The 230,686-nt window shown below is 44.2% G+C and carries 198 protein-coding genes, 2 tRNA genes, 7 pseudogenes and 1 riboswitch (2 of these 208 cut by a window edge); of the genes and pseudogenes, 49 read left to right on the forward strand and 158 right to left on the reverse strand.

Annotated elements, in window-relative coordinates:
• The 4 genes from pstB to DW159_RS10880 all read right to left on the reverse strand — a co-directional run.
• A protein-coding gene (pstB, locus tag DW159_RS10865; protein WP_117550721.1) for a phosphate ABC transporter ATP-binding protein PstB crosses the window boundary here: on the reverse strand, nt 1–148 show its start. 611 nt of this gene lie to the left of the window's left edge; the window shows 148 of its 759 coding nt (coding positions 1–148); it begins with the start codon at nt 146–148; its stop codon lies beyond the left edge, outside the window.
• A 102-nt stretch (nt 149–250) separates the two neighbouring features.
• Nucleotides 251–1,255, reverse strand: a complete 1,005-nt coding sequence (gene pstA, locus DW159_RS10870) for a phosphate ABC transporter permease PstA (protein ID WP_242992686.1) — start codon at nt 1,253–1,255, stop codon at nt 251–253.
• On the reverse strand, nt 1,256–2,107 hold the full coding sequence (gene pstC, locus DW159_RS10875; protein WP_117550723.1) for a phosphate ABC transporter permease subunit PstC: 852 nt from the start codon (nt 2,105–2,107) through the stop codon (nt 1,256–1,258).
• Between the two features lie 7 nt (nt 2,108–2,114).
• Nucleotides 2,115–3,008: a substrate-binding domain-containing protein gene (locus tag DW159_RS10880; RefSeq protein ID WP_117550725.1), complete on the reverse strand. Its 894-nt coding sequence runs from the start codon at nt 3,006–3,008 to the stop codon at nt 2,115–2,117.
• Nucleotides 3,009–3,458: 450 nt separating this feature from the next.
• On the opposite strand from DW159_RS10880, the gene tsaA reads away from it, so the two are divergent.
• The gene (gene tsaA / locus DW159_RS10885) at nt 3,459–4,172 is read left to right on the forward strand and encodes a tRNA (N6-threonylcarbamoyladenosine(37)-N6)-methyltransferase TrmO (RefSeq protein WP_117550727.1); all 714 of its coding nucleotides are present in this window, start codon (nt 3,459–3,461) and stop codon (nt 4,170–4,172) included.
• Between the two features lie 14 nt (nt 4,173–4,186).
• Here the strand turns inward: tsaA and DW159_RS10890 are convergent, their stop codons facing one another.
• From DW159_RS10890 to DW159_RS10935, 11 genes and pseudogenes are all read right to left on the reverse strand, one after another.
• Nucleotides 4,187–4,960 carry an aminotransferase class IV gene (locus DW159_RS10890; RefSeq protein ID WP_117550729.1) on the reverse strand — a complete coding sequence of 258 codons (774 nt, stop codon included), beginning with the start codon at nt 4,958–4,960 and terminating at the stop codon, nt 4,187–4,189.
• Nucleotides 4,961–4,994: 34 nt separating this feature from the next.
• A complete protein-coding gene (gene pabB, locus DW159_RS10895) occupies nt 4,995–6,398 on the reverse strand; it encodes an aminodeoxychorismate synthase component I (RefSeq protein WP_117550731.1) in 1,404 nt (467 codons plus the stop codon).
• Between the two features lie 10 nt (nt 6,399–6,408).
• On the reverse strand, nt 6,409–6,993 hold the full coding sequence (locus tag DW159_RS10900; protein WP_015533771.1) for an anthranilate synthase component II: 585 nt from the start codon (nt 6,991–6,993) through the stop codon (nt 6,409–6,411).
• Nucleotides 6,994–7,305: 312 nt separating this feature from the next.
• Nucleotides 7,306–8,283 carry a biotin synthase BioB gene (gene bioB / locus DW159_RS10905; RefSeq protein WP_117550733.1) on the reverse strand — a complete coding sequence of 326 codons (978 nt, stop codon included), beginning with the start codon at nt 8,281–8,283 and terminating at the stop codon, nt 7,306–7,308.
• Nucleotides 8,284–8,656: 373 nt separating this feature from the next.
• Entirely contained in the window at nt 8,657–8,989 is a 333-nt protein-coding gene (locus tag DW159_RS10910; RefSeq protein ID WP_004850052.1) for a cupin domain-containing protein, read from the reverse strand.
• Between the two features lie 74 nt (nt 8,990–9,063).
• Nucleotides 9,064–10,527: a MocR-like pyridoxine biosynthesis transcription factor PdxR gene (pdxR, locus tag DW159_RS10915; RefSeq protein ID WP_117550735.1), complete on the reverse strand. Its 1,464-nt coding sequence runs from the start codon at nt 10,525–10,527 to the stop codon at nt 9,064–9,066.
• Between the two features lie 3 nt (nt 10,528–10,530).
• Nucleotides 10,531–11,184, reverse strand: coding sequence for an HAD family hydrolase (locus DW159_RS10920; protein WP_330410626.1), 654 nt, complete (start codon nt 11,182–11,184; stop codon nt 10,531–10,533).
• 201 nt (nt 11,185–11,385) lie between these two features.
• Entirely contained in the window at nt 11,386–11,820 is a 435-nt protein-coding gene (locus DW159_RS10925) for an Hsp20/alpha crystallin family protein (RefSeq protein WP_117550739.1), read from the reverse strand.
• 400 nt (nt 11,821–12,220) lie between these two features.
• Complete coding sequence (locus DW159_RS13925) at nt 12,221–12,826, reverse strand: ATP-binding protein (protein WP_242992688.1); 606 nt, start codon at nt 12,824–12,826, stop codon at nt 12,221–12,223.
• Nucleotides 12,827–12,880: 54 nt separating this feature from the next.
• Nucleotides 12,881–13,318, reverse strand: a pseudogene (locus DW159_RS13930) (ATP-binding protein); the annotation flags it as partial.
• A gap of 122 nt (nt 13,319–13,440) precedes the next feature.
• Complete coding sequence (locus DW159_RS10935) at nt 13,441–14,229, reverse strand: metallophosphoesterase (protein ID WP_117550741.1); 789 nt, start codon at nt 14,227–14,229, stop codon at nt 13,441–13,443.
• 264 nt (nt 14,230–14,493) lie between these two features.
• Between DW159_RS10935 and DW159_RS10940 the strand changes: the two genes are divergently transcribed.
• Together DW159_RS10940 and DW159_RS10945 are read left to right on the forward strand one after the other, a co-directional pair.
• Nucleotides 14,494–15,414 (forward strand): tyrosine-type recombinase/integrase, encoded by a 921-nt coding sequence (locus DW159_RS10940; RefSeq protein ID WP_117550743.1) that lies wholly within the window; start codon nt 14,494–14,496, stop codon nt 15,412–15,414.
• 114 nt (nt 15,415–15,528) lie between these two features.
• On the forward strand, nt 15,529–17,745 hold the full coding sequence (locus tag DW159_RS10945) for a hypothetical protein (protein WP_117550745.1): 2,217 nt from the start codon (nt 15,529–15,531) through the stop codon (nt 17,743–17,745).
• On the opposite strand, the gene DW159_RS10950 is transcribed toward DW159_RS10945, so the two are convergent.
• From DW159_RS10950 to DW159_RS10995, 11 genes are all read right to left on the reverse strand, one after another.
• A complete protein-coding gene (locus DW159_RS10950) occupies nt 17,698–18,696 on the reverse strand; it encodes an ATP-grasp domain-containing protein (protein WP_117550746.1) in 999 nt (332 codons plus the stop codon). The genes DW159_RS10945 and DW159_RS10950 overlap by 48 nt on opposite strands.
• A gap of 245 nt (nt 18,697–18,941) precedes the next feature.
• A riboswitch (cyclic di-GMP riboswitch) is annotated at nt 18,942–19,018 on the reverse strand.
• On the reverse strand, nt 18,985–19,269 hold the full coding sequence (locus DW159_RS13645) for a hypothetical protein (protein ID WP_147567732.1): 285 nt from the start codon (nt 19,267–19,269) through the stop codon (nt 18,985–18,987). It overlaps the preceding riboswitch by 34 nt.
• Nucleotides 19,253–19,798: a hypothetical protein gene (locus tag DW159_RS10955; RefSeq protein ID WP_117550747.1), complete on the reverse strand. Its 546-nt coding sequence runs from the start codon at nt 19,796–19,798 to the stop codon at nt 19,253–19,255. The genes DW159_RS13645 and DW159_RS10955 overlap by 17 nt, the downstream gene beginning before the upstream one ends.
• Before the next feature lie 9 nt (nt 19,799–19,807).
• Nucleotides 19,808–20,110, reverse strand: a complete 303-nt coding sequence (locus tag DW159_RS10960; protein WP_117550749.1) for a hypothetical protein — start codon at nt 20,108–20,110, stop codon at nt 19,808–19,810.
• Nucleotides 20,111–20,215: 105 nt separating this feature from the next.
• On the reverse strand, nt 20,216–20,866 hold the full coding sequence (locus DW159_RS10965; protein WP_117550751.1) for an RloB domain-containing protein: 651 nt from the start codon (nt 20,864–20,866) through the stop codon (nt 20,216–20,218).
• Nucleotides 20,859–22,034 carry an AAA family ATPase gene (locus tag DW159_RS10970; RefSeq protein ID WP_117550753.1) on the reverse strand — a complete coding sequence of 392 codons (1,176 nt, stop codon included), beginning with the start codon at nt 22,032–22,034 and terminating at the stop codon, nt 20,859–20,861. Before DW159_RS10970 ends, DW159_RS10965 begins: the two co-directional genes overlap by 8 nt.
• Nucleotides 22,035–22,099: 65 nt before the next feature.
• Nucleotides 22,100–22,981 (reverse strand): ABC transporter permease, encoded by an 882-nt coding sequence (locus tag DW159_RS10975; protein ID WP_147323114.1) that lies wholly within the window; start codon nt 22,979–22,981, stop codon nt 22,100–22,102.
• On the reverse strand, nt 22,971–24,002 hold the full coding sequence (locus DW159_RS10980; protein ID WP_117550757.1) for an efflux RND transporter periplasmic adaptor subunit: 1,032 nt from the start codon (nt 24,000–24,002) through the stop codon (nt 22,971–22,973). Before DW159_RS10980 ends, DW159_RS10975 begins: the two co-directional genes overlap by 11 nt.
• Nucleotides 24,003–24,038: 36 nt before the next feature.
• Nucleotides 24,039–24,896 carry a carbohydrate ABC transporter permease gene (locus DW159_RS10985; protein ID WP_117550759.1) on the reverse strand — a complete coding sequence of 286 codons (858 nt, stop codon included), beginning with the start codon at nt 24,894–24,896 and terminating at the stop codon, nt 24,039–24,041.
• Nucleotides 24,893–25,744 carry a carbohydrate ABC transporter permease gene (locus DW159_RS10990; RefSeq protein WP_118017263.1) on the reverse strand — a complete coding sequence of 284 codons (852 nt, stop codon included), beginning with the start codon at nt 25,742–25,744 and terminating at the stop codon, nt 24,893–24,895. Before DW159_RS10990 ends, DW159_RS10985 begins: the two co-directional genes overlap by 4 nt.
• On the reverse strand, nt 25,737–28,019 hold the full coding sequence (locus DW159_RS10995; RefSeq protein WP_117550763.1) for an ABC transporter substrate-binding protein: 2,283 nt from the start codon (nt 28,017–28,019) through the stop codon (nt 25,737–25,739). The genes DW159_RS10990 and DW159_RS10995 overlap by 8 nt, the downstream gene beginning before the upstream one ends.
• A 199-nt stretch (nt 28,020–28,218) precedes the next feature.
• On the opposite strand from DW159_RS10995, the gene DW159_RS11000 reads away from it, so the two are divergent.
• On the forward strand, nt 28,219–28,911 hold the full coding sequence (locus DW159_RS11000; RefSeq protein ID WP_158547604.1) for a response regulator transcription factor: 693 nt from the start codon (nt 28,219–28,221) through the stop codon (nt 28,909–28,911).
• Nucleotides 28,908–30,173 (forward strand): sensor histidine kinase, encoded by a 1,266-nt coding sequence (locus tag DW159_RS11005; protein ID WP_117550767.1) that lies wholly within the window; start codon nt 28,908–28,910, stop codon nt 30,171–30,173. Before DW159_RS11000 ends, DW159_RS11005 begins: the two co-directional genes overlap by 4 nt.
• Nucleotides 30,174–30,221: 48 nt before the next feature.
• Here the strand turns inward: DW159_RS11005 and DW159_RS14285 are convergent.
• From DW159_RS14285 to DW159_RS11065, 12 genes and pseudogenes are all read right to left on the reverse strand, one after another.
• Nucleotides 30,222–30,299 (reverse strand): annotated as a pseudogene (locus DW159_RS14285) (hypothetical protein); the annotation flags it as partial.
• An 84-nt stretch (nt 30,300–30,383) separates the two neighbouring features.
• The gene (gene fliB, locus DW159_RS11015; protein ID WP_117550769.1) at nt 30,384–31,658 is read right to left on the reverse strand and encodes a flagellin lysine-N-methylase; all 1,275 of its coding nucleotides are present in this window, start codon (nt 31,656–31,658) and stop codon (nt 30,384–30,386) included.
• 37 nt (nt 31,659–31,695) lie between these two features.
• Nucleotides 31,696–32,733, reverse strand: a complete 1,038-nt coding sequence (locus DW159_RS11020; protein WP_117550771.1) for a sensor histidine kinase — start codon at nt 32,731–32,733, stop codon at nt 31,696–31,698.
• Nucleotides 32,734–32,751: 18 nt separating this feature from the next.
• Complete coding sequence (locus DW159_RS11025; RefSeq protein ID WP_117550773.1) at nt 32,752–33,438, reverse strand: response regulator transcription factor; 687 nt, start codon at nt 33,436–33,438, stop codon at nt 32,752–32,754.
• 64 nt (nt 33,439–33,502) lie between these two features.
• Entirely contained in the window at nt 33,503–35,986 is a 2,484-nt protein-coding gene (locus tag DW159_RS11030; protein ID WP_242992692.1) for an ABC transporter permease, read from the reverse strand.
• Entirely contained in the window at nt 35,979–36,686 is a 708-nt protein-coding gene (locus DW159_RS11035; protein ID WP_117550775.1) for an ABC transporter ATP-binding protein, read from the reverse strand. Before DW159_RS11035 ends, DW159_RS11030 begins: the two co-directional genes overlap by 8 nt.
• 203 nt (nt 36,687–36,889) lie before the next feature.
• The gene (locus tag DW159_RS11040) at nt 36,890–37,693 is read right to left on the reverse strand and encodes an HAD family hydrolase (protein WP_117550777.1); all 804 of its coding nucleotides are present in this window, start codon (nt 37,691–37,693) and stop codon (nt 36,890–36,892) included.
• Between the two features lie 119 nt (nt 37,694–37,812).
• Nucleotides 37,813–39,801 carry a glycoside hydrolase family 31 protein gene (locus tag DW159_RS11045; RefSeq protein WP_117550779.1) on the reverse strand — a complete coding sequence of 663 codons (1,989 nt, stop codon included), beginning with the start codon at nt 39,799–39,801 and terminating at the stop codon, nt 37,813–37,815.
• Nucleotides 39,802–39,811: 10 nt separating this feature from the next.
• A complete protein-coding gene (locus DW159_RS11050; RefSeq protein ID WP_117550781.1) occupies nt 39,812–40,537 on the reverse strand; it encodes a sce7726 family protein in 726 nt (241 codons plus the stop codon).
• Nucleotides 40,538–40,685: 148 nt separating this feature from the next.
• Nucleotides 40,686–41,609: a DnaJ C-terminal domain-containing protein gene (locus tag DW159_RS11055; RefSeq protein WP_117550783.1), complete on the reverse strand. Its 924-nt coding sequence runs from the start codon at nt 41,607–41,609 to the stop codon at nt 40,686–40,688.
• Between the two features lie 193 nt (nt 41,610–41,802).
• Nucleotides 41,803–43,104: a phosphopyruvate hydratase gene (eno, locus tag DW159_RS11060; protein ID WP_055146761.1), complete on the reverse strand. Its 1,302-nt coding sequence runs from the start codon at nt 43,102–43,104 to the stop codon at nt 41,803–41,805.
• Nucleotides 43,105–43,360: 256 nt separating this feature from the next.
• Entirely contained in the window at nt 43,361–44,137 is a 777-nt protein-coding gene (locus DW159_RS11065) for a ZIP family metal transporter (RefSeq protein WP_117550784.1), read from the reverse strand.
• 407 nt (nt 44,138–44,544) lie between these two features.
• On the opposite strand from DW159_RS11065, the gene DW159_RS11070 reads away from it, so the two are divergent.
• On the forward strand, nt 44,545–46,068 hold the full coding sequence (locus DW159_RS11070) for a Mur ligase family protein (RefSeq protein WP_117550786.1): 1,524 nt from the start codon (nt 44,545–44,547) through the stop codon (nt 46,066–46,068).
• A gap of 554 nt (nt 46,069–46,622) precedes the next feature.
• Here the strand turns inward: DW159_RS11070 and DW159_RS11075 are convergent.
• Entirely contained in the window at nt 46,623–47,525 is a 903-nt protein-coding gene (locus tag DW159_RS11075) for a deoxyribonuclease IV (RefSeq protein WP_117551052.1), read from the reverse strand.
• A 192-nt stretch (nt 47,526–47,717) separates the two neighbouring features.
• Here DW159_RS11075 and DW159_RS11080 point away from each other — a divergent pair, with 192 nt between their 5' ends.
• From DW159_RS11080 to DW159_RS11090, 3 genes are all read left to right on the forward strand, one after another.
• Complete coding sequence (locus DW159_RS11080; RefSeq protein WP_117550788.1) at nt 47,718–48,077, forward strand: VOC family protein; 360 nt, start codon at nt 47,718–47,720, stop codon at nt 48,075–48,077.
• 73 nt (nt 48,078–48,150) lie between these two features.
• Nucleotides 48,151–48,576, forward strand: coding sequence for an FKBP-type peptidyl-prolyl cis-trans isomerase (locus DW159_RS11085; RefSeq protein WP_004850005.1), 426 nt, complete (start codon nt 48,151–48,153; stop codon nt 48,574–48,576).
• Between the two features lie 46 nt (nt 48,577–48,622).
• Complete coding sequence (locus DW159_RS11090) at nt 48,623–49,333, forward strand: DUF3800 domain-containing protein (protein WP_055146595.1); 711 nt, start codon at nt 48,623–48,625, stop codon at nt 49,331–49,333.
• A 204-nt stretch (nt 49,334–49,537) separates the two neighbouring features.
• On the opposite strand, the gene DW159_RS11095 is transcribed toward DW159_RS11090, so the two are convergent.
• Nucleotides 49,538–51,040, reverse strand: a complete 1,503-nt coding sequence (locus tag DW159_RS11095) for a sodium-dependent transporter (RefSeq protein ID WP_117550790.1) — start codon at nt 51,038–51,040, stop codon at nt 49,538–49,540.
• 513 nt (nt 51,041–51,553) lie between these two features.
• On the opposite strand from DW159_RS11095, the gene DW159_RS11100 reads away from it, so the two are divergent.
• The 5 genes from DW159_RS11100 to DW159_RS11120 all read left to right on the forward strand — a co-directional run bounded on the left by DW159_RS11100 (nt 51,554) and on the right by DW159_RS11120 (nt 59,694).
• Complete coding sequence (locus DW159_RS11100; protein WP_117550792.1) at nt 51,554–53,146, forward strand: alpha-amylase family glycosyl hydrolase; 1,593 nt, start codon at nt 51,554–51,556, stop codon at nt 53,144–53,146.
• Between the two features lie 241 nt (nt 53,147–53,387).
• Nucleotides 53,388–54,734 (forward strand): glutamate-5-semialdehyde dehydrogenase, encoded by a 1,347-nt coding sequence (locus DW159_RS11105; RefSeq protein ID WP_117550794.1) that lies wholly within the window; start codon nt 53,388–53,390, stop codon nt 54,732–54,734.
• Between the two features lie 86 nt (nt 54,735–54,820).
• Nucleotides 54,821–56,962 carry a YhgE/Pip domain-containing protein gene (locus DW159_RS11110; protein ID WP_117550796.1) on the forward strand — a complete coding sequence of 714 codons (2,142 nt, stop codon included), beginning with the start codon at nt 54,821–54,823 and terminating at the stop codon, nt 56,960–56,962.
• A gap of 21 nt (nt 56,963–56,983) precedes the next feature.
• The gene (locus DW159_RS11115; protein ID WP_117550798.1) at nt 56,984–57,580 is read left to right on the forward strand and encodes a hypothetical protein; all 597 of its coding nucleotides are present in this window, start codon (nt 56,984–56,986) and stop codon (nt 57,578–57,580) included.
• Nucleotides 57,577–59,694: a YhgE/Pip domain-containing protein gene (locus tag DW159_RS11120; RefSeq protein ID WP_117550800.1), complete on the forward strand. Its 2,118-nt coding sequence runs from the start codon at nt 57,577–57,579 to the stop codon at nt 59,692–59,694. Before DW159_RS11115 ends, DW159_RS11120 begins: the two co-directional genes overlap by 4 nt.
• 192 nt (nt 59,695–59,886) lie before the next feature.
• On the opposite strand, the gene trpS is transcribed toward DW159_RS11120, so the two are convergent.
• The 8 genes from trpS to DW159_RS11160 form a co-directional block, all read right to left on the reverse strand.
• The gene (gene trpS, locus DW159_RS11125) at nt 59,887–60,948 is read right to left on the reverse strand and encodes a tryptophan--tRNA ligase (RefSeq protein WP_015533736.1); all 1,062 of its coding nucleotides are present in this window, start codon (nt 60,946–60,948) and stop codon (nt 59,887–59,889) included.
• A gap of 95 nt (nt 60,949–61,043) precedes the next feature.
• Nucleotides 61,044–62,018 (reverse strand): ATP-dependent 6-phosphofructokinase, encoded by a 975-nt coding sequence (locus DW159_RS11130; protein WP_015533735.1) that lies wholly within the window; start codon nt 62,016–62,018, stop codon nt 61,044–61,046.
• Between the two features lie 11 nt (nt 62,019–62,029).
• Nucleotides 62,030–62,929 carry a serine O-acetyltransferase gene (locus tag DW159_RS11135; RefSeq protein WP_117550803.1) on the reverse strand — a complete coding sequence of 300 codons (900 nt, stop codon included), beginning with the start codon at nt 62,927–62,929 and terminating at the stop codon, nt 62,030–62,032.
• A gap of 221 nt (nt 62,930–63,150) precedes the next feature.
• A complete protein-coding gene (locus DW159_RS11140) occupies nt 63,151–63,474 on the reverse strand; it encodes a branched-chain amino acid transporter permease (RefSeq protein ID WP_117550805.1) in 324 nt (107 codons plus the stop codon).
• 9 nt (nt 63,475–63,483) lie between these two features.
• Entirely contained in the window at nt 63,484–64,155 is a 672-nt protein-coding gene (locus tag DW159_RS11145) for an AzlC family ABC transporter permease (protein WP_242992695.1), read from the reverse strand.
• A gap of 208 nt (nt 64,156–64,363) precedes the next feature.
• Nucleotides 64,364–65,695, reverse strand: coding sequence for an MATE family efflux transporter (locus DW159_RS11150; RefSeq protein WP_117550807.1), 1,332 nt, complete (start codon nt 65,693–65,695; stop codon nt 64,364–64,366).
• Between the two features lie 128 nt (nt 65,696–65,823).
• Nucleotides 65,824–67,488, reverse strand: a complete 1,665-nt coding sequence (locus tag DW159_RS11155; RefSeq protein ID WP_055146619.1) for a GGDEF domain-containing protein — start codon at nt 67,486–67,488, stop codon at nt 65,824–65,826.
• Nucleotides 67,489–67,613: 125 nt separating this feature from the next.
• Nucleotides 67,614–68,489 (reverse strand): LysR family transcriptional regulator, encoded by an 876-nt coding sequence (locus tag DW159_RS11160; protein WP_117550809.1) that lies wholly within the window; start codon nt 68,487–68,489, stop codon nt 67,614–67,616.
• A 251-nt stretch (nt 68,490–68,740) separates the two neighbouring features.
• Between DW159_RS11160 and DW159_RS11165 the strand changes: the two are divergent.
• From DW159_RS11165 to DW159_RS11240, 14 genes and pseudogenes are all read left to right on the forward strand, one after another.
• Nucleotides 68,741–69,151: pseudogene (locus tag DW159_RS11165) on the forward strand (DUF6198 family protein); the annotation flags it as partial.
• A gap of 53 nt (nt 69,152–69,204) precedes the next feature.
• Nucleotides 69,205–69,574: pseudogene (locus DW159_RS11170) on the forward strand (TnpV protein).
• A gap of 366 nt (nt 69,575–69,940) precedes the next feature.
• A complete protein-coding gene (gene tet(O), locus DW159_RS11175; protein ID WP_117477955.1) occupies nt 69,941–71,860 on the forward strand; it encodes a tetracycline resistance ribosomal protection protein Tet(O) in 1,920 nt (639 codons plus the stop codon).
• Between the two features lie 54 nt (nt 71,861–71,914).
• Complete coding sequence (locus DW159_RS11180; protein ID WP_004614788.1) at nt 71,915–72,085, forward strand: cysteine-rich KTR domain-containing protein; 171 nt, start codon at nt 71,915–71,917, stop codon at nt 72,083–72,085.
• A 490-nt stretch (nt 72,086–72,575) separates the two neighbouring features.
• Nucleotides 72,576–73,085, forward strand: coding sequence for a sigma-70 family RNA polymerase sigma factor (locus DW159_RS11195; protein WP_117550813.1), 510 nt, complete (start codon nt 72,576–72,578; stop codon nt 73,083–73,085).
• 94 nt (nt 73,086–73,179) lie between these two features.
• Nucleotides 73,180–73,605 carry a sigma-70 family RNA polymerase sigma factor gene (locus DW159_RS11200; RefSeq protein ID WP_117550815.1) on the forward strand — a complete coding sequence of 142 codons (426 nt, stop codon included), beginning with the start codon at nt 73,180–73,182 and terminating at the stop codon, nt 73,603–73,605.
• 84 nt (nt 73,606–73,689) lie between these two features.
• Nucleotides 73,690–74,163: an RNA polymerase sigma factor gene (locus DW159_RS11205; protein ID WP_117550817.1), complete on the forward strand. Its 474-nt coding sequence runs from the start codon at nt 73,690–73,692 to the stop codon at nt 74,161–74,163.
• Between the two features lie 152 nt (nt 74,164–74,315).
• Entirely contained in the window at nt 74,316–75,347 is a 1,032-nt protein-coding gene (locus DW159_RS11210; protein ID WP_117550819.1) for an AAA family ATPase, read from the forward strand.
• A gap of 439 nt (nt 75,348–75,786) precedes the next feature.
• The gene (mobV, locus tag DW159_RS11215; RefSeq protein ID WP_117550821.1) at nt 75,787–76,752 is read left to right on the forward strand and encodes a MobV family relaxase; all 966 of its coding nucleotides are present in this window, start codon (nt 75,787–75,789) and stop codon (nt 76,750–76,752) included.
• A 7-nt stretch (nt 76,753–76,759) separates the two neighbouring features.
• A complete protein-coding gene (locus DW159_RS11220; protein ID WP_011528018.1) occupies nt 76,760–77,614 on the forward strand; it encodes a ParB/RepB/Spo0J family partition protein in 855 nt (284 codons plus the stop codon).
• Nucleotides 77,615–77,690: 76 nt separating this feature from the next.
• On the forward strand, nt 77,691–77,921 hold the full coding sequence (locus tag DW159_RS11225; protein WP_011528017.1) for a YdbC family protein: 231 nt from the start codon (nt 77,691–77,693) through the stop codon (nt 77,919–77,921).
• Nucleotides 77,922–77,991: 70 nt separating this feature from the next.
• Nucleotides 77,992–78,183, forward strand: coding sequence for a hypothetical protein (locus DW159_RS11230; protein ID WP_002596259.1), 192 nt, complete (start codon nt 77,992–77,994; stop codon nt 78,181–78,183).
• Between the two features lie 54 nt (nt 78,184–78,237).
• Nucleotides 78,238–80,145: a recombinase family protein gene (locus DW159_RS11235; protein ID WP_117550823.1), complete on the forward strand. Its 1,908-nt coding sequence runs from the start codon at nt 78,238–78,240 to the stop codon at nt 80,143–80,145.
• Nucleotides 80,096–80,401 (forward strand): annotated as a pseudogene (locus tag DW159_RS11240) (DUF6198 family protein); the annotation flags it as partial. The gene DW159_RS11235 and the pseudogene DW159_RS11240, both read left to right, overlap by 50 nt.
• 220 nt (nt 80,402–80,621) lie before the next feature.
• Here DW159_RS11240 and DW159_RS11245 read toward each other — a convergent pair.
• The 7 genes from DW159_RS11245 to DW159_RS13935 form a co-directional block, all read right to left on the reverse strand.
• On the reverse strand, nt 80,622–81,053 hold the full coding sequence (locus DW159_RS11245) for a flavodoxin (RefSeq protein ID WP_055273120.1): 432 nt from the start codon (nt 81,051–81,053) through the stop codon (nt 80,622–80,624).
• 88 nt (nt 81,054–81,141) lie between these two features.
• A complete protein-coding gene (locus tag DW159_RS11250; RefSeq protein ID WP_117550827.1) occupies nt 81,142–81,816 on the reverse strand; it encodes a DUF3793 family protein in 675 nt (224 codons plus the stop codon).
• A gap of 142 nt (nt 81,817–81,958) precedes the next feature.
• The gene (locus tag DW159_RS11255) at nt 81,959–82,147 is read right to left on the reverse strand and encodes a hypothetical protein (RefSeq protein WP_117550829.1); all 189 of its coding nucleotides are present in this window, start codon (nt 82,145–82,147) and stop codon (nt 81,959–81,961) included.
• Nucleotides 82,148–82,197: 50 nt separating this feature from the next.
• Nucleotides 82,198–82,968, reverse strand: a complete 771-nt coding sequence (locus tag DW159_RS11260; protein WP_117550831.1) for an ABC transporter permease — start codon at nt 82,966–82,968, stop codon at nt 82,198–82,200.
• Nucleotides 82,969–83,093: 125 nt separating this feature from the next.
• Nucleotides 83,094–83,780, reverse strand: coding sequence for an ABC transporter ATP-binding protein (locus tag DW159_RS11265; protein WP_117550832.1), 687 nt, complete (start codon nt 83,778–83,780; stop codon nt 83,094–83,096).
• A gap of 57 nt (nt 83,781–83,837) precedes the next feature.
• Complete coding sequence (locus DW159_RS11270; protein WP_117550834.1) at nt 83,838–84,194, reverse strand: GntR family transcriptional regulator; 357 nt, start codon at nt 84,192–84,194, stop codon at nt 83,838–83,840.
• A gap of 369 nt (nt 84,195–84,563) precedes the next feature.
• Nucleotides 84,564–84,887 (reverse strand): glycosyltransferase, encoded by a 324-nt coding sequence (locus tag DW159_RS13935; protein ID WP_330410630.1) that lies wholly within the window; start codon nt 84,885–84,887, stop codon nt 84,564–84,566.
• A gap of 77 nt (nt 84,888–84,964) precedes the next feature.
• Here DW159_RS13935 and DW159_RS11280 point away from each other — a divergent pair.
• Together DW159_RS11280 and hcp are read left to right on the forward strand one after the other, a co-directional pair.
• Nucleotides 84,965–85,038: transfer RNA gene (locus tag DW159_RS11280), tRNA-Pro, on the forward strand.
• A 252-nt stretch (nt 85,039–85,290) separates the two neighbouring features.
• The gene (hcp, locus tag DW159_RS11285; protein WP_334294122.1) at nt 85,291–86,859 is read left to right on the forward strand and encodes a hydroxylamine reductase; all 1,569 of its coding nucleotides are present in this window, start codon (nt 85,291–85,293) and stop codon (nt 86,857–86,859) included.
• Here the strand turns inward: hcp and DW159_RS11290 are convergent.
• The 7 genes from DW159_RS11290 to DW159_RS11320 form a co-directional block, all read right to left on the reverse strand.
• On the reverse strand, nt 86,816–87,790 hold the full coding sequence (locus tag DW159_RS11290; RefSeq protein ID WP_117550838.1) for a Sir2 silent information regulator family NAD-dependent deacetylase: 975 nt from the start codon (nt 87,788–87,790) through the stop codon (nt 86,816–86,818). The genes hcp and DW159_RS11290 overlap by 44 nt on opposite strands.
• Nucleotides 87,787–88,575, reverse strand: a complete 789-nt coding sequence (locus tag DW159_RS11295; RefSeq protein WP_117550840.1) for a protein-ADP-ribose hydrolase — start codon at nt 88,573–88,575, stop codon at nt 87,787–87,789. The genes DW159_RS11290 and DW159_RS11295 overlap by 4 nt, the downstream gene beginning before the upstream one ends.
• Before the next feature lie 75 nt (nt 88,576–88,650).
• Nucleotides 88,651–89,448, reverse strand: coding sequence for an ABC transporter ATP-binding protein (locus DW159_RS11300; protein ID WP_117550842.1), 798 nt, complete (start codon nt 89,446–89,448; stop codon nt 88,651–88,653).
• A gap of 16 nt (nt 89,449–89,464) precedes the next feature.
• Nucleotides 89,465–91,003: an ABC transporter permease/substrate-binding protein gene (locus DW159_RS11305; RefSeq protein WP_117550844.1), complete on the reverse strand. Its 1,539-nt coding sequence runs from the start codon at nt 91,001–91,003 to the stop codon at nt 89,465–89,467.
• A 42-nt stretch (nt 91,004–91,045) separates the two neighbouring features.
• Nucleotides 91,046–91,642, reverse strand: a complete 597-nt coding sequence (locus DW159_RS11310; RefSeq protein WP_117550845.1) for a 4Fe-4S binding protein — start codon at nt 91,640–91,642, stop codon at nt 91,046–91,048.
• Between the two features lie 199 nt (nt 91,643–91,841).
• Complete coding sequence (locus DW159_RS11315) at nt 91,842–92,144, reverse strand: type II toxin-antitoxin system RelE/ParE family toxin (RefSeq protein WP_117550848.1); 303 nt, start codon at nt 92,142–92,144, stop codon at nt 91,842–91,844.
• Entirely contained in the window at nt 92,137–92,400 is a 264-nt protein-coding gene (locus DW159_RS11320; RefSeq protein ID WP_022059559.1) for a type II toxin-antitoxin system prevent-host-death family antitoxin, read from the reverse strand. Before DW159_RS11320 ends, DW159_RS11315 begins: the two co-directional genes overlap by 8 nt.
• A 213-nt stretch (nt 92,401–92,613) precedes the next feature.
• Between DW159_RS11320 and DW159_RS11325 the strand changes: the two genes are divergently transcribed.
• Nucleotides 92,614–92,943 carry a winged helix-turn-helix transcriptional regulator gene (locus tag DW159_RS11325; RefSeq protein ID WP_117550850.1) on the forward strand — a complete coding sequence of 110 codons (330 nt, stop codon included), beginning with the start codon at nt 92,614–92,616 and terminating at the stop codon, nt 92,941–92,943.
• 65 nt (nt 92,944–93,008) lie between these two features.
• Here DW159_RS11325 and DW159_RS11330 read toward each other — a convergent pair whose 3' ends face one another.
• The 3 genes from DW159_RS11330 to DW159_RS11340 form a co-directional block, all read right to left on the reverse strand.
• A complete protein-coding gene (locus DW159_RS11330; protein WP_117550852.1) occupies nt 93,009–93,497 on the reverse strand; it encodes a hypothetical protein in 489 nt (162 codons plus the stop codon).
• Between the two features lie 15 nt (nt 93,498–93,512).
• Nucleotides 93,513–95,219, reverse strand: coding sequence for a sensor histidine kinase (locus DW159_RS11335; RefSeq protein WP_158547606.1), 1,707 nt, complete (start codon nt 95,217–95,219; stop codon nt 93,513–93,515).
• 102 nt (nt 95,220–95,321) lie between these two features.
• Entirely contained in the window at nt 95,322–95,999 is a 678-nt protein-coding gene (locus DW159_RS11340; protein ID WP_117550856.1) for a response regulator transcription factor, read from the reverse strand.
• Nucleotides 96,000–96,262: 263 nt separating this feature from the next.
• On the opposite strand from DW159_RS11340, the gene DW159_RS11345 reads away from it, so the two are divergent.
• Complete coding sequence (locus tag DW159_RS11345) at nt 96,263–96,544, forward strand: hypothetical protein (protein WP_117550858.1); 282 nt, start codon at nt 96,263–96,265, stop codon at nt 96,542–96,544.
• Nucleotides 96,545–96,596: 52 nt separating this feature from the next.
• Here the strand turns inward: DW159_RS11345 and DW159_RS11350 are convergent, their stop codons facing one another.
• The 16 genes from DW159_RS11350 to tig all read right to left on the reverse strand — a co-directional run bounded on the left by DW159_RS11350 (nt 96,597) and on the right by tig (nt 113,994).
• On the reverse strand, nt 96,597–97,613 hold the full coding sequence (locus tag DW159_RS11350; RefSeq protein WP_117550860.1) for an SGNH/GDSL hydrolase family protein: 1,017 nt from the start codon (nt 97,611–97,613) through the stop codon (nt 96,597–96,599).
• 13 nt (nt 97,614–97,626) lie between these two features.
• Nucleotides 97,627–99,216 (reverse strand): MBOAT family O-acyltransferase, encoded by a 1,590-nt coding sequence (locus DW159_RS11355; RefSeq protein WP_117550862.1) that lies wholly within the window; start codon nt 99,214–99,216, stop codon nt 97,627–97,629.
• A gap of 69 nt (nt 99,217–99,285) precedes the next feature.
• Nucleotides 99,286–99,513, reverse strand: a complete 228-nt coding sequence (locus DW159_RS11360; protein ID WP_015533721.1) for an acyl carrier protein — start codon at nt 99,511–99,513, stop codon at nt 99,286–99,288.
• 224 nt (nt 99,514–99,737) lie between these two features.
• Complete coding sequence (locus tag DW159_RS11365; RefSeq protein WP_117550864.1) at nt 99,738–101,330, reverse strand: AMP-binding protein; 1,593 nt, start codon at nt 101,328–101,330, stop codon at nt 99,738–99,740.
• 396 nt (nt 101,331–101,726) lie between these two features.
• On the reverse strand, nt 101,727–101,891 hold the full coding sequence (locus DW159_RS13650) for a hypothetical protein (RefSeq protein WP_158547607.1): 165 nt from the start codon (nt 101,889–101,891) through the stop codon (nt 101,727–101,729).
• 66 nt (nt 101,892–101,957) lie between these two features.
• Entirely contained in the window at nt 101,958–102,083 is a 126-nt protein-coding gene (locus DW159_RS14050; protein ID WP_255415656.1) for a hypothetical protein, read from the reverse strand.
• 182 nt (nt 102,084–102,265) lie between these two features.
• Nucleotides 102,266–102,535 carry a hypothetical protein gene (locus DW159_RS11370; RefSeq protein WP_015533718.1) on the reverse strand — a complete coding sequence of 90 codons (270 nt, stop codon included), beginning with the start codon at nt 102,533–102,535 and terminating at the stop codon, nt 102,266–102,268.
• A 32-nt stretch (nt 102,536–102,567) separates the two neighbouring features.
• Complete coding sequence (locus DW159_RS11375) at nt 102,568–103,476, reverse strand: hypothetical protein (protein ID WP_117550866.1); 909 nt, start codon at nt 103,474–103,476, stop codon at nt 102,568–102,570.
• Between the two features lie 16 nt (nt 103,477–103,492).
• Nucleotides 103,493–104,065, reverse strand: a complete 573-nt coding sequence (locus tag DW159_RS11380) for a hypothetical protein (protein ID WP_117550868.1) — start codon at nt 104,063–104,065, stop codon at nt 103,493–103,495.
• Between the two features lie 77 nt (nt 104,066–104,142).
• Nucleotides 104,143–106,191 carry a lysine--tRNA ligase gene (lysS, locus tag DW159_RS11385; protein ID WP_117550870.1) on the reverse strand — a complete coding sequence of 683 codons (2,049 nt, stop codon included), beginning with the start codon at nt 106,189–106,191 and terminating at the stop codon, nt 104,143–104,145.
• 6 nt (nt 106,192–106,197) lie between these two features.
• Nucleotides 106,198–106,683, reverse strand: coding sequence for a transcription elongation factor GreA (greA, locus tag DW159_RS11390; RefSeq protein WP_117550872.1), 486 nt, complete (start codon nt 106,681–106,683; stop codon nt 106,198–106,200).
• A gap of 77 nt (nt 106,684–106,760) precedes the next feature.
• Nucleotides 106,761–106,844 (reverse strand) — tRNA-Leu (locus tag DW159_RS11395).
• 178 nt (nt 106,845–107,022) lie between these two features.
• On the reverse strand, nt 107,023–109,218 hold the full coding sequence (locus DW159_RS11400) for a hypothetical protein (RefSeq protein WP_117550874.1): 2,196 nt from the start codon (nt 109,216–109,218) through the stop codon (nt 107,023–107,025).
• A gap of 17 nt (nt 109,219–109,235) precedes the next feature.
• Complete coding sequence (locus tag DW159_RS11405; RefSeq protein WP_117550876.1) at nt 109,236–111,443, reverse strand: fibronectin type III domain-containing protein; 2,208 nt, start codon at nt 111,441–111,443, stop codon at nt 109,236–109,238.
• Between the two features lie 182 nt (nt 111,444–111,625).
• Complete coding sequence (locus DW159_RS11410; protein WP_117550878.1) at nt 111,626–112,732, reverse strand: FKBP-type peptidyl-prolyl cis-trans isomerase; 1,107 nt, start codon at nt 112,730–112,732, stop codon at nt 111,626–111,628.
• A gap of 23 nt (nt 112,733–112,755) precedes the next feature.
• Entirely contained in the window at nt 112,756–113,994 is a 1,239-nt protein-coding gene (tig, locus tag DW159_RS11415; protein ID WP_117550880.1) for a trigger factor, read from the reverse strand.
• Between the two features lie 482 nt (nt 113,995–114,476).
• Here tig and nrdD (DW159_RS11425) point away from each other — a divergent pair, with 482 nt between their 5' ends.
• Both nrdD (DW159_RS11425) and nrdG read left to right on the forward strand, forming a co-directional pair.
• Nucleotides 114,477–116,603 (forward strand): anaerobic ribonucleoside-triphosphate reductase, encoded by a 2,127-nt coding sequence (gene nrdD / locus DW159_RS11425; RefSeq protein WP_015533701.1) that lies wholly within the window; start codon nt 114,477–114,479, stop codon nt 116,601–116,603.
• Between the two features lie 147 nt (nt 116,604–116,750).
• Nucleotides 116,751–117,290: an anaerobic ribonucleoside-triphosphate reductase activating protein gene (nrdG, locus tag DW159_RS11430; RefSeq protein WP_055146690.1), complete on the forward strand. Its 540-nt coding sequence runs from the start codon at nt 116,751–116,753 to the stop codon at nt 117,288–117,290.
• Nucleotides 117,291–117,343: 53 nt separating this feature from the next.
• Here the strand turns inward: nrdG and dut are convergent, their stop codons facing one another.
• The 8 genes from dut to DW159_RS11470 form a co-directional block, all read right to left on the reverse strand.
• On the reverse strand, nt 117,344–117,790 hold the full coding sequence (gene dut, locus DW159_RS11435) for a dUTP diphosphatase (RefSeq protein ID WP_055146693.1): 447 nt from the start codon (nt 117,788–117,790) through the stop codon (nt 117,344–117,346).
• 13 nt (nt 117,791–117,803) lie between these two features.
• Nucleotides 117,804–118,832, reverse strand: a complete 1,029-nt coding sequence (locus DW159_RS11440; RefSeq protein WP_242992699.1) for a SurA N-terminal domain-containing protein — start codon at nt 118,830–118,832, stop codon at nt 117,804–117,806.
• 57 nt (nt 118,833–118,889) lie between these two features.
• Entirely contained in the window at nt 118,890–122,456 is a 3,567-nt protein-coding gene (gene mfd / locus DW159_RS11445; RefSeq protein ID WP_117550884.1) for a transcription-repair coupling factor, read from the reverse strand.
• Between the two features lie 12 nt (nt 122,457–122,468).
• On the reverse strand, nt 122,469–123,026 hold the full coding sequence (gene pth / locus DW159_RS11450; RefSeq protein WP_117550887.1) for an aminoacyl-tRNA hydrolase: 558 nt from the start codon (nt 123,024–123,026) through the stop codon (nt 122,469–122,471).
• Between the two features lie 43 nt (nt 123,027–123,069).
• Entirely contained in the window at nt 123,070–123,804 is a 735-nt protein-coding gene (locus DW159_RS11455; RefSeq protein ID WP_022217273.1) for a sugar phosphate nucleotidyltransferase, read from the reverse strand.
• Nucleotides 123,805–123,955: 151 nt separating this feature from the next.
• Nucleotides 123,956–124,216, reverse strand: coding sequence for a septation regulator SpoVG (gene spoVG, locus DW159_RS11460; protein WP_015533695.1), 261 nt, complete (start codon nt 124,214–124,216; stop codon nt 123,956–123,958).
• A 79-nt stretch (nt 124,217–124,295) separates the two neighbouring features.
• Nucleotides 124,296–125,420, reverse strand: coding sequence for a glucose-1-phosphate adenylyltransferase subunit GlgD (glgD, locus tag DW159_RS11465; protein ID WP_022217271.1), 1,125 nt, complete (start codon nt 125,418–125,420; stop codon nt 124,296–124,298).
• A 2-nt stretch (nt 125,421–125,422) separates the two neighbouring features.
• Nucleotides 125,423–126,691 (reverse strand): glucose-1-phosphate adenylyltransferase, encoded by a 1,269-nt coding sequence (locus DW159_RS11470; RefSeq protein ID WP_022217270.1) that lies wholly within the window; start codon nt 126,689–126,691, stop codon nt 125,423–125,425.
• Nucleotides 126,692–127,009: 318 nt separating this feature from the next.
• Here DW159_RS11470 and DW159_RS11475 point away from each other — a divergent pair, with 318 nt between their 5' ends.
• Entirely contained in the window at nt 127,010–128,566 is a 1,557-nt protein-coding gene (locus tag DW159_RS11475; RefSeq protein ID WP_055146703.1) for an asparaginase, read from the forward strand.
• 110 nt (nt 128,567–128,676) lie between these two features.
• On the opposite strand, the gene DW159_RS11480 is transcribed toward DW159_RS11475, so the two are convergent.
• From DW159_RS11480 to DW159_RS11515, 8 genes are all read right to left on the reverse strand, one after another.
• The gene (locus DW159_RS11480; RefSeq protein WP_015533691.1) at nt 128,677–129,078 is read right to left on the reverse strand and encodes a Fur family transcriptional regulator; all 402 of its coding nucleotides are present in this window, start codon (nt 129,076–129,078) and stop codon (nt 128,677–128,679) included.
• A 158-nt stretch (nt 129,079–129,236) separates the two neighbouring features.
• Nucleotides 129,237–131,726 carry an alpha-galactosidase gene (locus DW159_RS11485; RefSeq protein WP_117550889.1) on the reverse strand — a complete coding sequence of 830 codons (2,490 nt, stop codon included), beginning with the start codon at nt 131,724–131,726 and terminating at the stop codon, nt 129,237–129,239.
• A gap of 103 nt (nt 131,727–131,829) precedes the next feature.
• Nucleotides 131,830–133,281, reverse strand: coding sequence for a glycoside-pentoside-hexuronide (GPH):cation symporter (locus tag DW159_RS11490; protein WP_117550891.1), 1,452 nt, complete (start codon nt 133,279–133,281; stop codon nt 131,830–131,832).
• Nucleotides 133,282–133,300: 19 nt separating this feature from the next.
• Nucleotides 133,301–134,314: an alpha/beta fold hydrolase gene (locus DW159_RS11495; RefSeq protein ID WP_117550893.1), complete on the reverse strand. Its 1,014-nt coding sequence runs from the start codon at nt 134,312–134,314 to the stop codon at nt 133,301–133,303.
• Nucleotides 134,315–134,331: 17 nt separating this feature from the next.
• The gene (locus DW159_RS11500) at nt 134,332–135,816 is read right to left on the reverse strand and encodes a DUF6937 domain-containing protein (RefSeq protein ID WP_117550895.1); all 1,485 of its coding nucleotides are present in this window, start codon (nt 135,814–135,816) and stop codon (nt 134,332–134,334) included.
• Nucleotides 135,817–135,918: 102 nt separating this feature from the next.
• Nucleotides 135,919–136,500, reverse strand: coding sequence for a TetR/AcrR family transcriptional regulator (locus DW159_RS11505; RefSeq protein ID WP_242992701.1), 582 nt, complete (start codon nt 136,498–136,500; stop codon nt 135,919–135,921).
• Nucleotides 136,501–136,745: 245 nt separating this feature from the next.
• The gene (locus DW159_RS11510; protein ID WP_117550897.1) at nt 136,746–138,872 is read right to left on the reverse strand and encodes a HelD family protein; all 2,127 of its coding nucleotides are present in this window, start codon (nt 138,870–138,872) and stop codon (nt 136,746–136,748) included.
• A 15-nt stretch (nt 138,873–138,887) separates the two neighbouring features.
• Complete coding sequence (locus DW159_RS11515) at nt 138,888–141,179, reverse strand: S8 family serine peptidase (protein WP_117550899.1); 2,292 nt, start codon at nt 141,177–141,179, stop codon at nt 138,888–138,890.
• Nucleotides 141,180–141,349: 170 nt separating this feature from the next.
• Between DW159_RS11515 and DW159_RS11520 the strand changes: the two genes are divergently transcribed.
• On the forward strand, nt 141,350–142,204 hold the full coding sequence (locus DW159_RS11520; RefSeq protein ID WP_117550901.1) for a hypothetical protein: 855 nt from the start codon (nt 141,350–141,352) through the stop codon (nt 142,202–142,204).
• Between the two features lie 211 nt (nt 142,205–142,415).
• Here the strand turns inward: DW159_RS11520 and DW159_RS11525 are convergent, their stop codons facing one another.
• From DW159_RS11525 to ftsE, 10 genes and pseudogenes are all read right to left on the reverse strand, one after another.
• On the reverse strand, nt 142,416–144,773 hold the full coding sequence (locus tag DW159_RS11525) for an ABC transporter permease (RefSeq protein WP_117550903.1): 2,358 nt from the start codon (nt 144,771–144,773) through the stop codon (nt 142,416–142,418).
• A gap of 43 nt (nt 144,774–144,816) precedes the next feature.
• Nucleotides 144,817–145,527: an ABC transporter ATP-binding protein gene (locus DW159_RS11530; protein ID WP_117551058.1), complete on the reverse strand. Its 711-nt coding sequence runs from the start codon at nt 145,525–145,527 to the stop codon at nt 144,817–144,819.
• A 281-nt stretch (nt 145,528–145,808) separates the two neighbouring features.
• The gene (locus DW159_RS14240) at nt 145,809–146,372 is read right to left on the reverse strand and encodes a histidine phosphatase family protein (RefSeq protein ID WP_334294123.1); all 564 of its coding nucleotides are present in this window, start codon (nt 146,370–146,372) and stop codon (nt 145,809–145,811) included.
• Between the two features lie 201 nt (nt 146,373–146,573).
• Nucleotides 146,574–147,368 (reverse strand): annotated as a pseudogene (locus DW159_RS14245) (patatin-like phospholipase family protein); the annotation flags it as partial.
• Nucleotides 147,369–147,908: 540 nt separating this feature from the next.
• Nucleotides 147,909–148,787, reverse strand: coding sequence for a DMT family transporter (locus DW159_RS11540; RefSeq protein WP_117550907.1), 879 nt, complete (start codon nt 148,785–148,787; stop codon nt 147,909–147,911).
• Nucleotides 148,788–148,839: 52 nt separating this feature from the next.
• The gene (locus tag DW159_RS11545) at nt 148,840–149,934 is read right to left on the reverse strand and encodes a GDSL-type esterase/lipase family protein (protein ID WP_117550909.1); all 1,095 of its coding nucleotides are present in this window, start codon (nt 149,932–149,934) and stop codon (nt 148,840–148,842) included.
• Nucleotides 149,935–149,945: 11 nt separating this feature from the next.
• Nucleotides 149,946–151,370: an MBOAT family O-acyltransferase gene (locus DW159_RS11550; protein WP_117550911.1), complete on the reverse strand. Its 1,425-nt coding sequence runs from the start codon at nt 151,368–151,370 to the stop codon at nt 149,946–149,948.
• A gap of 282 nt (nt 151,371–151,652) precedes the next feature.
• The gene (locus DW159_RS11555) at nt 151,653–152,945 is read right to left on the reverse strand and encodes a murein hydrolase activator EnvC family protein (protein WP_242992703.1); all 1,293 of its coding nucleotides are present in this window, start codon (nt 152,943–152,945) and stop codon (nt 151,653–151,655) included.
• 133 nt (nt 152,946–153,078) lie between these two features.
• A complete protein-coding gene (gene ftsX, locus DW159_RS11560) occupies nt 153,079–153,987 on the reverse strand; it encodes a permease-like cell division protein FtsX (protein ID WP_015533677.1) in 909 nt (302 codons plus the stop codon).
• The gene (gene ftsE / locus DW159_RS11565; RefSeq protein ID WP_022216898.1) at nt 153,977–154,663 is read right to left on the reverse strand and encodes a cell division ATP-binding protein FtsE; all 687 of its coding nucleotides are present in this window, start codon (nt 154,661–154,663) and stop codon (nt 153,977–153,979) included. The genes ftsX and ftsE overlap by 11 nt, the downstream gene beginning before the upstream one ends.
• A 279-nt stretch (nt 154,664–154,942) precedes the next feature.
• Between ftsE and DW159_RS11570 the strand changes: the two genes are divergently transcribed.
• The 4 genes from DW159_RS11570 to DW159_RS11585 all read left to right on the forward strand — a co-directional run bounded on the left by DW159_RS11570 (nt 154,943) and on the right by DW159_RS11585 (nt 159,218).
• Nucleotides 154,943–156,331 (forward strand): uracil-xanthine permease family protein, encoded by a 1,389-nt coding sequence (locus tag DW159_RS11570; protein ID WP_117550917.1) that lies wholly within the window; start codon nt 154,943–154,945, stop codon nt 156,329–156,331.
• A gap of 38 nt (nt 156,332–156,369) precedes the next feature.
• A complete protein-coding gene (gene upp / locus DW159_RS11575) occupies nt 156,370–156,999 on the forward strand; it encodes a uracil phosphoribosyltransferase (RefSeq protein ID WP_015533675.1) in 630 nt (209 codons plus the stop codon).
• 181 nt (nt 157,000–157,180) lie between these two features.
• The gene (locus DW159_RS11580) at nt 157,181–157,831 is read left to right on the forward strand and encodes an endonuclease III domain-containing protein (protein ID WP_015533674.1); all 651 of its coding nucleotides are present in this window, start codon (nt 157,181–157,183) and stop codon (nt 157,829–157,831) included.
• A gap of 40 nt (nt 157,832–157,871) precedes the next feature.
• A complete protein-coding gene (locus tag DW159_RS11585) occupies nt 157,872–159,218 on the forward strand; it encodes a citrate/2-methylcitrate synthase (RefSeq protein WP_055146778.1) in 1,347 nt (448 codons plus the stop codon).
• A 178-nt stretch (nt 159,219–159,396) separates the two neighbouring features.
• Here the strand turns inward: DW159_RS11585 and trxA are convergent, their stop codons facing one another.
• The 3 genes from trxA to DW159_RS11600 all read right to left on the reverse strand — a co-directional run bounded on the left by trxA (nt 159,397) and on the right by DW159_RS11600 (nt 162,497).
• Nucleotides 159,397–159,708 (reverse strand): thioredoxin, encoded by a 312-nt coding sequence (gene trxA, locus DW159_RS11590; RefSeq protein ID WP_022217252.1) that lies wholly within the window; start codon nt 159,706–159,708, stop codon nt 159,397–159,399.
• 355 nt (nt 159,709–160,063) lie between these two features.
• Nucleotides 160,064–162,139 (reverse strand): heavy metal translocating P-type ATPase, encoded by a 2,076-nt coding sequence (locus DW159_RS11595; RefSeq protein ID WP_117550919.1) that lies wholly within the window; start codon nt 162,137–162,139, stop codon nt 160,064–160,066.
• 37 nt (nt 162,140–162,176) lie between these two features.
• Nucleotides 162,177–162,497 carry a DUF6110 family protein gene (locus DW159_RS11600; protein WP_022217250.1) on the reverse strand — a complete coding sequence of 107 codons (321 nt, stop codon included), beginning with the start codon at nt 162,495–162,497 and terminating at the stop codon, nt 162,177–162,179.
• A gap of 387 nt (nt 162,498–162,884) precedes the next feature.
• Between DW159_RS11600 and DW159_RS11605 the strand changes: the two genes are divergently transcribed.
• Nucleotides 162,885–163,859, forward strand: a complete 975-nt coding sequence (locus DW159_RS11605) for a putative ABC transporter permease (RefSeq protein WP_117550921.1) — start codon at nt 162,885–162,887, stop codon at nt 163,857–163,859.
• Nucleotides 163,860–163,947: 88 nt separating this feature from the next.
• Here the strand turns inward: DW159_RS11605 and DW159_RS11610 are convergent, their stop codons facing one another.
• Together DW159_RS11610 and DW159_RS11615 are read right to left on the reverse strand one after the other, a co-directional pair.
• Entirely contained in the window at nt 163,948–166,038 is a 2,091-nt protein-coding gene (locus DW159_RS11610) for a fibronectin type III domain-containing protein (protein ID WP_117550924.1), read from the reverse strand.
• Between the two features lie 33 nt (nt 166,039–166,071).
• Nucleotides 166,072–169,221: a transglutaminase domain-containing protein gene (locus DW159_RS11615; RefSeq protein ID WP_117550926.1), complete on the reverse strand. Its 3,150-nt coding sequence runs from the start codon at nt 169,219–169,221 to the stop codon at nt 166,072–166,074.
• A gap of 416 nt (nt 169,222–169,637) precedes the next feature.
• On the opposite strand from DW159_RS11615, the gene DW159_RS11620 reads away from it, so the two are divergent.
• Nucleotides 169,638–171,680: a beta-galactosidase gene (locus DW159_RS11620; RefSeq protein WP_117550928.1), complete on the forward strand. Its 2,043-nt coding sequence runs from the start codon at nt 169,638–169,640 to the stop codon at nt 171,678–171,680.
• Between the two features lie 286 nt (nt 171,681–171,966).
• Here DW159_RS11620 and pap read toward each other — a convergent pair whose 3' ends face one another.
• The 4 genes from pap to DW159_RS11640 form a co-directional block, all read right to left on the reverse strand.
• Nucleotides 171,967–173,448 (reverse strand): polyphosphate:AMP phosphotransferase, encoded by a 1,482-nt coding sequence (gene pap, locus DW159_RS11625; protein WP_117550930.1) that lies wholly within the window; start codon nt 173,446–173,448, stop codon nt 171,967–171,969.
• 666 nt (nt 173,449–174,114) lie between these two features.
• The gene (locus DW159_RS11630) at nt 174,115–174,831 is read right to left on the reverse strand and encodes a hypothetical protein (protein ID WP_117550932.1); all 717 of its coding nucleotides are present in this window, start codon (nt 174,829–174,831) and stop codon (nt 174,115–174,117) included.
• Nucleotides 174,831–176,201 (reverse strand): Mur ligase family protein, encoded by a 1,371-nt coding sequence (locus tag DW159_RS11635; protein ID WP_022215873.1) that lies wholly within the window; start codon nt 176,199–176,201, stop codon nt 174,831–174,833. Before DW159_RS11635 ends, DW159_RS11630 begins: the two co-directional genes overlap by 1 nt.
• 91 nt (nt 176,202–176,292) lie before the next feature.
• A complete protein-coding gene (locus DW159_RS11640; protein WP_117550934.1) occupies nt 176,293–177,054 on the reverse strand; it encodes a helix-turn-helix transcriptional regulator in 762 nt (253 codons plus the stop codon).
• Nucleotides 177,055–177,234: 180 nt separating this feature from the next.
• Here DW159_RS11640 and DW159_RS11645 point away from each other — a divergent pair, with 180 nt between their 5' ends.
• Complete coding sequence (locus DW159_RS11645; RefSeq protein WP_117550936.1) at nt 177,235–178,266, forward strand: glycoside hydrolase family 5 protein; 1,032 nt, start codon at nt 177,235–177,237, stop codon at nt 178,264–178,266.
• 82 nt (nt 178,267–178,348) lie between these two features.
• Here the strand turns inward: DW159_RS11645 and rlmD are convergent, their stop codons facing one another.
• The 10 genes and pseudogenes from rlmD to DW159_RS11695 form a co-directional block, all read right to left on the reverse strand.
• Nucleotides 178,349–179,713 (reverse strand): 23S rRNA (uracil(1939)-C(5))-methyltransferase RlmD, encoded by a 1,365-nt coding sequence (gene rlmD, locus DW159_RS11650; protein ID WP_117550938.1) that lies wholly within the window; start codon nt 179,711–179,713, stop codon nt 178,349–178,351.
• Nucleotides 179,714–179,724: 11 nt separating this feature from the next.
• A complete protein-coding gene (locus DW159_RS11655) occupies nt 179,725–180,267 on the reverse strand; it encodes a prolyl-tRNA synthetase associated domain-containing protein (protein ID WP_055147481.1) in 543 nt (180 codons plus the stop codon).
• A 143-nt stretch (nt 180,268–180,410) separates the two neighbouring features.
• Nucleotides 180,411–180,911 carry a low molecular weight protein-tyrosine-phosphatase gene (locus DW159_RS11660; protein WP_117550940.1) on the reverse strand — a complete coding sequence of 167 codons (501 nt, stop codon included), beginning with the start codon at nt 180,909–180,911 and terminating at the stop codon, nt 180,411–180,413.
• A gap of 303 nt (nt 180,912–181,214) precedes the next feature.
• Nucleotides 181,215–181,505: pseudogene (locus DW159_RS11665) on the reverse strand (type I restriction endonuclease); the annotation flags it as partial.
• A gap of 2 nt (nt 181,506–181,507) precedes the next feature.
• Nucleotides 181,508–181,690, reverse strand: a complete 183-nt coding sequence (locus tag DW159_RS11670) for a helix-turn-helix domain-containing protein (protein ID WP_117550944.1) — start codon at nt 181,688–181,690, stop codon at nt 181,508–181,510.
• Nucleotides 181,691–181,732: 42 nt separating this feature from the next.
• Entirely contained in the window at nt 181,733–182,446 is a 714-nt protein-coding gene (locus DW159_RS11675) for a hypothetical protein (protein WP_117550946.1), read from the reverse strand.
• A 506-nt stretch (nt 182,447–182,952) separates the two neighbouring features.
• Entirely contained in the window at nt 182,953–183,084 is a 132-nt protein-coding gene (locus DW159_RS14055) for a hypothetical protein (RefSeq protein WP_278320897.1), read from the reverse strand.
• Nucleotides 183,085–183,176: 92 nt separating this feature from the next.
• Nucleotides 183,177–184,622: an MFS transporter gene (locus DW159_RS11685; RefSeq protein WP_158547608.1), complete on the reverse strand. Its 1,446-nt coding sequence runs from the start codon at nt 184,620–184,622 to the stop codon at nt 183,177–183,179.
• A 19-nt stretch (nt 184,623–184,641) separates the two neighbouring features.
• Nucleotides 184,642–187,059 carry a glycoside hydrolase family 3 C-terminal domain-containing protein gene (locus DW159_RS11690; protein WP_117550952.1) on the reverse strand — a complete coding sequence of 806 codons (2,418 nt, stop codon included), beginning with the start codon at nt 187,057–187,059 and terminating at the stop codon, nt 184,642–184,644.
• 79 nt (nt 187,060–187,138) lie between these two features.
• The gene (locus tag DW159_RS11695) at nt 187,139–187,372 is read right to left on the reverse strand and encodes a hypothetical protein (protein WP_117550954.1); all 234 of its coding nucleotides are present in this window, start codon (nt 187,370–187,372) and stop codon (nt 187,139–187,141) included.
• Nucleotides 187,373–187,491: 119 nt separating this feature from the next.
• Here DW159_RS11695 and DW159_RS11700 point away from each other — a divergent pair, with 119 nt between their 5' ends.
• A complete protein-coding gene (locus DW159_RS11700; protein ID WP_055147517.1) occupies nt 187,492–188,250 on the forward strand; it encodes a helix-turn-helix domain-containing protein in 759 nt (252 codons plus the stop codon).
• 204 nt (nt 188,251–188,454) lie between these two features.
• Here DW159_RS11700 and DW159_RS11705 read toward each other — a convergent pair whose 3' ends face one another.
• The 7 genes from DW159_RS11705 to DW159_RS11735 all read right to left on the reverse strand — a co-directional run bounded on the left by DW159_RS11705 (nt 188,455) and on the right by DW159_RS11735 (nt 198,680).
• Nucleotides 188,455–189,219 (reverse strand): endo alpha-1,4 polygalactosaminidase, encoded by a 765-nt coding sequence (locus tag DW159_RS11705; protein WP_242992705.1) that lies wholly within the window; start codon nt 189,217–189,219, stop codon nt 188,455–188,457.
• A gap of 405 nt (nt 189,220–189,624) precedes the next feature.
• A complete protein-coding gene (locus DW159_RS11710; RefSeq protein ID WP_117550958.1) occupies nt 189,625–190,962 on the reverse strand; it encodes an aspartate kinase in 1,338 nt (445 codons plus the stop codon).
• Between the two features lie 316 nt (nt 190,963–191,278).
• Nucleotides 191,279–191,620 (reverse strand): hypothetical protein, encoded by a 342-nt coding sequence (locus tag DW159_RS11715; RefSeq protein WP_022216291.1) that lies wholly within the window; start codon nt 191,618–191,620, stop codon nt 191,279–191,281.
• A 117-nt stretch (nt 191,621–191,737) separates the two neighbouring features.
• A complete protein-coding gene (locus DW159_RS11720) occupies nt 191,738–192,727 on the reverse strand; it encodes a sensor histidine kinase (RefSeq protein WP_242992707.1) in 990 nt (329 codons plus the stop codon).
• Between the two features lie 278 nt (nt 192,728–193,005).
• Nucleotides 193,006–193,740, reverse strand: a complete 735-nt coding sequence (locus DW159_RS11725) for a LytR/AlgR family response regulator transcription factor (RefSeq protein ID WP_117550961.1) — start codon at nt 193,738–193,740, stop codon at nt 193,006–193,008.
• A 107-nt stretch (nt 193,741–193,847) separates the two neighbouring features.
• Nucleotides 193,848–195,491: an InlB B-repeat-containing protein gene (locus tag DW159_RS11730; protein ID WP_242992709.1), complete on the reverse strand. Its 1,644-nt coding sequence runs from the start codon at nt 195,489–195,491 to the stop codon at nt 193,848–193,850.
• Between the two features lie 69 nt (nt 195,492–195,560).
• The gene (locus DW159_RS11735; protein WP_117550964.1) at nt 195,561–198,680 is read right to left on the reverse strand and encodes a diguanylate cyclase domain-containing protein; all 3,120 of its coding nucleotides are present in this window, start codon (nt 198,678–198,680) and stop codon (nt 195,561–195,563) included.
• A 197-nt stretch (nt 198,681–198,877) separates the two neighbouring features.
• Between DW159_RS11735 and DW159_RS11740 the strand changes: the two genes are divergently transcribed.
• The 3 genes from DW159_RS11740 to DW159_RS11750 are packed head-to-tail and all read left to right on the forward strand — an operon-like array spanning nt 198,878 to nt 201,305.
• Nucleotides 198,878–199,705, forward strand: a complete 828-nt coding sequence (locus DW159_RS11740) for a pyridoxamine kinase (RefSeq protein WP_022216280.1) — start codon at nt 198,878–198,880, stop codon at nt 199,703–199,705.
• Nucleotides 199,706–199,728: 23 nt separating this feature from the next.
• Nucleotides 199,729–200,388 carry a TatD family nuclease-associated radical SAM protein gene (locus DW159_RS11745; RefSeq protein WP_117550966.1) on the forward strand — a complete coding sequence of 220 codons (660 nt, stop codon included), beginning with the start codon at nt 199,729–199,731 and terminating at the stop codon, nt 200,386–200,388.
• 38 nt (nt 200,389–200,426) lie between these two features.
• Nucleotides 200,427–201,305, forward strand: coding sequence for a YitT family protein (locus tag DW159_RS11750; protein ID WP_117550968.1), 879 nt, complete (start codon nt 200,427–200,429; stop codon nt 201,303–201,305).
• A 75-nt stretch (nt 201,306–201,380) separates the two neighbouring features.
• Here the strand turns inward: DW159_RS11750 and DW159_RS11755 are convergent, their stop codons facing one another.
• The 4 genes from DW159_RS11755 to DW159_RS11770 all read right to left on the reverse strand — a co-directional run bounded on the left by DW159_RS11755 (nt 201,381) and on the right by DW159_RS11770 (nt 206,302).
• Nucleotides 201,381–202,391 carry a KAP family NTPase gene (locus tag DW159_RS11755; RefSeq protein ID WP_242992711.1) on the reverse strand — a complete coding sequence of 337 codons (1,011 nt, stop codon included), beginning with the start codon at nt 202,389–202,391 and terminating at the stop codon, nt 201,381–201,383.
• A 159-nt stretch (nt 202,392–202,550) separates the two neighbouring features.
• Nucleotides 202,551–203,903, reverse strand: a complete 1,353-nt coding sequence (locus DW159_RS11760) for an MATE family efflux transporter (protein WP_117550970.1) — start codon at nt 203,901–203,903, stop codon at nt 202,551–202,553.
• Nucleotides 203,904–204,032: 129 nt separating this feature from the next.
• Nucleotides 204,033–205,187, reverse strand: coding sequence for an SGNH/GDSL hydrolase family protein (locus DW159_RS11765; protein WP_117550971.1), 1,155 nt, complete (start codon nt 205,185–205,187; stop codon nt 204,033–204,035).
• 68 nt (nt 205,188–205,255) lie between these two features.
• On the reverse strand, nt 205,256–206,302 hold the full coding sequence (locus tag DW159_RS11770) for a GDSL-type esterase/lipase family protein (protein WP_117550973.1): 1,047 nt from the start codon (nt 206,300–206,302) through the stop codon (nt 205,256–205,258).
• Nucleotides 206,303–206,557: 255 nt separating this feature from the next.
• Between DW159_RS11770 and DW159_RS11775 the strand changes: the two genes are divergently transcribed.
• Nucleotides 206,558–207,919, forward strand: a complete 1,362-nt coding sequence (locus DW159_RS11775) for an MATE family efflux transporter (RefSeq protein ID WP_022216274.1) — start codon at nt 206,558–206,560, stop codon at nt 207,917–207,919.
• Between the two features lie 85 nt (nt 207,920–208,004).
• Here the strand turns inward: DW159_RS11775 and DW159_RS13730 are convergent, their stop codons facing one another.
• The 16 genes from DW159_RS13730 to DW159_RS11850 form a co-directional block, all read right to left on the reverse strand.
• Nucleotides 208,005–208,166, reverse strand: coding sequence for a hypothetical protein (locus tag DW159_RS13730; RefSeq protein WP_015533608.1), 162 nt, complete (start codon nt 208,164–208,166; stop codon nt 208,005–208,007).
• A gap of 35 nt (nt 208,167–208,201) precedes the next feature.
• On the reverse strand, nt 208,202–208,621 hold the full coding sequence (locus DW159_RS11780) for a hypothetical protein (RefSeq protein WP_055147572.1): 420 nt from the start codon (nt 208,619–208,621) through the stop codon (nt 208,202–208,204).
• A gap of 120 nt (nt 208,622–208,741) precedes the next feature.
• Entirely contained in the window at nt 208,742–209,020 is a 279-nt protein-coding gene (locus DW159_RS11785; protein ID WP_117550975.1) for a TIGR04076 family protein, read from the reverse strand.
• Complete coding sequence (locus tag DW159_RS11790) at nt 209,017–209,835, reverse strand: pyridoxamine kinase (protein ID WP_117550977.1); 819 nt, start codon at nt 209,833–209,835, stop codon at nt 209,017–209,019. The genes DW159_RS11785 and DW159_RS11790 overlap by 4 nt, the downstream gene beginning before the upstream one ends.
• A 39-nt stretch (nt 209,836–209,874) precedes the next feature.
• A complete protein-coding gene (locus tag DW159_RS11795) occupies nt 209,875–212,007 on the reverse strand; it encodes a TaqI-like C-terminal specificity domain-containing protein (protein ID WP_117550979.1) in 2,133 nt (710 codons plus the stop codon).
• Nucleotides 212,008–212,312: 305 nt separating this feature from the next.
• Nucleotides 212,313–212,816 (reverse strand): DUF2798 domain-containing protein, encoded by a 504-nt coding sequence (locus DW159_RS11800; RefSeq protein WP_117550981.1) that lies wholly within the window; start codon nt 212,814–212,816, stop codon nt 212,313–212,315.
• Nucleotides 212,817–213,112: 296 nt separating this feature from the next.
• Nucleotides 213,113–215,029 (reverse strand): ABC transporter ATP-binding protein, encoded by a 1,917-nt coding sequence (locus DW159_RS11805; protein WP_199412501.1) that lies wholly within the window; start codon nt 215,027–215,029, stop codon nt 213,113–213,115.
• Nucleotides 215,030–215,089: 60 nt separating this feature from the next.
• Nucleotides 215,090–216,841 (reverse strand): ABC transporter ATP-binding protein, encoded by a 1,752-nt coding sequence (locus DW159_RS11810; protein ID WP_117550985.1) that lies wholly within the window; start codon nt 216,839–216,841, stop codon nt 215,090–215,092.
• Nucleotides 216,842–217,264: 423 nt separating this feature from the next.
• On the reverse strand, nt 217,265–217,819 hold the full coding sequence (locus DW159_RS11815) for a phosphatase PAP2 family protein (protein WP_187115872.1): 555 nt from the start codon (nt 217,817–217,819) through the stop codon (nt 217,265–217,267).
• On the reverse strand, nt 217,819–218,160 hold the full coding sequence (locus DW159_RS11820) for a phenylpyruvate tautomerase MIF-related protein (RefSeq protein WP_117550989.1): 342 nt from the start codon (nt 218,158–218,160) through the stop codon (nt 217,819–217,821). Before DW159_RS11820 ends, DW159_RS11815 begins: the two co-directional genes overlap by 1 nt.
• Before the next feature lie 251 nt (nt 218,161–218,411).
• Complete coding sequence (locus tag DW159_RS11825; RefSeq protein ID WP_117550991.1) at nt 218,412–220,385, reverse strand: NAD(+) synthase; 1,974 nt, start codon at nt 220,383–220,385, stop codon at nt 218,412–218,414.
• Nucleotides 220,386–220,421: 36 nt separating this feature from the next.
• Nucleotides 220,422–220,880, reverse strand: coding sequence for a GtrA family protein (locus DW159_RS11830; RefSeq protein ID WP_117550993.1), 459 nt, complete (start codon nt 220,878–220,880; stop codon nt 220,422–220,424).
• A 2-nt stretch (nt 220,881–220,882) separates the two neighbouring features.
• Complete coding sequence (locus DW159_RS11835) at nt 220,883–221,824, reverse strand: glycosyltransferase family 2 protein (protein ID WP_117550995.1); 942 nt, start codon at nt 221,822–221,824, stop codon at nt 220,883–220,885.
• Between the two features lie 12 nt (nt 221,825–221,836).
• Nucleotides 221,837–222,196, reverse strand: coding sequence for a hypothetical protein (locus DW159_RS11840; protein ID WP_147323115.1), 360 nt, complete (start codon nt 222,194–222,196; stop codon nt 221,837–221,839).
• Nucleotides 222,150–222,938, reverse strand: coding sequence for a hypothetical protein (locus tag DW159_RS11845; protein WP_119998051.1), 789 nt, complete (start codon nt 222,936–222,938; stop codon nt 222,150–222,152). Before DW159_RS11845 ends, DW159_RS11840 begins: the two co-directional genes overlap by 47 nt.
• Nucleotides 222,939–223,235: 297 nt before the next feature.
• Complete coding sequence (locus tag DW159_RS11850) at nt 223,236–224,111, reverse strand: phosphoribosylaminoimidazolesuccinocarboxamide synthase (protein WP_004850368.1); 876 nt, start codon at nt 224,109–224,111, stop codon at nt 223,236–223,238.
• A gap of 434 nt (nt 224,112–224,545) precedes the next feature.
• Between DW159_RS11850 and nrdD (DW159_RS11855) the strand changes: the two genes are divergently transcribed.
• The gene (gene nrdD / locus DW159_RS11855) at nt 224,546–226,741 is read left to right on the forward strand and encodes an anaerobic ribonucleoside-triphosphate reductase (protein WP_022216859.1); all 2,196 of its coding nucleotides are present in this window, start codon (nt 224,546–224,548) and stop codon (nt 226,739–226,741) included.
• Between the two features lie 121 nt (nt 226,742–226,862).
• On the opposite strand, the gene DW159_RS11860 is transcribed toward nrdD (DW159_RS11855), so the two are convergent.
• The 5 genes from DW159_RS11860 to DW159_RS11880 form a co-directional block, all read right to left on the reverse strand.
• Entirely contained in the window at nt 226,863–227,078 is a 216-nt protein-coding gene (locus DW159_RS11860) for a hypothetical protein (RefSeq protein WP_117551001.1), read from the reverse strand.
• A gap of 12 nt (nt 227,079–227,090) precedes the next feature.
• Nucleotides 227,091–227,309 (reverse strand): hypothetical protein, encoded by a 219-nt coding sequence (locus DW159_RS11865; RefSeq protein WP_118649791.1) that lies wholly within the window; start codon nt 227,307–227,309, stop codon nt 227,091–227,093.
• Between the two features lie 116 nt (nt 227,310–227,425).
• Complete coding sequence (locus tag DW159_RS11870) at nt 227,426–228,868, reverse strand: DUF6034 family protein (RefSeq protein WP_117551003.1); 1,443 nt, start codon at nt 228,866–228,868, stop codon at nt 227,426–227,428.
• A 70-nt stretch (nt 228,869–228,938) separates the two neighbouring features.
• On the reverse strand, nt 228,939–230,417 hold the full coding sequence (locus DW159_RS11875; RefSeq protein WP_117551005.1) for a DUF6034 family protein: 1,479 nt from the start codon (nt 230,415–230,417) through the stop codon (nt 228,939–228,941).
• A gap of 173 nt (nt 230,418–230,590) precedes the next feature.
• On the reverse strand, nt 230,591–230,686 hold the 3' end of the coding sequence (locus tag DW159_RS11880; protein WP_015533590.1) for a hypothetical protein. Its footprint extends 183 nt past the window's final position; the window shows 96 of its 279 coding nt (coding positions 184–279); the start codon falls outside the window, past its right edge; it ends in the stop codon at nt 230,591–230,593.

Consider the following 230,686-nt stretch of genomic DNA (forward strand, 5'->3'; position numbering starts at 1 on the left):
TAAGGAATGTTGACTTACCACAACCTGATGGTCCGATAAACGCTGTAACCTCATTTGCCGGAATATCCATATCAATACCCTTAAGGGCATGGAACTTTCCATAATAGAGGTTCAGATTTTTAACGCTGAACTTAACGTTATTATTCATCTATTTTTCTCCATTCTTTTTGAACACCAGCCATGCAAAATTTGCCTTCGGCAAATGGCTGGCGCTACATGCCAAGTTTTCATATAAAACTTGACACATCACTTAATTTGCTTTATCTGCTGCAACCCTGCCTGCAATCTTGTCGGACGCAAAGTTGATAAGCACTACAAGTACAAGAAGCACTACCGCTGTTGCATAACCCTGATCCGTGTGAAGTCCTTCTTTTGACAGAAGGTACATATGAACCGCCAGAGTTCTTGTTGAATCGGTAAGCTTTGTCGCCATCTTTGCAACCGATCCTGCTGTGTATATGAGTGCTGCCGTTTCGCCCACGATACGTCCTGTCGCAAGTATGATTCCTGACAGTATTCCAGGAACGGCACTTGGAAGCACTACTTTGAATACTGTTCTGAGCTTTCCGGCTCCCAGTCCAAAACTTCCTTCTCTATAAGACTTAGGCACTGCCATAAGTGCCTCCTCTGTGGTTCTCATTATGACCGGAAGAACCATTATCGCCAGGGTTAACGCACCTGATATGAGTGATAATCTAAGTCCACACGCATTTGTGAAAAACAGCATTCCAAAAAGTCCGTATACTATCGAAGGTATTCCTGTAAGTGTCTCCGCTGTGATCCTCACAACCCCAACCAGCTTGTTGCCAGTCTTTGCATACTCCACAAGATATATCGCTGCAAATATTCCTATCGGACCTGCTATCAAGAGGGACAGCAGCGTCATGTAAACCGTATTTATAAGTGCCGGCACCAGCGAACAGTTGTCCGATGTATATTCCCAGCTGAATATGTCTGCATTAAGATTTGGAATTCCTTTTACAAGTACATACACCAGCAGAAATCCTATGGAGAGCACAGTTATGAGCGTTGCCAGATGTACAAGGATAAACATTATGAATGATCCCGGTTTCTTTCTGTACTCAGCCCATTTCTCAGACCATGTGCTCTTGTTTACAGCCTCTATGCTGTCAACATCAACTATGGATGAGGGATCGTCCTCAGGTGCCGTCTTTTTCGTGCTGATTATTGTATTTTTTGTTCTGTCATCGCCACATGCGACAACGGTATTTATTCCTTCTACTCTCTCTGCCATCTATGCCACCGTCTTTCTCTTTATGATGGAGAACAGGAGGTTGATAATGAGTATGAATACGAACAGTACCACGCCCGTTGCTATCAAAGCCTGTCTGTGCAGATCCGTCGCATATCCCATCTCCATTACTATATTTGTGGTGAGTGTTCTGACGCCTCTCAGTATTCCGTCAGGCATATGAACCTGGTTTCCTGCTACCATGATAACCGCCATGGTCTCTCCAACTGCACGGCCAACACCAAGGATAATCGCTGCCATAACTCCTGACTTTGCCGCAGGAACAACAGTCTTGAACACGCTTCGCTCATGTGTTGCTCCAAGTGCCAAAGCTCCCTGATAATACTTGTCAGGTACCGCTCTTATTGAGGTCTCTGATACACTGATGATAGTTGGAAGTATCATCATTCCAAGAAGTACTGATGCCGTGAGCATCGTATTTCCATTTACTCCAAATATGCTTCTCACCATCGGTACAAGCACACACATTCCAAAGAATCCATATACTACCGAAGGTATTCCGGCCATCAGATTGATAAATGGCTTTATAACTTTATATAATCTGTCGGGACAAAACTTTGCCAGATATATCGCCGTGAGAAGTCCTATCGGAACCCCTATTATCAGCGCTCCGGCTGTCACATATATGCTTCCTAATATGAAAGGAAGAATGCCATAGTACCCATTTGTAGGCTTCCAGACCTCACCTAAGGTGAAGTTCCCGAAGCCTATCTCCTTAATGGCCGGTATTCCATTCACGAACAGGAACACACATATGAGTGCCACTGCTGCGATGGATACCAGAGCTGCAAGAAGGAATACTATGTGCATAACTATTTCTTTTACTTTATGCATAAGCTGATTACTTTACGTCCTCCCACTTTGCTGCTGAACCTGTGAATATGTTCTTGACCTGATCTACTGTGTAGTCATCAGCAGGGTTGTTGTTATTTACTATAACTGCAATTCCGTCCATTGCTATTACTGTTGCCTTAAGACCAAGTGCAGTCTCTGTGTCCTTGAGCTCACGTGATGCCATACCTATATCGCATGTTCCATCTGATGTTGATGTGATACCTGTTGTTGAATCGCTCTCCTGAAGCTCGATGTCAGCATTTGTGTTGATCGCCTTGTACGCCTCGATAAGCTTCTCCATAACAGGTGTTACTGACGATGAACCAGCTACAACGATCTTGCCCTTTGGATTTGTCGAAGTAAATGCACCGCTGTTCGCAACCTCAATGTACTTATTTGCTGAGATGATCTTCTGTCCATCCTCGCTCATGATGTAGTTGATGAAATCCTGTGCAACATCGCTGATGCCATCCTTTGTAACGATGTTGAATGGTCTTGAGAGGGTGTATGAACCGTTGTTGATGTTCTCCTCACTTGCCTCAACTCCACCGATCTTGAGTGCCTTTACTGTATCGTTGAGTGCTCCGAGAGATATGTAACCGATTGCATAATCATCTCCTGCTACTGTTGTGAGTACGACCTCTGTGCTGTTGCATGTGATGGCATTTGTTGTTGTGTTGTCGACCTTATTGCCATCTGCATCCTTCTCCTCAACTCCTGTGAGCTCTACGAATGCTCCTCTTGTTCCTGAGCCTTCCTCTCTTGATACTACTGATATATCCTGTGTTGCATCGAATCCGCCATCTGCGCTCTTTGATGAATTATTTCCACAGCCAGCAAGACTTCCTATCATAAGTGCTGCTCCAAGTGTTACTGCCAATACTTTCTTTAATTTAACCATTTTCTTTTTCTCCTTACTTTGTCCATATTCTTTCTTGGAACATCAGCCATGCAAAATCGCTTTATGGTATGGCTGATGCTGCATAACAAGTTTTCTACGAAAACTTATTACATGTGTTCTGGAACATCAGCCATGCAAAATCGCCTATCGGCGATGGCTGATGCTGCATAACAATTTTCTACGAAAATTGTTACATGTGCCGGTTATCTCTTGAACCGGTCTTTGCAAATATTGTATTATTGGGACATATCATTCTTTGCTTATTTCCCGGAAAAGAACTCGCGCGCCTTTCGTTCTTTTCTTTGCACTATGATAAATGGCACAAGTAAAATACATAACCAGCGCAATGTAAATTGAATGTAAAGTCGGCGTTAATCAATGCATGCTGAATGTACAGCAAATAATCTGCCATAACTTATAAATTACAACCAGAAAGTGGGATAAATATACATGACAAATACCAGTTTAGAAGTAATAGGATATGTGAGATGTGACTATAAAGAAAAGTTCGGCATTCCAAGGCAGAGCGGTCTGACAGACTGCGCCGCCGCTTTTATAGAGATGCTTCCACCGTACAATCAGGCAGAGGCTTTCAGAGGGCTTGACGGATTCTCCCACATATGGCTGCTGTGGGACTTCTCCAGGGCTCACAAGAATGGTTTTACCGCAACAGTAAAACCCCCAAAGCTGGGCGGTAACCAGCGGATGGGGGTTTTTGCCACCAGATCACCTTTCAGGCCGAACAACATCGGTCTGTCATCGGTGAGACTTCTGGATATTATATATAATGAAGAAAACGGCTGTGTACACGGACTTGTGGTGTCGGGTGCCGATATACTGGACGGAACACCGGTGTACGACATCAAGCCTTATCTGCCATACACCGACAGCCATCCGGAGGCGACCGGGGGCTGGACAGACTCCCTTGATATTCCGGAGCTGTCTGTATGTTTCTCTGACGATATCGCCGTCAAACTTGAAACTATATTTTCAAGTGCACAGATCGAAGCTCTGAGGGAGGTTCTTGCACAGGATCCAAGGCCTGGCTATCAGGATGAACCGAATAGACGGTATGGGATGCTGTATGGCGGGTATGATATAAGGTTTACCATATCCGGTGACACACTTACCATATGCGAAGTGGCTGAGCCCGGACCACAATGATACAAAAAGGCATTTTACCGGCATAAAGCTGAAAAATTATGATATTTTCTCATCATCATGGCTGTGACGTTCCTCTCATCAAAGCTGATATTTCCCAGTAGTTTCACCGGCATGACCCCCATCAAGGAATTGGTCACAAAGCATTCCTGATATGATGACAGTTCATCAGGGAATATCACCGTCTGCGTGACCGCCTCTGATTCACAGATATACCCCCTTACTGTTCCAGGCAGGAGACCTGAGTCTATCGCGGGTGTGTATATCCTGCCATCTCTCACAAAAAATATATTGCTCACCGTACCCTCGCATATCTGTCCCTTTGTATTCAGGAAGATCCGTTCATCCATTCCAGCTTTCCTAGACCGCCTTTTTTCAAGAATGCAGTCTCCGTAATTCATGGTTTTATGATATACGAACGGCGATGTCTCATTTCTTCTAACATTACTTATGTCCATTGCAAACCCCCGTTCGTATATATCCGGGGTGTAAGGATTATCTCTCATTGAAAAAACCACATTTTCCTGAGTCAGCATGATCTTTAACGCACATCGCCTCATATGACCTGATCGATCTCTGTAATCATGCTCACTCATCCACTTTCTCAGATATTTCAGCACAGTTATCCTGTCTATGCCCCGTTCTGCTGGCATGCCAAGATCCAGGAATCTTGCAGCATCTTCCAGGCGTCTCAGATGCCTGTCAAGAAATATCGGCCTGCCGTCAACCACACTTATAGTTTCAAATGCTCCAAGACCAAATTGAAAGCAATCATCCATTTTTACATTCATTTTACATTTCTCCCATTTTCATCATTTTCAAATGCTACTGCAATGCACTGAGTATTGCTTTTGCCTTATCCCATGTCTCTTCATACTCTGCACCAGGATCTGAATCGACAGTAATACCGCCTCCAACGCCAAGATAATACCTGCCATTTCTGTACAATACAGTTCTTATCACTATATTAAAATCGCATTTTCCATCCAATGTAATATAACCAATAGATCCGGTGTAAATATTTCTCTTTCCGCATTCAAGTTCATCTGTGATCTCCATAGCCCTGCGTTTCGGCGCCCCTGTAACAGAACCACCCGGGAACGCCGCAGTAAGAAGAGACATCACATCTTCTCCATCCTGCAGCACGCCTTCTACATTTGCCACCTGATGAAAAACAGTCGCATATTCTTCTATCGAAAACAGTTCAGTCACTTTTACGCTTCCCGGTCTGCACACACGGTTCAGGTCATTTCTCTCAAGATCTACAATCATCAGAAGTTCGCTCTTTTCCTTCTGTGATTTCTCAAGCTCCCTCCTGAGCGCCTCATCCTCCCTGACAGTCTCTCCTCGTCTCCTCGTCCCCTTTATCGGCCGGGTATACACATGGCGATCCTTTATCTGCATGAACCGTTCAGGAGATGCGCTCACTATCTGATAATCTCCCAGATCAAGATATCCACCAAATGGCGACGGATTGCTGACTCTCAGGTCATGGAACACGTCCAGAGGCTTTTTATCACTGTCGATAACCATATGCCTTGTCATATTTGCAACATATACATCACCCTCGGTTATATAATCCTTCAGTCTTCTTATAGAGTGCTCATACTCTTCCCTGCTGCATTCTTCGTACACATTCAAGTTATACTTCTTCCTCTTTTGTACATCTTCACTCGTCCTGTCAATTATATTGCCATTTTCCCGATCATCCCTGCCGCAATACTTCTCTATATCATTCTCCATTACATCAATATTTGACTGTGCATCACCTGTCATCCCATTTGCCACAAGATATGTCTCTTTTTTTAGACAATCTTCAACAACGAAACAGTCATAGAAGATCATGACTGCCTCTGGAACAGACACAAGGTCTTCATTGATGGAGCCAATCCCCATCCTGTCCATTCCATAATCGTAGGATACATACCCTATCGCTCCTGATACGATCGGCAAATCCTCCGAACTCTTATCCATATGCTGTACAAGATACTGTCTCATATATTCTTCAAATGTTATATCCTTTTCAGAATCTCCATTAACCTCAAATGTATCCCCATTCTTAACAAGCCTGAGATATGGGCATCTCCCAATGATCGAATAGTGTCCCAGATTATTCACAAGGGATGAGTCAAGAAATGCTATTCCTGTCTCATCCTCATATATTTCAAAAACATCAGCTGCACACACATATCTGTCAAGTTTTTTTACCACTCGCCTCATACTGCTCATATATGACTCCTTATCTGCAATTAAACTTCTCCGCCGCTATACAAAAATTATACAATATATCATGACCATACTCCGTAAGTACCGCTTCCGGGTGAAACTGCACCCCGTACAACGGCAGCCTTCTGTGTGATATTCCCATAACTGCACCATCCTCGGATATAGCATCCACCTGATAATCATCAGGCAGACTGCTGCCATTTATTACCAATGAGTGGTATCTTGTGACATGAAAGCTTTCCGGCAGCCGTGCGAACAGACCTGTTCCACAGGTATGTATCTCTGTCACCTTTCCATGCATTGGCATCTTTCCTTTTTCAACAATGGCGCCCGCACAATACCCAAGTATCTGATGTCCAAGGCAGACTCCAAGTATCGGAATCTTCCCCTTATACATGTTCACAACATCCACACACATTTTTGCCTCCCATGGCCGCCCAGGTCCCGGTGAAAGTATTATGCCCTCCGGCTCCAGATCTTCCACATCATGCAGAGATATCCGATCGCACCTTTTTACGGTCACACATCTTCCCATTTCCTCGAAATACGCCTTCAGGTTATATACAAACGAATCAAAATTGTCTATCATCAGATACATGCACTTCTCCTTATCCGCAATCACTATAAAACACAAAAAGGATAACAGCCGGCATGCCAAAGCATGCACAGTCGTTATCCTTTTCGGTCCGTAATCTGCACGTTATTTTTATCTTTGATTTTTACAGATTCTAACATATCTGACCGCAGAAAGCAAATGCCTTTGCTACTTTTGCGCAGTCTCACTATGCAATGCGCCTACTGACGTGCCCTCTCATAGGCATCTGCATACTGCTGTTCCTGTGAGTTTATCTCCTCAACATCACGGTTCTGTTTCAATATGCAGGCACGTAAAATTTATGTAAACGAACCGCTACGCCGACTCCACCTCATATGTGAATCCGGCATCCGTGATCGCCTTTATCGTATCCTCCATGCCCTGTCCGTTCTCTGTGAGATAACCCGATGCAAAGATAGAATTGACAACAGTGAGAAGTCTCTTCTCCTCACCCTTGAAATATCTCTCCCTGCCCGCGGCACATCTTATATCCGCCTGTGGCACCATGAGCCTCGCAAGGCACAACACCTTCAGGCAGTACTCCGTTGTGAGTACTGACGTATCAATGTCCCCCAGTGGCGTGCCTTCTATCGGAAGAAGAAAGTTAATAGGAATCGCCTCGGGATTGATCTCCCTGAGTTCCAAGAGCATGTCCACCACATCCTCCCTGCTCTCACCCATTCCTATGATGCCTCCGCTGCATATCTCAAATCCCACGCTCTGCAGCATCTTTATATTTGCAACTCTCTGGTCAAATGTGTGGGTTGAACATATATTGCTGTAAAAGCCACGGCTGCTGTTCAGGTTGTGATTGATCCTGTCAAGTCCCGCATCCCGCAGTATATGCGCCTGCTTCTCCGTCAGAAATCCGATGGAGCAACACAGGTGTGTTCCGCTTTCCTTCATCTTGCGGATGCGCACCGCAAGCTCCTCAATCTCCTCATCCATGAACTTCATTCCGCTGAGGCCTATACAGTGTCTGGACAAATGGTATTTGTCCACAAAATCATTGTCCCTGTAAAGCTTCTCATCGCCAACCCAGCGATACTTGTCAATGGCTGCCTTTGAACGGCACGACTGTGCACAATATGCGCAGTCCTGAGAGCAGTTACCACTTCTTGCATTTGTCAGAATATGTATCCCAACGTGTTTTCCCTTGTACTTCTCGCGGAGCTCTCCGGCACGTGCCACCAGCTCGTCAAGCTGATCATCCGGCGTGTTGAGTATCCCTATAGCCTCCTCACGGGATATAGTTGGATCTGCTGTCTTTGTTGTTTTTTCTTCTGAAATCATATCTGCACCTTCCTTTATCGATCATCTATCTTTTTCCCTATGCGATGATCGATGTTTTGTTGCAGCTCTTGTGTATATGATCCAGCCCAGTTGTATTGTTGTCATTTGTGTATATGATTCAGCCCTGTGGCGTTTGTGTGCATCAGTGCGCTTCCAAACTTCACAAGCTACATTTTATCAGCTTATTTTATCAATAACAACAAGATTTTATCACCATCATAAGTTGACATAACATATTTTCTACCCATGGATGGCATTTTGTTGTACATAAAAAAAGAGGCCTCCACATTCTAATGCGCACCCGGAATTCCAGATGTATTCCAGATACATTGATTTGGAGAACCTCTTTTTTATTTTCTTATATTATTCTCTTCTAATTGTGCTCTGGCACTACAGCATAGAACACCAGATCCTCATCGCCGTTGTTCTTCAGACTATGGCTGTGTCCCGGTGGGCAATAATGGCAGTCGCCCGGATTGAGTATCTCCATGGTATCGTCATACTCCATGGTTCCAACTCCTGAGATGATAAATATGATCTCGCTGTTGGTGTCATGTGTGTGCAGGCCAATGGAGCTTCCTGCTGGAAGTGTTGCCCTCATGATCTTGTTGTAATTGCCTACGTGCATGCGTGGCTTGAATACGCCTTCGCCACCCTTAAAGTTCTGAATATTCTGCTCCTCAAGGGAATCGAATGATATCTTCATCTGTTGTCCTCCTTACGAAAAATACGAAAAAATCCTGCAAACGCATGAAATGCGCTCCGCGCGGCGTCTGCGTGCTATGTCGTCAAGTGCACCACACTCTCAAGAAGTCTGTCACAGGCTTCCTCTATTATATCTTCTTCTATACCCGAATAATTGATAACCAGCGTGTGGCTGTCCTCCTGCTCTTTTCCGTGGCAGTACTGGCTGAGGCTAGATATGTTGATTCCTGCCGCGGCAGCCCTGTCCACCATCTCTCTGTCCGTGTATGACGTGTCGATCTCCATAAGGAAATGAAGACCTGCATTCTCTTCCTTTATCGTTACCTGTGGATACAGCCTGTGACTCCTGATACAACCAAGTATCCTGTCCCTGCTGTTCCTGTAAAACTTTCTCATCCTGTTGATGTGCTTTTCCAGATACCCCTCCTGGATAAACCTTGTGAGTGTATACTGATCAAAATTCGACACCGTACACGCATAAAAGCTTAGTATATGATTATACCTTACCATGAGCGGTATTGGCAATACCATGTAGCTTATTCGTATGGTTGATGACAAACTTTTTGAAAATGTATTCATGTATATGACCTTATCTGAGGCATCTATACTCTGAAGTGCTGGGATCGGATTGCCCACCAGACGGAATTCACTGTCATATTCATCCTCTATGATATATCTGCCCTTCTGCTTTGCCGCCCAGCCCAGCAGTTCATATCTCCTGCTCGCCGGAGTGACAGTTCCCGTAGGGAAATGGTGTGACGGTGATATATGCACCACATCAGCCCCGGACCGCTCTAGCGAATCTATGTTGACACCGCTCTCATCCATGTCTATATAACAGCATTTCACTTGATATGCATCGTATATGTGCTGTATCTTCTGATATCCCGGATTCTCCACACCGTATACGCTGTCCCTGCCGAGAAGCTGTATGATAAGACCATACAGATATTCCGTTCCCGCGCCGACTATGATCTGGTTTGGGCTTACAGACATCCCCCTGAACTGATAGAGATAATCCGCAATGGCCTTTCTGAGTTCAAATATCCCACCAGACGGCGATCTCTTCATAAGCTTTTCCCGGTCATCCATCATCGTCTCCCTCATGAGTTTCGTCCATGTCGAAAATGGGAAGTTCTCACTGAGGGTGGAATTGTTCACAAAGTCGGCAAAGAACCTGTTCTGGTCAGAGGCTTCTGCGTGTTCCCTGATCACATGAGTATGCTCTGTCACATGGTCTTCCGGTCGACTGGTATAGCAGGCATTGCTCACTCCCACAACATCCGCATCCTCAGCCTTCACGTCACACACATAGAACCCGCTCTTCGGCTTGGAATAAATATATCCCTCAGCCAAGAGCTGACTGTATGCGTTTTCCACTGTGACGACGCTCACATTCAGATGAGCTGCAAGCGCCCTCTTTGACGGCAGCTTCTCATGGGCTTTAAGATTTCCCATCAATATGTCATTTTTTATCTCTTTGTACAAATGCTCATAGAGGAAATCCATCCCTCTGTCGTCAAATGAATATGTAAGCATCCACTACTCTCCCAATACTATATCAACGATCTTCTGTGTGTCATGTATGACAAATGGTGCGCCAAGGCTCATGATAAACTCCTCGTCTCTGAATCCCCAGCCGACCATGATGACATCCGTTCCAGAATTTCTTGCTGTGGCAAGATCCACATCAGAGTCACCTATATATACGACATCCTTCTTCTCAAGACCAAGCGTTCTGAGGCACTCCTCCACCATGTCAGGTGCCGGTTTCTTGGCTATGCCAGACTTCTCACCAAGTGCGAAATCAAACATTCCCGGGAAATAGTCAACACACAGATCCTGGACTGCGAAATCCGCCTTGTTGGACACAACCGCAGTCTTCACACCTGCTGCCCTGAGCTTTGCGATGGCATCATGTATTCCGTCATATGGTCTGGTCTTGATGGCACTGTGCTCCTTATAATAAGAAGCAAATGTATCAAACACCTTATCTATCGTTGCCACATCAGTTCCCGCCGGCACAGCTCTCTCAATGAGCTTTCGTATGCCATTTCCAACAAATCTTCTAACCTCATCTATAGTTCTCTCAGGGAATCCATGATGAGAAAGCGCATAGTTTGTACTGTCTGTCAGGTCCTCCAGAGTATTGAGTATTGTTCCGTCCATATCAAATATCGCTGCCTTGTATCTCATGTCATACATCTCCTTGTCTTATTTGTAATTATGCTTATTCCCATTATAATCTGTGAGTTAAGGTTGTCAATCAACAATGACGCCACAAAAAATCCGGCACAGGAGGGAGGTTCCTGTGCCGGTCATCAACACTACGAAATGTATTTAGTCAGCAGACGCATTATATGCGCTTCGCGCGGCGTCTACATGCTTTGTGAAATATTATTCAATTGTTATATACTTTGACTTTGGCTCCTCTGGTTTCTTTTCAATCTTTGGAACTGTGAGCTTAAGGACACCGTCCTCAAACTTAGCCTTGATATCCTCCTGTGTCAGATCCTTGCCTACATAGAAGGTTCTGCTTCCTGAGCCGCTGTAACGCTCTCTTCTAATGTATCTACTCTTCTTGTCCTCTTCCTTTGTCTCGCTCTTTGTTGTAGCGTTCACGATCAGGTAACCGTCCTTGAGCTCAATCTTCACATTCTCTTTCTTCACTCCCGGAAGATTCATCTCTACTGTATAATCACTTTCACTTTCTGTTACATCAGCCTGCATAAATCCATTCATCTGTGTCTGCTTTGGTGCTGTGTAAGTCCTCTCTGGATATCCAAAGAAATCATCTAAAAAGCTGTCTCCAATAATACTAGGCATTAACATAAGTCATCTCTCCTTCCAATATCTATCCCCTCTGCCTTTATCACATCAGGTATATATATGTTAATAATTTCGTTTTCTTTTCAAAGGATCGCTTCAAGGCTTATCGTTAATTTCTATTTAGAAGCTCTTTCCTTTGACTGATTATGTTATACCACTTCTGTTAGCACTCGTCAACACAGAGTGCTAATATATTTTGTGAAAAAATTGTGAAATCATATAAATAATACAACTAGACCTTAATGAAACTTAGCAAAACATAAATTTAATGTATTTTATATCTTTGCCCAAAAAGAAAGTCACTGTAAAACATACAATTCCTTGGTTTACAGTGACTTTCTTCATATTTTTCTATTAAATTCTTCTGCCCTGTTTATATCAGCGAAACTTAGCGAAACTTAAATTAAGCCCAATACGGAATATACTTTTTATATCTTAGTGCTGTATCCGAATCCATTACTTTAATATACCCGGCTTCAACAGCACTGGTAAGAAGTCTCGATGCCTTAGCCTTCTCCTTTTCTCCCAAGCCAAATATTTTTCGAATATCTGAATTAGAAATACCTTCAAAATTGACATATACTAAGCACGCCTGCATATAACAGGTTCTTATACGATCTTCTTTCGTAGTCAATTCAAATGGCACTTTTGCAAACAATATTGCCTTTGTGAATTGATTATTCTGATTTTCAATTCTCGGAGCAAGCAGCTCATTCTTACCGGTTGCCTCTACTATCTTATCATAACCACTTCCTCGTTCCTCGCAAATACCACATTTGTGCATAAACCCTGCAATATTTTCATTCCTGGATACCGGAACTGAGTCCACAATTCTTTCGATTGCAACCAATGGCGCTCCTGCATTCGAGAATTCAATTCGATTTTTAAACACATCCACCATCGGATTCGTACCCCTTTGCTGAAGATCCTGATGTATCATTGCATTTGCCAGCAGCTCACGAATAGCAATTTCTGGGAAACTGACTACTGATTTTCTCGTAGCATCCACAATAACTTCTTCCTGTGTAATAATGGTCATAATATACTGCACGATTTCTTCATGTTAAAATACGTAGCCTGCACAAAATTCTTTCTCTCTTATAGCATCCAGCCTGGAGTTTTCTTTATACCATACCACTCTGACAGTTCTTCTATGCAAAAATTCAAATTTCTTTAAATCTTTTGCAATCACCAAAGCACCCATCGCTATTCGCAGTTCATATGGGGTGGAATCAAATGTTCTCCACAATTCTCTTTCTTTGTCCAGATACTCTTTTAAGTTCTTTTTGTTTGTTCCAGTTCTTATATATTCCCCACCAGCAAACTGCACCGGTTGTTTCTCTGCGCAGGGAATATCCATCAACACAATGGTACCTTCATCCATCGGAACTTCAAAAAAGCGAAAATTAATCCTTGGTGAAAGCATCCTGGAAAGCCATGCTTCCAACTCTTCATTCCCCTTTTTCATTTTGCGATACTGAAATTCAGTGCCTACAATTTTGTGCGTTGCATCACCTCTTTAAACTTATATTATTTCATTCTCTATGCAATACATTATATTTTTTATTTGTCCACAATTAATATTATATTTTACAGAACTAAAAAATGATGTCAATGCACACATCACACATAGAACACTTCTTCATCCTCCAGCCTGATACACGCAAGTCTTGCATTCTTTCTTGTGCCCCTCATCCAGCAGCCGCAGTCTATGTCATAGAACAATATATCACGTTCTTTATCGTACATGCGGAACACACGCCCATTGTTCCATGCAAACTCACCTTCCTTGACTGTCGGTGTATGACCGGCGATTATCGTACTATGGCACATACCGCCAACGGTATACCCATCATACCTGGCATTCATATAGAATTCTTCCCTTGAACTGTACTTTGCTTTAAGCTCCGGTGTGTCAAGCTTTCTTATATATCCGGCATGGACTACTATACATTTTCTGCCATTCACATCCATATCGTAGTAATATGGCATGTGCTTTATCCTCTCCGCCCATGCAGAGAGCTGTGAAAATGTGTATCCGGATTCTATCAGTTCATTCACCGTTCCGCATCGGTCAAACCTTACACTGTCATCACGACCTGCGAGCCTGCTCATAGACTTGTACAAAACCTTTGTATCCTTCAGGTCCTCCACGTCAAGATCCATTTTATAGCTGATAATTCTCATCGCCTCTATGTTCTGAACAAAATCCTCGTCATGGTTTCCCCGAATCAGAATGACATTTGCCGGCGCACGCATAATCCACTCCAGCATATCAGCATTCTTCGGTCCTTTATCTATATAATCTCCCGCACATATCAACGTATCCCCATCGCCGAATTGTATCTTTTCGAGCATCTTCTGCAGCTCATCGTAGCATCCGTGGATGTCCGATATAACGTAACTACTCATTTCCAGTCTCCTTTTATACAAACAAACCTTTACTCACAACAGACTTATGGTATTACCTTCATGTAAAAGTCGATACCGCGCAGATGTAAATTGTGGGTAAACGTATGATAATTATACACCCGATGTCTCAGCAAATGGGCATAAAAACAGTCATCTGCCCCTATATTTTTTTGTTATTCACATCAAATTAAACAGTCTTAATTACTTTCTTTCATTTTTCCTGTACCATATATTTCTGATAAATACATACAAAGGAGATTAACTATGGACACCATGAAAACATCTATAAAAAACTACTTGGAATACTGTGACAAACAGAAATGCCTAGATGAAAAGACCTTGAAAGCATATAAGATTGATTTAAATCAATTCGTAAGCTATATTTGCTCATCTGACATCACTGACATTTCCACAAATATATTGGAGGAATACATCGGAATACTTAATAACACATATAAACCCAAGACTGTAAAAAGGAAAATCGCATCTGCTAAGGCTTTTTTTCATTATCTTGAATACAAAGGAATTCTGAATAACAATCCATTTAATAAATTGCAGCTTAAATTTCGCGAACCCATAATATTGCCCAAAACAATTCCAATTCGCACCATTGAAATATTTTTGTCTACTATTTATGAACAACTTAATTGTGCCAAAACCACCTACCAAAGAAGAAATTCTCTGAGGGACGCCGCTGTTATCGAGCTTTTATTTGCAACTGGCATGAGAATTTCTGAGCTTTGTGCACTAAAAATCAATGATATCAACCTATATGATGGAAGTATCCTTATATATGGCAAGGGCGATAAGGAGCGACGAATTCAGATAGGAAGTCCTTCTGTTATAAATATACTGAATAAATACAAAGTTGATTTTCATTCGGAAATAGTAAATTGCAATCACTTTTTTGCAAATCAATCTGGTCGACCTCTGACCGATCAGGCTGTACGCAGAATGATAAATAAATATACTTCACTTGCCGCTATTGATCTACACATCACCCCACATATGTTCAGACATACTTTTGCCACCAGCCTGCTGGACGCTGATGTAGATATCCGCTATATTCAGGAAATGCTTGGACACAGTTCTATCAATATTACCGAAATATACACTCACGTTACATTGGCAAAGCAACGAAGTATCTTGGCAACTAAGCATCCAAGAAATAATTTTAATATTTGAATGCTGAAAATCTTACCAACTATTTCTCTCTACGTTCTGGTACATTTAATGGATAATTCTATATTATCATTCATAAAGCGGCTCAAATATTTAGCACATAAAGGATAAGCTAACATGTATATAAATAGAAAAAATGAGAAAGAAATAATAGAAAAATATATAGATAATGATAAAAATGTAATGTTTATAAATGTTAAGGGAAGTTCTGGATTCTCAGCATTTTTGAACGAACAATTAGGTAAACACAAAACATATCATATAATATATGAAGATCGCTCTATTGAAAGTTTAATGGAGAAATTAATTAAACTAATGAAACCGGGAGAAATTAAAAATATAATATCTTACGCCAATAAAGAATATGGAGAATACGATAAATCATTCCTATCAGCTTTGGCTTCCCAAAACATTCCATTTATTGGGGAGGTTTTAGCAACAATAAATGAAGGTAAAAGAGGAATTAATTATTTGAATTCAAACTTTGAAATCCTTAGTACGTCAATAATAGAATGCTTCAGAGAAATTTCAAGAAATGAAAAAGTAGGAATTCTTATAGATAAAGCTCAGTTCCTTAATGAATCTGATTTTGATTTTATCCATAAACTTTCTCAAATTAAAAATGTTTTTTTAATTATTGCATATACATCATTTACAGACAATATAAGAAAACTGAAGCTGAAAATGAGTGCATATGAAGAATTGACTTTTGGTCATCCTAATTCATATACCATTGTGGAGTTGTCTAAGCAATTTAAACATGAGATTTCCAAAGAAGAGGCAGAGGCTCTCTTGATTGATAAAGATTATAATATTCATAAAATATTATTTTATATTAAAGAGGCAGATAAAAATTTAACTATTTCAGAACTTGATAACGAAATCATATCGATATTGAACATACTTACTAATGGAATTGAAATTACAGAGCTGGAAAAAATAATTTCTTTTGATACCAATACTTTGCATATAGAGACAGATATTACTGAGGCCTTGAAGAAATTAATTGAATATGGAGTTATAAAGCAGCAAGAATCAATTTTATATTTATGTACCAGCGCATTGAGAGATGACAATATCAAATGTTCACAAGCTGATATATTTTACTATAAAGATCTTATTTTGAAATATTACTCTAAAGAAAATTCAGAATCAATCAGTAAAGCAGAAATTTGTTATGAATTAGCAAATGATTTAAACCTGAATAGCCAAGATTGGCTTGAACGAATACTTGTATATAAAATGAGAATTGATTTACCATTTGAAGCTAAATTGATTAGTTATATCAACGATAATAAAAAATTACAGATAATAGCCTATACATATCTCAGATTATATACCGATGCAAAAAGAGAAATGAAAGAATTGAAAAAGCAGGAAAAATTAAAACTAGAGTGGGAAGAGCTTTTTGCAGTATTACTAAATAGGTGTAGAAAGCATAAAAAAGCTGAAAAAAAGATATTGACCTGCTTAGCAGAGGATCCGAATAACTATGTACTGAAAGCTTTTCTTATAAGTAATTACATTCATACCGAACAGTTGGATAAAGCAAGAAAACTTTACAAAATAGAAAAAAATAATTTAAAAGATACTAGCGCTGATAAAAATGCAGGTTATTTTTTCAGAAATTGTGGAGCTGCATTCTGGGATGATTTAACCCCTTTTAAAGACGCTTTAAAAATCTTCGAAAACTTTAAAGATGAGTTTGGTAGTATTACAACAATGTGCAACCTTGTTACCCGTAAAATGATACTTGATCGGAATGTATCGCAAAGTCCAAAATTCAGGGAGTTAGAAAATAAAATACAGAAATTTGGAAATAATAACATGCATATTTTTTATAATGATTGGGCAATTGCAGAATTATTAGACCGTAATTTTGATTATTGTCACAAATTATTAAATATGGCACATGCATACTCACATTCATTGATGCCTAACATATTTATCAAAATTAACGAAGCATGTTCATTGGTATATGAAAGTAAATTCTCGGAAGCCCTCAACATCATAGATGCAATTGAAGATGATGTTGAGGAAATATCCATAGAACGTGTAAAACAAAAATATTATATAAATAAGGCACTTGTGTATTATGCGAATAATAAATTAAGCACAAATATTCTGGAAAAATGCAAACAATATCCAGATAGATATAATAAAAATTTAACGTATACGAAAATACAATTTTATCAAAATCGACTCGAAGCAAATCAATGCTATATCACAGAAGATTTTACGAAATGTTATTGTCCGTGTTACTTGGAATATTGGTATATTAATCCTTTACAGCTTTTGTCCCAAGAAACTATCGATGAGGTTTTGTCTATATAAACTTGAATATAAGATATTATTGATGAGCTCTGAGTAAGTTATTCCTATATTTTGGGCAGCCATATTTATAGCCGCATGCTTACCTAAATTGCAACATACATTAAATTCTATAAAATATGGCTCCCCATTTGAATCAATAATATAATCTATTCGTGTATAATCAAGCGGTTGGATTGACTCGAAAAATGCTGTTGAAATTTTTTCTATTTGATTTTGCATAGAGCGATCAGTATTAACCGTTCGAGTTAATCCACTAGTAATTTTCCTTTTTTGTTTATACGTAATGACATTGTAGTTTAAATTAGAATTTTCAATAACAAATGGAAGAACCTTAGTTTCTCCGAAATTGTTCAAAATAGGAACCGTAATAGATGTTCCTTCGATAAATTGTTCAACAATAATATCAATATTTTTATCATAAAACTGTATGGCTTTATTTTGGACATCATGCAAATTATCACAAAAACAGGTAGAATCAATATTCATAGACGACGCACCATAACGTGGTTTTACAAAATATGGTCCGTCAAATGGGATACTGTTTATAATTTGATTTACATTATAAGTGCACCAGTTAGGTGTATTTAATCCCACATGTTTTGCTTGCATTTTAGCAATATGCTTGTCTTCAGCGATAGATCTTATATTGGGACGTGCGCCTAAATAGGCAATATTGTAGTATTCAGCCAGACTTGAGACAAATATTTCTGAGTTTCTAAATGGCAACCTGTTATAAAGTGAAAAAATGTAATCAACTTCAGGCCGCTTTTGAACATACGAATCAATATTGTTCGTGGATATAATATCATGAAAATTATTATATAAAATATTATAAATATCATAATGATATTCTGCATATAGTGTGTCTTCTATCCCAGATGGCAATGGACTATTGATGGAGTCGGGAGCATATTTGGCTAAAAAAAGTATTCTTATATCGTTATTTTTCATTTGTGTATCCTTCCAAAAATTAATTTGCGAATGATAATATAGAATTATCCTCTATTTCTAGACTATCAATTTAATTGGAGATTTTACTCATCCCCAACCACAATATACTCGTTTTTCTATATATTGTCAATTAAAAACACTCTTTTTAACCAGATAAGAAGCTTGTCCGTCAAGGCAAAAACAACTACTCCTACCATGCACCAAAAAGGATCTATGCGACATACGCATAGATCCAACTGTTTCGTATCTGCAACTGGCTACTATTTTTACAAACCCTGTAGCTTTACGTCACAGCCTTTCGACTGCTTTACCCATATATTCAGATGTTTGTAATTCTATTTTGATAGCAGCACAATCAAGCCAATCCAGCACTTCCACCTTCTCCAGGTTTTCGTCAGAATGCTCTATCTCTCTTAAATATCTGTATGCAAGTTCTATAAGATCGTCTACGAAAATCTGCTCTCCATTTTTCAGCCGCCTTGAAGAATCACCAAAGGCGACTCTTACGCTTTTATAACCTCCACTTATAAGGTAGGACTCACCTTTAGTAATATTTTTATTTTTCCGTAACATCTATAAACTCATCAGAGCCTGTATCCTCCCACTGCTTTTTGCCGCTGCTGACCACTTTCTTAGTTTCAAGTACATATGCATATATGTCAACCATATGCCCTTCATCGTATGAAACAGTTTCATCTGCAGACGCATCCACCTTATACCGTACATATATGCAGCATTTGCCATTGGGTGATTTTCCATTATAGACAATGTAATCAATCATACCTGTATTTTCATTCAGCACACATCTGGACGAACGCTCCGAGGCACCATATGTGACGTCGAATTCTGTGCGATTGTCATCGTTATACAAATCGTATACCGCCTTATATCCAGCTGTTATGCTGACGTCATCAGGCATTTCTTCAGAGTTATTCCCTGGTATTTCGCCACCTGTTGTTTCTGTATCCGTTCTCGCTGTTTCAGTGGTTGTGGCAGCTGCCTGTTTTCGAATCGTTGTAAGCCTTTTTCTTTCTACACCGCCATCAAAATACATGGTAACAAGTTCATCGTATTGTTCGTTTCCGGATAATACAACTTCCACTCTGTCGGATCACCATGTCACATCCCAACTGTCCTCATCAAATCTGGCTCCGTCATTGGCTATTTCAAATTCTGCTCTTGCCACCTTGCTATTTGCCATTTCCAGTATCAGCCTTCCCGGCGCACCGCCAAATGGCCAGTACGGCTCTCCAACCGAATACATCGACAATATGTATTGTTTATCAGGAGAACTTGTTTTATCAACGAGTTTCTCTTTATATCTGGTTGTGTATCTTAAACAGACAAACGGAATAAACACAATCAGCGCCAATACACCAAGTGTAATTGCCACTATTTTTATTGTCTTCTCCATATATCTTTATTTTTCTTCAATCTCCTCATAATACTTATTGAACACCAACCATGCAAAATTTTCATTGTTGATATTCCTGCATCTCCATCATCAACTCATGGCACATCACCAGTCGATCACATCAAAAAACTCTTCTATATTACTGCTCTTTATATTGATATTATCCATATCCACCACAGTATCTTTTACCACTATTTCAAAGTTCTTCTTCTTTATCTCATATCTGTTATATAGCAGCTTATCTTTTCCGGTAAGTGAAGACAGCATATTTACATATGATAACTCCCCACTATTGAGATAATTGTAAATATCTTTATTTCCCTTGAAAGCGGCAATACTTTTTGTACCAAATGATGACTGAATAAACTTATGAACATCCTGTCCTTTATACGCAGGACTGTGCAGGCAAGCCACATATTCAAAATTAGGATTGTCCATTATAATGAAATGTGGAGTGTTGCCTTTTTTATTTTGAATCATGCAATATTCAAGCAGCTTATTGAACCCATCCAGCTCGCCCTGTATAGTAGTAAGCCTATCCGCATCCACAATAATAAACTTTGCCAGATAGTTACTTTGCGACTCTGTTCTTATTTTCTGCAAGAAATTTGCATAGCCCCCACCATGCATATTAATTGGTTTCAAAACCAGTTCAACGCCCTGATTTCTTCTCATCTTATCTATATAATTGTATTCTGTATCTCCTTCACAAAATATTGCAAATCTTTTCTGTAGGATTCGCTTTTTTCTACTCAAACGCTGTACCTCCCAAAATCCCCTTCATGTAAAACTCATATATTTTTGTGTTTTCGTATCTAACTTCAGGAAAATCCGCAAGAGAATAAAGCTCTGAAACAAGATTCTCCCTGTTCTTTGTAATAAAATATATCTGTTCTTTCATATATGTCTTCAAGTTCAAATGAAGTACATTATGCGTTGAAAAGATAAATTGTCCTTTATGCTCCATTCCATTTATATATGCAATTACACGTTCTGATAAGATTGGATTAAGCACCCTATCCATCTCATCTGCAAATACAACCTTATCTGCATATACAACCCGAAAGATCTGCACTGCCCATGCAAAAAATTCACGAACACCAGTAGAATCCTGAGAAAGCTCTCGTTTAAATGTCTGTCCATTTGCATTTGAACGAATTATCATCGTTTTTGAATACGGTTTCTCTTCATCTACCTCTATCCCACATATGCTATAATCCACCATTCTGAAAATTTCCACATATCTTGGATCTTTGAGAATTTCAATATCCGACTCCTGTCTTATTATGTTTTCTACCTGTTCAGAAGGCAAAGTTCCCGGATATAATACATCTGCCATCCAGTCAACAGTCTCAGCCGCATCTGCATTCCCCAACAACGCAAGCTTGCTTACAAATAAGCCATAACTATTGTTGCTGTTCTCCAGTACAGTTGCGATTTCCTTTGCTTTTCCTCTTTTCTGTATATATTTCGAGTCTGAATCCCGCTTAATTTCAAATACCTCACTTGCAGCTCTTTTTCTGAGCTGACTCCTTAGGAGTTTTTCACTATATATTCCCAAACTGTCCACTACTACTTCATATTCATAAACAAAATGATTTCTAGCTACAAACACGATATTAAATCTCTGTTTTGGTATTTTCTCATTTACCAATGTATCAGTATTTATATAGGCATTTACAGACTGCACTTTCAAGTTAGTATCAAACAACGATTTCAAATACTTTAAGCTGTTTATAAAATTAGATTTTCCACCTGCATTTTCACCGACAATTACAGCAGTCTTTAAAAGATCATATCCAATCAGAGTTGTTGTATAATTATCAGGAAAACGTTTCTTTACTTTTCCCCCAGGGGCTTCCATGGAAAACTCACTCTCTGCATTAAAGGAGCAGAAATTATCAAACGTATATCTTATAATCATATTTTTCACCACCTTTTATCACTAATTATATGCACAAAATTGCCATTGTAAACCATTTTTTTGTTTTACTTTTTTATATTTTCCCTAATGAATCTGCATATCATAATCATCCACACAAATAATATGAAAACAAAAATACCACTTCGCAATCTATACCTCTTCAGCTTCTGGCTGCACCTGTAATAGGATTTCTCCAGAACATCCTTGTCAGAATACAACTTTCTCTCATTTATGGACTTAAGCTCATCGCAGGTATCCCTCCAGAAATCAAAATCTGACCACTTTGACGGCAGATTTATGTCCGGTAAAATATCCAGATAATCTATAACATAGTAAAAGCTGTTGCCATAACCATGATGACAGGCTACATCATCTGCATATTCACTCCTATAATTCTCATCCGATACGTCGAGCACTATGCCATTTATAGTTTTACTGTCAACAAACTCCCAGTCACCTCCACGTTCCTGCCCTGCCTGAACGATTATATAACTTTCCTCAGAGTCAACGATAGAACGGACAACATAAGTTTTTTCAAACACTTTTATAATAGAGCCAACGGTGCGACTGCTTCCAAACAGCGTATATGAAAGCTCCCCGCTTATTATGCATCCATCTGTATCATCTCTTTGCAGAGCCCCGGTTACCCCTAAAATATCCTCTACAGTAAAATCAACAACAACTATATCAGATTGGACTTTTTTATATACACTGTCCCCGGCAACTGTCTCCTCTGGGAAAATTCTATATGTTCCCTTTACATAGTCCTCGTCCTTCATTCTGGTGTACACAGTCTGCCCTGTGGTGACAAATGCATAGTTTCTGTCGCCATCATACCTAATACTTATATTTATTACATTCATGACATTCCATATAAACAACCACACCAATACAATACCGAAAACTATGCCGATCACAGCGCTCTTATAAAACCTTCTATTTTTCACGTACAGTATCACCGGCTTCCACTCTCTTATCTGAGCTTACAATAATCTTATCATCACTGGTCAAAGGGCTCTTCTTCAAACCTACGTCATAATTATTTGTATACCCGACTGTCACATATACCTTCGCAGCAACATATTCCGTCCCAAGAAGGTTTTCCTTCGGTCTCTCGACAAGCACATATGACCCAGACACATCAGCACGTATTGCGGCCACAGGAACCACAGAGCTGTAACTCTCAGACTGATGTGAAATCTCTGCCAGCACGCTGTCACCCACTTCAAATATATCTCCTGGAATAACTGCCTCCACTATATATCCCTGTCCACTATCAGCATCACTGTATATCGCAGATATTTCCGTATTCACACCGCTGCCGTCCTGCTGAACCATAACCTTGTCCCCTTTTTCTATATACCTTTTCTGTTCCTCTGTCACAGATATTTTAATAGTGTATTTATCTGCTTTCTCCGTGACCACAAAAGCCGCACTCTCCTCAGTTTTATTTCCTACATCGACTCTGGACTCCGATATGATTCCGTCAAGCTCCGAATAAACAATTCCATCATCATCCATAAGTTTTTCCAGAGATTGGAGCTGTTCATCTACCACTGCAATTTTGTCATCCATAACATCCATCTCTTCTCCCCATGTATACCAGTATTGCTCCTTCAGGCTTTTCTGCTCAAGCTTCTTCTCAAGATACACAGATCTGGCCATGTTCACATCCACCCTCATAAGCGGATCTCCCCGGTTAATCTTTTCCCCTGCACTGACAAATATCTCCTGCGTCGGGAGTCCGGGATAGATATACACCGGCGTCTTCTTATCCCCATCTATAACCACATCCTGTAAAACCTTCATAGACACCGTCCCCGACACTGCATACTCCGTTTCAACCCTCGGGGTAAGAGCACTGCTCGCAAACCTCGACACAAATGTGCCGACAATAACCACCGCCATAAAGATCATAACGGCCTTTATACCGCAGTCTGTCCATCGCTTTCCTGCAAATCGTCTCATAATACTTCTCCTGTTTTCTCCTACAATCTGCCTTTATCAATCTTCGGCAGAATCTATTGATATTCCATCAGCCAGAATTCCCCTACCGACATAGAACACGATCAGTGACGGAATACAACTGAACAGTGCAAATGCAAACGCTCTTCCCGCACTTCCCTCCGTCACATTTGGCAGATAAACAGACAATGGCCACAGGTACTTGTCCTTGAGAAACACGACCGGCTGCTCCACAACATTCCAGTATTCGAGAAATCCCAATATCACTGCAGCTATGATTCCTCTCTTTGCTATGGGTATGGCCATGTGTAAAAATATAGTGAAACTGCCCGCACCATCCAGCCGTGCCGCCTCTACCACTGAATCCGGGATCTGCTCAAATGCGCTATACATAATAAATATCGGAAAGGTTGAGAACATCAACGGCAGAATAATCGCCCAATGCGTATTTATCATGTTTAGCCTATTTAACACAATGTACTGCGACAGCATTGTCACCTGAAATGGAAGTATCATGCAGAACATATACAGACCAAATATCAGATTTGCCCATCTGCTGCCGCTCCGCGACAACCCCCACGCTGCTGGCACAGCGAACACAAGCTGTCCGGCTATCACCACCCCGACTATCTTCACGGAATTCCAGAAAAGTACATAGTATTCCGGAGTGTCAAATAACAGTTCTACAATATTTTTAAATGTCGGATATAGCGGGATCATATGCCACACAACATGTCTCGCACCACTATCTGCCCCCTGAAACAACAACTGATCCAGCTCCATCTCACCCATAAATGTTCCACTTAACAGAATCAATAAAGGGATTACCGCCAGCGCCGCTCCCATTATGACCAGTATCTTCAATAACAAATGTATCCCCTCTGCTACATACCTCATTTGATTCCACGTCCTCTCAGTAAAATCTTTCTTTTATATTTAACTGATATCTCATGCCAATCAGTGAGACATACCAAACGAATTATAAGTATGATTCCGAAAAATACCACGGCTGTCATAACTGCCCCCGCCGTAAGCCTGCTGATTTCCAGCTTCTCAAACCAGTTGTTAAACACATGCTGTATCTGATATATGCTCATGTCCGGATAGCTGCCTGCCATCAAATATTGCTCCCTAAATATCTTAAGGGAATTCACCACAGACAACATGGCAACTATGAAAAATGACCTTTTCATATTTGGAAGCGTGATCCTGAATAGCTGGGTATATCTTCCCGCTCCATCAACTCTGGCAGCATCGTACACAGTCTCCGGTATCGCCGACAACCCAGACATCCATATAAGCATATTGTACCCTGTGTTCTTAAATATAAATGTGCCCACAAACAGCCAGAAGACCGCCTTTCCCGAAAGAAGATCAGCAAACAATAGCCTCCAGACCACCGCAAGTGAATTTGATGGTATAACAAGCGGCACGAGAAATGCAAACCTGACTGCGCTGCTTTTCATTCCATATACCTCTACCGCAGCTATCAACGAGATTACCATGAGAAGTGGAACACTCACCAGCTCAAACTGCAGGGAGTTGCCTGCTGCTAGTCTGAATGCCGTATTTTCCCATACCGCTTTGTAATTTTGCAGTCCTGAAAAGCCACCATGCCCCACACTCTGAAATGACGATATAAATACATCCATCAGCGGAATAACAACAAAGATCATAACCCCCAAAAAACCCGGAATCACAAATCCGACTGTTCCTTTTGTCCTTCTGCTAACTAATTTATTCACTCAAATACACCCCTAAAAGTTTATCTATGGAATTAACTGTGCTGTCCAGACTATCCCCATTTTCAAGATAGTCTCCAACGTTATCCCTTATCACACTGCGCACCCTCGCATCAGTATTCGACGGAGTATCAAGCTCTCTCAATTTATCTATATAGTCCTCAAGATACTCATTCTTACGCCAATACGACCAATCCATGTAATCATTTCCCCCCAGGGTGATCTTTCCTCCCGGAGTTCCCATGGACTGTGCCTCTCTGTTCCATTCCCGCACGCCCTCCATATTGACCGGATTTCCACATTCAACGCCGTAATATATTTTCTGTACATCCGTACTGAACAGATCCTTCATAAAACTTATAGCCTGATCTAAACTCTTTGATCTGGAATTTATCGCAACAACCGTGTTTGGCACAAACACCTTTCCTCCACCATTTCCCCATATTTCATATGCGTAATCCGTATTTTCGCCGCTCTCACCTGTTCCGACCTCATAGTCCTCTTTTATACTGTAAAAACGCCAGGATTCTCCCATCGTCTTCATGTTCACAAATGCTGTTTTTCTTCCAGACCAGGCGCTGTTGAACAGCGGGCTCATATACTCACTGTTTATAGCTTTTTTTATCTGATCACTGTAGGTGCCCCACGTTGCACTCCACTCATCAATCTGATCCTGAGTCGTCCTTTCCATCTCCGTGTCATACAAAAGCTTTAAGTCCTCTAGAAATTTTCTGAGCATCTCTTCGTCATAATTTCCATTGCTATCCACAATCTCCGATGCGTATCCTGAATACAATATATCAAAATAACACTCCCAATTATAGAATGACAGGTCATTTCCATATTTTGGTCTGTCTTGACTGCTTATATATGCTGCAAGCGACTGTACATCCATCATGTTCTTTACCTCTTTTTCCGGCCCGATAATTGCAGTAAACGTCTCCATGGATGGAATTGCGTATATCGAACCATCCTCTTTCCTGTATGTGTTGAGAACATTTTCCAGACAGTCTGAATTTTCCTCCAGTATATCGTCATACACCTGTGACAATTCCAAGAGCACTCCGGTATCCTCATAGCTTCCCACATTCAATCCGTCCATTATGATAACATCAGGTCCCTCACCAGCGAGAAGCTGTGTATTGAGCGCTCTTATTGCATCGCTCTCAGATATTCCATTATCATCATCTATTCCCCATGTATACTTCACCGTCATGTCAGAATGGTATTCCTCGTACCATGAGATGAGAGTTTCATAGCTCTCTGCATAATATAACGAATATAGTGTAACTTCATTATCACCCATCTCTTCTTTGTCTTCTGCTGAAGCATAACCTGAATCATATGAATACACCACCACATACTTTCTTCCACTCTTGCCACCAGCTATCGCAACAAATGTATCACCGCCTTCAACCACATAGTCGTACTCAATATCTGAATCCCTGAACGTAGCAAGTCTAATTCCCAGCCTATCCTTCAGCTTATACTCATATAAACCTGTGCTCAGCATAAGATACAGTGAGTCCGAATCTTCGTCATATTTCATGATATTTCTGCAGCTCACCGCATCCATCCCCTTTTCGTTGAAGGTCTCGTCCAGGTCGTCCGCCATACTCTTATCAAATGCTGTGATGTTTTCAGTCTCACTTCCATCGGATATGTCATATGACAGAAGGCTCCTCTCTGTCAAAACCATAATCCTGTCGCTCGCCACACATATATCTGTGTAATTCATATTTTTGATGACAAATCTCTCTTCACCATCCATTGAAAAACACCTTATATCACCGCCCGGGCAGCCCGAGATATAGCCGGATCCGTCAGCAAGCACTCTGATAGCTGTCACATTTCCCTCAAATTCATCAGATAGCTGTCTGACCTCTCCATTCCCTGTTATGACGGCTATCCTGCTCTCCATGTCTCCATCTCCCAAGACACTGCTCAAAGCTATATATATACTTCCATCCCCATCAACATATGCCGCTGATATCTTCTCGTCCACTGACATCACGAAAGCTGAGTCAAGCTTTTCCTCCTGTACCTCACCATTAGGTGACGTGAATGTCAGCTTTACAGCCTCGCCGTCAGAATTTTCTCCTATACACACATAACCGTCCTGTGTCTTTCCTATTCCATACACCTCCGCCACATTCAATTGTGTCATCTGATATTCAGACAGTTCCTTCACCACCTCTTCATCTCCTGATGTTCCAGCGCAGCCACAGCATATTATCATGACAGCGGCAAGCAGTAAAAATATATTTATACGCCCCATGATTACCTCCTTTTCCCCAGTTAGCACTTCCTCTATTCACATATTTTCATGTACAAATTGTAGCATCTACAGACTCTCAGATTATCTAAAAACCATCTAAATTGCGTATACCGCTTTCAAACGCTCCCCAAATGAATTACTATAAAGTAAGAATGAAATGAACTACATTCCAGATTACAATAACGAAAAGGGGATATGTATGAACCTGCTGCTTGTGGAGGACGACCTCAATCTTGGGAAAATACTGAAAAGACAAATGGAAGATCACGGAATATCTGTGACGCTGTGTACAACTGGAAAGCAGAGCACAGAGCTCATATATTCCGGGGTGGATATCGACATCCTGGTGCTTGACTGGATGCTCCCTGACATGTCCGGTCTGGACATTCTCAATCAGTTATACTTTGACAGGATATCGATACCCGTGATTATGCTCACAGCCCTTGGGACACTCGAGAACAAAACTGCAGCATTTTCCCACGGTGCCGACGATTATATTGTCAAGCCTTTTGAATTTGATGAGCTGTTGGCTCGTATAAACGCACTTTACCGAAGAACCCAACAGATTGGTACATTTGACTATTCATATGGTGATGTCACTTATATGCTCGACAGCCGGACACTTCAATGTGGTACCCAGTCGGTGCGGCTCACCAACAGAGAATCCCAGCTATTTGAATTATTGCTGAGATCTGCTGGTAAGCTGGTAAGTCAAGACGAGATCATCGAAGCCATATGGGGACTGACCTCAAATGTGGGAAATGGGAATATACTGAATTACATTTATTTTCTGAGAAACAGATTAAAAACCATCCATAGCAGTCTTGTGATAAAGGTCGTATACGGCAGTGGCTACATGCTAGTCTGCAGAAAGGAGGACACATCTATATGATAGAACAGCTCAAAAGAAAACTTTCCATATTTCTCTCCTCCGTCATAGCAATTATTCTGACTGCCATGTCCATTCTTCTGCTCCACACTGTGATAAAGGAGTACACAAACAGCACGTACATATCGTACACAAGGGATGTAAACCTTTTATTCTCATATCTTGAACAGGTGAGCATCATAGACATGCCTATCCTCAATGAATATAGTGAGAAAAATCTTAATATAGACGTGCTGCGAAACAACAACACAATCGTCTCCACGAACAGCTTTGCAGAGAGCGCGTCAATTTTTGAAGCTGCATCTCCTTACAATCAGCCGATGTACTGGAAAGATTATTACAATGCGATAAATCAGGGCGAAAACAACAGGAGATTTTATATTGTCAGATATGATCATACCGACTACTGGAACAGCTACAGCATCATAAATATAGGTGGAAATTTCTATACCATACACACCATATTCAACAACGCTACGCTGTCTGCATACAAAGCAAAAATGATGATTTTATTTCTGATCATTACTACCATAGCAATAATACTTCTGTCCATATTCTCATGCATTTTTACAGGCAGGATACTTATCCCTGTAAATGTGGCTTATAAGAAACAGGATATGTTCATAGCTGTAGCATCCCATGAACTGAAGACTCCTGTAACCGTCATAAAATCATGTCTCAACGGACTGTCTGGCAGTAATCCTGACAAGACTGACAATGATTATATTTTGACAGCCCAGAGGGAATGTGACAGAATGACCGATATGGTGAACAATCTCCTGACATTTGCTGATATAAAGAAGTCAGGCAGGGATAACTTCGATGACATTCACCCGGAAGATATAATAATAGAATTATACGATCGCTTTGAATCAATTGCCATGCAAAAAAGTCTTGACCTGGCAGTATCCATACCTGACAATCCCCTTTCACCTGTCTACATGGACAGGGATAGAATGCTTCAATGCCTATCTATTCTGGTGGACAATGCCATATCATGCACCGCCAATGGACAGATAGCAATATCTGTATCCGCGGATGTTTCAAATCTATACTATACAGTATCAGATACAGGTTCTGGAATAAGCGATGAAGATAAGCCGCACATTTTCGAAACCTTCTATTCCAGACGCAACGACCATAAAAATCACTTTGGACTCGGTCTCAGCATCGCCAGGAGCATAGCAGAGCTCCACGGTGCTGACATAACAGTCAGTGACAATATTCCGCACGGAAGTATATTTACTATAACATTTAAGCTGTAAGTTACTTATTTCTACAAGCGGTGTAAGGCTTAATTTTGCAAATCGTTTTTACTTTCTGTCAGCCTGCGTATTTGCAACTATATAGCTGTAATACACTGTATCAAGCATCTCCCTGTCGTTGAAGTCATCGCCAAAGCTTTTTCCATTTCAGACTTATACATTTCTATCGTGTTGTCCAGAATTTTCATCATCTCCTCACAAACCAATAGACTAATCTATCTTTCCAAACCAATCCAGCACTTCCACCTTCTCCAGGTTTTCGTCAGAATGCTCTATCTCCCTTGAATATCTGTATGCCAGTTCTATGAGGTCATCCATGGAAATCTGCTCTCCATTTTTCAGCCATCTGGCCATGAGCAGCATATAAAGCTCAACAGCATGTCCTACGCAGGCCTCCACTTTGCCGATGATGTTGTCGTCGTACACGGCTCCCAGAAGATATATCGAGATGAAGTATACTACGATCTGCTCTAGCACAATCTCCATAGAAGGCAGTATTTCACCGACAGATGCATCGCAGAAATCAGAGTTCAGATCGCGCATGCCTTGATCATCAGCATTTACATTCTCTTCTGAAGCATTGCTGTCCGCAGCCCGCTCATCTGCCATATCCTGACACGCAGAATGCCTGCGCCACCATGCCTCAAACCTTCTCCTGTTCTCCGCAAATGTTTCCGCGCCATCGCTGAACAGAAGACTCTGTGACTCTATGAGCACATCCTCCCAGTCGTCGTACAAAAGCTCCAGCTCACCCCGAAGAAAGCCAAACTGTCTCTGTAACAGGACATATTCACCATCTGAAAAGACTTCATTATTGATCTCCGTATTAGAATGCTCCGGGCAAGATTCTAATTTCCTGCAAATCTCCGGCTTATCCTGCTCTCCGCAGTCATCCCACATGACAAGGTCGCCCTCATCATAGTGTCTCTGTGCCGACGCGCCAATCTGTAGAACTCTCCTGACACGATCACGGATATCTGTATTTCTGTCCTGAATGACATTCAGTATCGCCTCCCGGATATCCTCCAGATTGGAGTACAGGAAATAATCAAAATCATCGAACACTTCGTCCTCATCGTCTTCCTCGGTCACAAATGTCACCTTGTCCGTAATATTCATCAGTATCCGTGCCACCTCCGGACATGAAAGAGAAAGTGATATCTCCCGCACATTCTCGAATTCCTCCGTATGCCTCGGATATTCCCTGCATGTAGTGCAGAGGCTGTCCTTGCCCATATGTATATACATATCACACAGCATGTCATCCCGCAGAAATGCACACTTTCCACTTCTGCCGTGTCTGAAAACGCCCTCTTTCCAGTTTACTTTCCGGTGAAGTTCCGGTCTGTAATCTCCATCATACTCCTGATACCTTTCAAGAGAATCGTCATCTATCACTATCTGCCATTTGCCGCAGCATGTGTCCGGGCATTTGTCCGCTATGCAGCTGAATTTCTTATAATAATCCGGGTATGTGTAAATCATATGTACTCCTTTATATATAATCATGCCATTATTCCATTCATCGGCTCTGCAGCACGATCACGAACTTGTTACCATCCTTTTGTGGAATAACACTTAACATTCCGCCCTGTTTTTCTATGATCTCCCTTGACAGATAAAGACCTATTCCAACGCCATCCTTGTCACCGGAATTTCTGCCACGGTAAAACCTCTCAAATATATGTGTACGCTCATCCTCTCCTATTGGTTCATTCTCATCTGTCACACTGATTTCAACCGTGAGCCCTAGTTTTCTGACCGACAGGACTATCTCACTTCCAGTTTTTCCGTATTTTATCGCATTATCCAAAAGATTGAAACACGCTTCCGCAGTCCATCTTCTGTCATGCTGTATATCACATTTCACCTGTTCATCATATCTGATAGTTATATCGGCGTTTTTCGCACTCACATATACATCTTTCACTGCCTGCAGCACAGTGTCATTTATACTCTGGCTTTTCACATCGAGATTGATAAGTCCGCTTTCCAGTCTGGATACCTTTATCATACTCTCCGAGAGAAATGACAAGCGATCCACCGCCAGTTCAAGGACTTGCAAGTACTGAGTACGCTCGTCATCACTTATATCCGGATTTTTTAGAAAATCCGTGTACATCCTCAGGTTCGATATTGGCGTCTTCAGTTGATGGGAAAGATCCGATACCAGTCCCTTAATATTCTCATGCTCTAACCTCTCTCTGGAATTCTGAAGCTTCAGCGCATCGATTATCTTGTCAACCTTGCTCTGCAGCCTTGATACCAGCGAGTCCTCATTTTCCGGAAATACCTGCTGCCGTTTCAGCTCAGAGAGATTGTCCAGAAGATCCGACATGGCTGCCACGACCTCCGAAATAAAGTCATCATCCGCCTTCTGCAGCAGTCTTATGACAACAAACATAACTACACCACACGCCAGTGCGCCTATGGCCGCAAGTATTTTCCCTGAACATACATACTCAAATACTGCTAAAAACACAAACAAAAGAAGTGAGCATACATACAGCATCCTCACTCTCTTCGTATATTTACCATAGTTGTCAATATATTTATCCATATTATCTCTATTATCTGCCTATGTCTCGCCGAATGTATATCCAATTCCAAACACCGTGATCACGTACTCCGGATTGCCGGCATCCTTTTCTATCTTCTGACGCAGTCTTCTGATATGCACATTAAGCGTGTTCTCATCCACATAATTTTCATTGTCATCCCAAATCTTCTGTATGATCATATCCCTTGTGAGAACGCGCCCCATATTTTTTATCAGCAGTTCCAGTATCCTGTATTCCGTAACGGACAGCTTTATCGGTTCATCCGATATGTACACCTGCATCCGCTCAAAGTCAACACTCATATCTCCATAATGAAAACGTTCGCGCTTTACCCCATCCAGTGCATTTTCACTTCTTCGAAGTACTGCCTCTATCCGCTGATACAGAAGTTCTACGGAAAACGGCTTCGCTATATAGTCATCGCAGCCGGCCCGGAACCCCTCTATCATATCAGCCTCCGTATCTCTTGCCGTGAGGAAGATGATCGGGACCTTTGTACTTTTTCTCAGTTCTCTGCAGTAGTCAAGGCCCCTGCCATCTGGAAGGTTTCTGTCAAGCAATATCAGATCAAAACCATGTTCCAGACAGCCATCCGCTTCCTTGCATGAGTACGCAGTTTCAACTTCGTATCCCCTCTTTTCAAGGAATATCTTCACACCTCCACATATGATCACATCATCCTCCACAACCAAAATACGTTTCATACTTTCTCCTATCAATTACATGTTGATTCCATATCATTTTCATGATTCCCGGTCTGCCAAATATCTATGATGCTTCTCTCAGCCGGCTTGTCACCGTATCTTTTGTCACAAGTCTGAACACCATCGCCGGAACCACAATGCATATAGCAAACAGCACAACAACGACTCCGGCAACAAGTGCATACGGATAATGAAATACTGCATAATCAGCTATATTCACACATAGCCGACCAGTTCCATACATCATGAGGCTTCCAAACGTCACAATAAGTACTGTTGTTATAATACCATAAAACATGCCCTCGTACATAAGCATATTACGTATCTGCCTCTTTGTCATTCCAACGCTCTCAAGCACTGCCAGTTCCAGTTTTCTCGTATATACACCGGTGATCATGACATTGATATAATTCACCACTCCGATAAGTATCAATATGATCGATATTCCACCGCCTATCACCTCAAGCGACAGCATAGACTTCTTGAATTCCGAGCCCTCCACCGACCTGATATCACTCCCGGCTATGACTGGATTTTCCTTTACGATGCGCTGTACATATGGTGTCACTTCTGATTCTTTTCCTTTCTCCGCATCCGCAATGATGCATGAGATCTCCGCATCCGGAAACAGATCATCCATCACCGCATCACTCACAAATATCGCCTCCGGTGCTCCACCAAGTGTCCAATAATACCCAGCGGTGATTGCTGACTGCTCTGTCCTCATAATGGCTGCGCCAACTGTGATCTGTCTCTTCCCGCCCGTCTGGTCATTTACAAGTGTCAGAGTCTTATCCGTCATCCGCTCCGACGCTGATATGGAATCTACATAACCTATCAGACATACCTCTCCTTTTTCGAATGCATCTATATCTATCTTCTGTCTGGCAGTTTTGTTGTAGAGCTTTATCATATCTGAATTGACCGATATAAGCGGCGACCCATACTGTGCCTCACTGTTGGTCGTCGTCTCATAGAATGTCGCAAGAGATTCCGGGTCATCCTCGCTCTCAATAAACGGTGCATAAAGTTCAGCGTCAAATGGCAGTCTTACATCTGCACTTCTGTTCGCCTCTACAGTACCCATACCCGGAATGCTTTGCATCTGATCCGCGATATCTGCCATGGTCGCCTGAGGCTTAGAGTTATCTGATTCTCCGTCGCCATATAGCACATAATCATTGTGAATATAGTGCTCTATATAACTGTCCGCATCCATGCATGATATAAATGTATTCACACACAGAAATGTAACTGAACCCATGAATATTGATGCGAACACAAGTATACTTCTCTTTTTTTCACGAAACACATTCCTCCATGCCATCTTCCAGGGCCTTCCTCCACTGGTGGACTTATATCTTGTTCCCGATATATTTCCAGCATATTTCATAGCATCGATTGCAGATATCTTCCCGGCATATTTTGCCGGTTTCCTCGCACTTATAAATACAGTTACAAATGCAAATACCACGGAAAATACATATATTCCCGGATTGAAACTGACCGCCGATGAAAGTGCAGCTTCCCTGTCTATCGACAGCATGTTCATAGCAAGAGGAACAACGCCAAATGACACCGCCGTTCCAAGGAGTACCCCTATCGGAATTCCTATACAAGCCAGATACAGTGCCTGTTTTTTCACTATCTTCTGTATCTGGGACATCGTGGCTCCGATGGTCTTCAGCATTCCATAGAATCTTATATCCTTTGTAACAGATATATACATTACATTATATATAAGAAGATATCCACTAAGGAGTATCATAAGAGCTATAATGCCTATACTTATAGCTATAAAAACACGGTTTGAACCATTTTCAGACTGAACATCATATTTCACTTCAAACTTCTGGTCCTGCCTCAAAGTAACATTTTTCTCAAGTTCATCTTGGAGTTTATCACCCTTGCCCTCCTTTGCTGAGATACTGACACGTCCATCTTTCTGCATATCTATTCCCTGGGAATCCACATATTTCTTTGACACCAGGCATACGCTGCTCTTGGCAAATCCTGTGTACCAGCCTGAGAGCACAAAATTTTTCCTCTCACCATCCATCACAAACGTAACGTTCTGACCTACCTTTGGCGACGTGATACCCATATTGCCAAGTATCTGCTTTGTGAGCATTATCTCATTCTCATCCTTCGGATAACTGCCATTTATATCGGTTATGGCAGGTTTCAGATTCTCATTAAATTCCGTATCATCATCATACTGAAGCAGATAACTGTACTCGCCTGATTCCGTGCTTACCGTCTGTGCATCAATCTGTATTCCCGCCGCAAGAAGTGACGGACAGGACTTTATATCATTTATCTGACCATCAGATGGATGCTCCATATATATAGAAGATCTTGTTCCCTGAAGTCTGAGCTGCATCTGGTTAAGATTTTTAGCTATGGAAAATCCCAATGTAAATACAGCCGTGAACATGAATGTTGTGAGAACGATCGCCAGAATAACAATTACATTTCGCACTTTATTCTGCTTCAACATTCGATGATATATCCTGCTCACCGCCGCCTGGTTATTGTTTCTAAGCATCCTTCTCACCCCCATTTGCCCCATCTGGTACTCCTGCTGAGAAGATCCTGCCATCTTCGATCCGGATCATCTGGTCTGCCATGGTTGCTATCTCTTCATTATGAGTGATCATCACTATCGTCTGTGCAAACTCTTTACCAGTCAGCTTTAACAGTGCAATGACATCCATGCTGGTCTTGCTGTCCAGATTGCCTGTCGGCTCATCAGCCAATATGATAGAAGGTTTTGCTGCCAGCGCTCTGGCTATCGCAGCCCTCTGCTGCTGCCCTCCTGACAGCTGGTTCGGCATAGAAAATTTCTTTTCCGATAAGCCGAGCACATCCATAATTTTATCTACATACGCAGTGTCTATCTTCGTTCCATCCAGCTCGATCGGAAGCACTATATTCTCGTACACATTTAATATCGGCACCAGATTGTAATTCTGGAAAACAAATCCTATCTTTCGTCTTCTGAATATCGTAAGTGCCTCATCGTCCATTTCAAAAATAGCTTTGCCGTCCAGTATAACATCTCCTGATGTTGGCCTGTCGAGACCTCCTAAGAGATTTAGAAGTGTTGACTTTCCGCTTCCCGAACTGCCTATGATAGATACAAATTTTCCCTCTTCAATATCAAGTGACACATCTGTAAGCGCATGCACGACATTGTCTCCTGTTCCGTATGTCTTTGTAAGATTATGGGTTGATAATATATTCATGATACCTCTTCCTTTTCATTTTCTTGTCTGTTCTATCTGATGATTTTATTCTAACATCCACATCTTACAATCTTATTACGTTTAATATTAAGATTTAGTGGTCACTGCTTACATTATCAATATATTAAAAGACCCAGCCCCTGTTAATAGGAGACTGAGCCTTTGATTTCTTTCCATTATTTATGTCTGTTTCTATACTCCGCCTACAAGTTGGCTGCCAGCACCTGCTCCATAACCTGGATCACTCCACGCTCCTCATTGGACGGGGCGCGGAATCTTGCAAACTTCTCCATGCCAGGCTGCGCATTTGCCACGATATAGCTGTAGTATACCGTCTTCAGCATCTCCGCATCGTTGAAGTTGTCTCCGAATGCCATCATCTCACTGGTATCGATACCAAGAAGTTCTCCGATCTTTCTCATGGCCATTCCCTTATTGATACCTTTATTCATGATGTCGATCCATTCTCTTCCGCCCACAGTGACTGAGAAGTTATCTCCAAAACGTGGCGTATAGATCTCTTTGTACTTCACAGCGGCATCCTTATCCGGAGCAAATATCGTAAACTTATTGGCCTCGACGTCAAGGCTTCTCATATCATCAACAAACACAAGATTACTGAGAAATGCTTTGAAAAACTTCGCATACTTCTCGTATTTTTTCAGGACATATGCTCCGGATAGGGCACACAGTACAGCAACACCATCCGTCTCGTCTTCCACAAAGCGTATCATACTCTGGTACTCTTCCACATCCATCAGGCTCTTGTATATGATCTTGCCGCAGTTAGAGATAGCCGCACCGTTATCCCCAATGACCACCATCTTATCCATCTTGTCTCCGAACATGTCCCTCAGGGTGTACATAGGTCTTCCGCTGGCTACAACAAAACGAATCCCCTTCTCATCCAGCCTGTCAATATAATCAAAGAAACCATCCGGGAGTTTTCCATTCTCCATAAGCAGTGTGTGATCCATGTCGGATGCTATTAATTTTACGTTCTTCATGTCTTCTCTTCCTTGTATATTCTCTAATGTTATATTCTCTGGTATTATATTTTCTGATGTCTATTAGGTAATCTTATATATTAACCAGACCTCCGCCAGCTTATCCCTTGCCATGCATCTTATTTAAATAAGAGCGCACAATTCTTCTCCAGATCATACTCCCTTGTATAACCGTCATCATCGTACAGCATATAGCTGCTGTTCCTGTAGCCGATCAGCTGCATTGTAGTCTTGTCGATATCCGCTACGCACTCCGCCACATCCACGACAGGGATACATTTGCCGTTTCTTACAAACAGGATGACTTCATTCAAAGGTACCTCAACAAAGTGATGTCCCGCAGGCATCTCCGTCTGCTCAACTGCTCCATCTGCCGTAAATCTTACAAGCAACATATTCTCTGGCAGATACACATATCTTCCGATGGCATTCTGCGTGTAAACCGGTGCGATCATGATCTCATTTCCAAGCATGAGCTGATCCTCCACATGGGCTGCGATCCTGTCATCCGGATATTCAAATGCCAGAGGCTTGAACATCATGTCGTCCATCAAGGCAGCCTTCATGTACTCGCTATATATATATGGAAGCAGTCGGTAACGGACACCGATCACATTCCTGAAATCCTCTATATGCTCAAACTGATAGCACTCCTGATCTCTTGTACCCTCACAAGAATGGTCGCGCATGAGCGGAGTGAACACGCCGAGTGCGAGCCATCTGAGAAGAAGGTCTCTGGATGTGTCGCATCCAAATCCACCGAGATCCGCGCCCGTATACAGGAAACCGCACATATTCATGGACGGAAGCATCTTGATATTGAGCAGGATGTGTGACCACCACGATTTGTTATCGCCCATCCAGACGCCGCCATAACGATGCATCCCTATATAAGACGATCTGGAGAACAAAAGTCGTCTCTCATCCGGTGAGATCTCGCGAAGCGCCTCGCCTGCCGCCCTTGTCATGTTATATCCAAAGAGGTTGTGAACCTTGTCGTGACGCACCATCTCCCCATCCACATTGTGATACATAGATGCGTAATCCTTCGGATTGTTGGCAACACCTGCCGCCATACCCGAGATGCCCCAGACATCGTCCACAGTCTCGTCCTTCTCAATGAACTTCTTCATAGCTTTCTTTAGCTCGCTCACGCCCTCCGGGGTGAAGAAGATCGCCGGCTCATTCATGTCATTCCAGAAGCCCTCTATACCTGCATCCGTGAGGATCTTGTATTTTGCACCGAACCATCGTCTCGCCTCAGGGTTCAGCACATCAGGGAAATGCGTATATCCCGGCCATACCGCCGCAACGAAATCACTTCCATCTGCTCTCTTACAGAAGTAGTTATTTGCCACGCCCTCCTCATACACATCGTAACCTTCCTCAATCTTTACTCCGGCATCGATGATCGGGATCAGGCGTATATTATCCTTTTTCAGATTCTCCACATACTCCGAAAAATCGCCAAAGTCGTCATTTATGGTGAAATCCTTATAGCTGTCCATGTAATCTATATCCATGTAGACCATATCGATCGGAATGTGGTTCTCTCTGTATTTTCTCGCCACCGTCTCAAAGTCCTCCGGTGTCTTGTATCCCCAGCGGCTCTGTCCAAATCCAAATGCAAACTTTGGTGGTATATAGCTTCTGCCTATCATCTTTCTGAACTGCTTTGTGATATCATATGGGCTGTCACCTGTTATCACATAGATATCCAGATCTGCGCTGTCACAGAAAATGTGCAGCTCATCGCACTTCGTATATCCCACGTCAAATGTGATCGTGGATGGATAGTCAAAATACAGGCCAAATGTCTGCGCTCCTGAAACTATAATAAAGTTGTGTGATGCATACAGTGAGTATACATCCTCGTGATGATGCGGATTGTCTGCATTGTTGCTTATGTACTTGTAGCCTCTCTTGTTGATTCCTCTGTTCGCCTCGCCAAGGCCATACACTATATCACTGTCCTCAAGACCAAATTTGTACGAAAATCCGGCTGTTAAGTCTATATTGCCGTGATCTGGCTGTCCTTTTTCTGCTGCGATATCTACCACTACTGATTCTGTCTGAAATGGCTTTCCGTATGTATACTTCTTTATCATGCTATCACCTCTATGCATCTCTCTTTTTTCTTCTGTATCTCTTTTTCTTTCTCCTGACCGTCTTGCCGCGCTTTGCCGCCTGTGCCTTTCTGAATTCCTGTATCTGCTCGATCATGGCGGCATAATCCCTCTCGAACAGGATCTCACTTATCTCATGGTGCACGATCTCCGCCGGAAGTCTGTCCACTATAAGTGTCCTGACGAAATCCTTGCTCTTTCCTTTATACATCGGAAGAATGTAGGTCTCCTGGATATGTGCAAGCTCCGGTCTCCACAATATACGTATGGTACGAAGCAGATCAGCCCGTGGATTAGGCTGCATCTCCCTGACCACGTAGAAATCGATCTTGTGAGTCAGCTTGTCTGACACTCCATCCTCCAGGCCTTCTGCATCTGGCTTGCCATCTGTATCTGACTTGATGCCTGTATCATATTCTTCAACAGATATGATCCCCCAGTAGTCTGGTACATGCTCTGCCACATGACCTGCATGTGTACTTCCCACCACCACGATATTCTGGTCAAAATATAGATCATAGTCTGCTACCTGACTCTCCAGCCGCGTGTATGTATCCGCATCACTTTTTATCTCGATTCCCACTATCTTGTCTGGAATGACCATTACCACATCCGCACGGGAGTTTCCGACGGTCTTCTCCTCAAGGATACGCACCTTGCCATATCGCTCCTCAAGGAAATCAAACAGAGGTTCTCGTATATCTTTATCTAATAACATTTTCCCTCCTGAAATCAATTGTTTTAAGTAATCTTTATATGTATTTTTGTCTGCAAAGTCAAGAATCTCCCGCTTTAGCTGAGAAAACCAGGGCAGACCGCTCATAAAGTGAGCTTTCCGCCCTGGTTTCTATGTGAACATAATATTATCAGCCCTTGTTCACAAGCTCTGTGAACTTCTTAAGCGCATCCTTCGCCTCTGGTGAAATGTTCCTTGGAACTGCAATTCTCACGGTCACATAGTGATCTCCATGGGTATTGCCACCCCTCGCCTGAACACCCTTGCCACGAAGCCTTATCTTGCTTCCCGACTGTGTACCAGGTACTATCTTGCACTTCACGTCGCCGAACATGGTGTGGACCAATATCTCTCCACCGAGAACTGCCGTGTCAAATGGCACAAGAGCCGTGGTGTATATATCCAGACCCTTTCTCTCATAACCTGCCTTGTCTCTTACATTGACCTTCAGCAGCATATCTCCAGGCTGACCCTTGCCGGTTCCGGGATATCCCTTGCCAGCCAGTCTTATCACACCGCCGTTGTCTATACCCGCCGGAATGTGTACAGTGAACTGGGAACTTCCTCCCCGTCCATCATTGAACGACAGAGTCTTGTCGCAACCATATACTGCATCATCAAAATCTACCGTGACACTTGCCTCCATATCTCTGCCCCGCGCATTGAAGCTTCCCTGACCGAATCCGCCAAATCCACCTCTCTGTGAGCGGCCACCGCCGCCAAAGAACGAGCCAAATATATCGCCAAACATATCACCGAAGTCTCCACCCTCAAAGTGGAAGCCTCCGCCTCCGAATGGATCACCACCGGCGGCTCCACCGGAGCCATCGAATGCAGCCATTCCAAACTGATCATACATCTTCCTCTTCTCGGCATCAGACAGTACCGCGTAGGCCTCAGAGGCCTCCTTAAACTTCTCTGCAGCCGTCGCATCGCCAGGATTCGTGTCCGGGTGGTATTTCTTCGCCAGGGTTCTATATGCTCTTTTTATCTCAGCGTCTGTGGCTGTCTTTGATACGCCGAGAACTTCATAATAATCTCTTTTTGAAGCCATGATTCCTACCTCCCGATAAGCCTATGTATAGTTTAACACTATCTGTCAAGTGATTCCATATTTTTAATGTTAAAATACACACATATTATCTGGCAATTTTTAGTCATTTTTTTATTTAATTAAAGTATAAAAAAAGCACCTCCGCCGATGATTCCACCAGTGGAGATGCATTCGTATGGCTAATACTATTATCCTACTGCTTTACGTTGAAAGCTTTGATTCCAGGATATACAGCTGAGTCGCCAAGCTGCTCTTCGATTCTGAGGAGCTGGTTGTACTTTGCAACTCTCTCTGATCTTGAAGGAGCACCTGTCTTGATCTGGCATGTGTTGAGTGCTACTGCGAGATCTGCGATAGTTGTATCCGCTGTCTCACCTGATCTGTGTGATGATATTGCTGTGTATCCGGCCTTATGAGCCATCTTGATAGCCTCAAGTGTCTCTGATACTGAGCCGATCTGGTTGAGCTTGATAAGGATACAGTTTGCGCATCCCATCTCGATACCCTTTGCAAGTCTCTCTGTATTTGTAACAAACAGATCATCACCGACAAGCTGTACCTTGTCGCCAAGTCTTGCTGTGAGCTTCTGCCATCCTTCCCAATCCTCCTCATCGAGACCATCCTCAATTGAGATGATAGGATACTTCTCAACAAGCTTTGCCCAGTGCTCGATGAGCTGCTCTGCTGTATACTCTGTTCCAGCCTTTGGAAGCTTGTACCAGCCCTTGCCCTTCTCGCTCTTCCACTCTGATGAAGCAGCATCCATAGCGATCTTGAAGTCCTTACCCGGCTCATACCCAGCCTTCTTTACAGCCTCAAGAATTGTCTCGATAGCCTCCTCGTCAGACTTAAGTGCCGGGGCAAATCCACCCTCATCACCTACTGATGTAGCAAGGCCTCTCTCCTTGAGGATTCCTGCAAGTGCGTGGAATACCTCTGCACACCATCTCAGACACTCCTTGAATGATGGAGCGCCAACTGGCATGATCATGAACTCCTGAACGTCAAGTCCTGATGACAGAGCATGACATCCACCGTTTACGATGTTCATCATTGGAACTGGAAGCTTGTTTCCTGAGATTCCACCGAGGAATCTATAAAGAGGAATGTCAAGTGAGATTGAAGCTGCTCTTGCTGCTGCGATTGAAACTGCAAGGACAGCATTTGCTCCAAGGTTTGACTTGTCCTTTGTTCCATCAGCCTTAATCATTGCTGCATCAACTGCATATATATCAGACGCATCCATTCCTGTAAGTACGTCATTTATAGTAGTATTTATATTCTCTACTGCTTTCTGAACACCCTTGCCGAGGTATCTTGACTTGTCTCCATCACGAAGCTCAAGTGCCTCAAACTCACCTGTGGAAGCTCCACTTGGCGCCGCACCACGGCCTACTGTTCCATCTGCCAGATACACCTCCGCCTCAACTGTTGGATTCCCTCTTGAATCAAGGATCTCTCTTCCTATTACCTTTTCGATCTCAAGATAATTCATCATTTTTATATTTCTCCTTTCTTGTATCGCCCCCTCCCTTACGGTCGGCGGCAGTTCGTCGGTGCATTCCGATATGTGCCCACAGGGCACATGGCACCTCCTCTTTCGCGCGAGTATAACCCCTGCTGTCCCTCCGATTCAACAGTTTACAGAGGGTACAGGAGCTCACATGATCTACGATGTTAGTTTAAGCTAACTTATATTTAAAATCAACATAAGTAGTTGCTCATATTTTATCATTTAGCATTTTTCGTCATTATCCGAGTGCCACATCCAGCACCATCATAAGAGCGAAGCCCACCGCCGCACCGATGGTTCCTATATTGGTATGCTCGCCCGCCTGAGACTCAGGTATCAGCTCTTCTATGACCACATAGAGCATGGCTCCCGCCGCAAATGCAAGGAAATACGGAAGAAGTGGTGTGACCTGGACAGCCAGCAGTGCCGTGAGGAAACCTCCGACCGGCTCCACAGCTCCGGACAGCGTTCCATACAGAAATGCCTTCTTCTTGCTCATGCCCTCGCCAACAAGCGGCATGGACACAATTGCGCCCTCCGGGAAGTTCTGTATAGCGATTCCTATGGAAAGTGCAAATGCACCTGTGATGGACACGCCCATATTGCCCATGGCTGCGCCGGCGTACACAACGCCCACTGCCATGCCCTCGGGGATATTGTGGAGCGTGACTGCAAATATCATCATGGTCGTCTTCTGAAGCTTTGACCTGACGCCCTCCGGTTTGTCACTTTCCAGATGAAGGTGCGGTATCACCGTGTCAAGAACAAGCAGGAATATGATTCCAAGAGCAAATCCGATAAGTGCCGGCAGCCACGCTATCTTGCCCTGTGCCTCCGCCATGTCTATTGACGGAATGAGCAGTGACCATATGGACGCCGCGATCATGACCCCCGCCGCAAACCCGAGCAGAGCCTTCTCCACAAGCGGAGAGATCTTATCTTTCATAAGGAAAACCATGGCCGATCCCAGTGTTGTTCCGGCAAATGGTATAAATAATGTTATGAACTCTGACATTTCATCACCTCTTTATAATATGTATTCTGTCTATACTATATTCATATAACCTCTTCACTAGTTCATCTTTCTTTTTTAAATTGCGACTACAATTTAATTGAACAGATGCACTTTGTCAACACAAGTTTTTGCATATGATAGAAGTTATCAATACCGGGTCAAAATGCTTCGCATTTCGACAATTTAAGTGCTATAATACCTGATGTTATGCTATAATAGGCATGGTTATACCAGCTTGGATATATTTGTATGCAAATGGAGATAAATATGAAGAGAACAGAACTAATGATCTGAGTATTTTTTATTTGACATAATTATTTATAGAAAGCATAATAAGTGATACATTTAGTCGTACGGATCATAAGTCCGTACAAATACAATAAAAGACACATTCCAAGGGGAAAAGTATGAAAGAGAATTTACAATTTACAGCTTTATTGGATATTTTAAGCAGGCAGGATCTTATAACTGAATATTCGGAGGATTGCAAAGACATCACTCCTTCCCATATAACCATCAATTCCAAGGATGTGGTCCCAGGTACATTCTTCGTGTGCAAGGGTGCCTCATTTAAGGAGGATTACCTGAAATCAGCCATCGCACAGGGCGCCATCGTATATTTGTCACAGCAAAAGTACGACGACGTGGACATTCCTTATATTATTGTAAATGATATAAGAAAGGCCATGGCTCTTGCTGCCAGATGGTTCTTCGGCAATCCAGGCGATAACATGGTCAAGGTCGGGATCACCGGAACAAAGGGAAAGACCACAGTTACATTTGTCATGAAGGATATACTGGACAAATACACCGACAACAGATGCTCAGCATTCTCAACCCATGAGATTGATGTTGGAACAAAGGTTTTTGAGACCACTCTCACCACACCTGAGCCTATTGAACTCCAGACATACTTCGACATGGCTGTAGATGAAGGCTGTACACACTGTATAATGGAAGTTTCTTCCCAGGCCATGAAGATGAACCGCATCTACGGAGAGCACTACAAGGTCGGAGTATTTACCAATATCGACTACGATCACATCAGCCCGACAGAGCACGCCTCCATGGAGGACTATCTCGGATGCAAGGTATCCTTCCTGAAGCAGTGCGACAACGTTGTGCTGTACAGTGACACAAGATATTTTGAAACTATATATAATGAAGTAAGGGACAAGCACGTTGTTGTATACGGAAGCAAGGAATCAATTGAAAAGCTCATGTCAAGGGATGACGATTTCTTTGAAAAGGATACTGAATTCGCCAGCATCCACAATGAAGATCTCACAGACCATAACAGCTACTTTGAGCTTATATACGGAGGAGAGAACAGAGCATACAACACCAACCTGATCGGTGATTACAATGTTGAAAATATTGTTGCCGCCATCATCTCCTCTCTTCTCATCGGCATTCCAAATGATCAGATCAGAAGCAGCATCAGAGATGTATATGTTCCGGGAAGACTACAGGTATATCACTGGAAGGATCGCACATTTATGATCGACTACGCACACAACTATATAAGCATGTACAGACTGTATGAGATGGTTAAAAAGACCATGAAGCCAAAGTCTATAACCGTTGTATTCGGCTGTGGCGGTGAGCGTTACAAGAAGCGCCGTGAGGATATGGGAAGACTTGCTGAGCAGTATGCCGACAAGGTTGTTCTCACCATGGAGGATCCGGGCTTTGAGTCCTGTGAGGAGATCTGCAAGGAGATCAAGCAGTACATCACAAAGCCTTGCTATATAATCGTTGACAGGGAGCAGGCTCTCACAAGAGCCCTCGATGAGGCTCAGCCTGGCGAGCTTGTCATCACGACTGGAAAGGGTATTGAGAGTACCCAGAGAATCAACGGAACTTTTGTGCAGTGCCACTCTGATGCGCAGGTCATCGAGCACTGGCTGACAGAGCATCCGGAGAAGTAAGGGACGGACGGTAATCAGTCCTTCATCTGTATTCAGTTCATGAAAAAAGAGATGTATGTTGTGTATGTGCTATCACGTTCGACTGCTGTCACTTCAGAATTTTCCATTTGCACTCGCTTACGACCGCGATAAGGGCGCTGCGGTCTTCAGCTCGGCAGGAAAATCCTGAAGCTCGGCAGTCTTCACTACCGATAGCCCATACACAACATACATCTCTTTTATTATAGTTTTTGAAGCAGATGAATGGCTGATTACCTGTGTTTTGACTTATCATTAGATATGCAAGGGGTAAACCACAGGTTTATTGCCTTTCTTGCGGCTCAGCTTATATAGTAGAAACAGGGCGAAAGCGCTGTTATGCAGGTGACAGGAGTTGCCTATCAGACTGACGTAAACTTAATAGTCGTAGCAGGCTGTAGAGTGATGATGCGTGTGATGTTTCGGGAAACAGTGCATGGCTGAGCTTTATAAGGGTTGTTTGTTTACCAAAACCCGGATAGGCAGAGATGCCGAAAGAAAACATTCAGGGAGTTCTACTAAGTAGAACTCCTTTTTTATCTGTTATCTTCCACCACTTTCTCCCTCATCTTCGGATCGAATTTCCCATTTCGGATCATTGCTATCTCCCGTTTGAACGGCTCGTAGCTTTTCTTGCTGTTTTCCGGGTCTTTGATGTATGGGGATTCCAGGATCTTTGGGACTTCCATGAAGTCAGGATGGTTCATGATGTACATGAGTGGCTCAAAGCCGATCTTGCCAAATCCAAAGTTCTCATGTCTGTCCTTTGCAGCTCCCGGCTCGTTCTTGCTGTCGTTCATGTGGAATACCGCTATCTGATCTTTGCCGATGAGTCTGTCGAACTTCTCCACGACTCCATCGAAATCATGTATGATGTCGTAGCCCGCATCGCTGGTGTGACAAGTGTCAAAGCACACACGAAGCTTGTCATTATGACTCACTCCATCATAAATTCGCGCAAGCTCCTCAAAGTTTCTTCCAATCTCACTGCCCTTTCCCGCCATGGTCTCAAGCGCTATATGGCATGTAGTGTCTGCGGTCAGGACTTCATTCAGACCCTTTACTATGCTTGCAATTCCCTTGTCCACGCCCTCTCCTACATGTGAGCCCGGATGAAGGACTATGGTCTGTGATCCCATCGCTGTCGCCCTGTCAATCTCCTTTGCGAGGAATTCCACTGCGATTTCATAAGTCGCAGGATTTACTGTATTTGCAAGATTGATTATATACGGCGCATGGACCACGAACTCATCTATGCCGTGCTGTGCCATAAGTTCATGTGCCTCCTGTATCCTAAGCTCCGATATATCCTTGCGTCTCGTATTCTGCGGTGCGCCTGTGTAAAGCATAAATGTATTTGCGCCAAATGCCACAGCATCCTTCACTGAGCCGAGCATCATATCCTTGCCAGACATTCCTACATGACATCCTAATTTCAACATAATTTATCTCCATTCATTCTAAACTGTTTTCAGTTTACTCTATCCTCGCCGACTGCACAATACGCTGCCGCTGCAATCAATAAATAGTTTTTTCTAATTTTACCATATATTATGTAGACTGTTTGCAAATCATTTGGTAAACTAAACACTAGAAACCAACTTATATTATACACTTGGGGGAAAACCGCTATGCAATTAAAAAATGTACTAATCGTCGTAAATGACATTGAACGATCAAAAAAATTTTACAAAGATATCTTCGGGCTTGAGGTTATCTTGGACAACGAGGGAAATGTGATCCTGACGGGAGGGCTGGTCCTTCAGGATGCAACTATTTGGGCTGAATTCATTGAAAATCTTGTAATTCCACATAACAATGCTTCGGAGTTATATTTTGAAGAAAATAATATCGAGGAGTTTGCACAAAAACTTGATGAGTCGCCATACAACATTGAATATGTCAATCGTCTCATGACTCATTCATGGGGACAAAAAGTCATCAGATTCTATGATCCTGACGGCAATCTTATCGAGGTCGGAACGCCATAATTTTTCCTATATCCATTCCCTCTATTTCATGTTACAATTAATGACATATTACCCAATTGGAGGACAAATTTTTATGAGTAACACAGGAAGAACCTGTAAGGTTCACTACACAGGAACATTCAACGACGGAACAAAGTTCGATTCTTCATATGACAGAGGCGAGCCTATCGAGTTCGTTTGCGGTGCAGGACAGATGATTCCGGGATTTGATCAGGCAGTTGAGGGCATGAACGTTGGCGATATCATCGATGTACATCTTCGTCCTGAGGACGCATACGGAATGCCTGACCCGGAGGCCATCATCAAGGCTCCTCTTGCAGATATGCCTGGCGCTGAGAATCTTGAGGTCGGCAATCAGGTATACCTTGCCAATTCCATGGGACAGCAGTTCCTTGTAAAGGTCATTGAAAAAGATGACGAATCCATCACATTTGATGCAAACCATGAGATGGCCGGCAAAGAGCTCAACTTCAAGATAGAGCTTGTATCAGTGGATTAACACTTAGACATGGCGAAGAATTCGATTATATAAGGGGGCAGGAATCGTGAACATTTACATAGACGAATCAGGTTCTATCAATAAATATGCCACAAACGATCAGTATTTCGTGGTGTCTATGATCCATGTCCTCGATCCCGTCGCCCTTGAGCGTGCTTACAAGAGATTTATTTCTTCCAACTATGAGATGCTTCTTGATCTGGACAGTGATAAAGTCGATGACATGACCGGCAAGATCACCAAGCACGGCGGGAGAATGTTCCGGGACGGCAAATTCCGTGAACTAAAAGGTGCACAGTTTGACAGAGACATGAAGCACATATTTGTGGATTACTTCTCCAGGAAGCATCACTTTGACGTGTACTATATCATGATGAAGAATGAAAATCTGCCGAACCGCTTCTTCGACAACATCTCCAGGACATTCAACTTCTCCATCAAATCTGCCCTGCTCTACTTCATACAGAATGGATATCTTCCTGACGAGGACTGCTTTCTGCAGCTTGACGAGAGGAATGAGCGGGTGGAGAACAAATCATTCCTTGAAAATTATCTGAACACTGAGCTTTCACTGTCAGGTCAGGTCGCAGGTAATTTCTCAGTGAGCTACTTTGACTCGGCCTGCAACAAATTTGTTCAGATAGCGGATGTATTTTCTAATCTGTTCTATTCTCACTTGCAGACCGGACACTATACTGATGAGCTGGAGCTTATGAAAGAGCTGGGTATACTTAAGGGTGTTTATGAGCTGACATAATCAAAAAGGGATTGAACCTTGCGATCTGTATCGCGGTTTCAATCCCTTTTTTGAAATATTTAAAATACCAATTGCCTCCGAGCGATGCTCACACAGAACACTTACATAGATAAACGCACTATCGAAGGACTTACTGTTGGTACTTATATAATATCATGTTTTGCTTCAAAAGACAATAAGTCCGTGTTAAATTCACTGAAATTTTCACTCTTTTTTATCTGTCCTGCTCTCCCGTCCATGTCCAAACGCCAGATAGCCTATGAAAAGAACAAACAATGCTGCAACTCCCATCCAGATACACAGCAGTTTTGGTCCCTTCGGGGCAAATGTGTCGTAGTATCCCTTGAAATAGATAACCACGATTATAAGCGGCAGCACGTATGACATGTATTTTCTTAGGAACTGCGGGAACGGCTTACCGATACCGGTGTCTGCCTCAGCGACAAAGTTTTCAAATCCCCATCCATTCTTTCTTGTACAGAACAGGACAAAAAGTAATGATCCGAGTGGGAGGATATTTCCCGATACGAGAAAATCTTCCAGATCCATGATATTTGTACCCGCTCCCATCGGAGTGATTCCTGAGAGCACATTGAATCCAAGCACAGCCGGCAGGGAGAGCACTGATATCCCGATCAGATTTATAATAAGTGACTTCTTTCTCTTCCATCCAAACATATCTATACTTATCGATATGATATTCTCAAACACCGCGATAACCGTGGAAAGCGCCGCAAATGACATGAATATGAAGAACAGAATTCCCCACACTCTTCCTCCCGGCATGTGGTTGAACACATTCGGCAGGGTCATAAACAGAAGTGATGGTCCCTTGTCCGGGCTGATCCCGTACGCAAAGCATGCTGGCAATATGATGACTCCGGCCATGAGTGCCACAAATGTATCAAGGTACATAACACTCTTCGCCTCGCCAGACAATTTTCTCTCCTTGCCTATATAACTTCCAAATATCTCCATGGATCCCATACCTACACTGAGTGTAAAGAACGCCTGGGTCATGGCGTCAAATAATACATTGCCCCAGCCTCTGGCATTTGCACGCTCGATACTTGGAACAAGATAGAACTTAAGTCCTTCTTCGTTGCCCGAGAGCATGAGCGAATTCACTGCCATGACTATCATCAGAACTATAAGTGCAAACATCATGATCTTTGTCACCCTCTCCACTCCGTTCTGAAGTCCCAGTGAACATATACCTATACAACACACGATGACCGCAAGTGTGATCGCGACCATAAGTCCCGGTGATGCAAGCATCCCTGTAAATTTGTCTTCTATTGCTTCTACTGACCCACCATGAAGCTGTCCTGATCCCATGACGTACACATAGTATACCATCCAGCCCGCTACCATAGTATAAAACATCATCAGCAGATAGTTGCCGGCATAGGCATACCAGCTGAATTTATGCCAGTTGCCGCCCTTCGGCGCAAGCTCCTTAAGCGCTGAACCAACGCTCTTGCCACTCCCTCTGCCTATCGCAAACTCACAGGTAAGGATAGGATATCCCAGAAGCAACAGACACAGCAGATATATCACGATAAATATCGCTCCGCCATTCTGCCCGCATATATACGGGAACTTCCATACATTTCCAAGGCCAATAGCACATCCCGCCGACACGAGGATGAACCCAAGTCTGGAGGCGAACTTTTCTCTGTCGCCGTTGTTATTTTCTTTACTCATACACTTTTCCTTTCACAGATATCAGTATTATTTGCGTCAGATGTTTACTTCAAGCTATTACATTCTGTATTATTTTTTCATTTATGCTGACACATACCTTGTGATTGTAACATATATCATTGCATTTGTGTGTTTAAACTTTTACAGTTTAAAGCAAATTTTATCACATATTTGAACCAGATAAAATACAGGTATTTTTATGTTTGCTGCGCGTTTTCAACGAATATATTTCCCTGCAAAATAAATCTATTAATTTACATATAAAGGATTACATTTTTCCATATTATATTTTATTATAATGAGTAGAATGTTCTTAATACTAATAAGATCGTTCTCCGTATTTTGAGGCAGATTTCTGTGTGGGTTTGCAGTACCTTATACCTTATACCTTAAACCACCAGCGCATAGCTGCAAGTGCGCTGCTCATATTATGGAAGAACGAATAGTAACGCATGCGCCGCGCGAAGAGCATTTATATGCGCATGCTGCATTTTTATAAGGAGGACATTTATTATGGCTACATGGCTTAAAGACGCAATTTTTTATGAAATATACCCACAGAGTTTCTACGATACCAACGGCGACGGTATCGGTGATTTTAACGGAATCACTGCAAAGCTTGACTATATCAAGTCTCTTGGATGCAACGCTATCTGGATGAATCCTTGCTTTGATTCACCATTTTCCGATGCAGGCTACGATGTAAGGGATTACAAGAAGGTTGCCGAGAGATACGGAACAATGGAGGACATAGAGAACCTCTTCGCTGAGGCTCACAAGAGGGACATGCACATTCTCCTCGACCTGGTTCCAGGCCACACATCTGAGGAGCATACATGGTTTACCGAGAGCAAAAAAGCTGAGCCAAATGAATACTCAGATAGATATATGTGGACTGACGGATGGCTCTGTGGCGGTGCAGGTCTCAACTACATCGCAGGAGAATCACCAAGAAACGGTGCCTACATCGTCAACTTCTTCAAGTGCCAGCCGGCTCTCAACTATGGAGTGCTTAATCCAACTGAGAGATGGCACAAGAGCATGTACGATCCTGCATGTATCGCAACCAGAGAGGCTATGAAGGACGTATGCCGCTTCTGGCTCGACAAGGGCTGTGACGGCTTCCGTGTAGATATGGCAGATTCACTTGTAAAGCATGATGATGCGAACAAGAGCGGAACAGTTGCCGTATGGCAGGACATTCTCGGCGATATACACGCTGAGTACCCTGAGTCAGCATTTGTATCTGAGTGGGGAAAGGCTGAACAGTCAATCAAGGCCGGCTTCGACATGGACTTCTATCTCGACTGGATGGGCAACGGATATAACTCTCTGGTAAGAGATTACGAAGCTCACCTGAATGCATTTGCATCTCTTCCAGAGTCACTTGACGACAGCACGGAGAACAACAGCTTCTTCAAGGCTGACAGCAAAGGAACCTGCGACCACTTCATTGATGAATACATGGGAAGATACGAGCAGATAAAGGACAAGGGTGCTATAGCCCTCATCACAGGAAATCACGACACTACACGTATCAGCTACGGACTCTCGGAGGATGAGTTAAAGCTTGCCTACGCATTCTTCCTGACAATGCCTGGCAATCCATTCATCTACTATGGCGATGAGATTGCTATGAAATTCAGAAGCATGGCAAGCAAGGAGGGCGGATTCACCAGAACCGGCTCAAGAACTCCTATGCAGTGGACAAGCGGTGACAACATGGGCTTCTCATCAGCGCCTGCCGACAAGCTCTATCTGCCGGTTGATCCTGCAGAAAATGCCGCAAATGTTGAGGCTTCCGAGGCAGATCAGAACTCCCTGCTCAATACAGTGAAGGCCCTCACTTCTCTCAGACGTTCACAGGCCGATCTGCTGGACAAGAGCAACCTTGAGATCATCAGCAGAAAGCCACTTGTATATAAGAGAGGGAATCTACTCCTTGCAGTGAACCCTAAGAATACGGACACCCAGTCAAGGAAGCTTGCTGAGCTGACTGGTGACGCAAAGGTTATCTATTCTATAGCAATAAACGGCACACAGCCAGGTATCGCTGACGGAGTTATCACTCTTCCGGCACAGAGCTTTGTTGTGATAAGCTGCTAATTTGGAGCAATATATAACAACTCAATAACCATATAAAAAGGTCATCACATAATATGGCAATCATACACAACGGAGATTTCATTTTCCATGTGGGTTGCTCATATTATGCGATGGCCTCTTTTTATCTTCTTCCCTGTGGTCATCTCCCCAAACTTGTGGTAATATTTAATGGATTATATGCTCATGTGCCACGACAGAATAAGTGCACATGACATACCGGATTATAAAGGAGAACAATATTATGAACATGCAGGAAGCTACAAGCATCATGAAGGCTGACAGCTACAAAATGGCTGCACTTTCAGAAGATACAAGAAACAATATACTAGTACATGTAAAGGACGCACTCATCGCACATAAGGATGAGATATTTGCGGCAAATGCAAAGGACATGGCTGCTGCCGAGGAGAACGGGATCGCAGCATCAGTCAAGAAGAGACTGAAGTTTGACGAGCACAAGCTCGCTGACGTGACAAATGGAATCGATGAGCTCATAAAGCTTCCTGATCCGGTTGGACAGATCCAGCTCAAGAGAGAGCTTGACGAGGGGCTGGTCCTTCAGAGAGTCTCCTGCCCGATCGGTGTCATCGGTATTATATTCGAAGCACGGCCAGACGCACTTGTGCAGATATCTTCTCTGTGCATCAAGAGCGGCAACTGCGCAGTACTCAAGGGTGGCAAGGAAACTGCCAACACCAACAAGGCTCTCTTCGATGTGATCTACAGCACAGCCGTTGCAAACGGAGCACCAGAGGGCTGCATGCTCCAGGCAAGCCAGCACAACGAGATCGATGAGCTTCTGTCATGCAACAAGTCCGTTGACCTGCTCATACCTAGAGGCTCAAATGCATTTGTGCAGTATATAATGAACAACACCAAGATCCCTGTCATGGGACACGCAGACGGAATCTGCCACACATACATAGACAAGGATGCAGATATAGAGAAGGCTATCCCTATCATCATAGATGCAAAAACACAGTACACCGCTGCCTGCAACGCAACGGAGACACTTCTCATCCACAGGGATGTGGCAAATGAAATGCTTCCAGTCATGGCTAAAGCTCTCAGGGAGAATGGTGTAAAGCTACGCGGAACCGCAGAGGCAGCGGAGATCATCAAACGGGCATACACAGCTGACGGTCAGGCCAATGGTTCACATACGAATGCCGCAACTGACAGCCAGAACGTTTTTGAGATCATGGGAGACGACGATTTCAATACAGAGTATCTTGACCTAGTACTCTCAGTCAAGATCGTGAACAATGTCCAGGAGGCTATCTCACACATCAACCACTTCGGTTCACACCATACTGACTGTATCGTGACTGAAAATGCCGACACTGCCGACCTCTTCATGCAGCTTGTCGACTCGGCGGGAGTATACCAGAACTGCTCCACAAGATTTGCCGATGGCTTCAGATACGGTTTCGGCGCAGAGGTCGGAATCAGCACAAGCAAGATCCATGCAAGAGGCCCTGTAGGACTTGAGGGACTTGTAACTTACAAATACAAGCTTTACGGACATGGACAGATAGTTGATGACTACGCAACCGGAAAGAAGCAGTTCCATTTCAAAGACCTGTAGAATAATGAACGATCATCAGCGGGGACTTTCTCATGTACATCAGTCCTCGCTGATGCATTTACTATATAAATAGGAATTACATAAAAATGAAAACAATACTGAAAATATTCAAAAACGACCTGATCGGTATCAAAAAAAGTATACTCACAATAGTTCTCGCCATTGGACTGTGCATACTGCCTGCGCTGTATGCATGGTTCAACATATTTGCAAACTGGGATCCATATGCCAATACCGGCAATATCAATATCGCCGTCGTCAACCTGGACAGGGGCTACACAGACGCAGACGGCAACGAGATGAACATGGGTCAGTCCGTGGCTGATAAACTGAAAAGCCAGACCAGTATCGGATGGGTATTCCCAGATTCTGAAAAGTCCGCCATCGACGGTGTGAAATCAGGCAAATACTATGCCGCCGTCGTCATTGATGAAGATTTCTCCTACAACATGTTCAATGCCCTGACGGACAACTTCGTAAATCCAAGCTTCACCTACTATGAAAATGAGAAGAAAAATGCCGTGGCACCTAAGATAACCGACACCGCAGTCTCTACTCTCAAGACAAGTATCAACGAGACCTACGTCAAGGCGATATCACAGAAGCTTATCACTGCCATTGACGACTCCGACACGGATCTGTCGAAGGATCTCAAGGGAACGGACTTCATCACAGCACTCAAAACCGTCGATGACAATCTCGCCGGATATCAGAAAACCATAGATTCCATAATCAAGGCAAATAACAAACTCAAGACCAGCACAAAGCTCAAGGACGCAACTGACAAGAGCAGCAAGCTTCTGTCCGATGCGGGTTCCGCCATTGATTCAAGCATGTCTGATATAGACTCAGTGGGCTCAACCTACTACACTGTCAGGAATTCTCTTCAGGATCAGATTGACAGCATCGCGCAGGACATACAGAATCTGAAAAGCTCTACAAAGCTTATCCATATGAAGGATGATGCAGAGAACATATCTGCCGATCTTGAGAATATCAAGGCAGATGCAGACAAACTTCAGCAGAAGATCGATGCAGTCGACGAATATATCAAATCTCTTGACATAAGCAACACGAATGAGGTTTCAGATGCCCTCAACAAACTTGACAAGCTGAAAACAGAGGTTAAGAAAATTTCCTCTCTCACCGCTGACACCATCGATAGTCTGGATATGTCTGCGATCACAAATGCAGAAAATGCCGTATCAGATAAGCTCGACCAGATCATCGACTCTGTCTCAGACATCGACGATACATTTACCAGTCAGGTCATTCCTGACATGGACAACATAATCCTGAACATCAAAAATGCACTGAAAAACGCTCAGGATCTGTTAAATACCCTGAATTCTACCATAAACAGTGCAAGCTCTGTATTTGACAATTATAAGGTTACCATTGCATCAATGAACACCAGTCTCTCAGATCTCTCTGATCTCATAAGCGACATCAGGGACAAGATCCAGACCGCCACAGACGAGATAAACAAGGCCGCCGACAGCGAGGTGACCGACATGATCATCGCCTTCCTCAACGGAGACTCAGAGGCGCTGGCGTCATTCCTGTCAAAGCCTGTTGCTGTCGAGGAACATTACTACTACAGCATTGCCAACTACGGCTCGTCCATGGCATCATTTTACTCAGTGCTTGCCATCTGGGTCGGAATGACAATTCTCGTCTCCCTCATGAAGGTGCATGTGAAGGATGCAGACTATCTGAAGGATGCCAGACCACACCAGTTGTTCTTTGGAAGATACCTTATTTTCTTCCTGTTGTCTCAGCTTCAGGTTCTGGTCATAGTGCTTGGAGATCTGTTCCTGCTGAAGATACAGTGTCTGCACCCATTTGCATTCTGGGCAACTGCGGCACTCACAGGGCTGACATTTTCAATATTGATATATTCACTCACCATATCATTTGGCGACATAGGCAAGGCCCTAGCTGTTGTGATCATGGTGCTGCAGATAGCGGGGAGCGGTGGAACCTACCCTATAGAGGCTCTTCCGAACTTCTTCAGACAGGTGTACATATTCTTCCCATTCCCATATGCGATAAATGCAATGCGTGAATGTATTGGCGGAATGTATCACGCAGACCTGTTCAAATATCTGCTTGAATTGTCAATTTTCATTGTGGTTGCACTGGTCATAGGACTTATAATCAGAAAACCATTTATCCATATCATGCACTTCATCGAGAAACGTATGGAAGATACGGATATGATGTAATGCAAATAAGGAGGAACACCCATGAACGAAGATACAAATTCAAATACAACCAGCACCGAGCCATCTGACATAAAGTCCCAGGTGCTTGCATTCAGAGACAATGCCCATGCAGAAAATGTAAAAAAGCTGAAGGCGGGTATTAAGTGTATATTCACTGTTCCCGCATGCTTCCTTATCCTGCTCTTTCTGACCGGCAGCTCCAAGATCATATTTCTTGTTCTGTGGATCGCCAGCCTGTTCATAATCGCGGCGTATCTGATACATGTGGAATACTCGGATTACAAGGTACAGGAGATGGTTAACTCGCTTCAGGATACGGAAGATAATATTGACGGTCTCATCGACATCAACAGCATATATACAAAAGTCGCTGCACCGAAGAAGAAGCTGGACGACATAATAACAAATGTAAAAACAGACATTCAGACACAGATCACCGCCGTGCAGGACAAGGTGGCTGAGATGGCTGAGGCTGTGCAGAATGATCAGAGTGTGTCTGTGCAGTCTGATGAGCAAAACGAGACAGTTCAGACAGATGAACATGGCGACTCGGTTCAGACGGATGAACAGGATGAAGCCACAGAAAACACAGAAGCTGACAAGGAGGAATTATCATGAAAAACATTTGGCGTGTATACATATCTGATCTGCGCAGGATCACCACAAATGTTGTCGCACTGTCCATAGTCATGGGTCTGTGTATAATCCCTTCTCTGTATGCGTGGTTCAACATCCTGTCAAACTGGGATCCGTATGGAGAGTCCGCCACCTCACTCATGAAGATCTCCGTCTACTCTGAGGATGAGGGAATCGAGATGAGCGGAATAAATCTGACCATCGGAGACATGGTAATCGAAAGTCTTGAAAACAACAACACTATCGACTGGACATTTGCCGATAATAAAGATGAGGCACTTGAACTCATCGCCAGCGGGGAATGTTATGCCGGAATAATCATACCAAAGGACTTCACGGCGAACATGCTCAGTATACTAAATGGCAACATCGTCAATCCAAATATCGAATACTACGAGAACAGCAAGAAGAACGCCATTGCCACCAAGATAACCGGCAAGGTCAAGACGACCGTCCAGAACGAGATAAACACCAGGATCATAAGCACGCTGACCGAGGTATTTGCAAATGCCGGAGATTTCATTTCTGGAAATAACATAGACGGTTCAGACCTCGTTGCCGGTCTTGAGAGCAAGCTGGTACAGATCTCATCCACGCTTGACAATTACGTCTATATGCTGAATACATTCTCACTGCTCACAGAGTCTGCATCAGATGCCATCGATACCACTCAACTTCTGTTTCCAAGCATAGACAGCATGGCACAGAGTGGCTCAAGCAGTCTTGGAAATCTGAGTGACAGCGCAGGCATAAGCAGCGACGTTGCAGACACCTCGATATCACTGCTGAACACAGGTCTCGACATGATCTCTGACAGGCTCACAGAGCTTGATAAAACCGTGGACAGCCTCTCAAGGACCCACGATATCGGATCAGTGTCAATCGAAACTGACCTCAACGGTTCTCTAGGCACTAATGTTCTGGACACCATAAACCGATTGATCGAATCCCAGTCACCTATAGTATCAGATGCCAAACTTCAGTTTGAAAATCTGAACGAAGACTTAGCAAAGCTTGTATCCGACACAAGCCTGTCGGACGAAGAATTTGCATCACTGAAAAAAGCGGTATCGTCCGACATAAAGAAGTGTACAAATGACATTGCTTCGGTGAAGGATCTCATAAATAACGAGCTTTCACCTGAGCTGAAATCTTCGTTAGAGAATATCCAGTCATCGCTAACTCAGGCGCAGAATGTACTGGCAAATGTTCCGGGAAACTTCAACGACATCAGCAAATCCCTGACCGAGTATCAGGACATTCTGAAGGATGGAACCTCAGACATAGCAGGAACGATCAAATGTCTGAAGGATCTCAAGGACAGCATAGACAAGATCAAAACCGACATACAGACGATCACGTCTAACAGCAGCTATCAGGATTTCATAAATGCCATAAAGGATAATTCTCAGGTGATCGTGAATTTCATCGCATCACCGGTACAGATGAACACAGTTGCTGTATATGAGATATCAAACTATGGATCAGCCATGGCACCATTCTACACAGTACTTGCCCTGTGGGTCGGTGCTCTCATACTTGTGGCGCTCATACACGTTAAGATCAAGGACAATGAGGAGCTTGAGGGTGTGAAGCCTTACCAGAAGTTCTTCGGAAGGTATCTGAACTTCTTCGTCATCGGACAGGTTCAGACCATCATAACCGTGATGGGTGATCTGTTCTACGTGGGAATACAGTGCAGGCACCCGATAGCATTTACTCTGGCCGCCATGATGACGAGCTTTGTATTTACATTCCTGATCTACTCTCTAACCGCAGCATTTGGCAATATCGGTGAGGCCATCGCAGTTGTCATCATGGTTATACAGGTTGCCGGAGCAGGTGGAACTTTCCCTGTGGAAGTTCTTCCATCAGTCTACCAGTACCTGTACAAATTCATGCCGTTCTCATACTGCATGAACGCCCTCAGGGAATGTGTCGCCGGAATGTATCAGCACACCTACGGCAAATGTCTTGCCACCCTGCTGATATATGTTGCGATATCCGCGGTCATCGGACTGCTGCTCGCCAAGCCTTGTGCAAAGCTTCTTGACAAGCTTGAGCACAGCAAGGAGAAATCCGGATTGTTTATATAATTAACGCCTCAGGTAGTATCCGTATGAAGCCGTTGTGGTGAGGTTGTAGCACAAAAATATCTCTAAAATGATTATTTGCATGAAAAAAAGGATAAAATTCCCTTGCTTTGTCCCAAATATCACTTTTCAGGACATTTGACGAGAATTTTATCCTCTTTTCATATATAATTCAGCTAAAAGTTATATTATTTCTTACTTGAACAGATTGTCGTTCTCGAAGTAATCTATCTTCATCGCACGGCGCACATCTGCAAGTGTCTCTGCTGCCTTTGCTCTGGCAACCTCGCTGCCACTCTTTAAGATGTCATATACATCCTGTGGTCTCTTCTCCCACATCTGACGACGCTCTCTGATAGGTGCAAGCTCAGCCTGAAGAACATTGTTCAGGAACTTCTTGACCTTTACATCACCGAGGCCACCTCTGGTGTAGTGCTCCTTGAGTTCATCCATACCACTGTAGTCTGGAAGGAACTCCTCAAAGTACTCTGGCTTGCTGAATGCATCAAGATATGTAAATACTGAATTGCCCTCGATCTGACCAGGATCCTCTACACGGATGTGGTTTGGATCTGTGTACATGGACATAACCTTCTTCTTGATATCTGCAGGATCCTCTGACAGGTAGATACAGTTTCCAAGTGACTTACTCATCTTGGCCTTACCATCTGTACCTGGAAGTCTGAGACATGCCTCATTGTCAGGAAGAACGATCTTTGGATCAACAAGTGTCTCACCGTATACCGAATTGAACTTGTGAACGATCTCCTTACACTGCTCGATCATAGGCATCTGATCCTCTCCAACAGGAACCTCTGTGGCCTTGAATGCTGTGATATCTGCAGCCTGGCTGATAGGATAACAGAAGAATCCAACAGGGATACTTGCCTCGAAGTTTCTCATCTTGATCTCTGCCTTAACGGTAGGATTTCTCTGGACTCTTGCCACTGTTACAAGGTTCATATAGTAGAATGTGAGCTCTGTGAGCTCTGGTACCATTGACTGGATGAATATAGTAGACTTCTCTGGATCTATGCCACAGGCAAGATAATCCAAAGCAACCTGCATAATATTCTGTCTGACCTTCTCAGGATGCTCTGCGTTGTCTGTAAGCGCCTGCGCATCAGCCACCATGATGTAAATCTCATCATACTTTCCTGAATTCTGAAGATCGACTCTTCTCTTAAGTGATCCTACATAATGTCCCACATGAAGACGGCCCGTAGGACGGTCGCCTGTTAATATTACCTGTTTCATAACCTTCTCCTTTATATTGTATCTTTTATACCTGTCATTTATATATCTCTTTATAATCAGTCAGCTTATTTTTTACCCACTGCCAGCCTCACCGATTACTCGGCCAGCAGCTTACTCAGCTCATACTGGAAGGAATCGATCTGATTGTTCTGTATATCAATTGCCTCTTTTATATCATAGTCTATAAGTATATCGTTCTTGATAGCTATCATACGATTTGCCTTGTTCTTCTTGAGTACATCAACGGCATACGCACCCATGAGTGAGCCATACATCCTGTCCTTTGCCGTTGGCTGTCCGCCTCTCTGTATATAGCCAAGCACCGATACCCTCGACTCTATACCAGTCTTATCAAGAATCATCTGTGCAAGCTCTGGAGCATCTGTAACACCCTCGGCCACAACCACCAGATAGCTGTTCCTTCCGTCAGCATGCTTTGCCTTTATCGTGTCTATGATACTGTCATAGTCACCATCCCATTTTTCAGGAATTATGATGGCATCAGCTGATGTCGCCATGCCTGCCCAGAGCGCTATATAGCCTCTCTTTCGTCCCATGACCTCCACGACGCTGCATCGTCCGTGGGAAACCGATGAATCTCTTATCCTGTCAATGGCCTCCATGGCTGTATTCGCCGCTGTGTCAAATCCCAGCGTATACTCAGAACATGCAACATCTCTGTCTATTGTTCCAGGGATGCAGATGGTATTGATACCCTCATTCTGAAATGCTATGGCTCCACGGAGTGTTCCATCCCCACCGATGGCAACAAGCGCATCTATATCGTGATCTCTCAGATTCTTTGCCGCCTGCTCGCGGTATTCTTTCTGAAGGAATCTCTCGCTTCTGCTGGTGAAAAGTATCGTTCCACCCTGATTGTTTATGTTCCTGACGTCCGCCAGGCCGAGCGGCTGTGTCTCCCAGTCGATAAGTCCCTCGTAACCACGCATCACTCCGACTATCTCTATTCCACTGTTGATGGCCGATACAACCACAGCCCTAACAGCTGAATTCATGCCCGGAGCATCTCCTCCGCTGGTCAGAACCGCTATCTTTCGTATGTCACTCATTTGTATGTCCTCTAATTATTTTTATACTGAAGCTCCTGCTTCTTGGCAGTAACCCTTGTATCCTTCTCTACTGAGTTGGTGATAAATGTATTACCACCCACAACAACGTTGTCCTCGATGATAGTCTCGCCTCCAAGGATGGACGCGCCTGAATAGATGGTTACATTGTCACCGATGGTTGGATGCCTCTTGGCCCCCTTGAGCTTCTGACCTCCCTGTGTAGAGAGTCCTCCAAGTGTCACGCCCTGATATATCTTCACATGCTCGCCGATAATAGTCGTCTCGCCGATAACGATTCCCGTACCATGGTCAATAAAGAAATACTTTCCTATGGTGGCGCCCGGATGAATATCTATTCCGGTCACGCTGTGGGCGTGCTCAGTCATGATCCTTGGTATCATCGGCACATCCAGCAGACAAAGCTCATGTGCCATACGGTATACAGATATGGCATACAGTCCAGGGTATGAAAGTATGACCTCATCCTTGCTGCCCGCAGCAGGATCTCCGTCAAATGCCGCCTGGATATCAGTCTCAAGATAGTCTCTTATCTGAGGTATCTTGTCCATGAATTCATATGTTATATCCATCGCCTTATCCTCAAGGTCAGCATCTGTGAGCTCAGGAAACTTTTTGCAATACCTGAGAACTATCATGATCTGTTTCTTCAGATGGAATATTACATCCTCTATGATAACAGACATGTTATTCTTCAAGCTGTATATCTTATACAGCTTGTCGCTGTAATAACCCGGATACAGAATCTTCATGAGTTTGTCGATCACATCGATAATGGCTGTCTTATCCGGCTCGTTGCACAGATCCGTCTTGTTGATGGCTCTGTCATCGCCGAAATCATCCAGTATCCTCTGCACGATCCCCTCAATTCTCTGTTTATCTGATCTATCCATTACTTATTCAGATCCTTTCTAATAATATCTCCCAATATCACCTGCTCAGACAAAATCTGCCGCGATGATATCTTCATATTATAATATGTGCTTAAGTCGATAAACACACAGCTATTCTAACAAATTATGCACGTTCATTCAATAGTGGGATTATGCGTACAAATTATCCGCAATCCGATTGCAGAGATTACTGCTAAAAACAATCAACCAAAAATGATTATCTACATTATGCGCAGCGTAATCATATAACTCACAGTCCCCAGCAAGATACTCAGAAGCGTATTGTGTCTCCATTTATATGTCCCGCCTGTCACCAGGACGCCAACGAGACTTGGTATTCCAGTTGCCACTGGAGCCGTCACCGTCCCCTTCATACAGTACACTATGAGCACCGCCATGATGGTCGCCGGAAGCACCTTCCCAAGCTTTACCAGCATCTCCGGCATCTGTCTTTTTCCATTAAATATGACAAATGGAAGTGCCCTCAGTGCAAATGTTACAACTGCCGACACCGCAATTCCTATTAATATGTATCTTGTATTCATAGCATATTCCTACTTTCTCCTCGTATTCCACACCACAAGCACCGCTGACGCTATGATCAGTGATGGCAAAAGGAAATACTGCGGTCCAACTACCAGCAGACACACTGCCGCTATCACAATTCCTGCAATCGCCGGGATATGGCTCTCCGCCTTCTCCCACTGATTGATAAATATGATGACAAACAGCGCCGTCATACAGAAATCAATCCCCGTCATATCAAACGGAATGATCTGCCCCAGGATTCCCCCGGCAACCGCACCGACCATCCAGTAACACCTCGACAAAAAAGCCACCCAGAACATGATGCTCTGTTTCTCCTTACCGGTGTCCGGCAGAGTGCAGTTCACAGCATAAGTCTCATCCGTCATTGTATGTATCATATATAATTTCCGCTTTCCCATACGGTTGAATTCATCCACAAATGTCAGTGCATAGAAGCTCTGCCTGCTATTCATCAAAAATGCAGTGAGTGCCATGGTGAGTATGGATGCTCCGCTTGAAAGCAACGTCACAAGCACAAACTGGTACGCTCCTGTGTACACCGTCAGGCTGACCAGCAGTGAATAATACCATTTGAATCCGGCATTCTCCATCATGATCCCATATGCCATGCTGACGAACAAATAGCTACACATGATAGGGATTGATTTGACAAATGCTTTTCTGAATATATTTCCCACGATTTTTCCTTTCTCTAAAGTCAGCGCGGCGGTCTCCAAATTCACTTATTACAATAGCTCTAAATCAGCACAGCGCAAACTTGGGGCTTATTGCCACGCAGACAAAACAGCCATAATTATCCTACTATTTCTATAGGATAACCACGATCATTCTAACATACTGCATATTATTGGGCAATGCCGCCATCTCATTCAAAGGTATAAATTCTCATCTCACAGCCCCTCTATATATAAACGCCGCACACACCGCCGTTATAAGCTCTGCTACCCAGAACGCATTCCACACACCAGCAGGTCCGAAACCACAAAGTTTTGATAGTATCCATGCAGCCGGGATTATGACAACCACATATCTGAGCAGGGATATGAGCAGGGACGGAGTGCCCTTTCCCAATCCCTCAAGTGCTCCAGATGCAGTTACCGACACAGCCGACACTACAAATCCGGCGCATATGATGCGCAGTGCTGTTCCACCCGCATTTATTGTAGACACATTCTCTGTGAACATACCTATAAGCCTTTCCGGGATAAGCAGGCACACAACTGTTCCAGCCAGCATGATTCCAACATTTAATGCAAGCGTTATGTTGAATATCTTCTTCACTCTTGCATGCTCTCCGGCACCATAGTTATAGCCTATGATAGGACGCATTCCCTGAATGATTCCATTTGCCGGCATATACAGGAAGGTCTGAAGCTTGTAGTACACGCCCAGGATCATGACATAAGTTGCCGAATACATGCTGAGTATGGCGTTGAGTGCGCTTGTGAGCAGAGAAGGCAGTGCCATATTGAGTATAGCAGGTATGCCTATGGCATACAGCTTCTTCACCATCAGACCGCCCTCATGCAAATGCCTTATGCCGAACTTCACATTTATCGGTCTTCCAAAGTACACAATAAAATAAATGATCAGTGTAAACACCTGTCCCAGGCCAGTTGCCAGTGCAGCGCCTTCTATACCCATTTCAGGAAATGGTCCCACACCGAATATCAGCAGCGGATCAAGCACTATATTCACAATGCAGCCGCCCATCAGTCCAACCATTGTAACTATCATGCGTCCAACCGACTGGAACACCTTCTCAAATGCAAGATCAACCGAAATAATTATAGAAAATCCAAATACAATGTCTGCATAACGACAGCCAAGGTCAAGGACGTCTCCACTTGCCTTGAAGGCTCTGAGAAACGATGGAATGATGGCAATACACACGACTGTCATCACTATTCCCTGTATAACAGCAAGAAACATCCCCCAACTAGCTGCACGATCTGCCCGCTCATTGTCCTTGGCTCCAAGATATATGGCTATCACCGCGTTTATTCCAACACCAAATCCGATCGCCACAGCATTTACAAAATTCTGCAGTGGAAATACATACGAAAGTGCTGTCATCGCATCCTCACTTATCTTCGCCACAAAGAAACTGTCAACTATATTGTACAAAGCATTCACCATCATCGATATAACCATAGGCAGTGCCATGGACATCAAAAGTGGGAACACCGGCTTTTCTTTCATAAAATTCTCGTTCATAAAACCTCCGTCCCCGGATGGCATAAATAAAGCCCCACAACCTTGCGGTTGTGGGGCGAAAAGATGACCTGATCCGGAAAAATCCACCAACTTGTTTTCGTTAAAATTATTATGTATGATTTTATACTTCAACCAGCATATATGTCAAGATCCTGTACGACCACAAAGTAGCCTCTGTCACCATCCTCTTCCACTGGGATAGCATGTATAAGGCTTGCACCCCCATGGTTGTTTGCACAGCTGACTGACAAAACCCCTCTGAGGAAATTTTCTGTCTGATATTCCGTATTGCCGCCTGTGTAACTCTCCATGCGCTCACGGCTGAGAAAATCTCTGACTATTTTTCTTGACCGATCAGAGTCAAACCGGTTACTTATCAATCCAATTACTTCATCGTAGTTATTCGCACAAGATACAGCATTGTTCAGCTCAGAATCGCCTTTTATAACACGGTATTTATCGTTCTCATAATTAACATATATAATATCAGTATACATATATGCGATCCTTGCCTCTACCCTGGATTGAGCCTTTTTTATATCAGACTCTATCTTGTCAAGTACGGTCACTCTGTCCGTACCATCCCTGTTGATGCTGTGGATCACGCTGACATTCTTGCCCTTCTTTTTTGCTTCATACAGCGCAGTGTCCGCGACATTCATACACTCTTCTGTGCTGAATCCTGAACCATTGATCTGACATATACCAGCACTGCAATGGACATTCTGCCCTCTCTCCATTGTCTTGCGCTGAAGTTTTCTGGCAAATCTTATCACCTTTGACTCCAGAACAGATATATCCGATAAGCCCTTGTGAAGCACAACATACTCGTCTCCACCATACCTGCAGGCAACGTCCTCTTCATAGCAGTCACTCCGGAGAAACTTTGCCACCTTCTCAATCCAGTAATCACCAACTGCGTGACCATATGTATCATTTACACTCTTGAAATCATCTATATCCACAAATACAAGAGAAGCACTATCTTCGTCAGTCATGTTATCTATATACTCTCTTATCCTCTGCATTCCGGCTGTCTTGTTGTACATGCCGGTCAGAAGATCATGCTCAGCCTCGTACTTTGTACGCTCAACCTCCTGTCTGGATCTCGCAAGTGATCTGTCCATCTCGACCATATCAACTGCAAACATGATCTGTGTAGAAGCAACCACAGATATTGTCTGGAATGAAATCCCATAATAGAATATGACAACAACCGTGGATATACATGGCAGGATAAAATACAAAACACTTGACCAGAAAACTCTTTTTTCCAGTCTTTTTTTATACTGCAAAAGTATCGAAAAACTTAGAACAAGTCCTGCTGCTGCAATAAGCTGCGACAACAGATAACCGCTGCTCCTGTTATAGAAGTTATTATCATCTATATAATAGAACAGCTTGTCACTGAACTGGGATATAATGAGCAGGACTATCCCAGCAGCACTCAGAACTACCACGCCCCTTGCTTTCGCTGGCATCTTCGTCTCTCCTCTGTTGAGAATGACAAGAAGATAAAACGTAAACAGAGTCATATATAAATAGTTGATAAAGAACACGGCAAAATTGCTTATCTTCAGCATGTAATAGGCTGTCTGTCCTGTTTTTCCCTGATAATACCATGACAACATATCTGCAGCCAGCAGGATGATACATGCAGCCTCCATACATAGACTCACATTCTTTTTATCTCTATTATTATTCTTCTGAAGGAATATAACCACAAATGCAAACAGACAGATTAATATTCCCCACATTTCAAATGCTATATTAAATACAGCAGTCCTATCCACTAACTATGCGCCCCCTTAAACTTCCTGGCGATTTATTGTAGTAATTGTACAATTTGATTTGTGCAACATTTTCTCAATTTTATAAGTTCATATGAGAATCATTCTATATATCATACCTTAATTTGTCAATTACTAGATAACACATATTTATGGAATTTTGTCGCCGCAGGAGACATATATGTCCGGCTGTCATGAACAACATAGTAAAGCCTGTCAACCGGCTGATGTTTTATACTAAGAACCTTCACATCAAGCCTTTTGAGCATATCCATGTAAGGGACTACCGCTATTCCAAACCCTGCTGCCACAAGTCCGGCTATGACCTCATCCTCCTCCGTTTCGCATGCTATCTCAGGAGCTTTGCCAAGCCCTTCAAACATCTCATCCACAAGACTTCTCATTCCAGATTCCTTCGAAAAATATACATGTTTATATCCCAGTGTATCCTCAACTGTCACCGAATCCCTGTCTGCCAAAGGGTGTCCCGACGGTGCTATGACAACAAGATCCTGTCTGCCAACTGGAATGGCGGAAAATCCCATCGTCTCAGGCGGTCTCGAACAGAAAACCATGTCATATTTTCTGGCTGCGAGATCATCAAGCAATTGCCCTGTGGTCCCTGTATGAAATGTAAACGACACATTTCTGTTTTCAGCTTTCTTCAAATACTCCGCTGCCAGACGCGGTACAAATTCCATTCCAAGAGGTCTTATGAGACCAAGCCGTATCACGCCATCCCCGGCAGCCTCCTTTTGTATGGACTCTACCCCCGCATCAAGAGTGCCAAGCGAACGCTCTGCACATGCAAGGAATTCTCTGCCAAATGCAGTGAGCTCCGTATTGCGCCCATTCTTTTCAAAAAGCATTACCCCAAGTTCTTCCTCAAGCTGGGATATTGCGTGACTGAGGCTTGGCTGCGTTATATTCAGATTTCTGGCTGCATTTGTGTAATGCTGAACATGGGCCAGTTCAACAAAATATCTAATATATGACAGGTTCACTTATAACTCCCCCTTTTCATTATTTATACATGATCCTATTCATATTTTAATACAATCCGAATATTTTTTATAGACAAAATCTATCAAACCATAAAAACTATTTATTTGTTATGTGGTGTTGTCGGTGCTACAATCAAAAATCGCAGGGATATATATATGAAGTCTTAGACAATTAAAGCTCCCCTGATGCCGGGGAAATCAAAGGCTATGTTATAAAACACATTAATGAAAGAAATGAGGAAAAGCAGAAAATGAATACTCAATCAGGAAATGCACATCTGCATAACATGTGGGGCGAGATCGCCCTGATAACAGCAGTCACCATCAACAGTTTCGGAGTGGTTCTCATGCTCTATTCTGCAGCGGGAATATCGGCAATATCCAGCGTGCCATACGCATTCTCGCTGGTTCTTCCAAGACTGACTCTCGGAACCTGGACATACATATTTCAGGGCGTACTTATTCTCACTCTCATGATCATGAGAAGGAAATTTGTCCCCCAGTATCTGTGCAGTTTCATAGTTGGTTTCGTATTTGGCAAGATGCTGGATATCCATGAGATGTGGATCGGGGCTTTGCCAACTGCCCTCCCATGGAGAATCCTTTACTTTGTGATAAGTTACATTTTGATATGTATCGGAATCGCACTGTCCAACAGATGTAGGACGGATTTTGCGGACATTCAAAATAAAAAAGAATGTGGAGGTAACAGACAATGGCAAAATCATTATTTGAGGAACTGGGCGGCAAATACGAAAGGCAAGGGGATTATTTGATACCGTGCTTAACTGTACCCGCCGAAGAAGAACAGGCAATAGGCATCTGGGGGCAACGGCATTTAGATTATCTAAAACAGTACTGTAAAGTTACATACGCCAATCTTCTTACAAGCGGCAGGCTAAACGCCTACCTTGCCGACATCAACAGACAGGCACAGGAACGCTTTGAAAGGCTCATAGAGGGTATGAAACAGGCACAGGGCATAACGGCTAAAGGCAGAAAACGCCTTAGAATGGACAGGATGCCTCAATAACATAAGGGCTTGTGCGAGGGAGATTGTGGAAAAGGAAATTATTTTTGCATAAACAGATGATTAGTGGCAGGGGGAAATCCTGCCGCTTTTTCTGCTTTAGTTTGTCAGCTTGACAAATAAAGGGTTAAGGAATATAATTAGATTCAGTATTATACAAGGAGTTAATAAATATGCGGCAAGGTATTCTTAAATAAACTGTCAATTTGATAGTGGGAACAAAAAGTAGCAGTCCCGTTTCACTTTTAATATGGGGCTTGGTTTTTTGTACCCAGTTTAAGAATGCTTTTATCATGTAATTTTATATGCCCGAAAACATATAAGTGTTTTGGGGCTATTGGAGTTATTTACCCAGTGATAGGAGTATTTATCACTGGGTATTTTTATGCCCTTTTTTGGGTGTTGATAGGAGGAAAATCACATGAAAATAATTAACTTAGGCATTCTGGCTCACGTTGACGCAGGAAAGACAACATTAACGGAAAGTTTATTGTATACCAGTGGTGCAATTGCAGAACTAGGGAGCGTAGATGAAGGCACAACAAGGACAGATACAATGAATTTGGAGCGTCAAAGGGGAATCACTATCCAGACAGCAGTGACATCTTTTCAGTGGGAGGATGTAAAAGTCAACATTATAGATACGCCAGGCCATATGGATTTTTTGGCGGAAGTATACCGTTCTTTATCCGTTTTAGACGGAGCAGTATTATTAGTTTCTGCAAAGGATGGCATACAGGCACAGACCCGTATACTGTTTCATGCACTACAGACAATGAAGATTCCGACAATCTTTTTCATCAATAAAATTGACCAAGAGGGGATTGATTTGCCAATGGTATATCGGGAAATGAAAGCAAAGCTTTCTTCGGAAATTATAGTGAAGCAAAAGGTTGGGCAGCATCCCCATATAAATGTAACGGACAATGACGATATGGAACAGTGGGATGCGGTAATTATGGGAAACGATGAACTATTAGAGAAATATATGTCAGGGAAACCGTTTAAAATGTCAGAACTGGAACAGGAAGAAAACAGGAGATTCCAAAACGGAACGTTATTTCCCGTTTATCACGGAAGCGCTAAAAACAATCTGGGGATTCGGCAGCTTATAGAAGTGATTGCCAGTAAATTTTATTCATCAACGCCTGAAGGTCAATCTGAATTATGCGGGCAGGTTTTTAAGATTGAATATTCAGAGAAAAGGCGGCGTTTTGTTTATGTGCGTATATATAGCGGAACATTGCATTTGAGGGATGTTATTAGAATATCTGAAAAAGAGAAAATAAAAATCACAGAGATGTGTGTTCCGACAAACGGTGAATTATATCCATCCGATACAGCCTGCTCTGGTGATATTGTAATTTTACCAAATGATGTTTTGCAGCTAAACAGTATTTTGGGGAACGAAATGCTGTTGCCGCAGAGAAAATTTATTGAAAATCCTCTCCCTATGCTCCAAACAACGATTGCAGTAAAGAAACCTGAACAGCGGGAAATATTGCTTGGGGCACTTACAGAAATTTCAGATGGCGACCCTCTTTTAAAATATTATGTGGATACTACAACGCATGAGATTATACTTTCTTTTTTGGGGAATGTGCAGATGGAAGTCATTTGTGCCATTCTTGAGGAAAAATATCATGTGGAGGCAGAAATAAAAGAGCCTACTGTTATATATATGGAAAGACCGCTTAGAAAAGCAGAATATACCATCCACATAGAAGTCCCGCCAAATCCTTTCTGGGCTTCTGTCGGGTTGTCCATAGAGCCGCTCCCTATTGGAAGCGGAGTGCAGTATGAAAGCAGAGTTTCACTTGGATATTTAAATCAATCGTTCCAAAATGCGGTTATGGAGGGGGTTCTTTATGGCTGCGAGCAGGGGCTGTATGGATGGAAAGTGACAGACTGTAAAATCTGTTTTGAATATGGATTGTATTATAGTCCTGTAAGTACCCCCGCAGACTTTCGGCTGCTTTCCCCTATCGTATTGGAGCAGGCTTTAAAAAAAGCAGGGACAGAACTATTAGAGCCATATCTCCACTTTGAAATTTATGCACCGCAGGAATATCTCTCACGGGCGTATCATGATGCTCCAAGGTATTGTGCAGATATTGTAAGTACTCAGATAAAGAATGACGAGGTCATTCTGAAAGGAGAAATCCCTGCTAGATGTATTCAAGAATACAGGAACGATTTAACTTATTTCACAAATGGGCAGGGAGTCTGCTTGACAGAGTTAAAAGGATACCAGCCAGCTATTGGTAAATTTATTTGCCAACCCCGCCGCCCGAATAGCCGTATAGATAAGGTTCGGCATATGTTCCACAAGTTAGCTTAACAGCTTGCAAAAGTCATATAAAATGAGATTTGAAAGGATTAGAGACTAATTATGATGAAATGCGAATGGATATTGTGTCCTGTTTGTGGGAGCAAAACCCGTAATAAAATTAGGAAGGACACTGTTTTGGAGAATTATCCCCTTTATTGTCCAAAATGCAGACAAGAAAGATTGATTAAAGTTGACAACTTGAAGATAACTGTCATCAAAGAGCCAGACGCTTAAGACGCAGAGCCGATGAAATTGTGGAACAATTCACGAATCATCGGCTCTTTTTGTTTCGTATTTGAAAGAACAAACTCACCAAATAAAAAAAACGATATTCGGGTGGGTTATTTTGTTATACCCTAAATTACCCTCTGAATTTGTTTTTAAATTTGGAGGGATTTTTTTATGTCCTTTTTTCGGGCAGTTATCTATCTGCTCATACGAAGCAAAATTTATCAATACATAGCATATCAGAGAACGGCAGGAAACCAGTTAAAAAAATTTCTGCCAGTGCAACGGTACTTCTCACCTTGAAAGTAGAAGTACAATCTCCATACAATAGAATTACTATTTCCTATAACCGTAAAGGTCACAGAGCCTTTGCGGTTTTTCTTTTGTCGATTTTTGTTGGAAAGTGCCGTAGGGCTGTTTCTGATATGCGGTGTCGTTCTCCGCCTCTCCATCTGGATTTTTTACATTTCAAAAATTCAGATTGGAGGACAATACGGTGAAATACGCACCAAGAAAGGTATATATCAAAGAAAGCGGCGGCTATGTGGAACTGTCCTATACAGATTTCTGCCGCCGCAGGAACGCCGACCAGACCTACATGGACAAGCTGTTTATCCCTGTACAGGGCTGTTTGCTTGAAGTTGTGAGGGAGCAATATACGGACTTCTACCGTGATAAAGAACGGTGGCGTTATCTGCAAAAATTAGATGCGAAGAACAGCCTGCTTTCTCTGGATGGATTTATAGACAGCGAGGGCAATCCTCTGGACTTCATCGCTGATGAAGCGGCGGACATTGCGGAAACCGTTGTCAATGCGGTTATGGTGGACAGGCTGAAAGCCGCCCTGCATTTGTTGTCGGAGAGTGAACAGGCATTGATTCATGCCATCTTCTTTGACGGTCTTACCGAGCGTGAGGTTGGATTGCGGTTAGGATTGACCCAGAGCGTTGTGAACAAACGCAAAGCCAGAATCCTAATAAAACTAAGAAAGATAATAGAAAATTAAAATTTAAGGCGTTCAGCCCCCTTGTTTTTTCCTTTGGGAAAATGAGGGGGCTTTTCTCTGCCCTCTCAATCAATTCTGATTGGAGGAAATAAGAATGGCATACAACCACGGACGGGAGGACAGGAAATGGCGTATCTGGAAAGAAGCGGAGGAAAAGTTGCTGCGTGAGTATGGCGTTGATGAAACGACCATTGAGCAGATACGAATAGCGGACAGGGCAGACTTCAATTCCAACAGGCGGTTTTACCGATGGACGAATGACGTTGCGGAATACCTTGAGGACATGGCAGACAGGGAGCGGCAGGCAGAAGTGGGTACGGTTGAGGAGTTACTGGACGAGATTGAGAGCGAAAATCTCTATCAAGTATTAGTCACGGTGGACGGGCGTACCTTGAAAATCGTTCTGCTGAAAATGCAGGGATATTCCACAAAGGAGATTGCCCCGCTTGTGCATTTGACGACTGGTGCTATCTATGCGAGGTTAGACCATCTGCGGAAGAAGCTTCGGAAAATTTTATAAACGTCTAATACATCCCATTATCCTGCGGGCTACTGGGTGGGGAGTGGAATCTCCCCGCTTATTTTTTGGCAGGAGGAGAACGGGATGGCATATCAGGCTAAGGCGTACACGCTTCGGGAGGAATCCGCAGAAAGCGGCACAAGGTATTTTATCAGCTTTAAGGACGGGCAAGGCAAATCCCACGAGTTGGAAGTGTCGGAACAGTTCTTTATGGAGTTTCGGCAGATGGAGCGCAGGAACAGGAATCTTCTCCAATGGGACGAGCGGCACAGGGAGTTTAATGAGGTATGGGACGAAACCCTTTACAGACGGGCGTTGCGTGTGCCTAAGAGCCTTGATGAACGCATGATTGAAGAAGAACGGAATGAAACGCTCTGTAAGGCGGTTGGGAGCCTGCCAGAGATACAAAGGCGGCGTTTCCTGCTCTACTACGAGTATGAGTTCAATTTTTACCAAATCGCCGCTATGGAGCATTGCACCGCTTCAGCAATACAGAAATCTGTTGCGATTGCAAAGGAGAAAGTAAAGGCGGAAATGAGGAAGTATCTCCAACCGTGACCGACACCGCCCGAAAAAGAAATCTGTTTTTTATTTGTGTGGGATTGGCGGCATTACATACTCTCATTTTTTCATGGGAGTAAATCTATTTTTAAGGAGGTCAACGCCTATGTGCAACGAAAACAAAGACACCGCCCGAAAGGAGGAAAGCCATGCAGAAGTTACAGACAGTCAACGCCGAAACGCTCCTTTATGAGCCGCTTGAGAAGCCGTCCTTTGTGGTGGACAGCCTTATCCCAACAGGCTTGTCGCTGTTCTGCGGCTCACAGAAGATAGGCAAGAGCTGGCTCATGCTGAAGCTATGCTTATGCGTGTCGCAGGGAATCCCTTTATGGGACATGCCGACAATGGAGGGCGACGTGCTTTACCTCTGCCTTGAGGACACGTTCTGCCGCATACAGGACAGGTTATTCCGCTTGACGGACGAAGCGAGCGGGCGGCTTCACTTTGCCGTGGCAAGCTGCAAGCTGTCAGACGGTCTTATCGTGCAGTTGGAAGATTATTTGAAAGACTATCCAGACAGTAGGCTCATTGTGATTGATACCTTGCAGAAAGTCCGAACCGCATCTAAAGATAACGCCTATGCAAGCGACTATGGGGACATTTCCCTAATCAAAGATTTTGCCGACAGGCACTCTCTGGCGGTCATTGTCGTACACCACATCCGAAAGCAGAACGACAGCGACGTGTTCAACAAGGTGTCTGGGACGACAGGCTTAACGGGGAGTGCGGACGCTACCTTTGTTCTGGAAAAGGAGAAACGTGCGTCTGACACCGCCAAGCTGTATGTGACGGGCAGGGACACGCCCTATCAGGAATACACGCTGCGTTTCCGTGATTGCAGTTGGGAACTGGTGGAGAGGAAAACACAGGAGCAGCTTGCGAAAGAAACGATACCAGACGTCCTTTTTCGGTTGGTGGATTTTATGAGGGATAAGGAAGAATGGGCAGGCACGGCAACGGAACTGTTAGCCGCTATGGGGGAAACGGAAACCGTACCCACGGTGATTACGAAATGGCTGAATGAATACCGCACCACATTTTTAAGCGAGAACCGTATCTGCTACCAGTACAGCCGCAGGAAAGACGGCAGGCAGATTGCCCTTGCAAGGAGGGCGGGTGACAGCGGTGACGGTGGTGACAGCGGTATTGGGATACCCTCTGTTACTGTCATTGACGCTTAAAGCCATGTAAGAATAACGGTTCTGCCCTGTGGGTGACAGTGGTGACGGTGGTGACAGTGATTTTAGGATACCCCGCCGCTGTCATCCCTACGGGAGAACACCCCGCAAACGCAAAATGCAGGCGTGGGATTCACCCACCCTTTTCGGGCGTGTAAAACCACCCCTGCGGTCAGAAAAATCTCTCCGATTTTTCCGACTGCGTTTACAGGGTGTAACACACTACACTTTGCCCTGCAAAGTCGTGTGCCAGACGTTCCCTCTGGACTCCCTTAAAGCAGGGCTGTCGCCCTGCTATCCTACGCCTTGCGGCTTCGGATAAAAGAATGTCGGGGTGACGGTGACGGCTCATGCGAGGGGGGTATCCCAATATCGCTGTCACCACTGTCACCGCTGTCACCCAAAGGGCAGTTACCCGCCGAAGAAAGGAAGATGATGGATTATGCCATACGCAATCCTGCGTTTCCAGAAACGCAAAGCGGGCGGCGTTGCGGCTTGTGAACGCCACAACGAGCGGAAGAAAGAAGCCTACAAAAGCAATCCAGATATAGATATGGAACGCTCTAAAAATAACTACCACCTTGTAAAACCGCCACGCTACACCTACAAGAAAGAGATTAACCGCATGGTAGCCGAAGCGGGGTGCAGGACGAGGAAAGACAGCGTGATGATGGTGGAAACGCTTATCACGGCTTCGCCAGAATTTATGAACCAGTTACCGCCCGAAGAACAGAAAGCGTATTTTACGATGGCTCTGGATTTCATTTCAGAGCGTGTCGGGGAGAAAAATATCCTCTCCGCAGTCGTCCACATGGACGAGAGAACGCCGCATATGCACCTCTGTTTTGTGCCGATTACACCAGACAACAAGCTGTCAGCGAAAACCATTTTAGGCAACCAGAAATCATTATCCGAGTGGCAGACCGCCTACCATGAGCGGATGTCCTCACGGTGGAATCAGCTTGAAAGAGGTCAGTCCTCAATGGAAACCAAGCGGAAACACGTCCCCACATGGCTCTATAAATTGGGCGGCAGGCTTGATAAACAGTATGGGGAAATCGTGTCTGCCCTGTCCGACATCAACGCCTTTAACGCAGGGAAGAAGCGTGACAAGGCTCTGGAACTGATAGCGGCATGGCTCCCAGACGTGGAGAAATTCTCAAAGGAAATCAGTAAGCAGAGTGCCTATATCGACAGCCTAAAGGAGCAAATCGGGCAGGAATCGGACTATGCGGGGCGTATGCGTGATGAAAAGTACGAGCAGGAACTAAAGGTACAGAAAGCAAATCAGAAGATATTTGAGTTGCAGAGAACCAACGAGCAGATGGGGCGGCTGCTCTCAAAGATACCGCCCGAAGTGTTGGAAGAATTACAAAGAACAGGCAGAAACAAATCAAGAGAAAGGTAAAAAGTGAATGAAGAAACAGGATTTTAAGGTGTTAAAGACCAAAGATTTATACCCGTTTCCCGACAATCCGTTTCATGTAGTGGAGGATGAAACGCTGTCAGAGTTAGCGGAAAGCATTAAGGAATTTGGCATTGTCACGCCGATAATCACACGCCCGAAAGAGGACGGGAACGGTTATGAAGTGATTGCGGGACAGCGGCGTGTCCGTGCGTCCGAGCTTGCAGGGATAAATACCGTGCCTGCGTTTGTCCTGCCCTTAGACCGTGACCGAGCCATCATTACCCTTGTAGACAGTAATTTACAGCGTGAAAATATCCTGCCGAGTGAGCGGGCGTTTGCCTACAAGATGAAATCCGAAGCCATGAAAAGGCAGGGTTTCCGCACAGACTTAACCTCGTCACAAGTTGTGACGAAGTTGCGGACGGACGACAAGGTGGCACAGGGCTTCGGCGTGGGCAGGATGACCGTGCAGCGTTTTATCCGCTTGACGGAACTGATACCGCCGATTTTGCAGATGGTGGACGAGGGGAAAATCGCCCTTACGCCTGCGGTGGAACTGTCCTTTTTAAAGAAAGACGAGCAGGAAAACCTCTTTGCCACGATGGAGAGCGAAGAAGCAACGCCCTCACTCTCACAGGCACATCGGATGAAAAGCATGAGCCAGAGCGGGCGGCTTGACATGGATACGATATTTGCGATTATGACGGAGGAAAAGGGAAACCAGAAAGAAACCTTGAAAATCAACACAAGCAAGCTGAAAAAGTATTTTCCGAAGAACACAACGCCAAAGCAGATGGAGGAAACCATCATCAAACTTTTGGAACGTGAGTTGCAGAGGAAACGTAACCGTGACAGCCGCTAATCTTCTCTTTTCGGGAGGTAAATACAGGAATTTGGAACAGGAGAAAGACAGAATTTTAAGGAAAATGAGGTAAGGAATGAGAGAAATCCAGTATGAGATTGTAAAGGAAATCGCCGTATTGTCTGCGAGTGACAGCGGATACACAAAGGAAATCAATCTTATCTCATGGAACGGGAGAGAGCCGAAATATGACATCCGCAGCTTTTCCCCGAACCGTGAGAAGTGCGGGAAAGGCATCACGTTGAACGCTGATGAAGCGGCGGCACTCCTTGAAGCATTACAGAAAGAATTGAACAGCGGGGATTGATGGTATCTGATTGACAGGGCGGGGCGTTTCCAGACGTTCTCCTGCCCTGTCTGGAAAGGAAGATTTAAGTATGGGCGAGGATAAGAAAGCAGATAAAAAGAGAAAGCGTATCGTGCCGAAAGCACCAGTGCAGATGATAATCAGCCGTGAATATGTCGGCACACAGACAGTCACAGAAGCGTTTATCCCGATTATCTCCGAGGATATTCGGAAGAAGATTGCCGAGGGCGACACCTTCGACAATGAGGGGCTGTCCGCTTAGAATGTACGCAATGGGACATGAAAACAGATAGGACAGATACGGAGGTTTTACAGTATGGCAGGAATCAAAGAAGAAAAGAAAATCTATTTAGTCGGCATTTATTGCCGCTTATCTAAAGACGATGGTACGGATAACGAGAGTGCGAGCATTGCGACACAGAAATCCATCCTTGCGGATTATGTGAAAAAGCAGGGATGGCACTTAGCAAAAACGTATGTGGACGATGGTTACTCTGGTACAAATTTCCAAAGACCAAGTTTCCAGAATATGATAAAAGACATTGAAAGCGGTCTGATAAATTGCGTGATTACGAAAGATTTATCCCGTCTGGGGAGAAACTATCTTGATTGTGGGTTATATCTGGAAGTTTTCTTCCCAGAGCATAACGTGAGGTATATAGCGGTCAATGACGGCGTGGACACGCTCAATAAATCGGCGATGGACATCACGCCTTTCCGCAACATCCTAAACGAAATGTATTCTGCCGATGTGTCGGTCAAGATAAAATCGGCGTACCGTGCGAGGTTTCAGCAGGGGAAATTCATGGGAACAACAGCCCCTTATGGCTATGTCAAAGACCCTGCCGACCACAACCATCTGTTGATAGATGACAAGGTTGCCCATGTGGTAAGGGAGATATTCGACCTTGCGTTAGCGGGCAACGGAATCGCCAAAATCCGTAAGCACATCAACAAACAGCATATCCTACGCCCTGCCGCTTATGCGGTCACACAGGGGGCGATAGGCTATGAGCGGCACTTTGAAGATAACGAGGAGAACCGTTATATTTGGAGCGAGAACAGCATAAGGGGAATTTTAAGAAGCCCGATATATGCGGGAAACCTTGCAGGCTACAAGCGGATTGCCGCCAACATGAAAAGCAAGAAACGCCCCTCTAAGCTGCCCGAAGAATGGGAAGTGATACCCGATACCCATGAGGGGATAGTCACGCAGGAAGAATTTGATACCGTACAGCAGCTTATGACGAGCCGCAGGCGGGAGCAGAACGCAGGGGGATTTGAGAATATCTTTTCGGGCGTTATCAAATGTGCGGACTGCGGCTATGCAATGCGGGCGGCGAGTGCCAACAGGAGGAAACGCCCCGACATCATCGACTGCGTACAATATACCTGCAATAATTATGGCAGATATGGCAATGTTATGTGTACCGCACATAGCATTGAAGCGAGGGATTTATTCAACGCTGTCCTTGCCGACATCAACCGATTTGCGGATATGGCGGTCAATGATGAAAAGGCGGTAAGGGCGATTGAAAAGCGGCTCACGGAAACAGACCAGAGCAGGGCAAGGGCACTGGAAAAGGAGCAGAGAAAGCTAAACAAACGCCTTGCAGAACTGGACAGGCTGTTTTCCTCACTCTATGAAGATAAGGTGATGGAGCGTATTACGGAGCGGAATTTTGAGATGATGTCGGGGAAGTACCAGAAAGAACAGCTTGAAATCGAAGCAAGATTGAGGGAGGTAACGGAAACGCTCAACGACAGCTATGAGAAGTCGCAGGGTGTCCGTGATTTCCTCTCCCTAATCCGTAATTACCAAGGCTTAAAGGAACTGGACGCAACCATCATAAACGCACTCATAGACAAGATACTTGTTTCGGAACGTGAGAAACTTACAGACGGAACGGTAAGACAGGAAATCAAGATTTATTATAAATTCATCGGCTTTGTCGGTGAATTACATATCACGCCAACCAAGCGGTGGACGGCGTTAAAGCCTAAGAATTGTACGGTGTGCGGTGTTGAATATGTTCCCCGCTCTGCAATATCAAAGTATTGCCCAGAGTGCAGAAAAAGGATAAGAAAGGTTCAAGGAACGGAAACGAAACGCAGGAGCAGGGAGCGAAACAGACAGGCATGTATTGAACTGTCCGCAAAAAATGACCGACTGATGTGGACTTCCAATCATCCCGACAGACCTTTTCCCAAGAGAGCTGTCTGAGATTATATCGGCAAAATATTCCAAGATTAAGATTTCGTTTGATGTGATCTGCCTTGCAACGACAGCTGCCATGACAGGTTTTATCCTCGGTCATATCTACGGTCTGGGAATCGGCACAGTCCTAGCTGCCTTCACCATGGGCAAGGGAATCGCCATAGTTGGAAATGTCATGGACAAACATGTTACAATAGCTCCATACATAACAGCACACATTAAGCACCACGGCGCCCACAAAGCTCAGTACGCAGGACACTAAAGTGATTTTCCCCACGACTAGGCACGCAGATAAAAAATAACCATATATATGGCAGTCGGTAGTGAAGGCTCCATTGGTTTGATCAGTTACCTGCTAAGGCGAAGCAAACAACGCCCTTATCGTTTGCGTAGCCGCATGCATATGTAACTGGTCGAATCAATGGAAGCCGAACGTGACTGCATATATATGGTTATTTTTTATCGTCCGTGCCGTCCGTCAATCAGGCATTTGCCAGCTGGCGTCCGAGCTCCTTACACTCCTCAAGGCCTTCTGCGTCAGGTGTCTCATGGCACATAAGTCCGGCTCCGCCTACGAGTTCTGCGCCTGCTGACTGCATTCTCGCCTCCCAGTCGCGCATCCACTCGCCATCTCCCCATCCATATGAACCGAAGAGCGCAATCTTCTTGCCTGCCGCAAATCCCTCTACCTCAGCAACGAATGGCTCCATCTCAGCCTCCTCAAGAACCTCAGCTCCCATAGCCGGGCATCCAAGTGCAAATACTGGTTCATCCTTGAGTGCATCCGGTGTGATGCTGCTTACAAATACTACCTCCGCTTCCTTTCCGGCATCTCTCACGCCGTCTGCGATAGCCTCCGCCATCATCTGTGTATTTCCGCCCTGTGTCCAGAATACGATATTAATTTTGCTCATAATAATCCTCCTTATGAAATTATATGTTATAGAGATTTACCCTATACATCCTTGTAAACTGTGTTTATCTACATCTTTCCATATACTTCTACGCCGCGTTTCTGCTCGCCGTGTACATCCCCATGATATCTCTCATATGCAGTCCATTTGAAAGAAATTGAATAAGTCTCTCTTCCGCACATTCAAATATATGAAATGTTCTCCGCTTTGATTCAGCATCCTCATATACCTTCCAATAACCGGAGCAAAGTGCATTTCTTCCGTTCTGCAGAATAAATCCCTCCACATCCTCTGGCGGGTATCCCAGCAACAAGCCCATCTCGTGTGGGAACCACTCCTTGCCAGAAGCTCCATCGCCACAAGCCATATCTTCCTGTGCCGGTTGCTTCGAGGTGAATCTTCCTCTGCTCTTTAAGTACTGCTGATATTTTCCGCGGAACTCAGCGAGAATCTCAGAAAGCTCCATGTCCTCATATCCCAGCTCAGACATAAGTCTTTGCACATCATCCCTCTGGACAAATGCCCTGAGCTTTGCCGCATTGTAGATAAATACATTTACCCTGCCACAGGTTGCTCCCAGTGTGTACATACATATATCACTGTCCTTCAGTATCTCCACCATCTGACGATATCCGCTGAGTTCTATGTTCAGCAGATTTGACACCTTGACACCCGTTATCACCGGTGCACATTGAAGTGCCATCTGAAGTTCCACGTCACCGAGCTCCATGCCCTTCATGATCTCCCATGTATTTTCACTCATACAAAACCTCCTTGTGACAAATAGGTTTGGTTAGTCTTGTCTAACTCTAATGAAAATACTACATGATTCCTCCCCAAACGTCAATAACCCGGAGTGAGACATTTTCTCACTCCGGGTTATCTTGTTGATTAAAAATATACATTTATAAATTCTGCTTTATCATCGTCCTGCGCGGCTCTTTATTTCCGCCTGTTACCATATTGAGCAGCCGCCACACACCATATGCACAGATCCCACACACAGCCACAGGTACAAGGAGCACTACTATGACTCCTGTGCAGACTCCTGTAATCAGGTATCTAAAATATTTCATCACATCACCATTCCTCATCCTCATATCTCCTGTCGTTTCACGCGCGCATTCATATTACAGCATATCGCCTATAAGCTTATCTTCTTAGTAAGCAGTGTCGCACTTCCTATATAACTGCCGATCATGCATACAACATAGAGAATAAGCTGCGGTATATTCTTATACATCGCGTCAAGCATAGTCTCCACCTGCACGTTCTTCCCAAGGTGCGGAAGCTTATATGCTATGTAGCTCACCAGCACATAGAGTGCTACAAAAAGTATAAAGCTGACAACGCCCTTTATCTTCTTGTTCTGGAGCACTGTGGAAGACAGTGACACTGCGAGGTACGCTATGGTGATCATTGTATAGAATTGAATAAGTGCTACTACTATGAACCCTGCAACATTTGCAATGACACTTCCTATTGACAATCCTCTTGTTCCCAGAATATCATCCAGCACAAGCTCAACGCCAGCTACACCGCCGTTATGTGACTTGAGCAGGTTATAATCAACAACTATAAGCAGTCCAAGAAAGGCCACAAGTGTCGCACCGGTGAGCAGGATTGAAAGCAGCTTTGCACCGATAATCTTGTAATTTGAAATTGGCGTCATAAACACCATATACCCAGTCTTGTTCTTCAGATCCTGACTGTATATTATCACACCATATATCAAGACGAACATAAACGAAGCCCAGCCTCCCAGCACAAGGAAGGTGATACCAAGTCCAGTTAGCAGATCTTTTTCTGCAAATATTCCAATCACGAACAGCAATTCTGCTGCCGCAAGAGCCATTATAACCACCAGAAGTGGAAATATTCCACGTCTGTATTCATATTTCATCATCTTTAACATAATATCTATCTCTCCTTCATCTAACAAATTTAACTATCCAATATGTATCGCCCCTCTCGCTCACACGAGCGGGGCAGGTCGTCGGAACCGATTCCTATTATGAACTTCGTTCATAGCGGTTCCTCCTATGCATATATTTCCTTATACATATCAACTATCGACTTGCCCCTGCTCACTCGCAGTTCCTCTGCATCTCCCTGAAGCACACAGGTGCCATTCTTGATAAAAAATGCGTGATCCACGATCCTCTCAAGCTCATCCACAAGGTGGCTGGACATGAGCACGGCTGTGTCATCCGATATATTCTGGACAATCGTGCTGATGATCTTCTCCCTAGCTATGATGTCTATTCCGTTCAGTGGCTCATCAAGCATAACGATCCTGCTGTCTCTGGACAGAGTAACGGCTATCTTGAGCTTTGCCAGCATTCCTGAAGACATGCTCTTCGCCTTCTGATCCGGATTCAGTTCCATCTCAGCAAGCAGTCCCATGTATTTGTCATAGTCAAAATCATCAAAGAAATCTTTGTAATACTTTCCTATGTCCTTACAGTTCATATATCCGAAGAAGAAAGCCTCCGTCGGCATATACGCTATGTCTTTCTTTGACCTGTATGTCATAGGCACTCCATCTATTGTGATAGTTCCTGAATCCGGCTTGACCAGACCGGCTATGATCTTCATAAGTGTTGACTTTCCACTTCCATTCGGACCGAGCAGCGCATATATGTGTCCCGGCTCTATCTCCAGCGACAGGTCGGATATCGCTGTGGTGGTGATATACTTCTTAACAAGATGTTCGCATTTTAACATTGTATCATTTCCCTTCTTTTTTATTCCTTCTTGTTTCTTTCCTTTTTTCCTTTTTATTTACTTCCCAAAGTGTTCTTTTAGCAACTCTAGGATCTCATTCTGTGAAAATCCCATACCAGTGAGCTGTTCGTCAAAGCTCTGTATAATTTCTTCTATCCTCTCCTTTTTCAGGTCGTCTATGACCTTGTCATCCTCCGTCACAAATGTTCCTATTCCACGTCTGGTATAAGACAACCCCATCGACTCCATCTCGCTGTAAATCCTCGCTGCAGTATTCGGATTTATCTGGTATTCTATGGCAAGTTCTCTTGATGACGGAAGCTTAGATCCCAAAGGCAGTGTGCCCGCTATGATCTTCTGCTTTATATCCTCTATGACCTGAAGATATATGGGGATATTCGTCTTAAATTCCATCACACACCTCCTCCTTGTATGTTGTCTAGCTCTTCTGTACCGCTGTACTAGTTGAATGGTGCACTAGTATCATAGTATTGTCAACTGTATTTTTAAATAAAGCATATTTTTTTAGTTTTTTGTCATCTAGATAGTAACTCATGCATCCGGTCATCTCGCCATCTTTGCTTATTACCTACATTTTATCTCATATACAATGTTTTCACTTAAAAGATAAAAAATTATCCATAAAACACATTATTCTGTGTCCTACGGATAATTTTTTAAAATTTTTTCTTTTTTAGAGATTTTTCATCTATTTGGAGATAATTTTGTATCTTTTCCCTGGTTATCCCAACAGCCACTAGAGAATTCATACAAATTAAATTTCTAGCATGCTCTCAGCACCAGTGCTTGCAGCTCGCACACATTCATATAAAGCTTCTCAACTCTGTCTGCAAATATCGCTGTGGAGAATTTATCCGTGTCGATCCCAGATGGAATCACCTCAACAGGGCATAACACATTATACTTTTCAAGCACATCCTCTATCTTCCTGCTCGGTGCTATCATGGCTTCCACCCTCGATGATAACATCCTGGTAAGTTTCTGCACAACTTTGCGTCCCCACGCTGCATTTAGCGAGAAGTAATGAGTGTAATCCTCGTATACCCTGAAGATAAATTGCCATGAAAATCTCTTGGCGAATTTAATGCCAAATTATTTAGAAAACTCCTTGCATTTTTTTCAGAATCTTCTTATACTATTATGGCAGTGTTGATAAACACTATCGGTGCGTGGCTCAGCTTGGTAGAGCGCTTCGTTCGGGACGAAGAGGTCGTGGGTTCGAATCCCGTCGCACCGATTTTTTTATGCACAAAAATATCTGAATTTCCTGCTAAAATATCACATCTGATCTCTTATCCGCATCAGTCTTGAAATACTCCACCATATTGTGTCCTCATCAAATGTCACATGGAGAGCCGCCTTTTCCTTGTATAAAACTTCTGCTATCTGCCCATACTCTATTTAGAAGAAAATACACAAACTGCCAGGCAGTCACCAGTTATTTTCAGATAGATTCATAATTTCAGGAGGTATACAGTACATGTCAAATATGTTTTGTTTTCAGTGTCAGCAGACAGCGGGAGGTTCCGCCTGTGTCAATACCGGAGTGTGCGGCAAGCAGCCATCCACCTCTAATCTACAGGACGAGCTTGTGTGTGAGCTTATAAGACTTGCAGAGCTCTCAAAAAATGAGAATAAACACAACGCAGCCGCCGACAGGCTTATAATAGACGGTCTTTTCACAACATTGACAAATGTCAACTTTGACGACAGTGCAATAAAAAATTTTATAGGAAGGGTCAGGAACGAGCAGAACAAGATCAGCAGATCCGAGGCAGAAAAAATACAGGTGATCGACCTCTGGGAGGGCGACACTGATATAGTATCCCTGCGTTCCACCCTGCTGTTTGGACTCAAGGGTATGGCGGCATACGCCCATCACGCCATGAATCTCGGCTACACAGATAATGAGGTTTTGAAGTGGTTCTACAAGGGACTATGCGAGGTTAACAGGGAGCACAACGTCACCGAATGGATAGAACTCATCATGGAATTTGGACAGGTGAATTTCAAATGCATGGAGCTGCTGGACAAAGCCAACACTGAATCATTTGGCAATCCTGTGCCTACGAGAGTAAATGTTGACATCAAAAAAGGGCCATTTATCGTGGTCTCCGGTCACGACCTGAACGACCTGTCACAGCTCCTTGAGCAGACTGAAAAGACAGGGGTAAATGTATATACCCACTGCGAGATGCTGCCTGCGCACGGCTATCCGGAGCTTAACAAATACCATAATCTGGCGGGCAACTTCGGAACTGCCTGGCAGAGCCAGCAGACGGAATTTGAGAATATTCCCGCACCAGTGCTCTTTACTACCAACTGTCTCATGCCGCCAAGACCAAGCTACAAGGACAGGATCTACACCACATCAGTCGTGGGGTATGATGGCATGATTCATATCGCGGGGACAAGGGCAGGCAAGAAAGACTTTACCCCACTGATCAAGCATGCCATAAAGCTCGGTGGCTATGAACACGACAGGAACATGAGCGGCATAAACGGCGGTCATATGCTGACAACCGGATTTGGACACAGCGCGGTTCTGTCACAGGCTGGCAAGATCATAGATGCAATCAAGGCTGGTCATATCAAACACATTTTCCTCGTTGGCGGCTGCGACGGCGCACATCCGGGACGCAATTATTACACCGAATTCGTAAAGCAGACTCCGATGGACACCCTTGTCCTCACCCTCGCCTGCGGCAAGTATCGTTTCAATGATCTCGATCTCGGTGACATCGATGGTATACCAAGAATACTTGACATGGGACAGTGCAATGACTCCTACAGCGCAATCAAAGTCGCCCTGGCTCTGGCTGATGCATTTAATTGCAGCATAAACGATCTCCCACTCACCCTTGTCCTGTCATGGTATGAGCAGAAGGCTGTCTGCATACTTCTCACCCTGCTGTCACTGGGTGTGCGCAACATGTATATCGGACCGACACTTCCGGCATTCATGTCCGAGACCGTGGTGAAATATCTGGTGGAGAATTATAAGCTAAACCCGATCACTGCTCCTGAACAGGATATGGATGCGATACTGAAACGTTGAGTATATCACTTATACTCTCCGCCATATCCGCATTTATCCCTATAGCTCTGTTCCCAAGACTTTCTGGAATCACAGCCTGATCGAGATTTAACCTGACAAGGGTTATGTTATCGTGTTCTCGTGTCAGCTTTTCAAAAGGAAATCGGATTATGGTTGGCGTGTTGAATCCAACCCCCAGTTCAAGAAGTACAAGCTTACTGTCTATAAACTTTGTGACAAACTCACTAAAATTCCGCTCTGCCTCATACCAGGCACTGTCCTGAACAAAATAACCATCCTTGCGGAGGTTCATGTCCATCGAGCCTCCGCAGACAGGGCAGCGTGGAACCATGTATGTTGGGATCTTGCAATCTCTTCTTGCCTGATCCATTTGCATAAACATATCAGTGGCATCGTATGTCTTGTCATGGCAGGCATGCGCGCACTGTATATGAAAGTAATCGCCCTGGGTGCAGAATATCTTTTCCTGCGGCAATCCTGCTTTCACAAACTGACCGTCCGCATTTGTGCTCAACACAAATATATCTTTGCCATAAAGTCCGTCAAGAAGCTTCCTATGAAACGGTGTGACATCCAGTTCTACCCCGCCCAGCACAGCCTGCTTTGACCAATATCCCCAATAGCTTTCTTCATCAGGATAGGGATAAAAGCCTGCACTGTACATATCCTGCATATATGGGCCATTTCCATATTTTCGCTGAAACTCGCCAAAATTCTCCTCAAAGAAATCGCCACCATACCGGGCTCCAGCAGCCGCACTCATACCAGCACCAGCACCTATGAGCACGCAGTCCGCATCGGCTATAGCCTGTGCCGCCTGCTGAATCTGCATTTCATACGGAACGCTCTGATACACGTAATCCCTGGCGGGAGTTCCGCAGAGGAATGACTCAAATGTTATTCTTCTTTTTAACAGGCCTGTATCTCTCATATTTTCACCTTCTTATCCAACAACTTCCTGTATATCCTCTCGTCATCCTCCTTAAACACATTGAACACAACTTTTATCCTGCTGCCTGTCTCCCGCCTATACGCCTTGACAGTATCTACTGCTATCTCGGCAGCTCTCTCATTTGGGAACATAAATACACCAGTGGATATGCAGCAAAATGCTATAGAATCTGCGTCGTTTTCATCAGCAACCTCAAGACAGCTTTTATAGCAGGATGCCAATAATCGTTCATGTTCTGCTGTAAGCCTGCCCTGCACTATCGGTCCAACAGTGTGAATGACATATTTGCACGGAAGATTGTAAGCCGGTGTTATCTTCGCCTGACCAGTCGCCTCCTCGTGCCCCTGTTCACGCATGATCTCGCCGCACCTATTTCTCAGCTGCACCCCCGCAAATGTATGGATACAGTTGTCAATACAGGCGTGACAAGGAATATAGCATCCGGTCATGCCGCTATTTGCTGCATTTACTATGGCTGAAACGGCAAGCCTTGTTATATCTCCTCGCCACACATATGTGCCATCTTGAATCTCCAGAATATCCTCCAGTTTCACTATGCCTTTCTCGGAATTCACCTGCGTCAGATATTCGTCCTGTATCTTCAGAAAATCCGCATCAATAGCTCCCGGCATCCTGACATTCATAAGAGAACGGAGAAGTCTACGCTGATCCTCACTGCCAGATGGAATCTGCACGCCTGCGCAATCGCTGCGTTCTTCCAACAACCTCTTTATCAAATATATTCTTCTCTCACTCTGGTTCATCTAATTCTCCAATCAACTATCACTATTTACCCTGGGGACGGAGGTGCCTGACCCCTCCGTCCCCCTTCGGGGTCACTAATCAAGACCCGCAACAAAACTGTACTGACAATCCCTGATCTGACCATCCGGCAGATTGCACTGGTGTCTCTGCCTGTAGACTAGCTGCGCCACAAAGTCTGTTACGGGATTTTTCAATATCTCTTCCGGCGTATCATACTGTTCAACATTGCCTTTATTCATAACAAGCACCTTTGTTCCAAGCAGGAGCGCCTCCGATATATCATGCGTCACGAACATGATAGTTATCTTCGTCTCCTCATGTATTCTCTTGATCTCCTGCTGAAGCTGAGCTCTCGTTATCTCGTCAACTGCGCCAAATGGTTCATCCATCAGCAATATCTCCGGCGATGCCGCAAGTGCTCTGGCGATTCCGACTCTCTGCTGCTGTCCGCCGGACAGTTCGCCCGGATATCTGCTCTTTATCTCCTCATCAAGCCCCACTATCTTCATCCATTTTGTTACGGCTGCCCTCGTCTTTGCCCTGTTATTTTTATTTAGAAGATTCGGCACATAGGATATATTCTCCTCCACTGTCATGTGGGGGAAAAGCACGCTTCCCTGTATAGAATAACCAATACTTCTGCGGAGCTCAATAAGATCTTTGTCCCTGATATTCTCGCCGCCGATCAATATATCTCCGTCTGTGGCGTCGATAAGACCATTTATCATCTTAAGCGCTGTCGTCTTGCCACAGCCTGACGAACCCACTATGGTTACGAATTCTCCCTGCTCAACTGTGAGGTTGAGATTTTCTATGACCGTCTTATCTCCATACGACTTTTTTACATTTCTAAATTCAATAGCAGTATTCATTATTGGTACCTCCAACCTATTTTAAAAGTCCCTTACCGGACAAAAACTCCTCCGCAACATCTCTAGGCTCTCTGCCTTCAGTCTCAACATCATAATTCATCTGTGCCATGTCGCTGTCGGTTATTGTTCCTGACAGCTCATCCAGCACATCCTTTATCTCCGGATGGCTTTCAACGACCTCGTTTCTGACAACATTTCCGCACATGTATGACGGGTAGAAATTCTTGTCATCCGCCAGCACCGTCACATCTGATGCCGCAAGCTGTCCATCTGTTGTAAATATATTCATAACGTCAATCTTGCCCTGATTAATTGCCTGATATTTGAGGCCAATGTCCATGTCCATCGTCTTCTTAAAATTGAATCCATATTCGCCGCAGAGTGCATCATATCCATCCTCACGCTCGAAGAAATCATATTCAGCGCCGAAGATAAGCTTGTCTGATACCGCTCTCAGATCCGAATACGTCCTGATGTTATATTTGTCAGCAATCTCCTTGCGCACCACCAGACCATAGGTGTTGTTGAATCCGTACATGCCCACCCAGCTCATTCCAAGTGAATCTTCGTACTCACTCTCAAGCTCCGTGAACATATCCTCAGTGTACAGTCCATCCTTTTTCAGAACCATATTCCATGCAGTACCCGTGTACTCAGGGTAAATGTCAAATTCACCGCTCTCCATGGCGGGCTGGATATTTGAAGTTCCGCCACCCACGCCCTGGGTTATCTCCACATCAAGATCCGTATCCTGTTCGATCAGAATATCAAGCATCTCGCCGAGTATGTACTGCTCCGTCATCGGCTTTGTGGCGATACGTATGGTTTCCTTTTTATCCTTTGGTACCACCTGAATCAGAACAAGTATCATAACAAGCGCCACGCATACTGCTGCCATTATCCTGTTTGTCTTCTTTGCTTTAACACTTCTCTTTGAAAGACGCCTCTCCACAAATCCCAGAGCAAAGTCAAATGCCAGTGCAAGCAGCGCAATGAGCAAACTTCCTACCATCGTCATGGCTATGTTATTTGTCGTGATTCCTCTGTATATCGCCACGCCAAGTCCACCGGCGCCGATGAATGATGCTATACCGGCAAGCGCTATCGTCATTGTCACCATGTTTCTGATTCCGGAAATTATAACCGGCATTGCAAGCGGAAGCTTGACTTTGAATAATATCTGCGTTCTTGTGCTTCCCATGCCCTTCGCCGCCTCGAGAATGTTCTCATCTACATTTGTCAGACCTGTGTTGGTATTTCTGACCATCGGCAGCAATGCATATACGGTCAGCGCAATGACCGCCGTCGCATTTCCCACACCTGAAAACGGTATGAGGAATCCCAGCATGGAGATCGATGGAATCGTGTACAGGAAGTTTATCACTCCGAGCGTCGGCTTTGACGCCTTCTGATATTCACTTATCAGTATTCCAGCACCCCCGCCAATTACTATAGCTATTACTATTGCCAACAACGATATTTCTATATGCTCCACAAGAAGATCCAGGAAAAATCCTTTCTTCTCAAGCAGCAATGTCCACATTTCTTTTAACATATTATATCCCCCTTAAACTTTATCCTGTGGATTCGGTTTCTATCACAATTTCCTCACCGCATTTACCGGGCACTCCTCAAAGCACAATCCGCAGTGCAGACAGTGGGTCTGGTTTATCACAAAATCCTTAATGCACTTCTGCGGGCAGATCCGCTCACATTTCCCGCACTGGATACATTTGTCGGTTATCTCGTATCCCTTGAAAGTCTTTTCACTTTTCCCCAGCGCAAATGTCTCTCTGACTATCGGTTTCCTGCCAAGATCAAAGAATTCCACCGCCCCATTGTCAATATAGAACGGCTCAAGCACATATCTGCTGTCATCCGGGTATACACTGTTCATGGATGGATTCTCCGCAAATATCCTGTCGATCCACAGTTTCTGATCATCCAGTCTGCGCGCCTTTCCGTTCAGCCTTATCATCTGATATTCTCTGTTCATGCCCGTCACCGCAACATTTCCATCACGCATGAGCTGCGCGTAAAAATCCTTGCCCCTTGCCGTGCAGAAATAAACTTTCTCACCTTCCACCAGCATTATGTCTATTATCCTTATCTGCGGCATGCCCTTGTCATCCACCGTGGCAAATGCCACATCCTTTATCTCCCTGAGTATCTGCAGGCATCTCTCTGTGTTCATCGCCGTACCTCCTCGTCTTTTTCTTATCTCTTGAGCACTATTCTATAAGAGGTTTTCTATTAAAAAAAGTACGCACAATATTGTGGTGTAGTTACCTGAAGGTTACTATTGTGGGAAATCAACGATAAATAAAAAATTATTACATAAAAATAACCATACCTCATATGAAGTATGGTCATCTAATAAACCGTTATATTACTCAGATATTTCTTCCCTGGTACTGAACGGTTACTATATATACTCTATTTTGTTCCTTATCAATCTTGAATATTACGATGTAGTTATCTACTATCAGTTGCTTATATCCTTTTCCAGCAAATTGCCCAACCAAACGATCCTGATGTGATTCAGGCAATTGTTCAAGTGATTTTATCGCATCCCATATCCTATCCGTTTGTCCCTTTGCATTCTCCGGGGACATCTTCTCAAGCGCTATATACGCATATATGTCATCGATATCACGAAAGGATCTAGGATATAAGATTACGCTATATTTATCCATAATATTTTTTGTTCAACCTTTCTATAGCACTGTCTACCGATATCAGTTCAGCCCCATTCTCTACTTCTTTTTCAGCTTCATAGATTGCCTGATCGATCCTGTTGATCTGTGCAAATTTTTCGTACAGCTCTGCACTCATTACAACTAAATCACTATATCCGTTTTTTGTAATAAAAATAGGCTCCTGTTTCTTATGAGCTAATTCTGAAATCTCACTTGTATTTCGCAAATCTCTAATTGGCATAATAGTTGGCATGATCAACACCTCTCTTTCTTGTGTCATTATTGTAGCATAATTATGTCACGCTGTAAATGTATAATCTTATGTCAACTGTCACCCCAATATGCGCATTCATATTACAAAGCTGGTGTATTTATAGTATGTATGGTATAATCCGCCTATAAGTAACCAAAAGAAACTATTGGATTTTATAACACTATTAAATATTTTTATTAAGAGGTAATTATTATGAGCGACAAATTAAAAGAATTGCCGGCATGCCCGGTTGAGACGACATTAAGTCTTATCGGCGACAAATGGAAGGTTCTGATCCTGAGAGATCTGATAACCGGCACAAAGAGATTTGGAGAACTGAAAAAATCCATCGGAACTGTTTCACAGAAGGTTCTCACCGCACAGCTCCGTGACATGGAGGAAAACGGACTCGTCCACAGAGAGGTGTATGCGGAGGTTCCGCCCAGAGTGGAATACTCACTGACTGAACTCGGTCAGAGTCTCCAGCCTGTGCTTGATGCAATGAGAAATTGGGGCGAGGATTACAAAAGCAAGAATGCCTGAAACAACATTGTTATATACAAAGCAAGGGCTGACTACTCTGTTTAGAGCAGTCAGCCCAATTATTGTCAGCCGACAATTTTGTCTAATTCCCGTTTAACCTTCTCAAGCTCTGCATTATAGTCTGCCAGATGTCTCTTCTCCTGCTTTATCCTATAAACATAATTGCTGGTATCCTGGGAAGTTCCTTTCTCCTCCTGGCGGCAATGAACGTACATAGGAATCTCTTTTGCGGCACGTCTTATCACATATGCTATGAACGAAACCACCACAGCCCCAGCAAAGACAAACAAATACGTCTGTGCAACGAACCTGTACGCTATAAGCGCCGCATTTGCCGCTATATAAGCAAATATCCCCACAACAACCAGAAGCAGTATCATGGTGATCTTGAAATTTTTCAGCAGCTCCGAGTATTTTAACTCACAGGCAGCTATCTTTTTCTCGGACTCAGAGATCAAATTCTCTGTATCCCGGATTTTAGCCATGAGCTGCTCCATGCGATACTCATCACCTATTTCTTCATTTAACTTTTCCTGTGATACCGATAAATGCATAAATCCCACTCCTTCTTATTTGAATATCAATCTCACTTCCACTCCCCCATCGACATTCTTCATCTCACAGTCAAATCCATGTCTGTCCATGATGGTCTTGACGATCGAAAGTCCAAGTCCGGTGCCCTTATGTCCGTGACGGCTATTGTCCCCCTTGACAAATGGCTTCCATACATTTGTCAGTGTGTCCTTATCAATCGGTTCGCAGGAATTGACAAATGACACTTCTTTATCCGATAGCTTCACATCGATGTGTCCGCCATCAGCCACATACTTGACAGCGTTATCCATGATGTTGACAACAGCCTGATACATCAGAGCTTCATCCGCAGAGACCGTGCATGCCCCCGATATATCGATCTGCACGTTTTTCTCCGATATTTTCTCATTATATATCTGTGCCACAGTGTCAACTATGCCTGCCAGATCCACTTCTGTCTTTTTGAGCTTTGTATCCACGTCCTCTGCCTTAGCCATATCCAGTATAGTCGCAACCTGCGTATTCATCTGTCTGACCTCATCCAGTATGCCGTCCATATAATACTGGTTCTTCTCAGGATTTGTGCCAGCCTTGAGATTTTCAGCGTAAAGTGAGATGACCGCCAGTGGACTCTTCAGATCGTGCGCCATAGCATTTGATGTGGTACGCCTGTACTGCTCCATGTCATAGACAGATTTGTATGATCTGTACAATACATAGGCTATTGCAAGTGAGACAAGCGTGCTCAGCAGTGCTATTCCTATCCACGTGGCAATTATCACTTTTCCAAATGAAGACTTTACGAGGTCGGTGTGATAATCCATCACCAGATAATAACTATTTCCAATCGCTACCACATCGGTGTTGTGCTTTCCCTGATCACAATTCCTGCTGACTCTTGATGAACTTCCAACACCGGAGTCCCCCAGATCTGCCACAAGAGTCTCTATATTTCCTTCATAATCCATATTACGGGAAGCCGCTCCCGAACCGATAAGACTGCTATTATAAAAATGGTATCCTTTGCTTGTGTCAAGCTTCACATAACCATCGGGGATCTCTGTTACTGTGACACTCTTCTCATCAGATTCGCCATAGTCCATTTGAGCCTCATGAGTTCCTATGACCTTAACGTCATCACCGTAGTCATAGTAACTATATTTACTTATCCAGAAACTGGTTCCCTTTACATATATCTCTTCTATCCTGGATAAAGCAGGCAAACCATCGGCACTTCCGTATCTTGGAGCCTCCGCCATCATCTTCTGATAATCCTCATATGTACATGACAATCTAAACTTTTTATTGTTATCATCTGTGACAACAAAAAACATACGGTAGTCATGCCCGGCAACCAATGTCAAAGTGCCATCTGAGTCCTTATAGTACAGACTTGCAGCAGCACCGCCATCCACTGCAATCGCACTTAGCATTTCGCACGTATATTCAACATCACTGGTGAATTTGTTATCCGCAGTCTCAAAATCATAATTGATCCCATCCGCATAGGCTCCTGCCAGTGCATCTTGATATTCTGTAACTGCTTCATTTACATTTGCCCTGATTCGTTCCTCAGCACTCGCTACACCGTTGTCTACACTAGTATTATATATAGATACCAACAGATAGGTCACGATCCCTCCCAGCAATGCTGCCACCAATATAAACGGCACAAATATTCTCAGAAAAAATGAACCGAATCTTTGTTTTTTCCCATATAACATATTTTTATTTTTCTTCATATTATAAAACATCCTTTCCCTTTTAATAACCTCCGAGTCATGGGGTCTGTGTACTGACACATCCATTAATTATATCTACACTTTGCACCGTTTCGCACAGTCTCAATCCATCCTGTATCCCTTTGCAAATACTGTCTTGATCTTTTTACCCGACTCTCCAAGTGCCTGTCGAAGCTTCTTGATATGATTGTCCACTACCCTGTCGCTGCCCTCATAATCATAGCCCCACAGTCTGACCAGAAGATCATCCCTTGTGATAAGCATCCCTCTGTGTTCCATAAAATACTTCAGCATGGCATATTCCTTCGGTGCAAGCCTTACCTCGTTCCCGGCAACAAATACCTGAAGCTTGTCCGGATAGATCACGATGTCATACGCCTCTATGCTACTCTTCTTCTCCCACAGCCCCTTGCTTCTTCTGAGGAATGACATGATCTTTGCAGAAAGCTCCGCCATGGAAAACGGCTTCACCACATAGTCATCACAGCCTATGTCATAGCCATACAGTCTGTCCTCCCTGCCCCTTGCAGTCAGGAAAATGACAGGCACATAACTCTTTGCCCTGATGGCCCTGCATATCTCAAATCCATCTGCCCCCGGAAGCATAACGTCCAGCAGCACCAGATCGTATTCGTTCTCATACACAAGCTCCAGTGCCTTGTCTCCATCATCAGCCCAGGTAAAACAGGTCTCATATTCTGCTTCCCCGCCGTTCATATAGTCCATTATTCCCTCTGCTATCTTCTGCTCGTCCTCGACTAGCAATATGCTATGCTTCATATTTCCTCCCCGTGGCAGCTTTGATTCTGTATACCTTACAGCGCCGTGCCACTCTATGTAAATCATCGATATCTAAGATTCTGAACACAGTATACTTCAAACTTATATCCTTTTTGTATCCTTTTGCATGTTTTTTATAAACAGATTGACCTTTAATGAAAGAGAGGAGCCTATGTCTATGAGGATAAGAAAATTATTGCCAGCATTTATAATGTCTGCAGCACTGACTTTGACGATCCCTGTCTCTGTCTATGCCGCAGAGGATGATAACCGAGACCCGCAAATACGGGAAAAAGGTCACCGCGACAATGCGTGTCAATGTGACAGCCATCACATTGAAGAGCGGCATAAAGAAAACAGTCACGATAACTGTCAAAAAGCCAGTTGTCAAAACCAGAAAGATTACTAAGGTTCCATCGAAGATCAGCCTTAAGCGCGGCAAGAGCTATCTGCTGAAACCGGTTCTCACACCTTCAAACAGCACTGAGAAAAAGACATATACTTCCGGCAATATATCTGCCAGATGCAAAGTTACAGTAAAATAAAAAATAAAGTGGACGGGGGATTCTATCCTCCGTCCACTTATATATTTTATATCTAGTTGTTGGATACAGTTTCCTCGGATTGCTGTGCCTCCAGCGACACAGTCTCACCGGACATATACTTCACATAATCCAGATAGTCATTATTCCAGTCCGCATACTTTTCTGAATGTCTCTTATCCTTAAAAGAATAATTCTCTGAAATATATTTTCCAAGATAGGCGCTTACCTTCTCTGCGCCCTTGCAGTTGAGATGTCTTCCGCCATCCCTCGTGTCAGTGCTCCAGTCGATTGCATAATCACCCTTGAGCGTATTCATATCGACAAAATCAATATTCTTGGCCTTAGCATACTTAACCATGGCATTGTGTCTTGCATAATTCCATGACTTCGCCGTCGGAGTCTCCATGAACATGATCTTGATTCCATTCTTCTCACACTTGTCTATCAGCTTATCGAGTAGTATCTTTGATACCTCCGGTATGTCCTCAACAGCCTTGGTTTCCACCATCTTGCTCTGGCCTGAAAACGGCTTGACCTCCATGCTGAGATACTGTCCTCTTGAGGCTGATCTGTATGTGTAGTCCCTGGCACCGAACATGTCCGAAACACTCATGCTCTTCCACCTGTTGTGGTACTGTGCAAGAGGCAGATACTTATATGCCAGATTCTTCAGATTGTTCTCCACCTTTTTCAATGTCGTCTTGCCTGTCCAGAGCATATTCACATCGAACACCACCAGCTTTGGCTTCTGACATGTGAGCACTTCATCCAGAAGATTGGATGCCCCGGTCACATTCTGGAACCCCTCAGCCGCCACATATGTTGGAATTCCATATTTGTTCCATATATACATCGGAGAACATGCGCTGTAGGCATTGCTGTCTCCAAGCACCAGTACGTCTATCGAATTCTTCGGTTCTCCATAAAAGCCCCTTGCATTCGAGTTGGTTATTCCGCTTCCCGGATCGCTCCGCTTCGGAGTAAACGCAGCTCCCAGCACTCCCATGATCATCACGGCCACCAGGGCAAATGCTATGGATTTTATTATATTACGTCCACTTTTCTTCATAGATAAATCACCTCTAAAACTGTGCATATATAAATCCAGCCACCTCATAGCCCTTGCCATATGCTCCGAGTATGATCACTCCAAACAGCAGCACATAGTAAACTGCCCATCTGAGGGCTATATTCTTCGTGGCAAGCTCTGCTCTTATCTGATGTCCCTTCTCCTTGCAAAGTCCAACCAGGAACAGAATGAGCGCGCCCACTGCCAGCACTGCAAAATCTGCCATGTCAAGCTTCATTCCAAGCAAAGTTCCATTTGTCAGATCCGCAAATGTAAATCCCCTGAACATAGACGCAAACATATGTCCAAATGCTGTCAGATCATCAGCTCTGAACATGAGCATTCCCACATTCACAAAAATGAAGGTCCTGACAACCTGAAGCAGCCTATATACCTTTCCCTGGCGGTCAACATTCATTTTCCCATACAGCTTCTTGAAAAGCGGCTCCATGAGAAGTCCGATTACCATGATAGCCCAGTAATAAAGACCATACATGACGTACTTCCAGCTTGCGCCGTGCCAAATACCCGTTCCAAACCACACTATGAACATCGCTATAGACATAGGAACAAATGTCGCAAAGAAAGTATTCATATGTTCCCTGGTCTTCTTACTCAACTTCACAAATGGCTTGGACAGTGAAACTGAATAGAACACATAGTCCTTGAACCATGCACCGAGAGTCATATGCCACCTTCTCCAGAACTCACTGACCGTCTTTGACATAAACGGCTGATTGAAGTTCTCTGAGAGTCCTATTCCGAACATCTGGGCACTTCCCCTTACTATATCCATACAGCCTGAGAATTCCGCATAGAGCTGTAATGTGTAGAGCAGCATTCCCACTACTACCGGAAGTCCTGTATATCTTGCGTAATTGTCAAATATCTGGTTCACATACATATTTGCGCGATCTGCAATAACTATCTTCTTGAAGAAGCCCCACAGTATAAGCTGGAGTCCCATGGTCATGTTCTCATAACTGAACCTGTGCCCCTCATACATCTGCTCTCCAACAAGATCGAACCTGGCTATAGGTCCCTCAACAATGTGCGGGAAAAATGCAAGGAAAAGTGCAACCTTGCCAAACTTGTCCGATGCCCTGTATTTGCCTCTGTACACGTCCACTATGTAACTCACCGCAGACAGTGTGTAGAACGAGATTCCAAGCGGCATCATCCTCTGATACATCGGATTCTCTACATTTATGTGTATGAGTCCAAGCACATCTGTAAATACCTGTCCAAGGAATACCGAATATTTCAGGAATACCAGGATTCCTACATTCACAAGCACCACGCATACGCACACGCACTTTTTCTGCCATCCGATAAGTGCCTTGTACTCTTTTTTGTTTTCCTTTGGCAGAGCTTTCCTTGCCATGCTGCAGCCATCATCTATCTTGTTTATCAGCAGGCCGCCCACATATATGGTCAGCGACCCGAACAGGATAAATATGATATATCTGCCTGAATTGATAAAATAAAACAGATAGCTGAATGCCAGCAGCACCTTCCATCTGTGCTTCAGCGGCACTATATTGTACACTATAAACGCTCCGAGCAATATAAATACCAGATACGATATCGACGTATATGACATATTTCTCACTCCTCCAGTATTTTTTGACGGCAGTCAGTCCCCGCCATCTTCCAATATCTATATCTGCTCTTACTCGTCTTCAAGTCTCTGGATCATATCGTATATGGTCTGGACTGTCTTGAAGTTTTCCGGTGTGATATCAACAGGAGAAATGTCTACGTCAAACTCATCGCTGAGCTGAAGCACCAGCGTAACCATCGTGATGGAATCCAGCACGCCATGTCCTATAAGATCTGTCTCGTTCTCATAATCAACTCCAGGTTTTACCTCATTCAAAATCTTTAATAATTCTTCCATAATCCCATATCTCCTTATAATAAAAATTTTCTACATATTATAATTTTCACGGCAATACCAGCGCAGCACATAAAGTGAATTATATCTATATAAGCTTGATAATACCACATGAAGGACATTTGAGGTCGCCGGCACTCAACGCGCTTGCAAGTGCTAGTGCCGCTGCAGACCGAAATGAGCGAGAGCGTTCCGAATGTGGTATATCACGCTTATGTAGATATTCGCTATTTTCCCTGCGCGTATTCCGCCTTCAGCCTCTTCCTGTCTATCTTGCCATTTGCATTGTGGGGCATGCTTGTCACCCTGACAAAACGGTTCGGCTCCATGTAATGTGGAACCCTCTCCTGGAACGCCTTAAGCAGCTCCGTCTCGTCCTTCTTCCTGCCCTCGTAGATGAACACGATCTTGTCCGCCGCATCATCGTATATGCAGGCATAGCTTCTGATTCCGTCTATGGCTCCCGCTGCCGCCTCGATCTCGCCGAGCTCTATGCGGTAACCCATGTGTTTTATCTGATAGTCCTTACGGCACACATAGACCAGCTCGCCGTATCTGTTGTACTTCACCAGATCACCGGTCTTGTAGACCAGCTCTGGATAGTACGGATTCAGCGGATTCTGGACAAATGCCTCTCTCGTCTTCTCCGCATTTCCGAAGTAGCCCAGCGCCACAAATGAACCCCTGGCATAGAGCTCACCCTCACGGCTGAAGCCCGTCTCAGGATCAATCTCCGGTGACACCTCCCTACCGTTCTCATCAAGAACAAACACATCACAGTTGTTGCACGCATGTCCCATCGGTAGCGGCTCGTCATCGGCAAATACTCTGTCCACCACGTAATACGTACATATGTCGGTCGTCTCTGTTGGGCCGAACAGATTTGCATACATGGCATCCGGAAGATTCTGTATCCAGTAATTCAGCGGCTTTGTCGGCATCACCTCTCCGGCAAACAGCACCTTCTTCAGCTCGGGAAGCTGGGCGTACTGGAACAGCTTGTAATTTGCAACGATCTGCAGTGCCGATGGCACCCAGTATATCGTGTTGATCCTGTATGTATTCATGAACTCCATCAGCTTCATAGGGAAGGTGAAATACGCCTTCGGTATGATGTACAGCGTGGCACCATTTTTAAGAGTGCTGTAGAGATCTGACACCGACATGCTGAAGTAGAACGGTGTCTGGCTTCCGAATATCGTACTCTCGTCTATACCAAATGCCTCCGTGTACCAGTAGGTGTAGGATATTACATTCCTGTGTGATACCACAGCGCCCTTTGGAACTCCGGTCGAGCCCGATGTGAAAAGCGCATACACGGGATCCGTGTCTATCGCCCTGCTTCTGACCGCATCCAACACCGACTGATCTGCACTTGTGTCCAGCTCGTCAAGATTTAATATCCTGAATACCTCTTTGTTCTCGCCTTCCTGTCCATGACATCCATCTTCATCCACGCCATTTCTGGAAAGCTCCAGTGCCTTCTCCATATGCCCGATGTCAGTCACGACTGCAACCGGATTCAGCGTTCCGAGTATCGACTCGGCTCTGGACGCCGGCATCTCCGCATCCAGTACCACATAGAAATTGCCACTGTATACAACTCCCATATAGGCAGCCACACTCCCAGGCTTTTTGTCCAACAGCACGGCAACAGGCTTATTCCTCACGCCATCTGTCTTCTCATATATCCATGCACCGATCTGTCTGGAAAGCCTCTCCATCTGACCATATGTGAGTCCGCCTTCCTCATCTGCAACTGCCAGCTTGTCTGGATATTTTAAAGCCGAATTCTCTATAAATTCCAATATATTTTTCAATATTTACCACCTCGTTTAACCACCTTTTTCTTCTTCCAAAATCGAATAGATTATATGCCAAGCCTTTCTGCCAGTTCAACTTAATATACATTCAACAGACTTAATTATATGTAAGAGTTATTACAATATGGTTACACTTCCTCAATCCATCAGCGTAATCCGCACTGCAGCTTCTCACTACACCTGCTGATTATAGCCGCCATCCCTTTAAGTTTCAATGAGGCGAATCTTTAAGATATCTTTAAGTAAAACAAAAAACAGCGTCAGACATGTCCATCCACGGACATATCTGTCGCTGACAAATGTATAAATATTTGTTTTCCCGGCACGGCTTACACGCCATACCTGATCCATAGCCTCTTGACAAATCCCACAGATTTTCTCGCATTGTATAGCTTATCGGCAAATATATACAGGGTTCTGAGCTCTGCCTGCAACACGTGCATCAAACTCCAGATTCTCCTGTCTGTCCCAGCCCTCATATTTCTTTCTGAACTGTCTGTATACCTTCTGATCCATAAGCTGGCTTACCGCACTTATGTCCTCCCGCCGCACCAGCATATGCGCCTCATCCGTTCCGGCACATACCGCACGATCATAAAGTCCTGCTCCATCTTCTCTATTCTTCTACCTTCTTTCCCTTCTCCTTATATTAATATAAAGATTAAGTATTGCGACAAGAGCTATAAGTTCCAGTATAACTCCTGCCACAAGGCATATATTCATATATTTCATTTCAAACAATCCAAACATTAATTCTCTCCCATACGCAGTTGCCTGCAAACCAAACATCGGCAAAATTCACACAACCATTCTTTTCGTTATAACAACATATTATCCTAAAGTATATGGCAAAAAGTAATTCCAGACGCACAAAAACCGCCAATATCGCTTATGATATGGCGGTTTTGTCGATATTCTTATTATTTTCACTCTTATTCCAGCTCCTCCAGAGCATCCAGATAACTCTCCATCCACTGCACCTGCTTTGCGCTTTTCGCATCTTCTTCATCCGGTTCGTCCGGATCATCCGGCCACTCATCGCCCTCGTCAAGCTCCTGCATGGTCAGCCAGTTGTCAGCCACCTCAAGCTGAAGCATCCTTCCATCGTCACACTCCAGACTCACCAGCACCATAAGCGGCTCCCCCGGAAGCCTCTCCTCACAGCCGAAGTCGGCCTCATCTATTCTCTTTATTGTCCACATATTATCACCTCATGTTCTGTAGATGTCATAAATCACTCTACCCGTATCTTCAAAAAGTCTATGAGTGCTTCCAGCGTCAATTCCTCCTTGCGCCATATCCACTCTGTCTCTATCGTATAGAACAGCCCGCCGCCTATGTCACATGCCGCCGCAAACTTCTGTCTCTGCTTTCTGGACTTCTTATACTTGAATATATAATAGTAATAAAGTCTTACCTCTATCACTTCATGTTTCAGATATGCCCTTGTCCGCAGTTCCTCCGGGCAGGCTTCATCCTCCACCAGCTCATCCAGCACGTAATCCTCAGCCGTCTCATCATCGATAGCCTCCTGAAGTGAACAATAGACAAGTTCCGGCTTAAGCTCCTCATTAAACCCCGCAAATGCCGGATCACTGTCATCGCCATCTATCAGTCTATACCTCTGAGGCAGGTCAAAGCTTATCTTTCTGGCACCTGACTGCAATGAATATGTATTGGTTAATTGTGCATCTCCAGTCATCCCATAGATGTCCGCATATGGCATACCGTTTTTTCCATATACATTCCTATCATTTTCCATACCTGAACCTTCATCTAACTTTATAGATGTGTCCATTGAATCATATGTGTATCCGCCACCAGCATTTATCGTGCCAGAATAATCAGCATCACCATATCCTACACCATCATACTCGTTCCCACCGTTAGCAGCTCTATCCGCCTCGCTGGCCTTCTTCGCCTGAAATCCGGATACTAGGAACGACACAAAAGCCAGCAATCCGATCAGAAACATCAATCCCTGTTCCGAAATATACGACCACAGCTCTGACAGATCCGATATATTTCCATGTGACTCTTGATATATATTGTATATTCCTGCTCCCCAGAACAGCACCAGCATGGCCCCGGCCACGACAAAGCAGGCGATCGCACTCTGTAAAACATACTTTAATCTTCTCATCTACCCTTCACCCCTGTCATTTCGCTTTTAATACACACATGCTTGCATCAACATACCGCAAGCATCTAATCCAAAGATACCGCATATTATACCCTCCAGTTCGCAGAATATCAATTACATTTGATATTTGATTACTCTTCTCATACAGCCGTTTCATATAGTCTCTTATGCCATACCTGTTATAAAGTCCTGTGAGTGCATCGACCTTGGCGATCTTCGCGCGCTGCCTTGCAAATATGACGATCACTGCAATTATTAGCGCAAAAAGTATTTTCAATGCCACAAGGAACGGTATAGTGTTCGCCTCCACTAATCGCTTGAAGGACACGCTCTGGTTCTCACTCTTCATATACTCGTCCAGCATGATCGTATTTGTCTCTTTGACATCCGAGGCATCCGCCTGCAGATCGGTGTAGTCCTCACCTTTTATCTGCGCCATCGTGCCCTTGAGTGCATCGTTGGAGCTCTTGGAATCGCTCTTCACCATGACCTTCATTACGTCCATGGACTTAACAGAAAACTTGAGCTCAGCGCCATACTTACCGGACTTGTTCATGCCTGCGATCATGGATTTTGATCCGTCTCTCACACAAAAGAGAACCCCAAATCTGAAGTGTGTACTTCTAATCTGGGGTCCTTTTTCATATATACTAGATATATCCTATTTTAGTACAGCTTCGCACCTGCAGGAATATGGTTGTCAACCATCAGAAGGTGAAGCTTCTCCTCGCCCTCTTCCTCATGGATAGCTGAAAGAAGCATACCGCATGAATCGATTCCCATCATCTTTCTAGGTGGAAGGTTTGTTATTGCAATAAGTGTCTTGCCGACTAACTCCTCTGGCTCATAGAATGCATGGATTCCTGAGAGGATGGTTCTGTCTGTGCCTGTGCCGTCATCCAGTGTGAACTGAAGGAGCTTCTTGCTCTTTGGCACTGCTGAACATTCCTTAACCTTTACCGCTCTGAAGTCTGATCTTGAAAATGTCTCGAAATCAACCTCATCAGTAAAAAGTGGCTCTATATCTACCTTGGAGAAATCGATCTTCTCGTTTGGTGTGAAGAATCCGTTGTTGTCACCGGCTGTCTCAGATACTGAATCAGAATCTGAACCACCCTCACTCTTCATAGTTGGGAACAGAAGAACATCTCTGATCGCCTGTGAATCTGTAAGGAGCATAACCAGTCTGTCTATACCATAACCGATACCGCCTGTTGGAGGCATACCGATCTCAAGCGCATTGAGGAAATCCTCATCTGTGTGCTCAGCCTCGTCATCTCCGGCTGCGGCATTCGCATCCTGAGCGGCAAATCTCTCACGCTGATCGATAGGATCGTTCAGCTCTGAGTATGCGTTACACATCTCCCATGTGTTGATGAAGAGCTCGAAACGCTCAACCTTTGTAGGGTCTGAAGGCTTCTTCTTCGTAAGTGGTGAGATCTCGATCGGATGATCCATGATGAATGTAGGCTGGATCAGCTTCTCCTCACAGAACTCCTCGAAGAACAGGTTCACGATATCTCCCTTCTTGTGGCGCTCCTCGTACTCTACGTGATGCTCGTCAGCGATCTTCTTCGCCTCAGCGTCATCAGCAACCTGGTCAAAATCAACACCTGTATATTTCTTGATAGCGTCAACCATAGTCAGACGCTCAAATGGCTTGCCAAAGTCGATCTCGATTCCGTTGTATGAGATCTTGGTGCTTCCACATACCTTCTCTGCGAGGTAACGGAACATGGACTCTGTGAGCTCCATCATACCATAGTAATCTGTGTATGCCTGGTACAGCTCCATCAGAGTGAACTCAGGGTTGTGACGTGTGTCAACACCCTCGTTACGGAATACTCGTCCGATCTCGTATACTCTCTCAAGACCGCCGACGATAAGTCTCTTCAGGTAGAGCTCAAGTGATATACGGAGCTTTACATCCTCATTGAGTGCATTGTAATGTGTCTCAAATGGTCTGGCTGCGGCACCACCGGCATTGCTGACCAGCATAGGTGTCTCAACCTCCATGAAGTCACGTCCTGCCAGGAAGTTACGGATCTCCTTTAATATCTGTGATCTCTTGATAAATACTTCCTTGCTGTCCTGGTTCATGATGAGATCCACATATCTCTGACGATATCTCATATCTGTATCTGTCAGTCCGTGGAACTTCTCAGGAAGGATCTGGAGTGACTTAGAGAGAAGTGTGATCTCCTCTGCATGTATGGATATCTCACCAGTCTTTGTTCTGAATGCATATCCCTTAACTCCATATATATCACCGATATCTGACTTCTTGAAGTCAGCGTATGACTCCTCACCGATCTGATCTCTTGCAACATACACCTGAATGTTGCCCTTAAGATCCTGAATGTTACAGAAAGAAGCCTTACCCATGACACGCTTGAACATCATACGTCCTGCGATGCTCACATTGATAGGTGAAGCATCCATGATGGCTCTTCTCTCATTGTAATCGTTGTTTAAAACTTCTCTCTTCTCTGCCTCTTCAAGGTCCTCAACTGAAGGTGTCTGTCTACCAGCCAGAAGCTCTGCCTCATGTGCTGTGTACATCTCCTTCACATCTGCGCTGTGCTGCTGCACATCATACTTTGTTATGACAAATGGATCCTTGCCTGCCGCCTGAAGGTCTGCCAGCTTCTCGCGGCGCACCATCTGCAGCTTATTAAGATCCTGATCTTTTCCCTTGTTATTCTGCTCTGCCATCTTCTCTTACAGCTCCTGTCTCTTAATATCAAGTACTCTGTACTTAAATTCTCCGTCCGGTGCCTCCACCAGAACTTCCTCACCAACCTTTGCACCCTTGAGTGCCATTCCAACTGGTGACTCATCAGAGATCTTATTGTTCATGATATCAGCCTGTGATGATCCCACGATATCATACTCGATCTCCTCGGCAAACTCGTAGTCATATACAATTACCTTGCATCCGATACCCACAACTCCTGTATCGACCTCATCCTCATCAACTACTTCTATATTCTTAAGCATTGCCTCAAGCTGCTCGATTCTTGCCTCGATGTCTCTCTGCTCGTCCTTGGCTGCATCGTACTCTGCATTCTCTGACAGATCTCCCTGTTCTCTGGCCTCTTTGATCTTAGCTGCGATCTCTCTACGTTTATTAACCTTCAGATCCTGAAGCTCTTCCTCTATCTTCTTGAGACCTGAATAAGTAACCACATTCTTCTTCTCTGCCATTGCCGCACATACCTCCTAAATATCATAAATTATTGACTCCACAGCTCAGCATTTCCGCATACTATGGTATAAAAAAATGCGGAAGATGGGACTTGAACCCACACGGTATTGCTACCACAGGCACCTGAAGCCTGCGCGTCTGCCAATTCCGCCACTTCCGCATGTTCACAACGAACGTTAATATAATATACTGTTTGCCTTGGTATGTCAACCACTTTTTTTGCATTTCCGCAAGCATTTTCCCATAAAAAAGGGAAAACATATCTACCACATTTCCATGCATGTATGTATGTTTTCCCGCAAATATATCTACTGCTTGTTATTACCTAACATATGCCATTACTTTTTACTCTTGGCACTGGCGGTCTTGGAGTATGCTGACTGAGCAGCACATCCACCGTCGTTAACTGCCACTGCAGCGACCTTGTAATAGTATGTCTTGCCCTTTGCAGCCTTCTTGTCTGTAAAGCTGCATGATGATGTTGTACCGATCTTAGAGTACTTACCATTCTTCTTTGTTGCGCGATATACTACGTAGTTCTTCGCTCCTGTAACGCTACTCCACTTTACTGTGATCTTCTTGGCTCCGGTGTTAGATGCACCTGACATCTTTGGTGTACCTACAGCATGTGTATACACTGCCTTATACTGCTTTGCAACTTCATAGTCAATGCTGCAGTTAACCCCGCTGACAATTGTCGATGGCTGTATAAAATATGTATACTCAAGCTTGGTCGTGAGCTTGCGGTCACTGAAGTTTGTTGACGTTGTCTGTCCCAGCCACTGGGTTGTGCCGAGAACAGGGTTCATTCTGTATACTGTGTAAGAATCTGCACCAGGCACCGCTGACCATGTAACTCTGACCTCGGATGTGGACTTTCTCACAGCCTTTACATTCTTAGCAAGAGGGATATAGTTGACGCTGACGGATGTCATCTCGCCCTGCTTCTTACCCTTGTATGGCACTACGTATGCAGAGTAATACTTAATACCCTTACTGCTGCTTCCTGTATTCTTGAACTTGTATGTATTTCTGGCTGCAGATTTGATCACTGCAACCTGCTCAAGCTTATTTGTGTAGTTATTTCTCGCAAATATCTTGTAGCCTGAAGCTCCCCAGACTCTGTTCCACTTGAGATTGGTGTATATCGTCAGGTTTTTCTTGTCTTTGCTTGCAGATACCGTGGATGAGACAGCCTCGAGCTCTCTCACGCTCTCTGTGTATCCGGTCTGGAGCCATTTGTATGTCACGTTCTCACAAATGACCTTTCCACCTGAAACGCTCTGGCTCTTAAGCTTGAATGAATACTCAGCGCCAGATGCAAGTCCCTTGATGGTGCATGATGTTCCCTTTGTCGCAACAGCTCTCTTATATCTGTCTCCCGATATATCGGATCTCATATACCAGACTTCATACATATTTGCTCCGGCTGCCTTATCCCATGTGAGCTTTACTGAGCTCTTTGTGTTCTGAACCGCTGCGAGCTCTGTGGTACCCATGAGTATCTTTACGCCGCGGACCTCACTTGCAGTTCCCTTTGAAACCGCTCTGGTAGAGGCATCATAATACTTTGGAACTACCTTGTAGTAGTATGTCTTTCCAGCCTTAACTGTTGTATCTGTATACTCCGGTGTGTATATCGTCTTTATCTTCTTAAAGCCCTTTGTCTTTGAAGTTGAACGGTACAGATCGAACTGGTTAGCAGCGCCGTAATCGCTTACCGTTATATCAGCACCCTTTGCGCCTCTATCAACTGAAAGCTCCGCTGTTCCAAGCCTGCAGTCCACCTTTGCAACGGCTGATGTCTCTACAACCCTGGATGTCTTATTGTATGAGTCAGTTCCGGTTACTATCTTCGCCATATAGTAATAGGTATTTCCTACTTTTACATTATCATCATAATACCTCACTTCAGAAGCTCCATACATGTAACCGACGCCTGACAAAATCTTCGTAAAGCCTCCTGATGGCTTTGTGGATCTGTACACCTCATACCAGATATCATTCTGTACGTAGCTGTCAAATGGGAACGACACAGATACTCCACCTAATTCTCTATATCCGGTATCTCCCGTAGAATATGATACGTATTCTGAAGGCTTCCTGCTGCGGCTGAACTTAGGTGCTTCAAAATATATCTTTCCCGACTCCTGCGACACCGTCTGTCCATTGTCATCACTGACTACCAGCTTAAACTGATATGTCGCACCGGCAACTCCTCTGAATTCCGTATCCACATGCCAGCTTCCGTCATAGTCACTGTCTGTCCACGAGTCATACCATGCTCCATTTACATAGAGAACAGCCTCTGTTCCATATCCCAGAGCGCTTATATGTACAGAACCGCTGCTTACGGTATCCTGACCTCCTACACTAAAATATGTTATGGATGCTTCTTCAGCAAACGCCACCTCAGCCTGAGCGGACTGTACATCTGCGCTGCCGTCTGCTGCCATTGCTGGCAATGCATCACCAAACACCATGGTTGAAGCAAGCGCCACGCATAAAGCTTTCTTTATCAATCTATTCTTCATAGTTTACCCCTTTTCATCTATTTGCGGATCTTTATTCCCTTTGCATGTGATGCAACTGACTTGACTGTCTTTCCTCCATCATTAACTGTTGAAGCCACAACCTTGTAGTAATAGGTCGTTCTCTTCTTGAGCTTCTTGTTCATGTATGAAAGTTTTGTAGCTCCAGTCTTGCCGACCAGCTTGTATGTTCCATTCTTGCTGGTTGAGCGATATACATAGTATCTGGTTGCATTTGTAACCTTCTTCCATGTTACAGTCGCTGTACCCTTGGAACCGTTTACAACCTTTGTTATGGCCGGTGATGCAAGCTTATGTGTATAGTCACTGCTATACAAATCATATCCGCTGCTGAATCCAAAGTCTGTGCCTACAACAACAGAGTATGTATACTTCATTCCGTCTGTCACGTTCACATCCGTGAAGTTAGTTGCCTTTGTCGATCCTATGTACTGGCGTACACCGAGCTCTGTAGTTCTGTACACATAGTATTCCTTTGCCCCGCTTACAGCAGACCATGTTATCTTGGTCGATGTTGTGCTCTTCTTTACAGCCTTAACACGCTTTGCACTTGGCATCTCTGAATTCCACAGAGTGTTATCCTCACCGCTTGCCTTTCCCTTATATGGTCTCACATATATCTGAGAGTATTTGCGCTCCTTGCCCTTGGCACTTGTGTTTGTAAATGTATATGATGTCTTTTTTCCCGATTTTATCTTCTTGATGGTCTCTATCTTGCCTGTACTGCTGTTGAGGCCTGATATAACATATCCTGATGCGCCCCAGTCTCTGTACCATGTGAGAGAATATCTTACAGACAGGACATCCTTCTTGCCGTTCAGTGATGAAGATACAGCTCCCGCAGTCAGATCCTGGACTCTCTTGGTGTAACCCATGGTCCTCTCAGATGTATCTGTCGTCTCATATCTCACGGCAGCTCCTGATTTCTTGACTGTCCTTATCATCACCTTGTATGTTCCGTTCGGATCAAGCTTTGTAAGGGTGCATGAGTTTTTCTTGGTGACCACCATACGCTTGTATGCATCACCGGTTATATCCGTTCTCTTTGCCCATACCTCGTATGATACGTCTGCGGTATTGTCCGCAGCCCATGTACACTTCAGTGATCTGTTGCCTGTCTGTATAAGGCTAGGTGCACCTGCTGCATTCATGATAAACTTTACGCCGACAACACCAGATGTCTTTCCTGTTGTTATCTTTCGTGTCTGTGAGTCGTAATACTTTGGCACTACCTTGTAGTAGTATACCGTTCCACTCTTGACCGCTGTGTCCGTGAAATCAGCAGAATATATAGTCTTTATCTTTCTGTAGCCCTTGCTCTTGTTTGTTGAGCGGTACACATCGTACTGATTTGCAAAATTGCTGGTCATCCACAAGAATACTCCCGGCTTACTTATCTTTTCTGATACATTCATGCTTGAAGCATAGAGCTGATCCACCTCTGGAATGCCCACCTTTACTGGAGCTGTCTTACTTGTAGCTATGACCTTGCTCGTCTTCACATACTGATCTGAACCGCTCGCGATCCTGAATCTGTAATAATATGTAGTTCCGGTCTTCGCAGTGCTGTCAAGATATGCAAGTCTTGACGTGTAAGATTCACTTCCCGTTGCGATCGTGGTAAATGGCCCACCTGACTTGGTCGCTCTCTGAACCTCATACTTGACCTCATCTGAATGCCTGCTATCAAGATATACGCTGACAGACACATAGCCTGGTTTTGCATAGCCAGTGCTTCCGACTGTATATCCTACACTAACACTAGGATCACCATCAAAGCTCACCTTGTCAGTTTTGACCGGTGAAACCTTCTGTACAGTCACCTCTCCATTTGAATCGTAGGCTCTGACCTCTGCGTTGTAGGTGGAATCAAGCAGCGCCGGGATCTCACAGTTAATACTAAAGGACTGCTGGTCCTCTCCGTTGTACTGTTCCCCGCACTTTACTCCATTGACCCAGACCTCAACTCTGTAAGCCTGGCCGCTTGCATTGATCGTTATGGTCCTTGAGTTCTTATAAGCTCCCGCATACCATATGCTGACATTGGCTGCCGCCACATCAGCCTGTTCCTCCGCCGCCACTGTGGCAGCAGTTCTTCCGTCTGCCGCATTTTCCACACTGGCTGCCATAGCCGTGCCCGCCTCACCGAGCATCATGGCTGAAGCCAGAGCAATGCACAGACATTTTCTCGCAATGTTCTTTCTCATAATATCCCCTTTCCTTTTCTATCTTTAAAATAAAGACATGTTCTCTTTTATTTTAAATTCCCGGAGCCCCTTAGTCAATGTGGATAAACCACAGATTCATTTGTCTATAGACGACAATAGAGACCGGGCATAAAACCTCGGTCTCTATCAGCTTATCCATATTCAAATATATCGCGTGCAGCTTACTCCTCTGTGGCTGCCTCAGATGCATCTGTTGCAGTTGCCTCCACCTGAACTGATCTGTTCATGAGATAGTCAAGCACGTTCTCCTCTGTGGCATAGAACATCAGGTCTGACTCTGAGTAATACTTGTCCACGTCTGAGTCATTCTCCAGATTGTTCTTGTCCATAACCTTCTGTCTGTACGCCTTTATGTCTGCGTTATCGGCGATGAGGTCATTGTCCATTGCTATGCATGACACAACGATCTTCTCCTTCATGACGTTCTCAACTGTGGTGTGAAGGTACTCAAGGAATGATGCCTCGTCCTCATATCCATAGAAATACTTCATATATGCCTCGAAGTCGATTCCGTAGTTGTCTGCGGCACTTCTCACATTTGACACCATGGACTGAACGTATGAAGCTACCTCATCCTCAGGATACTTGTCAAATGTAACCTTCTCCTCAACAGCCTTGAGAACAGAAGCTCTGTCTGTCTCGTCCGCGGAATCGTCCTTGTCCTTCTGAACATCCTCCTTCAGATGTGCTGTGTAGTCATCGGTTGTTGTGTACTCACCATCAGTAGCCTTCTTGACCAATGCGTCTGTGTACTCAGGCACCGTGGTAACTGATATATAATTGATCGTAACCTTGTACTCTGCTGTGAGCCCTGCAACGGTGGTGTCACTGTAATCATCAGGATATGTAACTGTCACCGTTCTGACATCACCGGCCTTGCTTCCTATAAGCTGATCATCACTTCCATCACCAAGAGTATTGCTACCCATTGTCAGTGTGTAGCCAGTCTTGCTGTCCTTCTCCGTCCCGGAAACCGTCTCAACATAATCTACGTTAACCTTGTCGCCATCAGCTACTGCACTTGTCTTGTCCTGTGTAGTCTCAGAATTGTCACTGCAAAAACTGCTTATCGCACTGTTTACATCGTCCTCGGTCACCTCTCTCGATGCCGGAACATATTCGATATCAGTGTATGCCGCCTTGTCTATGGTCGCACACTTTGAAAACTTCTTAAACTGGCTCTTTGTGTCATTGCTGCCACAGCCTGTCATCAGACCTGCGCACATGACTGCCACCATTCCTGCTGCAATTATCTTCCTTGCTCTCATATCTTTTCTCCGTACCCCTTTATTTACTCTTCAGCCTGCTCCGCGTCAGCGGCCTCTGTGCTGTCTGTTGACTCTGAGGTCTCTGTCGTTTCAGTTGTCGAAGCCGCTGTTGCCTTTGCATTGTCCATAAGGAAATTCATGACCTTCTCTGCCAGAGCGTTGTACTTTATCTCAACGTCTGTAAGATTCTGTCTGAGTGTAGACTCATCAACACTGTTCTTCGTTGCATAATCAGCTATATACTTATCAGCCTCGTCATCTGTGACACTGATATTCTCTTTCTTGGCAATGGCACATACTACCATTCTCTCCTTCTGTGATTCCTCACAAACCTGCTGTACATACTGTTCAAATGCAGCGCTGTCATCATATCCATAGTAGTAGTAGATATATGTGTCATACTCTATTCCGTTTGTCTCTGCCTGAGTCTTTATGGATGTTATGATCTTGTCAGCATTCGCCTGAACATCATCTGCTGATATGTTCTCTATTGTACTGTTGTTTATAACGGCAACCATGACCTCATTCTGAGCACTTGCAAGAGCTGAATCCTCCTTGCTCTGCTTAAGCTGCTCACGTACAGATGCCTCATACTCAGCAGTTGTCTTATATGAAGTATTGTTTGCAACCAGCTCATCATTGTATGTAGCCGGTTTATCTATCTTTATATAGTTAAGTGTCGTCTCGAACTTGGCCGCCTTGCCATTTAACTCATCCTTGCCATAATTCTCAGGAAAGGTTACATTCACGGTAAATGTCTCTCCCGGCTTATGTCCAACTATCTGATCCTCAAAGTTATCTATGAATGAACCAGAACCAAGGACGAGATCATATCCGCTTCCGTTGGTGTTACCACCTTCGAACTCCTCACCATCTACAGTTCCGACAAAGTCAATATTTACTGTATCTCCGTTCTTCGCCTCGCTGGTTGTGTCCTTATCAAATGTAGCAAGTCCGTTCACAAATGAATCAACCTTGGCCTGAACCTCATCATCCGTGACATCAGTGCCCTTCTCCTCATACTCCATGCCCTTGTACTCACCGAGTGTTACATCGGCTGCGTACTGGTCTATCATATCTTCTATAGAAGCAAATTCTTCTGATGAATTGTCAGCACTCTCTGTAGCATCAGAAGATGTTGCCTTACTCGCTGTATTATCCAGCTTTCCACTCGTACCATTACTGTCGCCACAGCCTGTCATAAATGACATGGACAGAGCGAGTGCAAGAACAACTGCACATCCCTTATTAAATTTTCGCATAATCATACCTCTTTTACTTTTTATTAGAAGTGTAACCATCTTCATGATAAACTTCAACGAGTAAACTTATACCATATTTTCCTGTAAAAATAAAGCAATTTGAAATAATTCATAGAATTCTCACAAATGATTTCACATTCCTATAACAGGAAGTTTTACATCTGTTTTTGTGATGTATTTTATCTGTCCCACATTAATCAAAGGCAAATCCACAATATGTTGTGTCCACATATTTTTTATTTTTCTATATTTTGTATTTTTTGCAAATCTCCTATAGACAAACAAAATGGGGAATGATATAATCGACCATGTTGAGACATCAGTGTGAGATTTGCGACGAGGCACCTTATTTGTCGCTAATTTTTTTGCGGCTTTTTCAGCCCACACACTATATATTGATGTCTCCTGTATGGTAGTATACAATATTTAGGGGGCGTACTTTTTTTAACGCCCATTCACATCACACACAGGGAGAATGGGAAATGCAAGTTATCAAGAGAGACGGTCGTGCTGTTACTTACGACCGAAGCAAGATCATATTGGCTATCCAGAAGGCTAACTCGGAGGTGGAGCCTTGTGAGAAGATCTCTGACGAGAAGATCGAGGAGATCGTCGGAAGCATCGAAGCCAAGAACCGAAAGAGAATGCTCGTTGAAGATATCCAGGATATCATCGAGCAGGGGCTGATGGCCGACGGCAAGTTTGTCCTTGCCAAGACCTACATTATATACAGATACAGCCGTGAGCTCATCAGAAAGGCAAATACGACTGATGATTCTATCCTCAGTCTTATCCAGAACAGGAATAAGGATGTCATGGAGGAGAATTCCAACAAGAATGCCACCGTCGCATCCACACAGCGTGATCTTATCGCAGGAGAGGTATCAAAGGATCTTACCAAGAGAATGCTCCTCCCTGAGAAGATATCCAAGGCTCATGAGGAGGGCGCCATCCACTTCCACGACGCAGATTATTTCCTCCAGCCTATATTCAACTGCTGCCTTATCAACATTGGGGATATGCTTGACAACGGCACAGTCATGAACGGCAAGCTCATAGAGAGCCCGAAGAGCTTCCAGGTGGCATGTACCATCGTGACTCAGATCATCGCATCTGTCGCATCCAGCCAGTACGGCGGCCAGTCAGTCGATGTCCGTCACCTTGGAAAGTACCTCAGAAAGAGCTACAACAAATATAAAAAGAGATACACCGAAGAGTTCGGCGACAAGATAGACCCTGACACACTTGAGAAGCTCATCACAGAGAGACTCAAGGACGAGCTGAAGTCGGGAGTCCAGACTATCCAGTATCAGATAAATACTCTGATGACCACCAACGGCCAGTCTCCATTTGTCACTCTCTTCCTCAACCTCAGAGAGGACGACGAGTACATCAAGGAGAACGCCATGATCATCGAGGAGATCCTCAGACAGAGACTTGAGGGAATCAAGAACGAGGCAGGCGTGTATGTTACACCTGCATTCCCTAAGCTCATATATGTCCTTGACGAGCACAACTGCCTCAAGGGCGGTGAGTACGACTATATCACAGAGCTCGCCATCAAGTGTTCTGCCAAGAGAATGTACCCTGATTACATATCAGCCAAGAAGATGCGTGAGAACTACGAGGGAAATGTATTCTCATGCATGGGATGCCGTTCATTCCTCTCCCCATGGAAGGATGAGAACGGAGAATATAAATGGGAAGGCCGTTTCAACCAGGGAGTTGTCAGTCTTAATCTTCCACAGATAGCTATACTTGCAAAGGGAGACGATGACAAGTTCTGGAGTCTTCTGGATGAGAGACTGCAGCTCTGCTACGACGCACTCATGTGCCGCCACAGAGCCCTCGAGGGTGTAACCTCTGACGTCAGCCCAGTCCACTGGCAGTACGGTGCCATCGCCAGACTTAAGAAGGGCGAGGTTATCGATCCACTGCTCCACAACGGTTACTCAACCATATCACTGGGATACATCGGTGTATATGAGACCACCAAGCTCATGCGTGGTGTGAGCCACACAGATCCTGTGGGTGAGGAATTTGCACTGAAGCTTATGCACAAGCTCCGCGCAGCCTGCGACAAATGGAAGGCAGATACGGGACTTGGCTTCGGACTCTACGGAACTCCGGCCGAGAGCCTTTGCTACAGATTTGCACGTATCGACAAAGAGCGTTTCGGAACCATAAAGGATGTCACAGACAAGGGCTACTACACCAACTCTTACCACGTTGATGTCCGTGAGAAGATCGATGCATTCAGCAAGTTCAGATTTGAAAGCCAGTTCCAGACCATATCATCAGGTGGTGCCATCTCATATGTTGAGATACCAAACATGCGCAACAACCTGGATGCTCTGGCAGAGGTCGTAAGATATATATACGACAACATACAATATGCTGAGTTCAACACCAAGTCTGACTACTGTCATGTATGTGGATACGATGGTGAGATCCTCATCAACGATGACGGCGAATGGGAATGTCCGCAGTGTGGCAACAAGGATCACAACAAGATGAATGTTACCAGAAGAACCTGCGGTTATCTTGGCGAGAACTTCTGGAACGTGGGTAAGACCAAAGAGATAAAGGCAAGAGTGCTTCATCTATAGTCTTTTATAGAAAAACACTTGATATATTCAGGCAACTGATATAAAATAACAATATGCATTAATAATTTCAATTGTATGGTCTGCATGTCGTAGAGGGCAACGCAGGCCATACTTTTGTTTTAAGATAAATTTAGAAGGGATCACATTATGAATTACGCAGATATCAAACTATTTGATGTGGCAAACGGAACCGGCGTCAGAGTGTCTGTATTTGTATCCGGCTGCACACACCACTGCAAGAACTGTTTCAACCCTGACACATGGGATTTCGGCTACGGCAAGCCGTTCACGGATGTGGAGATCAACCACATAATAGATAGTTGCAAGGAGGACTATATAGCAGGTCTCTCCCTGCTCGGCGGAGAACCTATGGAATATGTGAACCAGCAGGGGCTTCTTCCTCTGGCAAGAAAGTTCAAGGAGACCTACCCTGACAAGACCATCTGGTGCTACACCGGTTATACATTTGAAACCGATCTCTTAGACCGCATGTGTAATGAATGGGAGTATACAAAAGAACTTCTCTCCTACATTGACGTCCTTGTGGACGGAGAATTCATAGACGAACAGAAGGATCTGTCACTGAGATTCAAGGGCTCAAGGAACCAGCGTATCATAGATGTACCAAAGTCCTTGAAGACAGGCACCACAGTCCTGTGGGATGAAAGCGGAAAGTATTTTAAATAAAAGAAAAGCGGTCTGGCACACCATTAAAATGATGATGCACGGCCGCTTTTTTGTTACTTTCCTGTTGAACCGAATCCGCCGGCTCCTCTGACTGTATCGCTGAGCTCGTCCACCTGATGGAATGCTCCAACGATATAAGGAGCGATCACAAGCTGTGCTATTCTCTCCTCAGGCTCAACCGTCTGTGCCTGGGTTCCGTGATTGTGGAGTGCAACCATGATTTCCCCTCTGTAATCCGCATCCACAACTCCAACCTTATTGGCCGGTGCAAGCCCCTTCTTGGATGCCAGACCGCTTCTCGCATACACAAGTCCTGCAAATCCCTCAGGTATCTCCATGGCTATACCCGTGTGAACCATCACCGTCTGTCCCGGCTCTATAGTAATCGCCTCATCAAGACACGCATACAGATCCGCCCCCGCTGCGTACTCTGAACCGTATGTCGGTATGACTGCCTTTTCATCCAGCTTCTTAATATTGATATCGTATACTGTTGCCATCTTTCTTCTCCTCTTATTCGTCAAATTTTATCTTGTTGTACACATCCATATCCACACTCTTACTGTATGAATATCCGCTGTCCAGCTCATCTATCCAGTCCTTCACAAGGTTGTCATAGTATTCCGCATCAGCGGCATCCGTGAGCTTCTTCTTGTTCTCGGCCGTGGCCTTCTCATCCGTAATGCTTATCATCTGGAATATATGGTAACCATACTCAGTCTCCACCACCGTGGATATCTCGCCATCCGACATGCTGTACAGTATGTCCAGCGTATCCTGGCCATAGGTGCTCAATATATCATCCCTGCTCATCGTATGTGTTCCCGCATACTTAAGCTCCTTTGCGCTTCCAAGGAATGATATATCCATATCTGTGCCATCCGAGGCTTCCTCTATGGATTCATATGCCTCATCCGCCTTTTTCTTCTGCTCATCTATCTTGTCCTGTGAGTACAGGGTGATATTTCCATAATCGTCCTCCGAGTAGCACTCAAAGAACATGTCATAAAATGTACTCATCCTGGCCTGCTCATCGGATATCTCCGTGGAGCTCTGCTTCATCACATAATCATATATCTTGTCTGCCAGTGCGCTCTCACGCAAAACTCTCTTCACCGTATCGAGTTCAAGTCCAACCTCTGCGATCTGGGCATCAGTCAATTTGTCATAGAACTCTTGCGCCGCCGTATCCTGATCCTTCTGCTCGCTTGCAGTCAGGCTTATGCCGTACTCCCCGGATTTGGTTATAAGAGTCTTGGTCTTTATGAGCTTTGATATCGCCTGACGCCTTGCTGCATCCACGGCATCCATCTCCAGACCATCATCAGTCACTATGCTCTGTTTCCACACGTCACTGCCATACTTTGATTCGTACTCCTCCTTCACAGTCTGGGCATAAATATACACCTCGTCTATCTCTATGTTCTGCCCATTGTATCTGAGAACTACCTCCTTGCCAGTCTCCTCAGTGGCATCACTGCCACATCCAGTCACGGCAAATGCACATATGAGCGCCAGCAGCACACACAACCATCTCTTCAACTGAACCGCACCTCCTTATCTTTGTATTCTCCTGTCTGTATATTTCTAACTCATTATCTATGCTTTGTTATCCACACTGTCTTCTTCACTGTGGGTCATTATCAACATCTGGGACATATCCGCCACGACAAATTCCGCCTTTCTGAGAAGATCATTTTTCTCCTCCCGTCCAAGCTTCAATATAAACTCAGGCTTTGCCCCCATGACAAATTTCATCCTGCCTGAATAACTCTTAACGAGCTCATCTATCCCATCTACATTTATGTCAGCCCTGTTGTACATGACAAATCTCAGGTCTCCGTCCTTGTACCATATACGGGTTATGAAGCAGATATTTGCATTTGCCCTTAACAGTGCCACATCAAGAAGATTCATTGTCTCGTCAGGGATGTCGCCAAATCTGTCAATGAGCTCATCCACTATGTCATTGTACTCATCCTCATTCTTGATGAGGGATATTCTCTTACAAAGCTCCAGCTTGACAAAGTCGTTTTTGACGTACGTCTCAGGGATGAACGAATCCACCGGAAGGTCTATCTCCGTCTCGTATTCATGGAAAACCTTCTCGCCGCGGAGCTCCCTGACCGCATCATTAAGCATCTTGCAGTAAAGGTCATAGCCCACGACCTCATAGTTGCCCGACTGACTCTCGCCCAGGACGCTTCCCGCACCTCTGATGTTGAGATCCGCCTTGGACACCTTGACTCCCGAGCCGAGATCCGTATATTCTTTTATCGCTCTAAGTCTCTTCTCAGCGACCTCGGATATCATCTTGTTGCGCCTGTAGAACATAAATGCAAATGCACTTCTGTCCGAGCGACCAACTCTTCCGCGTAACTGGTAGAGCTGTGCCAGACCAAACAGGTTAGCGTCGTGTATGATTATGGTATTTGCATTCGGTATATCAAGTCCGGTCTCTATGATGGTCGTGCACACAAGCACGTCTATCTCCTTTTTGTTGAACCGGTACATGATGTCCTCCAGCGTGCGGCCATCCATCTGTCCATGGGCAAACTCTACATTTGCATATGGCACGAGGCTTCTCACATCATCCGCAAATCTCTCTATGCCTTCGACCCTGTTGTACACATAGTATACCTGACCATGCCTTGCAAGCTCTCTGGCAATCGCCTCCCTGGCAAGCTCCCTGTCATACTCCATGACATAGGTCTGTATCGGTCTCCTGTCCACCGGAGGCTCCTCAAGCAGGCTCATGTCTCTGATTCCGACAAGACTCATATGGAGTGTTCTCGGGATAGGCGTCGCCGTCAGTGTCAGAACATCCACATTGGTCTTCATCTCTTTTATCTTCTCTTTGTGATTTACACCGAATCTCTGTTCCTCATCTATTATGAGAAGTCCCAGATTCTTGAACTCCACATCCTTTGAGAGCAGCCTGTGGGTTCCTATGACTATGTCCACCTTGCCCTCTTTCAGCTCTCTGAGTGTAGATTTTATCTCCTTCTGGGTACAGAATCTGCACAACAGTCTCACCGTCACTGGATAATCCTTCATTCGCTCTGTGAACGTCTCATAATGCTGCTCGGCAAGGATCGTGGTCGGCACAAGATACGCAACCTGTTTGCTGTCACCGACAGCCTTGAACGCAGCACGGATCGCCACCTCAGTCTTGCCAAATCCAACGTCTCCGCACACCAGTCTGTCCATGATCTTATGGCTCTCCATATCCGCCTTGACATCCTCTATGGCCTTTAACTGATCGTCAGTCTCAGTATAAGGAAATGTCTCCTCGAACTCCTTCTGCCACTCGGAATCAGGAGAATAGGCAAAGCCTTCCCTCGCCTGTCTCTCTGAGTACAGCTTTACAAGATGCTGAGCCACCTCGCTGACATGGCCCTTAACCTTGTTTCTTACCTTCTGCCACTCACTGCCACCGAGTCTGTTGATCTTCGGGGCTCGGCTCTCCTTGCTCCTGTACTTCTGTATCCTGTCCGTCTCGGAAGCCAGGACATATAATTTGCCGCCCTCAGCATACTCGATGACCAGATAGTCCTTCAAGGCGCCGTCGACCTCTATCTTCTCAAGCCCACGATAGATACCTATTCCGTACTTCTCATGGACCACATAATCGCCCACGCTCACATCCGAGAATGACTTTACTATCTCCCCGGCACGCGGCAGCTTCTTCCTCGAAGCCTGCGAATGTGATGTCTTGCTGGAGAACACATCTCCCTCACTGACCACGATGAGCTTCATCTCCGGTATCATAAAACCGGCTCTGAGCCTTCCCGGCATGACCGCCATCTCTCTGGCAGCCAGAGCTTTGTCCGGGTCGTTCAGGTAATGACATATGACGTCATTGTCCATGAGGTTATCGACCATTCTCTTCGCACCGACCGATGATGGCGATACGAACAGGACGCTGTATTTGTCCTTCTTCCATTTCTTGATATCAGTAACCAGCGCATCAAAATTGTTCCTGTAGCTGTGAACCTCCCTGCTCTCGATCTCCACGCGGTGAGCATACTTTACACGGTCATCCTCACCCACAAATGAGTCAAAGCCCACAACCTTGTAGCGTCTGCATTTTTCCAGAACATCATCATAAGTGAACAGAACCTTCATCTGCCCCGGGAGGATATATCCCCCCTCCAGCCTGTGCGTCAGGCTGCTAAGAAAACTCTTCTCACTGCCATCCGCCTTCTCCGTGACCTTCTTCGTCTCATCTATGAAAATGTACGCATCCTCCGGCAGGCAGTCCACCAGAGACACCGTGTCACTGTAGAAATAATCAACATAGCTGTCCACTCCGTATATCGCACTGAACTCCGTGAGCTGTTCCTTCAGCGTGGCTATTTCGCCCTTTATCCTGGCATACGCCTCCGTCTGAAATGAATCCTTAAGCTTCTTCGCATACGGCTTCAGCTCTGCCTCCAGCCTGTGTATACCTCTGTCGATCCTCTCCTTTGAAAGCACCATCTCTCCCGCGGGATAAATTACAAGTTCATCCACATCCTCTATGGATCTCTGGCTCTCCGCATCAAATGTCTTGATGGTATCGACTTCATCGTCCCACATGTCTATTCTGTATGGACATTCCTCAGTCAGCGGAAATATGTCCACGATACCGCCTCGTATGGCAAATTGTCCCGGCTCCTCCACACTGTCAGTTTTTTCATAACCAAGGTCCACCAGCTTGCCCTTAAGCTCATCCAGATCAAGAGACTGTGCCGCATGGATATTTATCACGTATTTTTTCATATAGGACAGTGCAGGTATCTTGTCATACATTGCATCTACCGTGGCTATGATCGTACATGGTTCTCCCGTTGCCAGACGCCGAAGGACCTCCATGCGCCGTCTGGTTATGGCATTGCCGTGGACATCTGCACTGAAGAACAGAATATCCTTTGCAGGATACATATATACATCCCTTCCGTAGAACTTCATATCGCTGTACAGCTCCTCCGCACGCCTGTCGTTATATGTCAGTATCAGGCGCACCGATGCGTCATCACCGAAGCCCTGCATCATGAATACTCTGTCCGTGCCCTCGCCCGTCGTACCTGTCACATTGACAAATCCATCTCCGGATGCAAGCCACTCCTTCAACTCTGTATATATATTCAGTTTTTCAAATGGCTCACCAAGTACACGTATCATTCTCCATCACTCTCAATTAAACTTATTCATAGCTGCAACTGTGCCATCCGCCAGTATGGTCTCCACCGCATCGCAGGCATTACCGCAGCTCTCTCTTATATTCGCCAGATCTTCCTTTCCAAATCTCGACAACACATAATCAGCCAGATCCATGTGATCCGGCTTTTTGCCAACACCCACTCTGATCCTGACAAATTCCTGGCTGCCAACGTGCTGTATGATATTCTTCATACCGTTATGACCGCCGGCGCTTCCCTTCTGTCTGATCCTGAGCTTGCCGACGTCAAGATCTATGTCATCGTACACGACTATCAGATCTTCAACCGTGCATTTGTAGAAGTCCATCATCGCCCTTACGCTCTCTCCGCTGAGATTCATAAATGTCTGAGGCATGGCGAGTATGACCTTCTCTCCGTCTATTATACCCTTTCCTATAAGTGCCTTATGCTTTGCAGTGTCTATCCTTATATTATGTCTATCTGCCAGCTCATCCAGAACCGCAAATCCTACATTGTGTCTTGTTCCGGCATATTTCGCACCGGGATTGCCAAGTCCAACTATGATCTTCATTTGGTCTCTCCATTTTCCTCCACCCAGGTGGATCGTTCTATTGTTATCTGTTCTCCATGATCTTCTCAGCATCTGCAAGCTGCTCCAGGGTGTTGACTCCTCTTATCTGGTCAGCATCGTCCATCGGAACAGCGGAAGCCGGAAGCCCCATTTTCTTTATTATCTCTATCGCATCCGGAAGATAATACTCTCCCTGGGCGTTGTCATTTGATATCTGTGACAGTGCGTCCTGAAGTGCTGCGCAGTCAAATATATACATGCCCGAGTTAACTTCCTTCACAGCCTGCTCCGCTTCGTCAGCATCCTTCTGCTCCACGATCTTTGCCAGGCTGTCACCGTCCCTTATGATCCTTCCATATCCAAATGGATCATCAAGCATCGCCGATATTACGGTTACACCATTCCCGCTCTCCTTGTGGAAATCAAGTGCTTTTCTGAGTGTATCCCCTGTCACAAGCGGTGTATCTCCACAGAGTATGATCACATCCCCATCACGTCCAATAAAATCTGCAGCGCACTTTACCGCATGGCCTGTTCCGAGCTGCTCCTCCTGAAGCGCATAGTCAACCTTCACATCGTTGACACTGGCAGCTATGGCTGACTTCACCTCGTCTGCCTTGTATCCAACGATCACACACACCTCGTCTGCACCCGCCTGGCGCGCCGCTTCTATAGAATAATATACCATCGGTTTTCCCATCACCTGATGAACTACCTTTGGCTTATCTGACTTCATTCTTGTTCCCTTGCCTGCCGCAAGTATAACTGATTTTACCATTATTATATCCTCCATATTCTATCTGGATCTGAACAGATACATTCTACTTTATACTATATTTTTTTACAAGACCATATAAAAAGAGCCAATGCTATCAGCTTGGTGACTTACGCCTCTAGCACTGGCTCTGAATGTCTATTTGAGACTGGTATTACTCTTCCAAAGATTCCTGATACTTTGAAAGAATCATACTCTGCAGACGCTCTCTTGTAGCTGTATTGATCGGATGAGCGATATCTCTATATTCTCCATCCGCTGCCTTTCTACTCGGCATCGCGATGAACATGCCCTTCTCACCCTCGATGATCTTGATGTCATGCACAACAAACTCGTCATCGATCGTAATAGAAACAACCGCCTTCATCTTGCCTTCCTTCTCAACACTTCTGATCCTGATATCAGTTATCTGCATCTGAATTACCCCCTTAACCCTGACACACATTGCGATCCCACACGCAATTGTCATTTGTACTACTTATACCGTATGCATCCTACAACGCATATCTGAAATCCTTCTCCACTATTACCTTGATGTCCTCAGGTGTTCCCTGATGTACTGTGTTCGCGCGGAGTGTATCCCTGCTCTCCACGATACAATTCTCGATGATGGAATTATCACCGATGTTGACATCGTTAAGTATGATCGAGTTCCTGATCACACAGTTATTTCCAATGTATACCTTCTTGAATATAACTGAGTTCTCAACGGTTCCGTTGATGATACAACCGCTTGCTATCAAGCTGTTATTTACCACCGCATCTGCATTGTACTTTGCTGGTGGGAGATCATCCACTCTTGAGTAGATATCCGGATGCTGTTTGAAGAAGAAGTCTCTTACGTCCTTCTTGAGGAAATCCATATTAGCTCTGTAATATGACTCCTTTGTTCCTATGTTTCTCCAGTAGCTGTCCATCTTGTATCCGTAAATTCTCTTGACACCCTTATATCTCACGAGAATATCTCTTACGAAATCATTTCTTCCCTCGTTGGCACATGTCTCAAGAAGTTCGATGAGCTGTCTTCTTCTTATGACATATACACCTATGGAAACCGTGTTGGTTCCTGCCACAAGAGGCTTCTCCTCGAAGTCTATGATCCTGCCATCCTCGTTCATCTTGATAACACCAAATCTGTTGATGTCATCCTCGCCCGGTGCCATATCCTTGCATACAACCGTGATATCTGCACCATTGCTTATATGCTCCTCAAGAACCTTGTTGTAGTCAAGCTTGTAGATACCGTCTCCTGAAGCGATAACTACATATGGCTCATGGCTCTCCTTGAGGAACTTGATATTCTGATAAAGTGCATCTGCTGTTCCCTTGTACCAGTAGCTGTTAGCTGCTGTGATGGTAGGTGTGAAGATGAACAGACCTCCCTGCTTTCTTCCGAAATCCCACCACTTGCTTGAGTTCAGATGCTCATTCAGTGATCTTGTGTTGTACTGTGTGAATACCGCTACCTTCTGAATATGAGAATTAGTCATATTGGAAAGTGCGAAATCAATTGCTCTGTAGCTTCCTGTGATAGGCATGGCTGCAACGGCTCTCTTTGCTGAAAGATCTCCCAGCTTATTGCTGTTACCACCTGCCAGAATAATTCCTAATGCTCTCATGTCTACTCACCTGCCTTTATAATACTACCGCCACTCGGAAGTGTTCCGTCCGGATAATCCGAAGGATCTGTGTCACCGAATATTGCAGTGTTCTTACCTATTGTTACGCCCTCAGGTATAACTGAGTTCTCACCTATAGTAACAAGGCCAAATGCGTAGATATTAGGCTTCATCTCATTGACAGCTTCCTCACCAACTCCAAGCTTGGCATTTGCACCAACCTTGACATTCTCGGCAATGATTCCCTTTTCAACATAGGCACCAGCTTCGATCGTAACCCCATTCATTATAATCGAATCCTTAACGACCGCACCCTCTCCTATGGTTACACAAGAGCCTATAACTGAATTCTCAACGGTTCCGTATATCTCGGTCCCCTCTCCGATGATACACTTGGATACCTTTGCCGCTTCATCTATGTACTGAGGTGGTATGGCGTCTGTCTTCGTATATATCTTCCAGAATTCCTCATACAGATTGAACTCAGGAACTATGTCGACAAGCTCCATGTTGGCCTCCCAGTATGAACCGAGAGTTCCTACATCCTTCCAGTATCCCTTGAAATCGTATGCACATATCTTGTTGCCGTTCTCATGGCAGTATGGAATAATATGCTTACCGAAATCGCATCCCGGCTGATCCTTCATGGTAACAAGTGCCTCGCGGAGGATCTTCCAGTTGAATATGTATATACCCATGGAAGCCTTGTTGCTTCTTGGGTTCTCCGGCTTCTCCTCAAACTCTGAGATGATGCCGTCATCATTCGTTATAACTACTCCGAATCTGCTTGCCTCCTCCCATGGAACCTGGTATGTGGCAAGTGTCACATCCGCATTCATGGACTTGTGATAGTCAAGCATGTGTTCATAATCCATCTTGTAGATATGATCACCGGAAAGTATGAGAACATAGTCTGGATTGTAATAATCTATGAACTCTATGTTCTGGTAGATAGCGTTGGCAGTACCTGTGTACCACTCGCTGTTGTTGCTCTTCTCGTATGGTGGAAGCACTGTGACACCACCAATGTTTCTATCGAGATCCCAAGGAATGCCGATTCCGATATGCTGGTTAAGTCTGAGTGGTCTGTACTGTGTAAGTACACCTACTGTGTCAATCCCCGAGTTGATACAGTTGCTCAGTGGGAAATCGATTATCTTGTATTTGCCGCCAAATGCTACCGCTGGCTTGGCAAGCTTGGATGTAAGAACCCCAAGACGGCTGCCCTGTCCACCAGCAAGGAGCATGGCGATCATTTCTTTTTTAATCATGTAAGTCACCTCTCCATGCAAAATTATAAAGACATTATACCATCCTTTTTATAATAATCAAAGTTTTTTATGCATTTTCACAAAAAAAATGCGCATTTTTCGATTTTTTTAAACATTTTTTACTCAGGGTATATATGACAAATGATGTATTTTGTCAGTATCAGGCGGTATTTTTTAGTTATTACTTACTTACACTCAATTACATTCTCATATTTTTCTTATATATTATGTAATTTTCATTTTGCAAACGGATATCTTTTTCATATAATGACTATATCGGAAGAAAATCATACAAAATACAAATGAGGTGTTGAATATATGTCAGAGATATTAGTAAAAGAATACCGTGGAAATATTGTTGAGAATGCACACCGCGGCTCCATCGCAGTTGTGTCATCCACAGGAGATACAATCGCCTACCTTGGCGACATAGAGAAACAGACTTTCATGCGTTCCGCAAGCAAGCCTATACAGGTGCTGCCTACACTGCTGGCAGGACTTCACAGAAGGTTCAACCTCACCGACGAGGATGTTGCCATGTTCAACTCTTCCCACTGGGGAAGCAACCATCATATATTTGTGCTGGAGGAGATCTCGCGCAAGACAGGATTGAATCCCGATGACATGATCATGAAGCCATGCGCTTCCACATCAGCTTCAGCGCTGGCGGCAAAGCTCACCGACAGGTCAAAGCTCCACCCAAGGCAGGGACAGAGCAAACTTCAGCACTGCTGCTCGGGAAAACATTTCAGCCTTATGTTGCTCCAGAGAGAGCTCACCGGTAAGCCGGACGGCTATCAGCTCAAGGATTCCCCTGTACAGCAGCAGATAATCAATTTCATATCCATGCTCAGCCAGACCCCTACATTCAAGATCGGGCTCGGCATAGACGGCTGTGGAGTTCCGGTATTTGCACTGCCACTTAGAAGCATCGCCATGTCCTACGCAAAGCTCATGGATCCATTCAGCCTGTCAAACGAACTCCGGGAGACTATAGACTACAACTTCTCATGCATCCACAAATATCCTGAGAAGATCAACGATTACGGAACACCTTCATATTATATCAACCAGAATCCTGACCTCATAATGAAGGACGGCTCCAGGGGTGTTATATGTATGGCGATAAAGAGCATGAAGCTCGGTATCGCAGTAAAGCTTGAGGACGGATGGACGGATGAATATCAGGGAATGATAATCGCAAACATACTCGAACAGCTCAAGTACGAAAACACTGAACTCATCGAGAAGCTGAAAAACTGCTACACGACCAAGCTGTTCAACGACTGCGGCATTGAAGTGGGTCACTCAGAGGTCGACTTCAAGCTCGATATAGATCCTACATTTTTTGAGAAGCCTGAGGAGTATGTCGACTCCGATTCTGAATTTGGCGACACTGAATCAGATGAAAAATATGACCCTGATCTTGACAGCGCATTTGCTGATGAATACGATCCTGATCTCGACAGTGCATTTGCAGACGACGATACGGATACTTCCATCCACGCAGAACCGATAATTACAGATGCGCTGGATGACGATACGGATGATGAGCAGGAGGAAAATGACAGCAGCTTTGAGATAGACCTTTTCGGAGACGGCAATCTGGTGGATGCCGCCCCTGAGCGCACACCAGAGGAGGAAAGAGAGTTTCGCAACAAGAAGTCCATCCTCGGAATGACAGTTGTAAAGCCTTCGGCCAACAAGACATTTATCAGCAATCCACGCGTGGATCCTATAAGTGTAAACTCACATACAGTTGAGGCGCAGCCGGACACACCTGAATCTGACCAGAAAGACAATTCCGCGATTCCTGAATTTATAAAGAAGGAAATAAAATCTGCAAATATCATTTCACAGAAAAAGAGAGACTGACAGAGCAGATAAGATACAGGCTCTTGGCATTGCCTGCACATACAAAAAGGCCGGTACACATACACCGCATACAATATGCGTTTATGTGTACCGGTCTTTTGCATTCCCCATCACAGACTTTTCAGGCTGTCCTTACAGGATGGACATATCCCGATAAATTCCAGGTTGTGTGACAGTATGACGAAATCGCTGTCCGCCTCCACGCCCATCTGTGTGATGGAATCCTGATATGGAAGCTCACTGTCAAATATCCTGTCACATACCTTGCAGCGTATGTGATAGTGATTCTCGGTATTGCCATCAAAATGCTCCATCTTGTCCCCTGAATACACATTCATGACAATTCCCTCATCAACCGCATCAGAGAGCACCCTATACACAGTTGATTTGCCTATCTTATATCCTCTCTTTTCCAGTTCATCTATCAGACTCTGGACTGTAGGATGAGTCTTGAGCTCCTTTATAACAGAGTATATGACCTGTTTCTGCCATGTGTTACGCTTCTCACTCATTGTATAGTCCTCCTTCTGGTATTTATAATTTTCTATTAGGAACAGTTCTCTATAAGAGTAAAATAACACATTTCACATATTATTTCCACTATTTTTATAATGTAAGTTTTTCCTGTGATTCGATTCCATATATGAGCATTTGCATGTGATCATATATATCACTGTCTGGTGAAGGTATATAACCTCAGTCCATGCTCTGTCCAGAGAGCGGTCTGGTCGTTGTAGCCAGTTCCCGCAAAGTTCGGAGCAAGGTTCACTCCAACGCGGTTAAACACTGCACCGGACGCCTTTACATATTCCTTCTCGCCCTGAAGCTTTACCACCTTGTCTATCGCACTCTGGGTCAGGGAATCAGGTTTCACATGCACCGGCGTAACAGTGTTGATGAGATCTCCCATGAGCTTTACGCTGTACTGCAGGCTTCTTCCCTCCATGACATAAACTGCATTCTCGTCAAGTCCCTTAGTCCGCATATGCTTGTAAGTATAATTCGGTATCACCTGTCCCTCATAATAACAGGACACCGCCTCGGAGCCATCCTGGGAAACCACCATGAACTGGTATACATTTCTCCTGAGATCTGACACTGAACCATTCTCAATCCTGTGATATTCTCCGAACTGAAGTGTGTGCCTGTGTTTCTTGTAGAACTCCACCTGATCCTTTATGGCATCAAGATCTTTCTTCTTCATGTCACACAGGTTGCACTCATAGCCCAGCACGCCAAATGCCGCCACTCCGAATCTCGTCTCAAGAGGAGTAACTCTGAGTGTCTGGTGATTCGGACAGCCCGACACATGACTGCTGACAACCGACATAGGGTAACCATAGCTGTATCCCGTCTGTATCTCAAGCCTCTCCCTGGCATCCGTGTCATCACTTGCCCATATCTGCGGCATATAGCACAGTATGCCGAGATCAAATCTGTTGCCACCGGCAGCACATCCCTCAAACAGAATCTCAGGGAAACGCTTAGTAATCCTTCCCATGATATCGTAGAGTCCCAGCACATACCTGTGTCCAAATTCGCCCTGCCTGTCAGACGGCAACGTCTGGCTGTACCTGTCAGACATGATCCTGTTCATATCCCACTTCACGTACGAGATATTCGCAGATGAGAACACATTTGCCATGGCTTCCACTATATGATCTCTCACGTCCTTGTTGGTGAGATCCAGCAGCATCTGATGACGCCCCTCGGCGTGGCTCTGTCCCGGCACTCTGACTGCCCACTCCGGATGAGTCCTGTAGAGATCACTGTCCTCGTTCACCATCTCCGGCTCGACCCATATGCCAAAGTCAAGTCCAAGTGCATTTATCTTGTCCGCAAGCTGCTTTACTCCACCCGGAAGCTTGCTCCGGTTCTCCTGCCAGTCTCCAAGTGAGGATGTGTCATTGTCCCTGTGTCCGAACCAGCCGTCATCCATGACGAACAGCTCTATGCCGCACTTCTTTGCCTCTTTTGCAAGCTTCAGCAGCTTCTTCTCATTTATATCAAAGTATGCGGCCTCCCAGCTATTCAGCAGAACAGGCCTCTCCCGGTCCGCCCAGTGGCCTCTGACTATATGTCTTCTGACAAATGCATGCATATGACTGCTGACACCACCAAATCCTGAATCTGAATATGTCATGACCGCCTCCGGCGACTGGAATGACTGTCCCGGCTCAAGCGCAAATGAAAATCCTTCCGGATTGATGCCGCTGAGTATACGCATACGTCCATATGAATTCTGTTCACAGCTCTCCATATGGTCTCCTGAATATATGAGATTGAAGCCGTAACACTCACCGTGTTCCTCTGAACTGCCGTGCTCAACCACCATGAAGAACGGATTGGCCCTGCTGCCCGAGGTTCCGGTCGACGATGAGACAGACACTCTTCCCTGCCTTACAGGGTGCACCGATCTGTGCATTTCCCTCGCCCAGGCTCCTCCGAAATGTATCATGTCATATTCCTGATACATTCTCATATCAAACTGCATGGACATAAGTCTGTCCACCCGCTCCACGTCATCACTTTCATTTGTCAGGCGGGCACTTCTGGTTATCACGTCGCAGTCATCCCATGTGACATATATTAGCTCAAGCTTCTGTCTGTAGAATTTGTCCCGGAGGGTTATTGTGAGCTGTGTTACCTCGCCCGCTGTATTCTGTCGCTCATATGCTTGTATGCTCTGCAATTCACCAGCCACACCGCTTCCCACTTCTGTGCCTTGCTGCTCATTTACTGTGTTGAATCTGCCATCTGTCCCCCTATGATATTCCACCGCACACGGAAGTCCTTCAAGCTCATCCCTGCCGTTTTTTATCTCGTATGATTCGTACACAAAGTTGCAGGTCGTACTGCCATTTGCATGGGTCATACAGACAAATGGTTCGCTGACATCCCCCTTGCCGGTTGACGACAGTTCCTGTAGCAGACTTTCTAAGGTAAGTCCACCATCCAGCGCTATGGCATTGCCGGTCTCGAACAGGCTGCGGTCATGTGCCACATCCCAAAGTCCCGCAATATTCTGATCTCCGCAGTCCAGACTCCTGCCACCGTAGTACAGGTGCTCAAGGTGTCCATCCGGGCGCACGCACATGGTATACTGCGTCGACTTTGTCTCCAGTATGAATACCTGATGTTCTTCTATATATCTGATCATAGCGGTTCCTCCTATCTAATATGTATCGCCCCTCTCGCATAAGCGAGCGGGGCAGGTCGTCGGAACCGATTCCAAGTATGAACTTCGTTCATAGCGGTTCCTCCTATCTAAGTTTCGTCATGATCTCCTGCATCCTCTCCTCGGTCAGCTTGTATTTCCTGATGAAGAATACAAGTCCTATGATGAGAAGGACTATCGGAACGACCGTCATCATCATGGAAAGTCCCATGAGAGTTCCTGTGCTCTGCTCTATGACTTCCGATGTTCCATCTGCCGGCTGGATAAGTCCGACCCATTTGATCGCAAGTCCGGCAAAGAACACTGCAACTCCCGATGCAAGCTTTACTACAAATGTCTGCATGGAGCATATGACGCTCTCATCTCTCTGCCCATTCTTGTACTCTCCGTAGTCTATGCTGTCGGCAAGACACACAGTTATCAGAACATTTAGAAGTCCGCTTCCCGCAAATACCAGAAGTCCCGGGATGAACAGAACGTACCAACAAGGCACTCCGCCCACCGTCATACGGGTAACACCGGCAAGGCTGCAGGCAAGCAGCATCACATATCCGACGATTTCATATACTACCGAATGTACAAACAGCTTTCTCTTGGACATCTTCTTTCTAAAGAGCGGAAACAGCATCATAGCAAGTATCTGCGCACCGCCGCCAAATGCGGAGAACAGCGCATATCCGCTCTCACTTCCTATGTCATATGTGAAAAAATATATGAGCAGGTTGCTTGTTATATAGAGTGCAGAGTTTACGAGCACGATGGTGATGACCACCGCCAGAGCCTGGTCATTTGTCACCAGTGAATGGAACATCTCACCTATGCCATGGGACTCCACTACTGTGTCACCCCTCTCCTTTACATTTGCCACGCAAATGGCCTCCGAGATGACGAACACCACTGCAACCAGAAGAGCCCACCACTTGAAGCCGATGCGGTAATCCGTGATCTTCAGCTTGTCCGCCGCCAGGGCTGCGCCGCTGATGGCTGGAACTACTATCATAGTAAGTACAGTAGGGATGGCAGAACCCACGCCCGCGCAGGATCTTGCAAGTGCAGACAGATTCTCCCTCTCCTTGCCCGGCTCAGTGATGGCCGGGATCATGGACCAGTACGGAATATCCATCAACGTGTATGTGATTCCCCACAGGAAATATGTCACTGTCAAAAACACCTTCATCCCACCAGCTCCCATGCTTTCCGGCACGGCGAACATCGCATAGAGGACAACCGCGTTCAGCACGGTTCCCGAGAATATCCACGGTCTGAACCTTCCCCATCTGCTTCTGGTCTTTGCCACCACGATACCCATGACAGGATCGTTAAATGCATCAAACACTCTCGCCGCCATCAGCACTGTTCCTATGAACACTGAGCTGACGCCAAGCACAGAATTGTAGTAGTACAGTATATAGCTGGCTACCAGCATATACACCATGTCTTTTCCCACGGCCCCTACTCCGTAGGCTATCTTTGTCTTTTTCTGAAGGCCGCCCGCAGGTGCGCCATTCTGTGTATTATCCTGTGAATTTTCTCCCATATATAACCTCCTTAAAGGCCTAACCTTTTATATCAGCAAGCCTTGTCTCAAGCCACTTGTCAATATCGTCAAATACCTTATCCCTGCACAGCTCATTCAGTATCTCGTGTCTGCAGTCCTCATACAGATAGCATGCCACATTGTGCGAAACTCTCCTGTGGTATAACTCGTAGAGCTTCAGAACATCCCTGCCGTAATGTCCAACAGGATCCCTGTCACCGGACACAAACAGAACCGGCACATTCTTCGGTATTTTCGCTATGTTCCTGTCCTCCTGTATATAGTGGAGTGTATTGAACAGCGTCTCGTAGCCCTTCAAGGTAAATGAGAACTGGCACAGCGGATCATCCACATATGCATCCACGCGCTTCGGGTCACGGCTCACCCAGTCTTTATTCGTCCTCTTTCTCACCTCACCGTCCACGATAGTGGTCTTCGGGATACCCCTGTTGTATGTTCCAAATGCCAACACTTCCATGAGGGTACTTCTGTATCTCTCGCCGTGCTGACTCTTCTCAAGCTCCAACACAAGTCTTCCGATCTGCAGCATATACTCAGGCATGCATCCAGTTCCCATGCAGATAAAGCCGTCCACACTTGAGCCCTCCGTGTAAGGTGACGGATATTTTGGATCCCAGCCGTAGTCACTCATGTATCGTCTCGCCATAAATGAACCCATAGAGTGTCCCATCAGGAAGAACGGTACTCCTTTGTATGCCTTCTTCAGACTTCTAGTGACTCTATGAAGATCCGCGACTATTGCCTTGCTCGCATCATAGGCATTCATATATCCAAGCTCATCCATATTTGCCGCCGTGAGTCCGTGTCCCAGATGATCATTTCCTGCAACTACGAAGCCTTTCGCAGCAAGATATCTCGCAAATTCGTCGTACCTGTCTATCAGCTCTATCATTCCATGTGATATCTGAAGTATCGCCCGCACCTCGCCCTGTGGCTCCCACACGATGACATGCAGCCTGTCCTTGCCATTTGATGATGGTATAAATGTCTCTTTCTTCTTTACCTTATACATAATGTAACCCTCCATTCTCAGTTCTTCATATCCATCGCCAGTTTTACGACCTCATACGCTCCGTCGTATATTCCATCCAGTTTGTTCCGCTTTATGTTCTCACACATATCTGTGAGTATGCTGTCATCCTGCATGAACAGCTTCATCATCTGTAGAGTGTGCGGTATATCACGGCACTCCAGTGTTCCATCTCCGATCTCCGCCGAGTGTATCGCCCCCCACTGCTCATGCCCGCCAACTCTCTTGATGAACAGCTTTGGAACTGGATAAAAGGCCAGCTCAGACGGCTTCGTTATGAGTACATCACAGCTTCTCATGAGAAGGTTGGTGCAGTACACAGCCTCATATATATTCTCATGGCAAAATGCGTGTATTCCGTACACCTCTTCCTTAAGAGCCTTATCCGCAAATGCTGTGGTGTCGCTCCAGTCATCGAAATGTGTAGTGACAAGGCTCTCCATGGCGGGTATCTCTCTCACCAGCTCTTCCCACACGTTCATGTAGTCGCCCACATTTACATACAGGACCATGTTGCCCTTCTTCACGCTGGCAAGCGCCGTCCTGATGATAGCTGCAAATATATCCTTCTGTGCTCCGGCACCTCCTATGGTGAGAAGGAAACGCATCGGTGCCTTTTTCTTTCTTCTCTCTATTCTCCTGTCGCAGTCCTCCTCTATGGCTGCCACCAGCTCATGGTCTATATAGTGTCCAACGTATCTGATTGAATCACCGGGCATAGGCTTAAGCACCTCGTCGCCCTGCATGCCGTTCAGGGTCCTGTATCCGAGGTATGCCGATCTGGTCTGAACCGTGTGAAGGCTTCCCTCCGCAAGGTGGAGCGCCATAGGCCAGTTGTCAGGGATTGCATTCACCACATGTTTCATTCCTGCGTGGACTGCCGCCTGAGCCGGCCACACATGTGTAGCCACAAGTGGGATATCCTTTGGAACATTCCTAAACACCGGTGTCATAAGCTCCGCATTCATCTGATCCGAGGCATTGTATGACAGCTTCCTGAAACCCTCATAGTTCATCGGCTCCCACACTGCTTTGTTGAAAACCTTGCTCTTTCCCGATATCCTGGATCCCAGGGAATAGAGCTTATTCTGCGCCTCAATAACCTTTCCTCCAGTGGTCTCACTGTAGGAATTGAGATCCATCCAGTACGGCTTGTATCCCAGATGATTCGCTGCAGACGCTATCGCCATGGATATTCTGTAATGTCCGAACCCCATCCTGATATTGCCAACTATGATTCCTTTGTCCCTGTCAAATTCCTCCCGGCCGCCATCCGGTATATCATCACTGACTCCGCCGTCGATCACAATATTGGAGACACCGAGAGTATCTCCAATATACGGATTCTTCACAACTGCAAGAGGATAATCCACGTCACTGTCATCACCGAATCTTTTTACAAATCTCTCTTTGGAGTTCTCCGCCTTTTTGACGACCTGACTGCTCATCCTGTTGCCAAATATAACCTCAGATCTCTTGCCCATAGCACATCCTCCTGTCTTTAATATATACTGCCCACCTCGCCCCGGTGAATGAAACCGGCCGCGGGCATCAATTCCATATAATCATTTCATTCATAGCGGTTCCTACTCCTTACAGGATATGCCATCCATAAGTACATCAAGTGTATACTGCACCGCCTCGTCAAATGTAAGTCCCGCGTCTATCAGGACTGTAGTCTCCATGTATTTCTCAAGCGTGGCCTCGAACATCGTCTTGATGACCGGAATCGGAATATTCCTTATAACACCCTCGGCAATTCCGCGCTTCAGAAGCTCTATGGTATTATCCCACTGCTGCTCCATCATTACTCTCACCCGGGCAAATATCCGTGGATATGAATTCTCCAACTGGTATATCTGCCGCCAATCCAGCTCGCTGTAGCTGTCCGGCATGGCTATGAGAATCGCCTTTATCTTCTCCACCGTGGTCAGGCGGTCGTCATCCATGACCGCCTGTTCACTTCTCTTGATCTGCTCGTATATATATGTCGCCGTGTCAAAGAACAATGATTCCTTGTCCCTGACGACCTGATATATGGTTTTCTTGCTCACTCCAAGTCGCCTTGCCATATCGTCCATGGTGAATTTGAACCCTTTCTCCCGGAACTCCTCTATGGTCGCCTCATATATCCTCAATTTAAGCTGCTGCTGTGCTTCTCCGTCCATAACTCCCTCCTGTCCATCCGTGTCTGTCAGCTTCCTGTACATACTTCCCGCTCAGGAAACTCGGAAACTATTTTTAGTTTTCCCGTTTCCTTAATGATAACATTTCTTTGTAGATATTGCAATAATAAAAAATACGGCATCTCCCAAAGCGGAAATGCCGTATAGTACATCATATATGTTCAGTTGGAATCGCGATTTTCCCGAAAAATATTTCTAGATATAATATTTCTGTCTTTGTATCACTCCTATGGCTGCTCCACATCAAGCACATACAACTCATGGAGTGCTCTCGTACAGGCTATATAGTGCGCATGTCTTGTGACCATGCTTCCGTCGTAGGTTCCGTCCGTCATGACGTACACTGCATCGAACTCCATTCCCTTTGCAAGGAACTTTGGAAGTACGACCACACCGCCCGCATAGACAACCGACTGATTGGTGATGAGCGTCACCTCGGTGTACTCGGAAAGCTGTTTGTACACTTCGTAGGCGTCTGCCTCGTCATTTGTCAGGATAGCTATGTTGTCGTAGGCGTCCATGTCTCCGTAGCTCAGCTTGTCATTTATGAACTCCACAGCTTCATCCAGTGACTCACACTGTATCTCCTCAGGCACCCTGCCGTGTCTCTCCACAGTGTTGCCGCCTACGCCCTCTCCGCCAAGTATACCGTTGCAGAACTCGGTGATCTCCGCCGTGGATCTGTACGACGCGAACAGCTCCTTGAGCTCATAGCCGCCTCGTCCGTTCCTTCTTGCAAATATCTTCGTCAGGACATCAACAACCGTCTCCTCCGGATCATAGAAGAGCACCTGATATCTGTCGCCGAGTATAGTCTTCTTGCAGTCAAATACCCTGTCTATCACCGCATACTGGAATATGTTATAATCCTGCATCTCATCTATGACGAGGTGCTTGATATTGTTGTAGGAATGACATCCGTAGAAATACACCTGCAGGTAAAGTATAGGAAGGATATCCTCATAGCATATCTTTCCATATTCATTTCTGTACTCCGATATACCCGGATATTTCTTCTCCATCTCCGCCAGGAATCCAACATACAGCTCAACCAGATTCCTCTCTGCAAATAAATTTACCATCTGCTTCTGTATCTGCCTTGCCAGATTACGCTTCTTCTCGTCCGGGAACTCCTTTGGTGAATTATCCTCCACCCTGTCTACTATGAAGTATGCTATGTTCTCGAATCTCTCATACACAGGTTTTCTCGCAAATCTTCCATTGAACATGGCAGCTATATCCTCGCCTGTATACTCCACCTTCTGATAGTGGAAATTTCTGAACTTTATACCTGACACATACCTGTCCAGATACTCATTGAAACTGTCGTAGAAAGAGATGGACGACTTGACTTTGATATTTCTCATCCTCTGGTTGTCCTGATCGCCGCTGTCTATAATGAACTCCGACTGATCCAGCTTGCTCTCATATTCCTCCTCTATGAAAAGAAGCTCCTCAAGCAGACTGTCAAATTCCTTCTCAGGCACACTGTTCTCCTCGAGCTCCGGGAGAACCTCTGATATATAATCGCCAAATATACTGTTTGGAGACAGTATCATGACATTGTCACTCTCAAGTGTCTTGTAGTTGTACAACAGCCACGCCAGTCTGTGCATGGCTATGACCGTCTTACCGCTTCCGGCGCGGCCGTCCACTATAAGGTTATACGCCGTGCGGTTTCTTATGATCGCATCCTGCTCCTTCTGTATGGTAGCCACCACATTTTTCATCTTAACACCACTGTTGCCGCCAAGGGCCTCCAGCAATATGGCGTCGTTGATGTTGGAGTCAGTATCCACCGCGTCTTTAAGTCTGCCATTTGACACCAGAAACTGTTTCTTCTCCACTATGTCTCCAGAAAACTCATCATCTTCCATGTCATCCACATGGACATTGTAGGATGCCGGTCCCTTTTCATAAGCATAATACATAGAGGATACAGGTGCTCTCCAGTCGTACACAAGCTGCTGCCCATTCATATCTGACTGATAACCGCTCATACCCACATATACCGGGAGATACTCTTCGTCATCTTTATATTTGAATACAAATTTGCCAAAGTACGGCACCTTCTTCTGGTGCTCATACACCTCCAGGCGCTTCGCAGCTCTTCTGAGGAATGCCTCATCATTGTTCACCGACTGCATGTTCTGCAGGAACTCCTCGTCGTCCATGTCTCCATGGCTGTCACGCATGTACTTCTTCTGTTCCTTTATATTGTCCTTTCCAAGCTCCATGGAGCCCTCAGTTATACTGATGCTGTAGTCGAGCTCCATCTCCACATTGTCAAAATAATCCTCTTCATCCTCCATCGTGGAGACTTTATATTCTTCCAAATCCTTATTTTCTGCCATCTTATCTGCCTTTCACTATTTTACCTTTACGCGCTGTACACTGCTCCAGCCGCCATAAATGGTCTTGCCGCCAACTCTTCTGTAGGTTCTCATCCTCACATAACAATATTTTCCTGAGGACAGGGAGCTTATCCTGCGCCTGAGCTTTGTGGACTTATTTATCGTTGCCACCTTATATCTGTCAAATTTCGACGATGTACTGTACTGGATCTGATATCCGCTGACATACCTGACCTTGTTCCATGTTACATCCACCGTCTTTCTGGAATTTGATCTGACCGTTTTCGCCTTGCATCCCGGCATCCTGTACAATCTGACACCAGCCATATCATATGAGCTCGCCACAGTACTCCTGAACGCCTTTACAGTGTATGTGTAGTTCCTGTAATCTGACACATTTTTATCGACAAATGTGAGCGTTCCCGCTGACAGCACCTTGTACTGCTTCCATCCGTTCTGCCCCGGTGCCCTGCGGTATATTTTGTATCCACTTGCGCCCTTTACTTTGTTCCAAGATACCTTCACGCCGGAATATTCATTCTTCACAGTGTACTTTGGCTGGGTGAGCCGTACAGATGCCTTTGTAACCGAAGCTTTTCCTGTCAGAGAGTCTTGTACACCCTTCACAGCGTACCGGTATCTGCTTCCCGGCACTGCTGTTTTGTCTGTGTAGCTTCTGACATCCGCTCCATTGAGCTCAGCTATACATGTATATCCATCTGTGACTGATCTCCTGTATATCCTGTACCCCGTCGCTCCATCAGCAGCCGTCCAGGTCAGCCTGAGTCCATCCTTTGTGTTTACCAGCGTGCTCACACCGCAGTCTCCAACCGCCATCTCCGGTGTTCCCCCCGCAAATGTATCTGCAAAGTAATCTGCCATATACGGACATCCATATCCGCAATATTTGTCCTTGCCTGCCGTTCCAAGATCCACCGAATAAGATATGAGTCTGTCCTTCAGCTGGTCACTGCCAAGCCCCGGCTCAGCCAGCTTCACATAGGCTGCTGCAGCCGATATGTGAGGTGCCGCCATGGATGTTCCTGTATTGACATGTCCGTGATTCGTTCCGGTCTTCCACGCCGATGTTATATAAGTTCCTGGAGCAGAGAAATCCACTGCATCACCATAGTAGGAATATGCATCGTCAAACTCCACCGTATCTGCAGCGATCCTGTCTGCTGTCTCCTCCGTTCCAGCCTTCTGCATAAGCCCCGACACTGTTATCACATCACTGCTGTCCGCAGGATATGACACACCTTCCACGTCGCTGATCTCCCAGTTGTTCACAGTGCTATTCGTATTGCCTGCTGCCACACACATGATGACGCCATCTTCTTTTGCACTTTTTAACAATTCGTCAAGCTTCGACCTGGTGTTGTCACTTGCATTTTTACCATAGAAGCAGAAGCTCATATTGATCACGTCCGCACCGCTGTCAAGCGCAGCCATGATTCCCTGCTGTACCGTTGACACTGTGGTTGCTCCCCGGCTTGTGAAACATTTGATGATCGTGAGCTGGACATTGTCCGGTGTCGCATCCGCTATTATACCCGCCACATGACTTCCATGTCCCATGTTGTCTCCGTAGTCGCTCCGGTCTTCGCCCTCGCAGCAGTTCATACTTCCTTCCTCATTTATCCTGCCTTCAAACAGAGTATCCGAGGAATTAACTCCGGTATCTATGACCGCCACATTTACCTTAGCATCCAGCTTGTACTCCGACACCTCTGCCTTCAGCCTGTCCATTCCCATGTACCTTGTGCCCCAGCTTACAGCCTTATATGTCTCCGATGCGGCAAGCATGGCATCAACGTTCCGCTGTGCAGCATACGAATTTGAATCCAAATCTGAATCCGCCAGCACATCTTCTGAATATATGACCTGATCAAGCATACATTTGTCAGGCTCGTACTCTTCCTGAAGCTTTTCGTATGCCTGTTTCGTCGCTTCCTCGGTATCGTAGCCAAGCACATAGTAATCATATTTGTCATAACAGATGACTGTTGTCGCGCCATAGGTCTCCGGCACTTCATCTGTATACAATATGATCCTGCGAAGACTGTATATGTCGGCTGACTCACAGCTGTACATTGCCGCTGCGTCGACATCCGCTCCTCTATCCATCACATCGGCAGAGTTTACCACATCAGCTTCGTCCATGGAATCTCTAAGCTCTGACACACTGGTTACGTATTCTACATTTTCATAATCCTGCGCGTACACCTTGGTATATGTGCCAGGCGCTGCCAGCCCACCTGCCAGCACCACACAGGCAATCAGGTACGACCACCTTTTCCTTCTCACCTATATTCCTCCTGTATATAAAAACAGCTCTTTAAACCACATAGTTATCTTTTAGTATAACATAAATGTGCCGCAGATGGTGAGTAATATCTGTAACCCAAAGCCTCCACAGCACATATTTTATATCAGAGGTATATAAACCTCTGACAACACAATACGGAGGTAAAGTAATGGCAACATTCACTAATCAGGCAACTCTGTCCTACAACGGAGGATCCACCAATTCCAATATCATAACTGGAGAAATCATTGAAGTCCTCACAGTCTCCAAGACGGCTGTGGTGGACACCTACCGAACACCGGATAAGATCACGTATGTGATAAGTCTCATCAATTCCGGAACTACCACACTCACAGGTCTGTCTCTCACAGATAATCTGGGAGCATATGCAGTGGGAAATACAACAGTATATCCTCTCACATATATTCCGGATTCCATCAGATACTACACCAATGGAACTCTGGTAGCCGCTCCGGCTGTCGGTGCTGCAGCTCCGCTGACACTCACTGGAATCTCCGTTCCAGCGGGCGGAAATGCTACTATTATATATGAGACAACAACAAATGAATTTACACCTAGAGGCAATGAGGATTCCGTGACCAACACTGTTACAGTAACCGGCGCAGGACTTACCAACGCAGTCACTGCAACTGAGTCGGTTTCCCCTGTTGCAGCTCCCGATCTCGCCATCACAAAGTCTGTGAGTCCTAGCATAGTTGCAGAGAATGGTCAGATCACTTACACCTTCCTTATAGAGAACTACGGCAACACCGAGGCATCCGCAGATGACAACGTCATCATCACAGATACCTTCAATCCGATTCTCAACGGAATCACTGTGACCTACAATGGAAAGGCATGGACAGCACCGGACAACTACACCTACAATGAAGCAACAGGCGAGTTCGCAACAGTTGCCGGACAGATCACTGTTCCAGCGGCAACATTCACACAGAATACAGCCACGGGAGTCATCACCACAACTCCGGGAACGGCAACCGTGACTGTCACAGGAACCATCTAGCTGGCATGAGCCTGTCCGGGTCGACAACCTGACAGCTTTGGGAACATTTCCCACAAAATAGCAAAAAAGAAAATTTTGTGCTCAAACTCCCAGATTCCCACTGAAAAGATACACGACTTCTAATCCATGTATCCTTTTCAGGGATTCGGGGGATTTACAGCACAAAATTTTCTCTTTTTTTCAATATAATACCTGAACACAGCTTGACACATCACTCCACATTCTTGAGCGCCTCGTCCATAGGAATCTTCTTTATCCTCTTCATCTGCAACAGTGAGATCACCAGATAGCAGGTAAAGCTGAGCACGAACATGAGTGGGAATATCCATGGCGCCATGTATATCGGCATCCATCCGCTTAGCATATCTATCAGCATTGCCCTGTATATCACCTTGATCGACAGGTAACTGAGCAGTATATCGAGCAGCGTCACCACCGCAACCATGACAGTTGTGGATGACAGATACAGCTTACTGATCTCCTTTGTGTCATATCCCAGTATCTTAACCATGGATATGGACACCGTGTTCTTCTCCACTATTAGTTTTGTGAGCAGATATACGAGAAGCATGAACATAACAAGTGAAAATACAACCACTATGTAGAACATACCTCCCATGGACTTGGTGAGCTGTCTGGACACCTTTATCATGTCATCCTTTGTGATCTCTGACACTACATGATCCTCTATATCGGTCAGCTTGTCATTCGAGAAATAGCCGGTGAAGTAATCCTCGTCCTTGTCAAATATTTCTCTGAAATCACCCTCTGTCACGAACACCGCAAGGGCTGCCGGATACACCACAGACCCCGTCACCTTGAGATCATATGTGTCATCAGTATAGCTCTCCTTGAGCTCAAGTTTGTCGCCATCAACTATCTCATATTTGTCTGCGTAGCTGTCAGATACCAGCACATCTCCGTCGTCCAGCTTAACCGGGAAATATTTACTGTCCGAGTGTATTCCATACACCATGATCTCATCATCTATATCTCCGGTCGTCCTTAGCGTCTTCATACAGTAGGTTTCCGCATTATTATTTGCCGTCTCCACCTGTGAATCCAGAACATACTGGTGGTCAGCTACCATATTATCCAATATGTCATTCTGATAGTGCTTCAGCATAGGATTCAACATAAGTCCGAACATCAGAAGAACCTGTGCGAAGTAAATTCCAAGAAGCATGACCACATATCCTGGAATGTTCTGAAGTATGACACGGGTCTTGAACCTTGTCATGAACTTCCAGTGAGGCAGCTTCACCGCCTTCTTTCTCTTTGATCTGCTGAGATCATGCCTCAGGAACCTCAGTGGTGAGAGCTTCAGTTTGCTGTTTACCACTAACAGGTTCACAACGATCATGATTATAAGAGGTATGACTGTGGTAAGCACAAATGCATCGGCATTCCAATACGTCACATACTTAGTTAGGGAATAGCTTGCATAGTAAAGCTGTGCCCCCATATCCTTGAACACCGAATAGCCAAGCACGTTTCCCACCACCGATGCCACAAAAGTAACTATGACAGGAAGTGATATGTAATGAATGAGAAGCTCTCCCTTTGTGTATCCCGAGGCTCTCAGGGTTCCGATGACCGACGCCTCCTTTGTCAGCGTGTTGCTGATGGTCACCGCAAATATAAATGCAAGTATCACTATGACAATATATTCAAACCATTTCATCATATTTGTATCACTGCCAATATCATCCCCTGCAAAGTTGATCGCCTGGTTCTGATATCGTGGAATATAGTTCTCCATCGTAATACCATTCATGGCCGCCTGTGTATACACTGTCTCAAGGAGATCATCCGCAAGCTTCTTCTCATCACTATCATCCTCCGGCATTCCTTCATCGTACATCCATGAGTATGACCATGTCTTACTCTGTGCCGGAAGATCATCAAATTCCTCATTTGACACAACCGCAATTCCGAATATCGTGGCGTCAAACATGGTGTCGTTGTTGTTCTGGAACATGGTGCTGTAGTCGGAGAATGCCACAAATCCGCACACGCTGTATACCTTGTCACCCAGTTCTATATCATCACCGATCTCTATATCGTTGTTCACCGCATACATTCTGTCAATGGCGATCTCATCAGTTTCTGCAGGAAATTCACCATCCATCAGACACATTTTATTTACATCGTGTCTTGGTGCAAATATCCTCAGTGTTCTTACCCCACCATCTGCAGCGTCATTTAAAGAGTCCACCATATCATCTGTTGTCTCTGCATCGCTTTCCACATTACCACTATTGCCATCAGAGTCTGATCCGATCTTACTCATAGGCAGTTCATAATACGAAATGTCATAGAGCTTCACGCCCTCATCCTCTATATTACTCTTCATATCGTCTGACGCCTCATCCGACAGATCAAAATGTCCATCCTCCACGTTGTATTTGTCAAATGTATTGTCGTAGGTTTTCTTCATGCTCTCACCTGCAACCATGAAGCCCGACACCATTCCCGTCGTTATGACCATGAACAGGAATATGACCATATATTTTCCAAGCTCTCCCTTCAGTTCCTTTGGAATTCTTCTCCACAATGGATTTCTCATAACAGATCCCCTTTCCTATTGAACGTCTACCCTGTCTGCCCAATTACCAGTCAAGCTCTACAGCGGATATCTTGTTCTCATTTACAATGTTGCGTCTTATCATGCCGTCCCTGAGCTTCACAGTCCGGTCCGCCATATTCTTGATGGCATCATTGTGTGTGACCATGATTATTGTGTTGCCATACTTCTGGTTCACATCCTCTATGAGCTTAAGTATCTCCTTGGAAGTGTTGTAGTCAAGGGCACCTGTCGGCTCATCACAGAGAAGTATATCAGGATTCTTCACGATTGCCCTTCCAATTGAGGTCCTCTGCTGCTGTCCACCCGACAGCTGATTTGGGAGCTTATGTCTGTGCTCATAAAGCCCCAGAGTCTTTAACAGATCATCCACATCAAGAGGGTTATCGCTAAGGTATGCTCCAACCTCCACATTCTCCTTTACATTGAGATTAGGTATGAGATTATACATCTGGAATACATAACCGAGATGCTTTCTTCTGTATCTGGTCAGTGTCTTCTCATCCATATCCCCTGTCTTCTCTCCATCTATGGAGATATAACCGGAATCCGGGCTGTCGATCCCACCTATGATATTGAGCAGAGTTGACTTGCCAGACCCCGATGGGCCAAGCAGCACACAGAACTCGCCCTTTGCGACCTCAAAATCAATTCCTCTAAGTACCTCAGTTCGGTTCTCCCCTGAACCGAAGCTTTTCTTTATCCCACTGATCTTTAAAAAACTGTTGTCTCCCATGATTCTCTCCTTTTCCACATTTTATATTCTCCATAAACACATCGCATAGCTCTCATGCCGTACGCCAATATTTAAACACATGATTATATGTTCATATATTTATTAGCACATATGTAGGCTCTGTGTCAACTATATTAGTGATAAATAATATCAATTATTCTTTTATACACATTTACAGGAGCATTTGGGGATATCCCAGAAAAAAGAGAAAACCACATTCACATCATATTGATCTGCCTGCTGTTTTCTCTTTTTTACATCTGATTCCACACATGTGGCGATCAGAATCTATATTCTCTTATCTCACAGTTCTTTATGCCAAATGCTGCGAATTCCTCATTTGTCATATCATTGAAATACGACTGTACTATTCTTGATATTCCATTGTGGGCAACCAGAAGATATGTCTTCCCGGAATCTTCCGACTCAGCCTTAAGCTCATCTAACAGATTGTACACCCTCTGACACAGATGAACCATGGTCTCTCCGCCCTCATAGTGATCCAGAAAATGCGTCTTCGCCTTGGCGAATATAGCACCGTTTCTGGCTGTTCCCTCGTATTTGCCAAAACACTGCTCACGGAGTCTCTCCTCGGCTCTCATAGGAATTCCTGTTATCTCGGATATATGTCTTGCCGTCTCCGAAGCCCTGACCAGAGGCGAATACAGGATCTCATCTATGTGATAATCTCCATTCTTTATCATCTCACCAAGCTGCTCCGCCTGCTGATGTCCAAACTCTGTGAGTTCAATATCCGTGGCTCCACATATCTTGTTTTCCACATTCCACACGGTCTGCCCATGGCGGGTGAAGAACAGTCTTGGGCCAAACTTCTCAACAAGCACCGCCTTTGCATCGTCATATCCCTGTGTTATCCTCTTCTCAACACCTTCAGGCGAAAAGTCAAGCATGCCATCTATGGCACCACCAAGAGGAATGGACGGATATATATGTATCATCTCTGCATCATCGTATCTGTCGGTCTTCCTCTCATCGAGATGCACCACGACAAATTTTCTGTAGCCCTCATCATAGAGAGGCTGTATTGGCACATTATCCCCCCCAAGGAAGAAGCCTCCATCATAATACTTTGTCTTGTCTATCGTCTCCATAGGGAATATAACCGGTATGGCTGAAGAAGCAAGAAGTATACGTTCTATCTCCTCCGGTTCCATGCCTGACAGCTGGAATCTCTCAGGAGTAGGCTTGCCCTCCACATTGAGACATGTCGCATAACAGCTCATGTCACTGTTCGACACACCATCAAGTACTGGTGAATTCTCCAGTATGTCCATAAGTCCTTCTCTGGAGAAGAAGCCATCCTTTATCCTCATGCCTTTTGCCACAGCATCCAGTCCTATGCACTCTATTGCACTCTGTATGACTGGATTGTCTATGGTCGTGAGCTTCTCCTTGATGGACTCAAACCATTTGTTCCTGTTGTCCTCGTCTATATCCTTGTTGGACAGTATCCTGTCGTTGGTTATGTCGTACCACATCTGTGTAGCCTTATCCAGATCGCCGCAAGCGTACAATGCCGCATTCAGTGCGCCTACCGAGCTTCCTGATACCGCCTTTATATCGATCACATCTCTGTACTCCTCAAGAGCCTTCCACACTCCGATCTCATAGGAGCCACGGCCACCACCGCCACCGAGCACCAGACCGTATCCTTCCTTAACCGGCACATCCGGCTGCCCGTCCTGTCCGCCCAGTTCCGTGTAATGTATCTGCTTCTTCTGCGATATAGTCTCCTCTATCGCCTTATGAAGCTCCCCGGCCTTTTCCTTTATCTCCTCTGTTCTCTCCTGAAGCTCCTGTATAACCTTTTCTTTATCCATATATTAATCCCCCTTACTATTCCATAATAAAGCTGCTCTATCCAATATTGTCATCTGATATATCCACCAATTATGATCATATGTGTGTTTCATTTTAACATGTCAGCAACTATACCCACAACCTTATACTCACTATATTCAGAAGCTTTACCATTTATAGAACATTTATTTACGCTTTATATATTATTTCTTTTATGAACATATTTCTTTAACATCCGATACACAGAATGTACACAGTACCATCTTATTATATATACAGATTGATGAGGACAGCAGATGTGCGACATGCCCAGGCAGCACCAGCGTATCTGCCGTCACTCAAACTAACAACAATCCAATTTATATAGATGGGAGGCCGGATACCTCACAAGTCCGGTCACAACACCTAAAACCTTCCTTTATAACTTTTATAAAAAAGACGGATATCAGACAATGAAATTTTTACCCATTTTCCATTTCTGACATCCGTCTTTTTGTATATATCAATTATTCTACAAGTATTTGTACAAGGCACTGCCACTCTCAGCCCTGCCGATCATGCTAAGTGCGGTCCTGTCTCATGGTGTACCACCATTTGAAAACTGCACTTCCAATGATGATCACATATCCTATAATGCTCAGCATGTCAGGGATCTGATCCAGGAATACAAATCCCAGTATAGCCGCAAATATGACCTGACTGTAGTCAAATACCGATATCTCCCTGGCCGGAGCCTTCTGGTATGCTGCGGTTATACTGAACTGTCCACCAGCCGCCGCAAGTCCGGCACAGAGCAGGCACACAATCTGCTGCCATGTCATAGGTGCGTGGTCCAATATGATAAATGGAAGCGTCACCAGACATGAGAATACAGAGAAACACATGACTATGACCGGTCCGCGCTCCCCCTGTTTGCCGAGCTTTCTCACGTAAGTGTAGGCGATTCCGGCTCCAAGGCCGCCCGCCACACCAACCATGGCATACAGAAAATCCATATGAAACGAAGGCTTCACAACGAACAAAGCACCTGTAAATGCCAATGTCACGGATGCCCACTCTATCTTATTTGCCTTCTCCTTGAGCACAAAGTACGATGCTATGATCGCAAAAAACGGAGACAGCTTGTTGAGGATATTTGCATCCGCAATATTCAACTTGTCAATTGCGTAGAAATTACATATCAGCCCCGTCGTTCCACATATGCTTCTCGCCGCGATTCCCGGCCAGCTGCTCTTCTTTATCTTGAATTTCTCCTCAGTCCTCATGAGCATGGCAATGGCCACAACAGCGGCCACCGCATTTCTGAAAAATGCCTTCTGCATGGTCGGAAGATCCCCCGACAGTCTCACGAAGAATGTCATCAGTGAGAAAAAGAACCCTGCCATGATTATGAACAGGATTCCCTTGTATTTATCTTTTATTACCAGTCTTTTTGCCATTTGATCAACTCCCGATAATGATAAAATGCCGCCAGATCCCGCAACACTTTATCTATTTGAAAGCATCATCCTTGAGCCCATGCTCATACAGATACTGCTCCCACAGACTGTAATACTGCGCCTGCAAATGTATGTCATCCCAGGTATAGTCCTTTACAAGACCACCCTTGCCATCGTCCACAACCGTATTCATATCCAGATAGAAAAGCTTTATTCCATCAGCATATGCAGCTATGGCACCATTCTTGTCATCGATATTGTCATTGTTCACAATATCGTGGCTTGCCGAATAGTCGCTGGATACATGCATGCAGCCCATCATAAAGATCACTGCGTCCGGCTGAAGCGCCTGTATCTGAGCCACCGCATCGATATATGTGGATGCGTATGTCTCCGTATCATATCCAGCCTCATTTATACCAAGCATGATGTATATCTTCCTGAATTGTTTGCTTTGCAGCAATTCCGTGAGTGTCTTGGTTCCATTTGCGGCTATCTTCTCCCCCATCAGTCCAAATGAAGTAAGGCCCTCCATATATGCAAATTCTGCATTGTCCAGTCCGGAATACAACGCCAGTCCTTCCACTCTGGAATCACCTATGAACAGAGCATCGTCAAAATAAGACTTGTCAACCTTTATATATGGGTACTGGGTCTCAAGAGCGATCTGTGTGAGATCTCTGTAGCAGCTATTTCTTGCCTTTCTCTTCTTAACCTTCTTGTATTGAGTCTGTCTTGTCACCGGAGCAGCCGAACCGCCTGTATCTATGGTTGCTTTTTCCGTAGTTGCCTTTTCGGTGGTCGCTTTCTCTGTAGATTTCTCTGTTGTCTTCTCCGTGGATGCATTCTCAGAAGTCTGCTTCTCCGTGGATTTCACCTCCGTTGTCTGCTCCTCTGCAGCCTCACTGCCCGTGGACTCCGACGTCAGCTCGCTCTTTCCCGGAGCATCCGTGCTTGTTGCGTCAGTTCCGGTTGCCACCCTCTCATCAAGCAGCACAGTCTGAGCCATAGGATGATGAAAGCTGACATCCCATTTGTACACGCCAAGCGCAGCTCCCACATAACCGCCTGCGGTAACTATCACGCCGGATATTATGAGTATCGAGAACAGTGGACAGCCTTTTATCATTTGCCATAATTTCTTCATCTGCCCACCTCCTAAAATCTAAAATAAAGGAATGGATTGGAGCCACCCTTTGCTATCTGATATACACAGAACCAGAACAGTGCGAGCATTATAAGCTTGCATACCCAGTTCTTGTAGAATTTCTCTATGAGCTTTCTAGGCCACGGTGTACAGAAGATCACGCAGATCAGCAGCAGCCACCAGTATGTGTGTCCCAGCATGATCAGCTTGTCCATGGCATGTGTGGTGACTGATCCCTCTATGTTCATGCCAAACATTCTCTTCAGGTACAGTCCCAGAAGCTTCAGATCAGATATGTTAAATATTGTCCATGATATCGGTATCAGGAAGAACATGTACACATGGCCAAGAACCTTCACCTTGTCAAATACCTTGCCAAGGAACAGCTTCTCCATGAGAAGGAACACGAACAGGAACAAGCCCCATATCAGGAAATTCCAGTCCGCACCATGCCACAATCCGGTAAACATCCACACAGTGAACATGGCAAGTATCATTCTGAGCTTTCCCTTTCGGTTGCCGCCCATCGGTATGTACACATACTCTCTGAACCAGCGTCCGAGTGTAACATGCCAGCGTCTCCAAAAATCTGTGAGGGAATGTGCCATATAAGGATCGACAAAGTTCTCCGGTATCCTGAAGCCAAGTATAAGGCCAATTCCTATTGCCATCACGGAATAACCCATGAAATCAAACAGGAGCTGGAATGAATATCCCCATGAACCAAGCCATGCGGTCACAGTGTTTATTCCATAAGGGCCAACCGTCTGCACATCGTTCCACAGACTGGCTATCTTATTTGCCAGAAGCACCTTGTACGCAAGTCCCAATACGAACAGTGTCGCACCGCGCTCTATATCGTCCGCCTTGACCTCTCTGTGATCCAGCTCAGGCTTCACCTCATCGTAGTTGACTATAGGGCCGGCTATGAGCTGAGGGAACATGCTCACATATGTTCCGAACTTGATTATACTCTTGTCCGCCTGATACTTGAGCCTGTACACGTCAAATATATACGATGTTATCTGGAACGTATAGAAGCTTATTCCAAGCGGCAGTGTGATCGCCACGCTATCAAATATCTTTGTTCCCGCTGCAGTGTTTATTATCTCTATAAAAAAGTTGATATATTTGAATATGAACAACATTCCAAAATCAAACACCATAGCCACCGCCAGCCAGCAGTTTCTCTCAAATGAACAGTCGATCTCCGAATATACTTCTATATCATAAAAACGCTTGATTCGTCTTGCCACCGAATAGTTAAATATAATAGAAAACATCATCAAGAACACGTATATGGGTTCGCCATACGCGTAGAACACAAGGCTGCCTAAAAGCAGTACAACATTCCTGTACTTCGGCTTTGTCACAAAATAGATAAGCAAAAATAAAGGCAGGAATCTAAATAAGAACTCCATGCTCGAAAAAACCATAATATACTCCTTAAATAAATACTCAGTCCAGTGTGAGTATAAATACTTTTACCACTTATGTCAACCGACACTAATCCTATTTTTTCTTAAAAAAACTATTGTTTTCGACATATTTTCTCACCACCACAACATATGGTACTTCGCCCATATCCACGCCCCTATTAACATAAAAAATGCGTGATCCATATTTCATGAATCACGCATTTTTTCTCTGTTCTATATATGATCATATTAAGATCTTATGATATGACACATATCCCTGTGGCATGTCTCAGCCTCATCTTACAGATAATCAAGTGGGTTGACATATGAGCCATTCAGGAATACTGAGAAGTGGCAATGTGTTCCTGTTGAATATCCTGTTGAACCTGCGTACGCAATGGTCTGTCCCTGTGAAACCACATCGCCAACGCTTACTGCAAGTGATGAGTTGTGAAGGTACATCGTCACAAATCCATTACCGTGATCTATCATAACGTAGTTACCACCACTCTCGCCCCACTCGGCTACCGTTACAACACCTGAATCAGCCGCTGCGATAGGCACTCCGTATGAACATCCTATATCTATACCCATATGATTGGAGCTTGCTCCTGCTGTCGGTGACTCTCTAGGTCCGAAGTAGTCTGTGATAGGTCCTGATACAGGCCATATGAACCGACCTGAACCGGTTGTTGAACCGCCATTGTTACTTCCACTGTTGTCGCTGTCACTGCCTGAGTTGTCGCTTCCACCGTTGTTATCCTGCTGCTGTTGTTCAGCTTCTCTCTGCTTACGCTCCTCCTCAAGTCTCTGCTGTTCCTGACGCGCAAGCTCTGCCAACTTGTCATCCAGCTCTGACTCCTGCTTTGCGTATTCAGCCGCAAGAGCTTTCTGCATCTCAACATCATCACTGTACTTGTTGATCTCCGCATTCTTCTGGCTTATAACATCGTCGAGGTCTGCCTGCTTGGTCTCCAGGTCTGCCTTTACCTTCTCTACATCCGCCAGATCATCCTTGAGTGTCTGCTGATACTCTGCTATGTCATTCTTAGTCTTTACCAGCTTGTTGAGCTGCTTCTGGTCATATGTGCTGAGCTGATCAACATACTCAGACTTGTTAAGACTATCCTCAAATGAAGCCGATGACATAAGTGCATCTATGTAAGCAACATCGCCCTCCTCGTAGAGGTACTGTATCCTCTTCTTCATCGCCTCATACTGATTATCCTCACTGACCTGAGCCTCTGCAAGCTTTGTCTGAGTCTCATCTATCTCATTCTGAAGATCCTCAGCCTCCTGCTTCTTCTCCACGATCTGTGTGCTTATATCTGTGGCCTGCTTATCGAGCTCATTTACAGCCGCTGTAAGCTTGTCTACCTTCTTCTGATACTTCTCTGCGTTTGCATTCGCCTCTTCCTGAGCCTGCTGAGCCTCTTCCTTCTGCTGCTCAACCTCCTCCTTGGTCTCCTCAGCATGCACGCTGAACACAGGAGCCGCAAATATGGATGTAAACGACATGAGCAGTGCTCCGGTAGTAACCACTGCCACCTGCATACCTTTCTTCTTTATCTTGTATAAATCTATTCTCATCATTCATGCCTCCTAAACGCATTTCATAATGTTATTATCTTTTTGCCCTACTTATCAGCATTATAACACATATTGTCCCTAAAAAAGTAATAACAATTTGTGAATTTTTTGTGCATTGCTCTGACCGCATTTAACACTACACTCTCAAGTGCTTTCTTGTGGTAAGAATACTTCCTACCAGACCAACACCGATACCGAGCACAAGTCCGACCGGTACCATAGTCCTGAACAGATCCTGCTGGCTCACAAATGCGAACAGCGTTGTGACAACCTTGAACCTTCCGGCAACGTATGTCAGTATCTTATCGTACATGTAGTACAGAAGGACCAGGGGTATAGCCGAACCGACCGCGCCTATGATCACACCCTCTATGATGAACGGTGCTCTTACAAATACATTTGTCGCACCGATCAGCTTCATGATCCCTATCTCTTCCTTTCGCACTGTGATACCTATGGTGATCGTGTTACTTATAAGGAATATAGATACCAGCATCAGTATCACAACTATTCCTATGGATGCATATCCCACAAGGGATGACAGTGTCGTGATGCTGTCCGCAGTCACGTCAGAACTCTTTACCTTTCTGACTCCTGAAAGGCCCTGGGCAAATGCCACGAACTCCGGCTGTCTTGATACATCCTTGAGCGTGATCTCATATGACGCAGCATTCTTTAACGGGTTATCTCCGCCAAATGCATTCTTTGCAACCTGTGGATCATCGTAGTTCTGATCTGCAAACTTGTCCCATGCCTCATCGGCTGAGATGAAATCCATCGTCTCAACATAATCGACCGTTCTTATCTGTTCACCTATGAGCTGTATGGTCTCATCGGACGCATCCTCGTCGAAGAATACAGATATGGTGACTGTCTTCTCAAGCTCCTGCATACCTGACTGGAAGTTTACAACCACCGCATATATGATTCCGAAAAGGAACAGACATGATATGATGGTTCCCAGTGATGCAAGTGAGAACAGTATGTTTCTTCTTATATTCGCAAAGCCCTGTCTGAGGACATAGAAAAATGTACTAATCTTCATCTATGTAGCCTCCTTCCTTCTCATCACTGATTATAACGCCCTTCTTCAAGGTGATAACTCTCTTCTTCATCTCATTGACGATATCCTTGTTGTGGGTTACCACAACAACTGTGGTTCCTCTCTTGTTAATATCCTCAAGGAGGTTCATGATATCCAGTGAGTTCTTAGGATCAAGGTTTCCTGTAGGCTCGTCCGCCAGTATGATGTCCGGATTGTTGACCAGTGCTCTCGCCATGGCAACTCTCTGCTGCTCACCACCTGAGAGCTCCTTCGGGTATGATTTGTATTTGTCTGCAAGTCCAACCAGCGTCAGCATGGCCGGAACTCGTCTTCTTATATATCTCGCCGGGGTCTGGATGACTCTCTGTGCAAATGCAACATTCTCGTATATAGTTCTGTCCTTCAGAAGCCTGAAGTTCTGGAATACGACTCCAATCCTTCTTCTGACCTTCGGTATATCCTTCCTCTTGATCTTGCCGTAGTCGTATCCGGCAACAGTGATATTGCCCTCCGTAGGATCGAGCTCCTTGAGCAGAAGCCTGAACAGAGTGGTCTTGCCCGAACCACTGCTTCCAACGATAAATACGAACTCGCCTTTCTCTATATTAATATTGACATTCTTGAGTGCCTGATTGCCCCCAGGATATGTCATACTCACGTTCTCTAATTCAATCATAATATCTGTAGTCTCCTTCGACCTGTATCTTTATTTTTCTCCCCTTTACTCAATCCAAGCAGAATTGTAACAATTCTGTAACATTTTGTCAAGCGTTACCATATATTACATTTCTTAATTCTTTTTCGACCTTTCGCGGCATTACATCGTCTCCATTTTTTCGCTGTTTTCACAAAATTGTGACATGAAATTTACGGAAATTACACTATTCAAATTGACCTTAGTGTAAATAAACTTTATAATATTTAACTAAGAAAAAATATGGGAGGATTATTACTTATGGATAATCAAAAAGAAGCCATTCGTGATGCACGTAAGCTTGGAATTCCAAAGATGCTTTTACTTGGATTCCAGCATATGTTTGCCATGTTTGGTGCAACAATTCTTGTTCCGCTTCTCGTAAACGGATACTTCGAGGGTCAGGGACTCTCAATTCAGGTAACTCTTGTATGTGCCGGTCTTGGAACACTGTTCTTCCACTTATGCACAAAGCTTAAGGTACCTGCTTTCCTCGGTTCTTCATTTGCATTTCTTGGAGGTTTCTCCACAGTTGCAGACCTTAAAACAGGCATATTCAAGGACATGCCAATGGGCGAAAAGCTTCCATATGCATGTGGCGGTATTGTGGTTGCAGGACTTCTGTATCTTGTACTTGCACTGATCGTCAAGCTTGTCGGCGTGAAGCGTGTCATGAGATTCCTTCCACCAGTGGTTACCGGACCTATCATCATATGTATCGGTCTGAGCCTCGCACCATCAGCTATATCAAACGCATCCACTAACTGGCTGCTTGCATTTATCGCACTGGCTGTTGTCATTGTGTTCAACATCTGGGGCAAGGGCATGTTCAAGATCATACCTATCCTCATGGGTGTACTTATCTCATATGGCGTTGCACTCATACTTCACTTCTGTGGTATGACCAACCCTGATGGTTCAGCAATACTCAGTTTTTCTGGAGTTTCAGACGCACATTTTCTCGGTCTGCCACCTTTCCAGATCTGTAAATTTAACTTAACTGCCATACTTGTCATGGCTCCTATCGCCATCGCTTCCATGATGGAGCATATAGGTGATATATGTGCCATATCAGCAACTGTAGATCAGAATTTCCTTGAGGATCCAGGTCTCCACAGAACACTTATCGGTGATGGTCTGGCAACATCTCTCTCCGCACTCTTTGGCGGTCCTGCCAACACAACCTACGGAGAGAACACAGGAGTTCTCGAGCTCAGCCGCGTTCACGATCCAAGAGTTATACGACTGGCTGCCATTTTTGCAGTTATTCTCGGTTTCATACCTAAGGTTGCAGAAGTCATCCGCTCAATGCCTTTCGCCATCATCGGCGGTATAAGCTTCATCCTCTACGGAATGATCTCAGCCATAGGTGTAAGAAATGTGGTTGAGAACCACGTAGACTTCACGAAGTCAAGAAACCTGATCATCGCAGCCGTTATCATGGTATGTGGACTTGGTTTCTCAAATGGCCTTACATTCACGATCGGAGGCACAACTATCACTCTTACAGGACTTGCCCTCGCAGCTATATTCGGCATCCTGCTGAACGCCATCCTGCCTGGTAACGACTATACATTTGGTGAGAACACCAAGGGTGATGTAAGCCGCGGACTTGGAATGAATCCACAGAACTCTGACATTGAGGCATAATAATTATCTGTATATTATTTATTAGGAGGTTACACAATATGACAGATTACACAGTTATGACACATCCACTTATTCAGCATAAGATTTCAAAGCTCAGAGATAAGAACACCGGAACTGCCGAATTCCGTGCACTTGTTGAAGAGATCGCCATGCTCATGGGATATGAGGCTCTGAAAGATCTTCCTACCGAGGATGTATGTATAGAGACTCCTATCGAGGAATGCATGACTCCGGTCATCGCAGGAAGAAATCTTGCGATCGTACCTATTCTCCGTGCAGGACTTGGAATGGTCAGTGGACTTCAGGCTCTGGTTCCTACAGCCAAGATTGGACACATCGGTCTGTACAGAGACGAGGAGACTCATGAACCTCACGAGTACTACTGCAAGCTCCCTGATCCTATCGATGAGAGACTTATAGTTGTCACGGATCCTATGCTTGCAACCGGAGGATCAGCTGTTGCTGCCGTTGATTTCATCAAGCAGCACGGCGGTAAGCATATCAAGTTCATGTCGATCATCGCTGCACCGCAGGGAATTGAGAGACTTCTCAAGGCTCATCCTGACATCCAGCTCTATGTTGGACATGTTGACCGCGAGCTGAACGAGAATGCTTACATCTGCCCAGGACTTGGCGATGCCGGCGACAGAATTTTCGGAACAAAGTAAGATCTTTCAGACATGATATTTATACCAGCAAAGACATGCCGCAGCCCAGCACATATACTGGGCTGCGGCATGTCTTCTCTTCCCAACATTTTCACACTTCTAACATTTTTATTAAGAATTCTTTTTCGATATCCATTTGCAGGCCTTTCATGTTATCATATAGAGACTGGAGGTCTTTTTTATGGAATCACAGAAGAGATATACGAAAAAACAGAGAACACTGGACATTATCGAGAGGCTGAAGAAGGAATATCCTGACACAGTATGCACCCTCGATACTTCACACGCATGGCAGCTTCTTGTCAGTGTCCGCCTGGCGGCGCAGTGCACTGATGCAAGGGTGAATGTGGTAGTCCAGGATTTATTTGCCAAATATCCGGGAGTAAAAGAACTGGCTGCTGCCGATGTCAGTGACATCGAGGCCATTGTGAGACCTTGCGGACTGGGGAAGAGCAAGGCCAGAGATATTAGTGCATGTATGAATATGCTTGTTGATTCCTATGATTGCCAGGTTCCTGACAGTCTAGATGAGCTGCTTAAGCTCCCCGGCGTAGGCCGCAAGAGCGCAAACCTCATCATGGGTGATATCTACGGCAAACCTGCCATTGTAACAGATACCCACTGTATACGCCTTGTCAACCGAATGGGACTGGTTGACGGGATAAAAGATCCGAAGAAGGTTGAGATGGAACTGTGGAAGCTTGTACCTCCAGATGAGAGCAATGACTTCTGTCACAGGCTGGTGGATCACGGCAGATCCGTGTGCACAGCCAGAACGAAGCCACATTGCGACGCATGTTGTCTAAGCGACATATGCAAAAAGATCATCTGATTTATCATACAAACGGAAAGGAGTTACTTATATGGAGTATATGGAGAATCTGACAGAATACGTGGAGAAGCAGGCTTCTCTCTGTCAGCAGCATGATGTGATAGACAAAGAGCTCTATGCCAGATACGGAGTAAAAAGAGGACTGCGTGATGAGAATGGACAGGGAGTTCTGACCGGTCTTACCAATATATCACAGATCATAGCATTTAAGGATGTGGATGGCCAGAAGGTTCCGTGTGACGGACAGTTATTGTACAGAGGCTATGATGTACAGGATCTCGTAAAAGGCGGCAAAGGGAAACGCCATATATTTGAGGAAGCTGCTTATCTTCTTCTCTTCGGAGAACTGCCTACCGAGGCTCAGCTCTCAGAATTCAGCAGTGTCATCGCCGAGTCCATGAACCTGCCGACCAACTTTACCCGTGATGTCATCATGAAAGCACCTAGTGTGGATATAATGAACTCCATGACAAGAAGTGTGCTGACTCTGGCTTCATACGATAATCAGGCTACCAACCTGGATATAGACAATGTTCTCAGACAGTGTATCGGTCTCATCGGAACATTTCCTATGATGGCTGTGTATGGTTATCACGCATACAACCATTATGAGAACGACGGAAGTATGTACATTCACAGACCTGACAAGGATGCTTCCGTGGCTGAAAACATCCTCAGGATGCTCAGGCCCGACATGAAGTATACCGAGCTTGAGGCAAGAGTTCTTGACATAGCACTTCTGCTTCACATGGAGCACGGCGGTGGTAACAATTCCACATTCACCACAAGAGTTGTAACGTCATCCGGCTCTGACACATACTCTGCCATTGCCGCCGCCCTTTCATCCCTCAAGGGAAGGAAGCATGGCGGAGCCAATCTGCAGGTTATGAACATGATGGATGATATAAAGGAGCACATAAAGGATTACCATGACGAAGAGGCCATAGAGGCATATCTGGATAAGCTGCTGAACAAGCAAGCCTACGACCACAAGGGACTCATCTATGGTATGGGCCATGCCGTTTACTCACTGTCAGACCCAAGAGAAAAAGTCTTCAAGTCATTTGTCGAACAGCTTGCCGCTGCCAAGGGCAGGGACGAGGATATGACTCTGTACAACAACATTGAGAAGATCGCGCCAAAGCTCATCGCCAAGGAACGCAAGATATACAAGGGTGTCAGCCCTAACGTAGACTTCTACAGCGGATTCGTGTATGAGATGCTCGGAATTCCTAGGGAGCTCTACACACCGCTCTTTGCGGTGGCACGTATAGTTGGATGGAGCGCTCACAGAATCGAGGAGCTTGTCACTACAGACAAGATCATCAGACCGGCATATAAGAGTCTGGTTAAGTATAGAGAATATGTAGACAGAGACGCCAGATAGTCAATGTGTTTTCAATAACCTTAAAGCCCTGTCAGACTTAACATTCATATGTATCCATAATATGAGACCCATATGAATGTTAAGTCTGACAGGGCTTTATGTTTTTCCTGTTTCTAGTTTGTATCCCCACTTCAATTCAGATCCCAATGAAAATATCCGGGATACATATCACAGACAATTATTTGATCTTCTCAATGAAATCGAGAAGATCATACTTGGATATAGCTCCGACACTCCTCGATGCCTCAACACCATTCTTGTACAGTATCAATGTCGGAACACTGAACACCTTATTGGCAGCCGCAAGTCCGGGATTCTCATCCACGTCCACACTGAAGAAGTCCACTTCACCATTCAGTTCATCTGCAACCGTGTGAAATACCGGTGCCATCATTTTGCACGGTCCGCACCATGTTGCTGAGAAATCCGCAACCGCCACACCGCATGCCTTTATATCTTCAAAATTATCGCCTTTTACCGTTTTTACCATACTGATCATCCTCCATTCTATTGTGATGAACACACGCATCATGCTGTGCTCCACACACATCTGTATATTTTCATTTCATAAACATTCCAGATAATATCTGCTAATATTCTGCCCTTATGTTCAGCTATCTACTCATGTTTTATACGTACATTTTGTCATATCCTGTCGGCCCGGTCAACAATTCTTACAGATTATTTTTATTATTTAAATTTAAAATCATTTTTTAACTACAAAACTGCCCTCCTCACTAATGTTCCGGAATCCCGGGTACTCATCCCAGTGAAGAGGGCAGCTTTATTTTATATTCTATATGATTCTACGCTTCGATCATCAATATAATTCTATGCTCCAATCATCAATCCAGCAGCTTCTTCATACTGTCAAGACTTATGAGAAGCGTCGATGAATTGTGAAGCAGTGCTGATGTGGTTGGCTGGATAACTCCCATCACGCCCAGGATGATAAGTCCTGTGTTGATGGTCACTATCTTGCGATAGTTCCTGTTGATCCTGCTCATCAGCTTATTGCTGAGCTCCTTAAGTGTTACGAGCTCGTACAGATTGTCTGCACTGACAGTTATATCTGCGATCTCTCTGGCAATCTCCGCGCCATCACTTACGGCAATTCCAGCATCGGATGCCGACAGTGCAGGTGAGTCATTGATTCCATCTCCCACCATGATGACCTTGCGGCCCGCAGCCTTCTCGGCCTCGACAAACTTTGCCTTGTCCTCAGGAAGGACCTCTGAGTAATACTCATCCACTCCTACCTGCTCTGCAATAGCCTTGGCCGTTCTGTCACTGTCTCCTGTCATCATGACAACCTTCTTGATTCCCAGCTTCTTGAGCCTTGAAACAACCTCGGCCGATTCCTGTCTCACCGGATCCTTGATGGATATGACTGCTGCCAGCCTGCCATCGATTCCCATGAACAGATGTGAATGAGTCTTGGACAACGACTCGTACAGCTCTATCTTATCCTCAGGTATCACACAGCCCTCATCCTCAAATACGAAATGATAGCTTCCTATGACAACCTTCTTGCCGTCTATGCTTGATGAGATACCGTGAGCCACAACATACTCAACCTTGGAGTGCATCTCCTCATGCTCCAGCCCCTTGGCTGCAGCTCCTGCCACAACCGCTCTTGCCATGGAATGAGGGAAATGCTCCTCCAGACACGCAGCTATCCTGAGCAGTTCATCAGGATCTCTTCCGTCAAATGATACGACGCGTACAAGCGTAGGTGATGCCTTTGTAAGTGTTCCTGTCTTGTCAAATACTATCGTGTCTGCATCAGCTACAGCCTCCAGGAATTTGCCGCCCTTGACTGTGAGGTGATGCTTATTTGCCTCCTGTATAGCAGACAATACCGCTATAGGCATGGACATCTTCAATGCACATGAATAGTCGACCATGAGTACCGCAAGTGTCTTGGTGATATTCCTTGTTAAAAGGTATGTGAGGATAGTTCCACCGAGAGTCCATGGCACAAGACCATCTGCAAGATGCTCTGCCTTGCTCTCAAGTCCTGACTTAAGCTTCTCAGACTCCTCTATCATCGCAACAACTTTATCATATCTGCTGGTCTTACCAGTCTTTACAACTCTGACTACCAGCTCACCTTCCTCAACAACTGTACCTGCATATACACTGTCTCCGTGTCCCTTGTGGACCGGTACTGACTCTCCGGTGAGGGATGCCTGATTGACCATGCCCTCGCCCTGATCCACAACACCATCAAATGGAATGACATTGCCCATATGAACCACTACCAGATCATCCTTTGCGATCTTCGCACTGTCCATAAGTACATCACAATCATCCACACGCACCCATACCTTATTGATATTGAGTGACATGCTTCTTGCCAGTCCATCCACCGACTTCTTATGTGTCCACTCCTCAAGGATCTCACCGATCTCCAGAAGGAACATGACTGATCCCGCTGTCGCGAAATCATTTGTCAGAATGGATGCTGTTATGGCTGTTGCATCGAGAACCGGCACCTCAAGCTTCCTGTTCGCAAGACACTTGAGCCCCTTGCCTATATACTTGAGCGCTTTGACGGATGTCAGACAATACCGAAGCGGCATTGGCATGATCCATTTCTTGGTCATGTACCAGGCGGTCTTCCAAAACAGCTTGTCCTCATACTGTCTGTTCATGACTCTGCCTGATGTCTCTGTGAGATCCGCCGGAACCTCCACCCTGTCATATCCAAACTGTCTCAGCGCATCTATCACCGCTGCACGGTCACCATCATATATGATGATCGCGTCACAGGTTCTGTCGTGCACCTTGACCTCTTCCACTGCCTCACAGTTCTCCAGATAATACTGAAGTATGTCGGCCTGTGCCATGGTCATGCGGCTCTGTGCCATGTGTATACGCAGACGATTCTTTGTTTCATTTAAAATAGAAAACTTCAAGATCTTCGCCTCTTTCTTATGTTTTGTCTTATACTGATTACTCTTCTACAGTCTCTGCTGCATCAGCGCTCTCAGCCTCTGTGCACTCAGTATCCTCAAAGTCAGCCTCTGCTGCCTTCTGTGCTCTTGCCTCGTTGATATCCTTTGCTCCTGCGTAGATATCACCACAGTTCTCCTGGATAGTATTTGCTGTCTTCATGACACAATCCTTTGCTCTAAGAACACCAGCTGTACAATGTGTATATACGTTCTTTGCATCCTTGCTTGAGAGAACCTTGATACCAGCTGTTCCAAATAATACTCCACCTGCAAATATTCCAAGCTTCTTCCAGTTTACCTTCTTTAATGCCTTCATCATGATTTTGTCCTCCTTGATTATATATTTATTCTGATTAATGATATGACCACTTATACGCATGATAGATTATATGACAGGCTTCGCCGTGATTCGATTTTTCTAATCACGGTTTGTTCAATCAAACTCTCCTTAACGTAAAAAATGCATTCTCGATCTTCGTACTGTAGAAAGAGTCTGCATCTGTTTCGTGGCTTTTTATTTGCTGTAAGTATAGCACTGTCCCCGGCGTTAGTCCAATATAACATTCGCAATTTAAATGACTTTTTTTCTCAATAAGTATCAACAAGCTATCTTACACTTGTGACATTTTGTAAGGTTGCTTTTTTTCCTTCTATATACTATCTTATTACTATTGGCAAAGTCATATATACAAAGGAGATTCCATGTATGGATAATTTCAATATCAAAAGCATTCTGGTAATATTATTTTTATTTTTCATAGGATGCATCATGGGCTGGTGCATTGAAGTCATATTCAGAAAGTTCTTCTCCAAGAGCAACCCAAGCCACAAATGGATCAACCCGGGATTCCTCATCGGACCTTACCTGCCTCTCTACGGTTCAGGCCTGGTGGTGCTGTATCTCCTGTCCCTGATCCATATAGAAGCTGTTGACGCCCATCCTGTTTTGCAAAAGGTTCTGGTGGTACTGATCATGGCCATCGCCATGACCGTTGTGGAATACATTGCCGGACGTATATTTATAATAGGAATGAACATCAAACTGTGGGACTACTCAGATGAGTGGGGCAATATACAGGGCATCATATGTCCGCTGTTCTCATTCTTCTGGGGTGTGATCGCGGCACTATACTATTTCTTCCTCCATCCACACATACTGAACGCTGTGTACTGGCTGGCGGATCACCTGACATTCTCCTTCTTCATCGGTTTCTTCTACGGGGTATTCGTGATCGACTGCGTTGTATCATTTAACCTGATGAACAAGGTGAAGAAATTTGCGAAAGAGAATGATCTTATTGTCCGTGTTGAGGAACTCAAGTCCCGACTGGCTCTGGATCGTGAGAAGTTCAAGGAGAAGCCAAGCTTCCTTCTCTCTCTTCACGATACAGCATCGATCAAACGAGCATTTGAGAATAACCCTGAAAGCTTCTCCATAACAAAGAAGATCAAACTGAAGGCTGAGGAGCTTACAGAAAACGTAAAGGAAAAAAGCGCTGTGATAAGTGAAAATCTCAAGGAAAAGAGCGAGGTGATCACCGAGGGTATCAAGGCTGCCGGAACTGAGGCAAAGGCCCGCATAGGCGAGACCCTGAATCGAAATGATTCATCAGATGTGGCCGACACAGATCTGTTCGATAATTCCCACAGGGACATAACAGAACACAAGAATGAAAAATAATATCTTTCTAAGCATATAACAAAAGCAAAAATACCATGTACAGGCGAAATGCTGTACATGGTATTTTTTTACGCGCTCTATTTACTTTTTATCTGTACTTGACACTAGCCTTCTTGTAAGTTCCTGCCGTCTTTCCTTTGTATGGTTTTACAAAGTATGTGTACTTTGTTCCTGACTTCACACGGCGGTCAAGATATGTTGTGGTCTTTGCTTTCACAACCTTCACACATTTGAATCTGCCGCTGCCTGTCTTTTTGTATATCTTATAGCCGGCGGCTCCCTTTGTCTTCTTCCAGGAGACTCTTACTCCCTGTGAGGTATTCTTTGCTCTTGCGGTCGTGCAGCCTATATAATACTGGCTCTTTGCCTTGGAGCCGCCCTTTGTATAGCTGTTGTATGCCGATACTCTGTATGTGTAGGTCTTTCCTCCTACAACAGATCTGTCTACCATTGATCTCACAGAGCTTCCCTTCACTGTCTTTATAAGTCTGTATGCACCCTTGCCTGTGCGTCTGTATACCTTATAACCGGTGGCTCTTGAATCGGTATTCCAGGTGAGGCTTATTCCCTTACCTGTATTCTTCGTTTTGACCGTCACCGTCGCAAGCTTCAATTTGTCAAGTGTGACATTCTTGGTATATCCGCAGTTGCTGCATTTGTACTTCTGCGATCCCTGGGATGTGAATGTCGGCTGTTTTGTAACCTCTCCCGCCTGCCATTTGTGGCTCATACATGCTCCGAGATAATAAGCGTCCTTTCTTGTACAGGATGGAGTGTCGGAAACCCAGATCACAACATCATTTCCGTAATATCCCATTCCATATATGTTTACACCTGATACATACTTCTGTCTTATGTCATATATAGCCCACGCCTTGCGCTCATTTACCTCAAGATCTATCCATGCAACATATCTCGATGTGCAGAAATAGAGCTTTTCCTGTGCAAGGAACAGTGTTCCATACTGTTTGTTAAGTGTCGTACCATCTGTATCCAGCCATTCATCCTGCCCGGTAAATATCGTTGTATTTACACCGTTGCTGAAGCTGTACTTGTTTATCTGATAGTATGATGACTGGCTGCCCTGCTTTATGCTGTACCAGTAGCCCTTTCTATAAAAGATGACCTTCTCAACGCCATTCCAGAACTGGCCTTTTTCATATCGCTTATCCGTGGCATTGCTGTATGTTCCCTTCCATACATTTCCCACCTTTGTGTCATATCTGCCAAGATAATAATCGCTGCTGGCGGCCTTAGTCTTACTGTTCAAGGTGTCAAAGCTTACAAGGAAATAATCATGCATCGACCTTCCCGGTATATCACTTGCGGGATCATCCCAGGTTGCGTCAACGTGATACCACTTTCCACCTATATTTACAACATTCCACGCATGGTTTACATACTGGCTTGTGGCAACTCCACTCGGAACCCCGGCTTTCCTGAGGAAATACCACATGGTCTCCGCATATCCCTGACACACGCTGCTCCTCTTAACCAATACACCATACATATCATACATGTGGTCTCTTCCGGTTGTTGGATCAAATTCCTTAGCCCCGCTGGTGTCATATGCAACTGTGGATGTCAGGAACTCATGATATGCAAGCACGATCTCTGCCGGCTTCATGTTCTTTGTATTTATCTGCTTGTTCACTTCCGCTATGGCTGCATCCAACTGCTTCTTTTCGGTTCGGGCATTTGGCTTGTATGAGAACTTCAGATACACGACCTTTCCTGTGGTCTGGTCATACAGATAACTGTATCTTGCCACATACACGACCTCGGGATGCGCATTCATTGCGGTTGTGACTACATTTGCAACATTTCGTGTGGTCAATCCCCAGCTCTTTACATTGAGTCTCGGTGAAAATTTCTCCACAGCGCCGACAATGGCACTCTCATATTTCTTTGAATTTGCCGCTGCCAGTGACGCTTCCGATGAATCCGATGCTTCATCTTCTATTATCTGTCCGCCAAATTGCAGGATGCCTGAAGTATCGCCCTCCTGCTCAAGCAACTGACCATAGCTGCTCTGTGATGAGTCATACTGTTCCTGAGTATCTTCCGCAAATGCTGGTATTTTTCCGCCGTACAGCACACACGCAGCGATGACGCCCACCACAAATATCATCCTGATACGCCGCACAGCTTCTGTGAGTCTTACATTTTCATATTTCATTCTTTTTCTCCCTTATAATTACGCAGTAAGCATCTACCTTTTTATTCTCTTCTGCGGTGACGCTGCACTGTATGTCTTATTATTCACTGCCTTCACAATGTAATAATAAGTCTGACCTTTCTTTGCCGTTTTGTCTGTCCAACTGAGAGTTTTCGCTGTTGCAGTCTTGACTGCCCTGTATTTGCCTGTTGGTGTCTTTCTATACACAATGTATTTTTTTGCACCGGCAGACTTTTTCCAGGAAAGTTTCACTCCCTGTGCTGACTTCCTGACCGTGACAACCGGAGCCTTGATGTAGAGAATACTTGCCTCTGTATATCCACTGAGTACATTTCCATTATATGCCTTTACACAGTAGTAATACCTGTTTCCTGACTTGACTGTCTTGTCTACATAGCTTGTCGTTCCCGACTTGACTGTCTTTATACATACATATCTTCCCTTGGCGGTTCTCCTGTATATCTTGTAGCCTGACGCCCCGGCAGATCTGTTCCAGGTAAGTTTTACCGCTGAGGTCTGCTGTGCGGCCTTTACTGTTACCTTTGTGAGCTTCAGCTTTGCAATTGTGACCTGCTTTGCTGCGCCACATGTCTTGCACGTATATTTCCTGACTCCTGTAGCTGTATATGTAGCTTTCTTAGTAACCGTTCCATTATCCCATGCATGGATCGTACATACAAGCTTGGCTATAGTCTCGGTCTTTGTCTCGCCACAGTTTGTACAGGTGTACTTTCTTGTTCCCTCTGTCTTGTATGTTGGCTGTTTTGTCACTACTCCGGCATCCCATGCATGATTTGTACATACAAGCCTGGCTATAGTCTCAGTCTTTGTCTCGCCACAGTTTGTACAGGTATACTTCCTGGTTCCCTCTGTCTTGTATGTTGGCTGTTTTGTCACTTCTCCGGCATCCCATGCATGCTCGGTGCACACCAGTTTGTCCACAAGCTCTGTCTTTGTCTCGCCACAGTTTGTACAGGTGTACTTCCTGGTTCCCTCTGTCTTGTATGTTGGCTGTATTGTCACTACCCCGGCATCCCATGCATGCTTTGTACATACAAGCCTGGCTATAGTCTCAGTCTTTGTCTCGCCACAGTTCTCACATGTATATTTCTTTGTACCTGTGTTTGTATACGTAGGTGCTGTTACAATTACTCCGGCATCCCATGCATGGTTTGTGCAACCAATTTTCCCGATTATGTCTGTCTTTGTCTCGCCACAGTTCTCACATGTATATTTCTTTGTACCTGTGCTTGTATACGTAGGTGCTGTTACTACTACTCCGGCATCCCATACATGCTCGGTGCATACAAGCTTAGCTATGGTCTCTATCTTTGTCTCGCCACAGTTCTCACATGTATATTTCTTTGTACCTGTGCTTGTATACGTAGGTGCTGTTACTACTACTCCGGCATCCCATACATGCTCGGTGCATACAAGCTTAGCTATCGTTTCGGTCTTGGTTGTTCCGCAATTCTTACACGTATACTTCTTGGTTCCCTCTGTCTTGTATGTCGGCGCTGTCACAACCTTGCCGCTATCCCACACGTGGCTCGTACATACAAGTTTGGCTATCGTTTCGATCTTGGTCTCACCGCAGTTTGTACAGGTGTACTTCTTGGTTCCTGTACTCGTGTAGGTCGGCTCCTTTGTCACCACTCCAGCATCCCACTTGTGGCTTATGCACATCTCGAATGTATACTCGGCATACTCCTTGTTATACTTGCTTGAATTGCTTGAATCCTTAGTTTTCTTTATATTAGGAGAATCTGTAATAAAATACACCAGCTTACCATACTGTTCTCCAAACGCATATAAATTATTTCCTGTTGAACTATTATACTGTGTTCGTATATTTATAAGCTCTGTAGGAGTTACATTTGTCGATGTAACATCTATCTTGTTCAAGCTATCCGGAGTAGTAAAATATAAATTATCACCTCGGAGATATATTGAACTATAAACACCAGGATAATACCCACCACTCGGAGTTGTCCATTTTGCAGTGCCCGAATACAAAACCTTGTTTATGTTAGTCGAATACTGGTACTTATTTATGTTAAATGATGTTTTCGAACTGCCCTCACTTATGCTGTACCAATAACCGTCTTTATAAAAAATAACTTTCGCAATACCATTCCAGAACTTACCACTCTCATAAGTAGTGTCCACCGCTGTCGTATATGTATCTCCCCACTGTGCGCTGACAACCATATCCGTTCTGTCCTTAGTGTGGTTGGTTAGCGTATTCTTATTCATTGTATCAAAGCTGACAAGGAAATAATCATGATATGATCTTCCAGGCATATCCCACACCGGATCGTCCCAGGTTGCATCTATGTGATACCATTTTCCATGTATCTTAACTATGTTCCACGCGTGATTGATATTTTCACTTGATGCGACTGCACATGAAAGGCCAGCCTCTCTTAGCAGATAAAACATAGTCTCAGCATATCCCTGACACACACAACTATGTTTAACCAAAGCTCCATACATATCATACCCGTGATTTGCAGCGATTGTTCCATTGAAATAATCCTCATATGCATATGCAACTGTGGATGTAAGGTACTCATGATATGCAAGTACTATCTCTTCATCGGTCATTCCACTGATATCTATCTTGCTCTTGACTTCCTGAAGTGCAGCATCAAGCTCCTGCTGCTCCTCCTTTGCATTTGTCAAATACGCAAATTCTATTTGGGTGATCGTGGAGCCAGAAGTCCAATATCTATAGCCTCCCGACAGACTGATAAACTCAGGATGAGAATTAATAATAGATCTTACTGCCCCGTTATCAATATCATCGCTCGTAAGACCAAGTCCCGATACATCTATATTCGTCTGCCACGCCTTGATTCCTTCAACAATAAGTTTCTCAAGTGCTGTTGCATCATACGTAGATGCCAGTGCAGCCACACCATGCTGCTGCTCGACGACAACGCCAAGTCCGCCTTTCTGCAAAGTGTCGTCCAGATCATCATATCCTATCGTAACCTGACTCTCATCTGAACTTACCCGAGTCTGATCAGATGCATATGCTTCCACTTTGCCGCCTGTCAATAGCACAACAGCCGCCGAAAATGCCAGGGCACCGATACAGATTTTTCTGCTCAGCCCCCTTAACCACTCAGACCTTATACTGCCTGCCACCGCTCTATATGATTCCCTCTTTTTTATCATAAAACTCCTCCTTAAACGATACGTTCCAACCTTATATTTCCGTTCATCCCTCAATACTTTTATTATATAGTTTTTTGACACTGTTCGATAGCTTTTTACCTCACTTTTGTACATCTTGTAGAAATTGACAAATTGCGCAACTTTGAGCAATTCATGATATCTTAATCACAAGCAATTATATCTCTTATTTCAAGCCGTTTTTCTTAATTATATACAATATTGTTCTTATGAATGGCAGTGTATATATTTTGTGTGTTTTGCACAAATTAAAATGTATTATCAAATTACAATTGAATTATTTGTCTATTTGTGCTACCTTTAAATAGTAAGTTGTGCAACCGCTTGCGCATATATTTTAACTTAGAACAGTTAATATAGAGTACATTACCTTTTATTTACAGGAGGATGACAGATAGATGAACAAAAACAAGCTTTTCCCACAGATAAATGGAATACTACACGGCGGTGATTACAATGCTGAACAATGGCTGGACCGCCCTGATATCCTGGCTAAGGATATCGAGCTGATGAAGGAGGCAGGAATGACTTCCGCTACTCTTGGTGTATTTTCATGGTCAGCATATGAGCCTGTTGAGGGCGAATACCATTTTGACTGGCTGAAGGATGTTATGGACAACCTGTATAATGCAGGCATTTACACCGTTCTTGCCACGCCATCGGGCGGCAAACCGGCATGGATGGCACAGAAGTATCCTGAGATCAGGCGTGTGGATTCCTATGATGTCCGGGAACACCAGGGTGTACGTGAGAACCACTGCATGAGCTCACCTGTATACAGAGAAAAAGTTGACAATATCATCCGTCAGCTCCACGCCCATGTGGGAAACCATCCGGGACTCATCATGTGGCATGTGTCAAATGAGCTTGGTGGCGAGTGCTACTGCCGTCTCTGTGTGAAAAGATTTCAGAATTACCTCGCAGAGAAGTTCGACCACGACATAAACAAGCTGAACAAAGCATGGTGGACCACCTTCTGGAGTCACTCATACAACAGCTTCTCACAGATTGAGCCGCCATACAAAAATGGTGATTTCAGTATCATGGGGCTGAACCTCGAATGGAAGAGATTTACCACATGGAACATGAACGATTACATGAAATCAGAGATAACGCTCCTCCGTGAACTCACCCCTGAAATACCGATAACTACCAACTTTATGCAGCTCTATGACGGTCTCGACTACAGACCGATGGCAAAGGAGCTGGATGTGATCTCATGGGATTCATACCCTAGATTCCACAATGACTACGAGAGTCTTGCGGATGTCATGGGCCAGAATACATTTGACCACGCGGTTATGAGATCCATGAAGAAGGACAAACCTTTCATGCTTATGGAGAGTGCTCCGGGGCTTGTAAACTGGCATCCATACAACAAGCTGAAGAGACCTGGCATACACAGACTGTTCTCATACAACGCAATCGCCTGCGGTTCTGATACAGTCCAGTATTTCCAGTGGAGAAAGGGCAGAGGCTCATTTGAACAGTATCACGGTGCCGTTGTTGACCATCTCGGAACAAATGACACCAGAATATTCAAGGAGGTTGCCGCCCTCGGCGCAGAGCTTGATGGGCTCTCCGAGATAACCGGCACACTCATCAGATCAAAGGTTGCACTGCTGTTCGACTGGGACAATATGTGGGCCATAGATGATGTCAAGGCTCTGGGGCAGGAATCAAAAAAATATCCTGAGACCTGTATGTCTGTATACAAAGAGCTGACAAAGCGCGGCGTTGACGTGGACGTCATTGCATCCGATGAACCACTCGACGATTACGATGTGGTTGTTGCACCTATGCTCTACATGCTGAGAGATGGCGCAGCCGAGTCTCTTGCCGCATTTGTAAAGAGGGGCGGACAGCTTCTATCCACTTACTTTACGGGCTATGTAGACAAGGATCAGCTCTGTATACTCGGTGGATTCCCGGGAAATGGACTTGCAGATGTATTTGGAATCATCAGTGAAGAGATAGACACCCTGTATCCATCTGACAGAAACAGCGTGAGCTTCACAGATGGCAGTTCATGCGAACTCCGTGACTATGCTGAGATCCTGAGAGTCGGAACGGCGGATGTACTTGGAACCTACGATTCTGATTTCTACGCCGGAAATGCAGCAGTGACAGTGAACAGCTACGGCGAGGGCAAGGCCTACTACGTGGCTGCAAGAATAGATTACAGTAAACTCGGTGAGATCATGGAGCAGATGCTGGCAGATGCCGGAATAGCAACCAAATGTCTGCCTGACGGAGTTCAATATCACCGCAGATACGCAGATGACGAAACCTCATATGGTTTCTACCTGAATAATACCGATGAACCTCAGTCCATATCCGATGTTCATGGAACCAATATTCAGACTCAGAATGTAGTTGATGGAGAGCTTGAGTTAACCCCGCTCGGAGTCGCCATCATCAAAGAAAAACAATTAATATAATTATGGTAATGACTTATCTTCCTGTCTTACCCTACAGGAAAATATAGTTTTTATATTTTGCAGTCTGCCTGTTGCTAAAGCCGTACCTCCCTCCTGGATAATATCTGAAATTTATCCTTTGCGGTCATACACGCCAGGCGGAACATATACCTTAAAACCTTTTTAAAAGGCGGTGATACCTTAGTATGGTGTATCACCGCCTCGTGTTTTTTGTACCTTTACTTATATCTGTCACAAATGCGTTATATCATTCTGAGTATCGAGTGATCGCATCCGGCGCCCATCATTAGTTGTCGAGATGCTCCAGCTTATCCTCTATCGCCTTGATAACGATCTTGAGGGCTTTTATTCTGGCATACTTCTTGTCATTTGACTCCAATATGTGCCATGGCGCAAAGCTGGTGTTGGTCTTTTCCAGCATCTCATCCACCGCAGTCTCATAGTCATCCCATTTGTCACGGTTGCGCCAGTCCTCATCTGTGATCTTCCAGCGTTTCTCAGGTGTGTTCTGTCTGAGTGTGAATCTCTCAAGCTGTGTATCCTTGTCGATCTGAACCCAGAATTTGATGACGATCGCACCCCAGTCGTGGAGTTCCTTCTCGAATTCATTTATCTCGTTGTACGCTCTCTGCCAGTCATTTTCCGAACAGAAGCCCTCAAGTCTCTCAACCATGACTCTGCCATACCATGTTCTGTCAAATATCGCCACATGTCCTGACTTAGGAAGTCTTGTCCAGAATCGCCACAGAAAATGCCTTGCTTTCTCATGCGGCTCAGGACTTGCTATAGGATTTACCACATAACCTCTCGCATCAAGTGCCTCCGCTATCCTCTTGATATTTCCACCTTTGCCTGCCGCATCCCAACCTTCGTAGCCTATGATAACAGGTATCCTCTTCTGGTAAAGCTCATTGTGCAGTCTGCCGAGTTTCTTCTGCAGCTTGTCAAGTTCCTCCTTGTACTCCTCATCCGTCAGTTTCTCGTCGAGAGACACCTCGGAAAGTTTCGGGATCTTCTTGAGCGCAAATGTATTCTGCAGTATAGGTACAGCATGCCCCTGATTGAGCAGCGCAGTATCTATTCCCTGATTGATGATATCGAGTATCTGAAGTTCTGCCCATTTTCTCTCCTTTGCATCTATCATGTACCACGGTGCATTTGACAGATTGGTGTCATACATAAAGCTGTCAAATGCCTCAAGATACTCGTCATACTTTTTGTTCTGCTTCAGATCATGCTTAGACACTCTCCAGTTTGTAGTATCATCTTCAAGAAGTGTTTCAAGCCTCTTCTTCTGCTCATGCTTGTCTATCTGGAAGAAAAATTTCATGACCAGATATCCGTTGTCCGCCAGAGTCCTCTCGAATCTCTTGGTGCTGTCAACTCTCTTCCTGTATTCCTTATCTGACAGCTCCCCGGACATCTTGCCACCTACTATGTCCCTCATCCAGCCACCATCCAGAAATGCAAACTCACCCTGTTCCGGTATTCTCGTAAAATACTTGTACAGGAATGGTCTGCGTTTTTCCTCGTCTGTGGAATATTTCACTGACTCAACGTTGAAAAATCTCGGATCCATATTCTTGATGATCCTTCCGACAAGACTTCCCTTACCTGCAGCACCCCAGCCTTCAAATATGACAAATACAGGTATCTTGCCTTCCTTTACCTTGATCTGATTGCGTGTCAGATTCTCTCTGGCGATCTTTAACCGTGCGTCTATCTCCTCATCCGATGGACGCTCCGGCTTGTTCCAGTCCTTTAACATGTAACCCACTGCTCCTTTCACATTGTCTCTTCATTTGTTTTTATGAATAATATACCCCGATTTACAGAAACTAATGCCGCTTCGCATTTACTAATACAAATGCCGCTCCGCGTCGCGCATTTTTCTTCTTGCGATATCATTATACTACCTTCTTTTGGGTTGATACATCTGAAAAAACATTAAGATGTGTGAGGGAAAGCATATTGCAGAGTTAGAACTCATATGCTATAATGTCGGCAGACAAAGATACTAATATTTTCAAGATGTACTAACCCATAGTACAACAAAAACCCCAGTAGCGCCTACTACTGGGGTTTTCTCCGTCTTTCAAAGGCGACGTACTCCTTGGGCTGATTGCCAGCTACCTGTCTCTGTCCAACCACTTGCAAATATAGTATGCTACTATACTAGCCACAACAGAAATTCCAAAAGATACTAATAAACTCAACAAGACATACGCCCCCTTTCCTAGCCTGTCTAGGGGTGGCAACATCTGTATTGTGACATATTATCTTTTTCTTTTCAATAGGTTTACATAACTATACAAAATGTATAGTTTTATACATTACTACATATAAAATCCCCGGCAGCATACTGACATGTGTCCTGGATTTCAGGTATATATCAAAGGCCACCGGGGCTTAATTATCACTATAATTTTCTATATTATGACAGCTCCAGATCAGGCTTGCCATACTCAGCAAGCTTCACATCATATGCCTTGCGCATAGCTGCCTCAAATGGTATCTCTTTCATAGGAGCATCCAGTTTTTCCAACAGATAATGTACAAAATCAGGATTCTGAATGAGCAGTGGTCCATGAATGTATGTCGCAATTACTCTGTTCTTGCAGATTCCCTCATTCATGGTATCAGGATTGCTGCCCTGTCCGATCTCCACCTTGCAGAATGTCATATCATCAGGTATTCCGTAAGTGTGGGCAAATCGGCTTGTGTATCCGATGAGTGTCATATCGTTGAACTTCGCCTTGATGAGCGTGTTGAAACGATTCGGAGTCTGGCGGACTGAGTACATGCCCGGAACAACGCCAAGTCCTGTAACTCTGGTTCCATCCTCTCTCTTGATATAATCACCAAGGAGTTCCATGGAATTGCCAACCAGAAGGAAAAGCGCCTTTCCATCCTTCATGCATGCTGCGATCTCGTCCTTGTACTGCATCAGTCTGTCAAGCACGAGCTCCTGGCTCTTCTCGCTCATGGAACACATATACACCATGTCTATATTCTCTTTGAGGAAGAGTGGCTTCTCATTAAGTCCTGTTGTCACAAATTCCGCACCCGGCAGACATTTCTGCAGGTACATTGTATTTCCTTTGTCACCGTAGAGTGTACATATTTCCGGATATAAAATCTCAATCTTCATTATTTGTCACCCTCCAGTCTCTTGATTATCTTCTTCTTCATCTCACATGACATTCCGTAATTCTCACAGTCGTACAGGATGTATATTCTGTCAACACCATCTATAGTCACATCATCTGCCGCAGCGACCTCGCTGAGATTTGTGAGTATCTTCTCCTCAGGGATACCAGCCAGTAAGCATCTCACCTTGTGGTCGTAGCATCTAGGTCCTGTGCAGATGACCTGTACAACATCATCCCTGTTGAACTGCTCATACTCCAGATCGTATATCCAGCCTGAGAACTCTATACTCTTCTGTCTGTCCTCAAGATCGTCCATCGCAAGGAGGATAGCCTTCTTGCCCTCCTCATTTGCCACATACTCAAATGTTCTGGATGAAGAAACCGCACTCTGTCCCTTTGAGAGCGCCTGGATTACTGTAACACCATTCACTGTGGTCTCGTTGTGGCGGGAATCCGGTATATGGATCTGACCCATGAGTTCCTTGATTCTCTCAGCCGAGAGACCGATTTCGCGCAGTGCCGAGATAACTGTAACTTCATTATATATATTGAAGAGAGCTGTATGGATCAGCGGATAAACTGTCTTCTTGTCTCCCTCCTGTATAGTAATTGTCATCTTCTCTCTGTCTATGTCGGTTGCCAGATACTTCTTGTCTGGTGAGTGAAGTCCACACTTCGGGCATACCACATCGCCGATGTGATGATATCTGAGGTAATTGTACTTCAGCTTCTCGCCGCAGTTAGGGCAGATCTGGTAATCCGCGATAAGGTTGTATGGCTCGGTCTTGTCATCAGGCTGCTTGCCGATTCCATAGAACACTCTGTAGCTGTCTTTCTTCAACATGCTTGAGCAAAGCTCGTCCGCATTCAGGATAACCTTTGCAGAATCAGGGCAGTAGGTATCTATGACACTGAAAATATAGTCAGGGTGAGCATTTCTCTTGAGTGAATCTCTGAAAAGTCCTGTTACAACAAGATAATCCGGCTTCACATATGGAAGTATCAGCCTTGAAGCACGCTCGTCCACCTCAAATACAGTGGCATCCACTCTGACCTTTCCCGTAAATGTAAGGCTGTTGATGACATTTGTCGTACAGCCAGGGACGATATTGGAACCTGTTCTGTTGCTGACAACTCTTCTTCCATCCTTCTCCAGAACATCAGTTATCAGGTTACTACAGGTGGTCTTACCATTTGTTCCTGTGACACATATCGTAAGCGGTGCCTTGGGCGCCTGTGCCAGGAAATCCGGACATATCTTCAGGGCGATAACTCCAGGTGTATGCGTACCGTTCCTACCCAGGAGCTGGATGAGTCCCTTGCTCAGTTTGGCGGCTGCGAGAGCCACATGAAATCTAAAAGATGACATAGCTATTCATTCTCCTTATATATACAAATAAAACTCATGTAATTCTACAACCTTTGACAGATGTTGTCAATTATACCAGCACATAACAAGACTATGATTTCGCCTCTTTCCAGTGTTTCCTGTAATTTATCCTGCGATATGAATTCGGAGTCGCTCCATATTTTGTCTTGAAGCATTTTGCAAAATAGCTTCCGCTGGCAAATGCCAGATACTGCGATATCTCCGTACAGGAAAAATCTGAATACAGGAGCATATTTCTGGCAGTCTGAAGCTTCTTCTCCATGATGTAATCTGAGATTGTCTGACCGACCTCCTTATGAAATAGTTTGCTCAGATAAGAGCGTTCCACTCCCACAAATTCTGCCACTTCCCGCACATCTATCCGCTCATGCAAATGGTCATATACGTAATCCATAGCCTTGACACAGTGTGGCGATATGACTGTTTTCTTCTTCACCCGGCGCATCCTTTTGGCATAATCCATGATTATCTGATTATGTATCTCTATGACCTGCTGCGTGGTCTGTGCTTTGTCCAGCTTATTAATATAGAAGTCACTGAGATTGTAGCTTTCCATCTCCTCCATGCCCTCTTCTATGCAAAATCTGGATATCATCGCCACAAGCACGATCTCGTGATATCTTCTGTTTCGGACTTTATCCTCCGACAATATTCCCCTGGCTGCCAGAACCTCGGCATCCTCCTCTCCTGCGAGGAGCATACCCGACAGTGCCTTCACATTGCCACTGCTGACAAGCTGATAGAAGTCAAGTTCACTGTCGTATGTCGGGTGCGCCAGTCCGTATTCTCTCTGTACAAACTGCTGTTTTACGATCTCGTTCGATATATTCATGGTCCATCCTCCTTTCTATTATATTACTATAGCATAATTATTATATTAATGACACATTTGTTGTATTTGCATAAAGCTGCAAATGCTACTATAAAGTCACAGAAAACGAAACTGATAAGCACTCCCGAACGGCAAATGAGTGCAATATATATTTTATTATTTCACAGGAGGTTAAAGATTATGAGAACTTTAGACGGATTCAAAAAAGGCGTAAACTTAGGTGGATGGCTTTCACAGGGACCACTTGACAAGGAGCATCTTGACACATTTATCACAGAAAAAGATATTGCAAGAATAGCATCATGGGGACTTGACCATGTTCGTCTTCCTATCGATTACGATAATTTTGAAAACGAGGACGGAAGTGATAAGGAATACGGCTACGCTTACATCGATTCATGCATTGAGTGGTGCAGAAAATACAACCTCAATATGGTTCTTGATCTGCACAAGACATATGGATATATATTTGACGATGAGGCTCATCTTCTTGAATTCTTCCACGAGAAGCCTCTTCAGGAGAGATTCTACGGAATGTGGAGAAAGCTCATAGACAGATATGCAAAGGATGCAGACATAATGATGTTCGAGCCGCTGAACGAGGTCGTAAGTCCGACCGTTGTAAACGAGTGGAACGAAATATCAAGCAAATGCATCGAGATCATCCGTGCGAAAGCACCTACTGCCAAGATCCTGCTCGGTGGGGTTGGCTACAATGCTGTTACATCTATAAAGCTTCTCCCTCATCACAACGATGAGAACATAGTTTACAATTTCCACTGTTACGAGCCAATGGTATTTACCCACCAGTCTGCCTACTGGGTAACAGGTATGCCTTCAGATTTTCATATCGAATATCCGGGGGATTTCAATGACTACATGGAGAAATCCCGCCAGATCGAAGGGTGTATGCATGGGGCCATCACCGAGAGTAGCCTTGGACTTAATTCCATCGGACCTGATTTGTTCGAAAAAATGTTTCTCGACGGCATCAAGGCTGTTGAAGAAAGAGACGGATTTATGTACTGCGGCGAATATGGTGTTATAGATCAGGCACCACTTGACGGAACTCTGAACTGGTACAAAGATATCCATTCTGTATTTGAAAAGTACGGAATAGGCCGCGCCGCATGGAACTACAAAGAAAAAGACTATGGTCTTGAAGGCGAACACTACGCTCCTATCATCGATGAGCTTGTCAAATATATGTAACGTGATTTAATTTACGATAAAACCTTCCATTTTTATAAACGGAGCCGGTTCTCACTCATAGAGAACCGGCTTTTTGTTAATTTTATCCACGATGTACCGCACCCGCCCTTGTGAGGAGCACTACGGTCTCTACCCCGCGGGTAAGCGGGAACATGTCCACAGGTGTCACCTTGATGACCTGGTAACCGTTCTTTGTCATATATTTCAGATCCCGGGCAAGACTCTCAGGACCGCAGGATATATACACAACCCTCTTAGGTCCCAGGGTAATGACCGATGACATAAACTCCTCAGTACTTCCGGATCTCGGAGGATCCATAAATACCACGTCTATGCTGTCCCCCTCCTCAGCAACATCCACCATAAACCTTCCGGCGTCGTTGCTGTAAATGTCAACATTCTGTATCTTGTTCATCCTCACATTCACCCGGGCATCGTGCACGGCAGCCTCATTCAGCTCCACGCCGATGACCTTCTTTGCCCGGTCGCTCGCAGCTATGCCTATGGTTCCTATGCCGCAGTAGGCATCGATAACAGTCTCCTTCTTCTTGAGATCAGCATACTTTATGGCTTTGCCATATAGAACCTCAGTCTGCTCCGGATTGACCTGATAGAAGCTGCCCGGCGATATACGGAAACGCTTTCCGCATAGGATATCCTCTATATAACCTTTGCCGTAAACAACCTGATTTCTGTCGCCTATGACCATGCTGGTGTCCTTCATGTTGATATTCTGGACAATCGTTGTGATCTCCGGATGAGCCGTCACAAGTGCCTTTGCGAGATTCTTCTTGGACGGGAATACCGGCGACGCTGTAACTATGATCACCATGATCTGCCCGGTCTTTCTTCCAACTCTTATCTGCAAATGCCTGATAAGTCCGGTTCCTGTATCCTCGTTGTATATCTGGAGCTTGAACGACTTTATCAGTCCGGCAAATGTTCTGATGATGTCCGCAGCATTCTCATCCTCCACATAACAGTTCTCGACTGGAAGTATATTGTGCGTCCCCTCCTCGTACACCCCGGAAATTATTTCTCCGCTCTTCATTCTCCTGAATGCCGCAGTGACCTTATTCCTGTAGTGATACGGATTCTCCATGCCTATTATCTTGTCCACCGGGCCAAATGCTCCGAGCAGGCCATCTATATATTTCTGTTTCTCGGCGAGCTGCTGCTCGTATGGAATGTCCACATACTGACAGCCACCGCACAGGTGGGATATAGGACATTTGCTGTTCGGGTTGAGCTTATATTGTGATGAGTGTGCCTGTCGCGGTTTTCCCTGTACATTTTTACCTTTGCTTCCTGTTTTTATTTGTTTCTCTCCACCTGTTACATCGTACTTTCTGCTATGTGTCTGTCTTTTTCTTTCGTTTACGCTGCCACTCGTTTTATTGTTATCTTCTCTGCGAGGCTTGCCCCCGTTTCTTCGCTCTGCCATCATTTTTACCACTCCTATTCTCCAGTGAGCGTCACCTTGATCATATCGTGGTGAACCGCCTCAAGAAACTTTCCAAATATATCCTCCGTCCTGACCTTCATACTTGATGTGTTCACACACGGATGGCATCCAAGATACTCGCCCTTCATAACATCCTCGTCAACAAGCAGCTGCACATGATTCTCATGGTCATTCATGAGACCCATGACGCTGACCGCCCCCGGCCTGATATCCAGATACTTCTCCATATCCTCCGGCGATGCAAATGAAAGTCTCGCGCTGCCTATCTGCGATGTGATCTCCTTTGTCTTGAACGGCTTGTCGCCCGGCATCATGAGCAGATAGAACTGTGTCTTCTGCCTGTTGCACAGAAACAGATTCTTACAAATGGTTGCCCCAAGCACCGCATCTATCTCGCTGCAAACCTCCATTGTGTCTGCTGGAGCATGATCTGTGCGCCAATACTCTATGCCGTGATCATCAAGGAAATCATAAACTCTGATCTCCCTCTCAAGTCGTCCTTCATTTGTATCCGGTCTGCCTTTGTATAATTCCATTTGTATGCCCTCCGTTGGTGGTTTATATATTTTCTCTCATGCATTTACGCGTAAATCATATCACGTTTCTTGTGGTGTTGCTATATAAAACAAGCAATATAAAATCAATATAAAACCATGCCTTCGAGAGTGTAAACACATATCTACAACCTATTGCCTTGCCTGAGATAATCAAGAAAGCCCTCACATCCCTGACACACATCCCTGTATGTCTCATCAAATCGTCCCGTATACCACGGATCAGCTATAGACTGTCCATGCCTTCCCGCGTAATCGAGCAGCAAATGTATCTTGTCCTGGCAGTCCGGACCGGTTATGCGCATTGTGTTCCTCACATTTGCTGTATCTGCACAGAGAAGATAGTCATAATATTCATAATCCTGCTTTGTGACCTGTCTTGCCTGCTTGCCACTAAAGTCTGTATAAGCCGTCTTACCTATGCCATGTGCCCTCAGCACTTTCTTCGCCGGTAGATATATCGGATTGCCTTTTCCGCCCCAGATCTCCTCAGTGCTGGTGGCCGCAGAGGCTATATCAAATTTATCTGCTATGCCGAGCTTTTCTACCATGTCCTTGAGGACGAACTCGGAGATGGGGGAACGGCAGATGTTGCCGTGGCAGATGAAGAGCACGCGAATACTCATGTTTTTTCCTCCTAAAAAGCCTTATTTTGCCGTAATTTGCCGTGTTTTGCCACTTTCAAAAATGTACAAGGTATTGTTACAATGCCAAGCGACATTGATTTTTCGTACATATCTTGACATATCGTGGCAATATAAGGCAAATCGATACACTTATTCGTAGTAGAAACGTAGTCAAAATAAAGTGTGTTACTACTCTGATTTTGGTGGGTGCATTTGAAACCATTGAGCCATTTTAGGGGGTTCATTTTTGCACCTAGGGGGGCAAATCTAACGAAAGGGTGTGCAGGACACACCCTTGTTGGATAAGTCCATCATCTGAGCATAAGTCATTGCCTGTTGCAAGCCGTGAGAAACCGAATGATTGTTGTCCTTTGCCTCTACAACAGCAATCGGCTTACCATCATTCAAATAAAGCATATAATCGGCAAATTTAGGCTTACTACGTGCCACAATGTTGCCTTTAATATTGATACGACCATCTGTTATCTTGGTCTCCATTGTGATATGACCTTGCCAGTTTGGTTGAATCGCTGGTGTTATAAAGTTTAACTTAATGTCTTCTTCTGACATTTGCTTTTTACTTAATACTGCCATATCTATTTACCCCCTTTACAGGTACTTTTTCTCGGATCCGTTGGTTTCTTGGCATCTTCTGGAACAAGCCACATATTTCCCTTATGTACAGCACCTTCTATACGCCCCTCTATACATAAGGTTGTTACTCTTCTTCTCGAAACATTCCATTTTTCTGCAATTTCTGAAGTTGATAATAATTCCATATAATACCTCCAATATTACAAATATCTTAAGTTAATCTACCTTTAATTAAAAAATGATGAAACAATAGCAGAAACTATTCCTGCTACAATGATGCACCAGAATATATTACTTTTAGTTTTCGACTTCTTTTCAACACTTTTTATATTTTCACCTAAGTAAAAAACGATAGCAGGAAAATATTGCTTTATTATCCATGACAGTGCCGCACTAATCAACAGCATAATCACTACTCCAACTGTGACGGCAGCTACTATAGTTGAATTAGACATCGTTCCATCATCTGTTTTATGTGTAATTAATACGTTCAAGTTCGAAATAAAACTTAAACCCCACAACAAAATACAGATGTGCATTAAAGTGAATTTAGATGCTGCCGTGTACATAAATGATTGTTTATGCTTATCACAAAGGTCATTTACTTTTCTTTTTATTTCCTCTGATTTGTCATTATTTTCAACTTCAAAACCCATTTCTAACGTAGATTTATATCCATTAATGAATGCCATTGATGGTTCAATCCTAATATAGTTTCCTATTCCAAATCCAATTCTCATTGTCTTTATAGCACGGTTAGAAAAATTGTCATATGATATTAATTCTGAAACAGATTCAAACTCAACCTCATCACCATTTATAAGTTGTGCAGAATATTTAGGTTTTTCAAAATATTCTCTTAATAATTCATCTATGTCCTTAAAAAATACATCATTCACAATAATTGCAGATTTATATGATAATTTTCCACTTACTTTCATATACCAACACCTCTTTTCATTTGCATGAATATCTCATTTTTATTATATTCCCACGGAGGAATAGTTTCAACAAAAAGATACCTTTTAACGATTACTTCAATCTTTTAACGATTGCCCTAACAATTTAACGATATATCACAACATTTTAACGATTACTCCTAACAATTTAACGATTTCACCAATGCCTAGAAATGCACTGATTTGCCATGTTTTGCTACCTATCTTGTATCTATATCAGAGAACCTTTTAACGATAAGAAGCTCCGGCAAAATGCCAGAGCTCATAACTATTTAACGAAACATACTACAGATATACTATTTGCATTCCGTCATTCGTAGTAAAACAGTAGTCACGTGTTATTGGAAAAAGCAAGATATGCCGCGTTTTGCCGCGATGTGCAACGTATTATTCAAATGTCACAGGACATTGCCGTGGCAAACAAATAAAATCTTGATTTTTCTCATATTTCCAGTATTTTCGGGCTTTTCAAGCCTTTTTACCTTTCTTCATTTTTCACTTATTCTGGCTGTCTGTATATCCACTTTTGCGAGGAACGCATTGAACCGCTTTAATTCTTCATCTGAGTAGACTTTAAATTCTGGCTTGATATCCGGTGGAATGTCCCTGTTCAATATCAAATCTTTCGCCTGTGGATATTGATATATATCTGTTTCTAGTATTAAAAACTGCTCGTTTTTTCGATAACGACTCCTTCAACAAATTTATTGAATTATTTTTTATTTTTGCTTTTTATTTCCGCTACCAGTTCTTCATACTTACGTTCGTCAATGATATATTTCCGTTTAATCAATATATAAGCAGCTCCTATAGAAATTACCGGAACAGCTACAATTCCAAGACGCAATATAAATCTTTGTCCGGCATCTGCTGTCTGGATAAATTTATCTGCCTGTACAATTACATTTTCCGAAGTAAGTTCTCCTGTACCAGCTTTTATTTCTAATCCGGATATTTTCTGACTGATTGCATAGATATTGCTTATAATCAGTATTAACGCAACAACCGCCTGATCAACCGCACTGGCCAGCTTTGTTGCAAAAGATCTTACTGCTGAGATAATACTGTCATGTCGTTCATGAAACCGGACTTCATCATACTCTATGGTATTATTTAACATGACAATCATCGTCATATTGAATGCTCCTTGCGAAAAGAAGATTAGAAAACCGATGATATTCAGTAAAACAACACTTTTTGGTAAAATGTAGCCTACACTCATAAAAAGCGTATACCCAATGACCGTAATGAAGGTAGCTGCAGTTATAATCTGATTTCGTGTGAATTTTGAGGAAAGCCACGCAAAAGATGCCTCTGATATCAGCGTTCCTAATCCATACATAATTGTGAACCAAAATACAAGACTGCCACCTACAGAATATCCAAATTCAAAATAAAAGAAATTCATTCCAATCATAATCAGAAGACCATTTCCGATTTGGAATAATAAACATGCAATTCCAATCACTATCAACTGATCATTTCTCAGGAATATATGAAACATATCTTTTAATGACAGTGTTCTCTTCTTTTCCGGTCGTTTTCTCTCTTTTACTCCAAACACTGTAAGTAGCTGGAAACCAATAAAACAAAAAGCAATCACAATCGCAGCCGTCCGATATGCCATAATCGCATTTCCAGCTACCATATCAGGGAGCAGACCTGCAACAGAAAACTGTCCGATACAGATAAAAATTCCCTGTACGGTTACCAGCCAGTTCCGTTCTCCCGGATCTGATGTAAGACTCGGCAGCATTCCCCAATAGGCAATATCATTCATTGTGTAAGTCATTCCCCATAAAAGATATCCCACTCCAAAAAATGCAACAAATCCCCATCCTTCCGGCCTTACTGTAAACAAGCAGGTAATTATCAGGCTGTTTAAAATTACTCCTATAAAAATCCAAGGTTTAAATTTTCCGGCTTTCAAATGCGAATTTTCAATAATAATTCCCATCATTGGATCATTAATGGCATCCCACAGCAGACACACTACCATAATTGCTGATATTACTGCATATTGGGCAACTGTCAGTTTCATCGTATATTGAATATATGTAAGAAGAAACATAGAGACGAGTGCATACGCCATATCTCTTCCGGTTGCTCCTATACAATAGCTCCATTTTGTGCGTTTATCCAATTTATTGTTTTCCATATACGACTCCCCCATCTCTCTATTTCTTCAGCAGTCTTTTAAAAGCCTGCAAATATTTTTTATTTGCATTGTAAACTAACATATCGATTAACTTCGGAGTTGCAATTCCACCACTGGTTGCAATCAGTCCCTCCAGATTTCCTTCTTCGACTCCCATTTTTACCATTTTAAAGGCCGGGTCCCGCTCTGATTTTCCCCGAAGTATAATCTTAAGTCCGATATGTACGACTCCACGAACAAATTTTCCAAACATTGAGACATTTACCACATCCTGATAGGAATCGTAAACCGTATACTCTCCACGCTTTTTTTCTTTGTCATGTTTCGGTTCACCGCCTAATAGCTGATAAAATTGTTCTGCACTGATTTCCATTCCATGTGGCTGCTCTCTAAAATAATCCGGAAACAGTTCTCTTTCATTTCTAAAATAACTATTTCCTACTACTTCCATATTCGCCTTTAATTGCAAATCATGTACCGATGCTCCGATACAGATCTGATATTTGCCGCTTAACATGGAAAAGGCTTTTTTCTCTACATCATAGACGGAAAAACTTCTTTCATCCAGCTCTAGTATAACTTCTTTTTCTTCTCCCGGATGCAGATATATTTTTTGAAATCCCTTTAGTTCTATATGGCTTCTGATAACATCTGATTCAATCGGGCAGATATATAACTGTGCTATTTCTGCTCCACTCACTTTTCCGATATTTTTAATTTTAAAACGAATTTGTATCTTTCCACCACTATATACTTTCGGTACATTCAATTCCGAATAGGAAAAAGAAGTATAGGAAAGTCCATAACCAAACGGATATTTTACCGGAACATGGAATGTCTCATAGTAACGATAACCTACAAAAATGCTTTCCCTGTATTCTACATCATCATTCGGAGGTGCAAAATATCTCCATGCCGGAGTATCTTTTTCTGAAAACGGAATTGTCTCTGCCAATTTACCGGATGGATTCACCTCTCCACTGATTAAGTCAGCAACAGATTCCCCTACAGCCTGTCCTCCGAGGTACATGTAAAGAATTGCTCCTACATTCTTTTCAAAACTAAAATCCATAGGCGCACCACCGAAACTAATTGCTGCAATATGATCTTTTCCGACAGTTTTTGCAATTTCAGCCAACAGCTCTTCCTGATTTTGAGGGATTTTAAGATTTTTCCTGTCGTATCCTTCTCCTTCGTAAGATTCTGTAAGACCGATAAAATATAGAATCACACAATCCTTTTTTCTATATTCCTGTTTCAGTTTTTCTATCGTATCCTGTAGTTGCTTTTCTCCTAATTCTTCCTTTTCATTCTGATATCCCTGTATATAAGTTACCTGATATCCTTTTTCACGTATTGCTTCAATCGCATTTGTCATCTTCGTCGGCTGGATATGACTGCTCCCACCTCCCTGAAATCGCATCTGCCTGGCAAGCTCTCCAATAATGATTACCTTCTTCTCTTTTCCAATTGGCAAAACACTATTATTTTTCAAAAGCACTGCACTTTCATTTTCTAGTTTACGTGCCACCTGATTCTGTTCTTCCATATCTACCTCATAATTTTCTTCTATATTTTTATGAAGTGATACAAAATTCTGCAGAACATTCTTAGTCCAGTTATCCAGTTCCTGACCCGTAATCCGGCCATCCTTATACGCTTCTTTTAACACATCTGTGTGGAAGCCTTTCGGATCTGGCATTTCCAGTGTCAGACCATTTTTCATACAGCTTACAATATCATTTGCTGCTCCCCAATCCGACACCACACCACCTTGATATTTCCATTCTTTTCTCAGAACATCTGTCAGTAAGTATTTATTTCTTGCTCCAAATTCGCCATTAATCCTGTTGTATGAAGCCATTACAGAAGTCGGTTTTGCTTTTTTCACAACTTCTTCAAAAGCCGACAGATATATTTCCCTAAGAGTTCTTTCATCAATCTGGCTATTGGATGTCATTCGTCTTGTTTCCTGTGAATTAACAGCATAATGCTTTAAGCTCGTACCTATTCCAAGACTCTGTACACCTTCGATATATCCCGTTGCCAGCTTTCCTGTCAAATACGGATCTTCACTGAAATATTCAAAATTTCTTCCGCATAAAGGAGAACGCTTGATATTGATTCCGCAGCCTAGCACAATGGATATCTGCTCTTTTTTTGCTTCCTTCGCAATCGCTTCACCCATCTTTTTAACAATAGCAGGATTCCAACTGCAGGCTATTGCACTTGCAGTTGGAAAACAAGTTGCTGGCTTACTGGTTTCAATATCCCCAACCTTTTCCTTCTCCAGTTTTCGAATCCCATGTGGTCCGTCTGTCATCATAATAGAGGGGATTTTTCCATTACAGTCATAAGTATGCCAGTCACCAATACCGCCTAAAAGCCGGATTTTTTCATCTATTGTTAACTGTTCACATATTTTATCAATGTTCATGGCTTATCCCCCCTTTCAAAGTCCATATCTACTGCCAATATTCTGTCGAAGTTGTTATCCATTGTGATTCATCTCTGCTCTACTTTAAATCGTCGGCTGTATCTGCCTGCGCTTCATATCCAGCTTTATTTCCAAGCAAGTATTTCCCATTACTGATAGACTTGATTTTAAAATAATGGTTGGCCAGTGAATAAATACTTTGTTCCGAAGAACTTTCTGTTGCTGCATAACAATTACTTGGATATACAAAACCACCAACAGAAGTTCCAACTAACAACATTGCCAGTAAAAAAATTACTTCTTTTCGTTTCATAGCATCTATCTCATCTCTTTTAATCTCTTAATTGCATTTTATCTATTTCCGGCATATAATTATATTGATTTATCGTGTTTTATGTCAATTTATCGTGTTTTTGACAGGAGAAATTACCTATGTATAAAATGAAGTCAGACATCAATTTTTCACTCACACATGAAATGTTGGAAAATGCAGAAAATGAACGGATACATACATCTTATGCACAGGAAAAGGCAATTCTCGAATGTGTTTCAAACGGAGATATTCATGCATTGGAGAATACCTATTATTCACTCCCAACAACTGTTTACGGAAAGATGACCTCTTCCAATTCCAAATTAAAATTACTTTTTTATGCAAGTATTGCTAATACAACTTTAGTTACCAGATATGCCATCGAAGGAGGACTTAATGAGGAAACTGCTTTTTCCTTAAGTGATGTATATATACGAAAAATGGAACAATGTACCGATGTTGACGCTTTAATGAAATTAAATGAACAGATGGCTATTGAATTTACGCTTCGTGTTGCTGAGGCAAAAAAGACGCCAAAAAACTACTATTCACCAGCTATTTCTCGCGTCATTGATTATATCTATCATGGAAAAAATAAAACTTTAACCTTAAATCAACTGGCATCTTTAGTTAATTTAACACCTAAATATCTGTCTGCCCTGTTCCATAAAGAAACCGGACAGACGCTTACTGTTTTTATCCATAAAGTTCTTATCGAAAAGGCAAAGAATTTGCTGGCACATTCTGACTACAGTCTGGGCGAAATCAGTACTTACTTGAATTTTTCATCTCAAAGTTATTTTATTTCTATTTTTAAGCGATACACTGGTATAACCCCTGGACAATATCGTAAACTGCACCGCCAGATTAGTTGGTAAAGTAAAGAATAAAATAAGAATATCGATGATTAAACGTTACTATCGCCAGAACTTTTCTCATCTTGGAGATAAAAGAAAGCTACCAGTTTTTCCATAAGTCCACAGGGGATAACCGCTTTAGCGGCGCAAGGGGGTGTAGCCACCTTGACAGAACGAAGTGACGAAACTTAATTTGCTCATCTTTTTCGTATTTCTCAACACTCATTATCTAAGTTCAAGGGAACTGGAAATATAAAAATGGAAATCTTGCTCCTTGCAGTATTCTTTTATTTTTTGAATCAGTTTTTGATTAGTTGTATATTCCAATAGATACACTTCCACCCCATCCGCCTTGCACGTTTCCAAATATTTGCAGAAATAATCTCTCGTCTCGCTCGTTTGTTCACCAAAAGTTCCGCTATCAAAATCAATACTGCTCCATACTGATTCCTGATTTACACCTGTCATAATCTGATCAATCGCCCCATAGCGTTCCCTATATTCCGCCACATAAGTATCTCCACCGTTGATGATGACCGCTTTTCCAAACGTCATTATGTTTTGTAGAATCGCTGTAATGCCTTCAAAAATACTCTCGTGCGGATTGTAATAATATACATCACAATTATCTATAAAGAATCCGTCAACACCTTTTTCATATAGTTCCTGAGAAAGCTGTCCTATAAATTTCTGCCAGTCTGGGTTTGCTACATCTACCCATTCTTCTTCCTCCCAGTGCTCATACTCACCGATTGCCAGTTCCGCATAGGTTGTATAGTACTCCCTGAAGTTTTCAATCGACCCAATATTTAGATATGTATATACTACTGTTCCATTTTGATGGAGCAATTCAATATCCCTTTTTGTAAAATACTGTGCATCAATTACAATCGTTTCATACATTTTAAATCGTTCCAAAGATGAGTCGTCCGCATTTAAAAACACCCCATAATCGTTTTTCTCAAATTCCTTTGCTTGATTGGCTTTCACAAAAAAACATCCACCAATAAACATTAGAACAAATAATACAGCCAAGGCTACTGCTTGTTTGGTCCTCTTCCCACACAATGCCTCCCACACCCTTTCGGTAATTCTCGTTTTTTCCTCATGACTATCACATTTTACACATTGATGATTATGTTTTCCCAGATTTGTTGCTCAATTTGCATTCAAATTATACCCTAAAACTTGTGAACAGTTCTACCGTCATTTCTCTCATTGCTGCTTTTTGTGGGCTGTTTTTTCTTATTGCCATAAAAATAACCTCCAAACTGAGTAATTTTATCTTACATCAGTTTGGAGGTTTTCCGCCATATTCTGCCCTGTGCTGCCCCATTCTGCAAAGGTATGCATTATCAATACGTGCCCACCCCTACGATGCTTAGCAATCTGTTATTACTTGTCTGTTATAAATGTGTTATATATTGCCTTTATGGCTGTCTCAAAATCACTGTTCTTTACTCCGATTATGATATTCAGCTCTGATGAACCCTGGTCTATCATCTTTATGTTAATGCCTTCCTTTGCAAGTGCGCTGAACAACTTGCCTGCTGTACCACTTGCTGACTTCATTCCACGGCCTACAACAGCTATAAGTGCAAGTCCTGACTCAATCTCAACTGAATCCGGCTCTGCAAGTCTATGGATGGCAGATATAACTCTCTGCTCCTTGTGTACGAATTCATCTGCATGAACTACGATAGTCATCGTGTCAATACCTGATGGCATATGCTCAAATGAGATATCATTCTCCTCAAATGCCTGAAGCACCTTTCTTCCAAATCCTATCTCTGAATTCATCATAGCCTTCGTAATAAATATTGTGCAGAAATCCTTCTTACCTGCAATACCTGTTACAACATAATCCTGCTTCTGGCAGGTACTCTCAACTATCCAGGTTCCTGCGTCCTCAGGCGCATTTGTGTTGCGGATATTGATTGGGATACCACAGTGGCGTACAGGGAATATCGCATCCTCATGGAGAACTGATGCACCCATGTATGAAAGCTCACGAAGCTCTCTGTAAGTAATATATTTGATCGGCTTTGGATCTGGAACAATACGTGGGTCAGCTACAAGGAAGCCTGAGACATCTGTCCAGTTCTCATATACATCGGCTCTGCTTGCCTGTGCGACTATCGAGCCCGTTACATCTGAACCGCCTCTGGAAAATGTCTTTACCTTGCCATCCTTGCCAAGTCCATAGAATCCTGGAACAACCGCATGCTGTGTCTTGGCAAGTCTCTCACCAAGTACCTTCTCCGTCTTATAGCTATTGAGATTGCCCTCTGCATTGAAAAAGATAACCTCTGCAGCATCTATAAACTCAAAGCCAAGATATGCAGCCATAATCTTACCATTGAGGAACTCTCCTCTTGATGCCACATAGTCCAGTGTGCACATTGGGTCCGGATTGGTAAGATCCTCCAACTGCTTTGTAATCTCCTCAAAATCCTTATCAAGTGAAAAATCCTTAATCTCAAGGCCTGTGATGATCTCATCATATCTGGCCTTGATCGCCTTCACTTCCTCTGTGAAATCATTCCCTGCCTTCGCAGTTTCATACACATGAAGGAGCATATCTGTTACCTTTGTATCATCTGAAAATCTCTTTCCAGGTGCAGAAGGAACAACGTATACACGGCTCTCATCTGATGTGATGATTGCTCCAACCTTTTTAAACTGCTCTGCACTTGCCAATGAACTTCCGCCAAATTTTACTACCTTTTTCATAATTCCACTATTTCCTTTGCCATATTCTTATTTGAATGTCTTTCTTCTTAAGATTCGCTGGCGAATCTTGCCGCAAGCTGCCAGTCAGCTCTGCTGACATATATCATATCAGCGGCTCAGCAATTCTCACGGAGTGTATATCTCCGTCGAAAATAGAGTCCCAGACTGAGATATAAAACATAAAAATACACATGCATTTTATACGTCTTTTTGCAATATAGCAAGAGAATTTTAATTTTTGCTATTAAAAAAGGACAGGCACTCCAATGCGCCCGCCCCTCTGGTAAGCAGTCTTCACCATATGATCAATAATAAACTATTTTGAAATTTCTTCCTTAACCTGAGCAACCCACTCATCAACCGTACCATACCAGTCTATCATTTCCTGAAGCTTTTCTTCCTCAACATCATCATCGCTCTCTAAGATCTGTTTATGCTCATTGAGCACACCGGCCATGTCGACCATCGTATCAACCAAATCCTGATCATAAGCCTGTGGATTTTCGTTGATAATGTTTGCAACCTCATTAAAAGATGTACTTGTCTTATTGAACGCATCAATCGCAGGCTGCTTATCTGCACCGCCGCACGCCACCAGCGACATTCCCATCATCATGGTCATTATGAGAACCATCAGTTTTTTCATTGTCTTTTTCATAATAATTTCCTCCTCTTTATTGCAATCACATAATCTGAGTATATTTTATTATGTATTTGCAATCAGTGAGGTCTAAATGCACGAATCGTACCAAAAATGTATCGAATCGACACTCTTTTACAATGACAGTCTGAGCGTAAACTTGCCATCCTTTTCCGCAAAGCTGAAAACCCCGCCGTAACGCTGCACGATCGCACATATGCTCTGAACGCCTATACCATGTCCTTCCATATCAGACACAGGTATTCCATTTTGAAACTTTATGGGAGCTTTACAGTCATTTACCACCTGTAAAAAAAGGTGTTTATTTCTTTCATAAAAATTCACATCAATCTCGCATGATCTTCCCTCTGCAGCCAAAGGCACACATGCATGCAAGGCATTTTCCAAGGCATTAGATAAGAGCACACACAGATCACTTTCCGACACCGTAAGATCTGCGGGAATTGCACATTGTATCTTTATTTCAATTTCTTTCTTCCTGGCTCTACCCGCAAATGAAGATAGGATCAGATTCACTGCCTCATTTTCACAGTATATTTGGACCTTCTGCGCCTCAATCTCCTTACATATTCCCGATATATAAGCCTGCGCCTGTTCAACTTCACCATTTTCTATACATGTAGACACATACTGCAGGTGATGACGCATATCATGGCGATACTGTCTGGTCAATGTCTGCGACTCACGCAGACTGCTGATTTCCCTCACCGCCTGACTTAACTGCAGATCCAGATTATTCCGGATCAGCTTCATCTCATTCTGCATCTGTTCCTTTTTGGAGTTATATAAGAGAAAGGCCAGATATGCAACACAGCATACAAAAGGCATAAATTCCGCTACAACGTAACTACCACTCAAAAGAAGGTTCGTATACACTATTGTAAAATAGTCAAATACATAATATAGCGCCGGTATGATTCCAAACTGCCATTGCTCCCTGAGACTTTTATCTGACAATCCTCTGACTGCAGGTGACACAAAATGAAGCAGAAGCAGCAATGCAGGGATTGTAACCACAAGTTCTGTAATATCCTGCATCATCTGCCTTCCCGAAAATGCAGCAACTGTGGCAAGTGCAACCCATCTTCTAAGTTCGCAACACAAGTATGCCGCCTGTACAGAAAAAACAGACCACAGCAATTTTCCTGTCAACATCCAGAGAACAATGACCAATGGAAGATGCACCGCCAACGGATAAATATGTCTTACAAAATCAGCGCCCTTGCTGAAATATAATATGCTCTGTATCAGCGGGAGTAAAACCATGCATCCTATGAAAATGAGTTTTCTTTTCCTAGTGGACAGCGCATTACAAAAAGACGCTGATAATATTCCCCCAAAAAAGCTCACAGCCATATTGTTAAGGAGCGAAATATATAGGCTCATATCATTACCTGCCTGTTCTGGAACGCATATTCAAGGAATGCATCCTTTACTTCATTGTATTTTCCCCGTGGAACCGGTATTTCTGCAAGACTAGACATGGTAATCCCCCTAAATGTTATGTTTTGCACATATTCCAGATTTACCAGATAAGAACGGTGAGGTCTGTGAAAAAAAGGATACGTGGAAAGCTGCTTTACAAGCTCATCCATGCTGCCGGCGCTTTCCAGTACTTTTCCTGTATTCAGGTGAAATATAAGGGTGCGGTGAATGACTTCGCAATATTCCAGGGCTTTTATATCTATACGGGTGATTCCACTCTTACATCGCAGAATGAGGCTGGTCTCCGCCTCCTTTTTACAGGCTGCAAGCACAGAATCAAGCAAACGGAAAAAGCTCTCTGCCCAGATGGGCTTTAATTGATAATAGTATGCACCTATCACGTAAGACTGCACCGCAAACTCAGAGGACGATGTGACAAATATGATCTTGACATTTTTATCGTATTTTCGTATCTCCGTTGCCGCTTCAATTCCATTCTCTCCCGGCATCAAGACATCCATAAACAGGATATCATATCTGTTTCCCTTCTCTATTTCCGCCACCAGGTCAAAAGGATGATTGAAAATATTGTATTCTATTTTGCAGTCTCTCTCCGCGCAATACTGTTCCATGAGCCTTTGCATCTCATCAAGCACAGAAACATCATCATCACAAAACGCAATTTTTGCCATAACCCCCTATATGCCTCCTTGGTGCCAAATATTTTCTCCAGCACTTATTATCGCACATCTTTTACAATTCGACAACAAGGGGGGATATTGCATTGATTTGTATGAATTTATTTTCTCACCCACCTGGCGTAGAGTTTTCTGCTGCCGGTGCTGCCGGCTGCAATCTTCGTAACCTTTTTCTTGAATTTTGGATCGCTGTACCAACCCTTGAATATATAACCTTTTCTGACTGGATTCTTCAAGACTATAGTCCTGGAAACGACGGTATAACTGGCTGGATTGGACCGGCTGTTTGCCCCCTTGCCAAGACTGTACTGGATCTTATACTTTACCAGCTTCCACCTTGCGTATAATGTCTGATTCCTGGTGGTCCTCACAACCGAACTGCTGCCGATCCTGCTGCCGCCACTCTTTGCTGTGTACCAGCCTGCAAATGTATATCCCCTTCTGGTAGGTGTCGGCAGGGTTCCGTAAGTTTTTCCACAAATGACTGTCTTACTTCCGGGACTCACACGCCCTCCATTTGGAGCAAATACTATTCTCACGCGCTTTACTGTGTCCGTGTATTTTGCAGTAAAAGAAAGCTTGGTGGATGTTCCTGCCACACGCAATGCAACCTTTTTACTTCCCGCCTTCCACGTCATCTGATTTAAGGCATATGCGATAATCCCATTTTGAATACCCGAAATGCTCGGCGGATATGACGCATTGTCAGTGCTGACTTCGAATTTGGTTTTACCTGCATTGAGATTTTTCTGAATCCTCTCAGCGTAGGCTCGCGCCCACTTTGCGGCATCTCCGTTTCTAACAAAATAGTTATCTGCCAGGCTTGTGGAACGTGTGCCATAACCGCTTGCCGTATAAATCTTATTATGACCATTGTGTGCCAACGCCATGAGTTCATCCGTCAGTCCAAAATACAAATGCGTAGGATCAAAGTTATAATAATTGTCCTTTGTATCATCCCATGTACAGTCCACCTGATACCATTTGCCATCCAGCTTCATGGCATTCCAGGTATGTCCATCATAGGTATCCCTTGTCTCAGCATTTGTTATGCCGGCTGCAGTAAGCAGTTTTGAATAGGCACTCTCATATGCTTGACATGTGCCCAGTTTTCGTGTCAGTGCACTCTCTGCCGAAGACCATTTCAGGGAATGATCGTAATCAAGCTGCTGCAGCAGCCAGTCATGCAGCCACAATGCCTTTTCATAGTCTGAACCATCAGTCTCCTTGCTGCACTTTTTTACCGCAGCATTCACGATGTCACCCACGCTCGGATAAGCCCTGTCAGATACCTGTATATTTGTGCTCACACGCATATAATAGACCCCTGAGGTTTTATCCATTACATAAAACCTGAAGTTATAGACTCCCGAAGCAGCCATTGTGAATTCAAAGTCGTGAGATTCGCACTCATCTGTGTATTGAATCCACGCTCCGCGGCTTGGATCCGCCACGGATTCAAAACTATACTCACCCGGGTTGGAATAACTCGGTGCATCCATTCTAAACAAATACCGGCCACTGCCACCATCCGCCGAAACGTGGAATGTTGTATCCTCCCCTAATTTGGGCTCGTTCCATTCAACCTTCAATGCTACACCATTTTGAGGGTCACTTTCAGCACTGTACTTATATTCTGTAACTCCCTCTTGGGGATTTGTTGATGAACCAGAAGATTCTTCCTGCGCATAGCCTATCACACGAATCGTCGATACACCTGTCATCACCAGTATTAATGTCAACATAAATGTTGCTAATTTCCTTTTTATCATAAGCAATACCTCGTCACTTTCACAAATCATGCACCCTTAAATCTACTCCCCATGCCTCTTCACCTCAATCCTGCCTCTTCCACTCTCCTTAACATCATAGAGGGCGTTATCCGCCTCCTCATACATCTCATTGAATGTCAGTTCAGTTCTTGCGATCACCGCACCCATGGAGATTCCTGTTCCTCCCTCGGTGGCCTTCACAGTCAGGTTCACCTTGTCAAATATCTGCTGGGCACGTTCCCTTATCACGTCATCAGACACACTCTTGTTGAAGAACAGCATGGCTGCAAATTCATCACCGCCCATACGGCATGCATGGTCATCACCGCGGAGTGCCGCCTGCAGTGTCTGTGCCACAAGGACAAGATATTTGTCGCCATTGTGATGTCCGTAGGTGTCGTTGTACTGCTTGAATCTGTCTACATCCATCATGATCATCACCGCTGTGTGCGTACACTCAAGAAGTCTCTGCTCCATGTCACTTCTAAATGCCGCATGGTTCAAAAGTCCTGTGAGGGGATCTGTACGATAGGTATTCTCCCAGTTTCTGAGTCTCACATCCGCCTTATTCTGCTCCGCATCTGTCAGCATCTTCAAAGCATATGTACTTGATACATCCACTATTACTATTTCTCCTCTGTCTTTCTGAAGTGCCGAATCATAAAACATTCTTCCAGTACATAATACATATATATCCCTGCCATCCTTCCTATGTATCTTGTGTTCCTGAAATACAAATGTGCTCTTTGCCAGATTCGCATTTACCTGACAGAGATATTCTGTTTTATCCTCGTCCGGTATAAGGTCGATCTGGGTTATGATATTATTCTCTATGTCCTCCTTGCTGTAACCCGTAAGCTCCTCAAAATTATCGTCTACAGATATGATCCTCCAGTTTTCATCCACCAGATATCTGCTATATTTGACTGTATGTACACGAAACGCATCCTTGCCATATTCAGTAGAATCCACCATCTGTCTGCGCGCCATAATCCGGATCTCTGTCTGTTCGTCGTCTGTGCTGGCGCCATCACCATCAGCGTCCGCCAGACCATCTCCTGGGGCAGTTCGATCACCAACATTCTCTCCATTACCATCTGCACCGACACCACCATCAGCAGCCCCTTGCTTTGAGTCAGCTGCCAGCGAATCTGCATACTTCTCTGATACAAGCCTTATAAACTCCGAAACTATATATGGATCAAACTGGCTGCCCGCGCAGCTCTTTAATTCTTCTATCGCTTTTGATATCGGCATGCCCTTTCTGTAAGGTCTGTCATTGATCATTGCGTCAAATGCATCGACCACCGCGATCACACGTGACAGAACCGGTATACTCTCACGGCTCAGTCCATCCGGATATCCATTTCCATCCCATCTCTCATGATGATGCCTTATCTCCTCCGCGATCTGTCTGAGTTCTGTGTTGCTCATGGCGATCTCATAACCCTTCTCAACGTGGGAACGCATGATCTTCCATTCCTCATCCGTGAGTTTTCCCGGTTTGTTAAGTATCTCCATAGGAACTCCTACCTTTCCTATGTCATGGAGCAGACAGAGCAGCGCCAGCTTGCTCTGCTGGCTATCTGACAGCTCTATTCGTCTGCCAAGCTCAGCCCCCAGCTCCTGTGTACGACGCACATGCTGTTCCGTATCGCTGTCGCACTCCTCAAGAGCCCTTATAAGCGATGTCAGCATATCTGAGTGCGATGATTCACTGTCCACAAGCTTTTTTGTCTTCATGGCTGTTGCCGCATCAGTGATTGCAGCGACGATGCTCTGTCCCTCATCCGCAGCCACCCCCACTGCATACTGTATACTTCCATCATACTGTTCTTTGACCTTTTCAACACATGCCGCCATCTCTTCCTCACTGCTGTGACTGCAAAGTGCTATCAGGTGCGCATCAATACCCCTGACGTAATATGTTCTCTCCGGAAAGTCCTTTCTCATGATGCCCGCAAGTGCATTTATCCTCTGGTCACCCGCCTGATTACCCAGGGTGCTGTTGATCACGGACAATCCGTTGATATCGCATATTGCCACTCCAACCGGAAACGTAAAATGGTCCACCTCCTCCATGGCAAGTCTCTGAAAGCTTTCCCATTTCTGAAATCCTGTAAGCATATCCGTCTCCAGAGATATATCCGAAAATACGAACATCTGGCCAAGCCTTCGGCCTTCCTTGTTGTCAAGCCTTCTGATATCACACCTTAAAGGTCTGTCTCCATCATCACCTTTTATATAGCACTGCAGAGAAAAACTGTCGTCATCAGCTGCAAGATCAACGGACAGATCATACGTCTCAAGAAACTGCTGCAGATTCTCACATTTGCAGAGGAGTTCCTTTCCAAGGAAGTCATCCGCTCTGTCATTGTGCAGGATCAAATGGTTGTCATAATCAAACAAAACTATTCCCTGACCTATATTCTCGAATATGTTTGTCTTTAGTTTGTTGAGCATGCCATGGGTTGAATAATTAAAGCAGCTCCAGTACAGAATGAATGATGTAAGACTGTAGCCGCAGATGGAATAATCCAGAAGTTTGTACACCTCCGCTCCCGGAGCGTAGAGAAATATTGCATTTATCCCAACGAGCGCAAGAAGTCCCAGGATGACACTGCTGTACTGCAAACGATATTCATGTGGGATCTTGCAAAGTTTCTTTACAAGGAGTATGAGTACTACACACACCAGCGCATATGAAAAAACCAGATGCATATCATACAGCGGTTTCATATCATAGCTGTATTTCGCTATCACGGTGTCTCTTCTGACATACCCTATCGCTATATTTTTGAATGGATTTATGGCAAATATTACAAGCTCATACAGACAGTAAAAAAAGCATACGCCTATCGCCGCTCTTCCACGCTTTGAAAAACGTCCTTTTGTAAAATAAACAATAAATATGAGCAGACATACCAGCATATAATCAATGCTTACGAAATATATACTCGACATGACGGACATGGCCATATACGAATCGCTTATAATGCTGATAAGATAACTGACATCGACTATAGCTGCTCCTATGCAGGCAAGTCCCAGAAACCTTCCAGTCGTCTTATTCTTTTTTATGGATTTCATCGCCAGTATAATATCCATGACGGCTATTATAATTGACGAAAAGACATATATCTTTAAAACGACTTCATTCATACTCATTCCTCCTGAACACCAGCCATACAAAATTTGCCTATATTTTACTACTTATCAAGATATGGGGCAATGTAGAAATTTTACCCATTCCCTCCCTTTTGCACATAAATTTCACTTGGTCTGACGGAATTCAAATATTGAACACACCTGTATTTGATGATAAAATCTACTATATTTATTGAATTTGGAGAACTAAGATGCAGAAAAAAATCGCTCTAATAAATGATGTTACAGGATTCGGAAGATGTTCCATCGCTGTCATGGCGCCGATAGTGTCCGCCATGAAGATCCAGGCAGTCACTGTGCCGACGGCAATACTATCTACACATACACAGTTTCCTATATTTTACTTTGATGACTACACACCCAAAATGCGGGATTACATCCAGACCTACAAAGATCTGGAGCTGCAGTTCGATGCCATATCCACAGGATTTCTCGGCTCTGAGGAACAGGTTGATATAGTTATCGACTTTATCAAATACTTTAAAAACGAGAAGAATTTTGTTATCGTCGATCCCGTCATGGGTGACTACGGCAAGCTGTACCCAACCTATACCGCGTCTATGTGCAGCAAGATGAAGGAGCTTGTAAAATATGCCGACATTATCACTCCTAATCTGACGGAGCTTTGCACCCTCCTTGATCTTCCATATCCGGAGCACACTGTGACCGTGAACGAGCTAAGGCAAATGTGCATGACCCTGGCGGAGCAGGGACCGGAACATATCGTTGTGACAGGAATACATTTCAATAAGACTCAGATAGCCAACTTCATCTACAACAAGGATGAGGATTTCCAGATGGTCATGGTTGACAGGATCGGCGGCGACAGGAGCGGCACTGGAGATGTGATCGCAGCCATCATTGCGGGTATGTATCTGAACGGACACAGCGTCTATGAGTCCGTGAAAAAGGCCGCTTCATATGTATCAAAGTGCATAAGCTACTGCGTTGAGAACAATGTTCCGGAGAACTGGGGATTGTGCTTTGAGATGTACATGAAGGATCTGACTGAGGAATAACTTAAACGATTGGAGATTCAACTATGGTTTTATACACTGTGACCGGAAAAGTTGGTGAGGAGGGCTACCTCGACATAGCAGAGAGCGGGGACCTCACCGGTAAAAATATATACGTGAATATGACTAACCAATGTCCCTGCAGCTGCGTGTTCTGCCTGAGGCAGACAAAAAAGCAGCAGGAGAACAATACTCTCTGGCTGAAGGATGGCGAGCCTTCCATAGAAGAGGTTCTGGAACTTTTCTCAAAGTATGACCTGAGTGTCATAAATGAACTTGTATTTTGCGGATTTGGCGAGCCTCTTGAGAGACTGGAAGACGTATGCGCGGTGATCGATTCACTGAAAAACACATATCCCAATCTCAAAGTCCGTCTCAACACCATCGGACTTGCCAATCTTATATATGGGAGAGATGTCACACCAGAGCTTGAGGGCAGATTCGACACTGTATCAATATCCCTGAACGCCCCTGATGAAAATGAATTTCTTGAGCTGACCAGATCACGCTATGGGATTCAGTCCTACGCGGCCATCAAGGATTTTGCCGTTCTTGCCAAAAGGTACGTGCCACACGTTGTCATGACAGTTGTTGACAAGGTCATGCCCGAGGATAAGATCGAGCTATGCCGCCAGATATGCAAGGATTTAGGCGTGACTTTGAGGGTTCGCCCATTTGAAAATTAACCGCATTTTACAGTGACACTTACAAAGGAGGTACCGCTATGTTTCAATCTCTAGAGTTAAAACACCCAAGATTTTATCAGGTATTTCGCCTGTTCATCGTCGTATTTGCATCTATACTATACGCATGGAATCTCCGATGCTTTGCCAAGACCGCAGGGCTGTTTCCAAGCGGGTTCTCCGGAGCATCCTTGCTTCTCCAGAACATTGGAATAAAATTTCTGCACATAAGCGTGCCTTTTGCAGTTTTCAACATTGGGCTGAATCTGTTTCCCACATACATATCATACAAATATATCGGCAAAAGATTCACCCTCTATTCGATCATAGTCATACTTCTGTCGAGTATATTTGTGGATATCCTGCCATCATATGTATTCACTGACGACATAATGCTTGTAAGCCTGTTCGGCGGTCTCATCAACGGACTCGCCATCAGCCTGTGCCTGAACGTTGGAACCAGCACCGGGGGAACTGATTTCATCAGCATATTCCTGTCCCACCAGAAGGGTATAGATGCGTGGAACTACATACTGCTCGGAAACATCGTGATGCTGATCGCCGCCGGTGCACTGTTCGGCTGGTCAAAGGCTCTGTACTCCATCATCTACCAGTTCTGCAGCACGCAGGTGATCCAGCTTCTGTATAAGAGATATAAGAAAGAAACGTTGTTCATCATCTCCGACAAGTCAAATGAGATCTACCACGCCATCAGCGACCTGACTCACCATGACGCTACTCTGTTCAAGGGTGTCGGATGTTACGAGGAGAAGGAGAAAACCCTCATCTACTCCGTCATCAACTCGGAAGCGAAGCGTGAGCTCATACCGATGATCCGTGGGATCGATGAGCACGCATTTATCAACGTGGTCAAGACCGAGGAGCTGGACGGTAGATTCCATGATATTCCGCACGACTGATGAGCGGCTCATTATATCATGCAAGCATGTTGGCTCACTTGCGCTCATTATATCATCTGTAATTTCACGAATTCATCAAATCTTGGAAGTGCTAGGGTTATCTTGCCATACTCTCTGGTATCGACAACCCCTTTTCTCTTCAACCGCTCTATATACTGAGAATAACTCTGATTTCATTTCCAGCTTCTCCCGCAGATTCTTGACACGGCTCTCTTTACTTACAGAGATTTCCAGAAGTATCTTTTTATCAAGCTCTGACAGTTCTAACCATATCTTGCTATATACATACTCCTCCAGATATTGGTCATATTCAGGCAATATCTGATCAATAGTTTTCGTATCGCGCTCTTCCCAATACAGATAACCCAGTACCTGAAACGCAAATGGATACCCCTTGGTAAGCGCCGTCATCCTTTCTGCATACTGCGCATCTATGCCAAATATATCCATGTAGTGTCTCCGCACCGCAACATAATTAAGCGGCTCAAGCATTATCTTTGGTGCTCTGTACAGAAACGTGAGAGATTTGTCATTCTGAAGCTCGTATATATTGTCATATAATCCTGTCATCAGCAGATATATCGGGTAATCGTGCTTTACAAATATCTGAAATGAACTTGCAAATATCCTCATATATTCAGAATTTATGACCTCATCTATTGTTATGAGCAGCCTTTTGCCAGCCTTTTTTATATGATCCAGCATGCATTCAAGAACATTTTCAATGTCTGTGACCGGGTCCGAATTCTCTATGGACACACCGAGTCCAAATGCAGAGAAGTCCAGTTTTGCACTTATGAACCTGGCGTGCATCTCCGGTATACTGTATATTTTGGAGGCAAGGCTCTGCAGCAGATCTCTCTTGGGATTGAGTTCCACCGTTATCCAGTTCTCATCTTTTCCAATCTCCGAAGATATATTCGTCATCATGACTGTCTTACCCGAGCCTCGAACTCCGGTTATCATAAATATCTGATTTGACGAGATATCAGCCTTGAAATCATCTATTATCCTGTCTGTCTGCGCTATTCTCGAAATATATTGCACCGGTTTCTTTCCAAATGACAATGTAAATGGATTCCCCATAGCTCCTCCTTGTATAGATATAATTACTATCCTTCTATTGCTCTTATGTAAAGTTATATAAATTTTTATAACTTTATATAAGTTTATATAACTTTTTACAAGTCGCAGCTTTACGAAATGAACGCACAATAAACATTCCTATCACCCAATACATATCTCTTATAAGTTGGCCTTATACAGCGTACCGCGCCTCTTCATCCACACAAATGCTCCCACGCATATCACTATGGATATAAATGATCCAGCCGGTGCCGCAAATCCCATCGGGAACAGGGTGTCTGGATACATGACAGATGCCAGATATGATCCCGGAATTCTTGCACATACTATGGCTATCATATTGTGAATAAACCCTATATAGGATTTGCCATAGGCACAGAAATATCCGGTGAAACTGAAATGTATTCCCGCAAATACGCAGTCCACTATATAACTGCTGATATACTGAACTCCCATCGCTACAACTACTTTGTTCTTACTAAAGAGTCCCACAAGTTCCGGTGCAAATATTTCAACTACCGCAATAGCTATGGCTCCGTATACCACTATGATCCCCAGTGCATACCTTAGTATCTGCTCCGCCCGGTCATGCTTTCCTGCGCCAATATTCTGTGCGGCAAGTGCCGATACTGTGGCGAGCATTGACGATGGAACTATGAAGATAAAGCTTATCATCTTCTCCACAACGCCCACTGCCGCCGCGTCATTTACACCACGTTTATTCGCAATGACGGTTATGATGATGAATGCTATCTGTATACAGCCGTCCTGAACAGCCACCGGAAGACCTATCTTTACGATCTCTCCGAGCACAGATCTTCTCGGAACAAAATCATTTTTCGTAAGTCTCAGCCCTGTGTTCATTCTCTTTATCGCCACAAATGATATTATAACGCTGAAGGTCTGTGCCAGCGTTGTTCCAAGTGCTGCGCCAAGAGGGCCCATGCCGCAGACGCCTATAAATATATAATCAAGTGCAATATTAAGGCCGCATGCAACCGCGATGAAGTACATTGGACTTTTGGAATCGCCGAGTCCCCTGAATATGGAACTTATCACGTTGTATGCTGTTATAAATGGAATTCCTATAAAGCAGACTATCAGATAATCCGTGATTCCTTTGACAGCCTCCTCCGGGGTATCCATAACTGCAACTATTGGATTTATAAAAATGAGCAGCATTACTGTAAGCAATACTGATATTATCATGAAGATGGTGACTGTATTTCCGATGGCCGCCTGTGCATCCCGAAGCTTCTTCGCCCCCACTGCTTTTCCTATGACAACTGTGGTTCCCATGGCAAGTCCCACCAGAATAACTGTGAGCATGTGCATGACCTGGGAGCCATTTGCCACCGCTGTGGTGGCCCCGGCATCATTGCCACAGAACTGCCCTATGATGAACAGATCCGCCATCCCGTATAGAGTCTGTAGAAAATAAGATAATAGATAAGGCAGTGCAAAATACGCCATCGTCTTTGGCACACTGCCGGTCGTAAGGTTCTTTTCCATTGATTTGTATGGCCTCGTCTTTCATGTTGATGTGGACGGAGGGCGTCCGTTACCTCCGTCCCCACATGATATTAAACCTTACAACAGTTGTAATGTCAACACATCAACTCTACCAAGGATACTGTCCTATCAGACAGCTATTACCGCCATAAGGTAGAATGGTGTAGTGCCGGCACACTCATCATCAAGAACCGTTATCTCAAGTGTGTGTTTCTTCTTCTCACCATGATGAAGCACAGGCTCTATATACAGACAGTCACCCCAGTCCTCATCAAAATTGCCATCCAATAAAACCGGGTGCTCGACGTCCCCATCAAGCACAGCCTGAGCCCTGACAGCAGGTCTTGATATTGTCTTTCTGTACTGAATTCCTATGCAGCTTCCCTCAAGTTCAAATGTTATGCTATCACCGGCATGTACACCTGTCCATCCATTCTTGAAATGATCAAGGTGTCCCATCTTCTCATGAGTATCAGCCCTGAACCCTGAAAGCTTAGGACATATCTCGCGTATGGTAAGCCTCTTTGCATACTCATAAGCATTTGCGGTAACAGGGGTAGGAAGTACACATGAGCAGGCTGATTCGTCCTGGATATCATTCTCTGTGTCCGCGCCAGCATCTGCGGTATCCGTATTTGAGTCATTAGCCAAATTCTCATCTTGTATGAGATCATCCATAATTCTCTCAAGAAACTTTGTTATCTCACCGGCTACCAGGCCATGTCCCTTGTCATTTGGATGAAGTCCATCCGGGGTTATGTCGATCCTGTTATATTCTCCCGCCTTCATCCGCCTGTATATGGTGTCGTGCACGCTCACATGTGGCACTCCATAGTGATCTGCAAGTCTGTTGTGAATATCCTGGGTGCTTACACCCGTGTCGTAGAAAACGTTATTGAGCACCACCACCGCCGGTCTTGATGACCAGCAAAGCAGTGTTCTCAGCACACCTTCAAAGGTCTCTTCACAGTATATGTTATCCACATCATTTACACTGAAATCCACAACCACAAAGTCCGGCTGGTACATGAGCACATCAGTCACAGCCCTGGACACACCATAGTATGAGTCTGTGCCGCCGATTCCGCCATTCACATAATTGAACTTTGCCTGTGGAAATGTATCACACCACCACTTGTATACCCTGTATGCATAAGTATTTTCATGCTCCGTCGCCAAACTTCCCTGCGTTATCGAACCGCCAAGGAACCCTATTGTAAGTTCCTGTCCACTCTGGGCGCGCTGTATAACTGATTTTATTCTTTCAAGATCATAATTTTCCATGGTTTATCCTCCATATTTGAACATCAGCTCATTAATAATCCTATATTACCTCTAAGTTAGGATATAATTTAATTCCACCCTTCAATTTCGAGACCTTCTATATATTCGGCCAGCTCCGTTGCCATCTCACACGCCTCCGGTATCCTCAAATGTCCTGGCGTGCCGCATCCGTTTCTTCCATATACATAATGAGTTATCATTTTATCATTCATAGTGTCAACCACTTCATCTATAGCCTTGTCCCATGAACAGTCGTGACAAAGAAGTGTGGTACAGCAGATTATGTGTGCATCCGGATATGTCTTCCTGAGTTTTCCCAGAAATTTCATGTAATGGTCACGCCACGTTTCCGCCTGCCTGCCGTTATAGTCATTTTTCATAAAATCATACGGATGGTTGTCATTCTGTCCTATAGCAACTATAACAACCTGAGGTGTGTACTGGGAGAAATCCCACTGTGTCACCGGACCAAATGTAGGGTTGTAGTGAACCTTATCCCACACACTTTCCATGCCAATCTGATTCGGCTCTTGGAACCATCCTATCCTGTCCATGAGAGCTATCCCTCCCTGGGCTATGTCATGAATCTGTGCTTTCAGCTTTCTTGCAGTAATCCACGCATACGAATACCAGCTATTAGAATAACCGCCATTGTGTACCGGATCTTCCTTTCCAACAAAGTCGACAGCCTCAGATACTTCACCCGCTGACACCGAATCTCCATACACCTCTATTCGTCTGCCTGACAGCGGTTTCAAAGGAAGAAGTCTCTCCCCATCTCCGATCTCATACTCAAGTATTGTTACCTCATGACATGCATCCTGTCTCTTGAAGAACAGCACACAATGTTCATTTGTATCGTTATCCGGAACAACTATATCAAGTTCCGTAATTCCCTCTTTATTTAAAAGATAACTTCTCTGCGACTGATCGATTATACATCCAAGATAATTGTCCCAATAGTTATTCCTGTTGGACACCTTTATCTTAAGAGTATTACCCGTAAATTTCATCTCCGCAGATGTACAAGGATATACCCACACCGGCTTCTCCGCATCTGTCCAGTCAATACGTCCTGTATACCTGATCATAACATCATTTGGCTTGATCTTCATAATATTGTCTCCTGTCATTCCATTTGTTCTATATACATTATACATTTCTGTTTTCATATTAGTTAAGCTCTACCTAATAGTCAAACTTAATTTAGTTAAATATTAATTATTTTTTAATCATTTTAAACAAAATATGATTGAGAAGGTAGTTTCATATCTATAACACACCCCCATATACGTCTATTGATTATTTTTAACTGCAGTTCTATTATATGAAAGTAAACTATTCAATACATTTTGTAAGGAATGAAATCTATGAAAAGAGTAAACTTTGAAAATGGAAAGATAACTCAAAATATACTCGGTGTGGCCATGCCTATGCTAGTGGCTCAGCTCATAAGTCTGCTGTACAACGTGATCGACCGGATCTACATAGCAAGAATACCTGATGTGGGCACCGCTGCTCTCGGCGGAGTCGGTCTCTGTTTCCCGATCACCATCATAATCACTGCCTTCAGCAATCTGTTTGGCAGTGGCGGTTCCCCTCTGTTCTCAATCAGAAGAGGGATGGGGGATGATAAAACCGCAGATACCATAATGAATACAGCCTTCACTATGTTATGTGGTGCTGCCATTATTCTCATGGCTGTCGGTATGATATTTGCAAGACCGCTGTTGGTCCTGTTCGGAGCATCGGAAAGCGCACTCACATATGCGTACCCATATATGATGATATATCTGCTTGGCACTCTGCCATCCATGGTATCAACAGGCATGAACCCATTCATCAATGCACAGGGATATTCTGTAACAGGTATGCTGACAGTGGCCGTCGGTGCTGCCGCCAACTGTATTCTCGATCCCGTATTTATATTTGTCCTACATCTCGGCGTCAGAGGTGCGGCCATAGCCACCGTGATATCGCAGATCATGTCTGCCGCTTTTGTCCTCTACTTTCTGAAGAACAAAGCCGAATTGCAGGTAAAGCTGCTTTCATTGGGACAATTCAGGGAGTGTGTGACATATGCAAAGGATATTGTCAGTCTGGGAACCGCTGGATTTGTGATGCAGCTCACAAACAGCCTTGTATCAATATGCTGTAACAGTGTCCTGTCACGTACCGGAGGCGATGTCTATGTGTCAGTCATGACCATCGTGTCAAGCGTCAGACAGATCGTCGAAACTCCTATCTGGTCAATAGCCGAAGGTGCTTCCCCAGTCATCAGCTACAATTATGGAGCCAGAAAGCCCGATCATGTCAAAAAATCCATAGCCATCATGTCTCTGCTTGCAGTGATATATATGGTCATAGCATGGGGAATCATCCTGATTGCTCCGGGAGCACTTATATCTGTATTCAGCTCAGACAGTTCACTTATAAGTGACTCCATCCCGGCTCTCAAAATATATTTCGCTGCATTTGCATTTATGCTGCTTCAGTATATCGGCCAGACTACTTTCAAATCGCTGAACAAGAAAAAGCAGGCGATTTTCTTCTCTCTGCTCAGAAAGGCGATCATCGTAGTCCCTCTTACATACCTGCTGCCGTATGCTTTCCATCTCGGAACAAATGGCGTATTCATGGCTGAACCTATATCAAATATACTCGGAGGAAGCGCATGCTTTTTCACAATGCTGTTAACCGTAATACCGGAGCTTAACCGGATGAAAAAATAAAAATGATCCCACAGATATCCATAATAATATCTGTGGGATCAATAATTCTCTCTCTATTTTATTGTCTGGTTAAACTGCTTATCATCTAAGCTGCCTTCTTATCCTGAGTCATGTCTTTTGCATCTGGAGCCGTGATATCCTCTGATTCACGGTGCATCTTCTCACCCCAGTTTTCGTCCACAAAGCATTTGATTGCTGCTGCAAGTGCTATAACCCCAAATGTATAAGCCAATATATCCATTGCCATAATTATCTCTCCTTCACTGGTAATCTCTATTACATTTAATTCCCAATGAAGGTGCGTTTCTTCCCGTCTGACCTGTGTATATATTCCAGGAGTATCCATCTGCGGCTGTTTGTCATCTCGGGATATCTGCCTGCAGATGCACATACACAGAATATCAGACTCAACAGCAATGCCGCAAGAACCGCCGACAGCATCCATGTATCGTCTATGGATTCTTCTGAATTTCCAGTCCGTATGTTTCTTGTCTGGATCACAAGCCCCGCAGAACTGTCAACCATGAGCACATCGTTGTTCCCGGCGTCTATTCCCCGACTCTCACCAAGCAATGATACCGAATGCGCAGAATAATTCCTGACATTCGGGTTGTAAAGCCCACAAACTCCAAGATATGAGACGCACATAACCACAGCAATTATCCATGCATATATATTGTAATGCGCTCTGCATCCTGCCATATGTGCCACCTCCCATACTTGATAAATACATCTGTCTTACTTACCATGTATTATATTATATAAGGGAGTTTTTTTCTTCCGATACACCGCTTCTTTAGCTGTCTCTTTGCCGTTTATTTGTCAATTCTTATCCTGCTCAGACTGGACAACCTCTATCCTGAACACATTGATCGTGTCCACATCAGGACAACAGAACACTGCAGTTCCCGGCTCATTTCCCGGGATGGTTCCACCATATCTAAGAATATCCACATATGGAAATGCCACATGCATGGCCATGGGACAGAGCTGCCCTCGCTCAGTATCAAAATCGTAGCTGTCACCTATCTTATGCCCCCTGTGGCAGCCGTGAGGGCCTTTGCGGTCTATGAGTGTTATCTTGATCTGCGGTCTGCTCATTCCGTTATCACCTCTATGTACTGTTCAAGAGGGATTCCCTTGTACTTGTCAACATTGTCCTTGTTCAAGGCTATAAGCTTCTCCACCACTTTCATGGCTGACTGCACACTGTCTTCTATGCTGTGTCCGCCTCTGTACTTTCCGATAAGCACAGCAGAGAATATATCACCGGTTCCCGGAAATCTCACAGGAATCTCTGTATATGGGAACACGTTCATTTTGTCTGTCTCGCCATCCAACAGGAGAGTGCTTGTCTGTCCATCTATATTTACACTGGTTATAACCACTGTCCTTGCCCCATATCCGTGAAGTGTGTGCGCAAGCTCCTCTGCCTCTGCCATAGTCAGGATTTTCTTGTCCGTGTATTTGCCCGCAAGAAATGCCGCCTCAGTACAGTTTGGAACTATCAGATCCGCAACCTTACACATCTGCCTCATATATCCCACAGTATTTTCTGTGACACCATTGTACAGTACGCCATCGTCACCCATGATCGGATCGACAAATATAAACGTCCCTTGAGATTTCTTCTTCTCACAGTACTCAGCCACCAGCTTCGTCTGCTCTTCGGATACAAGAAAACCTGTTGCTATAGTGTCAAATGCAAATCCAAGTTCATCCCACACTCCCATGCTGTTCTTCATATAGCCGGTGGTCTCAAGAATATCGAATTTACCGTAGTCCAGTGTGTTTGACACAAGGGCTGTCGGCAGGTTGTACACCTGAAATTTCATGTTGGACATGATCGGTATCATGGCTGACAGTGCAACCTTGCCATAACCAGCCATATCGTTTATAAGCAGTATATTATTCATAGTCTCTTCCTCTTCCTGATCAATTAAAGTATATTATTTTTATAACATATATTTGTCACCGGATAAAGACTGCTTTATGAACTCGTACTCTTCATCGGTAACTGAGTACAGCTTCCTAACAATGTCATCTATCTCTTCATACAATCTGTATCGCTGCAAATGGTCTTTACCTGTCTTGTACGTCTGCATTTCTGAATTCACAGAACTTTCTGTGATAAGTTCTTCTGCCATAAGCTCTTCTGCCTTTGAGATTATGCGTCTCTGTGTCTCCTCGTCTGCGACTGGAACAGGAATATTCTCTATATGGGATCTCAGAACCTTCACTGCGTTGTACCGCTTCTCATATATGTACTGCGCCACCCTTGAATTGAGTATCGCCATGATATATCTCATATCAAGTCCCGGTATATGTGGAATGACCACATTGCAACTGTTCAACGTAAGCCTCTGCCTGTCGTCATATGCAAATACAAGCTGTCTGTTGATAAACCTGTAGATCAGTTTCTCCGGAGCCCGGTAAAGCTCCAGCGGCGCCGCCTGCTGATACAGGGTAAGTTCCGGATACATATATTTTTCCGTTTTTCCGCATCTGTATCTGTATACATCTGCTCCGGTTATCACTGCCTCCATTCCCTCTCCGCATTCTGTAGACACATATTTCGCATTATCCCCGGTCACTATTCCCAGTGCAAAATCTGCCTGTCCACGCAGAAATTCACAGTTATCTGTATTTTCTATTCTGCAAAGCAGCCTGTACTCATCATCAGTGAGCCTAAGCATAAAATTCTCACTGCCAAGCGGCCTGTCCGTTCCTACAACAAACTCTCTGCCGTCTCTCTCGATCACCGCACCTTTGCTATGTCCAGGATCAAAACTCTTTTCAAGCTGCAGCACCAACGATGGACATTGCACACCATAGAATGCATCGCCAAGGAAACTCACCCGGCTCACATTTGCCGATTCGGCTATGATCTCCCTGATCGTCTTATGATTATGTACATCTAACAATGCCTCCGGCAGCACAAATGCAAGAACTCCTTCATCTGTCAACAGCTTCAGCGCACACTCCACGAACACATCAGACGACTCCACGCCCCTTCCGGCTGCAGTTCTGTATGCTTTCCTGAGTAATGTCCGTGTCTCCCTGTCAAATGTATATCCCCACGGCGGGTTACCGATGATGATGTCATATCCCGGATCAGCCAAGAGCTTCTTATCATCCCCACCACATTCTGAATCATTCCTGTATTCTGAAATGAAGTCTCTGCGCTCTATGTGCTCATATATTGTCCGGATCGCTTCGTCCACATTGACATGTCCTCTTCCGGACAATCTCCCAAGTGCCAGATTGAACCTCGCAAGCTGTACACTGAGTTCATCTATATCGCACGCATATATATTATTTAGTTCTATATCATCCGGAAGCTGTATAAGGAAATTACCGGTTCCGCAACATGGATCGAATAATCGCTTACCACCCTCAGATATTCTGCTTCCCATATCACCGGTCACATCACTTATCAGCGTTCTTACTACCTTTGTCGGCGTATAATATGAACCAGCCGCCTTCCGGCTGCCTGCATCTCTTATAGACATATAGAGAAGTCCAAGTACGTCCTCCCCCTTTTGATAATAGTAATTGGTGTCCATAAAATTTTTGTTATTATTTGCCCATGATAATGCTGCTTTTTTGTCCTGAATTATATCATCGATCAGCGCACTCCATACACCAATTGTCAAGCTTCCATCTATATATGCAGGGAATATTTCTCTGTCAACAGTAATCTCACCACTGCTTACCAGCAGCTTGAGTGCACAATCCGCCAGCAGAGTTCTCATGACCATCTCAGTCACACATATATTCTGCCTCTCCAGCTTATCCACCAGACTTTTTACTGTGTCTGTACTCTCGCAAATGTCTGACACATATCTGTCATACAATCCTTTGCCGGACACATACCGCTTATTCCGCCGGCTTCTGAGCGACCTTCGTTCGCCAGTTTCCAGTGACTGTTTCAGATTACTTACGTACTCCTCTGTGAAATACATCTGACCGGCCGGACCTATGCCCTGTGATTCAATTTTCCCAAGTCTGAGCCAGTTCCGCCCCGTTGCCCTCGATATTGAAAGCTGCTGACACAATCCATCCAGCGTTATGTATTCCTCACTCATACACAGCCCCTCGTTTCTTCATATGTCTGCCTCATATGCTTTTCCTGATCATATTCAAATATATTCATACGCAAAATCTCCGCCTTATTCTTCTTCAAAAAATCAGCCAGAATATTATTCCTGCTCTTATGAAAAATGTGATATAAAAGCATGAGAAATTCGCAAATTATAGATACGTTGGAATGGTCCGTTTCTTACGTTCGGACTCATAGAAACCTTCGACTTGAAACCTATGCTTTGAACGGATTGTAACACCTCGCCCAGCCTTTGTCTATACTTTAGGCAAAACTCTCCAAAACGGAGAATTATGACTCTGGCTGAGGTTCTTTGGATGGCTCTACACAGCCAGAACCCGCAAGCTGTCTCTTAAATATAGTTCTAAATATCAATCTCACAAGCGGTCCGCAATAGCAGAGCTGCCAGAGCAGTGCAACAGGGAGATTCATTCCCCATGTCTGGATAAATGTACCAACACTTGGTGAATCCTTGAACAAAACAGTTGCTATAAGGCTCATGATTGGACACATCATTATGCAGATGTAGAATGATATCATGAAGGTTATCACCTGTGGTCTGTCAGTCGGTCTCACGATCTTGAACGCAAGCATTGGTGCAAGCTTTCCAACCACGAAAAGCTCAAGCACAATAGCTATCGGCCACATGATCGGCATCTCATGAAGTGCCATGACAAATGTCTGATTGGTGAAACCTCCTGTGCTTAATGCTACATTGTAGCAGATCATTCCATAGACCATGAACATGGCCATGATTGTTGTGAATACGAATTCCTGTAATTTGTTTTGTGGCATAATAATTTCCTCCTTACGAAAATAATATTGAGCATGCGCATTCAAAGGCGCTTCGCGCAGGCGCATGCGTGCTTCGCAACATGTCGTCAAGCGTAGCTTGATGACCTGCGCGCACATCAGTGCGCTTCCTCTGCAAGGATTTCTCCCGCTTACGCGGGCCCCTCCTTATGAAAATAAAAAGCCCAACGAAACTTTCATCTCGTTGAGCTTAACTGCGACTACCATTAATTGCCCCTATGGTAGCACAAATATTTTTAAATTGCAAGTAATTTTCTGTTTTTTATAAACAATTCGGCTTACGCCTGCCCAGCTACGGCCTTCTTGCCAGTGTACAGCTGATAATATCTGCCCTTCATATCTATGAGCTGGTCGTGGGTGCCTCTCTCTATGATGCGTCCCTGCTCCATGACCATGATACAGTCCGCATCCTTGACCGTGGAAAGTCTGTGGGCTATGACAAATGACGTTCTTCCCTCCATGAGGGCATCCATTCCCCTTGATACCATGGCCTCAGTTCTCGTATCGATGGATGATGTAGCCTCATCAAGGATCAATGCCGGTGGATCCGCAACCGCTGCCCTTGCAATCGCAAGAAGCTGTCTCTGTCCTTGACTGAGGTTTGAACCATCGCCAGTAAGGATTGTGTTATAACCGTCAGGAAGTCGCTTTATGAAATCGTGAGCATTTGCAAGCTTTGCAGCCTTGATGCACTCCTCATCCATGGCATCCAGCTTGCCATATCTTATGTTGTCCATGACTGTTCCTGTGAACAGATGTGTATCCTGAAGCACTATTCCAAGGCTTCGTCTGAGATCCGGCTTTCTGATCTTGCCTATGTTGATATTGTCGTACCTTATCTTGCCGTCCTGTATATCGTAGAACCTGTTTATCAGATTGGTTATCGTCGTCTTGCCCGCACCTGTACTTCCGACAAATGCTATCTTCTGACCAGGCTTTGCATACATATTGATGTCGTGAAGAACAATCTTATCCGGATTGTAACCGAAGTCAACATTCTCAAATTCAACCTCACCTGTGAGCTCCCTGTATGTGATCTCGCCAGTCTCATGCCTATGTCTCCAAGCCCAGAGTCCGGTCCTCTCCTCAGTCTCTGTGAGATTGCCATCTGCATCCTTCTTTGCATTTACCAGCTCAACATAGCCCTCGTCCTCCTCAGGCTTCTCGTCTGTCATGGTAAATACCCTGTCAGCTCCGGCAGCCGCCATAACTATGGCGTTGATCTGCTGGCTTATCTGCGTCACCGGCATCGTAAAGCTCTTGTTAAGCGTCAGGAATGCCACAAGCGTTCCTATGGTAAGACCTGACCAGCCATTTACTGCAAGTACACCTCCCAGCACTGCGCAAAGAACGTAGCTTATATTTCCAAGGTTTGCATTCACCGGCATGGTGATGTTGGCTATCATATTGGCCTTGTAGGCGCTGTCCTGAAGAGATCTGTTCAACTTGCAGAAATCATCATATGCCTTTTCCTCGTGGCAGAACACCTTGACAACCTTCTGTCCACTCATCATTTCCTCTATATAGCCGTTGACCTTTCCAAGATCCTGCTGCTGCTTCATGAAGTATCTTCCCGACTTCGCGCCCAAGCTCGACGTCGCCTTTATCATGATAAGCACCATGACGACTGACAGCACCGTGAGCGGTATATCAAGAACTATCATCGCAATGAGTGTTGAGATAAATGTGATGCTTGAGTTGATAAGCTGCGGCATACTCTGACTTATGACCTGACGGAGTGTGTCAACATCATTGGTGTACACCGACATGATATCTCCATGTGCATGTGTGTCAAAGAAAGATATCGGAAGAGATTCCATTCGCTCAAAGAGCTGAACTCTGAGCCTCTTCATGGTTCCCTGAGTCACATTTACCATGATCCTGTTGTACGCGTATGCGCAGATTATTCCCAGCACAAGTATAAGTCCAAGCCCCAGCATCCTGTGGGCCAGGGGACCATAATCAGGTGAGCTCTGTTTCATCATCGGTTCAATATATACATCGATAAGTTTCTGCATGAACATCGATATACTCAGTATCGCAAGCGCCGATATAAGTATGCTGACCACAACCGTAATACATGCCAGCTTGTATTCCTTAAGAATATATCTGATCAGCCTTCCAAGTGCCTTCATGGGATTTTTGCCCTGATCCTTTCCAGGTCTCTTCAGCCCTGCATCCACTTTATCATCCATCTTATTTTCACTGTATTTCTCTGTATTTCCTGTCATTACACTGCCTCCTTTCCTTCATAATTAATTCATCTTCTCATCGAAATCACCGCCGCCAGACATCTGTACGTCGTAGATCTCCTTATATATCGTGTTGTTCTTTAACAGATTCTCATGTGTGTCGAAGCCGCTGACCATTCCGTTATCCAGAACTATGATCCTGTCAGCATCCTGCACACTTGATATTCTCTGGGATATGATGATCTTGGTGGTGTTCGGTATCTTGGTTGCAAATGCCTGCCTGATCTTCGCATCCGTAGCGGTGTCAACTGCGCTTGTGGAATCATCGAGAATGAGTACCTTCGGGCTCTTGAGCAGCGCTCTGGCAATACAGAGTCTCTGCTTCTGACCACCAGACACGTTGCTTCCGCCCTGCTCGATCCAGGTGTTATATCCATCCGGCATCCTGTCTATGAACTCATCCGCACAGGCAAGCTCGCACACCTCACGGCACTCATTCTCCGTGGCATCCGCCTTGCCCCATCTCAGATTATCAAGTATCGTACCCGAAAACAGCACATTCTTCTGGAGCACAACCGCCACTTCATTTCGGATGACCTCCATATCGTAATCACGCACGTCATGTCCTCCGACACAGACCGAACCACCGTCCGGTTTCACATCATACAGTCTGCTTATCAGATTGACAAATGTCGACTTACCACATCCGGTTCCACCTATCACGCCGACCGTCTCACCGGATTTTATGTGAATATCTATATCTTTCAGTGTATCCTCCGCACTTCCGGCCTTATACACGAAGTCCACATGGTTAAAATCTATTCTTCCATCAGGGACCTCCATGATCGGCTCATCAGGATTGGTCATGGTAGGTGTCTCCTCAAGGACCTCAGATATTCGTCTCATACTTGCCATACTCATGGAGATCATGACAAATACCATGGACAGCATCATCAGCGACATCATCATGCTCATGACATAGCTGAAAAGTGATGTAAGATTTCCAGTTGTCATGCTACCACCGACTATGAAGTGTGCTCCGATCCACGACAGGAGCATCATACATGTAAAGATGACAAACATCATGATAGGATTGTTGAAAGCCAGCAGGCTCTCTGCCTTTATGGACAGCTCCGCAAGCACCTCAGCAGCCTTGCCAAACTTCTTGTCCTCATACTCTTCCCTTACAAATGCCTTTACGACTCTTATCGCAGATACATTTTCCTGAACACTAGCATTCAGGTTGTCATAGTTCCTGAATACCTCGTCAAATATAGGGGTTACCTTGAATATGATGAAGAACAATCCAAATGCAAGAACCACAAGTGCTGCCACAAATACAAGTGACAGCTCCACGTTGATTGTAAAGCACATTATCATACTGCAAATGAGCATGAGTGGCGCACGGACTGCGATTCGTATGAGCATCTGGTACGCGTTCTGTACATTTGTCACATCCGTCGTCATACGTGTTATAAGACTGGCGGTGCTGAACTTGTCGATATTTGTAAATGAAAATTCCTGTACGTTCCTGTACATGCCCTCCCTCAGATTGCATGCAAATCCCGTCGAGGCACTGGCAGCAAATTTGCCCGCCATCACTCCAAAGAAAAGGCTTAGGAAAGCCAGTACAAGCATGAGTCCGCCATACATATACACCTTGCTCATGTCCTGTCCGTTGATTCCTTCGTCAATTATTTTGGCGGTCACAAATGGAATGAGGATCTCCATAAAGACCTCTGCCGCCGTAAAAACAGGTGTAAGTATCGAGTTCTTCTTGTACTCGCCCACCTGACCAAGCAATGTTTTGATCATTCTATTTCCTCCTTGTTTCAGTTTGAAATGCTGACAGAATCCTCAGATGCACAAAATCAGGAATTTGATTTATGATATGCGATATCTGATCGTCAGCTATGTGTGATTTGACGCAAGTTGCATAAATAGTAATACTTCTATTTTTTAATGTCAATAGTATACAGAGGCGTTTTATTTGTGAAATTTCTGTGTATTTAAAGTATTTAATGTCATATTAAAAATGAGGCATATGAACAGCTTCTTAGTCCATATGCCTCATTTTATAGAGATCTAATATGTAATTTCCGCTCTTTTTCAAGATATTCCTGAATCTCCAAAGTCAATGTCTTCAAAACTGTCTACCACTCATGATTGTATTTCTCCAAACCAACGACTCGCCAAATCATGTTGCTCATGGAAATCTTTATCCTCACAATCTGGTTTTCACTGATTTTCTATATCTGTACCTGCCGCCCTGGCTGCAAGCTTCTTATCAATCGCTCTAAGTATAAATCCTGCTGCCACTCCGGATGCCACTCCTACCACTATACCACCCAGAATATCCGTCGGAAAATGTACATACAGATACATCCTTGAAAAAGCAATAAACACAGCCACAACACATGCTATACTGCCCAAAAGCTTCTCTTTCCTCATGAACAACGCCGTGACAGCCGCAAATGATGCCGCCGTGTGTCCCGATGGGAAGGAATAATCCTTTGGTTTCTTCACTATCAGATCTGTAAAATTCGCCACATCATATGGTCTTGTCCTGGCGACCAGATTCTTTAACAGGCAGTTGGTTATGAGAAGATCAAGGATAAGTGCGATGGCCATGCACGGCCCTGCCTTCCTCGTCTTTGGAATGATCAGCAGCACAGCCGCCAGCACTATCCACAGTATTCCCGCATTTCCAAGGGATGTGATCGCCACCATGATCTTGTCAAGCCATGGGGTATGTATATTCTGGAGAGCGTCAAGGACTTCTATCTCCCACATCAGAAATTACCGCCGTTCCAGCCCCAGTCATGTACGCCGTGGTAAGTCACGTACACCGCATTTCCCGGGATTCCAAGCACATCCGCAAATATATCGCAGATCTTTCCTGTCATTGCATCACAAGCTTTAGGAGTCACATCACCGAATACGCTGACTTCCACATATGCACCCTTATCAAGTTTCTTTCCGCCCATGAACAGGTCATATCCATCGTTTATACCAACCATAAGGTAGCTCTCCGTCTTGTTCATCGTTGTTATCGCCTGACCAAGACTATTCTTAAGAGTCTCCTTCTGGTCATCGCTCATCTTCACTGTAACCTTTGAATCTATAAATGGCATTTCTTTGTCCTCCTAAATTATATTATTCATATAAAATATATACACGACTTTTGTAGACATTTGTCTTTGTATGCTATATTGTGGCAAAATCATAATAGCACTACCAAATCAGGGGAATACGATGCCGCCGGTCCTTAGGTGGCGCAACAGGCGGCACCTTAGTACCGTTGCAGGCTGAGTTAAGCGGGAGCGACCCCTGATTGGTATGCTATTATGATTCTGCCATATTAATAACTATCCCAGGCAAATGTCTACAAAAAGTCCTCAAATTCTATCTCAGACGGCAGTCTCAGATCTCCTCTCGGGCTGACCGATACGGTTCCGACCTTCACGCCATCCGGCATACAGTTCCTCTTGAACTGCTGGCGGAAGAATCTCGTGTAGAATACCTTCTGCCATTTGTCGATCTCGCTGTCTGAGAAATTGTACTCGTCACTCTGTCTTACAGCCTCCTTGCACAACTCATTTACCTCCTCAGGGGACATTCCATATCGAAGTGTATAATATAAGAAGAAATCGTGCAGGATGTATGATCCCACGGTGTCCTCCGTCTTCTGCGCGATGGTTCCGTCCGGGTTCGGTGGAAGCAGCTCCGGGCTGACCGGTGTGTCTATGATATCGTCTATGATCGGCGCGATGCCCACAAATCCATCAACCTCCATGAAGTGTCCGACTTCGTTCACAAGTGAGCGCACCAGCGTCTTTGGTATACTTGTATTCACCGCATACATGCTCATATGGTCGCCATTGTAGGTGCACCAGCCAAGTGCCAGCTCCGAGAGATCTCCGGTTCCAACCACGAATCCGCCCTCCTTGTTGGCGACATCCATGAGTATCTGTGTTCTCTCCCTCGCCTGACAGTTCTCATAAGTGACGTCATGCACGCTCTCGTCCTGTCCAATATCGGCAAAATGCTGTCTCACCGATGCAGCTATGCTTATCTCTCTGCTGTCACAGCCGAGCAGTCTCATGAGCTTTGTGGAGTTGTTCTTCGTCCTATTTGTCGTTCCAAATCCCGGCATGGTGATTCCCACGACAGTTGTGGATGGAAGTCCCGCATTCTTCACCGCCTGTGCCGAAACCAGCAGAGCCAGTGTGGAATCAAGTCCGCCTGACACTCCCACGACCACACATTTGCAATGGGTGGCCTCTATCCTTCTCTGAAGTCCGGCAACCTGCATCTTGAATATCGCCATGCACCTCTCAAGCTTATTTCCCGATGGGACAAATGGTGTCATCTTCACCTTCATGAGCACATTTCCTTTGTCCATGAGCGGGGTATCGCACACCACCGTCTCATACTTTCTGAATGCGAAATCACGCTTGCAGTCGGCAAATGACTTGTTTGCTATCCTGTCGTGTCTGATCTTGGTGAGACTTATATCCCTTATCAGCACTCCTTCCTCAAATGGCTTTACCTCGCCGAGGAGCTTGCCGTTCTCGTACATCAGATTGTGTCCTGAAAATACCAGATCCGATGTGGACTCGTACATTCCCGCCGACACATACACATATCCGCACAGGCAGTCCGACGACACACTTCCTATCAGCTTGTGCCTGTATGCAGCCTTTCCGATGACCTCATTTGACGCGGAAAGATTGAGTATGACCTCTGCTCCCGCCATGGCGAGAAGTCTTCCCGGTGACACAGGCGTCCAGGCATCCTCACATATCTCTATACCAAGCTTTACTCTCTGGTCTACGCTGCCCATATCTATCATCACATTATTGCCAAACAGCACTTCACTGCCAACAGCCCTGCTGCCATCATATTCAAGCTCATCTCCATCATCTTCCGGATCCATGAGATTTACCATCACCGCATCATACTTTCTGGCTGAGAACCATCTCTTCTCGTAGAACTCGCCATAGTTTGGAAGGTAAGTCTTCGGCACGATGGCCATGACTCTTCCGCCCTGCAGGAACGCCGCACAGTTGAACAGCTCCCCGTCCACCTCAAATGGCAGACCGACCACCAGTGCCGACTGACCGGTACAAGTCGCCATGGCAAGCTGAAGAAGACCTCTTCTCGCGCCATCTATGAGCTTTCTGTTCTCAAACAGATCCGCACAGGTATATCCCGTGATAGACAACTCTGGCGTCACTATGACATCCGCAGCATCCTTATACTCTTCATATATATCCATTATCTCTCTGACATTTCCGCTGACACTTCCGATATGAACCTTCGGCGTAACGGCCGCCACACGCAGCATATTCTTCATGTATGAATTCCTCCTTACATTTGGCTTTCATCTTGTTTAGTCTTTCTTAAATATAATCAACTTACTTATGATGTAATTAAGTAATATAACGATAATCTGTGCAACAATCTTAACTATCATACTATTAAAACCAAGTATAGATATAAATACTAATAGAATTACTTCTTCTACTACCAATGTAATTATTCGTCCACCAAAAAAGGCTGCCATCTGCTTCAGAAAGTCTTGCACACCACTTGTAGGAGAATCAAAAACCCATATACGATTTGTCAAAAAAGCAAATAATACAGTAATTATCCACGATAAAATATTCGCTATCAACTCATTGATACCCAAATACACATTAAATAGTGCATAAGTACAAATGCTTACTATAAAACTTAATCCTCCAAATACTAAATATAAAATCACTTCTTTATACTTACTATATAGTGGTTCAAATACTCTTAGCCCCGGAAGTTCAAATATTTTATCAAAAATATCCTTTTTTTTCATTGCTAATTAACCTTCTTTGAATTCTTGTCATTCGTTTCAGATATTATATAATGTGGTCTCTTTTTTGTTTCCAAGTACATCTTAGCTATATACTGCCCCATTATTCCTAAACAGAAAAGCTGTATTCCACCTATAAATATGATTACACATATTATAGATGCCCATCCGGCAACAGGATCTCCGAATACCAATCTTCTGACTATCACCAAAATAAGGCTTAAAAAGCCCACAAAAGTCATTGCCATTCCAAACCAAGAGGCCACTGAAAGAGGAGCTTGTGAAAAATTAATAATGCCATCTATTGCATATTTCAGCAGTTTCCAAAAACTCCAGCTAGTCTCACCGGCAACTCTTTCAATATTCTCATACGGCAGCCAATATGTATTGAAACCGATCCACCCAAATATGCCTTTTGAAAATCTATTATACTCGCCCATTTCCACTATGGCATCGACCATTTCGCGCTTCATAAGACGGAAGTCTCTTGCTCCGTCTACAATATCGGCATCTGATATTTTATTAATGATCTGATAAAACTTACGGGCAAACCAGCTTCTGATTTTTGGCTCGCCTTTACGATCAGCCCGCCTTGTAGCTACTGAGTCGTATTCTCCGGATTCCAGAATTTTTAACATCTGTGGTAACAATGATGGTGGATCCTGCATATCAGCATCCATAACAGCTACATAATCCCCCTTTGCATTACAAAAGCCCGCATACATTGCAGCCTCTTTGCCAAAATTTCTTGAGAAAGAATGGTACTTAACATGTTCATCTTTTGCAGAAAGCTCCCTCATTATTTCCAATGTTTTATCTTTTGAACCATCATTTACGAGCAATAGCTCATATTCTACCCCCATATTTCTTACTACCTTTGTTACTTCATCATAAAAAATCGGTAGTGATTCTTGCTCATTATAACAAGGAACTATTAAACTAATCATCACACATTCTCCTTATCTAATATTCTTTCTTCTCTTCGCAACGAGTAATTTTATACCAATAAATAATACAACTATAAAACCTATAGCTGAAATTATTTCTGAAATTCTCCAACTTATCGGCTCTCTAAATCCTATAGTTAATGTTCCATTATATCTTGGTGGTACCTTGAATGTCACACAATTATTTACAGAACCAACCAAATCTAATTTCTTATTATTTTTATCAAATACCGTATAATACTTATAATTAAAAATAGGCACTTGAACAATCGCATCATCTATTGTGCTATCGTTTTTTATTGTTAAATATGCATCTCCTTTGTTTTTATGATAATCTGAAATCAAATCTCCATGAAAACTGAATACTTCCAACCTGATACCCTAATCCATCTATTCCCAGAATTTGCTGGATACTACCCCATGGGAAAAATTTACATATGAATAATGTGTTTACAATACCAAACGCACTGAAGATTTTTATACAAAAAATTGCTTTTTCATTACCTTCTTTGGAAGAGTATTTATATAGGCAATATAATGTAAGCCCCAAAGATAAAATTAAAGCTGCACCTAAAGTGATGCACTTCCAACCTTCATTTCCAGGAGCAAACAGCTGAAATATGTCTATTATTTCTTGTGAGCTATTATCTAAAAGTCTTAAATCCCCAGCCTGTACTATGGTTTCCTGGCTTACGAAGTAATCAATAAATGGAAGCAAATACCAAATTGTAAGTACTAAGCACATTATGGCAGCTTTTATGAATGCCATAATTCTTTCTTTTTTTAATGTTATTTTTAATAAAACTATACATAAAATAATAAGATTTACGACTACTATCTCGCAGGTCAATACATGACTCAATATAATCCCAGACATTCCCAACGCCAAATATATCCACTCATTAATGCGCGGCTTTTTACTATTATAAATAAGATATACCCCAACAACTATAAGTGGTAAAAACGTCATATAATATAGAAAAGCCACAGGATATAGAAAAAAATCACAATAGTATATCGGAGTTGGATAACTGTATCCGTTATCCAGTGAGGTCCCCATTCTAATAATAAAATTTCCATTTTGCGCAGAGAAATTTTTTAGATCTAAATCCAAAACTGTCCTTGGTTTTATAAGTGTCTCACAAATTTAGTTTATAAAATTGCCGTATATAACTTTTATTTTTTACTTTATCATTTAATGCCATTTTAATCAATATACTTCATTTCCTGCGTACCGTTTTACCAGGATTCAGAACCTCTTGTACTTCTAGTGCAGCGCAGTTTCAAAATACCGTTTAAAGAGCACAGCCTGGGAAGCGTAAAAACACAAAAATAAGACTCCCGGGCACATCATTACGCCGGAAGTCTTATTCTTAATAATATAACAGTCTGATGCTATATAGTGTAGGATTTACTTTCCAAGTGGCTTGCCAGTAAGCTTCTCATAGCCCTCAAGGTAGATGTCAATAGTCTTCTGAGCGACATCCTCTGGAAGCTTCCAGCCCTTGTCAGGATTAGCCTTCAGCCAGTCACGTGCGAACTGCTTGTCAAATGATGGCTGGCCATGACCTGGCTCATATACATCTGCTGGCCAGAATCTTGAGCTGTCAGGTGTAAGCATCTCATCGCCGAGAACGATATTGCCATTCTCATCGAGACCAAACTCAAACTTTGTATCTGCAATGATGATTCCTCTTGTAAGTGCGTACTCTGCACACTTCTTGTAAAGTGTGATGGTGTACTCCTTGAGCTTTGAAGCGTACTCCTCGCCCTTGCCAGGGAAGTACTTCTCAAGGTGAGCAATGCTCTGCTCATATGATATATTCTCATCGTGATCGCCAATCTCGGCCTTTGTTGATGGTGTGTAGATAGGCTCAGGAAGCTTATCAGACTCCTTTAATCCCTCTGGGAGCTTGATTCCACATACTGTGCCATTCTCCTTGTAGCTTGCCCAACCGCTTCCTGTGATGTATCCACGAACGATACACTCGATCGGAAGCATCTCAAGCTTTCTGCACATCATGCTGTTGCCATCGAACTTCTCCTGCTGGAAGAACTCAGGCATATCCTTTACATCAACTGAGATCATGTGGTTAGGAAGAATATCCTGTGTCATGTCAAACCAGAACTTTGACATCTGTGTCAGAACTGTTCCCTTCTTGGAAATTACATTGTCGAGGATGACATCGAAGCAGCTTATACGGTCTGTAGCTACCATGATCAGGCTGTCTCCATTGTCATAAATCTCACGTACCTTACCTTCTTTGATTGGCTTTAATTCCTGCATTTTTTTATCTCCTTGATATTTGTATTAATACCTGTTAGAAATTGTATTCATATAAGTGTGTATCACTTTTTATGGTTGCTTGTCAAGGCTTTGGAAGCCCTCAAAAATTTTTTCTCAAAATTTGTCAAGGTTTATGCGCCTCACGGGATTTTTATTGTGTAAAAGCACATTTTTCATCTTTACAATATCATTTGTGATGACTATAATAACAGAGCACAATATCTAGTGGGTGCTTCACATTATTTCCACCAAATATATTGTGTTCACAATAATTATTGCATATTTTTTCTTTATAAATAATTCCATGCGGCACAGGCAGCCGCATCTACTATATTACGTCGAACCAGACCTGATTGGCCTGATTTAAGTTAACTTGAATGATTGGAATATTACGAATAAATTTACCATTGAATTGGAAGAGGGAGGCTATTGCTGTGTCAGAGGAAGCTAAAACACACGTACACGTAATCAAAAGGAATGGAGAAGAGGTGACATTTGACCTGTCAAAGATCGAGAATGCCATCAAAGCTGCCAACAATGAGGTTGACAAACTCCACCAGCTCAACGAATATCAGGTTCACGCCATCGCGGACAACCTGGAGAAACAGATAGAATCAATGTCCCACGCAGTTCACGTGGAGGACATTCAGGATATGGTCGAGACCGGTATCATGGAGATGAGAGGATATGAGGTTGCACAGAAATATGTGCGTTACCGTTACAAGAGAGAGCTCGCACGTAAGTCCAACACCACGGACAACGGAATCCTTGCGCTCATAGACCATATGAACGAGGAAGTCAATCAGGAAAACTCCAACAAGAATCCGGTGATCAACTCGACACAGCGTGACTACATGGCCGGTGAGGTATCAAAAGATCTGACCAAGAGAATGCTTCTGCCTGAGGATATAGTTGAGGCACATGAGGCCGGAATCATACATTTCCATGATTCTGACTACTACGCTCAGAAGGAGCACAACTGTGACCTCATCAACCTTGAGGATATGCTACAGAACGGAACAGTGATCAGTGAGACCATGATCGAGAAGCCGCACAGCTTCTTCACGGCATGCAACGTCACCACGCAGATCGTGGCACAGGTTGCCAGCAACCAGTACGGCGGGCAGACGTTTACCCTGTCTCATCTGGCACCATTTGTGGATGTTAGCAGGAAGAAGCTCCGTGCACAGGTCATCGAGGAGCGCAAGGACTGTGGCGAATCCCTTGATGATGCCATTATCGACAAGATAACAGAGAAGAGACTTCTGAACGAGGTCAAAAGTGGAATACAGACTATACAGTACCAGCTCATCACCCTGATGACATGTAACGGACAGGCACCATTTGTCACCATGTTCATGTACCTGGATGAGGTTCCTGAGGGACAGACAAGGGATGACCTGGCACTCATCATAGAGGAGGTCCTGAATCAGAGGATCAAAGGAGTTAAGAACGAGAAGGGAATCTGGATCACTCCGGCATTTCCTAAGCTCATATATGTTCTGGACGAGGACAACATCACCACAGATTCCAAATACTGGTATCTGACTGAGCTTGCCGCCAAATGCACCGCAAAACGTATGGTTCCTGACTACATCTCCGCCAAAGTCATGAGAGAGATGAAGGACGGCGACGTATATCCATGCATGGGCTGCAGATCATTTCCTACAAAGGAGGACGGCATCAGGAATCCTGATGGATCCCGCAAATATTACGGACGTTTTAACCAGGGTGTCGTGACCATCAATCTTGTTGATGTGGCATGTTCATCATACGGCGACATGGACAAATTCTGGAAGATCCTGGACGAGCGTCTTGAGCTTTGTCACAAGGCACTCAGATGCAGACATGAAAGACTGCTCGGAACCATATCAGATGTCGCTCCTATACTGTGGCAGCACGGTGCGCTGGCAAGACTTAAGAAAGGCGAGAAGATTGACAAGCTGCTCTTCGGCGGCTACTCAACTATTTCCCTTGGCTATGCCGGTCTCTGCGAAATGTGTGTCCGTATGATCGGCAAAACACATACATCCGAGGAAGGCAAGAAATTTGCGCTCGCTGTAATGCAGAAGCTCAACGACAAATGTGCTGAGTGGAAGGCCGCTGAGAATATCAGCTATTCCGTATACGGAACACCTATGGAGTCCACTACTTATAAATTTGCCAAGAATCTGCAGAAGCGTTTCGGCATCATCCCGGGCGTAACAGACAAGAATTACATAACCAACAGCTATCACGTACATGTAACCGAGCACATAGACGCCTTCAGCAAGCTGAAGTTTGAGTCAGAATTCCAGAAGCTGTCACCGGGCGGCGCCATCAGCTATGTTGAGGTTCCAAACCTCCAGAATAACATAGACGCAGTCCTTGAAGTCATGAAGTTCATATACGACAACATTCTCTATGCAGAGCTCAACACCAAGAGCGACTACTGTGAGAAATGTGGCTATGACGGCGAGATTAAGATCGTGACAGACGATTATGGCAAGTTGGTGTGGGAGTGCCCTAACTGCGGCAACCGCGACCAGAACACTCTCTTCGTTGCAAGACGTACCTGCGGTTATATCGGAACCCAGTTCTGGAATCAGGGACGTACACAGGAGATCAAGGACAGAGTCCTTCACCTGTAGAATTAGTCAGCTTAAAACTGATACTTTCAAATAAAAATACAGACAGCACAATTGTGAATGAAGTGACCTCAAAAAACAATTGACTGTCTGTATTTTTATTACTTTCTTATAACTACAATATCTAGCATACCCTCATGTAAGCGGCATCATCTGCAAAATCCGGCTGATCCGAAACAAACTTTATAACATCTGCGGATTTTACGCCTGGATTTCTTTTGATATAAGCAGTGAGCATTTCTAATCTTTCTGCATTCTTCTGAGCATAATGCTCCATAGCCGAGACAAACTCAAAATAAGAATCATCTATATTGTTGAGCAGTTTTCTTAATTCTTCCATAACTACGCCCCCTTACATTTCTATTCTCATATATATATTATAGTTATCATATCCATGATTCTCAAAATAATACCAATATGGTTTATTATCTATTCCATACGAAATATGTACTGCGTATGTTTTTCCTTCGTATTTACTATAATTCGTATTTATTTCTCTGCAGATTTTTGCATATTCTGCCCTATCCAAGATAAATGTATTATAAACAAATCTCACAACTTCTCCTATCATTCATAATATCATCTGCACATAAATTACACAAGCTAACACCAAAACATATTATATACCCTAATTTGTGATAATAGATGCAAATGTAATTTTTGATAGATTTAGATGTAATAATCCATTTAATACGTCTCCCACAACTTCATATTCTTGGCATTATCCACTATGTCAATGCAGCTTCCGTCAATTGCATTTATACATACAATCTGGGATATCTCCCCTACCGTGTCCTGTCCCCGGAGCTCCTCGCTCTGTGTAAATATCCATGCAGGAATGTAGCAGAGCTTTCCATCGTCATCTGCTGTCGCCATGTATCTGAGTGCCACGTTGTTGAACTGAACCTTGCCATATCTGGTCTGGTATTTCTCATAATATGTTGCAATGCCCTCATTTGCCTTTGCGATCATGTCGTTCCAGCTCATGAGTTCCACATCCTCCGCCTGCAGGGATGAAGGATCTGTGTAAAGCTGGGCAAACATATCTACAACTCCATCATCATCAATATTTAATGTTACACTGTCACCAGGCTCAAACATATAGCCATTCTGTGTCTGGAGATTGTCAACGTTATATAATTCGCCCTCTCTCTCCTTTGCTCCGTATATAGACCTGCTGAGCGTTACCGAGTATCCACTCACCTTGGTCTGCTTTACCTCGCCATTGTCATCCGACCATATTCTGGCAAGCGGCTCTGTCTTTGTACTCTCCATACCGTCTATCCCCATCTTTGAGAGGAAATTCATCGCTTGGGATATGGCATCGTTCTCCGTGAGTTTGCTCTCATTTGTGACATTGGTCAGATCTATGTCTGTGGCATTGCTGATGCCCGTCACATAGGTGTATGTTGCGCCGCTCACACCATCCAAAAGCTTGTTCTCCTCACTCTCGGATTTGTAAAATGATATATACACACCTGCGTCTGTATTGTCATCCTCACCGCCATACTGTGATATACTCACCGTATATTCCTTGTCTCCATATTTGCCTGTATACGATGAATACGGGTCATCATAATTCTCCAGCAAAGGAAGTGAATCCGGTGCATCTGCCATCTGCTTCTTGTATGTCTCTATCTGGGTATCATACCAGGCATCCGACGAATCATCCCCCTGACCCTGAGCCTCCTTCTTGAACTTCTCTGTACTCTCTATCATACTCTTCAGCTCATCCTTGGTCTGCACTCCATCCTTGCGGATATATATGCCCTGGGACTTGTCCAGGAGTCCCTCGACAATGCTCTGTATCTGTGCAGCATCAAGCTTCATAGTGCTGTAATATACCCTCTTCATGGAATCCGTATCAGGAATATCTATCGAACCGGAACAGCTTATCTCTGACAAGCCCGAATTGCCCACATCAAATGTCTCATCACACTTCTCCGGGATTCCCAGACTCTTTGCAAGGCTGCCACCCGCATCGTTACTGCCATCATCACTGTATCCACTTGCCGAACCCGACTCTCCATCCAATGTATAATCAACCTTTTTATTTCCACATCCTGTCATCTGCATCGCCATCACTCCTGCCAGCACACATGCTGCTATTCTTGTCGCTCTCTTTCCCATGATTATCTTCCTCCTTGTCATTTCGCAAATATTCATATATTAGACATTTCACCTGACCATATCAGCACATTTATTTTGATATGGTTTTTGTTCCTGCCCCAGTCTCCGGGTCTGTTCCGTACCATGTCTCAAGACATTTTGCAGTCTCAATTATATCTACACAGCTTCCATCCACTGCGTTTATGTACACAAGCTGCACTATATTATCGTATGCGCCATGCTCCTCTGAGATGTCATTATTTTCAGACTGGGTCAGTACCCATGCCGGTATGTACACAAGATTTTCTCCATCCTGTATACAGGGAACATACATAAATTTCACATTGTTAAACCGCACCTCTGAATAGTCGGTAGGATATTTTTCATAATATTCCGCTATGCTATCGTCAGCCTTATTCACCATATCTTCCCAGCTTAGGAGATCCACCTTTTCCCTGACAAATGAATCCGTATCCGTACTTAAGATTGCTCTCACATTAAACACTCCGCTGTCATCCACACATACGGATATCCTGTCACCTTCGTACATGACGTAACCATTTTTATTCTTCAGGTTATCCACTCCTGTCGGGTCTATATAGGCAGTATCCACTCCGCCGATCTGTATTCCAAATTCGAACATGTACCCATTCTTTTCAGCTTTTATAATTTCAAATCCGCTGTCCAGCCACGACCTCACCACAGCCTGACTTCCGCATTTTGCCATTCCGGATATTCCCATCCTATCCAGAAATGCCTGAGCTTCATGCTCTGCTGTATTTTCATCTATCCCACATTTATTTTCCTGGTCTTCAATATCGCCGCCAAAATAGTTTTGCCCGGCGGTCTCCGTCATCACTGCATCTTCCACATCTGCAAGATATTTCTGCTCCTGATCACCCGCCGGCTCATATACTATGCTTACCCTGCCAGATGCATCTGCTGTGTCATCCCCGGATATCCACAGGCTGTACTGTTCACCGTCATGCTGGCCTATGTATATCTTATTTGTCGTATATTCTCTGACCGGCGTATACGAATCGGGGGCTTCCTTCATCCGCTTCTTCGTCTCTGCTATGTCACTCTCATATATCTCCGCAACATCCTGCTGCCCTTCTTCCAGAGCCTGCTGCCTGTACACCTCTATGAGGTCTATCTCCTTCTGTATCTCCTCCTTCGTCATATTCTCGTCGCCGTCATCACGGCAATATATTCCCTGGTCTTTGTCAAATACACTCTCCACCATGTCCTGTATCCTCGACGTATCCATCCTCATCCTGTCAAAGCTTACAGTATACGCCCTGTCCACATTTGCAACCTGTATGTCATCATCCAAAAGACTTATCTCCGAAAGCTTTGAATGACCGGTATCAAATGTTAGATCACAGCTATCAGGAACGCCAAGCCTTATACCGAGTAGTCCTCCGCCATGATCCTCCTCAATGGAATCACCATATATGTATTCTGTCCTGTCCTCATCACCGCTCGACCTGTTCTCACAGCCACATATGCCACATACGGCAAGTACAGACATGACCAGCGCAGTTTTCCGCCACGAATTTCCTGACATTTTCTGCCTCCCTTCACATTAAACTTCAGAAATGTCTCTGCTCATAATGTATTGTAAAATGGGTGTACATTAAGAAACAATTGCCGGGAACTTTAAGATATTCTTAAGACGAAAAAATCCCTTCCGTATGATGTACCTAATCATACGGAAGGGATCTGTAATCCACATTATATTTAGAATTTGAAAAACATCAGCAGGAGTATGATCCCCACAAGCGTGAGTGCCGCTCCCACCAGAAAGGCTATCTTAAACCACTTCTCATCACCTGT

Origin of the sequence: Coprococcus sp. AM14-16 (genome assembly GCF_003434675.1) — a bacterium.
In the GTDB taxonomy this organism is placed as follows: Bacteria; Bacillota; Clostridia; order Lachnospirales; family Lachnospiraceae; genus Coprococcus; species Coprococcus aceti.

Bases quoted from the DNA above. Each gene is read 5' to 3' on its own strand.
- pstA (WP_242992686.1), bottom strand. From the start codon at position 1,255: ATGGCAGAGAGAGTAGAAGGAATAAATACCGTTGTCGCATGTGGCGAT.
- pstC (WP_117550723.1), bottom strand. From the start codon at position 2,107: ATGCATAAAGTAAAAGAAATAGTTATGCACATAGTATTCCTTCTTGCA.
- DW159_RS10880 (WP_117550725.1), bottom strand. From the start codon at position 3,008: ATGGTTAAATTAAAGAAAGTATTGGCAGTAACACTTGGAGCAGCACTT.
- tsaA (WP_117550727.1), top strand. From the start codon at position 3,459: ATGACAAATACCAGTTTAGAAGTAATAGGATATGTGAGATGTGACTAT.
- DW159_RS10890 (WP_117550729.1), bottom strand. From the start codon at position 4,960: ATGAATGTAAAAATGGATGATTGCTTTCAATTTGGTCTTGGAGCATTT.
- pabB (WP_117550731.1), bottom strand. From the start codon at position 6,398: ATGAGCAGTATGAGGCGAGTGGTAAAAAAACTTGACAGATATGTGTGT.
- DW159_RS10900 (WP_015533771.1), bottom strand. From the start codon at position 6,993: ATGTATCTGATGATAGACAATTTTGATTCGTTTGTATATAACCTGAAG.
- bioB (WP_117550733.1), bottom strand. From the start codon at position 8,283: ATGATTTCAGAAGAAAAAACAACAAAGACAGCAGATCCAACTATATCC.
- DW159_RS10910 (WP_004850052.1), bottom strand. From the start codon at position 8,989: ATGAAGATATCATTCGATTCCCTTGAGGAGCAGAATATTCAGAACTTT.
- pdxR (WP_117550735.1), bottom strand. From the start codon at position 10,527: ATGCTTACATATTCATTTGACGACAGAGGGATGGATTTCCTCTATGAG.
- DW159_RS10920 (WP_330410626.1), bottom strand. From the start codon at position 11,184: ATGAGATACAAGGCAGCGATATTTGATATGGACGGAACAATACTCAAT.
- DW159_RS10925 (WP_117550739.1), bottom strand. From the start codon at position 11,820: ATGTTAATGCCTAGTATTATTGGAGACAGCTTTTTAGATGATTTCTTT.
- DW159_RS10935 (WP_117550741.1), bottom strand. From the start codon at position 14,229: ATGAGTAGTTACGTTATATCGGACATCCACGGATGCTACGATGAGCTG.
- DW159_RS10940 (WP_117550743.1), top strand. From the start codon at position 14,494: ATGGACACCATGAAAACATCTATAAAAAACTACTTGGAATACTGTGAC.
- DW159_RS10945 (WP_117550745.1), top strand. From the start codon at position 15,529: ATGTATATAAATAGAAAAAATGAGAAAGAAATAATAGAAAAATATATA.
- DW159_RS10950 (WP_117550746.1), bottom strand. From the start codon at position 18,696: ATGAAAAATAACGATATAAGAATACTTTTTTTAGCCAAATATGCTCCC.
- DW159_RS13645 (WP_147567732.1), bottom strand. From the start codon at position 19,269: ATGTTACGGAAAAATAAAAATATTACTAAAGGTGAGTCCTACCTTATA.
- DW159_RS10960 (WP_117550749.1), bottom strand. From the start codon at position 20,110: ATGGAGAAGACAATAAAAATAGTGGCAATTACACTTGGTGTATTGGCG.
- DW159_RS10970 (WP_117550753.1), bottom strand. From the start codon at position 22,034: ATGATTATAAGATATACGTTTGATAATTTCTGCTCCTTTAATGCAGAG.
- DW159_RS10980 (WP_117550757.1), bottom strand. From the start codon at position 24,002: ATGAGACGATTTGCAGGAAAGCGATGGACAGACTGCGGTATAAAGGCC.
- DW159_RS10985 (WP_117550759.1), bottom strand. From the start codon at position 24,896: ATGAGGTATGTAGCAGAGGGGATACATTTGTTATTGAAGATACTGGTC.
- DW159_RS10995 (WP_117550763.1), bottom strand. From the start codon at position 28,019: ATGGGGCGTATAAATATATTTTTACTGCTTGCCGCTGTCATGATAATA.
- DW159_RS11000 (WP_158547604.1), top strand. From the start codon at position 28,219: ATGAACCTGCTGCTTGTGGAGGACGACCTCAATCTTGGGAAAATACTG.
- DW159_RS11005 (WP_117550767.1), top strand. From the start codon at position 28,908: ATGATAGAACAGCTCAAAAGAAAACTTTCCATATTTCTCTCCTCCGTC.
- fliB (WP_117550769.1), bottom strand. From the start codon at position 31,658: ATGATTTACACATACCCGGATTATTATAAGAAATTCAGCTGCATAGCG.
- DW159_RS11020 (WP_117550771.1), bottom strand. From the start codon at position 32,733: ATGGATAAATATATTGACAACTATGGTAAATATACGAAGAGAGTGAGG.
- DW159_RS11025 (WP_117550773.1), bottom strand. From the start codon at position 33,438: ATGAAACGTATTTTGGTTGTGGAGGATGATGTGATCATATGTGGAGGT.
- DW159_RS11030 (WP_242992692.1), bottom strand. From the start codon at position 35,986: ATGCTTAGAAACAATAACCAGGCGGCGGTGAGCAGGATATATCATCGA.
- DW159_RS11035 (WP_117550775.1), bottom strand. From the start codon at position 36,686: ATGAATATATTATCAACCCATAATCTTACAAAGACATACGGAACAGGA.
- DW159_RS11040 (WP_117550777.1), bottom strand. From the start codon at position 37,693: ATGAAGAACGTAAAATTAATAGCATCCGACATGGATCACACACTGCTT.
- DW159_RS11045 (WP_117550779.1), bottom strand. From the start codon at position 39,801: ATGATAAAGAAGTATACATACGGAAAGCCATTTCAGACAGAATCAGTA.
- DW159_RS11050 (WP_117550781.1), bottom strand. From the start codon at position 40,537: ATGTTATTAGATAAAGATATACGAGAACCTCTGTTTGATTTCCTTGAG.
- DW159_RS11055 (WP_117550783.1), bottom strand. From the start codon at position 41,609: ATGGCTTCAAAAAGAGATTATTATGAAGTTCTCGGCGTATCAAAGACA.
- eno (WP_055146761.1), bottom strand. From the start codon at position 43,104: ATGAATTATCTTGAGATCGAAAAGGTAATAGGAAGAGAGATCCTTGAT.
- DW159_RS11065 (WP_117550784.1), bottom strand. From the start codon at position 44,137: ATGTCAGAGTTCATAACATTATTTATACCATTTGCCGGAACAACACTG.
- DW159_RS11070 (WP_117550786.1), top strand. From the start codon at position 44,545: ATGAAAGAGAATTTACAATTTACAGCTTTATTGGATATTTTAAGCAGG.
- DW159_RS11080 (WP_117550788.1), top strand. From the start codon at position 47,718: ATGCAATTAAAAAATGTACTAATCGTCGTAAATGACATTGAACGATCA.
- DW159_RS11085 (WP_004850005.1), top strand. From the start codon at position 48,151: ATGAGTAACACAGGAAGAACCTGTAAGGTTCACTACACAGGAACATTC.
- DW159_RS11095 (WP_117550790.1), bottom strand. From the start codon at position 51,040: ATGAGTAAAGAAAATAACAACGGCGACAGAGAAAAGTTCGCCTCCAGA.
- DW159_RS11100 (WP_117550792.1), top strand. From the start codon at position 51,554: ATGGCTACATGGCTTAAAGACGCAATTTTTTATGAAATATACCCACAG.
- DW159_RS11105 (WP_117550794.1), top strand. From the start codon at position 53,388: ATGAACATGCAGGAAGCTACAAGCATCATGAAGGCTGACAGCTACAAA.
- DW159_RS11110 (WP_117550796.1), top strand. From the start codon at position 54,821: ATGAAAACAATACTGAAAATATTCAAAAACGACCTGATCGGTATCAAA.
- DW159_RS11115 (WP_117550798.1), top strand. From the start codon at position 56,984: ATGAACGAAGATACAAATTCAAATACAACCAGCACCGAGCCATCTGAC.
- DW159_RS11120 (WP_117550800.1), top strand. From the start codon at position 57,577: ATGAAAAACATTTGGCGTGTATACATATCTGATCTGCGCAGGATCACC.
- trpS (WP_015533736.1), bottom strand. From the start codon at position 60,948: ATGAAACAGGTAATATTAACAGGCGACCGTCCTACGGGCCGTCTTCAT.
- DW159_RS11130 (WP_015533735.1), bottom strand. From the start codon at position 62,018: ATGAGTGACATACGAAAGATAGCGGTTCTGACCAGCGGAGGAGATGCT.
- DW159_RS11135 (WP_117550803.1), bottom strand. From the start codon at position 62,929: ATGGATAGATCAGATAAACAGAGAATTGAGGGGATCGTGCAGAGGATA.
- DW159_RS11140 (WP_117550805.1), bottom strand. From the start codon at position 63,474: ATGAATACAAGATACATATTAATAGGAATTGCGGTGTCGGCAGTTGTA.
- DW159_RS11150 (WP_117550807.1), bottom strand. From the start codon at position 65,695: ATGAACGAGAATTTTATGAAAGAAAAGCCGGTGTTCCCACTTTTGATG.
- DW159_RS11180 (WP_004614788.1), top strand. From the start codon at position 71,915: ATGAAATGCGAATGGATATTGTGTCCTGTTTGTGGGAGCAAAACCCGT.
- DW159_RS11200 (WP_117550815.1), top strand. From the start codon at position 73,180: ATGGCATACAACCACGGACGGGAGGACAGGAAATGGCGTATCTGGAAA.
- DW159_RS11205 (WP_117550817.1), top strand. From the start codon at position 73,690: ATGGCATATCAGGCTAAGGCGTACACGCTTCGGGAGGAATCCGCAGAA.
- DW159_RS11210 (WP_117550819.1), top strand. From the start codon at position 74,316: ATGCAGAAGTTACAGACAGTCAACGCCGAAACGCTCCTTTATGAGCCG.
- mobV (WP_117550821.1), top strand. From the start codon at position 75,787: ATGCCATACGCAATCCTGCGTTTCCAGAAACGCAAAGCGGGCGGCGTT.
- DW159_RS11220 (WP_011528018.1), top strand. From the start codon at position 76,760: ATGAAGAAACAGGATTTTAAGGTGTTAAAGACCAAAGATTTATACCCG.
- DW159_RS11225 (WP_011528017.1), top strand. From the start codon at position 77,691: ATGAGAGAAATCCAGTATGAGATTGTAAAGGAAATCGCCGTATTGTCT.
- DW159_RS11230 (WP_002596259.1), top strand. From the start codon at position 77,992: ATGGGCGAGGATAAGAAAGCAGATAAAAAGAGAAAGCGTATCGTGCCG.
- DW159_RS11235 (WP_117550823.1), top strand. From the start codon at position 78,238: ATGGCAGGAATCAAAGAAGAAAAGAAAATCTATTTAGTCGGCATTTAT.
- DW159_RS11245 (WP_055273120.1), bottom strand. From the start codon at position 81,053: ATGAGCAAAATTAATATCGTATTCTGGACACAGGGCGGAAATACACAG.
- DW159_RS11250 (WP_117550827.1), bottom strand. From the start codon at position 81,816: ATGAGTGAAAATACATGGGAGATCATGAAGGGCATGGAGCTCGGTGAC.
- DW159_RS11255 (WP_117550829.1), bottom strand. From the start codon at position 82,147: ATGAGGAATGGTGATGTGATGAAATATTTTAGATACCTGATTACAGGA.
- DW159_RS11260 (WP_117550831.1), bottom strand. From the start codon at position 82,968: ATGTTAAAGATGATGAAATATGAATACAGACGTGGAATATTTCCACTT.
- DW159_RS11265 (WP_117550832.1), bottom strand. From the start codon at position 83,780: ATGTTAAAATGCGAACATCTTGTTAAGAAGTATATCACCACCACAGCG.
- DW159_RS11270 (WP_117550834.1), bottom strand. From the start codon at position 84,194: ATGGAATTTAAGACGAATATCCCCATATATCTTCAGGTCATAGAGGAT.
- hcp (WP_334294122.1), top strand. From the start codon at position 85,291: ATGTTTTGTTTTCAGTGTCAGCAGACAGCGGGAGGTTCCGCCTGTGTC.
- DW159_RS11290 (WP_117550838.1), bottom strand. From the start codon at position 87,790: ATGAGAGATACAGGCCTGTTAAAAAGAAGAATAACATTTGAGTCATTC.
- DW159_RS11295 (WP_117550840.1), bottom strand. From the start codon at position 88,575: ATGAACCAGAGTGAGAGAAGAATATATTTGATAAAGAGGTTGTTGGAA.
- DW159_RS11300 (WP_117550842.1), bottom strand. From the start codon at position 89,448: ATGAATACTGCTATTGAATTTAGAAATGTAAAAAAGTCGTATGGAGAT.
- DW159_RS11305 (WP_117550844.1), bottom strand. From the start codon at position 91,003: ATGTTAAAAGAAATGTGGACATTGCTGCTTGAGAAGAAAGGATTTTTC.
- DW159_RS11310 (WP_117550845.1), bottom strand. From the start codon at position 91,642: ATGAACACAGAGAGATGCCTGCAGATACTCAGGGAGATAAAGGATGTG.
- DW159_RS11315 (WP_117550848.1), bottom strand. From the start codon at position 92,144: ATGGATAAATATAGCGTAATCTTATATCCTAGATCCTTTCGTGATATC.
- DW159_RS11320 (WP_022059559.1), bottom strand. From the start codon at position 92,400: ATGCCAACTATTATGCCAATTAGAGATTTGCGAAATACAAGTGAGATT.
- DW159_RS11325 (WP_117550850.1), top strand. From the start codon at position 92,614: ATGAGCGACAAATTAAAAGAATTGCCGGCATGCCCGGTTGAGACGACA.
- DW159_RS11330 (WP_117550852.1), bottom strand. From the start codon at position 93,497: ATGCATTTATCGGTATCACAGGAAAAGTTAAATGAAGAAATAGGTGAT.
- DW159_RS11335 (WP_158547606.1), bottom strand. From the start codon at position 95,219: ATGAAGAAAAATAAAAATATGTTATATGGGAAAAAACAAAGATTCGGT.
- DW159_RS11340 (WP_117550856.1), bottom strand. From the start codon at position 95,999: ATGAAGCATAGCATATTGCTAGTCGAGGACGAGCAGAAGATAGCAGAG.
- DW159_RS11345 (WP_117550858.1), top strand. From the start codon at position 96,263: ATGATAACCGAGACCCGCAAATACGGGAAAAAGGTCACCGCGACAATG.
- DW159_RS11350 (WP_117550860.1), bottom strand. From the start codon at position 97,613: ATGAAGAAAAGTGGACGTAATATAATAAAATCCATAGCATTTGCCCTG.
- DW159_RS11355 (WP_117550862.1), bottom strand. From the start codon at position 99,216: ATGTCATATACGTCGATATCGTATCTGGTATTTATATTGCTCGGAGCG.
- DW159_RS11360 (WP_015533721.1), bottom strand. From the start codon at position 99,513: ATGGAAGAATTATTAAAGATTTTGAATGAGGTAAAACCTGGAGTTGAT.
- DW159_RS13650 (WP_158547607.1), bottom strand. From the start codon at position 101,891: ATGCTGGTGCGGCGGGAGGACATAAGTGCGGTAAGCCAGCTTATGGAT.
- DW159_RS14050 (WP_255415656.1), bottom strand. From the start codon at position 102,083: ATGTTTGGATTGTTTGAAATGAAATATATGAATATATGCCTTGTGGCA.
- DW159_RS11370 (WP_015533718.1), bottom strand. From the start codon at position 102,535: ATGTGGACAATAAAGAGAATAGATGAGGCCGACTTCGGCTGTGAGGAG.
- DW159_RS11375 (WP_117550866.1), bottom strand. From the start codon at position 103,476: ATGAGAAGATTAAAGTATGTTTTACAGAGTGCGATCGCCTGCTTTGTC.
- lysS (WP_117550870.1), bottom strand. From the start codon at position 106,191: ATGGCAGAGCAGAATAACAAGGGAAAAGATCAGGATCTTAATAAGCTG.
- greA (WP_117550872.1), bottom strand. From the start codon at position 106,683: ATGGCAGAGAAGAAGAATGTGGTTACTTATTCAGGTCTCAAGAAGATA.
- DW159_RS11400 (WP_117550874.1), bottom strand. From the start codon at position 109,218: ATGAAGAATAGATTGATAAAGAAAGCTTTATGCGTGGCGCTTGCTTCA.
- DW159_RS11405 (WP_117550876.1), bottom strand. From the start codon at position 111,443: ATGAGAAAGAACATTGCGAGAAAATGTCTGTGCATTGCTCTGGCTTCA.
- DW159_RS11410 (WP_117550878.1), bottom strand. From the start codon at position 112,732: ATGAGAGCAAGGAAGATAATTGCAGCAGGAATGGTGGCAGTCATGTGC.
- tig (WP_117550880.1), bottom strand. From the start codon at position 113,994: ATGCGAAAATTTAATAAGGGATGTGCAGTTGTTCTTGCACTCGCTCTG.
- nrdD (WP_015533701.1), top strand. From the start codon at position 114,477: ATGCAAGTTATCAAGAGAGACGGTCGTGCTGTTACTTACGACCGAAGC.
- nrdG (WP_055146690.1), top strand. From the start codon at position 116,751: ATGAATTACGCAGATATCAAACTATTTGATGTGGCAAACGGAACCGGC.
- dut (WP_055146693.1), bottom strand. From the start codon at position 117,790: ATGGCAACAGTATACGATATCAATATTAAGAAGCTGGATGAAAAGGCA.
- mfd (WP_117550884.1), bottom strand. From the start codon at position 122,456: ATGATACGTGTACTTGGTGAGCCATTTGAAAAACTGAATATATATACA.
- pth (WP_117550887.1), bottom strand. From the start codon at position 123,026: ATGAAGATCATAGTTGGACTTGGCAATCCCGGTGCGAAATATGCCGGA.
- DW159_RS11455 (WP_022217273.1), bottom strand. From the start codon at position 123,804: ATGGTAAAATCAGTTATACTTGCGGCAGGCAAGGGAACAAGAATGAAG.
- spoVG (WP_015533695.1), bottom strand. From the start codon at position 124,216: ATGCAGATAACTGATATCAGGATCAGAAGTGTTGAGAAGGAAGGCAAG.
- glgD (WP_022217271.1), bottom strand. From the start codon at position 125,420: ATGAGAGCATTAGGAATTATTCTGGCAGGTGGTAACAGCAATAAGCTG.
- DW159_RS11470 (WP_022217270.1), bottom strand. From the start codon at position 126,691: ATGATTAAAAAAGAAATGATCGCCATGCTCCTTGCTGGTGGACAGGGC.
- DW159_RS11475 (WP_055146703.1), top strand. From the start codon at position 127,010: ATGTCAGAGATATTAGTAAAAGAATACCGTGGAAATATTGTTGAGAAT.
- DW159_RS11480 (WP_015533691.1), bottom strand. From the start codon at position 129,078: ATGAGTGAGAAGCGTAACACATGGCAGAAACAGGTCATATACTCTGTT.
- DW159_RS11485 (WP_117550889.1), bottom strand. From the start codon at position 131,726: ATGATCAGATATATAGAAGAACATCAGGTATTCATACTGGAGACAAAG.
- DW159_RS11490 (WP_117550891.1), bottom strand. From the start codon at position 133,281: ATGGGAGAAAATTCACAGGATAATACACAGAATGGCGCACCTGCGGGC.
- DW159_RS11495 (WP_117550893.1), bottom strand. From the start codon at position 134,314: ATGTATAAGGTAAAGAAGAAAGAGACATTTATACCATCATCAAATGGC.
- DW159_RS11500 (WP_117550895.1), bottom strand. From the start codon at position 135,816: ATGGGCAAGAGATCTGAGGTTATATTTGGCAACAGGATGAGCAGTCAG.
- DW159_RS11505 (WP_242992701.1), bottom strand. From the start codon at position 136,500: ATGGACGGAGAAGCACAGCAGCAGCTTAAATTGAGGATATATGAGGCG.
- DW159_RS11510 (WP_117550897.1), bottom strand. From the start codon at position 138,872: ATGGCAGAAAATAAGGATTTGGAAGAATATAAAGTCTCCACGATGGAG.
- DW159_RS11520 (WP_117550901.1), top strand. From the start codon at position 141,350: ATGGCAACATTCACTAATCAGGCAACTCTGTCCTACAACGGAGGATCC.
- DW159_RS11525 (WP_117550903.1), bottom strand. From the start codon at position 144,773: ATGAGAAATCCATTGTGGAGAAGAATTCCAAAGGAACTGAAGGGAGAG.
- DW159_RS11530 (WP_117551058.1), bottom strand. From the start codon at position 145,527: ATGGGAGACAACAGTTTTTTAAAGATCAGTGGGATAAAGAAAAGCTTC.
- DW159_RS11540 (WP_117550907.1), bottom strand. From the start codon at position 148,787: ATGGCAAAAAGACTGGTAATAAAAGATAAATACAAGGGAATCCTGTTC.
- DW159_RS11545 (WP_117550909.1), bottom strand. From the start codon at position 149,934: ATGAAGAAATTATGGCAAATGATAAAAGGCTGTCCACTGTTCTCGATA.
- DW159_RS11550 (WP_117550911.1), bottom strand. From the start codon at position 151,370: ATGGTTTTTTCGAGCATGGAGTTCTTATTTAGATTCCTGCCTTTATTT.
- DW159_RS11555 (WP_242992703.1), bottom strand. From the start codon at position 152,945: ATGATGAGAATAGATTTATACAAGATAAAGAAGAAAGGTATGCAGGTG.
- ftsX (WP_015533677.1), bottom strand. From the start codon at position 153,987: ATGAAGATTAGTACATTTTTCTATGTCCTCAGACAGGGCTTTGCGAAT.
- ftsE (WP_022216898.1), bottom strand. From the start codon at position 154,663: ATGATTGAATTAGAGAACGTGAGTATGACATATCCTGGGGGCAATCAG.
- DW159_RS11570 (WP_117550917.1), top strand. From the start codon at position 154,943: ATGGATAATCAAAAAGAAGCCATTCGTGATGCACGTAAGCTTGGAATT.
- upp (WP_015533675.1), top strand. From the start codon at position 156,370: ATGACAGATTACACAGTTATGACACATCCACTTATTCAGCATAAGATT.
- DW159_RS11580 (WP_015533674.1), top strand. From the start codon at position 157,181: ATGGAATCACAGAAGAGATATACGAAAAAACAGAGAACACTGGACATT.
- DW159_RS11585 (WP_055146778.1), top strand. From the start codon at position 157,872: ATGGAGAATCTGACAGAATACGTGGAGAAGCAGGCTTCTCTCTGTCAG.
- trxA (WP_022217252.1), bottom strand. From the start codon at position 159,708: ATGGTAAAAACGGTAAAAGGCGATAATTTTGAAGATATAAAGGCATGC.
- DW159_RS11600 (WP_022217250.1), bottom strand. From the start codon at position 162,497: ATGATGAAGGCATTAAAGAAGGTAAACTGGAAGAAGCTTGGAATATTT.
- DW159_RS11605 (WP_117550921.1), top strand. From the start codon at position 162,885: ATGGATAATTTCAATATCAAAAGCATTCTGGTAATATTATTTTTATTT.
- DW159_RS11610 (WP_117550924.1), bottom strand. From the start codon at position 166,038: ATGAAATATGAAAATGTAAGACTCACAGAAGCTGTGCGGCGTATCAGG.
- DW159_RS11615 (WP_117550926.1), bottom strand. From the start codon at position 169,221: ATGATAAAAAAGAGGGAATCATATAGAGCGGTGGCAGGCAGTATAAGG.
- DW159_RS11620 (WP_117550928.1), top strand. From the start codon at position 169,638: ATGAACAAAAACAAGCTTTTCCCACAGATAAATGGAATACTACACGGC.
- pap (WP_117550930.1), bottom strand. From the start codon at position 173,448: ATGTTAAAGGACTGGAACAAGCCGGAGCGTCCATCGGATGAGGAGATA.
- DW159_RS11630 (WP_117550932.1), bottom strand. From the start codon at position 174,831: ATGAAGATTGAGATTTTATATCCGGAAATATGTACACTCTACGGTGAC.
- DW159_RS11635 (WP_022215873.1), bottom strand. From the start codon at position 176,201: ATGTCATCTTTTAGATTTCATGTGGCTCTCGCAGCCGCCAAACTGAGC.
- DW159_RS11640 (WP_117550934.1), bottom strand. From the start codon at position 177,054: ATGAATATATCGAACGAGATCGTAAAACAGCAGTTTGTACAGAGAGAA.
- DW159_RS11645 (WP_117550936.1), top strand. From the start codon at position 177,235: ATGAGAACTTTAGACGGATTCAAAAAAGGCGTAAACTTAGGTGGATGG.
- rlmD (WP_117550938.1), bottom strand. From the start codon at position 179,713: ATGATGGCAGAGCGAAGAAACGGGGGCAAGCCTCGCAGAGAAGATAAC.
- DW159_RS11655 (WP_055147481.1), bottom strand. From the start codon at position 180,267: ATGGAATTATACAAAGGCAGACCGGATACAAATGAAGGACGACTTGAG.
- DW159_RS11660 (WP_117550940.1), bottom strand. From the start codon at position 180,911: ATGAGTATTCGCGTGCTCTTCATCTGCCACGGCAACATCTGCCGTTCC.
- DW159_RS11670 (WP_117550944.1), bottom strand. From the start codon at position 181,690: ATGGAATTATTATCAACTTCAGAAATTGCAGAAAAATGGAATGTTTCG.
- DW159_RS11675 (WP_117550946.1), bottom strand. From the start codon at position 182,446: ATGAAAGTAAGTGGAAAATTATCATATAAATCTGCAATTATTGTGAAT.
- DW159_RS11685 (WP_158547608.1), bottom strand. From the start codon at position 184,622: ATGGAAAACAATAAATTGGATAAACGCACAAAATGGAGCTATTGTATA.
- DW159_RS11690 (WP_117550952.1), bottom strand. From the start codon at position 187,059: ATGAACATTGATAAAATATGTGAACAGTTAACAATAGATGAAAAAATC.
- DW159_RS11695 (WP_117550954.1), bottom strand. From the start codon at position 187,372: ATGAAACGAAAAGAAGTAATTTTTTTACTGGCAATGTTGTTAGTTGGA.
- DW159_RS11700 (WP_055147517.1), top strand. From the start codon at position 187,492: ATGTATAAAATGAAGTCAGACATCAATTTTTCACTCACACATGAAATG.
- DW159_RS11710 (WP_117550958.1), bottom strand. From the start codon at position 190,962: ATGAAAAAGGTAGTAAAATTTGGCGGAAGTTCATTGGCAAGTGCAGAG.
- DW159_RS11715 (WP_022216291.1), bottom strand. From the start codon at position 191,620: ATGAAAAAGACAATGAAAAAACTGATGGTTCTCATAATGACCATGATG.
- DW159_RS11725 (WP_117550961.1), bottom strand. From the start codon at position 193,740: ATGGCAAAAATTGCGTTTTGTGATGATGATGTTTCTGTGCTTGATGAG.
- DW159_RS11730 (WP_242992709.1), bottom strand. From the start codon at position 195,491: ATGTTGACATTAATACTGGTGATGACAGGTGTATCGACGATTCGTGTG.
- DW159_RS11735 (WP_117550964.1), bottom strand. From the start codon at position 198,680: ATGAATGAAGTCGTTTTAAAGATATATGTCTTTTCGTCAATTATAATA.
- DW159_RS11740 (WP_022216280.1), top strand. From the start codon at position 198,878: ATGCAGAAAAAAATCGCTCTAATAAATGATGTTACAGGATTCGGAAGA.
- DW159_RS11745 (WP_117550966.1), top strand. From the start codon at position 199,729: ATGGTTTTATACACTGTGACCGGAAAAGTTGGTGAGGAGGGCTACCTC.
- DW159_RS11750 (WP_117550968.1), top strand. From the start codon at position 200,427: ATGTTTCAATCTCTAGAGTTAAAACACCCAAGATTTTATCAGGTATTT.
- DW159_RS11755 (WP_242992711.1), bottom strand. From the start codon at position 202,391: ATGGGGAATCCATTTACATTGTCATTTGGAAAGAAACCGGTGCAATAT.
- DW159_RS11760 (WP_117550970.1), bottom strand. From the start codon at position 203,903: ATGGAAAAGAACCTTACGACCGGCAGTGTGCCAAAGACGATGGCGTAT.
- DW159_RS11765 (WP_117550971.1), bottom strand. From the start codon at position 205,187: ATGGAAAATTATGATCTTGAAAGAATAAAATCAGTTATACAGCGCGCC.
- DW159_RS11770 (WP_117550973.1), bottom strand. From the start codon at position 206,302: ATGAAGATCAAGCCAAATGATGTTATGATCAGGTATACAGGACGTATT.
- DW159_RS11775 (WP_022216274.1), top strand. From the start codon at position 206,558: ATGAAAAGAGTAAACTTTGAAAATGGAAAGATAACTCAAAATATACTC.
- DW159_RS13730 (WP_015533608.1), bottom strand. From the start codon at position 208,166: ATGGCAATGGATATATTGGCTTATACATTTGGGGTTATAGCACTTGCA.
- DW159_RS11780 (WP_055147572.1), bottom strand. From the start codon at position 208,621: ATGGCAGGATGCAGAGCGCATTACAATATATATGCATGGATAATTGCT.
- DW159_RS11785 (WP_117550975.1), bottom strand. From the start codon at position 209,020: ATGAGCAGACCGCAGATCAAGATAACACTCATAGACCGCAAAGGCCCT.
- DW159_RS11790 (WP_117550977.1), bottom strand. From the start codon at position 209,835: ATGAATAATATACTGCTTATAAACGATATGGCTGGTTATGGCAAGGTT.
- DW159_RS11795 (WP_117550979.1), bottom strand. From the start codon at position 212,007: ATGAGTGAGGAATACATAACGCTGGATGGATTGTGTCAGCAGCTTTCA.
- DW159_RS11800 (WP_117550981.1), bottom strand. From the start codon at position 212,816: ATGCCACAAAACAAATTACAGGAATTCGTATTCACAACAATCATGGCC.
- DW159_RS11805 (WP_199412501.1), bottom strand. From the start codon at position 215,029: ATGGATGATAAAGTGGATGCAGGGCTGAAGAGACCTGGAAAGGATCAG.
- DW159_RS11810 (WP_117550985.1), bottom strand. From the start codon at position 216,841: ATGATCAAAACATTGCTTGGTCAGGTGGGCGAGTACAAGAAGAACTCG.
- DW159_RS11815 (WP_187115872.1), bottom strand. From the start codon at position 217,819: ATGTGGGAGATAGAAGTCCTTGACGCTCTCCAGAATATACATACCCCA.
- DW159_RS11820 (WP_117550989.1), bottom strand. From the start codon at position 218,160: ATGCCATTTATAGATTCAAAGGTTACAGTGAAGATGAGCGATGACCAG.
- DW159_RS11825 (WP_117550991.1), bottom strand. From the start codon at position 220,385: ATGAAGAATATGCTGCGTGTGGCGGCCGTTACGCCGAAGGTTCATATC.
- DW159_RS11830 (WP_117550993.1), bottom strand. From the start codon at position 220,880: ATGAAAAAAAAGGATATTTTTGATAAAATATTTGAACTTCCGGGGCTA.
- DW159_RS11835 (WP_117550995.1), bottom strand. From the start codon at position 221,824: ATGATTAGTTTAATAGTTCCTTGTTATAATGAGCAAGAATCACTACCG.
- DW159_RS11850 (WP_004850368.1), bottom strand. From the start codon at position 224,111: ATGCAGGAATTAAAGCCAATCAAAGAAGGTAAGGTACGTGAGATTTAT.
- DW159_RS11860 (WP_117551001.1), bottom strand. From the start codon at position 227,078: ATGGAAGAATTAAGAAAACTGCTCAACAATATAGATGATTCTTATTTT.
- DW159_RS11865 (WP_118649791.1), bottom strand. From the start codon at position 227,309: ATGATAGGAGAAGTTGTGAGATTTGTTTATAATACATTTATCTTGGAT.
- DW159_RS11870 (WP_117551003.1), bottom strand. From the start codon at position 228,868: ATGGGAAAGAGAGCGACAAGAATAGCAGCATGTGTGCTGGCAGGAGTG.
- DW159_RS11875 (WP_117551005.1), bottom strand. From the start codon at position 230,417: ATGTCAGGAAATTCGTGGCGGAAAACTGCGCTGGTCATGTCTGTACTT.